179 protein-coding genes, 1 tRNA gene, 1 rRNA gene and 2 pseudogenes (1 of these 183 only partly in view) are annotated in these 205,673 nt (G+C 65.2%); 48 read left to right on the forward strand and 135 right to left on the reverse strand.

Features of this window, described 5'->3' with window-relative positions; genetic code table 11:
• Nucleotides 1-115: the 5' portion of an LLM class flavin-dependent oxidoreductase gene (locus B0I08_RS08885; protein WP_106211951.1), read on the reverse strand. It extends 812 nt beyond the left edge of the window; 115 of the gene's 927 nt are visible here — the first part of the coding sequence; the start codon lies at nt 113-115; the stop codon falls past the left edge of the window.
• 41 nt (nt 116-156) lie between these two features.
• Nucleotides 157-771 (reverse strand): CueP family metal-binding protein, encoded by a 615-nt coding sequence (locus tag B0I08_RS08890; RefSeq protein WP_106211953.1) that lies wholly within the window; start codon nt 769-771, stop codon nt 157-159.
• Nucleotides 772-995: 224 nt separating this feature from the next.
• Between B0I08_RS08890 and ggt the strand changes: the two genes are divergently transcribed.
• The 4 genes from ggt (at nt 996) to B0I08_RS08910 (ending at nt 7,261) form a co-directional block, all read left to right on the forward strand.
• The gene (gene ggt / locus B0I08_RS08895) at nt 996-2,963 is read left to right on the forward strand and encodes a gamma-glutamyltransferase (RefSeq protein WP_106211955.1); all 1,968 of its coding nucleotides are present in this window, start codon (nt 996-998) and stop codon (nt 2,961-2,963) included.
• Nucleotides 2,964-3,034: 71 nt separating this feature from the next.
• On the forward strand, nt 3,035-3,796 hold the full coding sequence (locus B0I08_RS08900; protein ID WP_106212290.1) for an MBL fold metallo-hydrolase: 762 nt from the start codon (nt 3,035-3,037) through the stop codon (nt 3,794-3,796).
• Between the two features lie 178 nt (nt 3,797-3,974).
• The gene (locus B0I08_RS08905) at nt 3,975-4,763 is read left to right on the forward strand and encodes an HAD family hydrolase (RefSeq protein ID WP_106211957.1); all 789 of its coding nucleotides are present in this window, start codon (nt 3,975-3,977) and stop codon (nt 4,761-4,763) included.
• Nucleotides 4,760-7,261, forward strand: coding sequence for a glycoside hydrolase family 65 protein (locus tag B0I08_RS08910; RefSeq protein ID WP_106211959.1), 2,502 nt, complete (start codon nt 4,760-4,762; stop codon nt 7,259-7,261). Before B0I08_RS08905 ends, B0I08_RS08910 begins: the two co-directional genes overlap by 4 nt.
• Before the next feature lie 12 nt (nt 7,262-7,273).
• Here B0I08_RS08910 and B0I08_RS08915 read toward each other — a convergent pair whose 3' ends face one another.
• Nucleotides 7,274-7,705, reverse strand: a complete 432-nt coding sequence (locus B0I08_RS08915; protein ID WP_106211961.1) for a VOC family protein — start codon at nt 7,703-7,705, stop codon at nt 7,274-7,276.
• Nucleotides 7,706-7,775: 70 nt separating this feature from the next.
• Between B0I08_RS08915 and B0I08_RS08920 the strand changes: the two genes are divergently transcribed.
• Nucleotides 7,776-11,303, forward strand: coding sequence for a DEAD/DEAH box helicase (locus B0I08_RS08920; protein ID WP_146134372.1), 3,528 nt, complete (start codon nt 7,776-7,778; stop codon nt 11,301-11,303).
• A 76-nt stretch (nt 11,304-11,379) separates the two neighbouring features.
• Nucleotides 11,380-11,901 carry an SRPBCC family protein gene (locus B0I08_RS08925; protein WP_106211965.1) on the forward strand — a complete coding sequence of 174 codons (522 nt, stop codon included), beginning with the start codon at nt 11,380-11,382 and terminating at the stop codon, nt 11,899-11,901.
• Here B0I08_RS08925 and B0I08_RS08930 read toward each other — a convergent pair.
• Entirely contained in the window at nt 11,888-12,913 is a 1,026-nt protein-coding gene (locus tag B0I08_RS08930) for an isopenicillin N synthase family dioxygenase (protein ID WP_106211967.1), read from the reverse strand. The genes B0I08_RS08925 and B0I08_RS08930 overlap by 14 nt on opposite strands.
• 229 nt (nt 12,914-13,142) lie before the next feature.
• Here B0I08_RS08930 and B0I08_RS08935 point away from each other — a divergent pair, with 229 nt between their 5' ends.
• Nucleotides 13,143-15,485: an FdhF/YdeP family oxidoreductase gene (locus B0I08_RS08935; protein WP_106211969.1), complete on the forward strand. Its 2,343-nt coding sequence runs from the start codon at nt 13,143-13,145 to the stop codon at nt 15,483-15,485.
• Between the two features lie 29 nt (nt 15,486-15,514).
• On the opposite strand, the gene B0I08_RS08940 is transcribed toward B0I08_RS08935, so the two are convergent.
• The 6 genes and pseudogenes from B0I08_RS08940 to B0I08_RS08965 all read right to left on the reverse strand — a co-directional run bounded on the left by B0I08_RS08940 (nt 15,515) and on the right by B0I08_RS08965 (nt 19,901).
• Nucleotides 15,515-15,832, reverse strand: coding sequence for a DUF6457 domain-containing protein (locus B0I08_RS08940; protein WP_106211971.1), 318 nt, complete (start codon nt 15,830-15,832; stop codon nt 15,515-15,517).
• A complete protein-coding gene (locus B0I08_RS08945; protein WP_106211973.1) occupies nt 15,829-16,392 on the reverse strand; it encodes a dihydrofolate reductase family protein in 564 nt (187 codons plus the stop codon). The genes B0I08_RS08940 and B0I08_RS08945 overlap by 4 nt, the downstream gene beginning before the upstream one ends.
• A 94-nt stretch (nt 16,393-16,486) precedes the next feature.
• Nucleotides 16,487-17,316: pseudogene (locus B0I08_RS08950) on the reverse strand (alpha/beta fold hydrolase).
• A gap of 106 nt (nt 17,317-17,422) precedes the next feature.
• Nucleotides 17,423-19,126, reverse strand: coding sequence for a glycoside hydrolase family 13 protein (locus B0I08_RS08955; RefSeq protein ID WP_106211977.1), 1,704 nt, complete (start codon nt 19,124-19,126; stop codon nt 17,423-17,425).
• An 11-nt stretch (nt 19,127-19,137) separates the two neighbouring features.
• Nucleotides 19,138-19,419 (reverse strand): transcriptional regulator, encoded by a 282-nt coding sequence (locus B0I08_RS08960; RefSeq protein WP_106211979.1) that lies wholly within the window; start codon nt 19,417-19,419, stop codon nt 19,138-19,140.
• Nucleotides 19,419-19,901, reverse strand: coding sequence for a hypothetical protein (locus B0I08_RS08965; protein WP_106211981.1), 483 nt, complete (start codon nt 19,899-19,901; stop codon nt 19,419-19,421). Before B0I08_RS08965 ends, B0I08_RS08960 begins: the two co-directional genes overlap by 1 nt.
• 89 nt (nt 19,902-19,990) lie before the next feature.
• Between B0I08_RS08965 and B0I08_RS08970 the strand changes: the two genes are divergently transcribed.
• Nucleotides 19,991-21,034: an ATP-dependent DNA ligase gene (locus tag B0I08_RS08970; RefSeq protein ID WP_106211983.1), complete on the forward strand. Its 1,044-nt coding sequence runs from the start codon at nt 19,991-19,993 to the stop codon at nt 21,032-21,034.
• Between the two features lie 3 nt (nt 21,035-21,037).
• Here B0I08_RS08970 and ligD read toward each other — a convergent pair whose 3' ends face one another.
• Entirely contained in the window at nt 21,038-22,060 is a 1,023-nt protein-coding gene (ligD, locus tag B0I08_RS08975) for a non-homologous end-joining DNA ligase (protein ID WP_106211985.1), read from the reverse strand.
• A gap of 35 nt (nt 22,061-22,095) precedes the next feature.
• Between ligD and B0I08_RS08980 the strand changes: the two genes are divergently transcribed.
• Nucleotides 22,096-22,605 carry a metallophosphoesterase family protein gene (locus B0I08_RS08980; protein WP_106211987.1) on the forward strand — a complete coding sequence of 170 codons (510 nt, stop codon included), beginning with the start codon at nt 22,096-22,098 and terminating at the stop codon, nt 22,603-22,605.
• 2 nt (nt 22,606-22,607) lie between these two features.
• Here B0I08_RS08980 and B0I08_RS08985 read toward each other — a convergent pair whose 3' ends face one another.
• Nucleotides 22,608-22,952, reverse strand: coding sequence for a DUF7882 family protein (locus B0I08_RS08985; RefSeq protein WP_106211989.1), 345 nt, complete (start codon nt 22,950-22,952; stop codon nt 22,608-22,610).
• Between the two features lie 148 nt (nt 22,953-23,100).
• Here B0I08_RS08985 and B0I08_RS08990 point away from each other — a divergent pair, with 148 nt between their 5' ends.
• Together B0I08_RS08990 and B0I08_RS08995 are read left to right on the forward strand one after the other, a co-directional pair.
• Nucleotides 23,101-23,793 (forward strand): NAD(P)H-hydrate epimerase, encoded by a 693-nt coding sequence (locus B0I08_RS08990; RefSeq protein ID WP_106211991.1) that lies wholly within the window; start codon nt 23,101-23,103, stop codon nt 23,791-23,793.
• A 28-nt stretch (nt 23,794-23,821) separates the two neighbouring features.
• The gene (locus B0I08_RS08995) at nt 23,822-27,373 is read left to right on the forward strand and encodes a DEAD/DEAH box helicase (protein WP_106211993.1); all 3,552 of its coding nucleotides are present in this window, start codon (nt 23,822-23,824) and stop codon (nt 27,371-27,373) included.
• Nucleotides 27,374-27,538: 165 nt separating this feature from the next.
• Here B0I08_RS08995 and B0I08_RS09000 read toward each other — a convergent pair whose 3' ends face one another.
• The 8 genes from B0I08_RS09000 to dhaK form a co-directional block, all read right to left on the reverse strand.
• The gene (locus B0I08_RS09000; protein ID WP_106211995.1) at nt 27,539-28,399 is read right to left on the reverse strand and encodes a DUF2382 domain-containing protein; all 861 of its coding nucleotides are present in this window, start codon (nt 28,397-28,399) and stop codon (nt 27,539-27,541) included.
• Between the two features lie 153 nt (nt 28,400-28,552).
• Complete coding sequence (locus B0I08_RS09005) at nt 28,553-29,101, reverse strand: hypothetical protein (RefSeq protein ID WP_219905640.1); 549 nt, start codon at nt 29,099-29,101, stop codon at nt 28,553-28,555.
• Between the two features lie 387 nt (nt 29,102-29,488).
• Nucleotides 29,489-30,460, reverse strand: a complete 972-nt coding sequence (locus tag B0I08_RS09010; RefSeq protein WP_106211999.1) for a J domain-containing protein — start codon at nt 30,458-30,460, stop codon at nt 29,489-29,491.
• 52 nt (nt 30,461-30,512) lie between these two features.
• The gene (gene sufU, locus B0I08_RS09015) at nt 30,513-30,971 is read right to left on the reverse strand and encodes a Fe-S cluster assembly sulfur transfer protein SufU (protein ID WP_106212001.1); all 459 of its coding nucleotides are present in this window, start codon (nt 30,969-30,971) and stop codon (nt 30,513-30,515) included.
• Nucleotides 30,968-32,275, reverse strand: coding sequence for an aminotransferase class V-fold PLP-dependent enzyme (locus B0I08_RS09020; RefSeq protein WP_181243353.1), 1,308 nt, complete (start codon nt 32,273-32,275; stop codon nt 30,968-30,970). Before B0I08_RS09020 ends, sufU begins: the two co-directional genes overlap by 4 nt.
• A 73-nt stretch (nt 32,276-32,348) precedes the next feature.
• A complete protein-coding gene (gene dhaM, locus B0I08_RS09025; protein ID WP_106212003.1) occupies nt 32,349-33,101 on the reverse strand; it encodes a dihydroxyacetone kinase phosphoryl donor subunit DhaM in 753 nt (250 codons plus the stop codon).
• A 4-nt stretch (nt 33,102-33,105) separates the two neighbouring features.
• Entirely contained in the window at nt 33,106-33,741 is a 636-nt protein-coding gene (gene dhaL, locus B0I08_RS09030; RefSeq protein WP_106212005.1) for a dihydroxyacetone kinase subunit DhaL, read from the reverse strand.
• A gap of 6 nt (nt 33,742-33,747) precedes the next feature.
• Entirely contained in the window at nt 33,748-34,749 is a 1,002-nt protein-coding gene (gene dhaK / locus B0I08_RS09035) for a dihydroxyacetone kinase subunit DhaK (protein WP_106212007.1), read from the reverse strand.
• Between the two features lie 223 nt (nt 34,750-34,972).
• Here dhaK and B0I08_RS09040 point away from each other — a divergent pair, with 223 nt between their 5' ends.
• Entirely contained in the window at nt 34,973-35,719 is a 747-nt protein-coding gene (locus B0I08_RS09040; protein WP_106212009.1) for an MIP/aquaporin family protein, read from the forward strand.
• 119 nt (nt 35,720-35,838) lie between these two features.
• Entirely contained in the window at nt 35,839-37,353 is a 1,515-nt protein-coding gene (gene glpK, locus B0I08_RS09045) for a glycerol kinase GlpK (protein WP_106212011.1), read from the forward strand.
• 139 nt (nt 37,354-37,492) lie between these two features.
• On the opposite strand, the gene trpD is transcribed toward glpK, so the two are convergent.
• Entirely contained in the window at nt 37,493-38,551 is a 1,059-nt protein-coding gene (trpD, locus tag B0I08_RS09050) for an anthranilate phosphoribosyltransferase (RefSeq protein WP_106212013.1), read from the reverse strand.
• A 46-nt stretch (nt 38,552-38,597) separates the two neighbouring features.
• On the opposite strand from trpD, the gene ctaE reads away from it, so the two are divergent.
• The 4 genes from ctaE to qcrB are packed head-to-tail and all read left to right on the forward strand — an operon-like array spanning nt 38,598 to nt 42,887.
• Entirely contained in the window at nt 38,598-39,260 is a 663-nt protein-coding gene (gene ctaE, locus B0I08_RS09055) for an aa3-type cytochrome oxidase subunit III (RefSeq protein ID WP_106212294.1), read from the forward strand.
• A 22-nt stretch (nt 39,261-39,282) separates the two neighbouring features.
• Complete coding sequence (gene qcrC / locus B0I08_RS09060; protein WP_106212015.1) at nt 39,283-40,086, forward strand: cytochrome bc1 complex diheme cytochrome c subunit; 804 nt, start codon at nt 39,283-39,285, stop codon at nt 40,084-40,086.
• 42 nt (nt 40,087-40,128) lie between these two features.
• A complete protein-coding gene (gene qcrA, locus B0I08_RS09065) occupies nt 40,129-41,235 on the forward strand; it encodes a cytochrome bc1 complex Rieske iron-sulfur subunit (protein ID WP_106212017.1) in 1,107 nt (368 codons plus the stop codon).
• Nucleotides 41,232-42,887, forward strand: a complete 1,656-nt coding sequence (gene qcrB, locus B0I08_RS09070; protein WP_106212018.1) for a cytochrome bc1 complex cytochrome b subunit — start codon at nt 41,232-41,234, stop codon at nt 42,885-42,887. Before qcrA ends, qcrB begins: the two co-directional genes overlap by 4 nt.
• Before the next feature lie 115 nt (nt 42,888-43,002).
• Here qcrB and B0I08_RS09075 read toward each other — a convergent pair whose 3' ends face one another.
• The 5 genes from B0I08_RS09075 to B0I08_RS09095 form a co-directional block, all read right to left on the reverse strand.
• Nucleotides 43,003-43,665, reverse strand: coding sequence for a mycothiol-dependent nitroreductase Rv2466c family protein (locus B0I08_RS09075; protein WP_425432992.1), 663 nt, complete (start codon nt 43,663-43,665; stop codon nt 43,003-43,005).
• Between the two features lie 172 nt (nt 43,666-43,837).
• The gene (gene ctaD, locus B0I08_RS09080) at nt 43,838-45,577 is read right to left on the reverse strand and encodes an aa3-type cytochrome oxidase subunit I (RefSeq protein ID WP_106212020.1); all 1,740 of its coding nucleotides are present in this window, start codon (nt 45,575-45,577) and stop codon (nt 43,838-43,840) included.
• Nucleotides 45,574-46,446 (reverse strand): aa3-type cytochrome oxidase subunit II, encoded by an 873-nt coding sequence (gene ctaC, locus B0I08_RS09085; RefSeq protein ID WP_106212022.1) that lies wholly within the window; start codon nt 46,444-46,446, stop codon nt 45,574-45,576. The genes ctaD and ctaC overlap by 4 nt, the downstream gene beginning before the upstream one ends.
• 153 nt (nt 46,447-46,599) lie before the next feature.
• Nucleotides 46,600-46,956, reverse strand: coding sequence for a HesB/IscA family protein (locus B0I08_RS09090; protein ID WP_106212024.1), 357 nt, complete (start codon nt 46,954-46,956; stop codon nt 46,600-46,602).
• A gap of 34 nt (nt 46,957-46,990) precedes the next feature.
• Nucleotides 46,991-48,412 (reverse strand): dipeptidase, encoded by a 1,422-nt coding sequence (locus B0I08_RS09095; RefSeq protein WP_106212026.1) that lies wholly within the window; start codon nt 48,410-48,412, stop codon nt 46,991-46,993.
• 39 nt (nt 48,413-48,451) lie between these two features.
• On the opposite strand from B0I08_RS09095, the gene B0I08_RS09100 reads away from it, so the two are divergent.
• Entirely contained in the window at nt 48,452-49,024 is a 573-nt protein-coding gene (locus B0I08_RS09100) for a DUF3043 domain-containing protein (protein WP_106212028.1), read from the forward strand.
• 106 nt (nt 49,025-49,130) lie between these two features.
• On the opposite strand, the gene B0I08_RS09105 is transcribed toward B0I08_RS09100, so the two are convergent.
• The 3 genes from B0I08_RS09105 to hisD all read right to left on the reverse strand — a co-directional run bounded on the left by B0I08_RS09105 (nt 49,131) and on the right by hisD (nt 52,069).
• On the reverse strand, nt 49,131-50,156 hold the full coding sequence (locus B0I08_RS09105) for a quinone-dependent dihydroorotate dehydrogenase (RefSeq protein ID WP_106212029.1): 1,026 nt from the start codon (nt 50,154-50,156) through the stop codon (nt 49,131-49,133).
• Between the two features lie 110 nt (nt 50,157-50,266).
• Nucleotides 50,267-50,731: a transcriptional regulator NrdR gene (gene nrdR, locus B0I08_RS09110; RefSeq protein WP_106212031.1), complete on the reverse strand. Its 465-nt coding sequence runs from the start codon at nt 50,729-50,731 to the stop codon at nt 50,267-50,269.
• Nucleotides 50,732-50,761: 30 nt separating this feature from the next.
• A complete protein-coding gene (gene hisD, locus B0I08_RS09115; protein ID WP_106212033.1) occupies nt 50,762-52,069 on the reverse strand; it encodes a histidinol dehydrogenase in 1,308 nt (435 codons plus the stop codon).
• A 65-nt stretch (nt 52,070-52,134) separates the two neighbouring features.
• Between hisD and B0I08_RS09120 the strand changes: the two genes are divergently transcribed.
• Nucleotides 52,135-52,632, forward strand: coding sequence for a flavin reductase family protein (locus B0I08_RS09120; RefSeq protein ID WP_106212035.1), 498 nt, complete (start codon nt 52,135-52,137; stop codon nt 52,630-52,632).
• 21 nt (nt 52,633-52,653) lie between these two features.
• Here the strand turns inward: B0I08_RS09120 and dnaE are convergent, their stop codons facing one another.
• From dnaE to B0I08_RS09225, 21 genes are all read right to left on the reverse strand, one after another.
• Nucleotides 52,654-56,175 (reverse strand): DNA polymerase III subunit alpha, encoded by a 3,522-nt coding sequence (dnaE, locus tag B0I08_RS09125; RefSeq protein WP_106212037.1) that lies wholly within the window; start codon nt 56,173-56,175, stop codon nt 52,654-52,656.
• A 34-nt stretch (nt 56,176-56,209) separates the two neighbouring features.
• Nucleotides 56,210-57,130 (reverse strand): RluA family pseudouridine synthase, encoded by a 921-nt coding sequence (locus B0I08_RS09130; RefSeq protein WP_106212039.1) that lies wholly within the window; start codon nt 57,128-57,130, stop codon nt 56,210-56,212.
• Nucleotides 57,131-57,132: 2 nt separating this feature from the next.
• Nucleotides 57,133-57,744: a signal peptidase II gene (gene lspA / locus B0I08_RS09135; RefSeq protein WP_181243355.1), complete on the reverse strand. Its 612-nt coding sequence runs from the start codon at nt 57,742-57,744 to the stop codon at nt 57,133-57,135.
• The gene (locus tag B0I08_RS09140) at nt 57,731-58,408 is read right to left on the reverse strand and encodes a DivIVA domain-containing protein (protein ID WP_106212043.1); all 678 of its coding nucleotides are present in this window, start codon (nt 58,406-58,408) and stop codon (nt 57,731-57,733) included. The genes lspA and B0I08_RS09140 overlap by 14 nt, the downstream gene beginning before the upstream one ends.
• A gap of 150 nt (nt 58,409-58,558) precedes the next feature.
• The gene (locus tag B0I08_RS09145; RefSeq protein ID WP_106212045.1) at nt 58,559-58,861 is read right to left on the reverse strand and encodes a YggT family protein; all 303 of its coding nucleotides are present in this window, start codon (nt 58,859-58,861) and stop codon (nt 58,559-58,561) included.
• An 18-nt stretch (nt 58,862-58,879) separates the two neighbouring features.
• Complete coding sequence (locus B0I08_RS09150) at nt 58,880-59,356, reverse strand: cell division protein SepF (protein ID WP_106212046.1); 477 nt, start codon at nt 59,354-59,356, stop codon at nt 58,880-58,882.
• A gap of 33 nt (nt 59,357-59,389) precedes the next feature.
• The gene (locus tag B0I08_RS09155) at nt 59,390-60,124 is read right to left on the reverse strand and encodes a YggS family pyridoxal phosphate-dependent enzyme (protein WP_106212298.1); all 735 of its coding nucleotides are present in this window, start codon (nt 60,122-60,124) and stop codon (nt 59,390-59,392) included.
• Nucleotides 60,125-60,141: 17 nt separating this feature from the next.
• The gene (gene ftsZ / locus B0I08_RS09160) at nt 60,142-61,308 is read right to left on the reverse strand and encodes a cell division protein FtsZ (RefSeq protein WP_106212048.1); all 1,167 of its coding nucleotides are present in this window, start codon (nt 61,306-61,308) and stop codon (nt 60,142-60,144) included.
• Nucleotides 61,309-61,449: 141 nt separating this feature from the next.
• Nucleotides 61,450-62,460 carry an FtsQ-type POTRA domain-containing protein gene (locus B0I08_RS09165; protein WP_106212050.1) on the reverse strand — a complete coding sequence of 337 codons (1,011 nt, stop codon included), beginning with the start codon at nt 62,458-62,460 and terminating at the stop codon, nt 61,450-61,452.
• A 24-nt stretch (nt 62,461-62,484) separates the two neighbouring features.
• Nucleotides 62,485-63,909, reverse strand: coding sequence for a UDP-N-acetylmuramate--L-alanine ligase (murC, locus tag B0I08_RS09170; protein WP_106212052.1), 1,425 nt, complete (start codon nt 63,907-63,909; stop codon nt 62,485-62,487).
• Nucleotides 63,910-63,920: 11 nt separating this feature from the next.
• Nucleotides 63,921-65,009 (reverse strand): UDP-N-acetylglucosamine--N-acetylmuramyl-(pentapeptide) pyrophosphoryl-undecaprenol N-acetylglucosamine transferase, encoded by a 1,089-nt coding sequence (locus B0I08_RS09175; RefSeq protein ID WP_106212054.1) that lies wholly within the window; start codon nt 65,007-65,009, stop codon nt 63,921-63,923.
• Nucleotides 65,006-66,292 (reverse strand): putative lipid II flippase FtsW, encoded by a 1,287-nt coding sequence (gene ftsW, locus B0I08_RS09180; RefSeq protein ID WP_106212056.1) that lies wholly within the window; start codon nt 66,290-66,292, stop codon nt 65,006-65,008. Before ftsW ends, B0I08_RS09175 begins: the two co-directional genes overlap by 4 nt.
• A gap of 88 nt (nt 66,293-66,380) precedes the next feature.
• Nucleotides 66,381-67,892, reverse strand: coding sequence for a UDP-N-acetylmuramoyl-L-alanine--D-glutamate ligase (gene murD / locus B0I08_RS09185; RefSeq protein ID WP_245884716.1), 1,512 nt, complete (start codon nt 67,890-67,892; stop codon nt 66,381-66,383).
• Complete coding sequence (gene mraY, locus B0I08_RS09190; protein WP_106212060.1) at nt 67,889-68,992, reverse strand: phospho-N-acetylmuramoyl-pentapeptide-transferase; 1,104 nt, start codon at nt 68,990-68,992, stop codon at nt 67,889-67,891. Before mraY ends, murD begins: the two co-directional genes overlap by 4 nt.
• Complete coding sequence (locus tag B0I08_RS09195; RefSeq protein ID WP_106212062.1) at nt 68,989-70,431, reverse strand: UDP-N-acetylmuramoyl-tripeptide--D-alanyl-D-alanine ligase; 1,443 nt, start codon at nt 70,429-70,431, stop codon at nt 68,989-68,991. Before B0I08_RS09195 ends, mraY begins: the two co-directional genes overlap by 4 nt.
• Nucleotides 70,428-71,972 carry a Mur ligase family protein gene (locus B0I08_RS09200; protein WP_106212064.1) on the reverse strand — a complete coding sequence of 515 codons (1,545 nt, stop codon included), beginning with the start codon at nt 71,970-71,972 and terminating at the stop codon, nt 70,428-70,430. Before B0I08_RS09200 ends, B0I08_RS09195 begins: the two co-directional genes overlap by 4 nt.
• Nucleotides 71,973-71,998: 26 nt before the next feature.
• Entirely contained in the window at nt 71,999-73,756 is a 1,758-nt protein-coding gene (locus B0I08_RS09205) for a peptidoglycan D,D-transpeptidase FtsI family protein (protein WP_245884717.1), read from the reverse strand.
• Between the two features lie 17 nt (nt 73,757-73,773).
• Entirely contained in the window at nt 73,774-74,460 is a 687-nt protein-coding gene (gene ftsL, locus B0I08_RS09210; protein WP_106212068.1) for a cell division protein FtsL, read from the reverse strand.
• Entirely contained in the window at nt 74,457-75,413 is a 957-nt protein-coding gene (rsmH, locus tag B0I08_RS09215; protein ID WP_106212070.1) for a 16S rRNA (cytosine(1402)-N(4))-methyltransferase RsmH, read from the reverse strand. Before rsmH ends, ftsL begins: the two co-directional genes overlap by 4 nt.
• 104 nt (nt 75,414-75,517) lie before the next feature.
• Nucleotides 75,518-75,949: a division/cell wall cluster transcriptional repressor MraZ gene (gene mraZ / locus B0I08_RS09220; protein WP_106212072.1), complete on the reverse strand. Its 432-nt coding sequence runs from the start codon at nt 75,947-75,949 to the stop codon at nt 75,518-75,520.
• 290 nt (nt 75,950-76,239) lie between these two features.
• Complete coding sequence (locus tag B0I08_RS09225) at nt 76,240-76,620, reverse strand: DUF3040 domain-containing protein (protein WP_106212074.1); 381 nt, start codon at nt 76,618-76,620, stop codon at nt 76,240-76,242.
• 151 nt (nt 76,621-76,771) lie between these two features.
• On the opposite strand from B0I08_RS09225, the gene B0I08_RS09230 reads away from it, so the two are divergent.
• Nucleotides 76,772-77,818, forward strand: coding sequence for a polyprenyl synthetase family protein (locus B0I08_RS09230; protein ID WP_245884718.1), 1,047 nt, complete (start codon nt 76,772-76,774; stop codon nt 77,816-77,818).
• Nucleotides 77,819-77,861: 43 nt separating this feature from the next.
• Here B0I08_RS09230 and B0I08_RS09235 read toward each other — a convergent pair whose 3' ends face one another.
• Complete coding sequence (locus tag B0I08_RS09235; protein ID WP_106212077.1) at nt 77,862-78,200, reverse strand: Rv2175c family DNA-binding protein; 339 nt, start codon at nt 78,198-78,200, stop codon at nt 77,862-77,864.
• A 181-nt stretch (nt 78,201-78,381) separates the two neighbouring features.
• Here B0I08_RS09235 and B0I08_RS09240 point away from each other — a divergent pair, with 181 nt between their 5' ends.
• The gene (locus B0I08_RS09240) at nt 78,382-79,788 is read left to right on the forward strand and encodes a muramidase family protein (protein WP_181243357.1); all 1,407 of its coding nucleotides are present in this window, start codon (nt 78,382-78,384) and stop codon (nt 79,786-79,788) included.
• A 58-nt stretch (nt 79,789-79,846) separates the two neighbouring features.
• Nucleotides 79,847-81,799, forward strand: coding sequence for a Stk1 family PASTA domain-containing Ser/Thr kinase (gene pknB / locus B0I08_RS09245; protein WP_106212081.1), 1,953 nt, complete (start codon nt 79,847-79,849; stop codon nt 81,797-81,799).
• Nucleotides 81,800-81,924: 125 nt separating this feature from the next.
• Here pknB and B0I08_RS09250 read toward each other — a convergent pair whose 3' ends face one another.
• The 3 genes from B0I08_RS09250 to B0I08_RS09260 form a co-directional block, all read right to left on the reverse strand.
• Entirely contained in the window at nt 81,925-83,298 is a 1,374-nt protein-coding gene (locus B0I08_RS09250) for a class II 3-deoxy-7-phosphoheptulonate synthase (RefSeq protein ID WP_106212083.1), read from the reverse strand.
• 142 nt (nt 83,299-83,440) lie between these two features.
• Complete coding sequence (locus B0I08_RS09255; RefSeq protein ID WP_106212085.1) at nt 83,441-84,175, reverse strand: lysophospholipid acyltransferase family protein; 735 nt, start codon at nt 84,173-84,175, stop codon at nt 83,441-83,443.
• A gap of 26 nt (nt 84,176-84,201) precedes the next feature.
• A complete protein-coding gene (locus B0I08_RS09260) occupies nt 84,202-85,179 on the reverse strand; it encodes an ROK family glucokinase (RefSeq protein ID WP_106212087.1) in 978 nt (325 codons plus the stop codon).
• Nucleotides 85,180-85,300: 121 nt separating this feature from the next.
• Between B0I08_RS09260 and B0I08_RS09265 the strand changes: the two genes are divergently transcribed.
• Nucleotides 85,301-87,127: an AMP-dependent synthetase/ligase gene (locus B0I08_RS09265; RefSeq protein WP_106212300.1), complete on the forward strand. Its 1,827-nt coding sequence runs from the start codon at nt 85,301-85,303 to the stop codon at nt 87,125-87,127.
• Nucleotides 87,128-87,147: 20 nt separating this feature from the next.
• Here B0I08_RS09265 and B0I08_RS09270 read toward each other — a convergent pair whose 3' ends face one another.
• The 3 genes from B0I08_RS09270 to B0I08_RS09280 form a co-directional block, all read right to left on the reverse strand.
• Complete coding sequence (locus B0I08_RS09270; protein ID WP_106212088.1) at nt 87,148-87,639, reverse strand: peptide deformylase; 492 nt, start codon at nt 87,637-87,639, stop codon at nt 87,148-87,150.
• Between the two features lie 98 nt (nt 87,640-87,737).
• Nucleotides 87,738-89,228, reverse strand: a complete 1,491-nt coding sequence (locus B0I08_RS09275) for a MinD/ParA family ATP-binding protein (protein ID WP_245884719.1) — start codon at nt 89,226-89,228, stop codon at nt 87,738-87,740.
• Nucleotides 89,229-89,302: 74 nt separating this feature from the next.
• Nucleotides 89,303-92,701: a pyruvate carboxylase gene (locus B0I08_RS09280; RefSeq protein WP_106212090.1), complete on the reverse strand. Its 3,399-nt coding sequence runs from the start codon at nt 92,699-92,701 to the stop codon at nt 89,303-89,305.
• A 121-nt stretch (nt 92,702-92,822) separates the two neighbouring features.
• On the opposite strand from B0I08_RS09280, the gene B0I08_RS09285 reads away from it, so the two are divergent.
• Complete coding sequence (locus tag B0I08_RS09285; RefSeq protein WP_106212304.1) at nt 92,823-93,629, forward strand: ParA family protein; 807 nt, start codon at nt 92,823-92,825, stop codon at nt 93,627-93,629.
• Between the two features lie 259 nt (nt 93,630-93,888).
• Here the strand turns inward: B0I08_RS09285 and B0I08_RS09290 are convergent, their stop codons facing one another.
• The 5 genes from B0I08_RS09290 to B0I08_RS09310 all read right to left on the reverse strand — a co-directional run bounded on the left by B0I08_RS09290 (nt 93,889) and on the right by B0I08_RS09310 (nt 97,210).
• A complete protein-coding gene (locus B0I08_RS09290) occupies nt 93,889-94,437 on the reverse strand; it encodes a MerR family transcriptional regulator (protein WP_106212092.1) in 549 nt (182 codons plus the stop codon).
• 142 nt (nt 94,438-94,579) lie between these two features.
• Nucleotides 94,580-95,278 carry a transcriptional regulator FtsR gene (gene ftsR, locus B0I08_RS09295; RefSeq protein ID WP_106212094.1) on the reverse strand — a complete coding sequence of 233 codons (699 nt, stop codon included), beginning with the start codon at nt 95,276-95,278 and terminating at the stop codon, nt 94,580-94,582.
• Nucleotides 95,278-95,793: an FHA domain-containing protein gene (locus tag B0I08_RS09300; RefSeq protein WP_245884720.1), complete on the reverse strand. Its 516-nt coding sequence runs from the start codon at nt 95,791-95,793 to the stop codon at nt 95,278-95,280. Before B0I08_RS09300 ends, ftsR begins: the two co-directional genes overlap by 1 nt.
• Before the next feature lie 11 nt (nt 95,794-95,804).
• Nucleotides 95,805-96,398 carry a CDP-alcohol phosphatidyltransferase family protein gene (locus tag B0I08_RS09305; protein WP_106212306.1) on the reverse strand — a complete coding sequence of 198 codons (594 nt, stop codon included), beginning with the start codon at nt 96,396-96,398 and terminating at the stop codon, nt 95,805-95,807.
• Nucleotides 96,399-96,457: 59 nt separating this feature from the next.
• Nucleotides 96,458-97,210, reverse strand: a complete 753-nt coding sequence (locus tag B0I08_RS09310) for a CPBP family intramembrane glutamic endopeptidase (RefSeq protein WP_146134379.1) — start codon at nt 97,208-97,210, stop codon at nt 96,458-96,460.
• Between the two features lie 112 nt (nt 97,211-97,322).
• Here B0I08_RS09310 and B0I08_RS09315 point away from each other — a divergent pair, with 112 nt between their 5' ends.
• Nucleotides 97,323-97,700 (forward strand): RNA-binding S4 domain-containing protein, encoded by a 378-nt coding sequence (locus B0I08_RS09315; RefSeq protein WP_106212100.1) that lies wholly within the window; start codon nt 97,323-97,325, stop codon nt 97,698-97,700.
• A 19-nt stretch (nt 97,701-97,719) separates the two neighbouring features.
• On the opposite strand, the gene B0I08_RS09320 is transcribed toward B0I08_RS09315, so the two are convergent.
• Entirely contained in the window at nt 97,720-98,721 is a 1,002-nt protein-coding gene (locus B0I08_RS09320; protein ID WP_219905641.1) for an adenosine deaminase, read from the reverse strand.
• Between the two features lie 178 nt (nt 98,722-98,899).
• Here B0I08_RS09320 and B0I08_RS09325 point away from each other — a divergent pair, with 178 nt between their 5' ends.
• Together B0I08_RS09325 and B0I08_RS09330 are read left to right on the forward strand one after the other, a co-directional pair.
• Nucleotides 98,900-100,600, forward strand: coding sequence for a long-chain-fatty-acid--CoA ligase (locus B0I08_RS09325; protein ID WP_106212102.1), 1,701 nt, complete (start codon nt 98,900-98,902; stop codon nt 100,598-100,600).
• A 119-nt stretch (nt 100,601-100,719) separates the two neighbouring features.
• The gene (locus B0I08_RS09330) at nt 100,720-101,415 is read left to right on the forward strand and encodes a hypothetical protein (RefSeq protein WP_146134373.1); all 696 of its coding nucleotides are present in this window, start codon (nt 100,720-100,722) and stop codon (nt 101,413-101,415) included.
• Nucleotides 101,416-101,472: 57 nt separating this feature from the next.
• Here the strand turns inward: B0I08_RS09330 and B0I08_RS09335 are convergent, their stop codons facing one another.
• Nucleotides 101,473-102,897, reverse strand: a complete 1,425-nt coding sequence (locus B0I08_RS09335; protein WP_106212106.1) for an SPFH domain-containing protein — start codon at nt 102,895-102,897, stop codon at nt 101,473-101,475.
• A 424-nt stretch (nt 102,898-103,321) separates the two neighbouring features.
• Between B0I08_RS09335 and pflB the strand changes: the two genes are divergently transcribed.
• Together pflB and pflA are read left to right on the forward strand one after the other, a co-directional pair.
• Nucleotides 103,322-105,580 (forward strand): formate C-acetyltransferase, encoded by a 2,259-nt coding sequence (gene pflB, locus B0I08_RS09340; protein WP_106212310.1) that lies wholly within the window; start codon nt 103,322-103,324, stop codon nt 105,578-105,580.
• 114 nt (nt 105,581-105,694) lie between these two features.
• Entirely contained in the window at nt 105,695-106,576 is an 882-nt protein-coding gene (pflA, locus tag B0I08_RS09345) for a pyruvate formate-lyase-activating protein (protein ID WP_106212108.1), read from the forward strand.
• A 40-nt stretch (nt 106,577-106,616) separates the two neighbouring features.
• Here the strand turns inward: pflA and B0I08_RS09350 are convergent, their stop codons facing one another.
• From B0I08_RS09350 to B0I08_RS09365, 4 genes are all read right to left on the reverse strand, one after another.
• A complete protein-coding gene (locus B0I08_RS09350) occupies nt 106,617-108,407 on the reverse strand; it encodes a cellulase family glycosylhydrolase (RefSeq protein WP_245884722.1) in 1,791 nt (596 codons plus the stop codon).
• 152 nt (nt 108,408-108,559) lie between these two features.
• A complete protein-coding gene (locus B0I08_RS09355; protein ID WP_245884723.1) occupies nt 108,560-109,042 on the reverse strand; it encodes an aromatic ring-opening dioxygenase LigA in 483 nt (160 codons plus the stop codon).
• A 260-nt stretch (nt 109,043-109,302) separates the two neighbouring features.
• Nucleotides 109,303-110,121: a M50 family metallopeptidase gene (locus B0I08_RS09360; RefSeq protein WP_245884724.1), complete on the reverse strand. Its 819-nt coding sequence runs from the start codon at nt 110,119-110,121 to the stop codon at nt 109,303-109,305.
• 53 nt (nt 110,122-110,174) lie between these two features.
• Nucleotides 110,175-111,605: a M28 family peptidase gene (locus B0I08_RS09365; RefSeq protein WP_146134374.1), complete on the reverse strand. Its 1,431-nt coding sequence runs from the start codon at nt 111,603-111,605 to the stop codon at nt 110,175-110,177.
• 519 nt (nt 111,606-112,124) lie between these two features.
• Here B0I08_RS09365 and B0I08_RS09375 point away from each other — a divergent pair.
• Entirely contained in the window at nt 112,125-112,958 is an 834-nt protein-coding gene (locus B0I08_RS09375) for a hypothetical protein (protein ID WP_106212115.1), read from the forward strand.
• Nucleotides 112,959-112,965: 7 nt separating this feature from the next.
• Here the strand turns inward: B0I08_RS09375 and B0I08_RS09380 are convergent, their stop codons facing one another.
• The 5 genes from B0I08_RS09380 to B0I08_RS09405 all read right to left on the reverse strand — a co-directional run bounded on the left by B0I08_RS09380 (nt 112,966) and on the right by B0I08_RS09405 (nt 117,904).
• The gene (locus B0I08_RS09380) at nt 112,966-113,442 is read right to left on the reverse strand and encodes a VOC family protein (protein ID WP_106212116.1); all 477 of its coding nucleotides are present in this window, start codon (nt 113,440-113,442) and stop codon (nt 112,966-112,968) included.
• Nucleotides 113,443-113,603: 161 nt separating this feature from the next.
• Nucleotides 113,604-114,902, reverse strand: coding sequence for an MFS transporter (locus B0I08_RS09385; protein ID WP_245884725.1), 1,299 nt, complete (start codon nt 114,900-114,902; stop codon nt 113,604-113,606).
• The gene (locus tag B0I08_RS09390) at nt 114,899-116,167 is read right to left on the reverse strand and encodes an aminotransferase class III-fold pyridoxal phosphate-dependent enzyme (protein ID WP_106212118.1); all 1,269 of its coding nucleotides are present in this window, start codon (nt 116,165-116,167) and stop codon (nt 114,899-114,901) included. The genes B0I08_RS09385 and B0I08_RS09390 overlap by 4 nt, the downstream gene beginning before the upstream one ends.
• Before the next feature lie 2 nt (nt 116,168-116,169).
• Nucleotides 116,170-116,946, reverse strand: a complete 777-nt coding sequence (locus tag B0I08_RS09395) for a hypothetical protein (RefSeq protein WP_106212120.1) — start codon at nt 116,944-116,946, stop codon at nt 116,170-116,172.
• Nucleotides 116,947-117,142: 196 nt separating this feature from the next.
• Nucleotides 117,143-117,904: a TetR/AcrR family transcriptional regulator gene (locus B0I08_RS09405; protein ID WP_245884726.1), complete on the reverse strand. Its 762-nt coding sequence runs from the start codon at nt 117,902-117,904 to the stop codon at nt 117,143-117,145.
• Between the two features lie 277 nt (nt 117,905-118,181).
• On the opposite strand from B0I08_RS09405, the gene B0I08_RS09410 reads away from it, so the two are divergent.
• Genes B0I08_RS09410 through B0I08_RS09420 form a run of 3 tightly spaced genes read left to right on the forward strand, consistent with a single transcriptional unit; the run spans nt 118,182 to nt 120,042 of the window.
• Nucleotides 118,182-118,859 (forward strand): hypothetical protein, encoded by a 678-nt coding sequence (locus B0I08_RS09410; RefSeq protein WP_106212122.1) that lies wholly within the window; start codon nt 118,182-118,184, stop codon nt 118,857-118,859.
• A complete protein-coding gene (locus tag B0I08_RS09415; protein WP_106212124.1) occupies nt 118,856-119,494 on the forward strand; it encodes a hypothetical protein in 639 nt (212 codons plus the stop codon). Before B0I08_RS09410 ends, B0I08_RS09415 begins: the two co-directional genes overlap by 4 nt.
• On the forward strand, nt 119,491-120,042 hold the full coding sequence (locus tag B0I08_RS09420; protein ID WP_146134375.1) for a hypothetical protein: 552 nt from the start codon (nt 119,491-119,493) through the stop codon (nt 120,040-120,042). Before B0I08_RS09415 ends, B0I08_RS09420 begins: the two co-directional genes overlap by 4 nt.
• Here B0I08_RS09420 and B0I08_RS09425 read toward each other — a convergent pair.
• The 3 genes from B0I08_RS09425 to B0I08_RS09435 all read right to left on the reverse strand — a co-directional run bounded on the left by B0I08_RS09425 (nt 120,013) and on the right by B0I08_RS09435 (nt 124,830).
• On the reverse strand, nt 120,013-121,284 hold the full coding sequence (locus B0I08_RS09425) for a hypothetical protein (protein ID WP_106212128.1): 1,272 nt from the start codon (nt 121,282-121,284) through the stop codon (nt 120,013-120,015). The genes B0I08_RS09420 and B0I08_RS09425 overlap by 30 nt on opposite strands.
• Nucleotides 121,285-121,351: 67 nt before the next feature.
• Nucleotides 121,352-122,176: a hypothetical protein gene (locus tag B0I08_RS09430; RefSeq protein WP_245884727.1), complete on the reverse strand. Its 825-nt coding sequence runs from the start codon at nt 122,174-122,176 to the stop codon at nt 121,352-121,354.
• A gap of 20 nt (nt 122,177-122,196) precedes the next feature.
• Complete coding sequence (locus B0I08_RS09435) at nt 122,197-124,830, reverse strand: DUF4062 domain-containing protein (RefSeq protein ID WP_181243359.1); 2,634 nt, start codon at nt 124,828-124,830, stop codon at nt 122,197-122,199.
• A 142-nt stretch (nt 124,831-124,972) separates the two neighbouring features.
• On the opposite strand from B0I08_RS09435, the gene B0I08_RS09440 reads away from it, so the two are divergent.
• Nucleotides 124,973-126,628 (forward strand): NAD(P)/FAD-dependent oxidoreductase, encoded by a 1,656-nt coding sequence (locus tag B0I08_RS09440; protein WP_106212134.1) that lies wholly within the window; start codon nt 124,973-124,975, stop codon nt 126,626-126,628.
• Between the two features lie 20 nt (nt 126,629-126,648).
• Here B0I08_RS09440 and B0I08_RS09445 read toward each other — a convergent pair whose 3' ends face one another.
• The 3 genes from B0I08_RS09445 to B0I08_RS09455 all read right to left on the reverse strand — a co-directional run bounded on the left by B0I08_RS09445 (nt 126,649) and on the right by B0I08_RS09455 (nt 129,908).
• A complete protein-coding gene (locus B0I08_RS09445; protein ID WP_106212136.1) occupies nt 126,649-128,361 on the reverse strand; it encodes an AMP-binding protein in 1,713 nt (570 codons plus the stop codon).
• 13 nt (nt 128,362-128,374) lie between these two features.
• Nucleotides 128,375-129,103, reverse strand: coding sequence for a glutamine amidotransferase (locus tag B0I08_RS09450; protein WP_106212138.1), 729 nt, complete (start codon nt 129,101-129,103; stop codon nt 128,375-128,377).
• Nucleotides 129,104-129,197: 94 nt separating this feature from the next.
• Nucleotides 129,198-129,908, reverse strand: coding sequence for an endonuclease/exonuclease/phosphatase family protein (locus tag B0I08_RS09455; protein ID WP_106212140.1), 711 nt, complete (start codon nt 129,906-129,908; stop codon nt 129,198-129,200).
• Between the two features lie 109 nt (nt 129,909-130,017).
• Here B0I08_RS09455 and B0I08_RS09460 point away from each other — a divergent pair, with 109 nt between their 5' ends.
• A complete protein-coding gene (locus B0I08_RS09460) occupies nt 130,018-131,094 on the forward strand; it encodes a glutathione S-transferase family protein (RefSeq protein ID WP_106212142.1) in 1,077 nt (358 codons plus the stop codon).
• A 61-nt stretch (nt 131,095-131,155) separates the two neighbouring features.
• On the opposite strand, the gene B0I08_RS09465 is transcribed toward B0I08_RS09460, so the two are convergent.
• Nucleotides 131,156-132,877 (reverse strand): formate--tetrahydrofolate ligase, encoded by a 1,722-nt coding sequence (locus B0I08_RS09465; RefSeq protein ID WP_245884728.1) that lies wholly within the window; start codon nt 132,875-132,877, stop codon nt 131,156-131,158.
• 111 nt (nt 132,878-132,988) lie between these two features.
• Between B0I08_RS09465 and B0I08_RS09470 the strand changes: the two genes are divergently transcribed.
• The gene (locus B0I08_RS09470) at nt 132,989-133,897 is read left to right on the forward strand and encodes a 3-methyladenine DNA glycosylase (RefSeq protein ID WP_245884729.1); all 909 of its coding nucleotides are present in this window, start codon (nt 132,989-132,991) and stop codon (nt 133,895-133,897) included.
• Here B0I08_RS09470 and B0I08_RS09475 read toward each other — a convergent pair.
• Nucleotides 133,887-135,095: an MFS transporter gene (locus B0I08_RS09475; RefSeq protein WP_245884730.1), complete on the reverse strand. Its 1,209-nt coding sequence runs from the start codon at nt 135,093-135,095 to the stop codon at nt 133,887-133,889. The genes B0I08_RS09470 and B0I08_RS09475 overlap by 11 nt on opposite strands.
• Before the next feature lie 209 nt (nt 135,096-135,304).
• On the opposite strand from B0I08_RS09475, the gene B0I08_RS09480 reads away from it, so the two are divergent.
• Nucleotides 135,305-136,678 carry an FAD-binding oxidoreductase gene (locus B0I08_RS09480; RefSeq protein ID WP_106212144.1) on the forward strand — a complete coding sequence of 458 codons (1,374 nt, stop codon included), beginning with the start codon at nt 135,305-135,307 and terminating at the stop codon, nt 136,676-136,678.
• Between the two features lie 110 nt (nt 136,679-136,788).
• On the opposite strand, the gene budA is transcribed toward B0I08_RS09480, so the two are convergent.
• Both budA and alsS read right to left on the reverse strand, forming a co-directional pair.
• Nucleotides 136,789-137,520, reverse strand: coding sequence for an acetolactate decarboxylase (gene budA, locus B0I08_RS09490; RefSeq protein WP_106212148.1), 732 nt, complete (start codon nt 137,518-137,520; stop codon nt 136,789-136,791).
• Nucleotides 137,517-139,175: an acetolactate synthase AlsS gene (gene alsS, locus B0I08_RS09495; protein ID WP_106212328.1), complete on the reverse strand. Its 1,659-nt coding sequence runs from the start codon at nt 139,173-139,175 to the stop codon at nt 137,517-137,519. Before alsS ends, budA begins: the two co-directional genes overlap by 4 nt.
• A 148-nt stretch (nt 139,176-139,323) precedes the next feature.
• Between alsS and B0I08_RS09500 the strand changes: the two genes are divergently transcribed.
• Together B0I08_RS09500 and B0I08_RS09505 are read left to right on the forward strand one after the other, a co-directional pair.
• On the forward strand, nt 139,324-140,217 hold the full coding sequence (locus B0I08_RS09500; RefSeq protein WP_106212150.1) for a LysR family transcriptional regulator: 894 nt from the start codon (nt 139,324-139,326) through the stop codon (nt 140,215-140,217).
• A gap of 199 nt (nt 140,218-140,416) precedes the next feature.
• Nucleotides 140,417-140,731 (forward strand): annotated as a pseudogene (locus B0I08_RS09505) (NADPH-dependent FMN reductase); the annotation flags it as partial.
• Between the two features lie 109 nt (nt 140,732-140,840).
• Here B0I08_RS09505 and B0I08_RS09510 read toward each other — a convergent pair.
• From B0I08_RS09510 to B0I08_RS09520, 3 genes are all read right to left on the reverse strand, one after another.
• Nucleotides 140,841-142,391: an HNH endonuclease gene (locus B0I08_RS09510; protein WP_106212154.1), complete on the reverse strand. Its 1,551-nt coding sequence runs from the start codon at nt 142,389-142,391 to the stop codon at nt 140,841-140,843.
• A 399-nt stretch (nt 142,392-142,790) separates the two neighbouring features.
• On the reverse strand, nt 142,791-144,479 hold the full coding sequence (locus tag B0I08_RS09515; protein ID WP_106212156.1) for a long-chain-fatty-acid--CoA ligase: 1,689 nt from the start codon (nt 144,477-144,479) through the stop codon (nt 142,791-142,793).
• Nucleotides 144,480-144,610: 131 nt separating this feature from the next.
• The gene (locus tag B0I08_RS09520; protein ID WP_106212158.1) at nt 144,611-145,189 is read right to left on the reverse strand and encodes a hypothetical protein; all 579 of its coding nucleotides are present in this window, start codon (nt 145,187-145,189) and stop codon (nt 144,611-144,613) included.
• A gap of 336 nt (nt 145,190-145,525) precedes the next feature.
• Between B0I08_RS09520 and B0I08_RS09525 the strand changes: the two genes are divergently transcribed.
• The gene (locus B0I08_RS09525) at nt 145,526-147,355 is read left to right on the forward strand and encodes a DEAD/DEAH box helicase (protein WP_106212160.1); all 1,830 of its coding nucleotides are present in this window, start codon (nt 145,526-145,528) and stop codon (nt 147,353-147,355) included.
• A 202-nt stretch (nt 147,356-147,557) separates the two neighbouring features.
• Here the strand turns inward: B0I08_RS09525 and B0I08_RS09530 are convergent, their stop codons facing one another.
• The 3 genes from B0I08_RS09530 to B0I08_RS09540 form a co-directional block, all read right to left on the reverse strand.
• A complete protein-coding gene (locus B0I08_RS09530; RefSeq protein WP_106212162.1) occupies nt 147,558-148,001 on the reverse strand; it encodes a hypothetical protein in 444 nt (147 codons plus the stop codon).
• A 133-nt stretch (nt 148,002-148,134) separates the two neighbouring features.
• Nucleotides 148,135-148,767 carry a PadR family transcriptional regulator gene (locus B0I08_RS09535; RefSeq protein WP_106212164.1) on the reverse strand — a complete coding sequence of 211 codons (633 nt, stop codon included), beginning with the start codon at nt 148,765-148,767 and terminating at the stop codon, nt 148,135-148,137.
• 113 nt (nt 148,768-148,880) lie between these two features.
• On the reverse strand, nt 148,881-149,363 hold the full coding sequence (locus B0I08_RS09540) for a nitroreductase family deazaflavin-dependent oxidoreductase (protein ID WP_106212166.1): 483 nt from the start codon (nt 149,361-149,363) through the stop codon (nt 148,881-148,883).
• A gap of 235 nt (nt 149,364-149,598) precedes the next feature.
• Here B0I08_RS09540 and B0I08_RS09545 point away from each other — a divergent pair, with 235 nt between their 5' ends.
• Nucleotides 149,599-153,657 carry a Pls/PosA family non-ribosomal peptide synthetase gene (locus tag B0I08_RS09545; RefSeq protein ID WP_106212168.1) on the forward strand — a complete coding sequence of 1,353 codons (4,059 nt, stop codon included), beginning with the start codon at nt 149,599-149,601 and terminating at the stop codon, nt 153,655-153,657.
• The gene (locus tag B0I08_RS09550) at nt 153,657-154,976 is read left to right on the forward strand and encodes a M1 family metallopeptidase (RefSeq protein ID WP_106212170.1); all 1,320 of its coding nucleotides are present in this window, start codon (nt 153,657-153,659) and stop codon (nt 154,974-154,976) included. The genes B0I08_RS09545 and B0I08_RS09550 overlap by 1 nt, the downstream gene beginning before the upstream one ends.
• A 47-nt stretch (nt 154,977-155,023) precedes the next feature.
• Here B0I08_RS09550 and B0I08_RS09555 read toward each other — a convergent pair whose 3' ends face one another.
• Together B0I08_RS09555 and B0I08_RS17770 are read right to left on the reverse strand one after the other, a co-directional pair.
• On the reverse strand, nt 155,024-155,629 hold the full coding sequence (locus tag B0I08_RS09555; RefSeq protein WP_146134377.1) for a 4'-phosphopantetheinyl transferase family protein: 606 nt from the start codon (nt 155,627-155,629) through the stop codon (nt 155,024-155,026).
• 100 nt (nt 155,630-155,729) lie between these two features.
• Nucleotides 155,730-156,233: an SRPBCC family protein gene (locus tag B0I08_RS17770; RefSeq protein WP_181243361.1), complete on the reverse strand. Its 504-nt coding sequence runs from the start codon at nt 156,231-156,233 to the stop codon at nt 155,730-155,732.
• 171 nt (nt 156,234-156,404) lie between these two features.
• Between B0I08_RS17770 and B0I08_RS09565 the strand changes: the two genes are divergently transcribed.
• A complete protein-coding gene (locus B0I08_RS09565) occupies nt 156,405-156,797 on the forward strand; it encodes a nuclear transport factor 2 family protein (RefSeq protein WP_106212176.1) in 393 nt (130 codons plus the stop codon).
• 70 nt (nt 156,798-156,867) lie between these two features.
• Here B0I08_RS09565 and B0I08_RS09570 read toward each other — a convergent pair whose 3' ends face one another.
• The 7 genes from B0I08_RS09570 to B0I08_RS09600 all read right to left on the reverse strand — a co-directional run bounded on the left by B0I08_RS09570 (nt 156,868) and on the right by B0I08_RS09600 (nt 162,616).
• Nucleotides 156,868-158,127 (reverse strand): MFS transporter, encoded by a 1,260-nt coding sequence (locus B0I08_RS09570; RefSeq protein ID WP_106212178.1) that lies wholly within the window; start codon nt 158,125-158,127, stop codon nt 156,868-156,870.
• 54 nt (nt 158,128-158,181) lie between these two features.
• A complete protein-coding gene (locus tag B0I08_RS09575) occupies nt 158,182-159,375 on the reverse strand; it encodes a glycoside hydrolase family 26 protein (protein WP_245884731.1) in 1,194 nt (397 codons plus the stop codon).
• A 54-nt stretch (nt 159,376-159,429) separates the two neighbouring features.
• Entirely contained in the window at nt 159,430-159,849 is a 420-nt protein-coding gene (locus B0I08_RS09580; RefSeq protein ID WP_245884732.1) for a RidA family protein, read from the reverse strand.
• Nucleotides 159,850-159,943: 94 nt separating this feature from the next.
• Nucleotides 159,944-160,366, reverse strand: coding sequence for an alternative ribosome rescue aminoacyl-tRNA hydrolase ArfB (arfB, locus tag B0I08_RS09585; RefSeq protein WP_106212182.1), 423 nt, complete (start codon nt 160,364-160,366; stop codon nt 159,944-159,946).
• Nucleotides 160,367-160,421: 55 nt separating this feature from the next.
• The gene (locus B0I08_RS09590) at nt 160,422-161,276 is read right to left on the reverse strand and encodes an SCO1664 family protein (RefSeq protein WP_106212332.1); all 855 of its coding nucleotides are present in this window, start codon (nt 161,274-161,276) and stop codon (nt 160,422-160,424) included.
• Nucleotides 161,277-161,344: 68 nt separating this feature from the next.
• Complete coding sequence (locus B0I08_RS09595; RefSeq protein ID WP_106212184.1) at nt 161,345-161,899, reverse strand: DUF3090 domain-containing protein; 555 nt, start codon at nt 161,897-161,899, stop codon at nt 161,345-161,347.
• Nucleotides 161,900-161,908: 9 nt separating this feature from the next.
• Nucleotides 161,909-162,616 carry a histidine phosphatase family protein gene (locus tag B0I08_RS09600; RefSeq protein WP_106212186.1) on the reverse strand — a complete coding sequence of 236 codons (708 nt, stop codon included), beginning with the start codon at nt 162,614-162,616 and terminating at the stop codon, nt 161,909-161,911.
• A gap of 131 nt (nt 162,617-162,747) precedes the next feature.
• Here B0I08_RS09600 and B0I08_RS09605 point away from each other — a divergent pair, with 131 nt between their 5' ends.
• Complete coding sequence (locus tag B0I08_RS09605) at nt 162,748-163,641, forward strand: DUF808 domain-containing protein (RefSeq protein ID WP_106212188.1); 894 nt, start codon at nt 162,748-162,750, stop codon at nt 163,639-163,641.
• A gap of 42 nt (nt 163,642-163,683) precedes the next feature.
• On the opposite strand, the gene phnE is transcribed toward B0I08_RS09605, so the two are convergent.
• The 12 genes from phnE to phnG all read right to left on the reverse strand — a co-directional run bounded on the left by phnE (nt 163,684) and on the right by phnG (nt 174,884).
• Nucleotides 163,684-165,450 (reverse strand): phosphonate ABC transporter, permease protein PhnE, encoded by a 1,767-nt coding sequence (gene phnE / locus B0I08_RS09610; protein WP_106212190.1) that lies wholly within the window; start codon nt 165,448-165,450, stop codon nt 163,684-163,686.
• Nucleotides 165,451-166,257, reverse strand: a complete 807-nt coding sequence (locus B0I08_RS09615) for a phosphonate ABC transporter ATP-binding protein (RefSeq protein WP_106212192.1) — start codon at nt 166,255-166,257, stop codon at nt 165,451-165,453.
• Between the two features lie 156 nt (nt 166,258-166,413).
• Nucleotides 166,414-167,352 carry a phosphate/phosphite/phosphonate ABC transporter substrate-binding protein gene (locus tag B0I08_RS09620; RefSeq protein ID WP_106212194.1) on the reverse strand — a complete coding sequence of 313 codons (939 nt, stop codon included), beginning with the start codon at nt 167,350-167,352 and terminating at the stop codon, nt 166,414-166,416.
• A gap of 136 nt (nt 167,353-167,488) precedes the next feature.
• Nucleotides 167,489-168,052, reverse strand: coding sequence for a phosphonate metabolism protein/1,5-bisphosphokinase (PRPP-forming) PhnN (gene phnN, locus B0I08_RS09625; protein ID WP_106212196.1), 564 nt, complete (start codon nt 168,050-168,052; stop codon nt 167,489-167,491).
• Nucleotides 168,049-169,227 carry an alpha-D-ribose 1-methylphosphonate 5-triphosphate diphosphatase gene (locus B0I08_RS09630; protein WP_106212198.1) on the reverse strand — a complete coding sequence of 393 codons (1,179 nt, stop codon included), beginning with the start codon at nt 169,225-169,227 and terminating at the stop codon, nt 168,049-168,051. Before B0I08_RS09630 ends, phnN begins: the two co-directional genes overlap by 4 nt.
• Nucleotides 169,227-169,934: a DUF1045 domain-containing protein gene (locus tag B0I08_RS09635; protein ID WP_181243363.1), complete on the reverse strand. Its 708-nt coding sequence runs from the start codon at nt 169,932-169,934 to the stop codon at nt 169,227-169,229. The genes B0I08_RS09630 and B0I08_RS09635 overlap by 1 nt, the downstream gene beginning before the upstream one ends.
• Nucleotides 169,931-170,755 carry a phosphonate C-P lyase system protein PhnL gene (gene phnL, locus B0I08_RS09640; protein WP_245884733.1) on the reverse strand — a complete coding sequence of 275 codons (825 nt, stop codon included), beginning with the start codon at nt 170,753-170,755 and terminating at the stop codon, nt 169,931-169,933. The genes B0I08_RS09635 and phnL overlap by 4 nt, the downstream gene beginning before the upstream one ends.
• 5 nt (nt 170,756-170,760) lie before the next feature.
• Nucleotides 170,761-171,588, reverse strand: coding sequence for a phosphonate C-P lyase system protein PhnK (gene phnK / locus B0I08_RS09645; protein ID WP_106212202.1), 828 nt, complete (start codon nt 171,586-171,588; stop codon nt 170,761-170,763).
• The gene (locus B0I08_RS09650) at nt 171,585-172,457 is read right to left on the reverse strand and encodes an alpha-D-ribose 1-methylphosphonate 5-phosphate C-P-lyase PhnJ (protein WP_106212204.1); all 873 of its coding nucleotides are present in this window, start codon (nt 172,455-172,457) and stop codon (nt 171,585-171,587) included. Before B0I08_RS09650 ends, phnK begins: the two co-directional genes overlap by 4 nt.
• On the reverse strand, nt 172,454-173,626 hold the full coding sequence (locus B0I08_RS09655; RefSeq protein WP_106212206.1) for a carbon-phosphorus lyase complex subunit: 1,173 nt from the start codon (nt 173,624-173,626) through the stop codon (nt 172,454-172,456). The genes B0I08_RS09650 and B0I08_RS09655 overlap by 4 nt, the downstream gene beginning before the upstream one ends.
• A complete protein-coding gene (phnH, locus tag B0I08_RS09660; RefSeq protein ID WP_106212208.1) occupies nt 173,626-174,363 on the reverse strand; it encodes a phosphonate C-P lyase system protein PhnH in 738 nt (245 codons plus the stop codon). Before phnH ends, B0I08_RS09655 begins: the two co-directional genes overlap by 1 nt.
• Nucleotides 174,360-174,884 (reverse strand): phosphonate C-P lyase system protein PhnG, encoded by a 525-nt coding sequence (gene phnG / locus B0I08_RS09665; RefSeq protein WP_245884734.1) that lies wholly within the window; start codon nt 174,882-174,884, stop codon nt 174,360-174,362. The genes phnH and phnG overlap by 4 nt, the downstream gene beginning before the upstream one ends.
• 273 nt (nt 174,885-175,157) lie before the next feature.
• Between phnG and phnF the strand changes: the two genes are divergently transcribed.
• Complete coding sequence (gene phnF, locus B0I08_RS09670; protein WP_106212210.1) at nt 175,158-175,910, forward strand: phosphonate metabolism transcriptional regulator PhnF; 753 nt, start codon at nt 175,158-175,160, stop codon at nt 175,908-175,910.
• Between the two features lie 105 nt (nt 175,911-176,015).
• Here the strand turns inward: phnF and B0I08_RS09675 are convergent, their stop codons facing one another.
• The gene (locus B0I08_RS09675; RefSeq protein ID WP_181243365.1) at nt 176,016-176,450 is read right to left on the reverse strand and encodes an SRPBCC family protein; all 435 of its coding nucleotides are present in this window, start codon (nt 176,448-176,450) and stop codon (nt 176,016-176,018) included.
• A 402-nt stretch (nt 176,451-176,852) separates the two neighbouring features.
• Nucleotides 176,853-177,755 carry an alpha/beta fold hydrolase gene (locus tag B0I08_RS09680; protein WP_181243366.1) on the reverse strand — a complete coding sequence of 301 codons (903 nt, stop codon included), beginning with the start codon at nt 177,753-177,755 and terminating at the stop codon, nt 176,853-176,855.
• A 275-nt stretch (nt 177,756-178,030) separates the two neighbouring features.
• Between B0I08_RS09680 and B0I08_RS09685 the strand changes: the two genes are divergently transcribed.
• Nucleotides 178,031-178,690, forward strand: a complete 660-nt coding sequence (locus tag B0I08_RS09685) for a pentapeptide repeat-containing protein (protein ID WP_106212218.1) — start codon at nt 178,031-178,033, stop codon at nt 178,688-178,690.
• 32 nt (nt 178,691-178,722) lie between these two features.
• Here B0I08_RS09685 and B0I08_RS09690 read toward each other — a convergent pair whose 3' ends face one another.
• The gene (locus tag B0I08_RS09690) at nt 178,723-180,360 is read right to left on the reverse strand and encodes an MFS transporter (protein ID WP_106212220.1); all 1,638 of its coding nucleotides are present in this window, start codon (nt 180,358-180,360) and stop codon (nt 178,723-178,725) included.
• 175 nt (nt 180,361-180,535) lie between these two features.
• Between B0I08_RS09690 and B0I08_RS09695 the strand changes: the two genes are divergently transcribed.
• Nucleotides 180,536-181,078 (forward strand): TetR family transcriptional regulator, encoded by a 543-nt coding sequence (locus B0I08_RS09695; protein WP_181243367.1) that lies wholly within the window; start codon nt 180,536-180,538, stop codon nt 181,076-181,078.
• Nucleotides 181,079-181,082: 4 nt separating this feature from the next.
• On the opposite strand, the gene B0I08_RS09700 is transcribed toward B0I08_RS09695, so the two are convergent.
• Nucleotides 181,083-182,519: a reverse transcriptase family protein gene (locus tag B0I08_RS09700; protein WP_106212224.1), complete on the reverse strand. Its 1,437-nt coding sequence runs from the start codon at nt 182,517-182,519 to the stop codon at nt 181,083-181,085.
• Nucleotides 182,520-183,460: 941 nt separating this feature from the next.
• Here B0I08_RS09700 and B0I08_RS09705 point away from each other — a divergent pair.
• Nucleotides 183,461-184,093, forward strand: a complete 633-nt coding sequence (locus tag B0I08_RS09705) for a hypothetical protein (protein ID WP_146134378.1) — start codon at nt 183,461-183,463, stop codon at nt 184,091-184,093.
• 691 nt (nt 184,094-184,784) lie between these two features.
• Here B0I08_RS09705 and B0I08_RS09710 read toward each other — a convergent pair.
• The 21 genes from B0I08_RS09710 to rrf form a co-directional block, all read right to left on the reverse strand.
• Nucleotides 184,785-184,858, reverse strand: a tRNA-Pro gene (locus tag B0I08_RS09710).
• Nucleotides 184,859-185,015: 157 nt separating this feature from the next.
• Nucleotides 185,016-185,495, reverse strand: coding sequence for an NUDIX domain-containing protein (locus B0I08_RS09715; RefSeq protein WP_106212228.1), 480 nt, complete (start codon nt 185,493-185,495; stop codon nt 185,016-185,018).
• A 4-nt stretch (nt 185,496-185,499) separates the two neighbouring features.
• Nucleotides 185,500-186,840: a M18 family aminopeptidase gene (locus tag B0I08_RS09720; RefSeq protein ID WP_106212230.1), complete on the reverse strand. Its 1,341-nt coding sequence runs from the start codon at nt 186,838-186,840 to the stop codon at nt 185,500-185,502.
• A gap of 195 nt (nt 186,841-187,035) precedes the next feature.
• Complete coding sequence (locus B0I08_RS09725; protein ID WP_106212232.1) at nt 187,036-188,853, reverse strand: HNH endonuclease signature motif containing protein; 1,818 nt, start codon at nt 188,851-188,853, stop codon at nt 187,036-187,038.
• Nucleotides 188,854-189,176: 323 nt separating this feature from the next.
• Entirely contained in the window at nt 189,177-190,685 is a 1,509-nt protein-coding gene (gene der / locus B0I08_RS09730; RefSeq protein ID WP_106212234.1) for a ribosome biogenesis GTPase Der, read from the reverse strand.
• Between the two features lie 7 nt (nt 190,686-190,692).
• A complete protein-coding gene (cmk, locus tag B0I08_RS09735; protein WP_245884735.1) occupies nt 190,693-191,421 on the reverse strand; it encodes a (d)CMP kinase in 729 nt (242 codons plus the stop codon).
• Complete coding sequence (locus tag B0I08_RS09740) at nt 191,418-192,509, reverse strand: prephenate dehydrogenase (protein WP_106212236.1); 1,092 nt, start codon at nt 192,507-192,509, stop codon at nt 191,418-191,420. Before B0I08_RS09740 ends, cmk begins: the two co-directional genes overlap by 4 nt.
• Nucleotides 192,506-193,276 (reverse strand): pseudouridine synthase, encoded by a 771-nt coding sequence (locus B0I08_RS09745; RefSeq protein WP_106212238.1) that lies wholly within the window; start codon nt 193,274-193,276, stop codon nt 192,506-192,508. The genes B0I08_RS09740 and B0I08_RS09745 overlap by 4 nt, the downstream gene beginning before the upstream one ends.
• Entirely contained in the window at nt 193,263-193,868 is a 606-nt protein-coding gene (gene scpB / locus B0I08_RS09750) for an SMC-Scp complex subunit ScpB (RefSeq protein ID WP_106212240.1), read from the reverse strand. Before scpB ends, B0I08_RS09745 begins: the two co-directional genes overlap by 14 nt.
• Nucleotides 193,858-194,712, reverse strand: a complete 855-nt coding sequence (locus B0I08_RS09755; RefSeq protein ID WP_106212242.1) for a segregation and condensation protein A — start codon at nt 194,710-194,712, stop codon at nt 193,858-193,860. The genes scpB and B0I08_RS09755 overlap by 11 nt, the downstream gene beginning before the upstream one ends.
• Nucleotides 194,696-195,583 (reverse strand): ParA family protein, encoded by an 888-nt coding sequence (locus B0I08_RS09760; RefSeq protein ID WP_106212244.1) that lies wholly within the window; start codon nt 195,581-195,583, stop codon nt 194,696-194,698. The genes B0I08_RS09755 and B0I08_RS09760 overlap by 17 nt, the downstream gene beginning before the upstream one ends.
• A 111-nt stretch (nt 195,584-195,694) precedes the next feature.
• The gene (xerD, locus tag B0I08_RS09765; RefSeq protein ID WP_106212246.1) at nt 195,695-196,687 is read right to left on the reverse strand and encodes a site-specific tyrosine recombinase XerD; all 993 of its coding nucleotides are present in this window, start codon (nt 196,685-196,687) and stop codon (nt 195,695-195,697) included.
• The gene (locus B0I08_RS09770; RefSeq protein ID WP_106212248.1) at nt 196,674-197,288 is read right to left on the reverse strand and encodes an NUDIX domain-containing protein; all 615 of its coding nucleotides are present in this window, start codon (nt 197,286-197,288) and stop codon (nt 196,674-196,676) included. The genes xerD and B0I08_RS09770 overlap by 14 nt, the downstream gene beginning before the upstream one ends.
• Nucleotides 197,281-199,026 carry a CTP synthase gene (locus tag B0I08_RS09775; protein WP_181243368.1) on the reverse strand — a complete coding sequence of 582 codons (1,746 nt, stop codon included), beginning with the start codon at nt 199,024-199,026 and terminating at the stop codon, nt 197,281-197,283. The genes B0I08_RS09770 and B0I08_RS09775 overlap by 8 nt, the downstream gene beginning before the upstream one ends.
• Nucleotides 199,027-199,112: 86 nt before the next feature.
• Nucleotides 199,113-200,822 carry a DNA repair protein RecN gene (gene recN, locus B0I08_RS09780; protein WP_106212250.1) on the reverse strand — a complete coding sequence of 570 codons (1,710 nt, stop codon included), beginning with the start codon at nt 200,820-200,822 and terminating at the stop codon, nt 199,113-199,115.
• On the reverse strand, nt 200,819-201,787 hold the full coding sequence (locus tag B0I08_RS09785) for an NAD kinase (protein WP_425432993.1): 969 nt from the start codon (nt 201,785-201,787) through the stop codon (nt 200,819-200,821). The genes recN and B0I08_RS09785 overlap by 4 nt, the downstream gene beginning before the upstream one ends.
• Nucleotides 201,780-202,574 (reverse strand): TlyA family RNA methyltransferase, encoded by a 795-nt coding sequence (locus tag B0I08_RS09790; RefSeq protein ID WP_106212252.1) that lies wholly within the window; start codon nt 202,572-202,574, stop codon nt 201,780-201,782. The genes B0I08_RS09785 and B0I08_RS09790 overlap by 8 nt, the downstream gene beginning before the upstream one ends.
• On the reverse strand, nt 202,567-202,824 hold the full coding sequence (locus B0I08_RS09795) for a hypothetical protein (protein ID WP_106212254.1): 258 nt from the start codon (nt 202,822-202,824) through the stop codon (nt 202,567-202,569). The genes B0I08_RS09790 and B0I08_RS09795 overlap by 8 nt, the downstream gene beginning before the upstream one ends.
• Before the next feature lie 2 nt (nt 202,825-202,826).
• Nucleotides 202,827-203,831, reverse strand: a complete 1,005-nt coding sequence (locus tag B0I08_RS09800) for an HAD-IIA family hydrolase (RefSeq protein ID WP_106212256.1) — start codon at nt 203,829-203,831, stop codon at nt 202,827-202,829.
• Nucleotides 203,821-205,341 (reverse strand): hypothetical protein, encoded by a 1,521-nt coding sequence (locus B0I08_RS17775; protein ID WP_181243369.1) that lies wholly within the window; start codon nt 205,339-205,341, stop codon nt 203,821-203,823. The genes B0I08_RS09800 and B0I08_RS17775 overlap by 11 nt, the downstream gene beginning before the upstream one ends.
• A gap of 244 nt (nt 205,342-205,585) precedes the next feature.
• Nucleotides 205,586-205,673, reverse strand: a 5S ribosomal RNA gene (gene rrf / locus B0I08_RS09810); the annotation flags it as partial.

The raw sequence follows: 205,673 nt of genomic DNA on the forward strand, positions 1-205,673 counted from the left end.
AGGACAGGTGATCGTAGGTCCAGGCGTGGTCGAAACCGAGGCCCTCCGCCGACTGCCATTTACGCCGGGCAACCGGCCACGGGTCCTGGGGAAGAATCACGATTCCGAAGCGCATCGTTCGAGTGTATGGCGCCGATTGCGAGATCCAGTCCGCGCTTAGATCAGTTGCGCCGCCGTCACACAGGTCGCGTCATCCACGCGAGTGCCCAGCGCTAACGCGACGGACCGCTCACCATCGTCGATGAGAACAGTGATGTCCAGTCCTGCCGGCAACGTAACGTCGAAGAACCCGTTGTCAAAGGTAGTGACGTCGCTGTCGAAAAGTACCGTCTTGCTCGCGTCATCGGTGATCGTCACATGGAAATCCTCATTGCCGAGCTCGCCGACGCAGGTGGTCAGCGAATGGTAAAAGCACTCGTGCGTTTCGGTCAGGTATGGCGCGATGGACAGGTGGAACTCGTCCTGAGGGAGGGCCAGGCTGACCTCATTGCCGCCGCTGGCAAGCAACAGCTCATTGACCCGGACGGAGGCCGTCAGGCCGTCCGGGCGGTCGGCGAGGGGCTGAGCTTGGAGCCGCTCGATGAGGTCGGTCGCGGAGGCGGGAGCCTCGATGTCATAGCGAGCGAGAATGGCGTTGGCATCCGCGCCGAGGCCGGCGGATGCGCCAGTGTCGGTCGCGGCACTGTCCGCCTCGCCTACGCCGGTGCAGGCAGTGAGGGACACGAGCAGAATCAGGGCGGCGAGGCGTGCGGGGGCCTTTGATAGGAACATGTCTCCAGCGTGAACGCATCCATTCGGCCGCCGTAGTGACCAAAGACCTGACGCAGGAGACTCTCAGTTCAGCCTCGCGGTGCGCTGATCGCGGGTGACGAGAGAGCAATTCCCGGGGCGCAACCCCCGCGAAAATCATTGCCGCCCCTCCACCGCCGGTAATAGCGTGAGAGGACGAAAACGACGAATGAGATAGACGACGACGTCTGGCCGGGAGGCTAATCATGACCGTTCCCAGCGCCCAAGCGCACACTCGCACTCGCAACCGCAACCGCACCACTACCGGCGGGCGCCGCATCGCCTTCAGCACGGCCATCGCCGTAGCGGTCGCCAGTCTCCTGACGGCCGCACCGGCGGCAGCAGGATGGGGTAGTGGATCCGGCGGCGGCTACGGTGGCGGCGCGGGCGGTGGACCGGGGCACGGAACCCCGGGCGGTGACCACGGCGGCGAACAGCTGAGCCAATCGACCTCGGTCGGCACGGGAGGGGCCGTGTCGTCGGTGGATGCCGCGGCCAGCCAGGTCGGACTCGAAGTTCTCCGGCTCGGCGGAAACGCCGCAGATGCTGCCGTCGCCACCGCTGCGGCCCTCGGCGTCACGGAGCCCTACAGCGCGGGCATCGGCGGGGGCGGATACTTCGTCTACTACGACGCGGAGACCGGCGAGGTCAGCACCATCGACGGCCGGGAGACCGCTCCGGCGGGGATCACCCCGGATGCCTTCGTGGACCCCGCCACCTCGGCGCCGTACAGATTCACTCCGGAACTCGTCTCCTCCGGGGTGTCAGTTGGGGTGCCCGGCACCCTCGCGACCTGGGACGCGGCACTGGAGAACTTCGGCACCCAGCCCCTCGGGCTGATTCTCGCGCCGTCCATCCTGCTCGCGGCGCATGGCTTTGAGGTGGATGAAACGTTCCGCAGCCAGACGCTCGACAACAAGGAGCGCTTCGCTGCCTTCCCCGACACGGCAGAACTCTTTCTGCCCGGGGGTGACGCGCCCCAGGTCGGCACCACGTTCCGCAACCCGGACCTCGCGAAAACGCTCTCCCTGATCGCGCTGAAGGGACCGGACGCTTTCTACGGCGGAGCCCTCGCGGCCGAGATCGCCGACGTTGTGCAGAACCCGCGCATCGACCCGGCCTCCGCGTTGCCCGCCCCGGCCGGAACCATGACCACCGAGGATCTCGCCAACTACGCCGTCATCGAACAGGAGCCCACGCAGGTGTCCTACCGCGGCCTCGACGTGTACGGCATGGCGCCGTCGTCGTCGGGCGGCACCACGGTCGGCGAAGCGCTCAACATTCTTGAGAACGTTGAGTTGACCTCGGGCGAGGGACTCGGCCAGTCCCTGCACTACTTCCTCGAGGCATCCGCCCACGCCTTCGCGGACCGGGGTGCCTACCTCGGTGATCCGGCGTTCGTCGACGTGCCCACCGAGACCCTGCTCAGCCAGGAGTTCGCCGACACTCGATTCTGCGCGATCAACCCCGACCAGGCGTCCCAGCGTCCCGTCGCCGCTGGCGTGATCGACACGGCAGGCGGTGGTGTGGCGGATGTCGTTGACTGCACCGCCCCGGAGGCCGTCGAGTACCCCGAGACCGAGAACGTCGCCACGACGCACCTGTCCGTAGTCGATAGGGAGGGCAACGCGGTCGCCTATACGCTCACCATCGAACAGACCGGCGGTTCGGGGATGACGGTTCCGAACCGCGGATTCCTGCTCAACAACGAGCTCACCGATTTCAGCACGGTGTACAACGCGGAGGACCCCAACCGGATCGAGCCCGGCAAACGTCCGCGGTCCTCCATGTCCCCCACGATTGTTCTCGAGGACGGCAGCGTGCGGTTTGTGCTCGGTTCACCCGGCGGTGCGACCATCATCACCACGGTCCTGCAGATTCTGATGAACCGGATCGACCTCGGCATGACGCTCCCTGAGGCGGTGGCGGCACCGCGCGCCAGCCAGCGCAACGCGCCGAACACCCCGGCCGAACCCGCATTCATCGAGGCCTACTCGGGGATTCTGGCGCCATTCGGGCAGCAGCTGGTGCCCTCCGGTGACAGCTTCAGCTCCGCCGCAGAAATCGGCGCCGCTGCCGCGATCGAGGTGGACCCGTCCGGCACGATGACCGCGGTCGCCGAGCCGGTGCGGCGCGGCGGAGGCACCGGCCTCGTCGTGTACGAACAACGGTGAGCCTCACCGGAGGCCCGCCCGGGTTCTGCATCTGCGCCACCTGCGGCGTGGAACACACCGAGCCGATCGAGATGTGCGCGATCTGCGCGGACGAACGCCAATGGGTGCCGCCGGGCGGACAGCGCTGGACGACCCTGGACGAGCTTCGCGCGGAGGGCGTGCACGCCACGCTGACCGAGCTGGAGGAGAACCTCTTCGGGGTTGAGACGACCCCCCGGGTCGGCATTGGGCAGCAGATGAAGGTGCTGCGCACCCCTGACGGAAACGTGGTGTGGGACCCTGTCGGGTTTGTTGACGACGAGGTGGTTCAGCGGGTGCGCGAACTCGGCCCGGTCCGAGCGATTGCGGCGAGTCATCCGCACATGTATGGCACGCAAGTCGAATGGAGCCGGGCGCTCGGCGACGCACCCGTGCTGGTGGCCACGGCAGACGCGCAGTGGATCGCGCGGCCAGACCCGGTGATCCGACTCTGGTCCGAGCTGGTGCGCGTGCTTCCCGGGGTCACGATCGCGCAGATCGGAGGCCACTTCCCCGGCAGCGCCGTCGTGCACTGGGACGATGGGGCCGAGGGTCGGGGCGTGCTGCTCAGCGGCGACACGGTCTTTGCCAACCCCGACCGCGCGTCGGTCAGCTTCATGCGCAGCTTTCCCAATCACCTGCCGCTGTCGGCGGCGACCGTCGACCGTGTCGCACGGTCGCTCGATCTGTTCCGATTTGACCGGCTCTACGGCAACTTCGACATCCGAATCGACGCTCACGCGGACGAAATCGTACGGCGTTCGGTAGACCGCCACATCGGCTGGGTCACGGGGGCGTTTGACCACCTCACCTGAACATGAATTCCACTCCGATTAGGCATCGCCGGTGAGACACATTTTTGTAACACGCGGGGGCTAGACTTTCACCGCTTCCCGCGTCGGCCACCGTCGAACGACGCGGCCGCGACCGGAATGGGGATGCCCTCTTCTGCGCGATGAAGAACGGTCACCACTTACTTGACAGGGCATTCGAATGACTCCTCCCCGACTTTCTCTGTCCCTCGCGGACACCCGCGACAAACTCCTCTCGCTCCGCGGCGTGCTGTTCGACCTCGACGGTGTACTCACCCCGACCGTCGATGTGCACATGCGCGCCTGGGACCTCTTGTTCAACGCGTTTCTCGCCGAAAAGGGTGTCACCGAGCCGTACACCGACAGCGACTACTTCGAATACGTGGACGGCAAGCCGCGCTACGACGGCGTGCGTTCGTTGCTCGCCTCGCGGGGACTCACCCTCCCGGACGGGGACCCCTCGGATGCCCCGGAGGAAGAAACCATCTGCGGTCTCGGCAACCGCAAAAATGCGGCGTTCAACGAGACCCTCGCCGCGGATGGGGTGAGCCCCTACCCGGGTTCGATCCCGTTTCTCGACATGGTGGTCGCGGCCGGGCTCGACGTGGCCGTGGTGACCAGTTCGCGAAATGGCGAAATGGTTCTCGCCGCCGCGGGACTGCGCGACCGATTCGAGGTCGTGGTTGACGGAGTCGTCGCCGCACGGGAACAGCTCGCGGGCAAACCCGCGCCGACAACGTACGAGTACGCCGCCACACTCCTCGGCTACACCGCCGCCGAATGCGTGGTCATCGAAGACGCACAGTCCGGCGTCAAAGCCGGCCGCGCCGGCAACTTCGGCCTGGTGCTCGGTGTCGACCGGGGCGTCGGAGCTGACGTACTGATGGCCGACGGTGCCGACGCTGTGGTCGCAGACCTCATCGAGCTCGTCCACACCACCGCAGGAACCACCGCAGGAGCCACCGAATGATCCCCACCACCGCCGACCCGCTGGATCGCAACCGCTTTCCCGTCGACGAATGGGCACTGGTCGAGACCGACTTCTCAGGCGATGACATGGGCCGCACGGAGACCCTTTTCGCCGTGGGCAACGGGTACCTCGGACTCCGCGGAAACGTCGACGAGGGCCGCGACGGCCATGCGCACGGCACCTTCATCAACGGCTTCCACGAGACCTGGCCCATTCGCCACGCCGAGGAAGCGTTCGGTTTCGCCCGGGTCGGGCAGACCATCGTCAACGCGCCCGACGCCAAGATCATCCGCATCTACGTCGACGACGAACCGCTGGTGCTGACCCTGGCCGACCTGCTCAGCTACGAGCGCAGACTCGACTTCGCCGATGGCACCCTGTCGCGCTCACTTGAGTGGCGCACGCCGTCGGGCAAGCGCGTTCTGATCAGGTCCTGCCGCATGGTGTCCTTCACCGAGCGCCACCTTGCCGTCCTCGAATACGAGGTCACCCTGCTCGACGCGGACGCCTCCGTCGTGATCTCGAGCCAGATTCTCAACCGCCAGGATGGCATCGGCGAGTACGACCCGCTCAAGGCCTCCTTTGGCAAAGACTTCGACCCGCGCAAGGCCGAGTCGTTCACCGACCGCGTGCTGCAGCCGCGCTTCCAGCGTGCATCCAACGGACGCTACATCCTCGGGTTCCGCTGCACCAACTCCGGCATGACGATTGCGTGCGCGGCCGACCACGCGATCGAGACCGAGAACGAGTACGTCGAGACCCCGCAGATCGGCGATGACCTCGCCAAGCACGTGTACACGATCCGGGCGAAGCAGGGTCAGCCGATCAAGATCACCAAAACCCTCAGCTATCACACCTCGAGCGGCGTTCCCACGCACGAACTGGCCGACCGCTGCGACCGCACCCTCAACCGGGCGCGCGACGCGGGCCTCGAGTCGATCATGAAGGACCAGCGCGACTGGCTGTCCGCCTTCTGGGACCGCACCGACATCACCCTCCCCGGTCAGCCCGTGCTGCAGCAGGCGGTGCGGTGGAACCTGTTCCAGATCGCCCAGGCGTCGATGCGCGCGGATGGCCAGGGCGTCTCAGCGAAGGGCGTGTCCGGTTCCGGCTACGGCGGCCACTACTTCTGGGACACCGAGATCTACGTGCTCCCGTTCCTCACCTACACGTCCCCCAACGCCGCACGCAACGCGCTGCGCTTCCGGCACTCCCTGCTCGAGCAGGCGCGTTCGCGGGCCCAGGAGCTGAACCAGCTCGGCGCCCTGTTTCCCTGGCGCACGATCAACGGACTGGAGTCCTCCGCGTACTACGCGGCCGGCACCGCGCAGTATCACATCGACGCAGACATCTCCTATGCGCTCGGGCAGTACGTGGCGGCCACCGGTGACCAGGACTTCCTCGCACGTGAGGCCATCGACATCCTCGTGGAAACCGCACGAATGTGGGCGGACCTCGGGTTCTGGCGGCAGAACGGCGGAAACGTTTTCCACATCCACGGGGTGACCGGACCGGACGAGTACACCACCGTCGTGAACGACAACCTCTACACAAACATCATGGCCCGGTCGAACCTGCGCGCCGCGGCCGCCGCGGTCGAGCGCCTCCGCGCGGTCGACGCGGAGGCCTACCGCAAGATGGTTGCCCGGGTCGATCTCGATGAGTCAGAGATCGCCGAATGGGCGTTGGCGGCGGACGCCATGCACATCCCGTTCGATAAGTCACTCGGCATCCACCCCCAGGACGCCCAATTCTTGGAGAAGGAACGCTGGGACCTCTCCCAGACGCCCGAGTCCCACCGCCCCCTCCTGCTGCACTACCACCCGCTCGTGATCTACCGCTTCCAGGTGCTGAAGCAAGCGGATGTCGTGCTGGCACTGCTGCTGCAGGGCGACCAGTTCACGCCAGAAGAAAAGCTCGCCGACTTCGACTACTACGACCCGCTGACCACGGGCGACTCCACCCTCTCCGACGTGGTGCAGTCGATCATCGCGGCCGAGGTCGGGTACGACAAGCTGGCGCTGAAGTACTTCACCTCCGGACTGTTCGTCGACCTCGCCGACCTGCACAACAACGCCGCCGACGGGGTGCACGTCGCGTCCGCCGGCGGAGTGTGGACCGCGCTGGTCTACGGCTTCGGCGGAATGCGCGACCACGGCGGCAGGATCACCCTCGACCCGCGCCTGCCGGAGGGATGGGACGAGCTTCGGTTCAAGATCACCCTGCAGGGCACCCGGTTGCGCATCGACGTGCGCCAGGACGAGGTCACCATCACGGTCGAGGAAGGCGACGCGGCGCTGCTGTACGTGCGCGGTGTGCCCACGGTCGCCACCGCGGGCGAACCGGCGACGGTGCCGCTCGCCCATCAGGGTCGTCGCGACGGAGGCGCTCCCTCGCTCGAACTGGCGGAAGGCGGACGACGAGCGGACGGCACCGTCATTACGTCGTCAATCCCGACGGTCGCGCACCTCGCCGACACGTGGGAATCGCACGACTAGGTCGAACCCGGGCTACTGCGGCGCGGACTGCTCGCCCGCGATGTTGACGAGCCAGTTCACGCCGAACTTGTCCTGGCACATGCCGAAGTAGTCGCCCCACGGTGCCAGCACGAGCGGCTGGGTGACCGTGCCCCCGTCTACGAGCCCGTTGTAGTAGCCGGTGAGCACGTCCTGGTCGTCCGCGTCGCCGCTGAGCGAGACCGAGATGCTGTCGCCGGGGGTGTAGTCCATCGCGTTGGGGGTGTCCGAGGCCATCAGCGCAAGCCCGGTGGGGGTGGTGAGCACGCTGTGCATCACCTTGTCCTTCTCGCTCGGGTCCTCGCTCGCGTTCATCTCGCCGAAGGTGCTGATGTCGAGTTCACCGCCGAAGACGGAGTGGTAAAACTCGATCGCGTCGCGGGCGTTGTCACGAAAGCTGAGGTACGGGTTCAGCCGAACGGTCATCAGAATCAATCTCCTTCAATTGGGCAACACGTCGGGGGCGGATCACACTTCGCTCATTATTGACCGCGGCGTGAACGGGAAACAAGGCCACGTGCGGGCCGAGTTTCCCGCGCGCGTGCTGTTTCCCGTGCGTATGGAGGAGCCCGGAAGGTGGGAGAATGGACGGATGCCCTCTGACGCTCCTCCCCTGGTCGACGTGGACGACATCGTTCACCTCGTGGGTCCCGCCTCGTTCCAGCGGGCCCGTGGTTACGCGCGCGGCGGTGCCGTGTCGGACATCGACTGGGAAGTTTCCTCCGGCACCCTGACGAGCAAGGTGAAGGGGCACAGCCCCCGGCCGTATCGGTCCCGAATTGTGCTGGCGCCAGCCGCGGATGGATTCCACCGCCCCGTGAGTAGCGCCTGCAGCTGCCCGGTGTCCGGGGACTGCAAGCACGTCGCCGCTACCCTGCTCGAGTCGAATGCGACCCACATGCAGCATCGTGAGCGCGACGGGGTGCGCCGCACCAGCGAACTGCGCACAGCGGCCGGTCTGGCCGAGGCGCCCCAGCCGACCGAGGCGCCTCCCGCCGAGGCGTCCTGGAAGACCACGATGACCGCGCTCACCGCGAAGAAGACGGCATCGACGGCGCGGCCGTTCGGTACCAGCGCCGACACCGCCGCCAAACTCCCCCGCACGCCGCTCGCCCTGCAATTTGAGCTGCGCGAGCAGACTCCCCGCACCGCCGACCGGTGGCGCGGGCCGACGGCGAAAGCCGCGACCAGCAACGCCGAGCCCGGCGCGGTCTACCGGCTCGGGGTGCGGCCGGTGATCCCCGGCTCCAGCGGCAACTGGGTGCGCGCGAACATCACCTGGAACTCGATCACCCACCAGATCAACCAGCTCGCCCTCAACGCCGACCAGCACCGCTGGTTCGCCGAGTTTGCCGCCCTCTACCGTGCCACCACCCGCGACGTGTACACCGGGCAGGACGCCGACTGGATTCTCCTCGACGACTTTCACAGCCCGCTGCTGTGGGCGCTGCTGCGCGACGCGACCAAGCTCGGAATCGAACTGGTCGGAAACAAAAAGAGCGTCACCGTGCGCATCGGCGGCAACGCGAACGTCAGTCTCGACGCCACCCGGGACGATCCCTCCGCCGACCTCCGCTTCGAAACAGTGCTCACGCTCGACGGTGACCGCTTCCCGGCAGACGCCGCGGGGGCGATCGGCAACCACGGTGTGTACACCTTCGAAATCACCCCCGAGACGATCTACACCCTGGCTCCCTCCGCCAGCTCCCTCACCGACGAGCAGCGGCGGCTGCTAAAACAGTCGTCGGAGCTTGTGGTGCCGGCGGGCGACGTGGACGAGTTCCTCACCGAGTTCTTCCCGAAGCTGCGCCGCAGTGTCGAGGTCACCAGCACAAACGAGAGCGTCGACTTCCCCGAGATGGCGCCGCCCGTTCTCGTGCTCACGGCCGCGTTCCGCGCGAAGAACGTGCTCCGCCTGTCGTGGGACTGGGAGTACTTCGAAGCAGGCACGTACTCGCGGCTGCCGCTGCACGCCACGGCGGGTGATGATGAGTTGCGGGATGTCGCGATGGAGCAGTCCACCATCGAACAAGCCGAGCGGGTGCTGAGAAGTGCCGCGGAGGCCAGCGCCGACCTGTTCGAGCAGTTGCAGCCAACCACAACTCTGCAGGGTTTACCCGCGGCCGAGTTCACCGCCAAGGTACTCCCGGAGCTGGAAGCCCTCCGCGGGCTCCGCATCGAGGTCAACGGCTCCCGCCCCGACTATCAGGAGCTCACCGAGGCTCCACAGCTGAGCATCAAGACCGTGGAGTCCAACCAACGCGACTGGTTCGACCTCGGGGTGATCGTCACCATCGAGGGCCGCGACGTGCCGTTCGGTCCCCTGTTCAAGGCGCTCGCGCGAGGACAGAAGAAGCTGCTTCTCGTCGACAACTCCTACCTGTCGCTCGACCAGCCCGCGTTCGCGGAACTGCACCGGCTCATCAACGAAGCCAGCGCACTGCAGGAATGGGAGACCGGGCCGCGGATCAGCCGCTACCAAGCGACTCTCTGGGCCGAGTTCGAAGACCTCGCCGACGAAACCGAGCAAGCGCAGTCCTGGCGCGCCGCGGTCACCGGGCTGATGGCGCTCGACACCCCCGACCTGTCCACCATCGAGTCCACACCGCTCCCGCCCAGTATTCGCGCGGACATGCGCCCCTACCAGCGCGAGGGTTTCAACTGGCTCGCCTTTTTGTGGAAGCACCAGCTCGGCGGGATCCTCGCCGACGACATGGGTCTCGGAAAGACGCTGCAGACCCTGGCGCTGATCAGCCACGCTGTCGAGCAGCGGGACGCGAGCGACACCCGGCCATTCTTGGTCGTGGCGCCCACCTCGGTGGTCTCGAACTGGCTCGCCGAGGCCGAACACTTCGCCCCCGGGCTCGACGTGCGCGGCATCACCGCCACGGAGCAAAAGAGCGGCAGGCGCCTCCGTGGACTGGTCGCGGGCGCCGATGTGGTGGTGACCTCGTACGCCCTGTTCCGGCTCGACTTCGAGGCCTATCAGGACGAGGACTGGGCGGGACTGATCCTCGACGAGGCCCAGTTTGTGAAGAATTCGAGCTCGAAAGCGCACGAGGCCGCGCGCGATCTGAACGCTCCCTTCAAGCTGGCGATCACCGGAACACCGATGGAGAACAGCCTGACCGATCTGTGGTCACTCTTCGGGATCGTGGCTCCCGGGCTTTTCCCCTCCGCCAGGAAGTTCGCTGAGAACTACGTGCGTCCCATCGGGCGGGGCGATCGGCCCGAGCTTATGGCCAAGCTGCGCCGCCGCATCCGCCCCCTCATGATGCGTCGCAGCAAGGACATCGTCGCGAAAGATCTGCCCGCAAAGCAGGAGCAGGAGCTGCGCATTGACCTCAGCCCGGCGCACAAGAACCTCTACGACACTTTCCTACAGCGGGAGCGGCAGAAGCTGCTCGGGCTGATCGGCGACATGGACAAAAACCGTTTTGTGGTGTTCCGGTCGCTGACCCTGTTGCGGATGCTGAGCCTCGATCCCTCGCTGGTGGACGAGAAGTACTCCGATATCTCCTCGAGCAAGCTGGACGCCCTGTTCGAGCAGCTCGAACCGATCATCGCCGAGGGGCACCGCACCCTCGTCTTCAGCCAGTTCACCTCGTTCCTCAAGAAGGCGGCGAGCCGGATGGACGACCTCGGCATCGAGTACACCTACCTCGACGGCTCCACCCTGCGGCGCCCGGAAGTGATCAAGAAGTTCAAGGACGGCACCGCACCCGTCTTCCTCATCAGCCTCAAGGCCGGCGGATTCGGCCTCAACCTCACCGAGGCCGACTATGTCTTCCTGCTCGACCCGTGGTGGAACCCTGCGACCGAGGCGCAGGCGGTTGACCGCACGCACCGCATCGGCCAGACCAAGTCGGTGATGGTCTACCGCATGGTCGCCCGCGGCACCATCGAAGAGAAGGTGATGGTGCTGAAGGCGCAGAAGGCCAAGCTCTTCAGCCAGGTGATGGACGACGACGCGCTGTTCAGCTCGGCGCTGACCGAAGACGATATTCGCGGCCTGCTGGAGTAGCGCTTCCCCTTGACCCTGCGCGGAAGCGATGGTTACCTACCCCCGTAGGTTCACCCGTCGGTACCCGAGGAGACCCATGGCGTCCGCACCGATCCCCACCGGCCGGCTCTTCAGGGCGGAGAATTCGCTCTACGACCTCACCCTGGTTCGCAGCTTCCGGGCGGCACCTGGGGCGCTCTGGGAGTGGATCACCCACCCCCAGCGCACAGCGAAGTGGATCGGGCCGTGGCGCGGCGAGGCCGGTACCGGGCGCAGCATCGAGCTGCAGCTGACCGGCGAGGAAGGCGCACCCTGGACCACCGTGCGCATCGAGGATTGCGAGCCGCCGCACCTCCTCGCCGTGTCGACCGTTGATGACGCCGGCAGCATGGAGCTACAGGTGCGGCTCACCGAGCGCAACGGGGAAACCGAGCTCACCTTCGTGCATCACCTCACCGACCCGGCCGCTGCCGAGAGCATGGGGCCGGGCTGGGAGTACTACCTCGACGCCCTTGTTGCGGCGCATAACGGCCTGCCCGCGCCGAACTTCAGCGACTACTACCCGGCGCAGGCCGAGCATTTCGTGGCCGAAGCGAGGCACGCCCTCAGCCGTTCGTGACCTTCTCTTTGACGAGGTCGGCGTGGTGGATCTCGGCGACGTTCGGGTGCGCACGCAGGCGGTACCGCAGTGCGTTGTCGCCGTAGGTTTCGAGAATCGGGCTGTTGGTTGGATCGACGGACAGTCCGCGCGCCGCCGCCGCAAGGTCGGGGCTCAGCTCGAGCTGCGGCATGACGGTGTCGAGCGCGGGGTTGAAGAAGAACGGTACGGAGATGCGGTCGTCGCCGACGCGGGGCGAGATGACCCGGTGCAGGGTCGCCTTGAGATAGCCGCCCGTTGCCAGCTCCAGCATCTCGCCAATGTTGACCACAAAGGCTCCCTCCACCGAGGGCGCATCGATCCAGTCCCCGTTGTGCTCCACCTGCAGTCCGCCCTTGCCGGGCTCGACGAGAAGCAGCGTGAGCACGCCACCATCGCGGTGGGCACCGACACCCTGCTTGGGCTCCGGGTTGGACTCTCCCGGGTAGCGCACGATCTTGGTGAGGGGGAACGGCTTGACGGCAAAAGCCTCGTCGAAGCTGTCTTCTGGAGCGCCAAGCGCCAGGGCCCACGCCCGCAGCAGTCGCAGCGAGACCGCGCTCAACTCGTCGTTCCAGGTGACGGCCACCTTCTCCAGCTCGGGCAGGTCTGCCGGCCAGAGATTGGGTCCCTCGAGCCGCCAAAAGTCCGGTGTGCCCGGGCGGATGTCGACTGCCGGGCGATCCACGCCGATATCGATCTGCTCGCGCCAGTCGATGTCCCCGTGGGTCAGCTCCCCGCCCACCCGCGTGTACCCGCGGAACTGGGGGCTGTGAACGTTCTCCAGCTTCAGCTTCGACTCTGTCGGCAGCTCGAAGAACCGACGCGACACCGACAGCAGCTCATTGATGAGGCCCTGGTCGACGCCATGCCCGACGAGGTAGAAAAATCCGACCTCGTGGGTGGCTTTGAGGAGGTCCGCGCGAAACTGTTCGGCTTCCGCGGGGCCTGCGTCGAGGCGGGACAGGTCGAGGATGGGGAGTGAAAGTGGCATTCCCCAATATTGTCACGACAACTAAAAAATGACGCTGTGTTACGTCACTGACCGGGACGACGAGCGCGCGGGCGTGCTGCCGACTTCCCTCGAAACGCCGCCACGCTCTTGCAGCGGCGATTCAGAGGTGTTAACCCTGAGATAGACGTGCCGCAGTGTTACGCCATCCGATGGCACGGGCACGCCCGGATGGCACGGGCACCATGAGCAATCTCAGGACGGACCAGCAATGACTCGCGAAAACCCTCCCGTACAGGATGCAGACGAAACCGAGCTGGAGGTGGAGAGCCCGCGCGGCTGGGCGGCAGGAATCCCCGGTGTGCTGCACTCGATGCAGCCCGCGGTTAAACACATGGGAGCGGTGCGTACCGGTAAGACCCTGCTCAACCTCAACCAGAAAGACGGCTTTGACTGCCCCAGTTGCGCCTGGCCGGACCCGGGGCACCGCAGCAACTTCGAGTTCTGCGAGAACGGCGCGAAGGCCGTCACCTGGGAAGCGACGCCGGTGGTCATCGGATCGGACTTCTGGGCAGAGCACCCCATCAGCGATCTGCTCGCCCGGTCGGAGTACTGGCTCGGCATGCAGGGTCGGCTCACCGAGCCGGTGTACAAGGCGGCCGGCGAGGATCATTACCAGCCGATCAGTTGGGATGCCGCGTTCGCGGTCCTCGCGGAACGGCTGAACGGCCTGGACTCCCCCGATGAGTCGGCCTTCTACACCAGCGGCCGAACCTCAAACGAGGCGGCCTTCGAGTACCAGTTGTTTGTTCGTGCGTTCGGGACGAATAACCTTCCGGACTGCTCGAACATGTGTCACGAGTCATCCGGCTGGGCAATGGGGCAAACGATTGGAATCGGAAAGGCGACGGTCGCCTATGACGACTACGCCAAGGCCGACCTGATCATCGTGATGGGGCAGAATCCCGGCACAAACCACCCGCGAATGCTCACCGCACTGGAGAACTGCAAGCGCAACGGCGGATCGATCGTGGCCGTGAACCCGCTGCCCGAGGCGGGTCTCAAGCGCTACAAGAACCCACAGCACACCCGCGGCATCGTCGGCCACGGCACCGACATGGCCGACCAGTTCGTGCAGATCCGCAGCGGTGGCGACATGGCGCTGCTGCAAGCGGTTTGCAAGCGCGTGTTCGAGGCCGAGGCGAAGAACCCCGGCACGGTGCTAGACCACGACTTTCTGCAGACCTATACCCACGGGCTCGATGAGCTGCGCACCCACCTGGAGTTCCTCGACGAGGAGACGGTGCTGACCGCCACCGGACTCCGCAGCGAGGAGATCGACGAACTGGCCGCCCGGTACATCGCGGCGGACAAGGTGATCATCACCTGGGCGATGGGCATCACGCAGCAGAAGAAGGGCGTGGCGACGATCAAAGAGATCATCAACCTGCTGCTACTGAGAGGAAATATCGGCAAACCGGGCGCCGGGGCATCCCCCATTCGCGGCCACAGCAATGTGCAGGGCGACCGCACGATGGGTATCTGGGAGCAGATGCCGCCCGCGTTCCTCGACGCGCTCGAGGAGGAGTTTGGCTTCGACCCGCCCCGCAAACACGGTGTCGACGCCGTCGAAACGATCCACAAGATGCTCACCGGTGAGATCAAGGTCTTCGTCGCGCTCGGCGGCAACCTGGTCGCCGCGATCTCCGACACCCACACCGCAGAAGCGGCCATGCAGAACACCCAGCTGACCGTGCAGATTTCCACAAAGCTGAACCGGTCACACGCGGTGGTGGGCCGGGAGGCTCTCATCCTGCCGACCATGGGACGCACCGAAATCGACCGGCAGGCATCGGGTGTGCAGTTTGTCTCGGTGGAGGACACCGTCTGTGCGGTGCACGCGTCGACCGGCCAGGTCGAGCCAGTTGCCCCCAACCTGCTGTCCGAAGTCGCGATCGTGTCCCGGCTGGCGCGGGCGGTGCTCGGCACAACCGTTCCGGTGGATTGGAAAGGGTTCGAGGACAACTACGACGTGATCCGCGACCACATCTCGCACGTGGTCGACGGCTGCGAGGACTACAACACCAAGGTGCGCCGCGAGGGTGGCTTCGTTCTGCCGAACGGTCCGCGCGACTCGCGCACCTTCAGCACCCCGCTCGGCAAGGCGATGCTCACCGTGAACGACCTCGAGTACGTCGAGCGGCCGGCGGGCACGCTGATCCTGCAGACGATTCGCTCGCACGACCAGTTCAACACCACCATCTACGGTCACAATGACCGGTACCGCGGCATCAAGAAGGGCCGGCACGTGGTGTTTGTGAACCCGGATGACCTCGCCGAGCTCGGTCTGGAAGACAGCCAGATCGTCGACGTGCACGGGCAATACAAAGACGGCCGGGACCGGGTGCTGCGACAGTACCGCCTCGTGTCGTATCCCACGGCCCGCGGCTGCGCCGCCGCCTACTACCCGGAGGCCAACGTGCTCGTGCCGCTTGATCACATGGCCGAGGGCAGCAAGACGCCGGTGTCGAAGGCCGTGGTCGTGCGACTCGAACTCAGCGCCGTGCAGCAGGTCGCCCCGGCGAGCCCGGAGGTCACGCCCGCGCTGCTCTGAGGATTGCGTCCCGACAGCGCAGCGTCCGACTACTGCGCGGTGTCTGACCAACCGTCGCTCGCCGGTGCTCGGTCAGACACCCCGTGCTCCACGACGAGCAGGGCCGTCTGGGCGGCGGTCCGCACGGCGGCGGTGGCTTCCTTCTCTCCGCTGGTTGCGGCCCGCCCTGCCGCGTACCCGACGATAAAGGTGCTGATGGGTCCGGCTGACGGATTCACGGCGCGGGATGCTTCGTCCGCCAGTTTCAGCAACAGGTCGTTATCGACCCTCAGGTCCAGAATCTGCAGCGCCTGCGTCAACCGCTGGCTCCACTCCTCCAGCGCACGTTCTTCGTCGGGGTTCGTCATGATTTCCTCTCGTAGTGCAGGTGCACGATCCCGGAGTCGAACACGCGGGAATTGACGAGCCGCAACCCGACAGTGTGGTCGAGCGGCGAGAACATCGTTTTGCCGCCGCCGATGAGGAACGGGCAAATGTAGAGCATCACCTCGTCCACGAGGCCCTCGGCGAGCAGGCTGTTTGCCAGAGTGGCCCCGCCGACATCGATGTTCTTGCCGGGCCGCGCTTTCAGCTCGGCGATGATGCTGGCGGGGGAACCGGTCGCCAACGTCGCGCCGTGGCCCACCTCCGTCAGCGTGGACGAGAACACGATGTGCTCGACCCGGTTCCACGCCTCCGCGTACTCGACTTCGACGGCCGGGGCGTCGGGGTTGTTGCCGGCGTCCGGCCAGAACGACGACATCACCTCCCACATGTTGCGTCCATAGAAATGAGTGTCGAGCGTCGCCTCGAGATCGTTGAAATGCTGGTGCACCTCGGGGTCGGGCTCGGCCCAGTCGAAGGAGCCATCCGGGCCGGTCACATAGCCATCGACGGAGACGAGATAGGCGTAGATCACCTTGCGCATGAGTGGCTCCCGGTCCTAATGTCCTTCAGCCATCATGAAACGTGCGGATGCCGGTAGCAATGGTTTCTCCGCAATCAGCCGAGTGAGACCGGGATCAGCTGAGATCGTGGGCGAGAAAGCGCCCGATCACCTCGTTGAAATGGCCCGGGCGGGCCAGGGAGGCCCCGTGGCCCACATCGTCCACGAGCACAAATTGCGCGCGAGGCAGGGTCGCGCTCAGCTTCTCGGAATCGGCGATGAGCCGACGCTGCTCCTGTGCGCCGGCCATAACCAGCACGGGCCGATCGCTCTGGAGAAAACTCGTCGCGGGTGCAAACGAGAAGTTGCTGCGGATGATGTTGCCCCGCGAGCGCTTCGACATGCTGCTCGACAGCGCGAGGTACTCCTCGAAATGCTCGTCCGCAAGGTACTGCTGCTTCGCTTGCTCGCGAGCGACCTCCTCGCTGCGCGCGCCCGGCGCGACGGCGATCGCCGCCCGCACGTAGAGCCCCGCGAGGCGCCAGGGACGCAGTAGCGAGCTGACGATCACGGTGCGCGTAACCGCGTTCGGGAACCTCGTCGCGAGTTCGACCGCGACCTGACCGCCGAGCGAGAAACCTACGACCGTGACATCCCCCTCGAACGCCTCCAGCCCGATCTGCCGCGCGATCGACTCCGCCGCGTGCGTGTGAGAGACGAACTCCTCGTCGCCGGTCGCGCTGCCCTCCGGCACGCCGCGCCCCCAAACACCGCGCGCTCGACACCGCGTTGAGGGATACCTCGGTCGGGAACACCGTGCCCGGGCAGGGTCGGGGTGTAAACATCGAAGGCGCCGTCGAACTTTTCCCGCTGGCGGTCCCACATCCATGGCCCTAGGCCAGCCCCGTGGATGAAGATCAGGCGGGGGCGTCCCGGCGGAATGGCGCTCATACCCGATTGTCGCATCCGACAATCGCTCACAGAACCTGCAATGAATCACATCCGCGCGATCACTCGCTTGCGGCTGGGACAGGACACGACGGTGAAGCGCCGCAACCCAGAAGCTGCTCGCCTATGAGACCGCGATGACGCGAGCCTCCCACGGGCGCAGTGGGGCGTCGACGGTCACATGGCCCGGGTAGTTGTTGAGCACGAGGGAGCCCGTCGCAATAGAGGGCTGGAGTGCCGCGACATCCACCTCTCCTGACGAAAAATTGCCGACCACAAGCAGGGTCTCGTCGCGGAGGGTGCGCGTGAAGGCGTACAGGGTCGGGTGCTCGGGCAGCAGCATCGTGAAGGAGCCGAGGGCGACGACCGCGGAGCCGTGCCGCAGCGCGATGAGCCGGCGATAGTGTTCGAACACGGAGCGCTCCCCCGCGGCCCGATCGGCCGCGACATTGACCGGGCCCTCGCTGTAGTTCGCGTTGACTTCAACCCAGGGAGTGCCCGAGCTGAACCCGGCATGCGTCGAGTCGTCCCACTGCACCGGCGTGCGGGCGTTGTCGCGCGAGCGGATCCGCAGCGATGCGAGCAACTCCTCCGGGGTTGCCCCGGCGGCCACCTCCTCGGCGTACCAGTTGAGCGACTCGATGTCGCGATACTGCCCGATGGAGGTGAACCCGGCATTGGTCATGCCGATCTCCTCGCCCTGGTAGATATAGGGCGTTCCGCGGTGAAGGTGCAGAATCGTCGCGAGCATGGTGGCCGATTCCACCCGATACTCGCCGTCGTCGCCGAAACGCGACACCGAGCGCGGCTGGTCGTGATTGCCGAGGTAGAGGCTGTTCCAGCCGGACTCCGCCAGGCCGCTCTGCCACCTCCCGAGCGAGGCCTTGAGATCGGTGAGCTGCAGCGTCAGATTGTCGAACTTGGAGTCCGGCCCGTGGTCGAGCCCGACGTGCTCGAACTGGAACACCATGTCCAGCTCCAGCCGGTCGGCGCCCGTGAACAGCTGGGCGTCCTCCACGCTCACTCCCGGCATCTCGCCGACCGTGATCAGGTCGGCGTCGCGACCAGCGAACACCGCCGCGTTCATCTCCTGCAGATAGTCGTGGATCTGCGGACCCATCAGCGCGTGGGTACTGTCACCGGTGAGGTCCGCCTGCACCTTCGCGATGAAGTTGATGACGTCCATCCGGAAGCCGTCGACACCGCGGTCGAGCCACCCGTTCATCATCTCGTAGACGGCGGCACGTACCTCGGGGTTCTCCCAGTTGAGGTCTGGCTGCTTGGCCGCGAACAGGTGCAGGTAGTACTGATCACCGCCCGGGGAGTCGCTCGGGTCATCGCTCGTCGCCACCTTGCTCCACGCGGGACCGCTGAATGCGCTGCGCCACAGGTTGGGCTCTCGGTCGCCGATTCCGTCGCGCCAGATGTACCAGTCGCGTTTGGGATTGTGGCGTGATGCCGCGGACTCCACGAACCACGGGTGCTCGTCACTGGTGTGATTGACCACCAGGTCCATCACCAGTTTTATGCCGCGGGCGTGCATCTCCGCGAGCAGCACGTCGAACTGCTCGAGCGTTCCGAACAGCGGGTCGATCGCGCGATAGTCGCTGATGTCGTATCCGTTGTCCGCCTGTGGGGAGCGGTAGATCGGCGACAGCCAGACCACATCCACGCCGAGCTGCTCGAGGTGGTCGAGCTTCGACCGGATGCCCTCAAGATCGCCGACGCCATTGCCGGTGGAGTCCGCGAAGCTGCGCGGGTAGATCTGGTAGACCACCGCATCGCTCCACCAGGCCGGGGCGTTCTGAATCTCTTCGCTGATACTCATGCTTTCAATACTTACTCAATGAGGGCCCGCAGTGCGGCTATGTGGCCGAGGTAGGCCTGTCGACCCGCAGCGGTGAGCTCCACCCAGGTGCGCACCCGTCCCAGTCCGCTCGGCTTGAGCAGCCGCACGTAGCCGGCCTGCTCCAGCACCCGCAGATGTTTGCTGGTCACCGAATCCGCCACGTCGAGCATGTCGCGGATCACGCTGAACTCCGCCCGGTCGGTCGAGTTCAGAAAAGCGCAGATCTGCAGCCGGTTGGGCGCGTGGACGACCTCGTTGAACTGGGCAGTCACTACTCTCCCTCGAGCAGAGCCGGGCTGTGCGATGCCGCGCGAAGCTGTGCGCGAACGGCTTTGTCGAACTGGCGACCGAGGAGGATCACCAGGACCACAATCACCGCCCCGAGTAGCCAGGCGGGCCAGTCGATTCCCACAACATCATGGAAGTAAAACATCGCTCCGGCGCTCGCCAGCATCAATGCGCCCAGCAGGTAGGTCCAGCGGCTCGCCTTTCCGGCACCGAAGCCCCAGATCCAGACGCCGGTCTGCCGTTTGTACGCACTGATCATCAGCGGCAGAGCGACCAGAAAGACCACAATCGCGACGATCATCGTGAGCGTGTTGCCGATGGTGATCGCGACGACGTAGCCGCCGCCTAACAGGCCCAACACTGGGTGGTACCACGCCGGAGTGATGAGGCGGTCGGCTGCGGCCGCGCGGCCCGCATCAATCGCCGCGAATGAGACTCGAAGGTCGTCGCTCTGCTTGTTTTCCATGCTGGAAAGTCAATCACATTCCATGTTGGAAAGTCAACAGCATGGCCCGCCCTCTTGTTGTTCAGGGCCTGCGGGCGGAGGATCAAGGGATGAAACATGAGCCCATCTCCCCCATGCTGGCCAAGGCCGTCGGCGCAGTGCCCGAGCCGAACAGCGTCGAGGGCGGGCTGGGCTATGAGCCGAAGTGGGACGGTTTTCGCGCCATCATCTCCTACGACGGTGACACCATCGAGATCGGCAGCCGCGGCGCGAAGATGCTGACGCGGTACTTTCCCGAACTCACCGAGGCCCTCCCTCGCCTGCTCACCGAGCCGTGCATTCTCGACGGGGAGATCGTGGTCGCCCAGGGCGACACCGGCAGCGCGCGGCTCGACTGGGAGGCGCTGTCGCAGCGGATTCACCCCGCGGCGAGCCGGATCCGCACGCTGGCCGAAAGCACCCCGGCCATGTTCGTCGCCTTCGACCTGCTGGCCCGCGGCGACACGAACCTGCTGTCCGAGCCCTTCGAGAGGCGCCGTGACCAGCTCGTCGAGGTCGCTGGGGGCAAGGGGCATCCGCTTCATCTCAGCCAGCTCACCACCGATGTGACTCTCGCCCGGCGCTGGCTGGTCGAGTTCGAGGGTGCAGGGCTCGACGGGGTCGTCGCGAAACCGCTGGCCGCCGTGTACGCCCCGGGCAAGCGCACGATGCTGAAGATCAAGCATCACCGCACCGCGGATGTCGTGGTGCTCGGGTATCGCATCCACAAGTCCGGTTCGGGCGTGGGATCGCTGCTGCTCGGGCTCTACAACGACGAGGGGGTGCTGCGCAACGTGGGCGGTGCGTCTGCCTTTACGGATGCCCGTCGCCTGAGCCTGATCGACGAACTCGAACCGCTGGTGCTGCGGGATGCCACGGGCGAGGTCGCTCCAGCAGAAACCGATCGCAGCCGCTTCTCCTCCGGGAAAGACGTGTCGTACGTGCCCCTTCGTCCGGAGCTGGTTGCCGAGGTGAAGTACGACCAGATGGAGGGAAGCCGGTTTCGTCACACCGTCCAGCTGGCGCGGTGGCGGCCGGATCGGGATGCCGCCTCGTGCACGTTCGAGCAACTCGAGGTTCCGGCGGCCTACGACCTCAGTACCGTGCTCAGCTGACGCTCAGTCCTTCTGGCGCGCCCGACTGGGCTGCACCCGCGGCGGTTCGCCGGGCATCTTGGGGTAGTCGGGTGGGTAGGGCAGCTCGCCCAGCCCGCGCTCGAGGTCTTTTTCCCACCAGCGCAGCAGCTCGTCGATTGTGCCGAGGCTCGACTGCATGGTCGCCCAGGGGTCGCCGGTCGTGCGGAGCCGCTCCGGCACCGTGCGAATCGTGAAGTTCTCCGGGCGCACGCTCTCGAGTTCGTCCCAGGTCACCGGACACGACACCGGGGCGTGCGCGAGGGCACGCGGACTGTAGGCGCCAGCCATGGTGCGATCACGGTTGGCCTGGTTGTAGTCGAGAAAAATGCGCTCACCCCGCTCTTCCTTCCACCAGTGGGTGGTGACCTTGTCGGGCATGCGGCGCTCCAGCTCTCGCGCGGCCCCGATCACGGCATGGCGCACGTCGATGAACTCGTGGGTCGGCTCGATGGGGGCGAAGACGTGGAGGCCGCGGTTGCCGGATGTCTTGACGAAGGTGGTGAGCCCGGCCTCCTCGAGCACGCCGCGCAGGGCTATGGCCGCGGCAATCGCATCGTCGAAGTCCGTTCCGGGCTGCGGGTCGAGGTCGATCCTCAGCTGATCGGGAAAATCCGATGTTTTTGCCCGCGACGGCCACGGGTGAAACACCACGGTGTTCATCTGCACCGCCCAGACAATCGCGGCGGCCTCGTCGAGCACGAGCTGCGGATGCGTGCGCCCGCTCGGGTACACCACCGTGGCGGTGCGCACGTAATCGGGAGTGCCGCGGGGCGGGTTCTTCGAGAAGAACTGCTCGCCGTCCACCCCGCCGGGAAAGCGCTGCAGCGACAGCGGCCGTCCCCCGTTTGCGGCAAGAAATGCGTCGGCCACCTCGACGACGTAGTGAGCGAGGTCGAGTTTGGTGAGCTCAACCTCGGGCCAGAGCATGCGGCTCCCGCTGCTCAACCGCACCTCGCGAGCACCATCCGGACCGTCAACGGTGAGCACTGTCGCTTCGCTTGCCATGGATCCACGGTACCGGTGTGGAGCAGGATTGGACCATGGTCACAAAACTTCTGCTCATCTCGGACACTCATCTCCCGAAACGGGCGCGCGTGCTTCCGGCAGCGGTGTGGCACGCGGTTGACGACGCCGACGTCGTGCTTCACGCCGGGGACTGGGTGGATGTCGCGTTGCTCGACGAACTGCAGGCGCGTGCCGCCCGACTCATCGGGGTGGCCGGCAACAATGACGGCCCCGCACTCTGGGCGCGGCTGCCCGAAATCGCACGCGAGACCATCGACGGCGTGCGGTTCGCGATGATCCACGAGACCGGCTCCGCGGCCGGCCGCGAACAGAGGATGGACGCCGCCTTCCCCAATACGGACGTACTGGTTTTCGGACACAGCCACATTCCGTGGGACTCCGTTGCCCCGTCCGGGATGCGGCTGCTCAACCCGGGCTCCCCCACCGACCGGCGACGCCAGCCCGTCTGCACCTACGTGACCGCCGTTATCGACACGGGAGTACTGGTGGATGTCGCGCTGCTGGCGGTGCCGCCGTCTGCGTGAGCCTACTTTGATGCACCCTTGGCCGTCTTCTTGCCTCGCGTCTGTTCCGCCGCCTTCGCCTCCGGAATCACGTGCAGTCCGCTGGTCGAGTTGGCGGAATGCATCAGGGCTTCGAGCCAGTCGCGATTGATGTCCGGTTCCGTGGCGATGGTGAATTCGAATCGTAGATTCGCTTCGGAGTGCAGCCAAATACAGGTGAGGCCGCCGTCGCCCTCGTTGTCGTTGTCCCAGGAGAAGCTGAAGCTCTCCTGGCGCCGAAGCTTTGCGATGATGACCAGCTTGATGTGCCACAGCAGGCGATCATCGAAATAGATGGGCTCGGTCGAGTCGTAGAGAAGGTGGCCCACTGCCCTGCCCCTTTCGGTGGCGTGTATGCGAGGCGGCGCGCGCCGCTTCGCGCACCTGTTCTTCGCCAGCAATCTACGCTTCCTGTTTGCCAATAGAAAGGGGCCACCGAGCGTGAGGCAGGGCGGCCGAGGATGCGAGACTCAACCCATGATCAGTGGATACTCGGTCGACCAGATTCGCGCCGCGGAGGCACCCCACCGAGCCGCGGGTGAGCCCCTCATGGCGCGTGCAGCAGCGGCCCTCGCCAGCGAGGTTCGTTCCCTGCTGCCTCCGGCAACCGATCCCCATCCCGGCTCGGTGCTGGTGCTGGTCGGATCGGGCGACAACGGAGGGGACGCCCTCCTGGCTGCCGCAGAGCTCGCCGGGGCGGGCATCGCGGTCGACTTACTGCCCACCGCAGACCGGATGCACGATGTCGGGCGCGTGGCAGCGCTCGAAGCGGGCGTGCGTTTTCCTGATTTCGGACCGGCGGATGACGCGGAGCTGGTCGAACTGGCCCGTTCGCACTCCATCGTGGTCGACGGGATCCTCGGAACGGGAACCAGCGCCAATCCCGCGCTGCGCGGCCGGGCGCGCGAGGTCGTCGCATTGCTCCGGTCTGTGGTCGAAGCGCCGGACGGCCCGACGGTCGTCGCCGTTGACATCCCGAGCGGCGTTGGGCCGGACGACGGTGCGGTGCCGGATCCTGTGGTGCTTCCCGCAGACGTTACCGTCACTTTCGGCGGAGCGAAGGCGGGGTTGCTGCGCGAGCCCGCTCGGTCGTATGCGGGGCGGCTGGTGGTGGTGGACATCGGCATCACCGCCGAGCTTTCCGCGATGACACCGGTCATCCGCCTCTGAGCGCGGCTCCACGTGAGAGCATTGGGGCATGTCGTTTGACGCCTTTCCGCTCGTCGACGTTGGCGACATCATCCGTCTGGTCGGTCCCACTTCGTTCCAGCGAGGCCGCCCCTACGCTCGCGTCGGTGCGGTCATCGATGTGACGTGGGACTCCGATACGGGTTCGCTCACGGGCCTCGTCCAGGGAACCAAGCCCCGCCCGTACTCCTGCAACATTCAGCTCGCGCCGTCGGGTAGTGCGCTGCGTCGGCCGTTGTACGGCACCTGTACCTGCCCCATGGGTCAGGACTGCAAGCACGTCGCGGCGACGCTGATCGAAGCCAACTCGATCTACATCCAGGAGGCCGACGACGCGCGCATCTTCCACGCCAGCGCGCTCCGGGGCGCTTCCCGCGGACACCCCGCGCGTGCGATGGAAGTTCGGGCGGCTGCGCCCGAGAAGACCAAGCCGACACCCCGCTGGAAAAGCGCGCTGGACGCGGGCAACCCCGCGACGGCGCCTGGCAGCGCTTCGGCAGCCGGTTCGTTCGCACCGAATTCGCCGAACACTTCCGCCGCCAGTGTGCCGATGGCGCTGCTGTTCGAGTTACGAGAAACGGCAGTGCGGCGCGGGCAGAACTGGGGTGCGGCGGCCACCAAGGCCGCCACACTCACCGATCCGTCACCCGCGGCACGCAAAAAGCGCCGCCTCGCGGTGCGCCCGGTCACGAAAAGTCCCACGGGCAACTGGGTGCGCGGATCGCTCACCTGGTACTCGCTCAGCTTTCCGACGAACCAGTTGGGGCTCGACCCGGTACAGCGCCTGTGGTTTGCACAGCTCGCCGGCCTGTACAGCGCCACCAATCCGACCCACTTCGGCCCCAGCCCGGAGTGGCTCCTGCTCGAAGACTTTCATAGCCCGCTGTTCTGGAACCTCATGGGGCAGGCGGCCGAACTCGGCATTGCGTTTGTGGGACCAAAAAAGTCCGCGTCGGTGCAGCTCGGCTCTTCCGTCGAGCTGACCCTCGACGCCAGCACCGGCGGCGAACAGGCCACCAAACGCACCGCCGCCCCCCTGCAGTTGCGCACCCGCCTCCGCATCGACGGCACCGCACGCCCGATAGACACCGCGGGCACCATCGGCGACCACGGTGTGTACAGCATCGAGACCACTCCCCATTTCGCCGTGACCGTCGCGCCCACCGCACAACCTCTCAGTTCCGACCAGCGCGCCCTGTTCGGCCGCGCGGATCAGATCAGTGTGCCCGGGAAGGACGTGCCCGAATTCCTGACCGAGTACTACCCGCGATTACGGCGCACCATTGCGATCACCAGCGACGACGCTTCGGTTCGACTGCCAGAATTTGTGCCGCCGGTGCTTGTGCTGAGCGCCGCGTTCCTCCCGGAGAACGGTCTCGACCTGCGGTGGAACTGGGAATACCGGATCGGGGACGCGGCCTCGGTCGCCCAGACAAAGACCCTCCGTCCCGGCGACGACGAATCCGGCGCGCGCGACACCGCGGTCGAGCGCGACGTGTTGCGCCGGGTCGAAGCAGCCCTCGCCGCGTGGCCCCGCCTGCGCGACACCACGAGCACAACCAACGCCAGCACCAGCAGCACGGGCAGCACCGCCAGCACCGCCAGCACCAGGGTGCTCGACCAGGTCGGCGCCCTTCACCCCGTGGCGACCCTGCGCGGGCTCGCGGCGGCGCAATTCAGCCACGACGTTCTGCCCGCGCTCGAAGCTCTCGACGGTGTGCGCATCGAGATCTCGGGTGACCGCCCCGCCTACCAGGAGCTCACCGCGGCACCGACCCTCACCGTTCGCACAGAGGCGACCGATCACGGCGACTGGTTCGACCTCGGCGTAACCGTGACGATCGAGGGACGCGACGTACCCTTCGAGCCCCTGTTCGCCGCCCTTTCCACCAACCAAGACACACTCCTGCTCGACGACGATTCCTTCCTCTCCTTGGACCAGCCCGTCTTCGACAGCCTCAAGAAACTGATCGATGAGGCATCGACGCTTCAGGACGGTTCCGCTACTCCCCGGATCAGTCGCTACCAGTCGAGCCTGTGGTCCGAACTGACCGAGCTGGCGGACAACACCGAGCAGGCGGACACCTGGCGGGCGTCCGTGTCCGGTCTGCTCGAACTGCAGTCGGTGCCCCCGGTGCCGGTGCCCGAGCAGATCGATGCCACGCTGCGTCCGTACCAGCACGACGGCTTCACCTGGCTGGCCTTTTTGTGGCAGCACCAGCTCGGCGGTGTGCTCGCCGACGACATGGGCCTCGGTAAAACCCTGCAAACCCTGGCGCTGATCAGCCACGCCGTTAATTCATCGGGGCAGCGGGATGTCGCCGCGCCGCCGTTTCTCGTCATCGCCCCCACCTCTGTCGTCTCCAACTGGGTCTCGGAGGCGGAGCGGTTCGCCCCCCACCTCGCCGTGCGCGGCATCACGACCACCCAGGCGAAGGGCCGCGTTCCGTTGGACGAACTCGTCGCGGGCACGAATCTCGTCATCACGTCGTACGCGCTGTTCCGACTCGACTTCGAGGCCTACCAGAACCAGGAGTGGGCAGGAATGATCCTCGACGAAGCCCAGTTCGTAAAAAACCCAACCTCCCACACGCACCGCTGCGCCGTCGAGCTCCGCGCGCCGTTCAAGCTCGCCATCACCGGAACGCCGATGGAGAACAGCCTCACCGACCTGTGGTCGCTGTTCTCCATCGTGGCGCCCGGGTTGTTCCCGTCGCTGCGCGGATTCACCGAGGAATATGTGCGGCCCATCGCCCGGGGCGATAACGCCGACCTGGTCGCTCGCCTGCGCCGCCGCATCCGCCCCCTTATGATGCGCCGCACCAAAGACCTGGTCGCAGCCGACCTGCCCGCAAAGCAGGAGCAGGTGCTGAAGATCGACCTCGCGCCGAAGCACAAGAAGCTCTACGACACCTACCTGCAGCGCGAGCGCAAGAAATTGCTCGGACTCATGGATGACTTCGACAAGAACCGGTTTCAGGTCTTCCGCTCGCTGACCCTGTTGCGCATGCTGAGCCTCGATGCGTCTCTGGTGGATGACAAGTACAGCGACATCCCGTCGAGCAAACTCGATTCGTTGTTCGAACAGCTCGAAGACGTGGTCGCGGAGGATCATCGCGCGCTGATCTTCAGCCAGTTCACCTCGTTCCTGAAGAAAGCTGCCGCGCGTCTCGACGCCGCGGGCATCGAGTATTGCTACCTGGACGGTTCCACGATGAACCGCGGCGATGTCATCAAGCGGTTCAAGGAGGGAACCGCTCCGGTGTTCCTCATCAGCCTGAAGGCCGGTGGATTCGGGTTGAATCTCACCGAGGCGGACTACGTCTTCCTGCTCGACCCGTGGTGGAACCCCGCGAGCGAGTCCCAGGCGGTCGACCGTACGCACCGGATCGGGCAGAGTAAATCGGTGATGGTGTACCGGATGATCTCCACCGGAACTATCGAGGAGAAGGTGATGGCCCTCAAGGAGAAGAAATCGCGGCTCTTCGACGCGGTGATGGACGATGACGCCGTGTTCAGTTCCGCCCTCACCGCCGACGACATCCGCGGGCTCCTCGACTGACGGAGCCCTCTCTTTGCGGCTGTCGCAGGCTGAACAAATGCTCGGGCCGCGCCAGACGTCCGGGCCGTGCCAGACGAGCGGGCCGTGCCCACCATTGCTGGTGTGACACGGCCCGCTGCGTGCGACTCGACTGCGACTGCGACTAGGTGACGATCGCAACGACCGTCATCGCGCGGACGGCCGGTTCTTCAGGTCGGCCTCGTCGCCCTCGAGCTCGATGCGCTCCTTGCGCAGCTCCTCGCTGACCTGTGCGTCCTCCGTGACCGTCTCGGTATTGAGCCGTACACGCTCCACCGGAGTGGTCGTCTTCTCCACAACGGGGCGCTCCGCGGTCAGGATCACCTCGTGCTCCTCCTCGCTGATGGCTGGGCCGGATGTCGCGGAGTCCACGTTCGCGTCGGTGATGGGTTCGCGCTCGAGCCGCACCTCCTCGCGGCTCACGGGTACGGTGACGGTCTCGTTTTCGGTGACCACGTACTTGCGCAGGCGAACACGGCCGGTCTCGACCCGCTCGGTTCCGACGCGGAGTTGCTCCTCCGAGCGCGTCATCGCGTCATCGGTCGTCGGGCCTGAGGTGTCGTACCCCGTGGTTCCGGTGGATCCCGAGGCCGCGCTGTCGGTCGCGGTGCCGTCTGTGGCCGTCCGATCGGTCGTGGTGCGGCCGGAAACGCCCGCCGAGGCGAGATCGTCGTTCGTCGTCGCCCCCGAAGGCACGCCGTCGCCGCGGTAGTAGTCGTACAGCGCTGCTTCTTCGTCTTCGGAGAGTGCGCCGTCTGCATCGATGCGCGGGGCGTCCTTCACAAAGTCCTTCTCGTAGGTCACCCGGAGCGTGTCGGAGTCTGAGTTGGCTCCCTCCAGCGAGACGAACGACTCGGACATTCCGAACAGGCCGGTGCGCACACTCGCCCACAGCGGTTCGTTGGTCTCGGAATTGACGTAGATCTGTCCGACGGTTCCGATTTTCTCACCGTCCCGGTCGACTACGTCGGCTCCGATCAGGCTCGGGAGATTCGTGGTGTCAATCATCTGACTCCTGCTTTCTGTGTCTGGTGTTTCTTTGGGGTGTGTTTCTTGGGGGTGTTTCTCTGCGGGCGCGCCGGAAGCGGCCCCGTCTGAGGGTGGGCGTGCGAAGAGCCGCTAGTTCGCGCGAAGCAGGCGCTAGTCCCTGCGAAACGAGCTCTATTTGCCGAGGCCGGCCTTATCCACCCGGCGGTGGAAGCGCATACCCGCGATGCCGCCGAGGACTGCTCCGCCGAGGCTGGCTGCAGCGGCAAGCAGCGCCGCGATCACTCCTCCGAAGGTGAAGTCTTCGGATTGGGCTCCGAGTTGGGGAACACCCTCGAGGCTGCCCCCAGCGTCCAGTTCGTTGCCGATGATGAGTCCGAGGATGGTCACGACTATGACGGCGACGATCGCCCACAGCCACACCGCAAGTCCCTGCACGGCGCCGCTGAAGCGGGCCATGCGGCCGGCAACATACCCGCCGCAGTAGTAGGCGACGAATAGAATCACCAGCGCAATCACCCCGCCTACCCAGGCTGTGGTTCCCATGTCCCACGACGTTGGATCGGCAAACTGATTTGTCGTTGTCTCTGCGCTGTAGCCGAGCAAAACGGCGATGGTGCCCGCGACTGCGCTCAGCAGCACCACGGTTCCCGTAGCTGCCAGCCATCCGAAGAAGGCCGAGCCGATCTTGATGCCGCCGAATTGTTCCTTCTGGCGTGCCACTACCTCTTGGCGGACGGTCGGGCGGTCCCCCACCGGGACGGCAGATGTGTCGCGCTGCCCGGAATCGTTTGTGCCGGGATTGGTGAGAGGCGGTTGAGCGTTATCGTCGGCGGGGACCCTGCTTCCTGAGGGGGTCCCGCTTGAAGAGCGGGACGTGCCGTCTCGTGTCGGATCTGAGGTTGACATTACCGATCCTCGTTACTGAATAGGCCCAGCTCGCGTCGTCGCGCGCCATCGCGTTGAGAACAGTCAATCCGATCGCCGAAATCGCAACAAGGGGTTGAACACACAGGCACGGTGCGAATCCCCCACTTCGGGCGATCTTGACGGGGAACGGCACGAGCGCGCGGTTCGCCGTGTCCGTGGGAACGGAGCGTTGCTCCCGTTTCAGATGAGTTGCACGGCTCGCCGCAGGTGCTCACGCGCGGCTGTCACGGTTTCGGGACTGACCGGCAGCGTGCCCGGCAGGCCGAGTCGCAGGAAGGGCGAAAGATCCGACCGGCGCACGAGCACCGCGGACAGGCCGCGCAGCCTGCTCACCTCGGTGGGAACGGTGATGCCCGCATCATCCGGCACCACCATGATGACTGCGGTGAATCGCACCCCCATGTTTTCGCTGAAGAAGTTTGCACGCGATATCAGCGTTCGGATGGGGCGCTCACGCCGACCGAAACCATCGCCCGTGACATCCCCGCCACGCACATAGACCTCCCCACCACGGTCCTCCGACAGCAGGGCGAAGAGCCCGGTGGGCCCGAGCACAACGTGATCGAGTTTCTCTGCGGGGTTTCCTCCGGCGACCTCGGTGGAGACGTCGTGCCAGATACTGAAGGAACTGCCCACACCGGTGAGCGCTGTCGCCGTCGCCTCCTCCGTCATCGCGGCGATCAGGCATTGGCGCACACTGCCGGGCAGTGCAGAAGCGAGTCGCGCGTCATAGGGGTCGACTGACGCCATTCCCATCTGCCTGGCCCACTCACCCACGCCCGTCACATACTGCTTACGCCACCACAACCCGGCGTGGCCATACGTCGCGCCGGGAGAGGCCGGGGAGCGAAAGGAAGACCGGCCGGTGCGGGTGCCGGCCGAGTCCGCCGAGTTCGGTGGCGACCAGGTGGACCACGGCGACCGCGACGACCCTGCGGCGGGAAAGGCCGAGGAGGTGCGGTCGTACCGGGCGCGATCCTCGGCGGTACCGACGGCCTCCCACGCGACCTGAACCGCGTGGAATTCCACCGCGACACCTCCCGTGTCCGGGTGGGTTCGCCGAAGCGCTCTGCGGTACGCGCGGCGCAGCTCGTCGTCAGTCGCACTGGAGGTCACGCCGAGAACCTCGTAGGCGTCGGAACTGGGACTCATAAAATCGCCGGGAGTGTTCTTGTCAGGAGAGTTCTCGTCAGAAGAGTTCTCGTCAGGACGTCTGTCGTGAGGACGTCTCTGCAATGCAGGCCTCGGTGGCAACCCACGCCAACATTGCGCACTTCACGCGCATGACGAACTTCGACACCCCGTGGAAGGCCACCGCGTCTCCCAGAATGTCAATGTCGGGTTCTCCCGCACCGCGCGAGCGGAGCATCTCGCGGAATTCGGCGATGGTCGACTGAAGTTCGGCGATGGTCATTCCCGGAGCCATCTCGGCGAGCACCGACGCGGAAGCCATCGAGATACTGCACCCGGCTCCGCGCCAGCCAAGCGCGGATATCCGGTCAGTGCCGGGCTCGAGCGCGAGCTGCAGGGTGATCTCGTCACCACAGGTGGGATTGCGCTCAAAATGCATCGCGTCGAAGTGGTCGAGCTCACCGAACCCGATACGGCGCTTCGAATGATCCAGGATAACTTCCTGGTAGAGGCCAGCCAGCGCGTCGCTCACTCGTCCACCCCGAAGTACGGGCGCACCTCGGCGACGGCAGCAAGAAACCGGTCGACGTCGTCGGTGCTCGTATAGAGGTACGCGCTCGCCCGTGTCGTGGCCGTCAGACCGAGTCGGCGATGGAGGGGTTGGGCGCAGTGGTGTCCGACGCGAACGGCGATGCCGCGGGAGTCGAGGTATTGGCCCACGTCGTGGGCGTGCACGCCGACCACGTCGAAGCTGACCAGGCCCGCGCGGGTTACGCCGGCGGCGGGACCCACCACCTGGATCCCGGGGATGTCTGCGAGACCGGCGAGCATACGCTGCGCGAGCGCGTTTTCGTGCTCGTCGATGCGGTCGAGGCCCACCGACTCGAGGTACCGCACCGCGGCGGCGAGTGCGACCGCCTGGGATACCGGCTGCGTCCCCGCCTCAAACCGTTGTGGCGCGGGCAGGAAGTCCGAACCCTCCATCGTCACCGTGTTGATCATCGATCCTCCGGTACGGAACGGCGGCAACGCATCGAGAAGGTCGGCGCGCCCGTAGAGCACGCCGATCCCGTTAGGGCCACCCATCTTGTGTCCGGAGAACGCGGCGAAGTCCACGTCGAGTTCCACCAGGTTCAGGCGCCGATGCGGTGCGGACTGGCAGGCATCGAGCACAACGAGTGCGCCGACCGCGTGCGCGAGCGCCACGATGTCGCTCACGGGCGCAACATACCCGGTGACGTTCGATACGTGAGCGAAGGCGATGAGTCGGGTGCGCTCCGTGATGACGGCGGCCGCGTCATCCGCTGTCCACGTACCATCGTCTCGCACCGGCACGTATTTCAGGCTTGCGCCGGTTACGGCGGCCAGCTCCTGCCACGGGACGAGATTGGAGTGGTGCTCCGCCTCGGTTATGACGATCTCATCGCCACTGCCGAGCGCGAAGCGTCGTGCCGCTGGGCCACCGCGCCCGTGGCTGGCATTTGCCATCCCGTAGGCGACCAGGTTGAGCGCATCGGTAGCGTTGGAGGTCCAGACAATTTCGGCCGGGGACGCGCCAACAAAGTCAGCGACGGTCGCGCGGGCGTCCTCATAGGCCTCGGTCGCGAGAGCGGCCAGCGTGTGCGCTCCGCGATGCACGGCCGCGTTGGAGTGAAGCAGGAAGTCGCGCTCGGCATCGAGCACGGCGAGAGGCCGTTGAGCGGTCGCACCGGAATCGAGGTAGGCGAGCGGTTGCCCGTTGACGAACTCGCCGAGAGCGGGAAAGTCCGCGCGGATCGACGCGACTTCGAGGTCGCTGAGAGGGCTGACGGAAACGCCATGAACAAGACTGGGCACAACTTCCAGCCTACGCACTCGCGCCCCTGGCCGCAGGACCGGCGCAGTTGCTGCGAGCTACTCGTCTCCAGAGCTACTCGCCAAATCCGGACGCCAGCAGTGTCGTCAGCGCGTCGACCGCTTCCTGTGCCTGCGTGCCGGTCGCCTCCACGCGAACCGAGGATCCGATCCCGAGGCCCATCCCCATGATGCGCAGCAGGCTTTTTGCATCGACCCCGTTCACCGTGATCCTCGCGTCGAATGTGCTCGCCAGCCGCACAAACTCCGCCGCGGGGCGTGCGTGCAACCCCGAGGGGTTAATCAGGGTTGCATTCGCCCCGATCGGTTCCTCTGGCCTTTCGGACGAGGGCGGGAGGGTCGTGCTGCTCAGGTCGGAGCCCCGGCGATCCGACGAGGTCGATTCGACAGCTTCCTCTGGCGAATTTTGGTCGGACGTCATGGCGGATGCTGCGGCGGAAGCCTCGGCAGCGTCAACCACCTCGGCCAGCGCACCGCCCACCTCCGCGGCGACCGCCGCGGCAACCGCACCCTCGACGATCGGTGCGTCGGCAATACGCACCCGTGCGCGCAACTCGTCATCGAGGAAGTCCAGCGCCGTCTCGGCGGTGAGAATGGCGGAGCCAAGGTCGCACATGACGACCACTCCGTCGCCATCGTCGGCGTCTACTACCGCCGACATCACGAGGTCAAAGCTGGTACCGAGGCCCCCGTCATCCGTTCCCCCCGCAGCGCGAATGCGAACCCCGGGGGCCATCTGGCCCGCGAGCTCCACGATTCCCTCCGCGATCTTGGCGGAATGAGAGACAACGACCAACCCGACGCTCACGGCTCTAGTCCGTCGTCGCGTCTACGGCAGCGCGTAACAGCAACGCGGAGGACACCGATCCGGGGTCCCTGTGTCCGATCGCGCGTTCGCCGAGGTAGCTCGCGCGGCCCTTGCGGGCAACGAGCGGATCCGTCGCTGCGGAGCCTGCCTCGGCCGCCTCCGCCGCGGCAACCAGGATGGCGACCTCGTCCTTTCCCGCTGCCAGTGCTGTGGCCGCGGCCTCCACCGCGGGGGTCCAGGCATCGATCATGGTCTTGTCTCCCGGTTCCGCCTTGCCCCGCAACACGATCCCGTCGCGCGCGGCGGTCAGCATCGCGACGAGGTCCGCCCCGTCAAGCTCCTCATGGCCGGCGACCGCGCCCGCTGCCTTCAGGTACGCGGTGCCGAACAACGGCCCGGATGCGCCGCCCACGGTCGAGATCAGCGTGGTTGCAACCATCTTCAAGGCATCACCGGGGGTAGCGTCGGCGCTGAGATCGGCCAGCTTGGTTGCCACGGCCGAAAATCCGCGGTCCATGTTCTCGCCGTGATCCCCGTCACCGATCGCCCGATCCAGCGTAGTCAGGTCGGTGCGGTGCTCCGAGATCACGTCTGCACTCCGCGCGATCCACGCCTTCGTCCACGTGATGTCTAAAGCCATGGTGAGTTACCTTCCCCAGCGCAGTGCGGCGGTTTGTACCGGCGCGTTCCACAATTCTTCCAGTTCAGGGTCGAGCTTGAGAACCGTGATCGACGCCCCCTGCATCTCGAGGCTGGTGACGAAGTTGCCGACGAGGCTCACACCGACCTCGATGCCGTTGGCGGCGAGCAGTTCGGCCGCGCGGCGATACACGATGTAGAGCTCGACCTGCGGGGTGCCGCCCATGCCATTGACGAACAGCAGCACGCGATCCCCGGAGGCGAACGGGAGGTCTTCGAGAATCGGTGCCAGCAGCCGGTCGACGATCTGGTCGGCGGGCTCGAGCTGGATCCGCTCGCGACCAGGTTCCCCGTGGATCCCGATACCAATCTCGATCTCATCGTCCGCGAGGGTGAAGCTTGGCTCGCCCGCGTGCGGCACGACGCAGGGCGTGAGCGCGACCCCCATCGATCGCGTCTGCGCGTTCACACGGGTGGCGATCGCGGCGACCGCCTCCAGGTCATCCCCGCGCTGCGCTGCGGCGCCGGCGATCTTCTCCACCAGCACGGTGCCGGCGACGCCCCGGCGCCCCGCTGTGTACAGCGAATCCTTGACGGCGACATCGTCGTCGACGATGACGGTGCGTACGGTCACCCCCTCGGCCTCGGCAAGTTCCGCGGCGGTCTCAAAGTTCAGCACGTCGCCGGTGTAGTTCTTCACGATCTGCAACACCCCAGCCCCGGAGTTGATTGCGAGCGTCGCCGCCAGGATCGGGTCGGGGGTCGGTGAGGTGAACACGGCGCCAGGAACCGCGGCGTCGAGCATGCCGAATCCGACGAAACCAGCGTGCAGCGGTTCGTGCCCGCTCCCGCCCCCGCTGATCAGCGCCACCTTGCCCGCGACCGGGGCATCCGCTCGCACAACGAAGATCGGGTCGAAAGACGCGGTCACGAGGTCAGCGTGGGCGACGGCGAACCCCGTCACCGCTTCCTCTACGACATTTTTCGGATCATTGATGAGCTTTTTCATGACCGTTCCTCTCGACACTTCGTTGTGGACGAATCCTTCGGATGATTCGATTTTGAGCAGCGTAGCCTTCAACCTAGCCCAGACCGCAGCCGAGGATAAGCCGCCACAGTTTTTCTCGGCAAGGGCCTGTTTTTGCCCCGCTGGTCAGGAATAAGGTGGGTTGAAATCCCCTCAAATGGGGGCTGCGCGCGCTCAGTGCGCGCCGAAACCAAGGACGGTCAACGTGGATCTCGGAACTATCTTCCTTTCGGAAACAGTGGGCACGGCGATGCTCATATTGCTCGGTTGTGGTGTAGTCGCGAATATCGCACTCGCCAAAACCAAGGGCAACGCCGGCGGATTCCTGATGGTGAACTTCGGGTGGGGCCTCGCAGTCTTCGCCGGTGTCACGGTCGCCTATTCGTCGGGCGCGCACCTGAACCCTGCGGTGACCCTCGGCCTCTGGGCCTCCGGCGTGGAACTCAGCTTCACGCAAATCCTGGTCTACTTCGCTGGCGAGTTTGTCGGTGCCTTTATCGGAGCCGTGCTGGTGTGGCTCGCGTACAAGCAGCACTTCGACGATGAGCCTCTCGCGGCCAACAAGCTCGGCGTGTTCTCCACCGGCCCCGCCATTCGCAGCTCCGCCTGGAACCTCATCACCGAAATCATCGGCACGTTCGTGCTCGTGTTCGTCATCGTCGGATTCGGACGGGTTGGCGACGTCGACCTGTCCGTTCCCGCGGGGCTCGCCGCGCTCGGCGCACTTCCGGTGGCACTGCTGGTAGTCGTGATCGGCATCTCGCTCGGTGGACCGACCGGTTACGCAATTAACCCCGCCCGTGACCTCAGCCCGCGCATCGCGCACGCGGTCTTGCCGATCGCCGGCAAGGGCACGAGCGACTGGGGCTATGCCTGGATCCCGGTCGTCGGGCCCGTTATCGGCGGCATCCTCGGCGGGCTCGCCGCCGCCCCCCTGCTCCCGCTGAGCTAAGCCGCCAACCCAGGTTCACCGGATAAGCTAATTGCTCACCTTTGAACCAAGCACCAGCTTATGTATGCACAGGAATGGCCATGGCACTTGCCCATGGCCCCAACAAAGGAGTTAATTCCGTGACCGATTTCATCGTTGCGATCGACCAGGGCACGACCAGCACCCGGGCGATCATCTTCGACCACTCCGGCTCTATCGTTTCGGTAGGCCAGAAGGAACACGAACAGATCTTCCCCCGCGCTGGATGGGTCGAACACGACCCAGCGGAGATCTGGAACAACACCCGCGAGGTCATCGGCCAGGCGCTGTCCCGCGCTGACATCACCCGCCACGACATCGTCGCTGTGGGAATCACCAACCAGCGCGAGACGGCAGTCGTCTGGGACAAAACGACGGGGGTTCCCGTCTACAACGCGATCGTCTGGCAGGACACCCGCACGCAGGGCATCGTCGATGCACTCGCAGCCGACGGCGGAACAGAACGGTTCAAGGCGCGGGTCGGACTGCCGCTGGCGACTTACTTCTCGGGCACCAAAATCATGTGGATCCTCGAGAACGTCGAGGGTGCCCGCGAAAAGGCCGAGGCCGGTGATCTGCTGTTCGGCACCACGGACAGCTGGGTTGTCTGGAACCTCACCGGGGGCATCGACGGCGGCGTGCACGTCACCGATGTGACCAACGCCTCCCGGACGCTCTTTATGGACCTGAAGACGCTGCAGTGGGACGACGAGATCCTGGGTATTTTTGGGGTACCGCGCTCGATGATGCCGGAGATCAAGAGCTCGTCCGAGGTCTACGGCGAAGTGGAATCCTCGAGCCTGCTGCGCGAGGTGCCGGTAGCCGGGATCCTCGGTGACCAGCAGGCGGCGACATTCGGCCAGGCGGCGTTCGATACCGGCGAGTCGAAGAACACCTACGGCACGGGTAACTTCCTCATCTTCAACACCGGCGAGGAGATCATCCACTCGAAAAACGGGCTCCTCACGACGCTCGGCTACAAGCTGGGCGACGCCCCGGCCCACTACGCGCTCGAGGGATCGATTGCGGTGACCGGCTCGCTGGTGCAGTGGCTGCGAGACAACATCGGCCTTATTCAGAGCGCCCCGGAGATCGAGACTCTCGCCAATACGGTCGACGACAACGGCGGCGTGTACTTCGTTCCCGCCTTTTCCGGTCTCTTCGCCCCGTACTGGCGCGCGGATGCCCGCGGAGCACTGGTGGGATTGACTCGGTTTGCGAACAAGGGGCACATCGCCCGCGCTGCCCTGGAAGCGACCGCGTTCCAGACCCGTGAGGTTCTCGACGCGGTCAATGCCGACTCTGGCGTTGACCTGACCGAACTCAAAGTCGACGGGGGCATGATCGCCAACAACACCCTGATGCAGTTCCAGGCCGACATTATCGGAGTCCCCGTCGTGCGTCCGGTTGTCGCCGAAACCACCGCGCTGGGAGCAGCCTACGCGGCCGGTCTCGCGGTCGGATTCTGGAGCGACCTCGACGACCTGCGTAAGAACTGGCAGGAAGACAGCCGCTGGGTGCCGCAGATGGAGACCGCAGAACGCGAGCGTCAGCTGCGCAACTGGAAGAAGGCCGTGACGAAGACCTTCGACTGGGTCGACGAAGACATCCTCTAGGAGTCCCGCGACACCTCGCTTTAGAGCAGACACCCCGCTACACAACAGCGAAAGCGCCGCCCGGTTCACCCGGGCGGCGCTTTTGTTTGGCCCTGGGGCGACGAGTACCGCCGCGCCGGTCGTGGTCGTCGCTGTTCGCTCAGGCCGCGTTGGTGGCGGCAGCCCACTGGTCGAGCTTCACCAGCGCGGCCCCGGAGTCAATGGTGGCTTCGGCGATCACGAGCATCCGCGACATCCGCTCGACAAAGGGATCCCTGATGTGGCTGGGATGCTGCGCCAGATCGAACGCGACCAATCCAGCCGCCGCGTTGAGCAGAACAACATCGCGCACCGGGCCCGGGTCGCCCCCGAGCACAGCGCGCGCGACACCGGCGTTGTAGTCCGGTCCCTTTCCCAGCAGTTGGTCGATCGACGAGCGTGCGATGCCCAGATCGAGCGGATCAAGGTCGTGCTCAGTCACCGAGCCACGCGAGACTTCCCAGACGTGGCTGTGGCCGGTGGTGGTGAGCTTGTCGATTCCGTCGTCACCGCGGTAGACCAGCGCTGCGGCGCCACGCGTCTGGAACACCCCGACTATAAGAGGAACGCGGTCGAGGCTCGACACACCGACCGCGGAGGCCTCCGGCCGGGCCGGATTGCACAGCGGCCCCAGGATGTTGAAGAGCGTCGAGATGCCCAGCTCCTTGCGGGTGGGTCCCGCGTGCCGGAAGCCGGGGTGAAAGATTGCGGCGTTGGCAAAGCTGATGTTCGTCTCCCGCAGCACCGCGGCTGCACGCTCGGGCGAGATCGAGATGTCTACTCCGAGTGCGGTGAGCACATCCGACGCGCCGGAGGCCGAGCTCGCGCCGCGATTGCCGTGCTTCAGCACCGGAACCCCGGAGGCCGCGCAGATGATGGACGCCACCGAGGAGATATTGAGAACCGCCCCGTACGGGTCTCCTCCGGTACCGACGATGTCGAGCACCATCGGATCGACCGACAGAGGCAGGGCGTTGGCAAGAACGGCATCGCGGAATCCGACGATCTCGTCAACCGTTTCACCCTTTATCCGCAGCGCCACGAGCAGGCCGCCCAGCTGCGCGTCCGTCACCTCCCCGGCCATGACCTGCTGCATCGCCCAGGTCGCCTGGCTGATAGACAAATTAGAGCCTTCTACAAGGATGCCGAGAAGCTGTGGCCAGGTTGAATCGGAGGACATGGTTCAAATCCTATCGATTCGGGGTCGACTGGCACCTCCAATGCGGATGCCAAGAGTCTTTGTGCTCCATAATGGGATAGTGACGAGCACCTCTCTAGCCCGACCGGTCGGCGCCCCAATTGTAAATCGACCGAGCCCAGTTGCCGTTGGCACGATTGTGTGGCTCGGCAGTGAAGTGATGTTCTTCGCGGGACTTTTCGCGATCTACTTCACGCTGCGATCGACGTCGCCCGAGCTGTGGGAGCTGCAGAGTTCGAAGCTCAACATCACGTTCTCTGCGATCAACACCGCGGTTCTGGTGACATCGTCGCTAACCTGCCAGTTCGGCGTCTTCGCCGCGGAACGACTCCAGGCCAAGCGCACGAGCTGGAAGCTGTCCGACTGGGGCATGGCCGAGTGGTTCTTCGTCACGTATGTCATGGGCGCGATCTTCGTCATCGGGCAGGTCTATGAATACGCCCTGCTGGTCAGCGAGGGCGTCTCCCTCAGCTCCGACTCGTACGGATCTGCGTTCTACCTCACGACCGGATTCCACGGTCTGCACGTGACCGGTGGGCTCATCGCCTTCTTGCTCGTCATCGGACGCGCGTACGCGGCCAAGAACTTCGGCCACAAAGAAGCGACCAGTGCGATTGTCGTGTCGTACTACTGGCACTTCGTCGATGTGGTGTGGGTCGGCCTGTTCGCCGTCATCTACCTCCTGAAATAAAGAAGCGGAATAGACAACCAGCATGGCGAAGTCCACTAGCTCCACCCAGAAGCGCCGCTCCGGCCGCCGCTCCCCCCTGGCATCCATCGCACTCATCGTGGTGGGTCTGCTCAGCACAGGCGGCGCCTACGCGCTGTTCACCACCGCCGCCACCGCGGAAACCACGGTCGCGCACGAGCAGCTCACCGAAGAGGGTTCGAAGTTGTTCGCCGCGAACTGCGCCACCTGCCACGGCCTCGACCTCGCGGGAACAGAAGCTGGTCCGTCGCTGATCGGCGTCGGCGAAGCGTCCGTCGAGTTCCAGGTCGCCACCGGGCGCATGCCCATGGCGCAGTCCGGTCCGCAGGCTGAAGAAAAGCCCGTGCAGTTCACCGAAGAACAGATCGAGGCCCTGTACACGTACGTTGGCGCCCAGGCCCCCGGCCCCGGCATCCCTGACGAGGAATACCTCGCTGCAGACGGCGACGCTGCCCTGGGTGCCGAGCTGTTCCGCATCAACTGCGCCATGTGCCATAACGTCGCCGGCGCCGGTGGAGCGCTCACCGAGGGAAAGTTCGCTCCGTCACTGACGGGTGTCTCGGCTCAGCACATCTATGAGGCGATGGTCACCGGCCCGCAGAACATGCCGGTGTTCAACGACGAGAACATCTCGCCGGAAGACAAGGCAAACATCATCACGTACCTCACGTACCTCGATGAGAACCCCTCCCCGGGAGGCCTGTCGCTCGGTAACCTCGGACCCGTCTCAGAGGGACTGTTTATCTGGATCTTCGGACTGGGCGCGATCGTGGCAATCACGGTCTGGCTCACAGCGAAATCCAACTAGCTCAGAATTAGCAGCGCTCCGGCGTTGGTTGAAGGGAAGACAATGGCACAGCACGACGACGGTGTAGCCACTCCGGATGGCGTAACCGCCCCGGACGCGAATGACACCGCTGCCGGCTCCGCGATTGCGAAGGTGGAGGCCCGCGAGGTCTCCCCCGGGCTCGGAGTTACACGCCCAGACACGTTGGTGAACCCCGGTTTCCCGCCTCACCGCGCACGCCTGACCGACACGGACCCGAGGAAAGAGAAGCGAGCCGAGCGACAGGTTTCGATCCTGTTCTTCCTCTCGATCATCGGAAGCGTCCTTGCGGTCGCGGCCTACATCGCATTCCCCATCGAACCGGGCAACATGACCTCGGTGCGCATGAACACGCTCATGCTCGGCCTCGGGATCACGCTGGGCCTGCTTGGCATCGGCATCGGAGCCGTGCACTGGGCAAAAGCCCTCATGAGTGATGTCGAGATCGTCGAGAGCCGTCACGGCACTCGCGGCTCCGACGCCACGCGAGCCAAGGCTCTCGAGGTCTTCGCACTGGGAAACAAGGAATCCGGATTCGGCCGCCGCTCGCTCATCCGTAACAGCCTCATCGGCGCACTCGTTCTCACGCCGATCCCGGCCGTGGTGCTCTTCCGGGACCTGGCTCCCGCCGAAGACCCGGTGCCGCTGCTCAAGCACACCATGTGGGAAAAGGGCACCCGCCTCACTCGCGACCCGAGCGGCACGCCGATCAGAGCATCGGACATCACCATCGGATCGGCGTTCCACGTCATCCCCGATGGCCTCAATGATTCTGAACACAAGCTCGAAGAAAAGGCGAAGGCCGCGGTTCTCGTAATGCGCCTCGACCCCGCCGACCTCGTTGAGCGTCCAGAGCGCGCAGAGTGGTCGTACGACGGCATCGTCGCTTACTCCAAGATCTGCACCCACGTCGGCTGCCCGGTGGCATTGTACGAACAGCAGACGCACCATCTCCTCTGCCCCTGCCACCAGTCGCAGTTCGACGTTGCTAACCATGCCGAAGTGATCTTCGGCCCGGCCAAGCGCGCCCTTCCCCAGTTGCCCATTGCGGTGGACAGCGAGGGATACCTCATCGCCCAGAGCGATTTCCTAGAACCCGTCGGACCCAGCTTTTGGGAGCGTGAGCTATGACATCCACCGACACACACGCCGGCACAACAACCGGCGCCACCGGCAATGCAGCCCCGTCCGCGGTAGTCCCCACCAGGGGTGCCCGCTTCACCGGAGCAGCTGCCAACTACATCGACGAGCGCACCAGCATCTCCGGACTGGTGAAGGAAGTCGGTCGCAAGATCTTCCCCGACCACTGGTCGTTCATGCTGGGCGAAGTAGCCCTGTATAGCTTCGTGGTCATCCTGCTGTCCGGAACCTTCCTGACGTTCTTCTTCGAAGCCTCCATGGTTCCGGTGGAGTACGACGGTTCGTACGTGCCCCTCAAGGGCATCGAAATGTCTGCGGCAATGGCCTCCTCGCTGGATATCTCGTTCGACATCCGCGGCGGCTTGCTGATGCGCCAGGTACACCACTGGGCCGCACTGCTGTTCGTCGCCTCGATCGGGCTGCACATGCTTCGCGTGTTCTTCACGGGTGCGTACCGCAAGCCGCGTGAGATCAACTGGCTCATCGGGTTCGTCCTGTTCATCCTCGCGATGGCTGAGGGGTTCACCGGTTACTCGCTTCCCGACGACCTGCTCTCCGGTAACGGCCTGCGGATCATCGACGGAATGGTCAAGGGCATCCCCGTCGCCGGCACCTGGGTCTCCTACCTGCTGTTCGGTGGCGAGTTCCCCGGGACCGAGATCATCTCGCGCCTGTACGTGCTGCACATTCTGATCCTGCCGGCAATCCTGGTTGCTGCTCTCGGAGTGCACCTGCTGCTGCTCATCATCAACAAGCACACGCAGTTCGCGGGCCCCGGCAAGACCAACGACAACGTGGTGGGCGCGCCCATCATGCCCGTCTTCGCGGCGAAGGCCGGCGGCTTCTTCTTCATCGTGTTCGGTGTGATCGTTTTGATCGCGGCGACCGTGACGATCAACCCGATCTGGAACTACGGCCCATACGACCCCTCCCCCGTTTCTGCTGGTACCCAGCCTGACTGGTACATCGGCTTTGCTGATGGTGCTCTTCGACTGGTGCCGCCGGGGCTCGAGTTCGTGATCTTCGGCTTCACCGTCTCGATGAACATCCTGATCCCCTTGGTGGGCCTGGGACTCTTCATCGCAGTGGTCGCTTTCTACCCCTTCATCGAGGCGTGGATGACCGGAGACAAGCGCGAACACCACATCGCAGACCGTCCGCGCAACGCGCCCACGCGAACCGCCATCGGTGCCGCCGGTGTCACGTTCTACGCGGTCCTCTGGGCCGCGGCGAGCTCGGACCTGATCGCCACCCACTTCTATGTGTCGATCGAGAGCGTGATCCATACGCTTCAGGCTCTGCTGTTCATCGCGCCAGTCGTGGCATACCAGGTGACGAAGCGCGTCTGCCTGGCATTGCAGAAGAAGGACCGCGAGATCGCCCTGCACGGGTTCGAGAGTGGCCGCATCGTGCGGTTGCCTGGTGGCGAGTACATCGAGGTGCACGAGCAGCTCGACGACTACGAGCGCTGGAAGCTGGTCAGCTACAACGAGTACAAGCCGCTGATGATTCGCCCGGATGCGAACGGCAAGATCAGTGTTCTGCAGCGGGTTCGTGGGGGTCTGTCGACCTGGTTCTTCGAGGACCGCATCTCACCCGTCACCAGCACCGACATCGAGCGTTCGCACGACTCGAGTCACTAGTCACCGATAGCCGGTTACACCGAGGGCCCGGAGCCTGGCTCAGCTAGAAATTAGCTGGGCAGGCTCCGGGCCCTCGTGCGTTTGGCGGTGCTGCGGTCGTCGGCGGAAGGTGCGATCAGTCGAAGATGGGGTCGACGGTGCGAGTGCGCTTGATCTCAAAAAATCCTTCATAGGAAGCGGCGGCGACGACGCCGTCCCACAGGGCGAGGGCCTGCTCTCCCTTGGGTGCCGGTGAGATCACGGGTCCGAAGAAGGCAACCCCGTTCACTGCGAGCACCGGCGTGCCCACATCCTGTCCAACACGGTTAATTCCCTCGAAGTGGCTCTTCCGCATTCCGGCGTCATGGGCATCGGTGAGCGAGGTCTGGGCGAGCTCAGCGGGCAAGCCCAACGCCTTCAGGGCCTCCGTGATGACCTGTAATGGGTCCGTGGCACCTCCGGGGTGAATGCGTGCGCCCAGCTCGTCGTAGAGCGGCTTCACGAACTGCTGTCCGTGCAACTCTGCTACCGCAGCAACGAGGCGCGTGTAGCGCAACGCGCGGGGGAAGAATGCGCGGTACTCCTCGCTCACGTCGTTGTTCTCGTTCAAGACAGCGAGGCTCATCACGTTCCAGGTCACGTCGAGGGAGCGGAAGCGGGCCACCTCGTCAACCCAGCGGGACGTCATCCACGCCCACGGGCAGGACGGGTCAAACCAGAACTCAACCGTCGTCGGCGTAGCTTCGGTTTCGGTCACGGCGCTGCGGGCGGCGGGGGTCGGGTCAAGGATAGTAGTCATCCACCCAGCCTATGACTGGTCGACCGTGCAGCTGGTCGAAGCGGGGGCCAGGCGGCCGGGCGACGGCTGGCCGACATCGTTGGAGTGATCAGAGCACTCGCGACCACGGTCGATGGGGTAACGACAAATGGCGCCCAACCGAAGGTGAGCGCCATTGCGCGAGGAAGTGAAGCTACTTGACCTGCTCGTCAGCCTTGTCGTAGACGGGAGCGTCTGGGGCGTCCTTGAACGGTCCGATGCCGGAGGGCATCTCCGCCTCAGGGTGGTGCAGGTCAAACGCCGGCGACTCCGAGCGGATCCGCGGGATCGACGTGAAGTTGTGACGCGGCGGCGGGCACGAGGTCGCCCACTCGAGCGAGCGCCCGTAGCCCCACGGGTCGTTGACGGTGACCTTCGCGCCACGGCGAGCCGTGATGTACACGTTGTAGAGGAAGGGCAACATCGACAGACCGAGGATCATGGCGCCCACGGTCGAGAGCTGGTTCATCCAGGTAACGCCGTCTCCGGGAAGGTATGTCGCGTAGCGGCGAGGCATGCCCTCCACTCCAATCCAGTGCTGGATGAGGAACGTCATGTGGAACCCGATGAACAGCAACCAGAAATGGATCTTGCCCAGGTTCTCGTCGAGCATCTTGCCGGTCCACTTCGGCCACCAGAAGTAGAACCCGGCGAACATTGCGAACACCACGGTGCCGAAGACTACGTAGTGGAAGTGCGCAACCACGAAGTAGGTGTCGGAGACGTGGAAGTCGAGGGGCGGCGACGCCAGGATTACACCGGTGAGGCCACCGAAGGTGAAGGTGATGAGGAATCCGATCGCCCACATCATCGGGGTCTCGAAGGTCACCGACCCGCGCCACATGGTGCCGATCCAGTTGAAGATCTTCACACCGGTCGGAACCGCGATGAGCATTGTCATCAGCGAGAAGAACGGGAGCAGGACGGACCCGGTGACGTACATGTGGTGCGCCCACACCGTGACCGACAGCGCCGCGATCGCGATCGTCGCGTAGACGAGAGTCTTGTAGCCGAAGATGGGCTTGCGGCTGAACACCGGGAAGATCTCAGAGACGATGCCGAAGAACGGCAGAGCAATGATGTAGACCTCGGGGTGCCCAAAGAACCAGAACAGGTGCTGCCACAGGATGACGCCGCCGTTGGCCGCATCGTAGATGTGCGCGTCGAACATTCGGTCGGCGCCGAGAGCGAGGAACGCCGCGGCGAGAACCGGGAACGCCATGATCACGAGGATCGAGGTGACCAGGATGTTCCAGGTGAAGATCGGCATGCGGAACATCGTCATGCCGGGGGCGCGCATCGTGATGATGGTCGTGATGAAGTTGACCGCACCGAGGATGGTGCCGAAGCCGCTCAGCGCGAGACCGAACACCCATAAATCGCCGCCGAGTCCTGGCGTGAACGTTGTACTCGACAGCGGAGCGTAGGCAGTCCAGCCGAATGATGCTGCACCCTGCGGTGTGAGGAACCCGGCGACGGCGATGAGCGAGCCGAAGCTGTACAGCCAGTAGGCGAAAGCGTTGAGGCGGGGGAACGCAACGTCGGGTGCGCCGATCTGCAACGGCATCATCACGTTGGCGAATCCCGCGAACAGCGGTGTCGCAAACATGAGCAGCATGATCGTGCCGTGCATCGTGAACAGCTGGTTGTACTGCTCCTTGGTCTGGACGATCTCCAGGCCGGGTGCGAACAACTGGGCGCGGATGACCAGCGCCATCACTCCGCCGAGGCAGAAATAGATGAACGACGAGATCAGGTACATGTACCCGATCGTCTTGTGGTCGGTCGAGGTGACCCAGTTGACCAGAACGGAACCCTTGCGCCCGATGGACGGCGAGGACCCGTTGACGGTCTCGGACCCTCCGGCAACAGGGCGACTCAATGTGGTAGTCATTCGGTCGACTCCTCGCTGCCGTTGCCCGTGCGGCCGGGCAGGTTCTGGTTCACATTGTATTCGAGCGACTGCTGGCCTTCGAACCCGTCGGCGCGTCGACTCTCGATGTAGGCGTCGTAGTCCTCCTGCGACACCACCTCGACCTGGAACAGCATCAGGGAGTGGTACTCGCCACACAGCTCGGCGCACTTGCCTGCGTAGGTGCCGATCTTTTCGGGGATGAAGTACATGTAGTTGGACCGGCCCGGGAGCATGTCCTTCTTATAGAGGAAGTCGACAACCCAGAAGGAGTGAGCGACATCGCGCGACTCCACCGTGATCTCGACGGTCTTACCAACCGGCAGGTACAGGGTCGGAAGGGAGTCGGGGTCGACGATGTTGTCTTCTTCGCGCTCCTGAGCCTGGATACCCGAGTAGTAGACGTCTTCGTCAACATAGTTGAAGGTCCAGGACCAACGCTGGCCGATGACCTCGATCGAGACATCCGGGTCAGCTATCGGGGCTTCGATCTCTGCCTGGTCCCGCGCCGTGAAGGCGAAGAACCCGAGAACGAGGATAAGCGGCACGACGGTATAGAAGATCTCGATCGGCAGGTTGTAGCGCATCTGGATCGGCAGACCGGTCTGGCCCTTGCGTCTGCGGTAGACAACCGCGGCCCAGAGGATGAGCCCCCAGGTGAGAACACCGACGCCGAGCAACACGATCCACGATGTGGTCCAGAGACCCGTGATCCTGTCGGTGTGGTTGGTAATCCCGGCTTCACCCGGGAGGTAGCCACGCAGCTGCTCCGGTGTGCAGCCAGCAAGGCCGATTGTTAGAGCTACCGCGATGGGAATGGCTACCCATCGAAGACGGCGGTTAGAGCGCACCTGAGACCTCTCGGATGTTGCGGACTGATTCGAGATCAGTCTACAACCCGCTCGCGGCCAGCCTGCCCCTCGACACCATGCGGAAGTGGCGAAAGTCCCGAGGAAGGTTCTCCTCGGGACTTTCGTGGGTGGTGCGTTCTGCGACCGTTTCGCCTAGTGGAAGCTGTCTCCGCACGCGCAGCTACCCGAGGCGTTCGGGTTGTCGATCGTGAATCCCTGCTTCTGGATGGTGTCTTCGAAGTCGATCGATGCACCATCGAGGTAGGGGACGCTCATCTTGTCGACGACAACTTCGACGCCCTCGCCGAAGTCGACGGTTGCGTCACCGTCGAGCATGCGCTCGTCGAAGTACAGCTGGTAGATCAGGCCGGAGCATCCACCAGGCTGCACGGCGACACGCAGGCGAAGGTCATCGCGACCCTCCTGGGTCATCAGGCTGCGCACCTTGAGCGCTGCGGTGTCTGTCAGTCCGACGCCATGGGCAGCGGGTGCAATGGTGGTGTCAGTCATAGATACTCCTCGATCAATAAAAGCTGTTGCGATTCTACGCGCGCGACTGCAACTTTGCGAGCAAAACGGCTTCGGTAAGGATCGCTCGCCGGAAAACTCCCAAATGCAGCGATTCGTTCGGGCTGTGCGCGCGGGTGTCCGGGTCCTCCACGCCGGTGACGAGGATCTGGGCCTCGGGGAACTGGGCGACCAGGTCGGAGATGAAGGGGATCGACCCGCCTATCCCCGCCTCAACCGCTTCAACTCCCCACGCCTCATGCATGGCGTCTTTGGCTTCGGCCACTGCCCACCCGTCGGTGTTGACCAGGAAGGGATTGCCGCGATCGACATCCGAGATCTCCACGTGCGCTCCGAATGGTGCGTGCGCCAGCAGGTGCTCTTCGAGCGCGGCATACGCGTCCTCCCCCGTCTGTCCGGGCGCGATGCGGGTGCTCACGCGCACGCTCACACTCGGAATGAGGGTGTTCGACGCGTTGATCACACTGGGTGCGTCGATACCGGTGACCGTGATGGCCGGCTTCATCCAGAGTCGGCTGAGAACCGTGCCCGTTCCCACGGGGGTGACGCCGGGAAGCAGTGCCGCCTCCGCTTTCAGGCGCTCATCGGTGTATTCGGGGGTGTCCCACTGCTGGGAGGTGAGGCCGGCGACCGCTACCGAACCGTCGTCCGCGTAGAGAGACGACAGCAGCTTGATGGTCGCGAGCATCGCATCGGGCGCTGCACCGCCGAACATGCCGGAGTGTGAGGCGTGGGCGAGCGTCGAGACGGTGAGCTTGAACGTCACGTTGCCCCGCAGCGACACGGTGAGCGACGGCGTGCTGGTGTCCCAGTTGTCAGAATCGGCCACCACGATGACGTCGGCCGCGAGCTTCTCCTTGTGCTCCTCGAGGAAGTTGGTGAACGAACGGGAACCGAACTCCTCCTCCCCCTCAATGAACGCCACGAGTCCGAGGTCGAAGTCGGTGCCGACCGCGGCGGTGAAGGCGCGGATCGCAGCAACGTGGGCCATAACGCCCGCTTTGTCGTCCGCCGCCCCGCGACCGTAGAGGCGGTCGCCGCGCAGGGTGGGCTCGAACGGGGGCGACTCCCAGTCCTCGTCAGCTCCGGGAGGCTGCACGTCGTGGTGCGCGTACAGGAGAATCGTCGGGCGCCCGTTGCGGGCGGCGCGGGTGGCCAGCACGGCAGGCTGCCCGAGCAAGCCGGTCTCGGTGATCGGCGCGCGCGCGATTTCGACGGATTCGAACACCTCGAGCCCGGTAAGCAGGGCCGCAACCGCGTCGGCGCTGGCCGCGACGGCGGCGGGATCGAACCCGTTCCAGGACACCGAAGGAATGCGGACGAGAGCGGAAAGGTCGGCGATCGCCGTCGGCAAGCCGTCCTGCACCGCGTCCTTCAGCTGGTCGAGGGTGGCGCGGGTCTGGGACTTAGCTGCCGATGGCAGCTCAAAATCGGTCATGGAGGTAATCTTAAGTCGACACCGAAGCTAGGAATAACCGTGGCCAAGACGACAAGCACCACCAACGAACCCGCAGCCGAGGAGTTTGACAACACTCCCGGCAAGGGACGACCCACTCCGACGCGCAAAGAAAAAGAGGCAGCGCGCAAGCGCCCGCTCGTTTCGAACGACCGCGCAGAGTCGCGCCGCCGCGCCCGCGTCGCCAACCAGATCCAGCGCGATCGCGCGCGCATCGGCCTCGCCAACGGCGAGGAGAAGTTCCTTCCCGTCCGCGACCGGGGTCCACAGAAGAGATTCGTGCGTGACTACATCGACGCACGGTACAGCGTCGGCGAGGGCCTGATCCCCCTGATGCTCATCGTGATCGTACTGACGGCCTTCCCGCAGGCGATCGTGCAGACGATCGGCCTCGGCGTGCTCTGGACCTTCTTCGTCGTCGCGATCATCGACTGCCTGCTCGTCGGCCGCCGGATCCAGCGCAAGCTGGCCGAGCGGTTCGGTGAGACCCGCGTTGAGAGCGGTGTGCGCTGGTATGCGGCCATGCGGGCGCTGCAGCTGCGCGTCATGCGTATGCCCAAGCCGCAGGTGAAGCGCGGAGCCTTCCCCGCTTAGACGGTGCGGCCTGATTTATCCCAGGCGCGAGAAACGCCCTCCAGACTTCCGGTCGGGAGGGCGTTTCTCGTTTGTCCGTGCGGGGCGGATGTCGCTGTGCCGCCGTTCAGCGCAGGAGGGCGAGTTCCCGGTTCACCGCACGGGCCCACAGCGGGCCGAGGTAGATGAACGCCGTGTAGCCCTGCACGAGGGTGGCGCCGGCCGCCAGGCGCGCGGCCACATCTGCGCCGGTTTCCACACCTCCGACCGAGATGACACAGAAGTCAGCGGGCACAACGGCACGGATCATCCGCAACACCGCAAGGGAACGCTCGGCGAGCGGAGCACCGGACAGGCCGCCGGCACCGGCCGCTGCAATGGTCGCCGGGTTGGTGCTGAGGTTGTCACGCGACAGCGTCGTGTTTGTGGCGATGATGCCGGCGAGGCGAAGGTCGACGGCGAGCTGCGCGATTCGCGCGACCTGCTCGTCGGTGAGGTCGGGCGCGATTTTTACCAGCACGGGCGTCGCTCCGGCTGCGTCGCGCACCGCGCTGAGGAGCGGTTCGAGCTTGTCGAGGTCCTGGAGGCCGCGGAGGCCCGGGGTGTTCGGCGAGCTGACATTCACGGCGAGGTAGTCCGCCGCCGGAGCCAGCAGCCGGGTGCTCACGAGGTAGTCCTCGATCGCGTCCTCAACCTCAACCACGCGGCTCTTGCCAATGTTGACGCCGATGATCGGTCGGTCGCGCCTGGCGGCGACGCGGGCGAGCCGGGGTGCCGCGGCGGCCGCACCGGTGTTGTTGAACCCCATGCGATTGATAACGGCGCGGTCGGGAATCAACCGGAAGAGGCGAGGGCGGTCGTTGCCCGGCTGCGCATGCGCGGTGATGGTGCCCACTTCGACGTGTCCGAACCCGAGTTGCCCAAGACCGCGGATCGCGATGCCCTCTTTGTCGAATCCGGCGGCCACGCCGAACGGCGAGTCGAAGTGCAGCCCCAGCGTGTGCACCCCCAACCCGGGAGCGGGGCGGGTAAAGCGGCGCACGAGCCGCCCGATGCCCAGCGTTGGCAACCAGCGGATCACCACAAAGGCGAGGTGATGAGCCCGTTCGGGATCGAGGCGGCGGAGGACGAGGTTAAACAGGGCGCTATACATCTCGCCCCAGAGTACCGGGTGCACCGGGGGCTGCGACGGGACGTTAGTCCGTACCCGGGGCTGCCCGGGACGCGGCGACGGGAGGTTAGTCCGTGCCGCCCGCGGTGTGCTTAGTCCGTGCCGCCCGTGGTGTGCTCTGTGCGAAGCTGCGCAATCGCAGACTCGAAGTCGTCGAGCGACTCAAACGCCTGGTACACGCTGGCGAAGCGCAGGTACGCGACCTCGTCCAGCTCGCGCAGCGGCGGCAGGATAGCCAAACCGATGTCGTTCGCGTCGATCTGCGACGCGCCGGTGGCACGGATCGTCTCCTCAACGCGCTGTGCCAGAACGGCAAGGTCGGTATCTGTCACCGGACGCCCCTGGCACGCTTTCCGAACGCCGGACACGATTTTTTCCCGGCTGAACGGCTCCACCACGCCGCTGCGCTTGATGACCGTCAGGCTTGCTGTCTCGGTGGTGCTGAACCGGCGTCCGCACTCCGGGCACTGCCGGCGGCGACGAATCGACAACCCGTCGTCACTGGTGCGGGAGTCGATGACACGGCTATCGGGGTGGCGACAAAACGGGCAATACATGGTGGCTCAAGCATATGCCCGGCGACGGCTTCAGGCCGGGAAGCGCGCGCTCACCGCGTCGCCGTGCCCCGGGAGGTCTTCCGCGCGGGCGAGCGCAACGAGTCGTTCTTCGACCGCTTCGAGTGCGTCGCGGGTATAGCGCACGACCTGCTGGGGCCGAAGGAACGTGTACGCGCCGAGTCCCGAGGAGAAGAGCGACTGTCCCCCGGTGGGCAGCACGTGGTTGGAACCGGCCATGTAGTCACCGAGGCTCACCGGCGAGTGGGCTCCAAGGAAGATTGCGCCGGCGTTCTCGATCAGGTCGAGTACCACCCCGGGCTGGTCGGTCTGGATCTCGAGGTGCTCGGGACCATAGGCGTTGCTGAAAGCCGCAGCAGCAGCGAGGTCACTGACCAGGACCACGGCGGACTGCTGGCCATCGAGAGCCTCACGCACCCGCGCGGCGTGGTGGGTGGTGAGGGCCAGGCGCTCCACCGCCGCGAGTACGGCGTCGGCAAGTTCTTCCGACGTCGTGACCAGCACGGCCGCGGCGAGCTCGTCGTGTTCGGCCTGACTGATCAGGTCCGCGGCGACGAGCAGCGGGTCCGCGGTCTCGTCGGCGATCACGAGAATCTCGGTGGGACCGGCCTCCGAGTCGATTCCCGTCACGCCGAGCACGAGACGCTTCGCCGCCGCGACATAGACGTTGCCGGGGCCGGTGATGAGTTGCACGGGGTCGAGGCTCAGCGCGGGAACGCCATACGCGAACGCGCCGATAGCGCCCGCACCTCCCATGGCGTAGACCTCATCAATGCCGAGGAGTCCGGCCGCGCCGAGAATGGTGGGGTGCACGGCACCATCGAACTGCTTCTGCGCGGGCGAGGCGAGCGCGATCGAGGCGACCCCCGCGACCTGGGCGGGCACAACGTTCATGACCACACTCGAGGGGTACACGGCCTTGCCGCCCGGAACGTACAGGCCGACGCGCCGGATGGGCTGCCAGCGCTGGATGACCTCAGCCCCCGGGGCGAGCGTGGTGACCGAACCGGCCGGAATTTGGGCCTTGCTTGCCTCCCGAACGCGCACGATCGACTCTTCGAGGGCCGCGCGCACCGTCGGGTCAAGCTTCGCCATCGCACGGGCGATCTCATCCGAGTGCACTCGGATGTGGGTCGGACGCACACCATCCAGGCGTTCGGCCTGTGCGAGCAAAGCCGCTTCGCCCTCGGCACGGACATCCGCGATCAATTGGGCGGACACGACGGATGCCGCGGACACATCCGTTTTGGCCCGCGGGATCAGGCGCGCCAGTTCGGCTCGGTTCGGCTGGAGGTCTCGGAGATCGATCGTCTGCATCATGGCCCTTCAATGCTAGGGGTTTTCCCGCGACGAGTGATCGCACCGGGCGGCCGCATACTATACATATGGAAAGTAGCGCACCCGACGATCTCGAAGCCTTCAAGCAGGCGTTCCGCCGCCATGCCGCCGGAGTCGCCGCCATCACGGCGCTGGGACCCACGGGAGCTCCCGTGGGTTTCACCGCTACCTCCCTTGCCTCCCTCGCCGCGGTTCCTCCCCTGGCGACGTTCAACATGTCCCAGGTATCGAGCGCGTGGCCCGCAATGACCGTGGGAAACCACGTGGGCATCCACATGCTCGGCCCGCGCAGTCGTCACCTCGCCGAGCGCCTCGCGGCCGATCACGACGTGCGCTTCCGCGGCGACCACTGGCAGCCGGGGCCGCACGGCGTTCCGGTGCTCAGCGACGTCACGGCGTGGATGATCGGGGAGATCATCGACGTCCATCCGGTTTACAACAACGCGGTGATCGTCGTGCGGATTGAGGTCGGCGGGGTGGGCGAAGAAGACGAAGCGCTGCTCTACCACGAGCGCCGCTACCTGCGTCCGGGGCTCGACGCCTGACCCTTCCCACCAGCCGCCGGCTCAGACCAGGCAGTTAGGCCCGAGCAGCGTCTTTAGCTCGCCGAAGAGATCGGCCGAGACCGTGACGGGCAACGGAATGTCGAACACCCGCGCGACATCCCCCTTGATCAATTTGAGACGCACCTCGCTCGGGCCGGCGTGCCGCTGCAGCACCTCGGACAGCGACTGCACCACCTGGGTGGTGGCACGGAACTCCGGCATCGCCAGCACGAGCGGACCCGTGCCGAACCCGGCTCCGAGGTCGGGGGTGAACATGCTGGCAGCGTGCAGGTTCATTCCGTCGTCGCGCACGCTCACCCGGCCCTTGACCACCACGATGGCGTCGTTGACGAGGGCGGAGGCAAACTCGAGATAGGTCTTCCCCATCAGCATCACGGTGATCTCCGCCGCGAAGTCCTCGACCACGATCATGCCGTACTGGTTACCGGAGTTGCGCGCTGTACGGTGTTGCACATTCGTGATGAGACCCGCGACGGAGACGGACTCGCCGTCTTTCGCTATCTCGCCACCGAGGATGTCGGTGATGCTCGCCGTCGCGTGCTTCGCTAGGGGCACCTCGAGACCCGCGAGCGGGTGGTCCGACACGTACAGGCCGAGCATCTCTCGTTCGAAGGCGAGTTTGTCGCGCTTGGACCACTCCGGGCGGTCGGGCACCTGCGTGGTTGCCTGGGGCTCGTCGAACAGGCTGTCGAAGTCGAAGCCGGCCTGCCCTGTCGCTTCGGTGCGCTTGACGCTGACGGAGCTGTCGACGGCGTCTTCGTGGATCTCCAACAGCGCGCGCCGGGTGGCACCGAGTGTGTCGAAGGCGCCCGCTTTGATGAGCGACTCCACGGTTCGCTTGTTCGTGACCTGCAGCGGCACCTTTGCGAGGAAGTCATGGAACGATTCGAAGCGTCCCTTCGCCTCGCGCGAGGTGCGAATTCCCTCAACCACGTTGGCACCGACGTTGCGCACGGCGCCGAGTCCGAATCGGATGTCGCCGTTGACGGCGGTGAAGTCCACGAACGACTCGTTGACATCGGGGGCGAGCACCTTGATACCCATGCGGCGGCACTCGTTGAGGTACATGCCGAGCTTGTCTTTGGAATCCCCCACGCTGGTGAGCAGCGCGGCCATGTACTCCGCGGGATGGTTCGCCTTCAGGTAGGCGGTCCAGTAGCTGAGCACGCCGTAGCCCGCCGAGTGTGCCTTGTTGAAGGCGTAGTCGGCGAAGGGCATCAGGGTGTCCCAGAGCACCTTAACGGCCTGGGCGCTGTAGCCGTTGCCGAGCATTCCGGATTCGAAGTCGGCGAACTGCTTGTCCAGCTCGGACTTCTTCTTTTTACCCATTGCGCGGCGGAGCACGTCGGCCTGTCCGAGCGAGAACCCGGCCACCTTCTGCGCCACGAACATAACCTGCTCCTGGTACACGATGAGGCCGTGAGTGATGCCCAGGCTCTCCCGCAGCGGCTCTTCGAGCTCCGGGTGAATCGGCACAATGTCCTGCAACCCGTTTTTGCGCAGCGCATAGTTGGTGTGCGAGTTCATGCCCATGGGGCCCGGGCGATACAGAGCAATCACCGCAGAGATGTCTTCGAAGCTGGTGGGCTTCAGCTGACGCAGAAGCGCACGCATGGCGCCACCATCGAGTTGAAACACCCCGAGGGTGTCACCGCGGGCGAGCAGGTCGTAGGTGTTCTGGTCTGCGTCGAGGTCGAGGTCTTCGATCACCAGCTTCGTGCCGGTGTTCTTCTCGATCATGCGCAGCGCGTCTTCGATGATGGTGAGGTTGCGCAGCCCCAGGAAGTCCATCTTGATCAGGCCGAGACTTTCCAGCGGAGGCTGGTCGAACTGGGTGATGATCGCGCCGTCGTCTTCGCGCTTCATGATCGGCAGCACGTCGAGGAGCGGCTCGGCGGAGAGGATCACACCGGCGGCGTGCACGCCCCACTGGCGCTTGAGGTTCTCGATGCCGAGTGCGGTCTCGAAGACCTTCGCGGCGTCCTGGTCGACCTCGAGGACGGCGCGGAAGTCGGCGGCTTCTTTGTAGCGCGGGGCATCCTTGTTCATGATGTCGCCGAGCGGGATGTCCTTGCCCATGATCCCGGGCGGCATGGCCTTGGTCAGCCGCTCCCCCACGGAGTACGGCATCCCGAGCACGCGCGAGCTGTCTTTCAGAGCCTGCTTGGCCTTGATGGTGCCGTAGGTGACGATCTGGGCGACACGGTCGTCGCCGTACTTGTCGGTGACGTAGCGGATGACCTCGCCGCGGCGACGATCGTCGAAGTCGACGTCGACATCGGGCATGGAAACGCGCTCGGGGTTGAGGAAGCGCTCGAAGATGAGGCCGTGCGCCAGCGGGTCGAGCTCGGTGATGCCCATCGCGTACGACGCCATGGAACCGGCTGCAGAACCACGTCCGGGGCCAACCCGGATGCCCTGCTCCTTGGCCCAGGTGATGAAGTCGGCAACCACGAGGAAGTACCCGGGAAAGCCCATCTGCTTGATGACATCCACCTCGTATTTCGCCTGCGCGAGGTGCGCCTCGGAGGGAGCGTTCTTAAACCGCCGCATCATGCCGGCGGCGACCTCCTTCTCGAACCAGCTGGCCTCGTCTTCGCCCTCGGGAACGGGGAACCGCGGCATCAGGTTGCGATGCTCGAAGTTCACCTCGCACCGCTCGGCAATCAGGAGGGTGTTGTCGCAGGCCTCCGGGTGGTCGCGGAACATATGGCGCATCTGCGCCGCGGTCTTGAGGTAGAACTCGTTCGAGTCGAACTTGAACCGGTTGGGGTCGTCGAGGGTGGACGCCGACTGCACGCAGAGCAGCGCCGCGTGGGCGGTGGCGTCGTGGGCGTGGGTGTAGTGCAGGTCGTTGGTGGCCAGCAGCGGAATGTCCATTTCCTTTGCCAGGCGCAGCAGGTCGGTCATGGTGCGGCGTTCGATATCGATGCCGTGGTCCATGATCTCGGCGAAGAAGTTCTCCTTGCCGAAGATGTCCTGGAAATCGCCCGCCGCCTGGCGTGCCTCTTCGTACTGGCCAAGACGCAGGCGCGTTTGCACCTCACCACCCACGCAGCCGGTGGTGGCGATGATGCCTTTGGAGTACTTCGAGAGCAACTCGCGGTCCATGCGGGGCTTGAAGTAGAAACCCTCGATCGACGCGAGCGAGGACAACCTGAACAGGTTGTGCATTCCCTCGTTGTTCTCCGAAAGCAACGTCATGTGGGTGTAGGAACCCGAACCACCCACGTCGTCGCCGCTCTGGTGCGATTGCCCCCAGCGCACCCGGGTGCGGTCCTGTCGTGCGGTGCCCGGAGTGATGTACGCCTCGGTGCCGATGATCGGCTTCACTCCGTTGGCCGTGGCCTGTTTCCAGAAGTCGTATGCACCGAACATGTTGCCGTGGTCGGTGACCGCGATCGCGGGCATCTTCTGCTCCGCGGCGGCCTCCATGAGGGGTCCTACGCGTGCGGCCCCGTCCAACATCGAGTACTCGCTGTGGACGTGCAGGTGCACAAATGAATCATTGCTGGTGCTCAACGCGGCTCCGACTTGCTAGTGGTGAGTACCCAGCTTAGGCCTGACGAAGTATGTCGAGGGCGTGTTGCAGGTCCTCGGGATAAACAGTTTCAAACTCAACAAAATCGCCAGATGAGGGATGCCGGAAGCCGAGCTTTTTGGCGTGCAACCACTGGCGGGTGAGACCAAGACGGGCGCTGATCGAGGGATCTGCGCCGTACATCGAATCTCCGACGCAGGGGTGGCGCTGCGCCTGCATGTGCACCCTGATCTGGTGCGTGCGGCCCGTTTCGAGGGTCACCTCGAGCAGCGACGCGCTCGGAAAAGCTTCGAGAGTTTCGTAGTGGGTCACCGAGGGTTTGCCCTCCGCGGTCACCGCGAACTTCCACGAACTCGACGGATGCCGCCCAATGGGCGCGTCGATGGTGCCGGTCAGCGGATCGGGGTGTCCCTGCACGACCGCGTGGTAGATCTTCGACACCTCGCGGTCGTGGAACGCGCGCTTGAGGTGCGTGTAGGCACGTTCCGACTTTGCGACCACCATCAGGCCGCTCGTGCCGGCATCGAGGCGATGGACGATGCCCGCCCGCTCCGTCGCGCCAGACGTCGAAATACGGAATCCCGCGCCGGCCAGGGCACCGAGCACGGTGGGTCCCTCCCATCCGACAGAGGGATGTGCAGCGACACCGACGGGCTTGTCGATGACCACGATGTCATCGTCGTCGTAGACGACGGTCAGGTCGGGCACGAGCACCGGCACCACAACGGGTGCCTCGCGGGGCTGCCAGGACACTTCGATCCACGACCCGGGAAGCAACCGGTCTGACTTGCGCACCACGGCTCCGTCGACGGTCACACCATCCGCCTCGGCTACCTCCGCGGCAAAGCTGCGGGAGAACCCAAGCAACTTCGCGAGTCCGGTGTCGACGCGTTCGCCGGCAAGGCCCTCGGGCACGGGCATACTGCGGGTTTCCACGGCTATGGTCTCCCGTCCGGTGTGGTGTCGGAACCCGTAGTGATGTCGGGATCCGCGGCCGAGCCCACTGCTGGTGCTGTGTCCTTGGTCTCCCGGGAGCCGTCCAACCCGACACCGCGCAGCGTGAGCAGGATGAACACGCCCATACTGGCAACGATCGCGACATCCGCAATATTGAAAATTGCCGGGAAGCCCCAGACCAGCAGAAAGTCGATGACGTGGCCCTGGCCGAAGCTGGGTTCACGGAATAGTCGGTCGGTGAGGTTGCCGAGGTTACCCCCGAGGAGCATGCCGAACAGCGCCGCCCAGGCAAGGCTGCGAATGCGGCGCGCGAAGACGAGGATGAAGACGGCAACTGCGGCGGCGACGATGGAGAAGATCCAGGTCATGCCCTCCCCGAGGGAGAACGCCGCGCCAGAGTTCTTGACGTAGTGAAACTGCAGGAGCTGGCCGAGCACGGGAACCGTGGAACCCTCGGTCAGGTTCGACGTGACGGCCAGTTTGGTGAGCTGGTCGAACGCGTACACCCCAGACGCAACGATGGCCAGCAACACGAGCGCTCGGATACTGAGCGCGCGTGTGCTGGCCTTCGTTACGGCGTTAGTTTCCGGCAAAACCAGACACGTTCGAGGACGACTCCGAGAGAGAACCCTGCGGGCTCTCGAGGTCGCGGAGCTGGCCCTCGATGTAGCTCTTCAGCTTCTGGCGGTACTCGCGCTCGAAGATGCGAAGCTCGTCGATGCGGCTCTCCAATACGGAGCGCTCCTCTTCGAAGGCGTTCAGCTGCGCGCGCTGCTGAGCCTCGGCGTCGGCAAGCAGTCGGGCTGCCGTCGCGTGAGCGTCAGCGATCAGCGAGTCACGCTTCTCGACACCCTCACGGACGTGCTCCTCGTGCAGACGCTGGGCGAGCACGAGCAGGTTGGTGGTCGCGAGCGACTCGTCTTCAATCGCGGCCGGAGCGGCGGCAACCGGCGCAGCAACAACGGCGGCGACGGGTGCGGGCTGCACCGCAGCGACCGGCTCGGGGGCCGAGATCGGCGCGGGGGTCTCCTCGACGTCCTGCGCGGAGGACTCCTGTCCCCCACTGCGCTGGAGCTCGCTGATACGCGAGTCACTACCCACGAGGCGCTGGCGCAGCTCTTCGTTTTCCTGGTTCAGGCGACGCAACTCGACGACGACCTCGTCGAGGAAATCATCGACCTCGTCCTGGTCGTATCCTTCGCGGAATTTGGTCGGCTGGAACCGCTTGTTGACTACATCTTCCGGAGTCAATGCCATTTCCGTCTCCTCAAGAGCTTGTTTTTACGACTACATGCAGCGCTGAAATTGCGCTGACAACATTGTGCAGATACCCACGGATGCGCGGGCCAACTGGTCAAGAGTACATCGGGCACGCAGTTTCACGAATCCGGATGACCCCCGGTGGAGCTACATACCGATTCCGGCTGAGACGACAGACATCAGAATGATGACTGCGAGCATTACCAGGCTCCAACCGAAGTCGAGAGCCACCCCACCGAATCGAACCGGCGGGAGAACTTTGCGCACAGCGCGCAGGGGCGGGTCGGTCACCGTGTAGGCGGCCTCTGCCAGAACCAGTACCGGTCCGCGTGGCTTGAACCCGCGCACGAAATTGGTCAGGAGGTCGAGGATAAACCTCACCCACATGAGCAGGAAAAACAGGAAAAGCGCGATATAGACAATCGTCGCCAGGAAAGAAACTGCGGGCATCGCGCGTATCAGCTCGCGCTACTGCTGGGTGAAGAACGAGGCCTCAACATCGGAGTCAGCCTCCGCCTGCTCGCCGCTGACGGCCACGTGGGCCGGGGACAGCAGGAAGACCTTGTTGGTCACGCGCTCGATCTTGCCGTACAGACCCTGGGAGAGGCCACTGGCGAAGTCGATCAGGCGGCGGGCGTCTGGCTCCGACATCTGCGACAGGTTGATGATCACGGGAATTCCCTCGCGGAAGCTCTCGGCGATCACCTGCGCGTCTTTGTACTGGCGAGGGTGAACGGTCAGAATCTCATTCATGTCAGCGGGTCCCGCGGCTTTCGGAGTCGTTTTCTGGCGTAGGGGGGTCACCGGCGCACGGTTGGGCGCAGAGGGAGCGGTGTGCGCTACGGGCGCAGCGGGTGCGGTCGGTGCCGCGGGCTGCTGCTCGTAGTCCAGTTCCTCGTCCGCCAGTCCCAGGTAAACCATGGTCTTGCGCAGCGGATTAGCCATTTGTTGCCTCCATTGTGAATCCTCTGGTTTAGATTAACCGGCGTCGGGCCGGTTTCCGGTGATTGCACTGCCAATACGCAGGTGTGTCGCGCCATCCAGAATGGCCTCGCGGTAGTCCGCGGACATCCCCATCGACAGCGCCGTGGCATCCGGCGCCAGGCGCTGCAGCCGGGCCGACGCTGCCCTGACCTCGGCGAACGCGGCGCGTGGATCGCCATTCACAGGCGCGACCGCCATCAGTCCGCGGAGGCGAAGGCAGGGGGTGCCGAGGGCCCCTTCGGCGAGTGCCTCCAGCTGCGCTGGCGCGACTCCGCCTCGGTTAGCGTCGTCGGTCAGGTTGAGTTGGATGAAAATATCGATCGGCCGGGGCGCGTCTCCCGTGGGCTGCGCGGGATCGACGGTAAGAGCGAGGGCCCGCACCAGCGAAGTGCGGTCGACAGAATGGATGACCCGCGAATACTCGATCACGGCTCGAGCCTTTTTGCTCTGCAGCTGACCAACGAAGTGCCACGTGAGATCCAGATCGGCCAGCGCCGCCGCCTTCGGAGCGGCGTCCTGGTGTCGGTTCTCACCGAAGTCGCGAACCCCGAGCTCGTACAGGTTTCGCACCAGGGAGACGGGATGGAATTTCGTGACGACAATCAGCGTGACGTCGGCGGCATTACGACCCGCGTCGGAGATGGCCGATGCGACGCCTTCCTGCACCGCCGCCAGGCGAGTCGCCAACGCGCCAGGATCGGAGGATCCCGGCGCGCTGCCCGCCGACAGGGTCGACACCCCGCCGCCTACTTGAGGAAGTCGGGGACGTCCAGGTCGTCGTCTCCGTCGTCATCGAACGAACGGTCGGCAACCGGGGTTACGGGAGCGACGGGCTCGGGCGACCACTGGTGCGCGGGCGCCGACGAGGCGGCAGCGGCAGCCGCGACGGCGGGTGCCGGTGCGCTTTCCGTGGAAGCCGCCGGCTTAACGAAGGAGCTTCGACGCTGGTCCTGAGACTTCGGGGCGGGCTCACTATCGAATCCAGCAGCGATGACCGTGACCCGAACCTCGTCGCCAAGGGTGTCGTCGATAACCGCACCGAAGATGATGTTGGCTTCGGGGTGAACGGCTTCCTGCACCAGGCGAGCCGCATCGTTGATCTCGAAGATACCCAGGTTCGAGCCGCCCTGAATGGACAGCAGCACTCCGTGGGCGCCATCAATGCTTGCCTCGAGCAGCGGTGAGGCGACGGCAAGCTCGGCGGCCTTGATGGCGCGGTCGGCACCGCGAGCGGAACCAATACCCATGAGGGCGGAACCGGCACCCTGCATGACCGACTTGACGTCGGCGAAGTCGAGGTTGATGAGCCCCGGCGTGGTAATCAGGTCGGTAATTCCCTGGACACCAGCGAGGAGCACCTGGTCGGCAGTGGTGAACGCCTCAAGCATGCTGATGCCGCGATCGCTGATCTCGAGGAGGCGATCGTTGGGGACGACGATGAGGGTGTCGACCTCGTTCTTGAGGGCCGCGACGCCGGTCTCTGCCTGGTCCATGCGGCGCTTGCCCTCGAACCCGAACGGCTTGGAGACAACACCGATGGTGAGCGCGCCGATGGACTTCGCGATGCGCGCGACGACCGGAGCGCCACCGGTACCGGTACCGCCACCCTCGCCCGCGGTCACGAACACCATGTCGGAACCGGCGAGGGCCTCTTCGATCTCCTCCGCGTGGTCCTCCGCGGCGCGGCGCCCCACCTCGGGGTCTGCGCCGGCGCCCAGGCCGCGGGTGATCTCGCGCCCGACGTCGAGCTTGACGTCAGCGTCGCTCATCAGCAGCGCCTGGGCGTCTGTGTTGATGGCGATGAACTCGACCCCGCGCAGTCCGAGTTCGATCATGCGGTTGACGGCATTGACGCCGCCGCCGCCGATTCCGACCACTTTGATTACGGCGAGGTAGTTCTGGTTCGATGTCACTTTCAGCCTCCGCTGGAAACTCTCAACCTCAAGTTGAAGATTAAAGTCATGCTCAGTATGCATTTCCTGCTATGACCGTAGGCGGGTAGCCCCCACGAATCGCGCAAGAACTCCGCGTGTCGGAGAGTTCGCGCCGAAAAACTATTGCGGGCTGCAGATGGGCGCCAACGGCGCAGACACGTCGACGATCGCCAGGCTCGCACACTCGGGCAGCTGGAGCATGCGCGCGAGCACCTGTGCCTTCAGCTCCGAGCTGCGCGCGCTCCCCCAGACCACGCGCGCCGAGGTCTCCTTCAGCGCGAGTTGCACGTCGTCGGCGGTTGTTGCGGTGACGACATCCACCTTGTCGGCAACCTCCTGGGGCATGGCCAACAGCACTTCAACGGCGGAGGCGAAGGCGGCACTGTCGACGCCTTTGTCTCCCACGTCGATGAGGGGAAGCCCCGACCGCTCTGCGGAGGAGGAGATCACAACGCCCGCGGGATCAACTTCGTCGAAGCTGCCGCTGCGCTCGATCGATCCGATTGCCGCGCGCTCCACCACCTGAATTCGGAGGGTGTTCGGTGGCACCGTCTCCGTCACGTAGCTGCGGATCAGCGGGAAGGCGGCGAGTTCGCTGTGGATCGAGTCGAAGTCGATCAGCGCGAGGGGCGTGCCCATTTGTTCTTCGACGGCCGCACGCACGTCCTCCTCGCTGACGCGGCTCGTGCCTTCGATCGTGATTTCGCGCAGGGCCAGGATGGGCGAGTAGACCGCAATCGCAAGGACAACCCCGAGCGTTGCAACAACGGCGCCGACCGTAATCCATGTGGCGCGCCGGCGACGTGAGCGCCGCGTGAACCGTCGCACCTCTGCGCGTTCGAACCGCAGGCGGGCTCGTGCGGCTTTGCGCAGTCTGCGACGGACCGCAGCGGGGCTCTCGGATGCGACACTCTCCGCGCGGTCATGCTCTGGCTCGGCGGTTCGCCCGGTTCCGGGGTTGGGCTTCGATCCTGCCCCGGCGTCCGGCGACGCGTCGGAAGACGCCTTGCCCGGTAGGCGCGTGTCCGGACCGGGCGTGCTCGTGCGGAACCCGCGATTCTTCGGCGCGCGCGCCTTGGGTGCGTCGGGCTCGGGCGCGGAATGCGGGTCGAACCCCTCTGGTCGCTTCACTCGGTTCGCTCTACTCGGTTCGCTCTACTCGGCCGCGGGAGGTTGCGTCGCGAGGGAGGCCAGGATCTGGGGCACGATGCGGTACACGTCGCCGCAGCTGAGCGTCATGATGATGTCTCCATCGCGGGCAATTGCCGCCGCATGGTCGGCCGCCTGCTGCCAGTCCGGAAGGTAGGCGACCCGGCTGGGGTCCTCGAAGCGTTCAGACACGAGCGCTCCGGTCACTCCCGGTATCGGGTCTTCCCGGGCTCCGAAGACGTCGAGCACCACGGTGTGGTCCGCGAGATCTTCGTACGTCCTGGCAAAATCTCCGGCCATCATCTGGGTGCGGCTGTACAGGTGCGGCTGGTGCACCGCGATCAGCCGGCCGGACCCGACGACGCTGCGTGCGGCAGACAGCGCAGCGGCAACTTCGGTGGGGTGATGCGCGTAGTCGTCGTACACGCTGACGCCGCGGACAACCCCGTGCAGCTCGAAGCGTCGTTCGGTTCCGGTGAACTTCTCGATGCCGCGGAGTGCTGCCTCCGGGTCGAAGCCGAGGCCGACGAGCACGGCGAACGCGCCCGCCGCGTTCAGTGCGTTGTGGTGCCCCGGAATACGGAGGGTGGCCGGATAGTCGACTCCCCCATGGCGGAGGATGAAAGAGACTGGGCCTGCCAGTTCGACGGAGTGCAGCATCACGTCGGCGTCAGCGCTTTCACCGAAAGTCAACAGGGTTTTGTTCGCGAGGTCGTCCGTCTGACGGAGCGCGTCGGTGACCCGAATGGCACCCGCGTCATCGCTCGAGACGACCACAAGTTCGGTGGAGCGAGCGGCGAATTCCACGAACGCGGCGTCGAACGCCTCGTGTGATCCGTAATGGTCGAGGTGGTCAGCGTCGACGTTCGTGATGAGTGCCACGGCGGTGTCGTAGAGAAGAAAAGACCCGTCTGATTCGTCGGCTTCGACGACGAACAGTTCGCCGCTGCCGGATGCGGAACTCAGCCCGAGGGACTGAATGATGCCGCCGTTGACGAAGCTCGGGTCTGCGCCCAGGTCGAGAAGCGCCGTCACGAGCATGCCCGTGGACGTCGTTTTTCCGTGAGCCCCGGCGACGGCGATGAGCCGCTGCCCGTTGATCAACCAGGCCAGCGCCTGGGAGCGGTGCAGGGTCGGGATTCCCCGTTCAATCGCCAGCAGGTATTCGGGATTGTCCGGCCACAGCGCGCCGGTATACACGAGTGTGTCGGCCGAACCGAGGTTCGCAGCGTCGTGACCGATCGCGATCGTCGCTCCCAGCTCGCGGAGTGCCTCGATGTTGTGGTTTTCCGAGCGGTCGGAACCCGTCACGGTGTATCCCGCGGCCAGGAACAGCCGGGCAATACCGCTCATTCCGGAACCGCCGATCCCGACAAAGTGCAGGGAACCGAGTTCAGTGGGCAGGGGCTGGGCGAAGTCGGGCTTGATCATTGGACTCGATTTTAGACGCTGGCGGGATGGGATGCTCGGGCTGAGTTGATGAGGTCGATCATGCGGTCCGCTCCATCGCGGGAACCCACCGTAATCGTCGCCGCGGCCATCTCGGCGATCGCGGCACGATCACGAAGCAAAGGCAGCAAATCCCGCGCGATCCAGGCCGGAGTGAAGTCGGCGTCCGCGACGAGCCTGGCGGCCCCGGCGGCCACGGCATCCTTGGCGTTGAAGCGCTGCTCGCCATTTCCGACGGGGTACGGAACGTACACCGCGGCAACACCCACAGCGCTTAGCTCGCTCACGGTCGCGGCGCCCGAGCGGGCGATCGCCAGGTCGGCCACGGCTATCGCGAGGTCCATCCGGTCGCAGTATTCGAGCAGGGTGTAGCCGGGCAGCAAGGGATCGCGCACCTCTGACCGATTACCGGCGATGTGCAGCACCTGCCACCCGCTACCGAGAATCAAGGCAATCGCTTCGGAAACGGTCGCGTTAAGCTTGCGGGCGCCCAGGGACCCGCCGGTGACGAGCAGAACCGGCTTATCAGCATCCAGTCCGAAGAAGCGAAGACCTTCGGCGCGACTCGCCCCGCGGTCCAGCCGTTCAATTTCCCGGCGCAGGGGCATTCCGACGACACGTCCGCCTCGCAGACGGGTCGCGTTGAATGCCACGCCGACGTAGCGGGTGAACCGGGAACCGACGCGGTTCGCCATTCCCGGTTTCGCGTTCGCTTCGTGAATCACCAGCGGCAGGTGGGCTCGGGCGGCGGCAATGTAGGCGGGCGCGGCGGCGTAGCCCCCGAAACCCACCACGACGTCGACACCGCGGTCGTCGAGGTACGCGCGGGTTTGCGCCACCGCTGCCCGGAATCGGGCGGGAAACCGGAGTGCGGCGACACTGGCGCGTCGGGGGAAGGGGAGCCGGGCGATCGTCAGCAGCTCGTAGCCCCGCTGCGGAACGAGGCGAGCCTCGAGCCCCTCGGCGGTTCCGAGCACCAGAATCGTGGCATCGGGTTCGCGGTCGCGAATACGGTCCGCGACCGCGAGCAGCGGATTGACATGCCCGGCGGTACCGCCGCCGGCCAGGAGGTAGGTGGTCATACCAGGGGCCTCGATCGTCGTGCTGCAGCGGAACGGGAGCGGTCCGAAGGGGTAACCGGTTCGGACAAGTCGACGGGCTCGGGCCTGTGCCGTGCGAATGAGAGCACAACTCCTACGGCCAGCAGCGATGCGATCAGCGCTGACCCTCCAGCGGAGATGAGCGGAAGGGGAACACCCAGCACCGGGAGGACCCCGAGCACGACCGCGATGTTGATGAAGGCCTGACCAACGATCCAGATCATTACCCCGCCGGTGACGATTCGGGAGAAGTTGTCGGTCGTGCTGCGCATGATCCGCACAAATGTGACCGAGAGCACCACGAACAGCACGAGAACCACGAGCGAACCGATCAGGCCCAGCTCGTCGCCGATGATGGCGAAGATGAAGTCGTTATCGGCTTCCGGGAGCCAATTCCACTTGGCGCGCGAACCACCAAGGCCGGAGCCGAGAATTCCGCCGTCGGCGAGGGCCCACCACCCGTGCACCGTCTGCCAGCAGTAGTTGGAGAAGTCGTTCTCGTTGGAGCACCCGGTGAGCCAGGCCTCGATGCGAGCCGTGCGCGAGTCACTGAGGGAGGCGACCGCGATACCCAGCGCGCTCACGACGACCACGGCCGTGGCGATGACGCGCAGCTTCACACCGGCATAGAACAGTGCGGCCAGAACCATGGCGAGCATAACGATCGCCGTGCCCAGGTCGTTTCCCAGCAGAACAAAACCGATAGCGAGCCCTGCCACGGGTGCGATGGGCACGAACACATGCTTCCAGTCGTGCAACAGGTCTTTTTTGGCGGTCACCACCCACGCCAGCCACACCGCGAGGGCGAGCTTCACCAACTCGGACGGCTGGGCCGTGAAGTTGCCGATCCTGATCCAGTTCTGGTTACCGCCGTAGCCGTATCCGAGGCCCGGAACGAACACCAGAAGCTGCAGCAACGCGCCGAGCGCGATTGCGGGCCATGCCCATCGCTTCCAGAACGAGACCGGCATGCGGGACGCGACGAGCATCAGCGGAATGCCAAGCAGCGCGTACAACCCCTGACGCAGGAACGCGCTGAAAAAGCTTCCGCCCGACGAAATTTCCTCGACCGAGGAGGACGACAGCACCATAATCAGGCCGAACAGCACCAGGAACAGCGTGGTGCCCAACAGAAGGAAGTAGTTGCCTGTTTCTGCGCCGAACACCCGCTTGACGGCGACGATCGCGCCTGCCGTTCTGCGCTCGCGATTCGCGGATCCGGCCGGGGTGCGGGGACTCGAGGTGCGCGGAGGTGAGTGCGTCATCCGGTCCCCTTTCTTCGGTGCAGGCGTTTCTCAGGCAGACAATTCCCAGGCAGACATTTCTGAGGCAGACATTTCTTGGATATCCGGACTACTGCCTTTCGGTGGTATCAGCTGTGCCCACATGCAGCCGTACCGCGGCTGCGAACCGTCGGCCCCGGTCACCGTAGTCGGCGAACTGGTCCATCGACGCGGCAGCGGGAGCCAACAGCACTACATCTCCCGGTCGCGCCGCGGCGGCCGAAAGACGCACGGCCGCGGGCATCACCTCACCAGTGTCGGTTGTCTCCACCTCGAACACCGGGAGGGAGGGCGCGTGTCGCTGGAACGCCGCGCGAAGCGCATCGCGGTCGACTCCGATGAGAACGGCCGCGCTTAGCCGGGCAACGTGCGCGCTGACCAGAGCGTCCACGTCGATGCCTTTGAAGAGACCACCAACGATCCACACCACGGAGTCGAACGCGCGCAGGGAGGCGGCAGCGGCGTGAGGGTTCGTTGCCTTGGAATCGTCGATCCAGACGAGGTCCCCGGCGACGTCGATCCGCTCGGTGCGGTGCGCGTCGATCGTGAACGTGAGCAGGGCAGATCGAACTACCGCCGGATCCACGCCGAACGATCGCGCAAGCGCGGCCGCCGCCAGGACGTTCGCGAGCGAGTGCGGGGCGCCGAGGCCAACCGCCGCAAGCTCTTCCCGGGTGGATAGCTCAAGTGCGGTCGTCGCCCGTTCCTCGAGGAAGGCGCGGTCGCAGAGGATGCCGTCGACCATTCCGAAGTCACTTCGCCCCGGGGCATCCAATCCGAAACCGATTGCACGGCATCCCTCGACAACCTCGGCGTTCTCCACCATGCGCCGGGTCACGAGGTCGGCGCGGTTGTACACAGCGGCGACCTTCGTGTTCGTGTAGACCCGAGCCTTGGCGTCCCGGTAGGCCTCACGGGAGCCGTGCCAGTCGAGATGGTCGTCGTCGATGTTCAGGCAGACGCTTGCCCAGGCACTGAGCGTGCCGTTCGGGGTGTGATTGAGCCAATGCAGTTGATAGCTGGACAGTTCCACTACGAGCACATCGAAACCGTCGGGGTACCGCACGGCGTCGAGCACCGGAATTCCGATGTTGCCCACGGCGGCGACGCGCTTGCCGTCTGCCTGCAGGATGTGGGTGACCAGCTGAGACGTCGTTGTCTTTCCGTTGGTACCGGTCACCAGCACCCACTCCGCGGCGGGGAGCACCTTGTCGCGAACCCGCCAGGCGAGTTCGATGTCACCCCAGACGGGAATTCCGCGGTCGTTCGCCCAGAGCAGCACGGCATTGTCGGGGTGGAACCCCGGTGAGACGACGATCAGTTCGGGGTCGAATCCAGCCAACTCGGACGGCACGCTGGCGAGGTCGTGCCGGAGAAACTCGCCCCCGATGACCGACAGCAGGCCGAGGTGCTCTTCTTTGGCGGATGCCGCGGCGACCAGCACCCGTGCGCCCAACTCAACCAGGGTGTCAGCGACAGAAAATCCGCTCACTCCGAGACCGAGCACGGCGACCCGCAGGTTCTTCCAGTCGGAGTTCCAGCTCGTCAGTTCATCAACGGATCTTTTATCGGAGGTACTCACGACGCCTGGGTAACCCATTCGAGGTAGAAGACACCCACGCCGACCGCGACGAACAGCCCGGCGATCAGCCAGAATCGCACAACAACAGTGATTTCGGCCCACCCCTTCAACTCGAAGTGGTGGTGAAGCGGACTCATCAGGAAGATGCGTTTACCCTTCGTGATCTTGAAGTAGGCACGCTGCAGGATGACGGAGCCGGTCACGATGAAGAAGAGCCCGCCGATGAGAACGAGCAGCAGCTCGGTGCGGCTCAGGATCGCGAGCCCGGCGAGAGCACCACCGAGACCGAGCGAGCCGGTGTCACCCATAAAGATCTGTGCTGGCGACGTGTTCCACCAGAGGAAGCCGACGAGAGCACCCACGATCGCGGCGGCGACGACTGCGAGGTCGAGCGGGTCGCGCACGGTGTAACAGATATTGGCGACATCCGGATCGAGATCCTGGGCAAAACAGGACTGGTTGTTCTGCCAGAAGCCGATGAAGATGTACGCGGACATCGCCAGGATCATCGCACCGGTGGCGAGCCCGTCGAGCCCGTCCGCAACGTTGACACCGTTGGAGGCGCTCACCACGATGATGGTCGACCACAGTGCAAAAACGATCACACCGAGAACGAGTCCCAGGCTCATAAAGTCGAGCCATTCGATGTCACGGACGCCCGATACGAAGGTGGATGCCGGTGTCAGACCGTTCTCGTCAGGAAAGTTCAGCGCGATCCCCGCAAAAATCGACGCGACGATGACCTGGCCGACGATCTTGGCCCAGCCGCCGAGGCCAAGGCTGCGCTGGTTGCGGGTCTTCAGGAAGTCGTCGATGAAGCCGACGAACCCGAGCCCGACCATCAGGAACAACACAAGCATTCCGACAAGAGTCCAGGGCACGCCTCCGACGATGTGGCCCACGAAGTAACCGAGAACGGAGCCGGAGATAATCACGATGCCACCCATGGTCGGGGTGCCCCGCTTCGAGTGGTGGCTCTGCGGGCCGTCGTCCCGGATGAACTGGCCCCATTTCAGGCGCTTGAAAAGTCTGATGAACGCGGGCGTAAGGAAGAGCGTGAAGGTGAGCGAAAATCCTCCGGCGACGAGCAGCGCGATCACGGGGTAACTCCGCCGAGACGATCGCCAAGGAACCGCAGTCCCGCAGACTTCGAGGACTTCACGAGCACAACGTCGCCTCGACGCAGGTCGTTTTGCAGCAATTCATAAGCCTCTTCGGCCGTCTTCACGAGCACCGATTCTCCATCCCACGAGCCTTCGAGTCCCGCTGCGTTGTGAATGTGACGGGCGTTATGCCCCACCACAACCAATTTCTGAACGTTCAACCGTACAGCCAGTCGGCCGACGCGATCGTGTTCCTCGTTGGCGTACTCCCCGAGCTCAGCCATCTCACCGAGCACGGCGACGGAGCGTTCTCCGGGGCGAATGATCTGGGCCAATGTCTTGAGCGCGGCGGCGGTCGAATCCGGACTTGCGTTGTAGGCGTCGTTGATGACGACAACACCGCTCTCGGGCGTGAGAACTTCCATCCTCCACCGCTCCGCGCGGGGAACGGCCTCGAGGGAAGCGATCGTGGCGGCGAGGTCGAGGCCCAGCTCCTCCGCGACGGACAGGGCGGCCAGCGCGTTCAGCACATGGTGCTCCCCGAGGATCCGCAGCGATACCGGCGCGCTACCCGAGGGAGTTATCGCGAGGAACGTCGTGCCGGTCGCGGACGCTTCGATGTTCTCCGCGCGTACCGCTGCGGACTCCGATAACCCGAAGGTTACGACCCTGGCGGCCGTGACATCCCCCATCGAGGCCACACGGAAGTCATCCGCGTTCAGGATTGCGACCGCAGACGGGGGCAGCGAAGTCACCATCTCGGACTTGGCGGCCTGCACGGCGTCTATGCCGCCGAACTCGCCGACGTGAGCGAGGCCGACTTTCAGGACAACGGCGACGTCCGGTCGCGCAATCGCGACCAGCCGGGCAATTTCGCCGGAGCCGCTCGCGCCCATTTCGACCAGGAGGTACCGGGTCTGAGCGGTGATGCCGAGCATGGAGATCGGGGCGCCCACGTGATTGTTGAACGAGCCCTGGGGCGCCACCGTGGGGGCCTGCGCTGACAGGATCTCGCGCAGGAGGTTCTTAGTGGTCGTCTTGCCGTTGGATCCGGTGATGGCGATGACCGTGAGGTTGCCCACCGCACGCACGCGCGCGACGACCTCGGTCGCGAGAGCGGCAAGAGCCGCCACGCCGTTGGCCACGACGATCTGGGGAACCGGAAGGCTGAGTTCGCGTTCGCAGACCACGAGCGCAGCGCCGCCAGCGACAGCCGCGTCGGCAAAGAGATGGCCGTCGGTGACCTCCCCCGGCAGAGCCAGGAAGAGGGAGCCGTCGGTGACGAGACGGGAGTCCGTTTGCACGGAGCCGTCGATGATCTCGGCCGAGACGGTCGCGAGAACGTCGACAGACGGAGCGACCTCGGGCGCCGAGCCCGCCGGGACAAGCCGACCGCCCAGGATGGAGGCAATTTCACCAATGCTGAGAGGGATCACGCCCAGCCCGCCTCACGCAGGGCAGCCCGCGCTTCGTCCCGCGCTGAATAGGGCGTGCGAACCCCTGCAATGTCGCGGTAGTCCTGGTGGCCGGGTCCTGCCCAGAGGATCGAGTCACCCTCGCGCGCCAGCGAGACGGCCGTGCGGATTGCCCGCTCGGGCGGGCTGACCTCGTGGATCTCGGGCTGGTGGGCGGCCAAGTGGGCACCCTCGAGGAGCGTCTTGCGAATGGACGCCGGGTCTTCGAAGCGGGGGTGGTGATCAGTGATGACCAGAATGTCAGACCCGTCCGCGGCTACACGTCCCATCTCGAGGCGCTTCGTCGCGTCGCGGTCGCCGTCCGCACCGAAGACCATGATCGTTCGGCCGGGCGTGAATTTCTTCACCGCGGCGAGGGTGTTGAGGAAGGCATCAGGACTGTGACCGAAGTCCACGTAGACGGAGGGGCCGTGCTCGCCGGACACGCGCTCGGTACGGCCAGGAAGGTAAGCGTCGATCCCGCCCTTCTCCTCGAGAGCCTGTCCAATTGCCTCCAGCTCGAATCCCGCCTCGACCAGCATCACGATGGCAAGGGCCGCATTAGCAGCCATGTGCCAACCGATGAGCGGAACCCGCGTCGTGAGCGACCGATTTTCGGGCCCACTGAGCCGGAACTCCGTGAAGGTGGCCTGTTCCTCGATGATCGTGGTGACCCACTCGGCATCTATTCCGGGCGTGGTCGAAATGGTCGTCACGGGAATGTGGGAGTCGGACACAACACGCTGACCCCAGCTGGTGTCCAGGGACACAACGCCGCGCTTCGCGCGATCGGGCTGGAAGAGGGGGAGCTTCGCTGCAAAGTACTCCTCCATGTCCGCGTAATCGTCCAGGTGGTCGTGGCTGAGGTTGGTGAATCCAACAACGTCGAACATGATTCCGTCGACGCGGTTGCGGCTGAGCGCCTGCGCGCTGACTTCGACCGCGACGGCGCGCACGTTGCTCTCGCGCATACGGGCGAGCAGCGCGTGCATCTCGCTGGCCTCGGGCGTCGTAAGACGGCTGACTACGGTGAGGTCGCCGATGTGGCGCTCGGCCGTGGAACTCAGTCCCGTCACCAGGCCGAGCTGCTTGAGGATTCCCTCGAGCAGGTACGAAACAGAAGTCTTGCCGTTGGTGCCCGTGGTGCCGAACAGCAGCGGAGGGTGCTCTGAGGAGCGGTACACCCACGCGGAAATTTCCCCGAGGGCTTCGCGGGGCGAGTCGACCAGCACTATCGGCAGACCGCTGTCTTTCGCGATTTCGGCCCCCGCGGGGTCGGTGAGGATCGCGACGGCCCCGCCCTCGCGCGCGGCGCTGGCATAGCTGGCACCGTGGCTGTGGGCGCCGTGGATGCCTACGTACAAGTCACCAGGGTGCAGGTCACCGGTGCTCAGGGTTACGCCGGTGACTTCGACGCCATCCAGTGAACCGGAAGTCTCGAGACCGAACTCGCTGACGAGTCCGGCAAGGGATCGGGCCGATGGATGTTCCGGGCGAAGGACCGGGGGTATCCGAGCGGTCACGTGTTTCTCATTTCTTACGACGTCACTCACCAGGTCAACGGGATGGAAGGCGCTGGGGTGCCGGACGGAACAACGCGGTACTTCTTGAGCACCTGCGTCATAATTTCAGTGAAGGTCGGTGCTGCGGCACCCGACGTCTTTATCGTATCGGGCTTACCGAGGGTGACCACAACCGCATACTGCGGGTCGTCGGCGGGGGCAAGGCCGGCAACTGACACTATCCGATCGCTGGTGTACCCGCTGCCGTCATTTGCGGCCACCTCGGCGGTGCCGGTCTTCGCGGCGACCCGGTATCCGGGGATCGTCAGAACGTTGGAAAGCCAGCCGTCGGTGACGACCGTTTCCATCATCGAGATGGTGTCGTCGGCCGCGCTCTCGCTGACAACCTGGGTTCCCTCGGTGCTCGCGGTGTCCGTGACCGTACCGTCTGCGTTGGTGCAGTTCTCCACCAGCGTGAGCGGAACCTTCACTCCCCCGTTGCCGATTGTCTGGTACAGGCTCGCGACCTGCACGGAGGTGGCCGTGACGCCCTGGCCGAACTGCACCGTCTTGTCGGTGATCGGGTCCCAGTCGGCGGCGTCTCTGAGCGTGCCGGCGGATTCACCGAGGAAGCCGATGCCGGTTTCGCTGCCGATGCCAAATTTAGTCATGTAGTCGTGCCTGGACTGCTTGTCCAGGGTCTCCGACAGCAGGGAGATGCCGATGTTCGAGGAATTCATAATGACACCGGCCGCCGTCAGGTTCAGGTCGCCGTGGGAGAACGAGTCCGTGATCTGTCCGCCGTTGACCTTGTACGCTGCAGGAACCGTGAGTTTGGTGCCGACGCTGATAGTCCCCGCGTCAAGCAATGACGCCACGGTCATCGGTTTGAAGGTGGATCCCGGCTCGTAGGGTGTGCTGAAGGCGAGAGAGCCAAGCGAGCCGACATCCGCTGAATTAACATCGTTGGGGTCCACCGACGGCCAGTCAGCGACGGCCATCAGATGGCCATCGGCGATCCGCACGACCACGGCGGTGGCCCAGTCGGCGCCCACGGCGACCGCCTGCTTACCCAGGGCCTCCTGGGCGAACCACTGCAGGTCGCGGTCGATGGTCAGCGTCACTTTTCCACCATCTTTGGGCTCGGTCGTGGTCACGGTACTTCCCGGGATACGCACGCCGTCTGCGCCGCGCTCGTAGGTAGAGGTTCCGTTCGTGCTGGCCAGGCACTCGTTTTCGGTGGTCTCGATACCCGCCTGGGGGCCGTCGGTTCCGATGAATCCGACGAGGTTGCCCCCGATGGCTCCGTTGGGATACGTGCGACTCTGGCGTAGTTCGTTGGAGACCCACGGGATGCCCAGCTCGCGCACGTCAGTGAAGACATCGAGCTTGACCGCCCGGGTCAGATAGGCGAAGTTCGCCTCAGGATCCGCGCTGATCGGTGCCATCAGCTCGTCGACCGACTGGCCGGTGAGCGCCCCGATTTCTGCGAGGGCCTCCGCGACCGTGACCTCGACGCTGCCATCGTCCGTTGCGCGGTCGAAGTCTCCAACGTCCATGGGCGAAACGGTGATGTCGAAGCGGTCGACGCTGTCGGCGAGGACGACGCCATTGGTGTCTACGATCTCGCCGCGTGTTCCATACGTGGTGACGGGAATCGATCGGTTCGATACTGCCGCTGCGCTGAGCTCGCTCGCGCGCACCACTTGAATATCGATCAGCCGAACCGTGAATACCGCCACCACGGCCAACACGGCGATGATGGTGAGCGCCATACGGCGGCGCGTGCTCCGAGGATTGTTCACGCCCGACTCCTTCAGCCCTAGTGCGTCACGGGTGAGGGCAATGCCCCCGGCGACGAGGCTACAGACGGCTCTGCCCCGGGCGTGGCGGACGCGCCCTGTTCAGTCAACCCGGAGCTAACTGATCCTTCTGGCGCGCCCGTTCCGGTATCGGTCTCGGTGGAATTCGGAAGCGCGGCGGTGTCAAGTGCCCCGTCAGCGGTGGCGGCGGGAGCCTGCTCAGTGCTGATGGCGGAGTTCTCAACGAGCGCGACTTCGGCCAGTAGGGAGTTCGCGATGCTTCCCGAGGGTGTGGTGGCCGACTCAGCCGCCACGGCGGCGCCGATCACGGCCCCATCGGACAGGCGAAGGAATGCGGGTGCGCTCGTCCCAACCATCCCGAGGTTCTGCGCGTTGGCCGCGAGGTTCTGGGTCGAGCCGACCAATTCGAGCTGCTCGTTGAGCGATCCCTCAACCCGGCCGAGGTCCCGCTGTTCGATGAGGAGGCTGGAGATCTGGTACGCACCATTGGACAGCGCGATGCTGAGCAGCAGCTGCGCCAGGAAGATCATCGTCAGTCCCCCGATCGCGACAAGAGCGTAGGCCAGCTTCGGCCGCGCGCGCCGCTGGGCACGAGAGGTGACGATCTCGATGCGTCGGGGGTTTTCCTGCTCACCGACGGAGCGTGGTGAGGAGGCCGGGAGGGAGAAGGCCAGGTTCGTGGTCATTCGGTTGTCCTCAATCGTTCGACGGCGCGGAGTCGAACGGGTGTCGCTCGGGGGTTGGCAATTCGTTCGTCCTCGGAGGCCTGCTCGGCCCCGCGAACGAGTAGTCGGAATTCGGGACGATGTTCTGGCAGTTCAACGGGGAGCCCCGCCGGCGCGGTCGACGTCGACCGGGGCGCGAGAACCCGCTTCACAATGCGGTCTTCGAGGGACTGGTAGGACAGCACCACCATCCGCCCACCCACCTCCAGCGAGTCCAGTGCGGCGGGGATGGCGCGGCTCAGTACCGAAAGCTCCTGGTTGACCTCGATGCGCAGCGCCTGGAAGACGCGTTTGGCGGGATGCCCCGACCGCTGCACTGCTGCGGGGGTTGCCGCGATGATGAGGTCGACAAGCTGCGCAGAGCGGGTGAAGCGCTCGGTTTCTCTCGCCTGGACGATCTTCCGGGCGTACCGGGGAGACAGCTTTTCTTCACCGAACTCGTAAAAGATGCGGCGCAGCTCTGATTCGGAGTATTCAGCGAGGATGACCTCCGCGGTAAGCGGCGACGTAGCATCCATCCGCATGTCCAGCGGAGCGTCTTTGGAGTAGGAGAACCCGCGCTCGACGCGATCAAGCTGAAGGGACGAGACCCCAAGGTCGAACAGGATGCCCGAGACCGTGGTGATTGCCAGGGACTTGAGTGCCTGCTGAATCTGGTCGTACACGGTGTGCACGAGACGCACACGATCACCGAACGGAGCGAGCCGTTCGCCGGCCAGGCGCAACGCCTCCGTGTCGCGGTCGAGCCCGACGAGCGTGATCCCGGGAAACCGGGTGAGCAGAGCCTCCGCATGACCACCCATGCCGAGGGTCGCATCAACGACGACCGCGCCCGGGTGAGAGATGGCGGGCGCCAGCAACTCGATCGTCCTCTCAAGAAAGACCGGCGTGTGGAGCGATGAGGTATCGACCATGACAGTCGGGGCTACCCCTAAACGCTGATCCCCATCCATTCCTTTCCTGGCACCGGGGAAGTGATGTCAGGTCGAGAGAACGGCTGGGAGTCAGCGCCTAGGCGCTAAAAGAGCCCCGGGATCACCTCCTCGGTGGTGTTGGCGAACTCGGACTCTGTCTCGTTGTAGTAGGTGTTCCAGGCGTCGGTGTCCCAGATCTCGGCGCGGCTGCCCGCACCGATCACGGTGAGATCGCGCCCGAGCCCCGCGTATTCGCGCAGGTTGGCCGGGATCGTCACACGTCGTTGTTTGTCGGGTTGCTCCTGATTGGCACCAGAAAGGAACAGGCGCAGGAAGTCCCGCGCCTGCTTACTGGTGACCGGAGCCTGTCGAATCTTCTCGTGCAGGCTCTCGAACTCCTGAGTGCTGAAGACATACAGGCAACGTTCTTGCCCGCGGGTGATCACCACTCCCGACGACAGGTCATCCCAAAACTTGGCCGGAAGGATGAGGCGGCCCTTTTCGTCGAGCTTGGGGGCATAGGTGCCTAGAAACACGCGTATTCCCCCTCTCTCCGGCCAGACTTGGGTTACCCCCACTTTACTCCATTTCGCTCCACCAATCAACGAAAATGGCCGATTGCGGGCGTGGCGAGGCGGAAACTTGCCCGTATTTACAGGGAAACGCCAGGTGGAGGAAAATGGAGCTTGTTCCCTCAAATCGAGCCCATTTTGGACACAAAAAAAGGGCCGACCCTGAGGTCGACCCATTTTCTAGTGGAAAGTGGTGCTGAATGGAGCGCGTAGCCGTTATTGCTCGATGGCCCGGGCGCTACCGGTGGAGGAAGTTATTGATCCCGATTGTCCTGGCGCTTGTCCCAGCGGTCATTCATGTTCTGCATGAAGGAGGTGCCTCTCGCGCTTCCGGTCGGGCGACTGGCGCCTGGGGTCGGACGGGATGGTGCCGAATTCTTGGGCGGCGCCACAGCGATAAGCACTCCGGCGAACATCACCGCAAAGCCGAGAATTCCGACGAGGGGCTGGTGGATGACCACGCCCGCGACGAGTGCGGCAATTCCGAGAACACCAACAAGGATGCCCACGACCAAGACCGTGTAGTTGGGTTTGCCGCGCCGGGGCGCGACCGTGGCGACGAAGTCGGCATCGTTGTGATAGAGACTGCGCTCCATCTCTTCCAGGAGGCGCTGCTCCTGTTCGGAAAGTGGCATCCTGTTCCCCTCAGGTTCGGGATTGACGCGTTGTGGATCTCAATTGTATGCCCACGCGCGTGGCTAGGCTAGGAGCGTGCCTGTGAGTACCCGGTTAGTTGACTTAGTCCAAGCCCGCGTTGATGAGTTCTTTTCAGAACGAACGACGCTGGTGACATCGATAGCGCCCGAGCTCGAGACGTTCCTCGATTACTCGGCAGATCTAGTGAGGGGAGGGAAGCGGTTTCGCGCTCTGTTCTGTTACTGGGGCTGGCAAGCCGTCGGCGCCGGCCGGGGAGAATTCGATCCGCTCGTCGCTGACGATGCGCCGGTGGACCTGCCCGCCGTGGTCACCGCGGCGGCGGCGCTCGAGCTGTTTCACGCCGCCGCGCTGGTCCACGACGACATCATGGATAAGTCCGACACACGTCGGGGAGCCCCGGCGGCGCATAAACGGTTCGAAGCGCTTCACGCCGAGGGCTCGTGGTTGGGCAGCGCCGCTGATTTCGGGCAGTCCGCAGGACTCCTCCTCGGTGACTTACTTCTCGGCTGGAGCGACGAGATGTTGGGCGAGGGTCTCGCTCGCCTCGCGAGCCGGCAATCGGCCGTGGCCGCGCGGCTGGAGTTCAACACCATGCGCACTCAGGTCACCGTGGGCCAGTACCTGGACATCCTCGAAGAGAAGTCCTGGCGCTCTCATCCTGAGGTCGAGCAGCTCCCGCGTTCCCACCGTGTGATTGTCTACAAGTCGGCGAAATACAGCGTCGAAGCTCCGCTGGCGATCGGGGCGCACCTGGGCGGCGCCAGTGCCGATCAGGTGGAGTCCCTGCGCGCGTTCGGACTGCCGCTAGGAATCGCGTACCAGCTGCGCGACGACCTACTCGGAGTGTTTGGCGATCCCGAGGTGACGGGAAAACCTGCGGGCGACGACCTGCGCGAGGGCAAGCGCACCGTGCTCATCGCGCTCGCCCGCACCAAGCTCCCCAGCAACGTCCGCAACCTCCTGGACGATCTGCTGGGTGACAGTTCCCTGGACCGGCAGCAAATCGTGCTGCTGCAGGATGCCGTGCGGGAGTCGGGCGCCATCGAACACGTCGAGCGCATCATCGACCACAACGTTGCGTTGGCTCGCACGGCACTGGAGACCGCCGACATCACGGCGTCCGCGCGAGCCCAGCTGTTCAAGCTCACCGACACCGTCACCCAGCGCCAGGCGTAGCTCAGGGCGAGGCGGGTAAGTAGGTGCGGGGAACGGCTACCCGTTAGCCGAGCGCCTGGGCCACGCGGCGCACCTCGGCCTTGCGGCCCTGGTGGAGGGCGGCGATCGGGCTGACGCCGAGGCTGTCATCCGGTTCGAGCAACCAGTGCATTGCCTCGGCGTCGGTGAAACCACTGTCGCCCAGTACAACGAGGGTGCCGCGCAACTCGCCGAGCGGCTCAGCGCCATCGAGGAAATCCGCGGGCACTTTCCACACACCGTCGAGGCGGTAGGCGAGCAAGGCCCGGTCTTCAATCAGGCGACGCACCTGACTGACCTTGAGACCAAGGATTTCTGTGAGGTCGGGAATAGTAAGCCAGCGCACATCGGGAAAGTCAGACACAGGTTAATCCTTCCACGTACCGGCCGTAATCACCGCATTCGCTCCGTGTTTCCATCGAGTTAACTCCTGTCACACCGGCCCCGCTGATTGACTCTGCTGACTATCTGTGTCAGTTTTGACCAACGCCGCTGCGAGGATGGCATATCTGTGCTCGGGGCCGGAAGCAACGACGGGGAACTTGATGACAGAAATTTCGGAACGCAACGCCCAGCCACTTCCTTCGCCCCTCGCGGGGCTGAAGCCAAGACGGTTGCGTGACGACTCCGATGGGGCGGCGCCGCGGGAGCGTTCGAAGATTTCTCGCAGCATGTTGTCGACGGTTCCGATCGTTCTTGCCGGGTCTCTGGCGGTGGCCGGTCTGGGTTTCACCGGTCCGATCACGGACTCCAGCGCTAAGCGCACCCCCGACCCGAAGCTGGAGACGGCTGACCACGGAACAACCCAAGCCTCCAAACCGTCGAAGCGGGCGCTGAGCGCCGCGCTTGCCAGCGCCAACGCGGCCGCGAGCCCGGCACGACCAACGACTTCTGCTCCCGCCGCCGAACTCGCGGTCGCTGAGGCGGCGCCGAGTACCTATCGCGTGCAGGGTGGGGACACCGTAAGCAGCATCGCTGGCCGCTTTGGTCTTTCCACGGCGTCTGTGCTCGCCCTGAACGGCCTTGGCTGGAAGTCAGTGATTTTCCCTGGCCAGATTTTGAAGCTCACCAACGCCGTGACCTCGGTCGCGCCGGTCGCCGCGCCGTCAGCGTCGTCGTCTACGGAGCGTTACACAATTGGTACCGGCGACACCGTAAGTTCGATCGCCAGTAATTTTGGTGTTTCGGTGCAGGCAATTCTTTCGGCGAACGGGCTGGGCTGGTCAAGCGTGATCTTCCCCGGACGCACCCTGACGATCCCCCGCTCGGGAACCGCGGAGGTTTTCGAGACTGTCGCCATGGTCTCGCCGATCGCGAGCACCACGGTGACCGAGGAGTACACCATCAGGTCGGGCGACACACTCGGCGGCATCGCAACCAAGTTTGGCGTCAGCGTTTCTTCGCTCCTCAGCGCGAACAACCTGTCAATGTCGAGCCTTATCTTCGGCGGGCAGACCCTGAAGATCGCCCGAAACGCGCCCGCTGTGGTGTCGACCACGGCCGCCGCCGTCGTCGTCACCGAGGCCACGGCCACCACGGTCACCCCGTTGAGCCCTGAAATGGCGGCGAACGCGACCACGATCGTGCGTGTTGGCCAGCAGCTCGGCGTCCCGGACTATGGCATCGTCATCGCTCTCGCCGCCGCGATGCAGGAGTCCAGCCTGCGCAACGTCGACCACGGTGACCGCGACTCCGTGGGCCTGTTCCAGCAGCGGCCGAGTACTGGTTGGGGAACCCGCGAGCAACTGCTGTCGCCCGAGTATTCGTCCAAGCTTTTCTACGGTGGCCGGGACAACCCCAACGTGGGTATCACGCTCGGATTGCTCAACATCGGAGGCTGGGAATCCATGAGCGTCACCGACGCGGCGCAGAAGGTGCAGATCTCCGCGTACCCGAACGCCTATGCAAAGTGGGAGACCTCGGCCCGCGCCTGGCTCGCAGCTCTGAAGTAGCGGCTGTTCACGTCGTGTTCCGACAGTTGAGTGCCCGCGTCGAAACTAGAATCAAACGGTGAATGCGAATAGCACCGACCCGATGGTCGGCCGTCTGATTGACGGCCGCTACCAGGTTCGATCGCGCATTGCGCGAGGCGGCATGGCCACCGTGTATCTGGCGACTGACCTGCGACTGGAACGACGCGTCGCGATCAAGATCATGCATGACCACCTCGCCGAAGACAGTGCCTTCAAGGAGCGTTTCATTCAGGAGGCGCGATCGGCGGCGCGTCTGGCGCATCCCAACGTTGTGAATGTGTTCGACCAGGGGCAAGACAGCGACATGGCCTACCTCGTCATGGAGTACCTGCCGGGAATCAATTTGCGCGATTTGCTTCGCGAACATGGGCGGCTCACCACAGAGCAGACGCTTGATGTGCTCGAAGCCGTGCTCTCGGGCCTGTCCGCCGCCCATAAGGCGGGGATCGTGCACCGCGACCTCAAGCCCGAAAACGTGATGCTCGCGGATGACGGGCGAATCAAGATCGGCGACTTCGGACTCGCGCGAGCCGTCTCGGCCAACACCGCGACGGGCGCCGCACTCCTCGGCACCATTGCCTACCTCTCTCCCGAGCTGGTGACGCGCGGGATCGCGGATGCGCGCAGTGACATTTACGCCGTGGGCATCATGATGTACGAGATGCTTACGGGCGAGCAGCCGTACAAGGGCGAGCAGCCGATGCAAATTGCGTACCAGCACGCGAACGACTCCGTGCCCACGCCAAGCACAAAGAACTCCCGGGTTCCCGCCGAACTCGACGAACTCGTGCTCTGGGCGACCGCCCGCAATCCTGAGGAGCGGCCCAAAGACGCACGGGTAATGCTCGACCAGTTGATGGAGACCCAGTCCCTCCTGGCAACTGCCCTGCCCACGGGCGCGCCAACCGTCCAGCGCACAATGGTGCTGCCCACGGCGATGGGAGCTGCGCCGCCCTCCAACAGCGCGACGGTGGTACTGAACCCGGCCGCTCCCCCTGCACCGGCGCCGTCGCCGGCAGCGGATTCTCCCAAGACCAACGAGCTTGCGACCGTAGCCAAAAAACGCCGTGGCCGAGGCTGGTGGCTTTTCGTGCTCGTGCTGCTCCTCGCGGGGCTCGCCGGCGGTACGGGGTGGTATTTCGGATCCGGACCCGGATCGCAACTCACCGTCCCCGACGTGTCGCAACTCTCGTTCGATGACGCGTCCGCCCGACTGATCGACGAGGGTTTCGCGGTCAACCCCGCCCCCGGCCAGGTGCACCACCCCACCATCGTGAACGATCTGGTTGTCGCGACGGACCCCGCCACCGGGTCGGTCGCCGACAAGGGCGGAAGCGTGACACTGCTGTTGTCGATCGGCCCGGAGCAACTGCCCGCACCGACACTCGCGGGTCTCAGCGAGGAGGCGGCGGTACAGGCGATCGTGAACAACCGCTTCACGGTCTCCGCAGAAGCGGCTATTCGACAGTTCGATGGCGACATCCCCGCGGGCATCGTCATCGCCGCGCTGGATGAAGCCGGCAACGAGCTCGCTGCGGAAACCCTCTACAGCGACCAACGCCCCATCCGCCTGATCGTCTCAGCTGGCGCCCTTCCCGAGGTATATGACCTGTCGGTGGATGCTGCGACCGCAGCACTGTCCGAAGTCGGTCTCCTCACCGAAACAGGAGCCGAGCAGTATGACGAAGAGGTCGCCGAGGGCAACGTCATCGCGATCGACACCTCCGGCAACGCCAACGGAATCGTGCGGCAGAACGACACCGTGCTGCTCACGCTTTCCCGCGGGCCGGCGCCGGTAGTCATCCCCGTTCTGCAGGACGAAACCCGTGATGACGCCATAGCAATCCTCGAGGAGCTCGGACTCAACGCCAGCTATAACCCGATGTTCTCGCTCTTCTCGGACGCCACCGTGACCGGCACGAATCCGGAGCCGGGCACATCGGTTGCGCGGGGAACAACCGTCAACCTGTTCCTGCAACTCTTCGGCTAAGCGGACTCCACAAGCAAGACGCGAACTCGCCAGCGCTTACGCCAGCGCACGAACCAGTTCAAACGCGAACGCCGTTCGAAACCATCGGTCTCGAACGGCGTTCGCTGTATGTGCGCCAGGGGCGACTACGAGCCGACGCTCAACTCTTCCGCGACGAGAAACGCGAGCTCCAGCGACTGCATGTGGTTCAGGCGAGGGTCGCACAGCGACTCGTAGCGAGTAGCGAGGGTCGCCTCATCGATGTGCTCGGAGCCACCCAGGCATTCGGTGACGTCGTCGCCGGTGAGTTCGATGTGGATGCCGCCCGGGTGGGTGCCCGCCGCACGGTGAGACTCGAAGAACCCCTTTACCTCGTGCACGACATCGTCAAAGCGGCGCGTCTTGTAGCCCGTCGCGGTGGTGAGTCCGTTGCCGTGCATCGGATCCGAAACCCACAGCGGCGTTGCATCCATTCCCTTGATCGCTTCCAGCAGCGGGGGAAGAGCATCCCGCACCTTGCCTGCGCCCATCCGGGTGATGAAGGTCAGTCGGCCGGGCTCGCGATCCGGATCGAGTTTGTCGATCAGTCGCTCCATATCGTCTGCAGAAGTTCCCGGTCCCAGCTTGACGCCGATCGGGTTGCGGAGGCGGCTGAAGTAGTCGATGTGCGCGCCATCGAGATCGCGCGTGCGCTCCCCCACCCACAGGAAGTGGGCGGAGGTGTTGTAGGGGGTTCCGGTGCGCGAGTCGATGCGAGTCATCGGGCGCTCGTAGTCCATCAGCAGACCCTCGTGGCTGGCGTAGAACTCCACACGCTTGAGTTCGTCGAAGTCGGCGCCCGCCGCCTCCATGAACTTGATCGCCTTGTCGATCTCGCCCGCCATCTTTTCGTACTCATGGTTCGCGGGGTTCGCAGCGAATCCCTTGTTCCAGCTGTGCACCTGGCGAAGGTCGGCGAACCCGCCCTGGGTGAACGCGCGCACCAGGTTCAGGGTCGCAACGGCAGTGTGGTACCCCTGCACAAGACGTCGCGGGTCAGCGGTGCGGGACTCCGGGGTGAAGTCGTAGCCGTTGACGATGTCGCCACGGTAGGCGGGAAGGGTCACTCCGCCCCGGGTCTCCATGTCATTGGAGCGAGGCTTGGCAAATTGACCAGCCATCCGTCCCATCTTGATGACCGGCATGGATGCACCGTAGGTCAGCACCACGGCCATCTGGAGTATCGTTTTGACGCGGTTGCGGATCTGCTCGGCGGTAGCGCCCGCAAACGTCTCGGCGCAGTCTCCGCCCTGGAGCAAGAAGGCCTCGCCGCGGGCGGCCTTCGCCAGGCGATCACGCAGCATATCCACCTCGCCTGCGAACACCAGCGGAGGAAGGGTCGCAATCTCGGCACTCGCCGCGCCCACCGCGTCTGCATCAGGCCACTGCGGCTGCTGCTTCACGGGAAGAGTCCGCCAATAGTCCAGTCCGGCGATCACCTGAGGATCAGCGGCAACAAAGGGTTCGGACGGGTCTACCACGGGTATTCCTTACATGGGAGTGGACGGGGTGGATCGGGTAAATCGGGGCGGGAGCCCCACCGAAGGAGCCTACCGGAGCACGAACATCCGTCGCAGGAAGTGGACGAACCGCCTCTGGTGAACGAACCGCCTCTGGCGGCACTCAGCGAGTGGAAGGGACCTTGTCCTTCGTCGACGTGGACTTCGCCGCTGGAGCTTTGACCGCGGCCTTCTCCTTCACCGACGACGCATACGCATCCACATACTCCTGGCCGCTCAGGCGGTTCAGCTCGTACATGATCTCGTCGGTGATGGAGCGCAGTACGAACCTGTCACTCTCGAGACCTTCGAACCGCGAGAAGTCGAGGGGATCCCCGAAGATGATGCCGATGCGGCGCACCTTGGGGATGCGCACGCCCACGGGCATAACTTTCTCGGTGTCGACCATCGCGACGGGAATGACGGTGGCTCCGGATTCGAGGATCATGCGTGCCACCCCGGTGCGGCCACGATACATGCGACCGTCGGGGCTGCGGGTACCCTCCGGATAGATGCCGAGCTGCTCACCGCGGGCGAGAACCCCGAGCCCGGTGTTGAGCGAGGCTTCGGAGGCCTTGCCGCCCGAGCGATCGATCGGCAGCATGCCGGTACCCGTGAAGAACAGCTTCGTCAGCCAGCCCTTGATGCCTTTGCCGACGAAGTAGTCGCTCTTGGCGAGGAAGGAGATCCGGCGATCGAGCACGAGAGGAAGAAACACGGAGTCAATGAACGAGAGGTGATTGCCCGCAAAGATGACCGGGCCGGTCTTGGGGATGTTCTCGCGTCCCACAACCCAGGGCCGGAACACCGTCAGCAGAAGGGGCCCAGCAATGAGGTTCTTGGCAAACCAGTACAACATCTCGACCTCCCGGCGACCGACTTACTCTAACGGACCTCGGAGCGAGAGGCGCCGAGGCGCGGCGTTTCGGCGTGAAGCCGAGCGAGATCGGCTGCACCGACTACTCCCGCGTCGTTCACGAGCTCGGCAGTGACGAACTCGGGTTCGGGGTGATAGCCGCGGGCGGGCAGGTGAGCGAGGTACGCCTCACGGATGGGGTCGAGCAGCAGATCACCGGCGGCAGCGACTCCCCCGCCGAACACGAACACCTGCGGGTCGAGGATCGCGCCGAGGCTGGCGCAGGCTTGCCCGAGCCAGCCGCCGAGTTCCCGAAGCGCGTGCAGCGCCCCCGCATCCCCGGCGACGATCATCTGCCCCACCATCTCCCCGGTGAGTGCGCCTTTTTCGGCGCGCAGATCTGCCAGTGCGTTTCCGATGCCGCGTACATCCGCGATCTCGTTTGCCATGCGCAACAGGGCGCGGCCCGAGCCGTATTGTTCGATACATCCCCGTGCGCCACAGCCGCAGGGCAACCCATTCGGGACAACGCGCATGTGACCAATCTCGGCGCCCGCACCGAATCCGCCACGGAAGAGGTGGTCGCGACTGACGATGGCGCCGCCGACCCCCGTGCCGACGGTCAGCATGGTCATGTCACTCACCAGGCGGCCGGCGCCAAACCGGAACTCCGCCCACCCGGCGGCGTTCGCGTCGTTGTCGATCGTAATCTCCAGATTCAGCCGGTTGGACAGGCGCTCCTGGAAGGGCTCGTTGCGCCAGTTGATATTCGGCGCGTAGTACACGGTCGACTGGGCAGCATCAATGAACCCGGCGGCTGCGACTCCCGCCGCGACGACCTGTTCACCGACCGACAGCTTTTCGATCATCTCGACCACAACGTCGACGATCGCCCCGGGGTCCCCCGCCGGTGTGGGCGAGCGATGCTCGCGGAGGATCTCTCCCTGATCGGATACCAACGCTCCCGCGATCTTGGTTCCGCCGATGTCTATTCCGATGGCATGCATTTGCACTCAGCTTATCCAGTTACGGAATGACCGTGGGTGCGCCTTTTGGCCCGTCTTTCCGCCGCTGTGACGGCCGCGCACTAGACTGATGCCAATGTCCCCCGGTGCCGAAGGAGTTACCGTGAAGCAAATCGACACGCCCGCGCTCGCACAACCTGATCCGCAGGCTAACGCCACGGATCTGCTGATCGACCGGGTGTCCGCAACACCAGATCTTGCCCTCTTTGCCCTTCCCACCGCCGACGGCGGATGGTCAGACATTTCCGCGTCGGACTTCCTCGAACGGGTTCGCGCACTCGCCAAAGGCTTCGTCGCCGCCGGGATCGAGCCGGGCGACAAGATAGCCCTCATGTGCAAGACACGGTTCGAGTGGACACTCATCGACTTCGCCGTCTGGTTTGCCGGCGCCGTGCTCGTCCCCGTCTATGAAACCGCGTCCCCCAGCCAGGTTCGCTGGAATCTCGAGGACTCCGGCGCTGTCGCCGTGATCACCGAGACGGCCGACCACTTTGCGCGATTTGATGAGATCCATGCGGATGCCCCGCTGGTGCGCACCGTGTGGAAGTTGGATGTCGGGGCGCTGGAGAAACTGGTTGCGGCCGGCCACGACGTTCCTGACGAAGAGATCGAGCGTCGCCGTCGCCTCGCTCACGGTGCAGATATCGCTACCCTCATCTACACCTCCGGCTCGACCGGGCGCCCGAAGGGCTGTGTGCTCACCCATTCCAACTTCGTCGAGCTCACCCGCAATGCCGCGCTGAAGATCTCCGAGGTGGTGCATCCGGGCGCGAGCACGCTCCTGTTCATCACCACCGCCCACGTGTTTGCGCGGTTCATCTCCGTGCTCTGCATTCACGCCGGGGTGAAGGTCGGCCATCAGGCGGACACCCGCCAGCTGCTGCCCTCGATGGGCAGCTTCAAGCCCACGTTTCTGCTCGCTGTCCCCCGCGTGTTCGAGAAGGTGTACAACTCGTCCGAGCAGAAGGCGTTCTCCGGCGGGAAGGGCAAAATCTTCCAGCGTGCAGCGGATGTCGCGGTGCAGCACTCGAAGGCGCTCGACGCCGGATCCGTACCCTTGGGGCTGAAGATCCAGTTCGCCATCTTCGACCGCCTGGTACTGAGCAAGATCCGCGCGGCCCTCGGGGGCCGGGTGCAGTACGCGGTGTCGGGTTCGGCTCCTCTCGGCCTGCGGCTGGGACACTTCTACCGCAGCCTCGGACTCACCATCCTGGAGGGATACGGTCTCACCGAGACGACCGCACCCATCTCCGTGAACCTTCCCTCGCACTTCAAGATCGGCAAGGTCGGGCCGCCACTTCCGGGTGTCTCCGTGCGCATCGCTGACGACGGCGAAATCCAGGCGAAGGGCATCAACATCTTCAATGGGTACTGGAACAACCCCGCCGCCACCGCGGAGACCTTCGACGGCGAATGGTTCCGCACCGGCGACATCGGAGAAATCGATGAGGAGGGATACCTCACCATCACCGGTCGTAAGAAGGAACTGATCGTGACCGCCGGCGGTAAAAACGTCGCGCCCGCTGCGCTGGAAGATCCCATCCGCGCCAACTCGATCGTCGGCCAGGTCGTCGTTGTCGGCGACCAGAAGCCGTTCATTTCCGCCTTGATCACGCTCGACACGGAAATGCTGCCGGTGTGGCTGCATAACCACGGTGAGCCCGCGGACCAGAGCCTCGCCGACGCTGTGAAAAATCCGCTCGTGGTGGCGGAGATCCAGGGAGCAATCGACGCGGCGAACGCGACCGTGTCGCGCGCGGAGTCGATCCGCAAGTTCCAGCTCCTTGCCACCGAGTTCACCGAGGCGAGCGGCCACCTCACACCGAAGCTCAGCATCAAGCGCGACGTCATCATGTCCGATTTCGCCACTGAGATCGCCGCGTTGTACTCGGCCTCGCCGGAGACCCGCGGCCAATCGCTCGTGATGTGAGCCGCAGAAGCTAACGGGTTTTAGTACCAGTCCGCCTGGCGGATGAGGCGCATCGCCTCGCGTTTCACCTCGGGGTCGAGACCTTCGATATAGAGGTGGCCGTCGAGGTGATCCGTCTCGTGCTGAAGCGCCTGGGCCATCACCCCGTGCCCCTCAAGGGTGACCGGTTTGCCGTCGAGGTCGATTCCCTCAACACGCGCGTAGGGGTGCCTCAGGCGCGGAAAGAAGAACCCGGGAACCGACAGGCACCCTTCATCCACCAGCTCCGCTTCGCCGCTCGTCTCGACCAACACCGGGTTGAGGATATAACCCACCTCACCGTCCACGTTGTAGCTGAACGCGCGGATCCCCACACCGATCTGGTTCGCGGCCACGCCAGCGCGGCCGGGAACCTCGACGGTATCGAGCAGGTCCTGCACAAGCCCAGCCACCCGCTGGTCCCCGGGCTTCACCGGGTCGCAGGCCGAGCGCAGCACCGGGTCGCCGAATAGTCTGATCTGTCGTTCGGTCATGCGTGTGAGTCCAGTACCTTCTCGCGGGCGTCTACCCGCACGGGATCGCGGGCGGTGCAAGTCTATTTCGTCGCGGCAGCGGTCTCCGCGCTTCGCTCCTAGGCTCCGCGGCGCACGGGCAAGCCCTCGACGACGAGGGCGGCGAGTTCGCGGGATGCATCCTTGGTGAGCTGTTTGAGATCCTTGTAGCTGACCACCGAACCCGCAGCGAGCTGGGGGTCGTACGGAATCCGAACGATTTCCCGCACGCGCGACCGGAAGTGCGCCTCGATCTCCTCGAGCTTGATGAGGTTGGTTCCCTGCGTCGCCGTATTCAACGCGACGACGGCGTTGCGCACGAGGTCGCCGTACCCGTTCGCCTCGAGCCAGGTGAGCGTCTCGGAGGCCAGGCGTGCTTCGTCCACGCTGCCGCCGGAGACGATGACAACCGAGTCTGCGCGCTGCAGGGTTGCGCGCATGACCGAGTGCACGATTCCCGTGCCGCAGTCGGTGAGGACGATGGAGTAGAAGCGCCCGGCAAGATCGGCAACGACGTTGTAGTCGTCCTCGTCGAAGGCCTCGGAGAGCATCGGGTCGGTGTCTGAAGCCAGCACGTCGAGCCGGGTCTCATCGCGGGAGACGAGTGTCGTGAAGTCGGTGAACCCCACCACTGACGCCGCACGGGTGACAACGTCGCGCACGGTGGATCGCGTCTGTTTGTTGACCCGTTCCGCGAGCGTACCGCGGTCGGGGTTCGCGTCAATTGCGATGATCCGGTCATCACGGGCGTCGGCAAGAGCCATTCCGAGCAGGGTCGTGACGGTCGTTTTGCCCACACCCCCCTTGCGAGTGAGGATGGGCACAAAGCGCGCACCGCCATCGAATTCTCGCTGGATACGGAGGTCGACCAGTTTGCGGGCGCGGTACTTCGCGGAATCGCCGATGTTGATGGTGCGGAAGCTAGCGCCGTAGACGATTCGTGGCCAGACGCCCTGCGGCGCGGGACGCCTGCGCCCCTTCGGCTCGAGCAGGCGCTCGGCCGTCAGCATCGCGGCAGACTCCGGTACATCGGAGATCTGACCACTGAGCCGGTCTCGTCGGGTGAACGCGTGTTCGCTCGCGGGAAGGTCGGGGATAACGCGAACCTCGGGTTCCTCCACGGCTGGCACCGGCACCAGCACCGGAACAACGGTGATCGACATGGTCGCGGGAGCGCGCTGGACAAAACCGGGATCGATGGTTACCTCGTCGATGGAGACGGCCGCCTCCTCGTCGGGTACTTCGCGAACGGGAGCGGGCAGGTCAACAGTGACCGTCGGGCTCTCCACGTCATCGTCGTCGATCGCGACGTCTTCGCTATCGACGACACTTTCGCTGCCGACGACGGCTTTGCTGCCGTCGACGCCTTCGTTGGCGGCTTCGTCAGCATCGGCGACGACCGTGCCGTCACCAAGGTTGCTATTTTCGGCGCTGCCGACGACCGCGTCATCCCCGGCGGCGGGGAGGGCGACGGTCGTGGCGGCTGCGTCGGCCTGCGAGTCTGCGGCCGCGGTGGGCTCAGACTCGAGGAGTTGTCCTGCGCTGTCCTCTGGCTTTCGTGTTTTATCCAAAACGGCGATACCTTTCGGTCGGGTCGGCTACCGAGCTTACCCGAGGCCCCCGGTTCGGGGGCGTCCCCTGTGGATTACTCGATTACGACGATAAGATCGCCGCCTTCAACCTGCTGTGTCGCTGGGATCGCGAGTCGTTTAACCGTTCCCCCCACCGGTGCGGTGATCGCGGCCTCCATCTTCATGGCCTCGATAGAGGCGACGGCCTGTCCCGCGATCACCGTGGCGCCCTCGGCAACCTGAAGCGTGACAACGCCGGAAAATGGCGCGGCCACGTGTCCAGACTTGCTCGGATCGGCCTTCTCCGCAGCGGTGCTGCTCACCGAGATGCGCCGGTCACGTACGAAGACGGGCCGAAGCTGCCCGTTCAGCGTCGTCATCACGGTGCGCATGCCCTGCTCGTCGACCTCACTGATGGCCTCGAGACCGACGAGCAGGCTGACGCCCTTTTCGATCTCGATCTCGTGCTCGGTTCCCTGGCGCAGACCGTAAAGGTAGTCGTTGGTGTCCACCACCGAGAGGTCGCCGAACACCTCGCGGTTTTCTTCGAACGACGCCGTGGGGCCCGCGAAGAGCAACCGGTTCAGCGTCGAGCGGCGTGTGGCCGTGTCGCCGGCGAGCCCGGCCTCCTGCGCTTCGGTGAGCGGCTCCACACCAATCTTGACCTGGCGGCCCTGGAGCACCTTCGACCGGAACGGCTCCGGCCAGCCGCCGGGGAGGTCCCCGAGCTCGCCCGCCATAAAGCCGATCACGGAGTCCGGAATGTCGTACTTGTCAGGATTCTGCTCGAAGTCGTCGGGATCGGCGTCCGCTGCTGCGAGGCTGAGCGCAAGGTCACCCACCACTTTCGACGAGGGGGTCACCTTAGGCGGACGACCAAGAATGCGGTTGGCCGCGGCGTACAGGTCTTCCACCTTCTCGAACTGGTTCCCGAGCCCGAGGGAGATGGCCTGCTGGCGAAGGTTGGACAACTGCCCACCCGGAATCTCGTGCTTGTACACACGCCCGGTGGGCCCGGGCAGACCCGATTCGAACGGCTTGTAGACGTGGCGCACGGCCTCCCAGTACGGCTCGAGGTCGGACACCGCTCCCAGCGAGAGACCGGTGTCGCGTTCGGTGTGGGCAAGGGCCGCGACCAGGGCGGAGATGGACGGCTGACTCGTGGTTCCGGCCATGGGAGCGCTCGCGACATCCACCGCATCCGCGCCGGCACGGCTCGCTGCGAGCAGGGTCGCGAGCTGACCGCCAGCCGTATCGTGCGTGTGCACGTGCACGGGAAGGTCGAACCGCGCACGAAGGGCGGTCACGAGACGTTCGGCCGCCTCCGCTCGCAGCAGTCCGGCCATGTCCTTGATCGCGAGCACGTGCGCGCCCGCGGCAACGATATCGTCGGCCAGACGGAGGTAGTAGTCGAGCGTGTAGAGCTTTTCGGACGGGTCCAGCAGGTCACCGGTGTAGCAGACGGCGACCTCGGCGATGGTGCTGCCCGTGTTGAGGACCGATTCGATCGCCGGGCGCATCTGCGAGACATCGTTGAGCGCATCGAAGATGCGGAAGATGTCGACACCGGTCGCGGCGGCCTCGCGCACAAACGCGTCGGTGACCTCGGTCGGGTAAGGCGTGTAACCCACGGTGTTGCGTCCACGCAGCAGCATCTGGATGTTGATGTTCGGCAGTGCTTCACGCAGCGACGCCAGACGCTCCCACGGATCCTCGGAGAGGAACCGCAGTGCCACGTCGTAGGTGGCTCCGCCCCAGGCCTCGACGGACAGCAGCTCGGGGGTCATCCGGGCAACGTACGGTGCGACCGCAACCAGGTCGCGGGTGCGCACCCGGGTGGCCAGCAGCGACTGGTGAGCGTCACGCATCGTTGTCTCGGTGACCGCGAGCGACGTCTGCGCGCGCAGGGCCGACGCGAATCCGACCGGTCCGAGCTCCAGCAGGCGCTGGCGTGACCCGGACGGCGCGGGCGCCGCGAGGTCGATCTTGGGGAGTTTGCGCGCAGGGTCGATGAGCCCAGCGCCAGACCCGTTCGGCTGATTCACCGTGACGTCGGCGAGCCAGTTGAGCACCTTTGTGCCGCGGTCCTTGGACTGGCGGGCGTTGAGCAGCTGCGGCCGCTCGTCGATGAAGGAGGTGCTGAGGTCACCAGCGATGAACTCGGGGTCGTCGAGCACTGCCTGCAGGAACGGGATGTTGGTCGAGACACCACGGAGGCGGAACTCCGCGAGCCCGCGGCGGGCGCGGGTGACGGCGGCGGCGAAGTCCCGGCCGCGGCAGGTCATTTTCACCAGCATCGAGTCGAAGTGGGGCGAGATCTGGGCACCGGGGTTGATGGTTCCACCGTCGAGGCGGATGCCGGCTCCGCCAGGCGATCGGTAGGTGGTGATCTTTCCGGTGTCGGGCCGGAACCCGGCAGCGGGGTCCTCCGTCGTGATCCGGCACTGCAGGGCGGCGCCGCGAAGGCGGAGGTCTTTCTGCTGGAGGCCCATCTCCGCGAGGCTCTGGCCGGCGGCAATGCGCATCTGCGAGACCACGAGGTCGACGTCGGTGACCTCTTCGGTCACCGTGTGCTCTACCTGGATACGCGGGTTCATCTCGATGAAGACGTGCTCGCCCTTGCGCTCCCCCGCGGTGTCGAGGAGGAATTCCACTGTGCCGGCGTTGACGTAGCCGATGGACTTCGCGAACGCGATCGCGTCGCGGTACATGGCCTGGCGGGTGTCTTCGTCCAGGTTCGGCGCCGGCGCGATCTCGACCACCTTCTGGTGGCGCCGTTGAACGGAGCAATCGCGCTCGAACAGGTGGACCGTTTCGCCCGTTGTGTCGGCCAGAATCTGCACCTCAATGTGCCGGGGGCGCACAACAGCCTGCTCGAGGAACATGGTCGGGTCGCCGAAGGCGCTGTCCGCCTCGCGCATCGCTTCTTCGAGCGAGCCGCGCAGGTCCGCCATCGTGGCCACGCGACGCATGCCGCGTCCTCCACCACCGGCGACGGCCTTAGCGAAGATGGGGAAGCCAATGGCTTCGGCGCCGGCGAGCAGCTCGTCGATGTCGCGGGAAGCGGGCGTGGACTTCAGTACAGGAACGCCGGCGGCGATCGCGTGCTCTTTCGCCGTTACCTTGTTGCCCGCCATCTCGAGCACCTTCTTCGGAGGGCCGATGAAGGTGATTCCCGCTTCGGCTGCGGCCTCTGCAAGTTCGGGATTCTCCGAAAGGAAGCCGTATCCGGGGTAGATCGCGTCGGCGCCGGATTGCTTGGCGACGCGAATAATCTCGGCCACGTTGAGGTACGCGCGCACCGGGTGACCTTTCTCCCCGATGAGGTACGCCTCGTCGGCTTTGAGGCGGTGCATCGAGTTGCGGTCCTCGTAGGGGAACACCGCGACAGTGCGCGCTCCCAGCTCGTAGGCGGCGCGAAACGCCCGGATCGCGATTTCGCCTCGGTTCGCAACGAGAATCTTTTTAAACAATGTGGTGCCCTCCGTTGTGGCCAATATTAGGGCGGTCAAGGGTTACGGGTGGACAACATCGGTGCCGCGCCGGACCGATGAGTTTAGTTCTTTCAGACTAGTGAAGGTATCGTCGTTGTTCGTGCACGTACTTAGCGTCAGCTCCCTCAAGGGGGGCGTAGGGAAGACTACGGTGACGCTCGGATTAGCTTCCGCGGCCTTCGCCAAGGGATTGCGGACCCTCGTGGTCGATCTGGACCCACAATCCGATGCCTCCACCGGCATGGATATCAACGTCGCGGGTCATCTGAACATCGCCGATGTGCTTGGATCCCCCAAGGAAAAAACCGTACGGGCGGCAATTGCCCCGAGCGGCTGGACCAGGGGACGTCCGGGCAAGATCGACGTTCTGATCGGGTCGCCTTCCGCTATCAACTTCGACGGGCCGCACCCGAGCATCCGCGACATTTGGAAGCTCGAGGAGGCGCTCGCCCACGTCGAGGCGGACTACGACCTCGTGCTCATCGACTGCGCGCCTTCCCTCAATGCGTTGACCCGCACCGCGTGGGCCGCGAGCGACCGGGTAACGGTTGTGACCGAGCCCGGGCTGTTTTCCGTCGCTGCCGCCGACCGCGCGCTGCGTGCGATCGAAGAGATCCGCCGCGGGCTCTCCCCCCGACTGCAGCCGCTTGGCATCATCGTCAACCGTGCCCGCGTGCAGTCACTCGAGCACCAGTTCCGCATCAAAGAGCTTCGGGACATGTTCGGTCCGCTCGTACTGAGCCCCCAGCTGCCGGAGCGCACCTCCCTCCAGCAGGCGCAGGGAGCGGCGAAGCCCGTTCACGTCTGGCCGGGTGAGAGCGCCCAGGAAATGGCACGCAATTTCGACCAGCTTCTCGAACGCATCATGCGCACCGCCAAGATCGGCGACTACAGCGAAGCTCGCTGAGCCCGAGCAACGACGTCGCCCGCATCTGCCGCGTTACCCCGCGGATCGGCGCTGAACGAGTCCGTGCGGATAGCGCGCCCAGCCACACGGCGAGAAAAACGCGGGTAGCGCGATGAACTCCGAGTCTGGGACGCGCCGGTAGCGGGGTGGCGCGACCAACCGCGAGGCTGGGACGCACCGGTAGCGTGGTGGCGCGACGAACCGCGAGGCTGGGACGCGCCGGTAACCGGTAACCGGTAACCGGTAACCGGTGGGGCGACTAAGACGCGCGAGTAGCGCGACGAACCGCGAGCTCGTCCGACGGGTCTTCGCCCTTGATGGAATCAAGCTCGACGAGGCTCGTCTCGACCTCGCGCAGAACCTTGCCAACGGCGATGCCGAACACGCCCTGACCGCGGCTGACCAGGTCAATGACCTCGTCGTTCGAGGTGCACAGGTACACACTGGCACCGTCGCTCATCAATGTGGTTTGGGCGAGGTCACTGATACCTGCTTCGCGAAGCTGGTTCACCGCAACCCTGATCTGCTGGAGGGAGATGCCGGTATCGAGGAGTCTCTTGACCAGCTTGAGGACGAGGATGTCGCGGAAGCCGTACAGCCGCTGCGACCCGGAACCGGCCGCCCCGCGCACCGTCGGCTGCACGAGCTCGGTGCGCGCCCAGTAATCGAGCTGGCGATAGCTGATGCCCGCCGCCCGCGCGGCTACAGCACCTCGGTACCCGGACGAATCATCGTGGTCCGGCATGCCGTCCGTGAAGAGAAGGCCGAGGTCGTAGCGTGACGATTCGCTACGGCTGAGTTCACTCATGGCATGGCCCTTCACAAGCTGGATTTATAAGCTTCACGTTTAAGTTGACACTTATGGTTCGGATAACCCCACGCTACCGACGCAGTCGATGTGGAGCAACGACATCCGGCTCAGTGCCCCGGCGTGTCGAAACTATGTGGGCTTACTGTTGCAATCGCGAGAGTGCGGAGCGGATGAGGCTGCTCCGGACTATCTCGAGCTGGCCAGCGATTTCGCGCGCAAGCTCCGCCGCCTTCGCCCGGCTCGACGCATCCTTGCGTCGGGCAACCGGGATGAGCGCACTCTCAATTAGCCCGAGCTCACGCTCGGCCGCGGCCCGGAAGCCACGCAGGTGTCGCGGTTCTATGCCGGAGCGCTGCAACTCGACCAGCGAGCGCAGCACCGACAGTGCATCCTCACCGAACAGGTCGGCGGGAACGATGAGGGACGCCGAAACGGCATCGTTGAGAAGCATGCCCGTCGCGCCCGCTTCGCGAATGAGTTCTTCGCGGCCAAGTCGGCGCTCGGTAGACAGCATGGACGGCGCCTGCACAGCGCCACCGGGGAGAATTGGCTGCCGCCCGGCATCCAACTCATCAAGATACCCACGGATCACTTTGAGGGGCAGGTAGTGGTCTCGCTGCATGGCGAGAACAAAACGCAGACGATCGAGGTCGCCCGGTGAAAACTTGCGGTAGCCCGATTCGGTACGCGCCGGCGATATCAGCTGCCGTTCCTCCAGAAACCGGAGCTTCGAGGGGGTGAGGTCAGGAAACTCGGGGTTCAGCCGAGCCAACACCTGTCCAATGCTCAGGAGCGGCGACCCTGCGGGTTCACGCGCCTGGGCCGACGACCGAACCACTACCGACGGGCCAGGTTAGCGAGGTCGACGCGCGAGGCGTAAAACGTGAGACGGAACTTGCCGACCTGAACCTCGGAGCCATCGCTGAGCGCGGCGGAATCGATGCGGGAGCCGTCAAAGTAGGTGCCATTGAGCGAACCAAGATCGCGCACCTCGAAGGTCGTGCCCGTGCGGAGAAACTCAGCGTGGCGGCGAGAGACCGTGACGTCATCGAGAAAGATATCGGCGTCGGGGTGGCGTCCGACGGTGGTCACATCTGCGTCGAGCAGAAACCGCGCACCCGCATTGGGGCCGCGACGCACAACCAGCAGCGCAGATCCGGACGGCAGTGCCGCGATTGACTCGTGCTCCCCCGTCGACACGTCGCTGTCGATGGACGCCAGCTGGGCACCAAATTCGCGAGTGAAGTTCAGCGTCGTGTCATTCTGGCTCGGCACTTTTGCGGTCGGACTGCCGCCGTCCGCGCCGTTCGCGCCGCCATTACTATCGCCACGCATATTGTCAGATTCAACCATCGGAACCTCCCTCAGGTCTCAATCGTATCGGATTGTGACCCCGCGGCGCCCCACGGAATCCGAATCACCCGGGCCGTCTCCCGGACGTAGACAACCCCGGCCCACCAGTAGAGGAACGCGCCCCAGAGCGCGAAAGCCCAACCGAGCGGATTTGCCCACCACGCAATGGCGTCAAATGCCTGCCCCAGCATGATCAACGGAAGGGCGTAGTAGAGGCAGAATGTCGCCACCTTGCCCAGGTGATGCACGGGCAGGGGGCCGAATCCGTGGTTTGCCAGAACGATCCCGAGCACGGCGAGCAGAACGTCGCGACCGATGATCACCGCGGTGAGCCACCACGGCAGAATCTCGCGAACGGACAGGCCAATCAGGGCGGCGAAGATGAATAGCCGGTCTGCTGCGGGATCGAGCAGCTGTCCTAGCCGGGTGATCTGGTTGAATTTGCGCGCGATCACCCCGTCAAGAAAGTCGGAGACGCTCGAGAAGACCAGGACAAGCAGGGCCGCGACATCCTCCCCCGCGATCAGCAGTACCAGGAAGACCGGAACGAGGGCCAGGCGCAGAAAACTCAGGATGTTGGGCACGGTGAACACCCGCGAACTCATCGGGGTCTGCTCTGCCACAAAAACCCATCCTATCGACCGTGTTCATCCAGGCGACGCGCTCAATAGATGAAGATGGCCAGCACGTCGGGATTGTGGGCGTGCACGAGAGCCAGGAAGAGGACGAAATCGAAGATCAGGTGCACGCTGACGACGTAGCTCAGCGAGCGGGTGATCCGGAAGGTGTACGCCTGAAGCAGAGCGAAAGGAAACGTGAGTAGCGGACCCCACGAGCGGTAACCGATCTCCCACAGGAACGAACAGAAAATGACGGCCTGAAGCAGATTGGCGAGCCAGTCCGGAAAGTGGCGGCGCAGCAGAGTGAAGGTCGTGCAGACAAAGAAAAGCTCGTCCCAGATCCCGACAGCGTTGACGCCAACGAACAGTCGGAAGAACGTGTCGGGATCGTTGGGGTTCGGCCAGTTCGTGTAGACCCCGGTGCTGATGAGGTAGACCGGCAGCACGGCGTAACCGAGCAGCACCACAAAGCCGAGGTAGGCAAACTCTCGTCGGGTCCAGCGCACCCCGGTGTTGACGGGAAAGCGGATGACCCGCTCGCGGTACACGAACCGGGACACGACATACGGCACCACCACCGCGAGAGTGAGAACGGTCCCCATGGCGGCCATGTGGCCGAGGCTCAGGTCAGCGTTCAGTGGCACCGAACTCACGATCACCACTCCCGCCCCGATCAGGGCGAGGTCCCGCATCAATGGTCGGTCGATGATGGCTGCCGAGGCGAGACTGGCCACCACGACGAGGTACCCGGGCACCGCGGCATCCACCACAAAAAGGAGTATCCCGGACGCGGACATGAGGGCGGCGGGGAGCAGTTTCCAGGTCACCGCACCAGCTTGCCCAACTGAGGTCACCGCCTCAAGTCGGTGTTCGGGCGCCGAGGCCGTGCGGCGGGCATAGAGTCGGATGATGGACGAAACATCCGCCCGCGTGGACAGCTGGGTCTGGGCCGTGCGCCTGATCAAGTCGCGCTCGCTGGCGACCGCCGCATGCCGGGCCGGCCACGTGCGGGTCAACGGCGAGAAAGTGAAGGCCGCCCAGCCCGTTCGGGTGGGAGACGAGGTGCGCGTGCGCGAGGCGGGCTTCGATCGGATCGTGACGGTCAAGCGCATCCTGGTGAAGCGGGTGGGCGCGCCCGTCGCCGCCGAGAGCTACACCGACAACACGCCGCCTCCACCACCCCGTGAGGAGGTCGCGCTCGCCCCGATGCGCGACCGCGGGGCAGGCCGTCCGACCAAACGCGAGCGACGCGACCTCGAGAAGCTCCGCGGACGCGACGAGGCGTGACGTAGCCCGCGCTCGGGAGTCAGGCCGTCCAGGCAGCGATCTCCGCCAGCAGTGTCGCTTTGGCGTCCGCGCCGAGAAAAGACGCCTCGACCGAGAAGGCTGCGACGGCTCGGAGCTGTTCCGCGTCCAAGTCGAGCGCGCGGGCCACGGCGCTGTAGTTGTCGTCGATGTAGCCACCGAAATACGCGGGGTCGTCAGAGTTCACCGTGACCACCAATCCGGCCTCCAGCATGGCGGGCAGTGCATGATCGTCGAGCGACGCAACACCGCCGAGCCGCACATTCGAGAGCGGGCATACCGTGAGCGGGATTCGGTCCCGGCGGAGTCGTTCGACCAGCAGCGGATCCTCAAGACTCCGCACCCCGTGGTCGATCCGCTCGACCTTGAGCAGGTCCAGCGCCTCCCACACATACTCGGGCGGGCCCTCTTCACCCGCGTGGGCAACCACGTGGAGTCCGAGTTCGCGGGCACGGGAGAAGACCGCCTCGAACAGGCTCGGCGGATATCCCACCTCCGCCGAGTCCAGGCCCACGCCGAGGAGGTCGGCGCTGCGCGCGGCGACAGACTCGAGGGTTGCCATCGCGTCTGCGACCGGCTGGTCACGCAGGAAGCACAGGATCAGGCCGCCGGTGATGCCGTTCTCTGATCGGGCCGTAGCAAGGGCGCGCAGCAGGCCGTCGATCACGGTGTCGATTGCGATGCCCCGGGTGGTGTGGGCCTGCGGGTCGAAGAACAGCTCGGCATGACGCACCCCCTGCTCGGCGGCGCGTCGAAGGTAGGCGCCGGCGAGCTCCGCGAAGTCGTCTTCTGTCTGCAGCACGGCCATGCCGGCGTAGTAGAGGTCGAGGAAGGATTGCAGGTCGGTGAAGGAGTACAGTCCGCGCAACTCCTCGACAGAGGACCACGGCAGGGCGATGCCGTTCTTCTCCGCGAGAGCGAACACCATCTCGGGCTCGAGCGTGCCTTCGATGTGCAGGTGCAGCTCCGCCTTGGGCAGAGAACGGGTTGATATGTGCGTCACAGTGGACTCCCTTCGGTACTTGCACCCTATCTGCAGGCGAGGGATTGTCGGGACCGCGTGCCGCGCGGCTAGGCTCGCTCATGGGCACGTCGGATTGCCCCGCCGTGCCTGCGCCACGGCGCACGGCGAACCACATGGTTCGTACCCGATACTTGTGTCTCAAAGCCGAGAGGATCGCATGACGCGTTACGACCAGAAACCATGGCTCACCTCGTACGCAGAGGGGGTGCCCCATGAAATCGAAACCCCGACTGAGTCTCTCGTCGACATGATGGATGCCTCTATCAAGCAGTTCCGCAAACACGTTGCGCTGGAGTTCTTTGGTGCTGAGACGAGCTACGCCGAACTCGGTGACCAGATTGCGCGCGCGGCCGAGGGGCTTCGGCGCCTGGGGGTGAAGAAGGGCGACCGGGTCGCCCTGGTGCTTCCCAACTGTCCGCAGCACGTGGTCGCTTTCTACGCGGCCTTGCGTCTGGGTGCCATCGTCATCGAGCACAACCCGCTCTACACCGCGCGGGAGCTGCGCCACCAGTTCGAGGATCACGGCGCCAAGGTCGCCATCGTCTGGGACAAGGTCTACGACACCGTGGCTGACTTCCCGTCGGACATCCGCCAGGACCGCCTCATCTCGGTCGACATGACCGATGCCTTTCCGCTCGCCAAGCGACTCGCCCTTCGGCTTCCGATCCCCGCGGTCAAGAAGAAGCGCGCTCTGCTCACCGAGAAACCGGCGGCGCGGCGCGTATTCGCCTGGGACAAGCTGCTGGGAACCCGCCGCATCTCGGCGCGGCACCCCCGACCGTCCGTGGACGATATCGCCCTGCTGCAGTACACGAGCGGCACCACCGGCACTCCGAAGGGTGCGATCCTCACCCACAGCAACCTGCGCGCGAACGCTGCCCAGGGACGCGCCTGGGTTCCGGGGCTCCGCCTCGGCAAGGAAGCCTTCTACGGGGTGCTGCCGCTGTTCCACGCCTACGGCATGACCCTGTGCCTCACCTTCGCGATGAGCATCGGTGCGCGTCTCGTGCTCTTCCCGAAGTTCGACATCGATCTGGTGCTCGGTGCGGTCAAGCACACTCCGCCCACGTTCCTGCCCGCGGTACCCCCGATCTACGAGGCGCTGGCACGCGCGTCGGAGCGGCGCGGCGTTGACCTGTCCAGCCTCCGGTTCGCCATCTCGGGTGCAATGAGCCTGCCGGTCGCGACCGTGGAACGCTGGGAGGAGCAGACGGGCGGATTGCTGGTCGAGGGTTATGGAATGACCGAGTCATCCCCCGTCGCCCTGGGAAATCCCATCGGACCAACCAGACGGCCTGGCACGGTGGGCGTGCCGTTCCCCAGCACGGAGATCAGGGTCGTCGACCCCGCCGACCCGTTCGTCGACCGCCCGGACGGCGAACCGGGCGAGCTGCTCATTCGTGGGCCCCAGGTTTTCCGGGGCTACTGGCGGCGCGCGACGGAGACGGCGGCGACGCTGCTTCCCGGCGGATGGCTTCGCACGGGCGACATCGTGACCGTGACCCCCGACGGCTTTGTCACCGTGATCGACCGCATCAAGGAAATCATCATCACGGGTGGGTTCAACGTGTCACCGTCCGAGGTCGAGGACACGCTGCTCGCCCACCCCGACGTGGAGGGCGCCGCGGTTGTGGGCCTCCCCCGCGACGGCGGCGACGAGGAAGTCTGCGCCGCGGTCGTTCTGCACTCAGGCTCGACGTTCAACTCCGATGCGCTGCGCGATTTCTGCCGCAGCCATCTGACGGCGTACAAGGTACCGCGCCGCATAATCGAGGTGGATGAATTGCCGCGGTCACTGATCGGAAAGGTGCTGCGCCGCGACGTCCGCGACACCATGCTGCGACACAAAAACGGCTAAGCCCACCGCCGACGGCGCTCCACCACCCCCACTTCGGGGGCGGCGGGGCGCCGTCGACGTATTGTCATGTAAAAATGAGGTCATTCTGCTGACAGTGGCCACGTTCCACTCGCCCGAAAGTGACCACACCCATGCACGCTCCTATGCCGCGCCTCGCAACAGCGAGCGTCATCGCACTTATCGCCCTCGGCCTCTCCGGATGCAGCACTGCTGGACTGTTCGGCGACTCCCCCCTGAGCGCCGCATCCGACGTGGAAACGACGGCACCAGCCCCCACGGCTGAGCCGTTGGTGTTCAATTCGGTGTTCACTGACATGGGATCCGTGCACCAGAACACCATGGTTGCCAACGAGCTTCAGCTGCAGCTCGACATGTGGACCGAGCAAAAGACGCACGAGTGGTTTACCGACGCGCAGAAGTCGTTCTCGTTTGTTATCGACGTCACCGACATGACGGTTCCCGTTGAAGCCCCGTTCGCGAGTAAGCGGCAGGTATTTATGTCGAGCCTGTCGGTCACCGCGACAACGACGACGACCAGCGGAGTCGTCGAAACTCCCCTGGTCCTCAGCGTCAACCCGGTCGACGCAACGCTCGACCCTGAGGCACTCTCCTCGCCCTACGGCCTGCTCATCACCTCGCCCAAGGGTGGCCTGCAGATGGTCAACAACGTCATCGGGCCGCTCGTGGACGACACCTACGGCCTGATTCTCGACTTTTCGATGATCGTGAGCAGCGAGGCCACGCCCGGAACCGGGTCGTACGTGACCCAGACAATCCACCAGACGGTCCCGGTCGCGATCTTTCCGCGGGTATAGCGCCGCGGGGTATTGGGTCACGCCCCGCGGGTTATTGGATACCGCCCCGCGGGTTATCTAGATCGCCGAAGCAGAATCGCCCTGCGCTGCCTGGCCGGGAACGTCCGGACGATCCGCCAACGCTCGCCCCGCCGCAGCCCCGGTCGCACGGCCGGTCACGAGCTCTGAAATGTCGATTCCTACCAAGTCTTTAATGATTTGAGTGGATGTCGCCAGCTGACCAGCGACGCTGTGCCCTACCTGGTTCGCGCCGCTTCCGTCATTGGAGATAACCGTCATGTTGGCGATGGCCGACAGCGGTTCAGACGCTGCGCGCACGATCGCGGGGAGCTGGGTGATGATTTGCTGGCGCAGTAGGTCATCGGCCCGCTCCTCGAGCGCATCAGCCTGCGCACGCGTCGACTCGGCCTCGGCCGCGCCCTTGACCCGAATCGAGTTGGCCTCGGCCTCGCCCTCTGCGCGCAGTGCCTCGGCGGCGGCGATTCGGCTGTCCCGGTCGGCGTTCGCTGCAGCCACGCGCGCGGATGCTGACGCCTGGGCGTTCTTTTCCAGTGCGTAGGCGTCGGCGTCGGCGACGGCGCGGATCTCGGCATCGAGCTCCTGCTTGCGCAGTCCGACTCGCTTGCCGGCGGTCACCTCCTGCTGCGAGATAACCTCCTGCTGGGAGATCGCCTCGGCCAGGGGGCGAGATGCGGCCGCTTCGGCGCGTGCCTTGTCGGTCTCTTTCTGGATCTCGGCGTTTCGCAGGTCGAGCTTGCGCTGCTGCTCGGCGACGGCCTGCTCGGCCCCGATGCGCGCTTCCTCGGACGCTTGGCGCGACACCGATTCGGCGATCTCCGCGACCTGCTTGACACGGGCGGCCTCCCCACGACCCAGGTCGCGGATGTAGCCGTTGTCATCGTCGATCTCTTTGATCTGGAGTGTGTCGATCTGCAGGCCCTGCACGTCGAGTGACTCGCGTACAGCCTCCAGCACCTGCCCCTGAAGCGCGGACCGGTTGGTGATGATTTCGGTCACCGTCAGCTGGCCAACAATCGATCGGACCGATCCGCTCAGCACCTCTTCGGTCGATGTTTCGATCTGGTCCTGTTGGTTGAGGAATCGTTGGGCGGCGGCGCGCACCATCGATTCCGACCCGCCGACCTTCACCACCGCGACAGCGTTGACTTTGATCGTGATGGCGTCCCGCGTCTGCGCGGTCGCCTGCACGTTCAACTGGCGGCTCCGCAGGCTCAGCTTGAAGTGAGCTTCCACGATCGGCATCACGAAGACACGCGAGCCGAACACAACACGCTGGCCGGCGTTCTCCGTCTGGAGGTCGCTCTGCACCGAGCCTGGCTTGACCGTCTTCTGGCGTGACGTGACGATGATCGCCTCGTCGGGCTTCGCTACCTTGATGCCACGCAGAAGGGTGAACAGGACGATGAGGACAACGATGATCACTACGCCGACCACAAAAAAATCGGTTAAGAAGTCGGGCATTATGACCTTCCATACGAAATGAGAGAAAACTGACGCGAGCTGTCAGCTATCGGGATCGACGCCCACGATTCTGGATCGCGCCGCGCGGAGCTGGTCTTCAGTATGACGGACCCCCGCGGCATCCGATATATTTCTCATTTCTTATTGGCGGCAGGCGGAGGTCGGGACTTTAGTCCCTATCACGGCAGGAGTCGCTTGATTCGGGGCGATCGAGGCGCCGAATCATCCCCCGATCGGGACTTTCTGCCCTAATCGGCCGACAACACGCGCGTAGCCTCGAGAACGAGGACGAATCACGGCGCAAGGTTGCACCCGGCAGTGCCTCGTGATCGCCCCCACTGGGCTCGTGCACATCTGCAATCCGGATGTGCCGGGAAACTCATACACCAATAGGAGGGCGATCGAGTTGACGATCACAGAGAACATGCACAGCGAGAGCCGTGAGCACAACGAATCTCAGGCGGGCTGGGCGGGATTCACCCCCGGCGTCTGGCAGGACGGCATCGACGTTCGTGACTTCATTCAGAAGAACTACACCCCGTACGAGGGCGACGCGTCGTTCCTCGCCGGAGCGACTGAGCGCACACTGGGCATCTGGAAAATCCTCTCCGACAAGTTCCCGGAAGAGCGCGCGAAGGGCGTCTACGACGTCGATGCGCTGACCCCCTCGACCATCACGGCGCACAAGCCCGGCTACATCGATGAGAAGAACGAACTCATCGTCGGACTCCAGACGGACGCCCCCTTGAAGCGCGCAATCATGCCCTACGGCGGATGGCGGATGGTCGCTACCTCGCTTGAGACCTACGGCTACGACGTCTCCCCCGAGCTGGAGCACATCTTCACGACCTACCGCAAGACGCACAACGAAGGCGTCTTCGACGTCTACCCGCCCGCCGTGCGCCGTGCGCGCAGCAGCCACCTGATCACCGGCCTCCCCGACGCATACGGGCGCGGCCGCATCATCGGCGACTACCGCCGTGTCGCACTGTACGGAGTGGACGCACTCATCGCCGCGAAGAAGGTTGAGCGCGCGACCCTCGACATGGGCTTCTCCACCGAGAACACCATTCGCGACCGCGAAGAGAACGCCGAGCAGGTCAAGGCGCTCAAGGAACTCATCGCCATGGCGAAGACCTACGGCGCCGACATCTCGCGTCCGGCCGCCAACGCCAAGGAAGCGGTGCAGTGGCTGTACTTCGCCTACCTCGGTGCAATCAAGGAGCAGAACGGCGCAGCGATGTCGTTCGGTCGCAACACCGCGTTCCTCGACGTCTACATCCAGCGCGACCTCGACGCCGGAGTTCTGACCGAGGAAGACGCCCAGGAGCTCATCGATGACCTCGTCATCAAGCTTCGCATCGTGCGCTTCCTTCGCACCCCGGAGTACGACGACATCTTCGCCGGAGACCCCACCTGGGTAACCGAGTCGATCGGTGGCGTCGGTGAAGACGGGCGCCCGCTCGTCGTCAAGAGCGCGTTCCGCTTCCTGCAGACCCTGTACAACCTTGGCCCTGCCCCCGAGCCGAACCTGACCGTTCTCTGGAGCGAAAAGCTCCCCGAGGGCTTCAAGCGCTTCTGCGCCCAGGTCTCGATCGACACCTCGGCAATCCAGTACGAATCCGATGCTCTCATCCGTGATGCCTGGGGTGACGACGCCGCGATCGCATGCTGCGTTTCCCCGATGCGGGTCGGCAAGCAGATGCAGTTCTTCGGTGCCCGCGTCAACACGGTGAAAGCCCTGCTGTACTCGATCAACGGTGGACGCGACGAGAAGTCTGGCAAGCAGATCGCCCCGGCGACCACGCCGTTCGCGGGCGAGGTCCTCGACTTCGACTCCGTGTGGAAGAACTACATGGTCACCCTCGAGTGGCTCGCCGAGACCTACGTCGACGCGCTTAACTGCATCCACTACATGCACGACAAGTACGCCTACGAGCGTCTCGAGATGGCGCTGCACGATGGCGAGATCCTCCGCACGATGGCCTGCGGAATCGCCGGCCTAAGCGTCTCCGCCGACTCGCTGTCTGCCATCAAGTACGCCAAGGTCAGCGTCGTTCGCGACGAAACCGGCCTCATCGTCGACTACACCATCGACGGCGAGTTCCCGGCATTCGGCAACGACGACGACCGGGTCGACGCGATCGCGGTGGAAATCACCACGGCGTTCATGACCATGATCCGCAAGCACAAGACCTACCGTGACGCACTCCACACGCAGTCTGTGCTGACGATCACCTCGAACGTCGTCTACGGCAAGGCCACGGGAAACACCCCAGACGGTCGCCGCGCCGGAGCGCCCTTCGCTCCCGGTGCCAACCCGATGAACGGTCGCGACACCCACGGGATGCTCGCCTCCGCGCTTAGCGTTGCGAAGCTGCCGTACGACCAGGCACAGGACGGCATCTCGCTCACCAACACGGTCGTTCCGACCGGACTGGGTCGCGAGAAGCCCGAACAGATCACCAACCTCGTTGGCCTGCTCGACGCAATGGTCGTCTCGAACGGTTACCACGCGAACATCAACGTGTTGAACCGCGACACCCTGCTTGACGCAATGGAGAACCCGGAGAACTACCCGCAGCTGACGATTCGTGTATCGGGCTACGCGGTCAACTTCGTTCGTTTGACGCGCGACCAGCAGATGGATGTCATCAGCCGCACGTTCCACGCCGGCGTCTAGTTTCACACCCGCACCACAATCGGATCGGGGTCTGGATCCCGCATTAGTTCCGATCCACACAACCGTGGCCGCCGAGGTAACTCGGCGGCCACGCCCAATATAAGGAAGTATCTGATGACGGCTGTCAACTTGGGACTGCCCACACTCGCGTGTCCGGTGGTTTCCATCGAAGACCCGGAGTTCAAGGACCACACGGTAGATAACTCCGTCGAGAAGCCGCAGCTGTCCGCGGACGTGCGGCACCAGGAACTCGAGGCGCTGCGCACCGGCGGCGTGGCCAGTGTGCACTCGTGGGAGCTCGTGACGGCCGTAGATGGCCCCGGAACCCGGATGACTCTCTTCCTTTCTGGCTGCCCCCTGCGCTGCCAGTACTGCCACAACCCCGACACCCTCAAGATGCGCGATGGGCAGATCACCACGATCGAAGAGATCATGGGACGCATCGAGCACTACCGCGGCATCTTCAAGGTAACCGGCGGCGGAGTAACCATCTCCGGCGGTGAACCGCTGATGCAGCCCGCGTTCGTAAAGCGCGTTTTCGCCGAGTGCCGTGCGCTCGGCATTCACACCACTCTCGACACCTCCGGGTTCCTGGGCAAAAGGGCCTCAGACGCTCTCCTCGACAACGTCGACCTCGTACTGCTGGATGTGAAGTCTGGCCTCCCCGAAACGTACAAGGAGGTCACCGGGCGCGACCTGGCTCCGACCATTGAGTTCGGCGATCGCCTGGCCGCACGGGGCATCAAAATTTGGATCCGCTTCGTGCTGGTTCCCGGCCTCACCGACGCGGTCGAGAACGTCGAGGCCGCCGCCGACATCGTCATGCGGTGGCCAAGCGTCGACCGCGTGGAGGTTTTGCCCTTTCACCAGATGGGCGAAGACAAGTGGAACCAGCTGGGCCTCGAGTACAAGCTCCACGGCGTCACTCCCCCGGACAAGGCGCTGCAGGAGCGCGTCCGCGACCAGTTCCGTGCGCGCGGGCTCACGGTCTTCTAGCGGCTCACGGTCTCATCGCGGGCCGGGTTCTCGCACGGTTCTAGTCGGTCACGGTCAGCGTCGGCGACTGCGGCGCGGCCGAGGCCTCGACCTGAAGCCCCACCGTGTGTGTCTGACCCGGAGCGAGCGACGCAGCCCAGTCGACACCCGTGCACGTGATCGAGCTGCCCACGGCGACCGTGCAGCTCATCCCCCACGAGTTCAGCACCCGGGTGACCGCGGGATCGTTCCAGCTGACAGTCCATGAGCTCGCTCCCGTGGCGCTCGTGATCTTCACGTCAGCCACGTAACCGGTCTCCCAGGAGCTCTGCAGCGCCCATTCGGCCTGCACGCTCGGCACGCCGATCGTGCCCGTTCCCGGGTTTGTCCCCGGGTTTGTCCCCGGGGAGCTGGGGACGGGTGCTGGCGCGGGGCGGGGCGTCGCGGTCGGAGTGGTCCGGGTCGGAGTGTGCGGGGTCGGAGTGTGCCGGGTCGGAGTAGACACGCTCGGACTGGGCGCGGCCGGAGCTTGGCTCGGGCCGAGCAGAGGGGCGAGCGCGGCGAGCTTCGCAGCCTGCGGTGTGACCCAATCGTCCTGCACCAGTCCACCCGTGTCGCCGCTGTTCGGGTTGAACGACCAGTAAGCGAAGCTGATTCCGGTGTCGCCGAGGTAGTTCACCAGTGCTGCCAGCCATTGCTCGTCCGAGCGGGTCTGCAGCGTCGTGCCGAACTCCCCCAGCAGCACAGGAGCAATGCCGGATTTCGCAATGTAGCCCCAATTGGCGTCCCACACCGTGGTGAGGTTGTCGGGGTAGTTCGCGGCGGAAAACCACTTCTGCTCGTAGACCGACGCCGGGTAGTCGTGCGGCGAATACACGACTTGGCCGGGCAGGTCGAGAGTGACGGGAGCCGTCTTCACGCCGGAGAGCCCACCACCCCACCAGGTTGATGAACCGTTGGACTGCCTTTCGATTCCCTCGACGATGACGAGCACGCGGGGGTTGATGGCCAGCACGGCGTTGCCCGCACGGGTGGCCGCGGCCTGCCAGTCCGTGGCAGGGTCACCGCAGCCCCAGCACGCCGCGCCGTGAGGTTCGTTGTGAAGGTCAAAGCCCACTACCGCGGGCTCGTCCCGATAGCGCGTGGCCAATGCCTGCCAGTCGCTGATCCAGCGCGCCTCGCTATACCCGTCCGTGTACCAGAGCTCCGACTGCCCCGCCGAGTCCGGACGGTGACGGTCGAGGATGACGCTGAGGCTGTGCGCCTTCGCAGTCGCGATCACAGCGTCCATCACGTCTACTGCAGGCTTTCCCGCGAGCGTGGGGTTGAGCTCGTAGTTGATCGAGTTTGTCGACGCAGAGGCCAGGCACTCGTTCGAAAACGGAAGTCGAACGGTGTTGAACCCCATCGACTTTATGTGGGCGAGTCCGGCGTCGAGGCTGATCGCCCACAGTCCGTGCGGAGCACAGTTGGAGGTCTCCATGCCGAACCAGGACACCGCACGGATAACATACGGCTCGTTGTCTGCCGTGCGCAGTGTCGCACCATCAGCGTGCAGCCAGCCCGCGATGGCAGTTGTCGATGCGGGAACAGCAAGCGGACCTGCGCCTGCTGCTGCTGCCGCTGCTGCCGCGGAAGCCGCTGCCGCTGCCGCCGCTGCTGCCGCCGCCGAGAACTCCGTGGTGATCGCATCCCTCTTCGCGTCGGGGGTGAGAGCTTCCTGTGACGTGCGCTCGCTCGGTGAATCCGATGCGGGCACGCGCGCTGCGAGAGCAGCGGATCCGGCACCAATGATCAGAACCAACCCGAGCGCTCCCGCGATAACCCGTATTCGGCGAGAGGACAAACCCACTGCGCTCTCCCCGTTACGTCGTTGGCGAATTTTTTGTTCAGCCTAATACGCCGGCGATGGGGCGCGGGCGGGCTTAACGAGAAAACCACGCGCCACCGGCTGATGCCGGTAGCGCGTGGTTCGCTTCTCGACTGACTCGAGAGTGGAGGTGGTTACGCCTTGTTCTTCTTCGAGGCCGGCACTGCTGAGATGATCGCCCAGCCGAAGAGACCGAAGAGGAGGCCAACGCCAATGACGAGGGCAGACACGCCGTACGACACGACGGAGGTGAAGAGCGAGGCCCGGAGGAACGAAGCGTTCATCACGGTGGCGCGGGTCGGGTCGTCCTGCTCGAGCTCGGCGTAGGTCTTGCCGTCCGACATTTCAAGCGCGTGGTGGTTGATGATCGTCGCCTGCGCGTAGGCGCTGAACGGGCCCTGAACCGCGGCGCCGGGCATGAAGTCCGCGTCCTCGCTGACGGTGATGTTTTCGGCCTTGAGCTGGCTGGTAACGATGCCCCAGACCGTGCCGCCACCGATGATCATGACAAGCGCTCCGAGGAGAGCGGCGTAGCCGATCCACCGCACGACGATTGCCTTCGTGGGGCTGAGCGTTAGCGCGGTGGCAGTGGTTGCGGGTGCGAGTGTGGTCGACACGGTGTTTCCTATTCGTCAAGGGTTGCTTTGTAATTCATAGTCAACCTATATCCACGCGTCAGATTCAGGGCCGAAAGTCCTGAACTTTTCACAGTTATGGCGCGCTCAGGCGAGTTCGGTTGCCCTTCGGCGCCGCGCCCCTCGAGCCCGACCCGGCCCCGGCCCCGACAGCGGCTCAACCTCAACCCCGGCCCCGACTCAACCTCGACCCCGACCCAACCTCACTCTCACCCCGAACCAACCTCACCCTGAACCCCGGGTCAGGCTGCGGTCATCGCGAACGTGGTGGCGGCGAAATAGAGGCTGCCTCCAATGACCGCCGCCATGAGCAGCAACCAGATCGGAGACGGGATACGCGTGCGCTGGTAGAGCAGGTAAGCGTCGGAGCTCGCCAGCTCCCGGCGTCGCGAGGTGTGCACGGAGACGACGCCCACAAATGCGCGGACCGAACCCACCATCAACGCGACTCCGACCACGAGCAGTGTGTAGCCCTGTACCGTGGGCGAACCGTAGAGCCAGATTGCCGCGCTGGTCGCGCCCGAGATGACAACCACGAGCGCGCCAAACCAGTTTCGGATGAACAGCAACGTCAGGGCCACCACGACCGTTCCCGCCACCAGCGCCACATTCTGGTACCCGGTGAGCACGCACCAGAACAGCACGGCGCCCACCAGTGCCGGGGTCGGATACCCAAAGAATCCCGAGATCACGGTGCCGAGCACGCCCCGCCCGACCGTCCGCGCGGAACCCGCATGATTGCGATGAATACGGATGCCACTCACCCGACGACCGCTCAGAAGCGCAGCGAAGGCGTGGCCGAGTTCGTGCACCAGCGTGGTGAACAAACCGAAATATTGCCAGCTGAACCGCGGGAGGCTCAGCGCTGCTGCGCCGACGAGAAGAGCGACCATGACGGCGGTTGGCACGTCCAGTGGCTGCGTCCGCCCCAACAGCGCGGGAACGTCGACGCCGTCGATCGGAAACCCTGCCGTTCGTACCGTGTCAGGCGCGACGGTGGCAACGGCGAACGGACCGGCGGGCAGGATGTTGGTGAGGGAGGCGATGCCCCAGTATCGCACTGCCTGCGCCGTGGCATCCTGAGTGATATCCCGCTCCCGAACGGGCTTGCGCCTTAATTACCCGGCGCCACACCGTTGATCGCGGGGCCGTTCACAGCGGGGCCGTTGGCCACGGGGCCGACGATCGCGGGGCCGGCGATCGCAGAGCCGTCAGTCGCAGAGCCGTCGATCGCGGGGTCGTCGATCGCCAGCGTGGTCGTCACGAACCCGATGGCCCGTGCCGCCACGTCAAGCACCGCGGGATCGACGTTCGCGAGACGATCGCCCGCCGTGTGGTAGTTCGGATCGTGTGGCAGGCCAGCTGTTCCGCCAAACAGCGCGGCCTCTGCTGGTGTTTTGATGCCGTCCGCTCCGGTGAACAGTCCGCCGGAGGGCACTCCGGTGAGGAGGAACCCGAAGTAGTCGCTTCGCCCGTCAAACGGCGTGTCCACCCACGGCTGGCCGATCGAGTCGAAGTAGTCCGTGAACAACTTCTCAATTCGCAGCGAACCCGGTGGCACCACGAGAGGGGCAGCATAGCTGGACTGGTTTGCGTCATACACGCCCATGATGTGGTTGGGCGAGCCGACCATGTCGAAATTCAGGTACCCCACCATGTGCTCAAGCTCGCTCGGGTCGTTCTGGAGAAGCTCGCCGACGTAGTTGATCGACCCGACCAACCCGACTTCCTCGGCACCCCACCACGCGAAGCGCATCTGGTTATTCAGTTCGCCGGATTTCGCGAGCACGAGGGCCGTCTCCAGCAGCGCCGCGGATCCCGACCCGTTGTCGTTTATCCCCGCACCGGCGGGAACGCTGTCGAGATGGGCGCCGGCCATCACGGTGTTGGTGCGGTGCCCGGTGGATGTCTCCGCGAGCACGTTGAAGGTCGGAATACGAGTGGTGCGCTCAACGATGGTGATCCCGAGAACTGTGCCGGCGGTTGCGGTGAGTGCTGCCGCCTGGGTTCCACTCACCCCGATGGTCGGAATGGTGAGTGCGTCCTGCTCGCTGAATTCACCGGCGAGTCCGACGTCCGCGGTGTTGGCCACGATGAGGGCGTCGGCGCCCGCCGTTGCCGCGGCCATGGACTTTTCGAGGAAGCTGCACGCACCAAGGGTGACCAGGGCGATCTCGCCGACAGCGTCGACCCCGGCCCAGTCGCTCGCCCGACATCCCTCCCCGGCCAGATCCACCGGGCGCACGATTGTTCCGTCAACGCCGTCCGGGCCGGTGCCGACGGTCGCGCCGAACGGCACGCCCATTGCTGGCGCGGAGGTGATGCCGTCGACTGTCACCGCGTACTTCAGGATCTCCTGAGAGACAACCTCGAATTCGTCTCTCTTCGTTGTGTAGCCGGCGCCTTGCAACTGCTGTTCGATGTATTGCGCGGTGAGCGCGTAGCCCGGCGTGCCGAGGGCCCGGCTACCGCCGTGCGCGTCTGCGATCGCTTGAAACTGCTCCAGGTGGCGCATAACCGCCTCGCCCGTGATCGACTGCGCCACAACAAGTGGGTCCGCTGGCGGGACAGGTGCGGAGGCCACGGGTGTGGCTGGGTCTGGAGCGGCTGGCACGGGAGTGGCTGGCACCGGAGCGGCTGGGTCTGGAGCGGCTGCCACCACGGGTGATGCCGCGCCGACCACCCCCGCGACCAGAACCGCAGTTGCAAAACCGAAACCGAATCTGAACCCGCCGCCACGCCGTGTTCTCACGTTCACCTCACCCTGTCCGAACTTGCTTCCGGTCGTCTCGCCGTTGGGGCCACCGTAACGAGCCACTCGCGCCGCCAACAGGGCTGGCAATTGGCACTTTTCCGCCGTATCCCGCCCTCGAAGACCGTTTTATCGGGCAGACTGGAACCACCCGAACGACCGGCATCATTCCGCTGCCGCCGACCGTGTCGGCGGTTCTGGAGCGGGGGCGACATGGATGAATTGCACGGCGCGGCTAGCCAAGAACGCCAGCCCCATAGCAGCAGCCCCCACCGCAATCGACCCCACCGCAATCGCCGCTGGATCATTGCTGTGGCCGCCGTTCTCGCGCTCAGCGTCGGTGGCGGTGCCGGTTTCGTCGGCCTCAGCGCGGCCAGAAGCGCGGCACAATCGGTGTTTGACACGCAGTACGCGGAGTTTTTGAGCACCAGGGCCGACGCCGGGGACGCGTTCGACTCTGCACAGTCCGCGCTGGAGAGCGCCAAAACGACCCTCGCGGACAGCGAAGGGAAGGTGCTCACGGAAGACTCCCGAACAGCGTTGGCCGACGCAATCACCGCCGCGGAGAGTCGTGTGAAGGACGCAGCGGGCGAATTGACTGCGACCAGCGAGCGCGCGGAAGCCGCCGCTTTCGTTGAGGTTGGCGTGCTGGACTCGGGATCAGGACTCCGCGAGAGCGCCGCCACGTTGGCTTCTCTGAGCCTCACGACCGTGACCGATGTATCGACCGTCGCTGATCAACTGGCCGGTCCGGTGGCAGCGGTCACCGCCGCAATGGCTGTTTGGCAGAGCGAGCAGGACCGCATCCTCCGAGAGAGGTATACCAACCATGTGCACGCGGTCGGGTGGATCCCCGAACTGGACGAATGCAAGGGATCGGTTGACCTGACCGCGCATTACGGCACCCCCGCTATCGCTGAACACTGGTCGTGCGGCGGCAAGAACTTTCCGGACGAACCGGGCACAATCATCACCCTGACGGGAGAACGCGCCGGCACCTACCGGGTAGATGGGATCGTGATGATGTTGAACCAACGCCGTGCAACCGTCGCCGACATCCCCCATGGATACGATCTCATTTACCAGACCTGCCAGAACGGACAGTCGTCGACGATGTCGCTGACGGCGCTCACCAAACTCGACTGACCGCGGGCTATCCCGCGTCAGCGGCGGCCTGAAGCTGGGCGATGTCAAGCTTCGTCATCTGCAGCATCGCCTGCATCACCCGACCCGCCCGGGCCGGATCGGGATCGGACAGCAGCTGTCCGAGAATCGGCGGCACGATTTGCCACGACAGTCCGAACTTGTCTTTGAGCCAGCCGCACTGGGAGGGCGCTCCGCCGTCGGCGGTGAGCTTGTTCCACAGCTCGTCGATCTCCGGCTGGGTCGGGGCGTCAACGAGGAACGAGACGGCCTCGGTGAAGCTGAACGCCGGACCGCCGTTGAGCGCGGAGAAGCGTTGGTCTCCAATCTGGAAGGTCACGGTGAGGGCGGTGCCCGCCGGTACCGGCCCACCCTCGCCGTATCGCGAGATGTCGAGTATTTTCGCATCGTCGAACACTGAGACGTAGAATTCGGCGGCCTCTTCCGCCTGTGTGTCAAACCAGAGATACGGGGTGATTGTCGGCATGGCGCGCTCCTGCAGGGCTCGGTGGTGCACTGGGTCGTGGGGTGCTTTCCCGCCATGGTAGGAGCGCCAACCGTCACGAACAACGCCCCCTGGTTCAGGATCGTGGTTCAGGAGCGTGGTTCACGACTGCGATTCAGGACCTGCGATTCAGGACCGTCGATTTATGACGTGGATGCCGTGGTGATGAAGCGCCGCGCGAACAGCACCACGGGGATCAGCAACGCGAGCGGGATCAGGAACCCCGTCGCAAGGCCCGGACCCTCCGCGAGCAGCCCGACCAGGACGGCTCCGAGTACCGCGCCCGCGTAGTTGAACAGGTTTACCCGGGCGATGATCTCGTCGCTGCGTTCCGGGTCAAGTTCGCCCGCCGCGCTGAAAGCGAGCGGCACGAGGGCGCCCACCCCGAATCCCGCGAGAGCGAAACCGAAGACCGCTGCCCAGACCGACGGCACAGCAGCCACCAGCGCGAGCCCGACCATCGCGAGGAGCGCGGTCGCGATGGCGAGCACAACCCGGCCGTACCGCCGCACCACACGGTCGGCGCCGAGGCGGGTGACCAGAATGGCAGCCTGGTAGGCGGCGTAGCCCAGCGGCGCGACCGCGGCGGAGCTGAGCAGCACGTCGTGCAGGTAGACGGTGCTCCAGGTGCTCACGGCCGAGTCGACCACGAATGCGGCAAGCACCACGAGGCCGAACACCGCAATGCCCCGCCGCGGCAGGGGTGGTCGTCGAATCAGCACCACGCCGTTCGCTGCGCCGTTCGCTGCGCCGCTCGCTGCAGCCGAGGCGGATGCCGCTGCGCTCCCGTCTGCGGCCGACGCAGCACCCTGCACTCCGGTCAGGCGCGCATCAAACCAGCCGCGGCACACCAGTGATACCGCCAGGGCAACAACGGCGGCCGCGACCAGCGCAACGCTTGCGCCGAGCGCGCTCTCCGGCAGCGCACTCCCGGAGAGCACAGACATCAGCAATGCACCGACGATGGCTGCAGCGGTGTAGCAGGCGAAGAAACCCGCCATTACCGACGCGCCGAACCGCCTCTGGACGAGCACCCCCTGCATCGCACCGGCGGCATCCACCATTCCCAGCCCAACGCCGTACACGGCGAAGGCGGCCACGAACACGGGCAAGGCGACCGGCGCCGCGATGCCGGCCAACGCGACGGTCTGCAGGATCAGTCCGAGCGCCAGTGCCGTTCCACTGCCGCTGCGGGCCGCAAGACGATCTGCGCAGACGGATCCGGCGGCTGCGGCGATGCACACCAGGAGGATGATGAGCGACACCGCGGTGTCATCGATCGCCTGCCTTCCCTTGAGCGCGGGCAGGGCGGTGACAACAACGGCGTACCCCAGGCCCTGCGCAGCGTAGGCAGCGCTCACCGCGAGGCGGGTGCGGCGGAGCGATACGACCCCGCTCGCACTTTTACCGGGCAGGCGCACCCGCGGCGACGCCGGGCTCACGCCGTCGCCACCAGTTCGGGGTGCCGGGCGCGCACGATCCCGAACGCCTCGTGAGCGATCTCGAGGGTGTGGTTGATGTCGGTCCGGGTAAGCGCGGCGTTCATGAAGTGGTTGTGGTGCGAGGTGAAGAACACTCCGCGTTGCACACATTCCGCCACCCACTCCTGGTGCAGCATCAGCGAATCGTCGTCGGCGATCCTCAGGTAGAAGAGCGCAGGTGCGCCGGAGGTGATCAGGGTGAATCCGTTTTCGGCAGCCGCAGAAACCAGCCCGGTGGTCAGCTCGGTGCCCAGTCGCGCAAACTGCGCGGGAGCGTCGAGCTCTTTCAGTTTGGTAACTGTGGCAATGCCCGCGGCGAAGGGCACCGCGCTCATCCAGTAGCTGCCGGTGTAGCTCAGGCTGCTGACGGTGTCTTTCAGCGACTCGGTTCCGCAGAGCGCCGACACGTTGTAGCCGTTCGCGAGGGCCTTGCAGAAGCAGATCAGGTCGGCCTTGAAGCCGAAGAAGTGATCGGATCCGGCGAGGTCAAGCCGGAAGCCGGCGCGCACATCGTCGATGATCAACACGATGCCGTGGCTGTCGCAGAGCGCACGCACTGCCTGCCAGTATCCCGCAGCCGGGAGGGCGTTATCGACGAAGTTGCCGTGCATATAGGGCTGCGCGATGAGGCCGGCAATTTGCCCGCGGTTCTCCGAGAGCAGCCGCTCCAGCGCCGGGAGGTTGTTGAAGTCGACGTAGAGGTTGTTCGCGACCTCCTCCTCGAGAACCCCCGGGTAATCCAGCTTCTGCGTCCAGGGGGCGACTCCGTGATAGAAGCCTTTGATGAACACAATCTTCTTCCGTCGGGTCGCCGCTCTCGCGGTCATCACCGCGAGAGTGGTGACATCCCCTCCGTTCTTCGCGAAAAACGCCCAGTCGGCGCTGGCGACCGTGTCGACGAGCAGTTCGGCGAACTCGACCATGATCGTCGACGGAATGGTGGCCACATCTTCGAGTGCGCGTTGCGCGGATGCCGCGGCCTCCACGTCCGGATCGCCATACCCGAGCACGTTGGGTCCGTAGCCGCACATGTAGTCGATGTATTCGTTTCCATCCACGTCCCAGAACCGGCTGCCCTCCGCCCGCGCGGAGAAGAGCGGGTAGGACGACTGGGGAATGTAGCATCCCTCGGTGGGACCCTGATGGCCGTAGATGCCTGAGGGGATGACTTTCAGTGCCCGGTCGAATGCCGCGCGGCTGTTGGTGTACTGGTAAGGCGTTGTCATGTTCACTTGCTCCCGAGATAGTGACCGACGCGGTCGAGGATACGGTTGACGTTGTCGACCATCGCGATATACCCGCGCATCGACAAGCGACCATCGCTGATACACACCACCGCGCTGAGGTCGCCGGAGAGTATCCCGCCCGCGACTTCGAGGCTGGAGAACGTCAGCACGCCGCGTGGAGACGGTGACGGCGTGGCGACAAACGTGGCGTGGTGATCGCGCATTCGGAGGTGATAGGCGAGGGCGCCGGTCACCTCGAGCGCGACGTCTCCGTCCGGAGTGTTGTGTGCGCTGAACTTGCCGCTGCGGTCTTCATTGGCCACCTGCGCCAGGGCGGACGCCGCGACATGCATCGTCAGAATGATGCTGGTTTCGCGACGCTCCGGGTCGGCGAGAAACTCGTCGGTCGGCTGAAGATAGCGACCGAGCAGGTCGGTCAGCGGGCTGAAGACCGCGGTGAGGAACCGCAGCTGCGCGGGCAGTCCCCACGGGATCGGCTGGGCGGTGCCGGCAATGACCCGGTTGAAATGTGTGACCGAAGTGAAGGCGAGTGAAACGGCCGAGGCCCCCGGTGCGCTGCCAAGCCGCACGTCGTTCCGGGTGAATGTAAGCGATTCACGTGGTCCTCCGGCCACCCGGAACGCAATCGTTGTGGGATGTTTTACGCCGGCAAGGATTGATTTTGCTTCGGGAACCAGCTCGGCCAGCAGCGGGAGCGTCCCCAGGACCGAATACATGTTGATGTAGGCGGTGACGCGTGGATCCGTTTCAGTGAGCATCAGCGACTCTCCGTCGCGGGATGGGACGAAAACGTGGGCGGTTCAGTCGGCACGGGCGAATCCTTCTGTCGTGGACGGTGCGATGGAGGGTCAGGCGGGCGAGGGTCAGGCGGGAGAGGGTCAGGCGGGAGAGGGTCAGGCGGCGGAGGGTCAGGCGGAGGTAGACGGGAGCGATGGTGGGTCAGGCGTAGGTTGATCAGGCGGAATTAGACGGCGCGGCGGCGAGCGCCGCGAGCGCCGCTGCCGCGAGAGCTGCCGACCGCCGAGCCGCCGCACCGTCGCGGTCGGCGAGCCACGTGGTGGTGATCCCGTCGAGCACAACCACCAGGAGCCGGGCGGCTTCTGCCAACGGCACGGTGATTTCCTGGGCGGCGGCGACGCTCGCCAGCTGCAGCAGGTGCTCGGCCGAGCGATAGTAGGCCCGGTACTGCCCGGTGGCCCCGGCCACAGACTCGCGGCGGCGTGTTGCCCAGAGGTGCAGCTCGAGCAGCGCCTGCTCACGCTCGGGATGCGCCTCCAGAATCTCGATGTAACGCTCAATGCCGCGCAGCAGCACGGTGTGCAACTGCGGGCGCGTGCCCCCGGTGACCAGGGTTGCTTCTGCGGCCATCCTCTCGTCGCCGGTCACGCGCTCAATCACCGCTTCGAGCAGGGCGTCGCGGGACTCGAACGCATAGTGGAAGCTCCCGAGCGACATCCCGGCCTCCGCGACGATCGCCCGAGTGGTGCTGGCGGCAAGGCCGTCCCTCGCGATCACCACAATTGCAGATTCGATGAGGATGTCGCGGCGGCCTGCCACCGGCATGCGACGCACGGGCGCGGCGGCGTTCACCGGCACTCCGGCGTTCACCGACATCCCGGCGTTCACCGACATCCCGGCGTTCACCGGCACTCCGGCATCCACAGGCACTTCAGGGTTCACATGCACTCCAGCATCCGCGGGCACTCCAGCGTTCATAGGCACCGCGTTCAATCCCGGGACCCACGCGATCGAGTGGGTCGAGCGACTTGGTCAACTGACCAACTGGACTAAATCTCGCCTAACCACGGCATCCCGCGCAACGATTTCCGCGAGGTTTTACGAACCCGAAACAACGTCACAAGCTGGAAACATTGTCACTGGGCCGGTCCCGAGACCGAGCTAGTCAGACGATGTCTATTCAGCGCCCGTGGCCAGGCGTTTTCTATGAGGAACCTATCCGCGAGAGGTGAAAGATGCCCACTAGTCTGAGCTTGTGACAGAGCCCGCTCCGCAACCTCGCACGAACGCATGGAGGGCACGAGCGATCCGGCTTTCCGACCGGGTCCCGACGAAGTGGTTCATCACCGGGCTGTCGATCCTGTTCCTCATCGCGTCAGCCGCATTCGGGGGGCTGGCGGACGCCGCCACGCCCGCTCTCCCCGAACTGAAGCCGGGCGACAGCTTCGCTGGTTCCGAGTTGAAGATCTCCGTGGTGGGCGCCGTGCTGATCGACGCGTTCCCCGCGCAATCCATTGAACCCGCCGAGGGCAATCGCCTGCTGGTGGTGCGCGCGGTCGTGGAAAACCTCTGGGACAAGCCCGTACCCACCCTCAATGGCGTCGGCGCCGCAGACAACCTGCGTCCCGTGGACGTGGACGGCCTCGACGCCGACGAAAAGCCACTGACCGTCGCGATCGTGAGCGATGGCACGATCTCTCCCGCGCTCCAGCCCGGCGTTCCCGTCGAGCTTGCGTTCATCTGGGAAGTTTCCGCCGGTGCGCTCAGCGACGAGGCCAGGCTGCGAGTCAACATCTTCGACAAGGTCTACTCGCGGGGTGGAGGGGTCGCCTACGGCGAGCGCTTCATCGATCCCTTCGTCGCGGCGTACACGGAGCTTGCCGTCAATGATGTCGGCGCAGGTGCCACCGCCGAGAGTGAGCAGAACCCGTGACCGCGCGCCGTCTTGCCAACCGACACCACAGGCTCCGTCCACGCTCGCGGAATCAGCACTGGCTCGGTCAGGTCGGCCACGCCGCCGGATTCATCGCCCTCCTCGTGGCCGCAGCAGTGGTCACCGAAACCACGCCGTCGAACGAATTCTGGCAGGGCCCGATTCCGGTCCCCGGCGAGATCAACGAGACGCTGACCGGCCGGAACATCGAAGCCACGGTGTCCGAGGTGCGTGTCGCACGTTCGGTGAGAGCCGACACGGGATGGCTGGGCGAGACCTCGGGCATCTGGGTGGTGGTCGACGTGAGCGTCGCCGCGGTCGTCGATGACAACCGCGCTGTGCTCGGAACGGCCGAACTCGAAATCGGATCGGTGGTGTACAGCGCCTCGACCCGGCCCGCTACTGCCAGCCTGGCGCTCAAGCCCTTGGCAACCGGGATTCCACGACGCGGGACACTGGTATTCGAGATTCCCGAGACCGTGCTCGAGTCCGAAGCGGCCGGGGACACCCACATCCACCTCGCCGCCAACGGTGATCCGCGGAGCGACTCGCTGATCGTGGTCCCCGTGGACCTGACCGCCGTGACCGTCGAGGACACCCTCGCCATCGAAAGCCCGGAATGGGACGCCCGATGAAACGCTGGCTGCGCAGGAACTTTCTCGGCCTGATCGCAATCGTGTTGTTGGTGCCGGCAACCGTGGCGATCACCTTCGCAAACGAACTGGGTTCGTACGACCGGTCCCGCGCTACGGAGGCCATTTCCGTGGCAGCTGCCGACCCCGCGGACTACGCGGGGACCGGCTGGCAGCTGACGGACGTGCGTCGAATTCCGTGGGGCAGCGACGAGGGCGCGGATGCGGGTATTCCCCGGGGTACCGACCTGGTCCTTGTCACGGTGGAGGTCACTCCAGACAGGTTAGACGCAGACGGCCTGCCGCCCCTCTGCATCGTTCGCCTCGACGAGATGGACGGCACCTCCGTCCAGCGCAGCTGGGCAAACGCCTCCTCCGACCTCAGCGACTACCGCGCGAGCGAGGGTGTCGAGTCGTATTGCACACGCGAAACGGTGGACCCCTACCTCCTGGAGTCGATCTTTCTGGTGCCCTCTGATGCCAGCGACGAGCTGGCTATGGGGGTGCAGGTAGAGCAGGAACTACCCCGCTACCTCAGCCTTCGGCTCTAGATCGGCGCCGTCCTCGCGGCGCTCCTCGAGCCGGCGCAGGCAGAAGTCGTAGGCGGCCGCGATCAGGCAGATCTGCAGGGGCTCGAGGATCACGTTGACGGCGAACAGCAGCATCCCGTCGAAATGCATCCACCAGGACACGAGGTCGTGGGGGCCGATGATACGAACGCCGGCGAAGAGCAGCCACGTTGTCGCGGACTCGAGCACGGTGTGCGCCAGCACGAACAGCCCCATCGGGAGCACGCCGGCCTTCCAGATCAGCACGAGAGCGTTGGCCAGGGGTGTCCAGCGGCCCACAAAGTCGGCCCCGATGTCCTTGGCCCTGCGGCGTACCCCCTGCGGCACGGCCTGGATTCGGCTGCGGGCGCCGGTGTAATAGCGGTGCGTCGTCGGGAAGGCCACCTTCGGCTTCGCGAGGGCCCGCCCGTACACGATGCCGGCCAGGGTGAGCCACGCGATCGGGAAGAGCAGCAGCCCGCCAGCCTGGGCGACCGCCCATTCGAGTCCGCCCATCGCCACTCCGAGCGGGGCAAACGCCGCAGCTATCGACGCGACGAATTCGTCGAACGTCTGGGTCGCCGTCCGGGAGGCGACCCAGCCCTGAAGGTCCTTGGTGTACGTGCTGATGAGAAAGAGGGTGAGGTAGACCCAGACGGACTCCAGGTATACCGCTACGAGGTTGGTCCACCGCGGCAAGCGGGAGGCATACCGCTTGAGCAGGTACCGGCCGGCGTAGGCGATGACGATGACCGAGATGGATGCCACGTTGAGTTCGAGTTCCAACGGGCGGCCACCGGGTCTGTCATCGAACACGTTGACCTTGGACAGGGCGGATTGCGCGTACTGGATCGTGTCATCCGCGAGGAGCTGCCAGGCCGCGTAGAACGCGAAGAACGGCACGATGGTGACGAGGAAGATGTCCTGCACCCGGCCGCGCGGGTCAGGCAGCGCTGTGTCCTCGGGGGCGGCCGCACGGTCGACGGCATCCTCACCCTTGCTGCGCAGGTCAGTAAACGCGGGCATCGCCTCCCTGAGCGTCAGGAACATGGCGATGTAGCTGGCAAGCCGCGCAAGGATGGCCAGCGGCATGATCAGCAGCCCGGCCAGGGCGCTGGTCGCGCCAAAAGTGGCCGCCAGCTCGATCAGCAGGTACCGGGCCAGCCACCCCGCGAGATACCACGCGAGCAGCACCGGCCACCGGGCAGCGACGAGTCGCGCGGCGCGAGTCAGAATCGTGAACACGGGCTCAGGCTACAGGTGCGCTGACCCTGGCGCTGCACGGCGCTGCACCACGCTGCATCAGGCCGGGTCAGGGGTGACGAGGCGCAACGCGCTGGAGCTGGAGCCGTCGTTCGCAGTAGACGTAGAGCCAGGCGTACCCGATCACTGCGGCCCCAATCATCCCCACGAACAAGGGCGACGCGATTCGCTCGCCGCGGAGATCACTGCCGGAGAGGAGCAATGCCAGCACTATGAACGCGAGGCTGACGAGTTGCGCCTGCATCATCCACTTGAACGAAGTCCACCGGTCGTCCACCAGCATCCAGGCGTTGACGGCGCCGGGCAGCGTCAGGATCGCGCCGACCACCCGCCCGGTCAGGGGCGTCACGTCCCATGCCCACACGTCCACTACCGCGGCGGGAAAGACGAACAGCAGCGCTCCCGCCAGCAGTGATGCCAGGCCGAGCGACGCGAAGGCCAATCGTGCGAACAGGGGAATGCGGATGTCGGTGTCCTCGGGTTTCCCCGTGTCCGCGGTGCGGTTCAGCACCCACACCACCACGATCAGCACGGGTGTGGTCACGTAGAGCACGGCCCAGACAATGAACGAGAGGTGCCCGGGATGGAATCGGTCCCAGTGCAGCAGCGTCGCGATTGCCAGCAGCGACGCGAACAGAAAGACGGCGGGAATCCCGTACTGCACCCGGTGCCACCGGCGCAATCGCAGCAGGTTGGCGAAATAGACCAGCCCGCCGACGTAGGCAGCACCCAGCAGCATCGCGGTGAGGGGAGGCGCAATCGTCCACGCGAAGAGGGCGTCTGTGCGGGTGGCGAACCCGATCAGCAACACCGCGGCCACCGCAAGAAACGGAAGGATCACCAGCGCCACCACGCGCGTGAAGGGGTGGATCATGTCACGTTCCATCTCGCCGCCTACACCCGTAACGCCAGATCGACGGCTTCCGCGGACGTCAGCGCTCGCCCCGCCGTCCGCGCGGCCTCGAACTGCTGCGCCGTCGCTGGCCCACGCAGCTGCTCCACAAACGAGCTGTGGAAAGAGAAACTGCCCGCGTTATAGATTCCGTTCAGTTCCCTCAGGCACTCTGAAGCGCCGAGGAGCGCACCCGCGGTATCGACGTCCCCGCCGGCTGCCGCGACAGCAACGAATCCCTCGAGCCCGTAGGCGATGCCCTCACCGTGCGCCAGCCGTGCCGACAGAATGAGACTTTCGCTGAACGCGTTCCGAGCCGCGTCCCGGTCACCGAGAAACAGGCTGGCCCATCCGAGGTGGTTCAGCGCGACGCCCTCGCCCAGTTCGTCGCTCACCTGTCGCGCCAGGGCCAGACTGCGGCGGAACCGTTCGAGAGCCTCCGTCGTTCGCTGTTGCAACAGCTCGACTCGCCCCATGGTGACCAGGGCCATCGCCTGGCCCCACAGGTTGCCCGAATCGCTGAACAGCTTGAGACTGCGTTCCATCACCTGCTCGGCCCGCGGCGGATCGGGGGTGCGCGCTACCAGCATCGCCAACGCGAGAGAAACGAGCGCGAGCGCCTCCCCCGCTGCATCCCCCTCTTCGTGGAACAGCTCGGCGGATTCGGTCAGGCCGGGCACCACCCGATCGTCCGGGTCCTGCCAGAAGGAAATCGCGCAGGTGTAGTAGAGCGCGATCGCCCGGGCCAGGCCATCCAGCTTCGCTCCGTCACGGGCGCCGGCATCGAGCACTTCCTGCATCCAGCCGACTACCTCACCGCGATTGCCATCCACCCACCAGTAGATGTACAGCGACCAGGCGAATCGGGTGGCGGCACGAAGGTCGTTTTTGTCGAGCAGGTACCGCACCGCACTTCGCAAGTTATCGCGATCGTGACCGAGTTGCTCCACCCAACGCCCCTGCTGTGCCCCGAGCAGCTGACCGGAGGCCGCCGTCGCGAGAGCGACGAAGTAGTCTGCGTGGCGCCGCCTGAGGTACTCCAGCGTTCCCGCGCGCTGCAGTTCTTCGAGCGCGTATTCCTTGACGGTGGAGAGCATGGAGAAGTACGCGTGCTCGCCTCGATCCTCCTGGCGCACCAGCGAGTTGTCGACGAGTCGTCCGAGCAGGGTGAGGATGTCGGTCGGCATGGTTTCCGGAGCCTCGGCGGTCATCGCAGCGACTGCCTCGACTGCCTCGAGGGAAAATGCGCCGTCGAACACACCGAGGGCGGACAGCAGGTTCTTCTCCTGCGCATTGAGCAGCTGCGTGCTCCACTCGATCGTGCGCCGCAGGGTTTGCTGGCGAACGGGCAGGTCGCGCGGGCCGCCCTCGAGCAAAGGTAGCCGCCGGTTCAGGCGCGCGAGCATGGCCGCTGGTGGCAACAGTCGCACTCGGGCAGCGGCGAGTTCCAGCGCCAGCGGAACTCCGTCGAGCGCGACGCAGATCTTGCCGATGGCGATGTAGTTCGACTCTGTTACCTCGAAGTCCGGCTTGACCGAATGGACGCGCTCGACGAACAACGCGACCGCGGGTGCCGCGATCACCTCAGCCAGACTGGCCCGCCCGCTCAGGGCGGGCAGCTCGAGTGGACCGACCTCAAAACCCCGCTCAGCGCTCAGGCGCAACAGCGTGCGGCTCGTCAGCAGGAGGTGAAGCTGCGGCGCTTCGACGAGCAGTTCGCTGACGGTGTCTGCCGCATCGATGATCTGCTCAAAATTGTCCAGCAGGAGCAGCATCTTGCGGGAGCGCAGCGCGCCAATCACCTTGGCCTTCAGCGGGGTGTCCCCCGCATCGCGGATGCCGAGAGCGTCCGCGATGGCGTTGACAACCAGGAGTGGGTCATGAACCGCCGCGAGGTCGACAAAATAGGTGCCGCCGGCAAACTCGCCGGAGAGCCGGCTCGCCACATCGATTGCGAGCCGACTCTTGCCGATCCCGCCCGGGCCGGTGACGGTCACGAGGCGGGCACCATCCACGCCGATCATGCGCTCCAGCGCTTCGACCTCGGTCTGCCTGCCGATGAGCTCGGTGAGTGGCACCGGAAGTCTCCGTGCTTCCTGACGGGCGGGCGCCGGTGTCGGCGCGGGCGCGCTCGAAGGCGCTGTCTCGGTACGGCGGCTCTGGTCGAAACGCTCGGCGAGCAGGGTCGCAAGGTCGCCCTCCACGAGCACGGCCAGCTCGCGAGCGGTCGAGAAGTACTTGAACGACGCGGTGTCATCCTCGCGAATCTGGTTGAGCAGCTCGCCCAGCCGTGGCTCGCGCTCGCCTGCCGTCTCTTTGATATAGATCAGCTTCGGCAGGGCGGGAGCCAGGATGTACTCGTCCTCGAGGCCCGACACCGTCTCCCCGGGCGCCACCCAGCCGTATCGTTCCCAGTAGAGGCCAACAAACACATCGCTCTGCGCGAGGTACGCCCGATACAGCTCCCGCGGCGGGTGAGGCCGGGCGCCGAGCTCGAACATCACCGGCGCGAGGTGCAGCCGCTCCACCGCTGAGCGGGTCGACTTGCGTTCCTCCGCGAGCTCCTTGAGGGTCGAACTCACGAACACGCGGAGCCGTTGGTCCGGCGTGCGGATGCCAAGCGGAGCAGTCGTCATGTCAGGAATTCTGAGGGTCGGGGGCTTCACCTGTCCACCCCCGTGCGGGTTACACTCACAGCTATTCAGTGACGAAGCCGTAGTAAGAGATGCCGCAGTAAAAGATGCCGCAGTGAAGAAGCCGCAGTGAAGAGGCGCACCCATGACGGAACCAGCTCCCTCGAGCCTCCCGCTCATCGTGCTGTCGGCCGGGTCTGCCACCGCCCGGTCCCTGGTCGCCGGGCAACTCCAGCGGCGCTACCCGGCGGATTACCGCATCGTGGTTGCTGCGAATCCCGCGAACGCGCGGGCGACCCTCGACCAGGCCGGCGCGGAACACCAGCAGCTCGCCCTGCTGCTGTCGGACGGCGACGAGCCTCTCTTCGCCGCCGCTCGTCGCCTCTTTCCCGATTCCCGTCGCGGGCTGCTGATTGACTGGGGGTCGTGGTCCGAACGGTCAACCGCGCGTCGGGTGCTCGAGCTGATGGCGACGAATCACATCGACTCCTACGTGGTGACACCGCGCGAGAGCCGCGACGAGGGTTTCCACCGCACCGTGACCGAGTTACTGCACGAGTGGGAGCGTGCCGCGGGCGCGCTCCCGGGCGGCCGACCCGACATCACCGTGGCCGGTCATGACGCACTGCCGCGCACCCACGAGATCCGGCGCTTTCTGTCGCGGGCGACGGTACCTTTCGAGTCGGTCACCCTGAACAGCGCGGCATCCCCCAATGTGCGTCTGGGAGACGGTCGGGTGTTGGTCGCACCCGACAACACCCAGCTGGCCACGGCCATCGGGCTCGACACGTCCGTTCCCACCGACGAACTCGTCGACCTCGCGATCGTTGGTGCCGGACCCGCCGGGCTCGCCGCGGCAGTGTATGCCGCATCGGAGGGGCTGAACACGCTGGTCGTCGAGCGGGACGCCGTCGGAGGGCAGGCGGGTTCGAGCTCGTTGATCCGCAACTACCTCGGCTTCTCGCGGGGCGTGTCCGGCGCCGATCTGTCCCAGCGCGCTTACCAGCAGGCGTGGACCTTTGGCGCCCGGTTCGCGCACACCCGGGAGGTAATCGGTATGTCAAGCGAACGGGACTGGTTCGCTCTTCGGGTGTCTCCCGAAGACACCGTGCGCGCTCGATCGGTCGTCCTGGCCACGGGCGTGACCTACCGCAGGCTCAGCCTCGCCGGGCTGGAGCCCTGGGTCGGATCCGCAGTCTTCTACGGCGTCTCCGCGGTCGAGGCCAAGGCTCAGGCAGGCAGGATCGTGCACGTTGTCGGCGGGGGCAACTCTGCTGGCCAGGCCGCGCTCCACCTCGCCCGGTACGCGTCGTCTGTGACGATCATCGTGCGCGGCGCATCCCTCGCCGAAAGCATGTCGCAGTACCTCATCGACCAGCTCACAGCGGCCGGGGTGGTCATCGCCACCGAGGCGAAAGTCGTGGGGGGCGGGGGTTCGAACGACGGACTCGATCACCTCGTGGTGCGCAATCGCCAGAGTGGGGCGGATGCCACGGTTCGAAGCGACGCGCTGTTCATCACCATCGGGGCCGCACCACACACGCAGTGGCTGCCCGACGAGATACTGCGCGACCAGTGGGGCTTCGTCCTTACCGGAAACGACGTTCTGGCCGAGGGCGGCCGCCGGGCGTGGCCGCACAGCCGGCCGCCGGCCGCGCTCGAATCATCCGTCCCCGGAGTTTTCGCCGTCGGCGACGTGCGGCGCGCCTCGGTCAAGCGGGTCGCGAACGCGGTCGGTGAGGGATCGGTCGTGGTGTCGGCGGTGCACGCGTTCCTGGCGGAACGGGTGCCGGCGGGCTAGCTAAGGTTCAGCGCTGCTGCTCAGCTCGGCAGCCGGATCTCCGGAAACTGGTCATCGCGCCACTCGCCCTCAGGGGCAACGCCGGCAGCAGCCGCGCTGATCTCGAGCTCCCGGAGGTCGACCCGGCGAATCTTGCCCGAACTGGTTTTCGGCAACTCTGCGAACTCCACCCGCCGAACCCGCATGTAGGGCGGAAGCGCCTCGCGGGCGTGACGCAGCACCGCCGAGGCGGTCTCCGCGGTGTTCTCCCACCCCGGGGCGAGGTGGATGTAGGCCTTGGCGACGTTCAACCGAGTGGCATCCGGCGCCGGCACAACCGCGGCTTCGGCGACCGCGGGGTGTTCGAGCAGCACGCTCTCCACCTCAAAGGGCGACACCTTGTAGTCGGACGATTTGAAGATGTCGTCGGTGCGCCCGATGAAGGTCAGGTACCCGTTGGCGCCACGGCTGGCGACGTCGCCCGTGTGGAACAGGCCATCGCGGGTCGCCTGCGCTGTGCGCTCGTCATCGCCGTAGTAGCCGATCATCAGGTTGACCGGACGCACGGCCAGGTCGAGGCACACTTCACCCTCCTCCGCGGCCTCCCCGGTGAGCGGGTCCACCAGGCGAACGGTGACTCCGGGCAGGGGCAGCCCCATCGAGCCCGCCTTCAGCTCGCTGTCCGGCCCGTTACCCACGATCGCCGTGGTCTCGGTCTGCCCGTAGCCGTCGCGGATCACCAGCCCCCAGGCGCGCTGCACCTGCGAGATGACCTCGGGGTTCAGCGGTTCTCCGGCCGACAACAGTTCGCGCATCGCTTCCGGCCGTTCGCCGATGTGCGACTGGATCAGCATCCGCCACACCGTCGGCGGCGCGCAGAACGTCGTCACGCCGGCCCGGTGGATCTGCTGCACGAGCGCGGCGGGATCGAAGCGGGAGTAGTTGTACACAAACACGGTCGCTTCGGCGATCCACGGGGCGAAGAAGCAGCTCCACGCGTGCTTGCCCCAGCCGGGCGAGCTGATGGCCAGGTGGATGTCGCCGGGCTGCAGCCCGAGCCAGTACATGGTGCTCAGGTGCCCCACGGGGTACGAGGTCTGCGAGTGCACCACCATCTTCGGTTTGCTGGTCGTCCCCGAGGTGAAGTAGATCAGGGAGGGGTCGTCGGATGCCACGGTGTGAGCCACCGGGCGAGGTTCGACATCCCGGCTCTCAGAGAACCGAGTCCAGCCCGGGGTCGGCTCGCCCACGGCGATTCGCCCGAAGGTGCCGGCCACGCCGTCGAACTTGGCCGCGTCGTGGGAGTTCACAATCACGTGGGCGACGTCTCCCCGGCGCACGCGATCGTCGAGATCGGCCGTGCCGAGCATTTCGCTCGTCGGCAGGATGACGGCGCCGATCTTCATGATCGCGAGCATCGCCTCCCACAGCTCGACCTGGTTGCCGAGCATGACCATCACGTGGTCTCCACTGCGAATTCCCTGGTCGGTGAACCAGGTCGCAACCTGGTCGGAGCGGTGCGCCATTTCGTCGAAGCTGATCTTCTGCTCGCGACCGTCTTCTTCGACGATCCACAGTGCCGTTCGCGCGTTGCCCCTGGCTATAACGTCGAACCAGTCGGTGGCCCAATTGAACGAGCCCCCGACATCCGGCCAGACAAATTCCGCAGCGGCCCGCGCCTGGTCGGTGCGTAAAGCGACCAGGTGGTCCCGTGCTGCGCGAAAGTTCGAGGTCTGGTGCGAGGGGTGGTCCATACCTCTCATCATCTCAGGAGAACTGTTCGACGAATTTCCGCACGATCGTGGCCGGCTCCGTGACGGATGACCGGGTCACTTCTGCAATCACGTCATCGAACTCGGAGGGATCGAAGTATCCGCTGTTTTTGTAGATCCGGATCCGGGTGATGATGCTCTCCTGCGTCAGCTCAGGATGGAACTGCGTCGCGTAGACGTTCCGCCCCATCCGGAAGGCCTGCACCGGGCAGCGTGGGCCGGAGGCGAGCAGCACAGCACCCTCCGGCAGGCGGCTGCACGCTTCCTTGTGCCCGACAAATGCGTCGAAACGGGGAGGAAGGCCGCCGAACAGTTGGTCGCGGGCGCCAGCTGCGGTCAGTTCCACCGCGGTCGGTCCCGGTGGTTCCGACCACTGCCTGTCGACCACGCCGCCGAGGCGGGCGGTGACCAGGCCGATGCCGTAGCAGGCGCCCAGGAACGGGAAGTCCGCTGCGATCACCCGGTCGAGCAGATCGCCGAGTTCGTTTTCAACCCGCAGCTGGATGTCGCTTTTGCTCGCGACCGGGTCGCTCGTGTTGAACGAGCTCCCGCCAACAATGATGCCGGAGTACTCGTGCACGTCCAGTTTCCCCAGCGGCGCCTTGTCCAGGCGCAGCCGGACGAGCTGGTCTGGTTTGAGGCCACCCGCCTCGAGGAACCCGCGGTACTCGTCGTCGGCGGCTTCTTCTTCTGCGCGGGTCGCCAACAGCAGAAAGGGCTTCATCCCCCCATGGTATTGCGGCGAGAATTGCGGCGGGTGTGCGGCGGGTGTGCGGCGGGTGGGCGGCGGGTAGGGCCGCCGCGCTTACCGACTGCTGCTACGCGACTTCCTGCGACACGGACTCGCCGGCGGCGGCTGCGTCCGTGTACGTCGAGGTGACCAGGATGGGCATGTGGTCGGACTGCCCCTGCGGCAGCGTTTCGACGCTATCGATCGTGAGACCCACCGATGTGGCGAGGTCGAAGTGACCGCGGAAGAACTTGTAGCGCGTGTAGGTGCGACTGTCACTCAGCGTCAGATCGTAGCCCGACTCCTTCACCCGGTTGCTCAGCTGGCGCTTGAAGACCGGGTAGTTGTAGTCACCCACCATCAGCGTGGGGAGATTCGGGCCGAGGACGTTCAGTTCCTCGTGGGCGGAGCGGATCTGGTTTCGGCGCAGGGAGTTCAGTGCCGTGAGCGGTGCCGCGTGGAACGATGCCACGACCAGCTCGCGGTCCGCGGCGATGTCGTGCAGTCGCGTGCCGATCAGGCGCTCGTGTGCCGGGCGGAGGACGTGGTCGTGCAGCGACTTCTTCAACTCAAACGCGCGGGTTTCGAGGGCGGAGAACCGGTCGCGGCGAAAGTAGAGTGCGAGGCCCAGGCGGTTGCGCTTGGTCGAGTCGACGAGATGGAGCTGGCCGATCTCGCCAGGCATTTCGAGAGTGTCGCATTCCTGCAGACACAGTACGTCGGGCTCGTACCTCTCGGCCAGGGCGATGAGTTCGCCAACAGCGCTGTTCTTGCGGAGGTTGTAGCTGATCACTTTCACTGCAGGCCTGCTTCATGCTCAGTGGACATAGAACAACTGTACGTTCGGGTGCCATCCATGATTGAACGCACGCAGGGATCTTATCGAGTTCCCAGCGTACGGTTGGAACATGAGTGATTCCCTCGCAGGCACAGCCGAAGTTGAACCCGCCGCCGCACAACCGGGCGCTGCAAAACCCAGCGCTGCAATACCCAGGTACGTCGAGCCCGGACAGCCGTTCAACCGCGACACCAACTACATCGAAGACCGAATCACCCGCGACGCGCGCGATGGGTGGCCGGTGGAAGCCGGGCGCTATCGCCTCGTCGCGGCGCGCGCCTGCCCGTGGGCGAACCGCACCACGATCGTTCGCAGGCTCCTCGGACTCGAGGGGGTCATTTCCCTCGGGCTGCCCGGTCCGACTCACGACAAGAACAGCTGGACCTTCGACCTCGATGAGGGCGGCCTAGACCCGGTACTCAAAATCGAGCGGCTGCAGCAGGCTTACTTCGCCCGTTTCCCCGACTACCCGAGGGGAATCACGGTCCCCGCGATCGTGGAGGTCGCCTCGGGCAAGGTGGTCACAAACAATTACCCCCAGATCACGCTCGACTTTGAATCCGAGTGGGTCGAGTTCCACCGCCCGGGCGCGCCGGACCTGTACCCCGAGGCTCATCGCGCCGAAATCGACGAGGTCGCCGAGCTGATCTTCCACGATGTGAACAACGGCGTCTACAAGTGCGGCTTCGCCGGAAGCCAGAAATCGTACGACCGTGCGTACGACGCGCTCTTCTCCCGCCTCGACTGGTTGGAGGATCGCCTCAGCACCCAGCGATTCCTCGTCGGGGACACCATCACCGAGGCGGACGTGCGGCTGTTCACCACCCTCGCGCGCTTCGATGCGGTGTACCACGGCCACTTCAAGTGCAACCGCAACAAGCTGAGCGAGATGCCCGTGCTCTGGGCGTACGCGCGCGACCTGTTCCAGACGCCCGGGTTCGGCGACACCATCGATTTCGACCAGATCAAGGCGCACTATTACGTGACGCACGTCGATATCAACCCGACCGGGATTATCCCGAAGGGACCGGATGCCCGCGTCTGGCTGGAGCCGCACGGCCGCGAAACGCTCGGCGGACGCCCCTTCGGGGACGGCACCGCTCCCGGCGCACCCGCCGCGGGCGAAGAGGTGCCCACGCTCGGCTAGCCGGGCCCCTTGGCTAGTAGTGCCCCTCGGCTAGTAGTGCCCCTCGGCTACATCGCCCTGCTCAAAACAACCCGGTGATACGACCGTCGTCGGTGATGCCGATGGTCTCGGCCGCCGGCACCTTCGGGAGCCCGGGCATCGTGAGGATGGTTCCGGTGAGCACAACGATGAAGCCTGCGCCGGCGCTGATCTTGAGGTTTCGCACTGTCACCGTGAATTCCTCGGGGCGGCCCCGGAGGGTCGCGTCATCCGAGAAAGAGTATTGCGTCTTCGCCATGCAGATCGGCAACTGACCAAACCCGAGTCGCTCGAGCCGGGTGAGTTGTTCCTGCGCGTCGAGTGTGAACGAGACATCCGCCCCGCCGTAAATGCGCGTCACCACTTTTTCGATCTTGGTGACAATCGTGTCTTCGAGTTCGTACGCGTACTCCAGAGTGCTGGGCTGTTCGGCAAGGGTGATGACCTCGTGCGCGAGCTCCTCCGCCCCGGCTCCCCCGCGCGCCCATACCTCGGACAGCACAACGCTGACGCCGAGCGCACGGCAGCGGAGCTCGACCCGCTCCAGTTCCGCGGCCGTGTCGGTCGGAAATACGTTGAGGGCAACCACGGTCGGCACCCCGAATACCTCGGTCATGTTCTCGACGTGGCGCAGCAGGTTCGGCAGTCCCGCCTCGAGCGCGTCGAGATCTTCTCGCGCGAGGTCGGCTGCGGCCACCCCTCCGTGCATTTTCAGTGACCGCAGCGTGGCAACCACCACGGTCGCCGCAGGGGTCAGTCCGCACATCCTCGCCTTGATGTCGATGAACTTCTCCGCGCCGAGATCTGCACCGAAACCGGCCTCGGTCACGACATAGTCGGCGTGCTTCAGCGCCAGGCGCGTCGCGGCGACGGTGTTGCAGCCGTGCGCGATGTTGGCGAACGGTCCGCCGTGGATAAACGCGGGCGTGTGCTCGAGGGTCTGCACGAGGTTGGGGCGGATCGCGTCCTTCAGCAGCGCCGCCATCGCGCCATGCGCTTTCAGGTCACCCGCCGTCACCGGACGGTCATCGGTGGTGAACCCGACGATGATGCGCTCGAGCTTTGCTTTCAGCTCTCTGAGGTCCCGGGACAGGCAGAGAATCGCCATCACTTCAGAGGCGACGGTGATCTCGAAGCCGTCGTCGCGGGGTACGCCGCTCTTCGGTCCGCCCAGTCCGTCAACGATGGATCGCAGCTGGCGGTCGTTGATGTCGACGGCGCGGCGCCAGCTGATCCTGGCGGGATCGAGCTCGAGCGCGTTGCCGTGGAAGATGTGGTTGTCGACCATGGCGGCAAGCAGATTGTTCGCCGCGCCCACTGCGTGGAAGTCGCCGGTGAAGTGCAGGTTGATGTCCTCCATGGGCACCACCTGCGCGTAGCCACCGCCGGTGGCGCCGCCCTTCATCCCGAAAACCGGGCCAAGGGAGGGCTCCCGCAGGGCAATTGCCGCACTCACCCCGACCCGGCGGAGCCCGTCCCCGAGCCCGACGACGGTCGTTGTTTTGCCCTCCCCTGCCGGGGTCGGGGTCATCGCGGTGACGAGGATGAGTTTGCCCTCCGGCCGGTCCGCGAAGCCGTCGATGGCACCCACGTCCACTTTGGCAATGTGGTCGCCGTGCAGCTGGAGCGCGCCCCGGCCGATCCCCATTCGTCGCGCTATCTCTTCGATCGGCAGCAGCGTCGAGCCGGACGCGATCGCGGCGTCTGTGCTTCCGACCAGCGCGCTGTCAACCGACGCGCTTTCAACCGGAATATGTGCAGCCAATGGGTGCCCTCCCGCAGCGAGCCCCGCTCCGGCACCTGCCCTGAATGGACGCCTGCCCTGATCGAACCCGTGCTGTGACCATTGTCGCGCAGCCGCGGGTACCCTCGAACCGTGCCCACCGCCCCGATCGCCGAGCTTGTGACCCCCGTGTCAACCACGGAGCTTTCGGCGAGCGCCTGGCACGATCGGGAAGCCGCGCACCAGTCGCGTGCCGACGAATTCACCCGGGGTCGCCGCGAACGCTCCTCCGTCGGGGCCACCCACCCGGTCGACGACTTCCTGTTCACGTATTACCCGTTCCGCCCCGGCCTGCTGCGACGATGGCACCCGGGCGCCGATGTGGTGTTGCGGGATGCCGCGGGCGAGAGCCGCGCGAGCTGGAAGTGGTACCGCTCCCAAGGTAACGACGTGAGCGTCGATGCTGTGGCTTTCACGGAGGCTAACCGGCGTAGCATCCGTTTCATCCTCGGACTTCTTGCCTCGACCGCCACGCGCCAGGCGAGCTTTGGATGCTTTGGGCTGCACGAGTGGGCAATGGTGTACCAGAAGGACGAGCTCCGCCACGAGGTGCCGTTGCGGCTCGGGCAGCGCGACACCGACGCCGTGGTGAAGTCGCACAACATCGTCTGCACCCACTTCGACGCGTTCCGGTTCTTCACTCCGGAGGCCGTAGGTCTGAACCGGCGCTACCCCACGCGCGAGAACCAGCCGGAGCTCGAACAGTCCGGATGCCTGCACGCGGGGATGGACGTGTACAAGTGGGTGACCAAGCTCGGTCCACTTATACCCGGGGAGCTGCTTCTCGATTGCTTTGAGTTGGCCCGTGACATCCGCCAGACCGACATGCGTGCCTCGCCCTATGACCTCAGCGACTGGGGTTACGCTCCGATCGCGATTGAGACCGCGGACGGCAAGGCCGAGTATGTGCAGAGCCAGCGACGCTACACCGAGCGGGGAAACGTGTTGCGCGCCCGGGTGATCGCGACCGTTGAACCCGTGTTGAGTTCGTTCAGCGCCTAGTCGAACCTTCCGGCGGCATGCGCACCGCAACCAGCGCCGCGACGACCATCAACACGCCAGCCGACGCGAAAGCCACGGGGAACGAGAATGCGTCGACCAGCAGCCCGGCGACGAGCGGACCGGCGATCGCTCCCACGTCGGCGAAGCCCTGGAACACCGCCACCGGCATTCCTCCGCGCGAACCGGCGGCGTCGCCCACCGATGCCGCCGGAGCCGTGCCCATGAACGCCGCAGCGACGCCGTACAGGCTGAGCAGCACGATGAGCAGGGTGATGCTCGTGACGAAGGGAATCAGCACCATGATCACCGCGCCCGCCGCGAAGGACCCGATGATCGCCGGCCGACGCCCGATGGTGTCCACAAATCGTCCAGCGGGACCGAGCGCGAGTGCCTGGGCCACGGCAGCCACGGCGAAGGCGATTCCCGTCCAGGCCGGCTCCCGGTTGAGGCTCTCGACCACAAGAACCGGGATCAAAGCCCCGCGCACTCCGAGGGCGGCCCAACCCTGCGCCAGGTTCGCGACGCAGGCGGCCTGGAAGCGCCGGTCGCCCAAAACCGAGCGAAGGGGGATGACGGGAGCCGCGGCATCCCGCACCGCCTGCTTTTTGCCCTGCAGCATCACGAGTCCGACGGCGCCCGCGACGGCGAGGGTGATGGCGTAGAAGAAGAAGGGGGCGCTTAGCGAGATGGTCGCGAGCAGGCCGCCAACCGCGGGCCCGGCCATTCCGCCGATCAGGAAGCCGCCCTGGTAGAACCCGACGGCGCGGCCGCGGGTCGAAGCCGAGCTCGACGCGAGGAGCAAGGTCATTGCGGAGACGGTGAACATCGCGGACCCGATTCCGCCGACGCCGCGCAGAACCAGCACCTGCACGTAGCTGTCGGCAAGGCCGACGAGAGCGCTGGACGCCGCAACGATGCCGATACCGGTCGCGAGGATGGTGCGCTCCCCCGCCCAGTCGACCATCTTGCCCACAAACGGGTTCGCCACCAGGCGCATCACGGCGAACGCCGACACCACGGCGCCCACCTCGAGGTAACCGACACCGAAGCTGCGCACGTACACGGGGAGCACGGGAACCACCACGCCGAAGCCGACCATCACGAAGAACGCGACGACGCCGAGCACGACCACATCGCGCGGCAACGGTTGGGTCGACGTGACCCCGGACTTTTTACGCAGGAACGACAACGGGGGCACCCATCAAGCGTACGGCGAGCGGCACCGACGCGTGCGCCAGCAGTGTCTGCCAGCGGGATCTGTGCGTGCGCTGGCGAGCGCGCGCCAGCAGGATCTGTGCGTGCGCTGGCGAGCGCGCGCCAGCAGTGTCGCAGGAGGGTCCGTGCCTGCGCCGGCCATCACGCGCGAGACCCCTCGCGGACACAGACGGCACTGGTTACAGTGCTCGTATGGCTGGCAGCGATCACCTCTCCCACCCCTTGAAGAAGCGCGTTGCCGGGCTCGTTGCAGTGCCAACCGAAGACAGCCACACTGCCTTGTCGGGCCGCTACGCGATCATGGGTGAACCCGCCATCATCGTGCGCCCGGCGACGGCAGGCGATGTCGCAGAAGCGATCGGATTCGCCAAGGACGCGTCGCTCGCGATCGCGGTTCGCAGCGGAGGACACAGCGGACCGGCCTTCGGCGACTACACCGACGCCATGGTCATCGACCTGGGCGCACTCGATCGCGTGGTCGTCCGCGGCGGCGGCCTGGTCAGTGTCGGCGCTGGCGCAACCTGGGGCCAGGTCGCCGCCACCCTCGGCGCCCACGACCTGGCGATCACCTCGGGAGACACACGGAGTGTCGGCGTCGGCGGCCTCACCCTCGGCGGGGGCTTCGGGTGGTTGGTGCGAAAGTACGGGCTCGCCCTCGACGCTCTCGAGGCAGTCGAGATTGTGACCGCCGCCGGCGAGGTCGCCATAGCGAGCGCCAACCTCAATAGCGACCTCTTCTGGGCCGTGCGCGGCGGAGGCGGCAACTTCGGCGTCATTACGGAGTTCTCGTTCCGCGCGCACCCGCTGCCCGGCGTCGTGGCCGGTGCGATCAGCATCAGCGCCGGGACTTCCGCCGCGGCATCCACCACACCATCAACAGAACCGCCGTTCGCCGCCACCCTCCGGCAGTGGCGTGACGTGATGCGCACCGCGCCGGAAGAACTGAACACCACCTTCTTCGCCATGCCCGCGCCGGTAGGGCAGGAACCGTCGGCCCAAATCGTTGTCTGTTATGGCGGCGCCGACGAGGCGGCGGCGAGCGCCGCGATCACTCCCCTTCATTCGGTCGCCGGTGCCGGGTCCCACACGATCGGGCCGAAACGGTATGCCGACGTGCTGGATGATCCGCCCCCGCCCAACGCTCCCGTGAGAGTGGTGGCGCTCAACAGCTTCTGCGACGACCTCAGTGACGATGCGATCGCAGACCTGACCGCGGTGCAGGCCCAGCTCGGAGGCGTGTTGATGATCCGCTACCTGCGCGGCGCTTTCAACCGCGTTCCGGCGGAAGCGACGGCGTTCGCCCACCGAAGCGCGGAAGTGCTGCTCATTGTCGGCGTTTTCCTCCCCCAGGATGCCCCGCAGGAGGCCGCCGACCGGGTAATCGCGCTGTGGACCTCGCTCGAGCCGCACACCTACGGCACGTACGGCAACTTCACCCTGGCCACCGACGACATGATCACGAGCAAGATGTACTCCCCCGCTACGCTGCGACGCCTCCGCACGCTCAAACGGCGGTACGACCCCGAGAACGTGTTCCGACGGAACCACAACATCGTGCCGCTGTGAGTTGAGAGCTGCGGGCTGCGGGCTGCGAGCTGAGGGCTGCGAGCTGCAAGCCGTACGAGTTGCGACGTGCGAGCTGCGAAGTGCGAGCTGCGAAGTGCGAGCTGCGCGCTCTACGCGTGCGACTCCGTCTTCAGGAGTTGCCTGTCAAGATCCTCCGGCGACAGGTTTGCGTCGCGGAACGCGTCTGTGAGGGGCAGCTGCAGGCGCAGGTCGGTACCGAGGCAGAGCGATGCGTGTCCCGATCGCAGCTTGAAGTCCAGCACGTGACCACCCGACGAACGCTCATCGGTGATGAAGTGCGCGTGGCAGCCGGGAACGCCGATTCCCTTCTCGTAGAGCGGAGTGCGAAACCCTACGAGCACCCCCGAGACGTTGTGCAGCTCGACGATCTCGTCCTCGTCCGTGGCATCCATCATCGGACGGTACGGCTTCTGCTGCTTCACGACCGTGCGCATGGTGATCCACTCGAAATCGCCCTCGATGCGCAACGCGTACATGTAGTTTTCGGATGCAGTCATCCGGTCGATGAAGGCTGACGCCTCCGCACGCGTGACATCGCCCGGCAGGGCGCTCACCACGTGGGGCACAAAATTGGTTACCACTGCGTAGGGAGTGTGCGCACCGAGATCGGCCACGGAAGCACCGCCGTCGGCCCGCAGCTGGTAGCAGGTGCCGTCGACAATCAGCATCTCGCCGTCGAGCCCGTTGAAGGTGCCGATTCCGAAGCTGCCGTGACCGAGCAGGTCGCGCACGGTCATTTCGCCCTCGTACACGCCGTCGAGCAGCGCGCTCATCAGGCTGGTTTGAAAGATCTCGTGGCGGGTCACGGTGAAGTCGGTCATTGGAGCACGTCACTTTCCAGGTCGGCCATCAGCTCGTCCCTATTGTTGCGGTAGTCGACCCGCACGTCGATGATGCTCGGACCGGGTTCGGCCATTGCCGTCTGCAGCACAGCAGCAAAGTCTTCCAGTCGGGTGACCCGGTGCCCGTGTGCTCCGAACGATTCGGCATAGGCGACCGCGTCGTAGTCGCCGAGTTTCACCCCGGAGGTGCGACCGTACTTGCCCTGCTGCTGGAATGCCACCATGTCGTAGGTTCCGTCGTTGAAGATGACGTGCGTGAAAGTGGACCTGAGCCGTACCGCTGTCTCCAGTTCCATCGCGGAGTACAGAAAACCCCCGTCGCCGGAGACGGACAGCACGGGCGTTCCCGGGCGCACCAGGGTCGCGGCGATCGCCCAGGGCAGGGCGACTCCCAGGGTTTGCTGGCCATTTGAAAACAGCAGGGTGCGCGGATGATACGTGCGAAAGTGCCGCGCCATGTAGATGTAGTGCGACCCCACGTCGCACAGCACGGTGGTGTCATCGGGCAGCAGCGCCCGCATCGCGAGCACCAGCTCAGCCGGGTGCACTCCCTCTGACTCATCGTCGTGCAGTGCGCGATGGTCTGCATCCTCTAACCGTGCGCGCTGTACAGCGACTGCGGCATTCGCCTGAGGAGTGAGCTCCAGTCCGCTGATCTGGAGGGCGAGCGCGTCAGTCGACGCCGCGACATCCCCCCTCAATTCGACCGAAGGACGGTAGAAGTCGTCAAGATCGGCGGACAGCTCGTCGAGGTGGATGATGGTGCGCAGCTTGTCCTTGTTCCACTTCGACGGTTCGTACTCGATGAAGTCGTACCCGATGGCGAGGATCACATCCGCCTGATGGAGGAGGATGTCACCCGGCTGGTTACGGAACAGGCCGACCCTGCCCAGGTAGTGTGCCTCGAGCTCGTGCGAGATGACTCCGGCAGCCTGGAAGGTTTCCACCACGGGCAGTCCCGCCACGGTGAGCAAGCGGTGCAGGGCAGCGGTTGCCCGGTCGGAGCCGGCTCGCGCACCCGCCAGGATCACGGGAAACTTGGCCTCGCGCAGCACCTTTGCGGCCCGCGCGATGGCTTCGGCGGGCGCAGCGCCCAGCGAGGGCACGCGGTGCGGAGTGGTCATGGACACGGCGGTCTCTTCGACGAGGACATCCTGCGGGAGCACGACGGCGGCGGCTCCCTTCGGCTCCTCCATCGCACGCCGGAATGCGCCGGCGATCGCCTCAGGAACGTTGTCGGCGACGCTGACCTCACCGGCGGATTTGGTCACGGCAGTGAGCATTCCTACGGCGTCCATCGTCTGGTGGGTTCGCTTGAGACGGTCCGCGCGCGCCACAGCGCCGCAGATGGCGACCATCGGGTCACCCTCGGTCGTTGCGGTGAGCAGCCCGGTCGCCAGGTTGGATGTCCCGGGGCCGCTTGTGACGAGCACCACTCCCGGTTCCCCGCTCAGGCGACCGACCGCCGCAGCCATGAACGCGGCGTTCTGTTCATGCCGACAGACGATGAGCTCGGGGCCGTCGTCGACCAGGGCGTCGTACACGGGGTCGATTTTCGCGCCGGGAACTCCGAAGATCCATTTCACTCCGTACGCCTTGAGCGTCTCCACAACGCGGTCAGCGGACCTGCGCATGGCCGGGGAACCTGATGAGGTGAGAGTCACGATGTGCCTTTCGATCTGCCGGGGTCTAATTCACCCGCACTACCATGGTGCGCCTCTCACCCATAGCGAACAACGCCGAGTCATGATGCTTCCCATCTGCGAATGAGATGATTGCGCGATGGACCTACGACACCTCGAGTACTTCAGCGCGGTGGCCAGCGAGCTCAGCTTTACTCGCGCCGCCGACCGCCTCACCATCGCGCAATCGGCGGTGTCTGCCGGTGTCCGATCTCTGGAGAACGAGCTCGGGGTCGAGCTGTTCGACCGGAGTCGTCGACAGATCCGTCTGACCTCGACGGGCGAACTGTTGCTTCCCCGGGTACGGGAGGCACTCGATGCCGTCGGTGCGGTGCACGATGCGGCGCTGGACGCGACTCGTGCGTTGACGGGATCGGTCGTCGTAGGTCTGATGACCTCGGTCACCCTGGTTGACGTCCCCGGCGTGCTCGGTTCGTTCCGGACCGCCCATCCGGGCGTCGGCGTCCGGCTGCGCGCCGCGCGACGGGGCTCCGCGGGGCTCGTTGACGACCTCGCCAGTGGCGAGATCGACCTCGCGTTTCTCGCGCTCATTGGACCGATTCCAGCGGCGCTCACCGCCGATCCCGTTGCGTCGTCGCCCATGGTGCTCGTGGTGCCCACGGGCCATCGGCTCGCGCGAACCCGCATGATCACTCTGGCCCAGCTGGCCGACGAGGAGTTCATAGACCTCCCGCCAGGCTATGCGGCGCGATCGATAGTGGATGTCGCGTTTGCCAGCGCGGGGGTCGAGCGACGAGTGCTCATCGAAGTTGCGGATATCGGCACGGCCGCAGGGTACGTCGCCAACGGACTCGGTATTGCCCTTCTCCCCGAGTTCGCGGCCGTCAGCACCCGAGACGTGGAACGTATTCCTGTCAGCGGCGTGGCCGACTTCACGGTGTACCTCGCCGCCTCCCGCACGCGGCGGGCGTCCGCGGCCGTGCGCGCGCTGATGAACGTCGTGTTGGCTGACTCGCGCCCCGGCAGGCTCTGAGAAGACTTGGCCGGCCCCGAGAAGACTTGGCCGGCCTTAAGGAGATTTGGAAGGCCCCGAGAGAAGTTGGCAGGCGCCGGGGAGCGTTGGCAGGCTCGGGGAAGCGTTGGCAGGCTCCGGGAAGTGTGGGCAGGCTCCGAGAAAACGGGTTTAGATTCGCCGCAAAATCAAGCGGCAGCGCGCGGTTGTCGGAAAGGCGTACACGGAGATTCCCATCAAAGACCTGCCGCTGTACGACTCCGACTTTGATGCGGAATATCCGCCGGAAGGCGTCGCTCTCAAGGACGCGATTGCTGCGTCGGATGGCATCCTTTTCATTTCTCCGGTGTACAACAGGGCGATCCCGGGAGCGCTCAAAAACGCGATTGGCTGGGGGTCGAGGCCCTGGGGAACCAATTCCTTTGCTCGCAAGCCCAGCGGCATCATCGGCGCATCTCCCGGGGCAATCGGGACCGCCGTGATGCAGTCGAACATGCGCAGCGTGCTTAGCTTCCTCGACGCTCCCCAGTTGAACACTTAGCACTCTGCACTTAGCACCTGGCACCACGGCACCACGGCACCACGGCACCACGCACCCCGCACCCCGCACCTGGTACTCGGTACTCGGTACTCGGTACTCGGTCCTACTGCCGAATACGAGGCAGGCTGCGTCTCGGATGCCCCATGGGCTTCCAAGATTGGTTCGGATTCAGCCAGCGCGGCGCGAGAATCCACGGTTTGCCATTGTGCATTTCGATCTTAAAGGGCGACTTGTGAATCATGTGATGGTGCTCTGAACAGAGCAGGATCGCATTGTCCACATCGGTCGGGCCGCCCTCAGAATGGAACTGGACGTGGTGGACATTGCACTGTCGCGACGGCTTGGTGCAACCTGCTGTCGAGCAGGTTGGCCCATCCCTCACCACCACCGCCCGCTTCTGCGCTTCGGTGAATAGTCGTGGTTTCGGCCCCATCCAGAGCACTTCACCCGCCTCGCCCTGAATCAAGAGGCGATAGCCGGTTCCGCAGGCCAGTTCTTTGATGTGGTCGATCGAGACAGGCTCCTCGAGACCATCAATCCAGCCGACTCCCCGACCGGCCTCCAAGTCAGCGAGGGTAGCGACAGCAGTGACCTCGACAATCGGCTTGAATCCGCCCATCTCGTTCGCGCTGGCTCGGATGCCAGCTCGGATGTAGCCATCCAGGACGTCGCTGTCACGTTGTTCGTGCGTGCGGGTGTCTTTCAGATCGGTCACGACCCCGAACTCTTCACAGTCCACGCCCTCGATTGACGCCCCGTCTGTACCCTCTAGTGGGTCGCCGGAACCATCAAGGGTGTCTCCGGACAGGATCGCCGCCGTCTCTTCAGGGTCTGTAAGTGTCAGGCCCACGTGTTCCAGCGGGTTGTACCGATCGGTCGGGAGGAATCGCGGCTTTTTTGCCACACGCGACTCCTCGAGAATCTCCTGCAGCATCGCTGTCGTCTCACCCGTCGTGAACCATTCCCACCGCGTTACTCCATTACGTTCACGGCCGCGACGCAGCCCGCGGCGAGCGCGCACGTCCTCATCACGCATGGGCGCGCCATCCGGGTCAAGAGCACTCGCCCACGCGGACACTTGAACCCGCACGAGATCCTCCGGCTCCCGGACGGCCTCTGCAACCAACGCCTCTTCTGCGGCGGAGAGGTTTTCGTCGAACTCTCCCGGCAGCTCGTCGGCGCCGACGACGTGAAATTTCTGCGCCTGTCCAAGCCCCTGGATGATCCGTTGCGCGACCGACCCGCTGATCTGCCCGAGCTCCACTGCTTGCGCCACTGCCGGGTTGCGTGGGGGTATCGGCTCGCCGGTAATGGAGGTGGCTCTGCGAATGCTCTTGCCCAGCCGCACCCTGCCACGTGCATCGGCCTGACTGATCCGCGTGACCTGCTCAATCAGATGCTCGGCCCTACTGTGCCCGTACCGGGCCGCCAACCCGTCCGACACACCCCCATAATCGGAGCGTTCCTCCACAATTGCGGCAGCATGAACCTGCATTGCCTCTACGAACCGGCCAACATCTTCAATGTGCTTCAGCGCCGACAATACAATCTCGTCTGACTGCGAACCAAGGCCGTGTGACGACACGTCTGCGGACCACTTTGCGAGCCGCGCGAAGTCACTCACGATCGCAGTGAGCTGCTGTTCGAAATCCATGTTCCCATTTTATCGAACATACATTCGAATAAAAGGGATTGCATTTTCTTCGATTATCGAAGATAATTTAGGTGTAGAGCCAAGTGGGCTGGAGCGTAGGAGGGCAGGGGGCTGAGTGGGCATGGGGCTGAGTGGGCATGGGGCTAAGTCTGAATCGAACCAGCATTCGCACCGCCGCCGGCACCGGCATTAGCGGTAGCAGCACCACCAGTAGGAGCAGCACCAGTAGGAGCAGCAGCAGCAGCAGCACGAACACAAAGCACGTAAGCACCAAGCACTAAGCACTAAGCACTAAGCACTAAGCACTAAGCACTAAGCACTAAGCACGAAGCACGAACACTAAGCACCAGCACTACGCACGAACACTAAGCACGACCACTAAGCACCGACACCAACCCCCTAAAGCGTGGGCAGCACCTGCTCGCGCACCTGCTTGCGCAGAATCTTGCCGAGCAACGACCGGGGCGTATTTTCGATCTGAACGATCCTTCGCGGGATCTTGTACGCCGAGAGGTGCTCGCGGCAGTGCGCACGTAGTGCTTCCTCGTCGAGTGCGACGCCGGGCTCAAGCTCTACCGCCGCGACTACCATCTCGCCACCACGCTCGAGCGGTTTACCGAACACGGCTGCGTCGACAACCGCGGGATGCAGGCGAAGAACACCCTCCACCTCCGACGGAGACACGTTGAACCCGCCGGTGATCACCAGTTCCTTGGCCCGGTCGACAATGGTGGTGAAACCGTCGGCATTCACGGTGACGATGTCGCCTGTGCGCAGCCACCCACCCGGCAGGAGCGTCTTTGCCGTCTCCTCCGGGTTGTTCCAGTAGCCCTGGAACACTTGCGGGCCTTTCAGGAGCAGCTCACCTGGTTCCCCCTGCGGTACCTCGACGGTCGGATCATCCGGGTCAACAACCTTCATGAGGGTCGAAGGAAAGGGCACACCGATCGTGCCGGGGCGACGGGTGGGGTGGAAGGGGTTACCCAGTGCCACCGGAGACGACTCGGTCATCCCGTAGCCCTCGACGAGAAGCCCGCCGGAGACCGACTCCCAGAGTTCCACGACGTGGTCGGGAAGGTTCATCGCGCCCGAGATACAGAACTTGCAGGAGCGCAGCGAGATACCCCTTTCCTTCGCGGCCATGGCGGTGCGCTCGTAGATCGGAGGGACAGCGCAGTACACGGTTGCGGGCGACTTTTTCATCGCTGCGAGCACAAGATCGACGTCGAACTTGGGGAAGAGAACGAGCAGCGCCTGCTTGCGGATTCCGTAGGTCAGATACAGCGTCATCCCGAACGCATGGAACATCGGCAGGATCGCGTAGAAAATCTCCTTGCGGTATTCCGCGCCGGCCATCCACGCCTCGCCCTGCAGGGCGTTCGAGTACAGGTTGAAGTGGGTGAGCATTGCCCCCTTGGGGTGCCCGGTCGTACCGGAGGTGTACTGGATCGCCGCCAGATCGCTCACCACGGGGCGCGGATAGCTCGTGTCGATGGGTCCGTGGCTGAGAAGCGACTTCCACGGCATGGTTCCGGGAGCCGCTCCGCTCAGCGCGCTGCGAGACTCGCGAAGACTTTTCATTGGAAGCTGCAGTGCCAGCCGCTTGAGCAACGGGAACGCCTCGAGCAGGTTCACCGAGATGACGTGGTCGATCTCGATATCCGACGGGAACGATTTCACCGCTGCGGCAGCCTTATCCCAGACGATCACCACTCGCGCCTGGTGATCTTCAAACTGGTGGCGAAGCTCCCGCGAGGTATAGAGAGGGTTGTGCTCTACAACCACGGCTCCGATGCGCAGGGCAGCGTAGAACGCGACAACGTGCTGGGGGCAGTTCGGCAGGATCAGCGCGACCCGGTCCCCCGGACGAACACCGAGCTGGCGTAGCCCCTCGGCGGCGCGGTCAATCTGGTCACCGAGTTCCGTGTACGTGGTTCGGCGTCCAAAAAATTCGAGCGCGGGATGCCTTCCCGCCTCCGTCACGGACTTCTCCAGCATCGCAACCAGAGATTCCTCCGGCAGGTCGATCTCAGCGGGGACCCCCGGCTGGTAGTTCTGGACCCAGGGCTGTTGCTCAGTGTTGGCCATGCTGACATTGTCTCGTGATCAGCCCCGCGATCGGGTGCGACACGAGCCGTGAGCAGCGCTCCAAAAGAAAACGCTAAAAGAAACTAGCTCTAGAAGAAACTAGCTCTAGAAGAAACTAGCTCTAGAAGAAACTAGTGGAGGAAGTTGGCTCCCGGGGCGGTGATGGTTGCGATGCCGCCCGTTTCGTCGGGCGCCGACAGCTCAACGGCGTAGTTGTACTCGAATCCCTCCGTCACGGGCGCATTGGGGGCAGCGACAATCTCGGCTCGGGCCATAAAACCGGTTCCACCCTCGTCGTTTTGATACTTACTGAGGTGTCCTGCGTACTGGGCAGCGACCGCCGCAGCGGCATCCCCCACCTGGATTGCATCGGAAGTCTCAATCGAAATGCCCGCGAGGTCCGCAGCGTCAGCTTGCACGATGAACTTGTACATGTGGGGTTCGGTACTTACCGTGTCTGCGACCGAGATTCCGATACCGTCCCAGTCATAAATGCTGAACGGGCCCGGCTCCTCGTGCTCAGTCTGATGCTCGACCGCTGGCTCCGCACCCAGGGCGCGGGTTAGCGCTGCGATGGCTGCAGCGCCGTCGTCGTCGAAGTAACTCAGCTCGTCTACGCTGCCATCGGAGGAAACGATAGAGAGCGCGCTCGACCCGATAACGAGTCTTGCGACTGTGATCGGCGCAACACTGGGCACAACCGCGGGCACGGGCGAAGTACTTGGAGAAGTGCTTGGCGAAGTACTTGGCGAGATGCTCGGCGACAGGGACGGGCTGGGCTTTGTCGTGGCAGGCGCAGCATCAGAAGACTGCGATGCGCAGCCACTGACCATCGCGCTGAGAAGGAGGAGTCCAACAAGGGATTTACGAAACGTGTGCACAACTCACATTCTGCTGGCGAGCTAGCCTCGAGCGCCAGCCCCCAGCACCGCCATTCCGACAAATCGGCGACACTGTGATGCGGTCGTGACATTGAGGGGCACCAAGTTGGGGCCCGTCCGGGCGTTGAGACCGGGAAGCATACCCCGACCGAGTACCTTTGTAGGATGACGCCTCCAGAATCACCCACACAACCCGAGGCAGACGCCCCCGAAACTGTTCCTTTTTCCGAGCTCGGGCTTAGTGACGCCGTCCTCAAAGCTCTTAAAGACGTAGGGTACGAAACCCCGTCCGCAATTCAGGCCGCAACGATTCCGCCGCTCCTTGAGGGCCGCGACGTTGTAGGCCTCGCCCAGACCGGAACTGGTAAGACCGCAGCGTTTGCTCTGCCCATTTTGTCGCGACTCGACATGTCGCAGAAGAACCCGCAGGCCCTCGTGCTTGCCCCCACCCGCGAGCTCGCCCTGCAGGTGTGTGAGGCGTTCGAGAAGTACGCGTCCCACATGCGCGGAGTGCACGTGCTCCCCGTTTACGGCGGACAGGCCTACGGCGTGCAGCTCTCTGCCCTCCGTCGCGGTGTGCACGTTGTGGTCGGTACTCCCGGCCGCATCATGGACCACCTCGCCAAGGGCACCCTCGATCTGTCTGAGCTGAAGTACCTGGTGCTCGACGAGGCCGACGAGATGCTGAAGATGGGCTTCGCCGAGGACGTCGAGACGATCCTCGCCGACACTCCCGACGACAAGCAGGTAGCCCTGTTCTCGGCGACCATGCCCGCCGCGATCCGTCGCATCTCCAAGCAGTACCTGAATGACCCGGAAGAGATCACGGTCAAGAACAAGACCACGACCTCCGCGAACACGACCCAGCGATACCTCATGGTGTCGTACCCGCAGAAGGTCGATGCGCTCACCCGTATCCTCGAGGTCGAGAACTTCGAGGGCATGATCGTGTTCGTTCGCACCAAGAACGAAACCGAGACTCTCGCAGAAAAGCTCCGCGCCCGCGGCTACTCTGCGGCAGCCATCAGCGGAGACGTCGCCCAGGCCCAGCGCGAGCGCACGGTCAACCAGCTCAAGTCCGGCAAGCTCGACATCCTCGTGGCGACCGACGTGGCCGCCCGTGGTCTCGACGTTGACCGGATCAGCCACGTCGTCAACTTCGACATCCCGATCGACACCGAGTCCTACGTGCACCGCATCGGGCGCACCGGCCGTGCGGGCCGCAGCGGCGCCGCAATCAGCTTCGTCACGCCCCGCGAGCGTCGTCTCCTCGGCGCCATCGAGAAGGCCACCCGCCAGCCGCTGACCCAGATGCAGCTGCCGAGCGTCGAAGACGTCAACGTCACCCGCCTGAACCGTTTCGATGAGTCGATCACGGAGGCACTCGAAAACACCGACCGCATCTCCCGCTTCCGCGACATCATCGCGCACTATGTTCAGCACCACGACGTGCCCGAGGCAGATGTCGCGGCTGCGCTCGCTGTTATCGCCCAGGGCGATACCCCGCTGCTGCAGACCGAGCAAGAGGTACGGGCTGAGCGTTACGCCCGCGACGAGCAGGAGCGCGCCGAACGCCCGGCACGGGACGATCGAGCGGCACGCGACCGCCCGTCACGTGATCGCAACGACCGCAACGACCGCTCAGCGCGGCCCGAGCGTAGCAACCGCGAAGAGCGTTTCGACCGCGATGACCGTCCGGGCCGCACCGAGCGCCCGGAGCGGCGCTCACGCGATCACACCCGAGTGATGACCTCATACCGTATCGAGGTAGGTAAGCGCCACAAGGTGGAGCCCCGCCAGATCGTTGGTGCCCTTGCCAACGAGGGAGGTCTCAGCCGCGAGGACTTCGGCGCGATCAAGATCCTGCCGGACTTCTCCATCGTTGACCTGCCGGCGGACCTGTCCAACGACGTGTTCACCAAGCTCGAGACCACCCGCATCAGCGGAAAGCTCATCGAGATTCACCCGGACAACGGACCGGCCCGCCGAGCGTAAGCACTCGCTCGCAGGTCACACAGCGCTGTCCTGAATTGCCGGATGCCGGGCGCCCACAGCTGTGGGGCGCCCGGTATTTTCGGGCGCCCACAGCTGTGGGGCGCCCGGTATTTTCGGTCGCTGGGTCTCGTCGGGGGCGGCCGTGCCTTCGCGCTCGCGCTGTGACGCAGAGAGCAGGGCAAGCCCGGAGGGCGCGCGAGCCCTATCCCACCGGCACAGGCCAAGTTTTCGTGCGTGGGGTTGGCACGAGCGAGCTGTCGCGTGCGGCGCGCCAAAGGGCGGCGGCGAGGGCAACGGTGACGGGAGTCCAGAGCATCCGTTCAACAAACGACGGCGATGCGAGGTTCATCAGTGCCCCGACCGCCATCAGGGGTGTCGCCGCGTAGAGCACACGGCGTCGAAGGGTGGGGCCCGCCAGACGGGTCCCCGCCACCGCGCCGAGCGCCAGGTAGACGCCAGTTGCGACCCCACTGCTCACTCGCAGATTCTCGGGCAACACTCCCGGGTTGGCGCCGCCATACGCGGCCTCGCCCCAGGGTGCGCCAGCTGCGAGACAGATCTGGAATCCGACCACGACCGCGAGCAACCCTGCGGCGGTCTTGCCTGCCGTGCTGGCCCGCGGGTTGGTGGTAGCGAACGGTCCCATGATGGTTCTCCCTCGATTGGTCAGCGGTAGGGCTGGCAGTGACGAATGTATCTGCCAGATAGGTTACTTAGGAAGCCCGCCCATATCTAGCAGCAATATTCGCTCGCTCTGGACTGGAACGACGCGACGCGGGTTAGGAGCCGAAAGAGTTTCGAGCGCTGGGCGTCTCTGGTGCGTCGCGGTCGTCGGGCGTGTTCGGTGCTTCCGGCGCCTCGAGCATGACGGCCTCCGCCATCATGGCTAGCTCCGCGAGCGCTTCGTTTGCCCAGGCGATGCTGGCGCGGGCCGAGTGCTCCCCCGCTGAAATGGTGAGGAGTATGTACGGCGCCTGGTCCGCGAGGCTCGCGTCGTCCAGAAGCGAGCGCCTGGCGACATCCATCTGCGTCAATTGCGCTTTCGCCTTTTCCCGGGCGTCAAGAACGAGCCGCCGGGTCGCCTCTGCGCCGAGTTGGGACCCAAAAAAGAGCCGAAGCAGGAGGCCGTTTCGCGGCTTCTCCTGCTGCGGGGGCTCCGCAAGCAACTCGCGGAGCCGGAGGAGTCCAGCGGGCGTGAGGGCAAACGTGTGAGATCGCGAGCCGCCCTCCGCAGACCGTTCGACCAGGGACTGCCGTTCCAGCTCGGCGAGTGCCGGGTAGATCTGGCCGAAGCTCTCGCTCCAAAAGTGCCCGAGCGTGTCGCGGATTTCTTCGCGTAGGGCGTACCCCGTCATCGGCATGATGCTGAGCGCTCCGAGGATCGCTGTCTGTGTTTGCTCGGAACGCGGCACCGGTCTCCTCGGAGGATGTCTATGAGAGGGCTATATCTGTGAGATACAGTACGCCATTTCCGAAGACCTGACGAGAGCGCGCCCCTCGACTTCGCCGGATGGTGGAGCAGCTGCTACGGACGCGGCGCCAGGATGACGACCGGCCTCTCCCGTTCGCGAAGCTGGCTGAATGCGTCCACATCACCCCAGCCGGGGTATTCACGGAACTTCGCCCAGAGCCGAGCCCGCTCGTCGGGGGTCGCGGCGCGTGCGGTCACGCGGCGTGAGCCCCGACGAAGGTCGACCTCGGCTTCCGGTGTCGCTCTCAGGTTCAGCCACCAGGCCGGATCTGCGGCGCCCCAGCCATTCATGGCGAGTGTCACCAGCTCGCCTCCGTCTTCGAAGTAGTCCACGATCACCGCGCGCTCCTGACCCGATCGCCGCCCCGTGGTCCGAAGCCGCATCATCCCGGCATGACCGCCTCTGCGCGGTTCACGGAGCCCCAACCGACCGCGGCTTACGCGATACAGCGCCCGATGAGCGCGCCATGCGAAGCGGATGAACCAGCGCGGTGGCAGTCGTGGCGCAGCGCTCGACGACGGGTAGCTGGTGGGCATACTCCATCATGAGTCGTCTCTTCGGCCAGACGGATGTGCTTGACAGATGGCGTTGGCAGGTGGCGTTGGCAGATGCGGTTACGGAACCGGTTGTCAGATGCGGTTATAGAACGGCTTCCGGTTGAAAGGTGGGCTTGAACGATGTGGCTCACGGGTGCGCCTGCGCCACGCACCCCTTCTGGCTCCCGCCTATTGGTCGCGCGTGCAATAAACTGGCTCCGTCCCATCCTCACGAGTGACGGAGTCACACATCGGAATTCTGAGTTCCTCCGGCCGCGCGCCGGAGCCGAGGACATTGCTCGACATCCTCCGCGAAACGGCCACGTTGTACCCGGAGGCTTCGGCCCTGGATGACGGATCCGGTGGGCTGAGCTACCGCGAACTGATGGCCCGGGTGATCCAGACCGCAGCCCGATTGAGCGCCGCAGGCGTGCGCCGGGGCGACCGGGTTGGCGTGCGTATGCCGTCCGGCGCGCGGGAACTCTATATCTCCATCCTCGGCATCCTGGCGGCGGGAGCGGCCTACGTTCCCGTCGATGCTGACGACCCCGAAGAGCGCGCAGACCTCGTCTTTAGCGAAGCGGGCGTGTGCGGTGTGATCACGGGCAACGGCGACTTCACTGCCTCCGCCGCGCGGCCGAGCGACGCGACCAGCGACGCGCCTATCGACGCGCCTATCGACCCACCCAGCGACCCGCCCCGCAAGGCCACTCCCCTGTTCGAGGGAAACCCGCCCCACCCGAGCACTTCCTCACACGCCATCCTGCAGCCGCCCACACCCGACGACGACGCCTGGATCATCTTCACATCGGGATCCACGGGCACCCCGAAGGGCGTCGCCGTCAGCCACCGTTCGGCCGCGGCGTTTGTGGACGCCGAGGCGCGTCTCTTTCTCGCCGGCGACCCGCTCGGCACCTCTGACCGCGTGCTCGCCGGACTGTCCGTCGCCTTCGATGCGTCCTGCGAAGAGATGTGGCTCGCCTGGCGCAACGGAGCCTGCCTCGTGCCCGCACCGCGTTCGTTGGTGCGCAGCGGAATGGACCTCGGCCCGTGGCTGACGTCCCGCGGCATCACCGCGGTGTCGACGGTTCCCACCCTCGCGTCGTTGTGGCCGGCAGAATCGCTGGAGAGCGTGCGCCTGCTCATCTTCGGTGGCGAAGCGTGCCCGCCCGAGCTCGCTGAACGCCTCGCCGTCGAGGGCCGCGAAGTCTGGAACACCTACGGCCCCACCGAAGCGACGGTCGTGGCCTGCGCCGCGCTTCTGGACGGCACGGCCCCCGTGCGCATCGGCCTGCCCCTCGACGGGTGGGATCTCGCCGTGGTCGACAGCGAGGGATATCCCGTCGCCGACGGCGAGGTCGGTGAACTCATCATCGGAGGGGTGGGGCTCGCCCGGTACCTCGACCCCCAGAAGGACGCGGAGAAGTACGCGGCTCATCCCCAGTTGGGATGGGAACGCGCCTATCGCAGCGGCGACCTCGTGCGGTTCGACGTTCGGGGTCTCGAGTTCCAGGGACGCGCCGACGACCAGGTGAAGGTCGGCGGCCGGCGCATCGAGCTCGGCGAGATCGAATCCGCGCTGCAGGACCTTCCCGGCGTGTCCGGAGCCGCCGCAGCCGTTCGCCAGACCGAGGCGGGCAACCAGATACTCGTCGGCTACCTGGCGGTACGGGATCCGGATGCCTTCGACCGCGAGGCCGCGATCAAGGAACTGCGCGCCCAGCTCCCCGCTGCCCTCGTGCCACTGCTGACCGTCGTGGACGAGCTCCCGGTGCGCACCTCCGGCAAGATCGACCGCGCGGCGCTCCCCTGGCCACTGCCCGGAGTTACCGGCGGCGCTTCAGGAGACGGCGCTTCCGGGAACGGTGCCTCCGGACTCGAGCCGGCAGCAGAACGGTTGGCCCAGCAGTGGCAGGCGGTGCTCGGCATTCCGGTAGCCGATCTCGGCGCAAACTTCTTTGACCTGGGCGGCAGTTCGCTCGCCGCGGCCCAGCTCGTCGCCCGCATTCGCGAGGACGACCCCGAGTTCACCGTCGCCGAGATCTACAGCCACCCGCGGCTCGGGGCGATGGCCGACGCACTGGCCGCACGCGCCGCCGCTGCAGGTGCGGCCCGGGCCGGCTCGCCCGGCGACGTCCATCACGACTTCCACCGCGTCATCCCGACCCCCCGGCGGATGCAGTGGCTGCAGACCATCCTCGGCGTTCCGCTCCTGGCTCTCAGCGGCGTGCGATGGTTGCTCTTCCTCCTCGTCGCGGGCGCCGTGCTCGTTCCGTTCGGCGGATTCGACTTCCTGCCGGTCATCTTCCCCGCGGTGCTCATCCCCGCGTTTGTGCTGTTCGCAACGCCGCTCGGCCGCATGGTCATCGCCGTGTGCTGCGCCCGCGTACTGCTCGCAGGGCTGAAAGCCGGCGACTATCCCCGCGGCGGCAGCGTGCACCTGCGTCTCTGGCTCGCGGAACAGGTCGCACTCCAGATCGGGGCGGTGAGCCTGGCCGGGGCGCCCTGGATCACCTACTACGCCCGCGCGCTCGGCGCGAAGATCGACCATGAGGTCGACCTCCACACGCTGCCGCCCATCACCGGCATGCTCACGGTCGGGTTCGGTGCATCGATCGAACCAGAAGTCGACCTCTCCGGATACTGGATCGACGGCGACATCCTGCGCATCGGGGCAATTCGCATCGGCGCCCACAGCTCGGTCGGCGCCCGCAGCACCCTGCTGCCGGGCACCCGCGTCGGCAAACGGGCCGAAATCGCACCCGGGTCTGCCGTCTTCGGGCGCGTGCCCGCCGGTCAGCGCTGGGCCGGATCTCCCGCGGTGCGGCAGGGTCGCGCCAATGCCTGGTGGCCAGAGCAGCGACCCGCCCGCGCCCGCCGCTGGATCGCCGCGTTCGGTGGTGCCTCCCTCGCCCTGTCTCTGCTGCCGGTCATCGCCCTCGCGAGCGGCGGCGTGGTAATCGCGCTGGCCATCCGGGATTCGCCCACGGCGGTCGATATTTTCTGGCGGATGTCGGGGGCCCTCGTTCCGGCAACCCTGGTCGCCGGAGTGATACTGGCCACACTCGTCGTCCTGGTAGTCAGGCTGCTCGGCATCGGGCTCCGCGAAGGCACGTTCCCGGTGCGCAGCCGCATCGGCTGGCAAGTCTGGTGCACCGAACGCGTGCTCGACCTCTCCCGCACCATTCTTTTTCCGCTCTACGCGAGCCTCTTTACCCCCGTCTGGTTGCGGATGCTGGGGGCCAAAGTAGGGCGCGATGTCGAAGCATCCACGGTTCTGCTGGTGCCGTCGATGACCACCATCCGCGACGGCGCGTTCCTCGCGGACGACACCCTGATCGGCTCCTACGAGCTCGGCGGCGGCTGGCTCCGGCTGGGGCGCGCCGAGATCGGCAAGCGGGCGTTCCTCGGCAACTCCGGCATGGCGGCAGGCGGCCATACCGTGCCCAAAGACGGACTTGTCGCGGTGCTGTCCTCCGCCCCGGCGAAGTCGAAGGCCGGGTCGTCCTGGCTTGGCTCCCCCGCGGTGCGTCTGCGACGGAGCGTCGCCGTCGCCGACGAGGGCCGCACCTTCCGTCCCCACGCGGGCCTGCGGGTCGCCCGGATCGCCTGGGAGCTCTGCCGCGTTGTGCCCGTGATCGTCACCTGTGCGATCGGGCTCGGCGTGCTCTTCGCGCTGGCCGTCCTCACCACGGCCTACGGGGCCATCGCCGCCGCGGTGCTCAGCGGAGTCGTCATGGCGCTCGCTGGCGCCGTGGCGGCGGGCATCAGTACCGCGGCCAAGTGGCTCATCAGTGGACGCATCCGCGTGGGCGAGCACCCACTATGGTCGTCATTTGTCTGGCGCACCGAGGTCGCTGACACCTTCGTCGAGATGGTCGCGGCGCCCTGGTTCGCGCAGTCCGCCGCGGGTACCCCGGCTCTGAACATCTGGCTGCGGAGCCTCGGTGCCACGATCGGTCGGGGCGTCTGGTGCGACAGCTACTGGCTGCCAGAGGCGGATCTCGCCATTCTCGGAGACGGTTCCACGGTGAACCGAGGCTGCGTTGTGCAAACTCACCTGTTCCATGATCGAATCATGAGCATGGACACGGTCACTCTCGACGCTGGCGCAACCCTCGGCCCGCACAGCGTCATCCTTCCGGCCGCGCGCATCGGGGAACACGGAACGGTAGGGCCGGCATCGTTGGTCATGCGGGGCGAGCTCGTTCCCTCGGGCAGCCGCTGGAGCGGCAACCCCATCGGTCCCTGGCGCGAAGTGACTTTCGCTGACTACCACGCGAAGATCTCCTGATGGCGAAGAAGCTTCCCGGCGCCCACCGCGCCGGTGACTCGTACATGCCCGGCAGTGGCAACGAGGGGTACGGCGTCGACTCCTACGAGCTCTCCCTGCGCTACCGGGTCGCAACCAACCGCCTCGCCGGCACCGCCGTGATCACCGCGACGGCAACCGAGAATCTCGCGAAGATCACCCTCGACCTGTCCCGCCTGCAGGTCAGCAAGGTCAAACTGGTCGGTTTCCGCAACGTTCGCTTCTCGCAGACAGCGAACAAGCTCATCGTCACTCCCTCGGAGCCCATCGCCGCGGGGACGAGCTTCGAACTCACCGTCGAGTACGCGGGCGCACCCGTTCCGCGTCCGAGCCGCTGGGGCCCGGTCGGCTGGGAAGAGCTCGAAGACGGCGTACTGGTCGCCGCCCAGCCCACGGGAGCGCCGTCGTGGTTTCCCTGCAACGACGACGTCGCCGACAAGGCCACGTACAGCATCCAGGTCTCGGCCGAGCAGGCCTACGCGGTCGTCTGCAATGGACTGCTGGTCGACCACCGCGTCGTCGCCGGCCGGGGCCAGTGGCATTATGTGCAGGATGAGCCGACCGCGACCTATCTCGCGACGCTGCAGATCGGCCGCTACGAACGCACACCCGTGATGTTCGCGGACGTTCCAGGCGTGCTCGCCTACCCGGTCGCCCTGAAGGCACGAGTGCTCGCCGACTTCGCTCCGCTGTCCGCGATGATGACGCTGTTCGAGAAGCACTTCGGCCCGTACCCGTTCGGCAGTTACACCATCGTGGTGACGGCAGACGACCTGGAGATCCCGCTCGAGTCGCAGGCCCTGGCCACCTTCGGCGCGAACCACGCAGACGGTCGCGGCGGCGCGGAACGGCTCATCGCCCACGAACTCGCGCACCAGTGGTTCGGCAACAGCGTGGGTCTCGCCACCTGGAGCGACATCTGGCTGAACGAGGGCTTCGCCTGTTACGCGGAGTGGCTGTGGTCGGAGGGCAACGGCGGCGCCAGCGCCGACACCCTCGCGCGACGCTTCCACCGCGGGCTCCGCGCCCAGCCGGAAGACATCATCATCGGCGACCCCGGCCCTGCCCTCATGTTCGACGACCGGGTCTACAAGCGGGGCGCCCTCACGCTGCACGCACTGCGCCTCACCCTCGGCGACCAGGGCTTTTTCGAGCTTCTCCGCACCTGGACCGCCCACAACCGATTCGGCACCGCGACGACTGCCGACTTCCGCGCGCTCGCGGCAACGTTCTCGCTGAAGCCCCTCGACTCGCTCTTCGGGAGCTGGTTGTTCGCTGGCGCGGTGCCGTCGCTGCCCTGAGTTGTCTTGCCCCGAGCTGTGTTGTCCTGGGTTGATGTCAGCCGCTGTCAGCCGCAGATCGAGGAAGCCACGCTCACCCGCACCCCGGGCGCAAGCTCGACCTCGATGACCCGGTAGCGGGTCGCGCTTCCCCGCACCCACCCCTCGACGGCACCGTTGACCGCGCTCAGCACCACCTCACCTGGGTCAACCCGCAGCCCCCGACCGTCTGCCTTGAGAATCGCTTCCACCCGGGTCCAGCGCAGCAGCGACGGTTCGCCGGTGAGCATTTCGATGGCGGATGTCGCCGCGGCCGGCTGGTCGAGCGGCTCGACATCCACACCGACCGCACTGTCCCACGCGGCGGCAGCGACCACCGCGTCAGCACTGCGCGAGAGACTCACCGCGAGCCGCGAGCCCTCGACGCGGGGTTGTCCGTGCGGACCCCCGCAGTCCGGGCACTGCGCCACCAGGGCAACAGCTGCGGGGTGGACGCCCGTCAGTTCCGAGACAAGCTGGCGCAGCATCCACCTGCCCGCAAGAAACGACTCTCGCTTCGCCTCGACCGTGGTGTCGTACCGCTGGCGCTCGGCCGGGGAAATCACCGCGAGCGCCGCGCTGTGAGCGTTCGCATCGAGCTGCGGTCGCATCAACTTCAGTACCGGGCTGCTCACCCGTTTATGGTGTCACAGGTTGATGCCGTCCCACGCTGATGCCGTCCCGCGTTTACGCCGTCACACTCTTATGCCATCACACTCTTATGCCATCACACTCTTATGCCGTCACACGCAGCACCTTCTCGAGCTTGTCGAGGCACTGTTCCAGGCCGCCCTGCGAGAGATCCCTGGACTGCTCGTCGGTGTACCCGGACTCGACGACGGTGACCCGGCTGCGGTCATCGCCGACGGCCTCGAAGGTGACCACGTGCGGAACAGCATCGGGCACGCCGGCGGGAATGCCCGCGTCGGCGGGACGGATGACTGTCCCGTCGCTGGTGGCGAAGCGCATCTCGTACTCGAGCCGGTGCGGAGGCTCGACCAGCCCGTAGGACCAGGTGTTGTACATATCGCCGCCGCCGAACTCGGCCGGGGCACGCATCGCGATGAGCGACACACCGCCGGGACGCACGTCCATCTCGGCCAGCGGGCAGGTGAAGCCCGTCGGTCCCCACCACCGGGTGACCTGGTCGGACTCCGTCCACGCCGCGTAGGCGTCCGCAACGGGTACGGGCAATTGCCTGCTGGCTCGAACCTCGAAGGTAGTGCCGTTTCCTGCCACTGTGTACTCCTTCCACTTGTTGTGACAGCAGCGTAGGTAGCCCGCTACGGCGCAATCAAGGCCCGCGCGATCAACGCCCGCCCCGCCCCCGCCCCGGCTCCGCCCCGCCCCCGCCCCCCCCAGCCCCGCCCGAGGGCTGGATAGCGCGACGCATCTCTGGGAAGGTACGCCATGGGCAGAAACACCTCGATCGAGGACGATCTCCTCGCTGTTGCGAGAAACTGGGCCGGCGCAATCGTCGCCAACGATGCAGCCCGCATGGCGGAGTATGTGACGGATGACTGGGTGATCGTTTCCGCCTCAGGCGTCTCCCCTGGCCAGCACCTGCTTGAGCTGGTCGCCTCCGGAGCTCTCACCCACGATTCGATGGATGTCGCGGGGCCAACCCGCGTGCGGGTGCTGGGTTCCACCGCGATACTCACCGCCCGCATCATCACCGTCGCGCACTACCGCGGCGAACGTAGTGACGCCGACGAGTGGACCACCGACGTCTTTGTGCGGCGGGCCGGCCGCTGGTTGTGCGAACTCACCCACTACACGGTGGCGGACACCGGCGGATCCTGAGCTGCCGGGCCTCCTTCGAGGGATCGGGGTCTGCTTCGAAAGATCTGGGCCTACCTCGAAGGATCGGGGCCTACTTCGAAGGATCGGGGTCTACAGCGACGGACTGGTGCTCGGTCCGGGTGTCCGCCGGGTCGCGCTGGCGGCGACTGGCCAGCAGGAACGGCACCCCGATGAGCTCGATCACTCCCCCGATGACGAGAGACGTGCCGTAGCCCCACAGGTCGGCGGAGCGACCGAGGGCCGGCTGGATGACAACCCCGCCGAGACTGCCGAACAACGAGTCGAACGACAGCACGGTCGCGCGCTGCTTTGAGGGGATCATGTCGTTGAGGTAGGCCTGACGCACCGGGCCGGCCAGCGCGAACACAAATCCCCACACCACCAGGAACACGATCGCGACCCAAAAGACGCTGTTGAGGCCGAGAACGATCAGGGCGAGAACACTCGCGAGCGACGCAGCGATCACAGTCGTGGTGCGCTTGGAAAACGCCGTGCGGATCTTCGGTGCGAGCAGTCCGCCCCCGATCTGCGCGAGCGAGAGCATCGCGGCCGCCAGCCCGGCGACCGAGTAGGCCGACTCGTCACCGTAGAGCTCCAGCAGGTAGGGCTGCAGCGCATAGAACGCGTAGAACCCAACCCCGGAGGCGAACGGCGCCGCGAAGATCATGTAGCGCACCGAGCGCTTCTTCAGCCCGTGTTCGACGGACTGCTCCAGGACGTTCCTGGTCGCCTTGAGTGGACCCATCGAGCGGTCGGGGGTGAACCCGAGATCCTTCATCACGACGAAAGCAAAAACGAACATTGCCACGAGCACGCCCGCTCGGAGCAGGAAGGGAACACCTAGGTTGGTGGCCTGGGCGATGACACCGCCCAGCACCGAACCGACGAACATCGCGATCCCTTCGACCACGAGTCCGCGGCCGAACACGGTTTCCAGATTGCCGGTGAATCCGGTCGCCGTCAGGGCGTCGACCAGCCAGGCTTCGACTGCGCCGGAGAAGAAGGTGAAGCCGAGGCCGAGCAACACCGACACCACCGCCCACCAGAAGAACGGCGCATGCCAGACCCACAACATCCAGTAGAGGCCCGTGGTCACCGACAGGGTGATGGTGCCCAGCAGGTACGAGAACTTCCTGCCCACGGTGTCTGCGACCACCCCGGTCGGAATCTCGAAGATCACCATGCCCAGGGTGAAGAACGCATTCGCTGCGAAGGCCTCAAAGTTGGTGAGACCGGCATCCAGCAGAAATATCGTGTTGATGCCCCAGATGAACGAGGCCGCAAGAGTGTTGCCGAGCAGCAACACGTAGTAGACACGCTGCACTGTCATGCGTACAAGCTTTGACCGTACCCGCACGAATTTCTAGCCGTTTTTTGGGGGCGACTATCCCTCGTCGGTGGCGGGCGGAGCAGCACAGGGCGTACCCGAACGGGCTGTGATCGCCCAGCTCGGAATGTCGCTGCTGAATGCCTCCCGCACGGTGTCCGATCCCGCGATAGTCCAGTCGACGTTTGCACCGACCTCAGACTCGAACTTGTTCCATTCAAACCAGTTGATCATGTGCAACTGGGGAAACTGCGTCGCGATCTCGTCCGAGAATACCTGCTGCCACCACGCCTGTTTGATCGAGAGTTCCAGGGCTGCGTCGCCGTTCGGAATAACCAGAGCGGCAGTCTCGGGGATAGCCACCGGCTTGCCGTGCTCGACTCCGTAGGTCTGGTAGAAGTTGGGCGCCGCGGTATCGTCTCCGCCAAGACCGTTGTACTCGCCGGCCAGCTGAGCGGCGAACTTGCCGCTTTCGGGAACCTCGTTCTCGCCCCAGGGATGAACGGAACCCCAGTGATACAGCGACATTCCTACCCAGTCGACGACATCGTCACCCGGGTAGTAGGGAGCATAGGGGTCGTCGGCAATGGTCAGCACGCCGTCACCATTGGTATCGAGGGCGATGAAGTCGGCGGTACCGGGCGTGGCCTGGTACTCACCCCCGGCGAATGGGTATCCGCCGGCATAGTTCGGAGCCCACATCATTGATGAGCCGGGGGCCGCCTGCCGCAGTGCGCTGGCAACGTCGCGGAACGCCGCAACATAGGCGGTCGGCTGCTGACCCCACGCGTACCAGGATCCGTTCATCTCGTGAGCAAAACGCACGATGACGGGCACCCCCGACTCGTTGTACCGCGCGAGCTGCCCCGCGAGTTCGTCTGCGGCTTCGGCCGTGACCGCTGCCAGGCCCGCACTCGGCTCGAGGGTGAGCAGCAGCGTGCCGTTGATCGAGCGCACCTGGTCGACCGCGGCGGCAACGTTCACCAGGTCATCATCGCTCAGGGGCAGATCTGCGAACGACACTGCGACCGCGGGCCGCAATCGGAGCCTGGCGCTGTAGTCCTGCAGGGACTCGGCGCTCCAGTCGAGGTTCACCCCGAGTAGTGCACCGCTTTCGGGGATCACTTCGGCGGCGGAAACCACCGTGCACGCGGCCGCGTCGTCGGGCGTCGACGGGTCGGTCGCGCTGCACGCGGTGATCGGAACTACCGACACGAGCGCCGCCACCGTCATTAGCTTCCGAAGGTTCATTGGTACTGAGCATATCGATACAGTGCGTATTGAAGCTCGCGCATCGAAGCTGCACTACGTCGGTATCGAAGCCACCGCTTCAATCTCAACGAGAGCACCCGGCCGGGCGGGAGCGACCGCGACCACCGTGACCGCGGTGCGCCGGTCTCCCCACACCGAGCCGGTCGCGGCATATGCCGCGGTCGGGTCAACCGAGGGGTCGAGATAGATCGTCATCTTCACGACGTAGTCGGCGCTGGTTCCGCCCGCGGCGAGCACGGCGAGCACGTTGCGCAGCGCCTGCTTGGTCTGCGGCCCGAGCCCGTCGACCAGAGCGCCCGAACGGTCGGTTCCGTTCTGGCCGCCGACGTAAAGCATCGGTCCGGCCGGGGCGATCATCCCCTGGGCAAAGGCGGGACTGGAGAATAGTTCCGGCGGCTCGACGGGCGTGGGATGCGCGGGCGTGGGATATGCCGGCGTGGGATGTTCGGTCACGGGACCGTCCTTTCCTTCGGTTGCGACGAGTATCGCTCCGACGCGCACCCGTTCTCTAGCCTCTGGAGCTAGCCTCTGGAGCTCCTGCCAGACCCTATTCCTGTCCGGGACGCTGCCGCTGACGCTTGGTTTCCGAGCGCTGCCCCTTCGCAGCCAGCCGCCGCCGGGTCGAACCCCTGGTCGGTTTTGTCGCCCGTCGGGATGGACCATCCGGAGCAAGGGCGGCACCCAACAGAGCGCCGAGCTTGCCGAGTGCAGTTTCGCGATTGCGCAGTTGCGATCGCTGCTCAGAGGCTGCAACCGTGATGACCCCGCCCGTGAGCCGATGTCCCAGCCGCTCCAGCAGCACCGCCCGCTGGTCGTCGGACAGAACCGCGGAGTCGACAACACTCCATGACAGCTCGACGCGGCTGTCCGAGGTGTTGACGTGCTGGCCGCCCGGCCCCGACGACCGGGAGAATCGCCAGGCCAGTTCCGACGCCGGAATCGTGAGCGCGGGCGATACCTCGAGATCCATACGGCAAGCCTCGCACGAGAGTGGAGCGGTTCAGCGAAGCGGAACAGCCCTAAAACTAGAAGAGCGGCCAGGGCACCGCGGGCATCTCGCCGGTCGGCGCAGGAAACCGTCCATCGGAACGGAGCGCCTCGCAGCGAGCAGCAAAGGCCACGACCTCTTCCTCGCTGAGCAACTCCGCCAGGGTCGACCCGAGCGGGCCCGACAGCAACCCGCCGACGCGGTCGATCCCGAGAAGCTCCTCGGCGGTGAGCGGCTCCCCCAGCCAGCCCCACAACACCGTGCGCAACTTGTGCTCGGCGTGGAAGGTCAGTCCATGGTCGACGCCGTGGCGGTGTCCGTCCGGCATCGCGAGAATGTGATCGCCCTTGCGGTCGGCGTTGTTCACGATGACGTCGAAGACGGCCATCCGCCGCAGGGTGGGGGTGTCTTCGTGAATGAGGGCAACGGGACGATCGTGTTCGTCGCTGCCCTCGAGCACCTGACGCCATCCGACCACAGGCACATCGGCCGCGGGCACCAGGTCGACGGCATCCTGATCCGGGTCGGAGTCCTGCCAGAGCTGCACCATGCCCACGCCGAGCGGGCCGTCGCGCAACCACGTGCGGGGCACAACCCTCCACCCGAGCGCTTCGGAAACCAGGAACGCTGCGGCCTCGCGGCTCGCGAGATTACCGTCGGGAAAGTCCCACAGCGGCTTCTCCCCCTCGATGGGCTTGTACACAACGGAAACTCCGCCGATGCTGCCGAGAAAAGTCGCGTTCGATGCCGTCCTGATGCGACCGGTGAGCGTAAGTTCGCCCTGCTCCAGATCAGCACTGCCCAGATCAGCACGGCTCAGATCAACGCTGTCCAGATCAGCACTGCTCAGCCCAGCACTGCTCAGCCCAGCACCCTCGGAATCGACACCCATCGGCATCAGAACCAGCCCTTTCCGCCCAGCACTCGTCTACACACGCTGCACGCTACACACGCTGCAGGCTACAAGCCGCTGGCGTCGGGACAGTTGTGCCCGTCGGGATCCATGGGGTTGCCACAGCGTGGGCAGATTGGCCGACCGGCTCCCACTACCTCACGGGTGCGTTTGGCGAACGCCCGTGCTGCGCCCACCGGCATCCGCACCAACAGCATTTCGGACGGCTCTGCCGCGAGCGCCTCGAGCTCGTCGAGATCCTCTTCGGCAACCTCGATAATCGGGGAGGCCTCAATCACGATCTGCACGGTAGACGGGTCCCAGCCGAGGCTCATCACGCCGGTGCGAAACTCCTCCGCGACCGGCTCGAGCGGGTCGTTGTCGACCAGCTCGACGGGCGTTATCGACGGAACACTGAATGGATTGCCGTCGGTCACCATCAGCTCGTCGAGGATTTCGTCGATCTTCTCGGCGAGCAGCGCGGACTGTTGCTTCTCGAGGGCCACGCTGACGAGCTGGGCTCCGGCGCGAACCTGCAGGTAGAACGTGCGTTCGCCGGGTATACCGATGGTTCCGATGAGCACGCGGTCCGGCCAGTCGAACTCGTGAACGATTGTAGGCATAACGATATTTTAGGTGGCGGATGTCGGCGGCGCCTGATGACCGGCCCCACCACCGACCTGCGCCTCACCCGAAGACCCGCTGGCGGCGAGCCACGAGAGGTCGCCCGCGTCAGTATTGGTCGCCAGAACGCTCGGACGATGGGCGCCGTACTGGATGATCGAGACAGACGCGGGGCCGACGCTAATGCGTTGAAACAGGTCAAGATGCATGCCGAGGGCATCGGCGATGACCGACTTGATGATGTCGCCGTGGCTCACGGCCACCCATACCGCTCCAGGACCGTGGAGCTCTTCGAAGGCAGCGTCGTGGCGACGGATCGCGGCAACCGACCTCGCCTGCATCCCCGCCATCGACTCGCCGCCGGGGAACGTGACGGCGGAGGGGTGGTTCTGCACCACAGACCAGAGCTTTTCTTTGTTCAATTCTTTGAGTGGGCGACCTTGCCAGTGTCCGTAGTCACACTCGGTGATGCCATCCTCGATCGGCGTGAGCGGGGAGCCGGACTGGCGGGCAAGGATCAGCTCCGACGTTTGCCTGCACCGCTCCAGCGGGCTCGAGACCACTCCAACCAGCGGAACTCCGGCCAGCCGCGCACCGGCAACCTCCGCTTGCTCAACCCCGACGTCGTCGAGCCGAACGCCCTCGGTGCGCCCGGCCAGTACGCCAGAGGCGTTCGCGGTGGTGCGTCCGTGCCGTACGAGGATCACTGTGGCCATGCGTACAGCCTAGAGACCCTCGCCGACTGGGCTTGCCGGTTGCTGCGCGTGGGTCTCCCAGCTGCGTCCCGGTATTCTGACCTTATTGCCGTCGCCGTGTACGAGGACGACGCCCATCCGAGGAGATCCAAATGTCGGTCGGCCTACTCGCGATTGTTGATGACATACTCGCCGCCGCACTCAAGGCGAGCGCCAAAACCGCGGGTGTTGTCATCGATGACGCGGCTGTCACCCCGCAGTACGTTCAGGGGTTGTCGCCGGCGCGCGAGCTCCACGTGATCAAGTGGATCGCCCTGGGCAGCCTGTTCAACAAATTCATCATCATCATCCCGTTCGCTCTTCTCCTGTCGGCATTCGCGCCGTGGGTGTTGCCGTGGCTACTGATCATCGGCGGCACCTACCTGTGCTTCGAGGGAGCCGAGAAGGTTACGGAGTGGTTTGGTGTCCATCACGGCGCCGCGGAGACCGAGTCGCGGGATGAGAAGAAACTCATCTTCGGCGCCATCCGCACCGATCTCATCCTCAGCACCGAGATCATGCTCATCTCGCTGGACGGCCTCGATCCCGACTTCGGAGTCTGGATGACACTCGGCGCCCTCGTTGTGATCGGCCTGGGCATGACGCTGCTCGTCTATGGCGCGGTGGCCCTGCTCGTCAAAATCGACGATGTCGGTCTCGCGCTGATGGAGAATCCTGCTCAAGGACTGCGCCGCACCGGCGCACGGATCGTTGCGGCGATGCCCGCCGTATTCCGGGTGATCGGCATCATCGGGACGGTTGCCATGTTGTGGGTCGGCGGCCACCTCGTGATCACGAACCTGGCGGAGACGTTCTGGCACGGCCCCTACGACGTGCTGCACACCGTGACGCACGCGGTCGAAGCGGCCGGCCCGGTCATCGTGTGGATAACCGACACTGCGATGTCTGCGGTGTTCGGACTCCTTCTCGGAATCATCATCGTCGCGATCGTGACGGGAATCTCCCGCCTGGTGAAGCCGAAGCAGCCCGTCGGCGCCGCGCACTGAACGCGTTGCGCTCACTGAACGCGTTCCGCTCACCCACCCGGCTCACCTCAGAGCTTTGCGCGTCCACACGGCGACCGCCTCGACGGCGAGCACAGTGACCAGCACCATCACGATGATGAAGGTGACGACGTCGAACTCCTGCACCCGGCTTGCGTTGAGCAGGTAGAAGCCGATGCCGCCGGCGCCGACGATACCCAGCAGCGTGGCTGAACGGATGTTGACGTCGAGCTGGTAGAGCACGTGGGCGATGAACTGCGGCGCGGCCTGGCGGAGCGTTGCAGCGAAGAACACCTGGATCGGCGTCGCGCCCGTCGCCCGCACAGCATCCTGCACGCGCACATCGGTCTCCTCGAGCGAGTCAGCGACGAGCTTGCCCAGAAGGCCGACCGATCCGATCGCGAGCGCCAAGGTACCCGCGATGGGCCCGAGGCCGGTGATGACGATGAACACGATCGCAAGGATCAGCTCGGGCAGTCCCCGGATGATCACGATGATGGTGCGAAACAGGTTAGCGACGAAGCCACTCGACGCAACGTTCCGCGCAGCGAAGACGCCGATCGGAAGGGCGAGCACGAGGCCGAGCAGTGTCGCTGCCAGTCCGATCTGGACCGTCACGAGCATCGCCTCGAGAAGGGTGTCGATCAGGTCCTGGGGCGAGGGCGGAAGGAACGTACCGAGCACCTGCGGCAGCGCAAGTAAATCCTCGGCAAGAGTGGAAAAGTCGAGGTCGGCGTAAACGGTCGCCAGGGCCACGATCGCTATCGTCAGCGCGACGCCGGCAAACCGGCCGATGCGCTCCCTGTCCCACTGCGGAGCGATCCGCACTCTGCCGTCTTTTCCGCGTTGCAGCTCGCGACCACCGCGGGGCGCGGTGATCCAGCCAGCGGCAACCCGGTCGATGAAGCCGAGCACTCCCCGACGATTCGCCGGCACCCGTCCGAGCAGGCTCGCACGAATCGCCCCGGACAGCATCTCCAGCGCGATGCACAGCGCCAGGATGACGAGCGCGAGCGCCATGCCGCGTTGGTATTGCATGGTGCGCAGCGCATTGGCGAGCTCCAGACCGATGCCACCGACGCCGACATAGCCGAGCAGCACCGAGGTGCGCAGGTTGATGTCGAAGCGGTGCAGTGCCGTCGCGATCAGCTGCGGCATCACCTGCGGTATCACCGTGCTCGTGATCCACTGCAAGCGACTTCCGCCGGCGGAACGCACGGCCTCCGCAGGGCCTCCGTCGAGTTCCTCGATAGCGTCCGCGTAGAGCTTGCCGACCATGCCGATCGAGTGCAGGCCCAACGCCAGAATTCCCGGCAGCGCGCCCAGACCGAAGAGACGAAAGAGCACAATCGCAAAGATGAGGTCGGGCACGGCGCGACACATCACAATGATCGTGCGGGAAACCCCACGCATGACCGGGCCGCTCGTCGTATTTGCTGCGGCGAAGAGCGCGACGGGCAAGCTCAGCACGACCGCGAGCACCGTAGCCACGACCACGATCGCGAGGGTCTGTCCGGTCATGACCAGCAGTTCGCCGAGCGGCGGAAAGTCGAGCGGAAAAATACGCGAGACAAAGTTGCCCGCATTGTCGAGGCTGCGCACCATCGAGGCGACGTTGATTTCGAGCGCCACGACTGACCAGATCGCCGCGATCAGGATGATGACCAGCGTGCTCCCCGCCGCGATTCGGTTCGCGCTCGGGCGGGGACGCGGGGGCAGGGGGACCTTGGCGTGCGAGGTGCCGGTGTGCGAGGCGTCGGTGTGCGGGATGCCGGTGTGCGCCGAGTGGGACGCGTCCGTGTCGACGGTCATCTACCCGGCCAGTTCTGTGCGCTCGTCCACCGGGATCGGCGCGTAGATACCGTCCACGTCGTCGTGGGTCATACCCGCAGCCGGGCGGTCGAGTACCACTCGACCGGCGTTCAGGCCGACGATGCGGTCCGCGAACTCAAGGGCGATGGGCACCTGATGCAGGCTGCAGATGACGGTGAGATTTTCTTCCCGGCTGATCCGGGTGAGCAGCTCGATGACGCCAGCGGACGACAGCGGGTCGAGGGACGCGACCGGCTCGTCCGCGAGCAGCACGGTGGGACGCTGGATGAGCGCCCGTGCGATGGCGACACGCTGCTGCTGACCACCGGACAGGGTGCCAGCACGTTGAAACGCCTTGTCGGCGAGGCCGACGCGAGCAAGCTGTTCCATCGCGGCCTCCCGAACCGCGCGCGGATAGCTCCACAGTCCAAACCGAGGCCCGCGCAGCGAGCCGAGTTTGCCCGTGCAGACGTTCTCGAGAACCGACATCGACTCGACGAGGTGGAACTGTTGGAAGATCATGCCGACGTCGTTGCGCAGGCCGCGCAACGTGGCTGCGCCCGCCGAGTGCACCGGGGTACCGAGGGTCCAGACGCCGCCCTTGGATGGCTTGTGCAATCCGTTGATGTGGCGCAGCATCGTCGACTTGCCTGACCCAGACAGCCCAAGCAACACGTTGATCTTGTTCGCGGCGAAAGACACACTCACGTCGTCGAGTGCGGTAACGCTGCCGAATGTCTTGGTCACGTTCTCGAAGCGAATGGCTCCGAGTTCGGGAATGTTTCTGTTCGAGGTAGCGGCGGTCATCGGTGATCTCGTTTCTTCTCGGTTGCGGGGCAGGCAAGCGGGTGGCTGGCGTATGGCGGGCGTATGGCTAGCGGACAAGAAGCGGTGAAACCGGTGTGGACCGGGCAGAGCCCGATCCACACCCTTGGGTACGATCAGTTCAGGATCAGACGAGGATCAGACCTTGCAGGCCGCTGCCTCGGTGATCTCGCACACGGCGCGCACGCCGTCGTACAGCGAGTCCTCAACCGGGATGAAGCCGTACGCACTGTCCTCGGGAAGACCGCAGTCCGACTCAGACGCGCAGACTCCAGACTCGACCAGAGCCGGCACGTTCAATTCATTTGCGAAGATATCCTCGAGCTGCGCAAGGAGGTCAGCGGGCAACTTGTCACTCGCGACGTATGGGCTACCGGCGATGATCTCGGACTCCCATACGACCTCAAGGTCGCCCTCTTTCAGGTCGCCGGAGTCGATGAGCTCGCTCGTGACCATCGTGTCGTAGGCGAAGCCCGCGTCACAGGTCCCGTCCGCGACCGACAGGGCCGATGCGTCGTGGCCGCCGGCGAAGACCGGTGTGATGTCTGCTTCTGGATCGATGTCGAGCTCGAGCATTCCCGCGGTCGGGTACAGAAAACCGGAGGTCGACGTCGGGTCAACGAAGCACACGGTCTTGCCCTCGAACCCCGCGAGGTCCGTGATGTCGCTGCCGGCCGGCACGATGCCGTACGACTGGTAGCCCGGTTCCTCGTCGGGAGCATCAACGAGAGCGCCGAGCGCCTCGACGCCTGCACCGCCGTCCTTTGCGACCATGTACGAGAATGGGCCGAGGCCCGCAATCTGCACCTGGCCGGCACGCAAGCCCTCGATGACTGCCGCGTAGTCCGTGGCCTCCTGGATCTCAACCTCCAGGCCAGTTTCACGCTCGATGACCTCGATGATCGCCTTGTTATCCTCGGCAATGCCCTGGGCGGACTCGCTCGGGATCTGGGCGAACACGAGCTTTTCGGGAGCCTCGGGCGTTTCGGCCGAGTCGGAGGTGGTGGCACAGCCGGTGACCATGGCGAGGAGCGCGACGCTTACTGCGAGAGCGCTGGCTTTAGTTCGGAAATACATCAGAATTACCTTTCGTGAGTACGGCCCGACGGACGTCGGTGGGGTGACACGGAAATAGTTCGGTCTGTGGGTGGGTCGGTGCGAGGGTCTGTAGGTGAGTCAGGAAGTGAGTAAGGAACGGGAAGGCTGCAGGCAGCTAAAGTGCGGCTCTGGCGGCATCCCGCATGCTGGTCAAAAATGCAGCGAGCTGGGCACTCGCATCCTCGATCGTCCCGTCGTTGACGATCTCGAGGTCGGCGGGATAGTCCGGCGCGGGGTCCAGGCGTGCGACACGCGATGCGGCGGCGATCGCGTCCTCACGACCGCGCGCGACGATGCGTTCAAGCCGCACTTCCTCGGACACGGTGACCCGCACGACCCGCACGTTCGCAAACAGGTTCGGCAATTGCGCGAGTACTCCGCGCGAGACGTTCGCCACAACCACCCCTCCCGCCTCTACGACATCGAAGACGTTCGCGGGGATGCCATACGCGAGGTCGTGGGCGCGCCAGGTCAGCGCGAACTCGCCTAAGCGATCCGCGGTGTCGAATTCGCTCTCGCTCACCGGGATGTGGTCCTCCCCCGCGCCAGAGGGCCGGGTGATCTGACGCCGCGGAAAAACGATCGCTCCGCGTCCCTCGAGGACCGCCCGCGTGTGCTCGATGATCGAATCCTTGCCCGAACCACTCGGCCCGACGACCGCGACGAAGGCGCCGGTCATGCGACCCGCCCTCCCTGGCGCCAGACGCCGCGAACGATCGGCATCAGCGAGCCAAGGGGGTGCTGCTCGAGTGAGGCCCCCGCGTACGTCTGCACACGAAGGACGTCCGCGCGTTTGCCCACCGCGATTACCCCGCGGTCGTCGAGACCGGCAGCGCGCGCGGGGTTGGCGCTCACGAGCGCGGCACCCTGCGGAAGCGTGATTTCACCGCGCCCGAAGAGCAGGAAGACCGCCTGCAGGGGGCTGGCCGGCACGTAGTCGCTCGAGAGGATGTCGAGCAGTCCCAGTCGCAGCAGGTCGGCGGCTGCCACGTTGCCTGAGTGGGAACCCCCGCGAACGATGTTCGGCGCGCCCATGACCACGAGCTGCCCGGCGGCGCGTGCCGCTCGCGCGGCCACTATCGTCGTGGGGAACTCGGAGATCCGCACTCCTGCGGCGGCCGACTCGTCAACGTGCTCCTGGGTCGCGTCGTCGTGCGCGGCGATGGTGATACCGCGCTCCCGTGCACGCTCCGCCATAAGACGACGGTTGTCGTCGGAGTGCAGTGACGACAGCACGTGAAGCTCGGCGACGTGCTCGTCGAACTGGGCATTGCTCATGCTGTGCTTGCCCACCATGTAGGTCCGGAACGACTCGACGTCTGCGTATTGGCGCTGCCCAGGGGTGTGGTCCATGAGCGAGACCATTCGCACTCGCTCGTGCCCGCCCACCTCGTCGAACACCTCGACGACGTCCGGCGTCGCAACCTCGCACCGCAGGTGAACGTAGTGGTCGGCACGGAGCAGGCCCGACTCGGCGGCATGAATGACCGCGTTCACCAGCGTGCGCGCGTTACCGCTGATGCGGTTTTCGCCCGGGCCGCTGCCGATGCGCAATGCGTCGAGCACAGTCGTCACGCCCGAAGCCGCCATCTGCGCGTCGTGGGCTATCACGGCCGGGATCGGATCCCAGAACCTCTTGGGGCGCGGCTGGTAGTGCGACTCGACCTGGTCGGTGTGCAGTTCGACGAGGCCGGGCAGGAGGTAGTCGGCTCCCAGGTCTTCGGTGGGCACGCCGTCGATGACGAGGTGCGGGTCGTCGGAGACCTCGACAATGATGCCGTTGTCCATGTGGACGGACCCGTGCATGACTCGGTCCGGAAGGACGATGTGGGCGTTGGATAAAACGAAGGACATCAGGCGGTCTCCAGTGCGGATCGGTCTGCGAAGGGGTGGACGGACAGAAGTTCGAACGGTGCTCCGGGCGTGGGCTCGACGCTGATCGCGATCGCGGTGAGTGGCACATCGATGCCAACGATGGCGGCGAAGTGCTCCTCAAGTGCGGAGTCGATTTCGTCGGCCCGCTCCGGCGGCACGGGGTCCGTGAGGGTGAGGTGAAAGCGGAACTCATCGAGCACGTACGGGTAGCCCCAGCGCTCGAAGAGCTCGCGCTGGCGCGGGGTGAAACGCTCGGGACGTCGGCGGCGGATGTCGGACTCGTCGAGCGGCGCGCGGAAGTCGTCGAACTCCTGCACGGCGGCCGCGGCCAGGGCATGTAGAGCCTCATGGTCACCGCCCTCGTATTCACCGCCCTCGTGGTCACCCTGCGGCACCAGGGCACGGAAGTGCCCAATCGTTGCTGGTCGAACTCCGGGAATTACCAGCGGTGGGCGCGCGGCAGCGAAGACGTCGGCCGCCGTGCGCAGCTGCGCCTCGGTGCGTCCGTCGGCGAGACGGATCGGTGCCACGAGCGTCGCGTGAAACCCGTAGCGGCGCGCGTCAATCGTGAGTTCCTGGAGTTCGTCGCGGCGGTACCAGGCCTCGACCGCATCGCGCAGCCGAATCGCCTCTGCTTCAGCGCCCTCGTCGACTCCGGGAATGGCGTACACGGCATATCGGCTCACGCCGTCACCTCCTGGCGCACTGCGGTGAACGATTGCACGTCCACTGTGTGATCGGCGACGGCTTCGCGCACATCCGCGTCGTGGAAGATCGCCAGCATCCCGGCCCCGCGCCCGAGGCTCTCTCGAATCAATTCGATCACGACACCGCGGTTTCGTGCGTCGAGCGATGCGGTCGGTTCGTCGAGCAGCAACAACGGCCGCTCGATGACGAAGCCGCGCGCGATGTTGACCCGCTGCTGCTCGCCGCCCGAGAACGTGGCCGGCGGTAACTTCCACAGGCGCTCAGGGATGCTCAGTCGCGCAAGCAGTTCGCCCGCTCGTTCGCGCGCCGCTTCACGGTTCACCCCGCGCTCGATGAGCGGCTCGGCGACGACATCGAGGGCCGGCACCCGAGGCACGGCGCGCAGGAACTGGCTCACGTACCCGAGGGTGTCGCGCCGAGCGGAGAGAACCTGTCTGGGCTGCGCCGTGGCCAGATCCAGAATCGTGTTCTGGTGGCTGAGCAGAATGCGCCCGGAGTCGGCGCCGTAGCTGCCGTAGATCATCTTCATGACGGTGCTCTTGCCCGCTCCCGAGTCACCGCCGAGCACCACGCACGCCCCGCGCGGCACGTCGAAGGTCAGGCCGTGCAGCACCGGGAGCCGCAGCGAATCCTGCAGGTGCAGGGTGAACGTCTTATCGACGTTCTGCACGGACAGCACGGCGTCGGTCGGCATGACATCGCCCGGGTTGAGGGCGTTGATGGGGTTGAGGTCGTCGATGGAGGTGGCGGAGGTCGTTGCGTTGGTCGCAGTGTTCGCGTTGGTCACGTTGTAGGTCACGGGAATCAGCCCTGGAGGATCGAGGAGACGAGCAATTGGGTATAGGCGGCCTGCGGGTCGTCGAGCACCCGATCCGTAAGGCCGGACTCGATGACGACGCCGTCCTTCATCACCAGCGTGCGGTGCGAAATGAGCCGGGCGACGGCGAGGTCGTGCGTGACAACCACCACCGCGAGGCCCAGCTCCGCGACCAGCGAACGGATGAGGTCGAGCAGGCGGGCCTGCACAGACACATCCAGACTGCTGGTCGGTTCATCCATGAACACCAGCCGCGGGCCGAAGACGAGATTGCGCGCGATCTGTACCCGCTGGCGCATGCCGCCCGAGTAGGTCGCGGGAGCCTCGTCGATTCGATCGGCCGGAATCTCGACCCGGCGCAACCACTCCTCGGCTTCCGCCCTGATCTTTCCGTAGTGGCGCCATCCGTTCGCCATCAGCGGTTCTCCGACATTGCCGCCCGCACTCACGTGCATGCGCAGTCCGTCTGCCGCGTTCTGGTGCACGAAGCCCCAGTCGGTGCGCCAGAGCCGGCGCACTTCGCGTTCGCTCAGGGTCGACAGGTCCAGGAGGTCTTCTGCCATGCGTTCGTCTTCGCCCGCCCCACCCAGGTCAGCATCACTCAGGCGAGCGGTCCGGTAGCGGATGGTTCCTTCATCGAGCGTGAGGCGCTGCGACAGCATGCCGAGGAGGGTCGACTTACCCGACCCCGACTCGCCCACGACCGCCAGCACTTCACCGGGCCAGAGGTCGAAACTCACGTCGCGGCATCCGAATCGATCGCCGTAACGGTGTCCCGCCCCGGTCACACTCAGCAGGGGTGTCTCGTTCTTCATGCGCTCACCTCGGTAGTTTCGTCGCGCACGCTCGCCGTGGCGGTGCGCTCGCAGTGGTCGGTGTCAGAGCAGACGAACATGGCGTTGCCCCGATCGTCGATGATGACCTCGTCGAGGTACACGCCGACGGACCCGCAAATCTCGCAGGGCTGGTCGAAACGTTGCGGTTCGAACGGGAAGTCCTCGAATCCGAGGCTCTCCACATCGGTGAAGGGCGGGATCACGTAGATGCGCTTCTCGCGCCCGGCGCCGAACAATTGCAGGGCGGGACTCTGGTGCATCTTCGGATTGTCGAAGCTCGGAATGGGCGACGGCGCCATGACGTAACGCCCGTTCACCAACACTGGGTAGTCGTACGTCTTGGCGATGTGCCCGTATCTCGCGATGTCTTCGTAGAGCTTGACGTACATCAGCCCGTACTCCTCCAGTGCGTGCAGACGCCGCGTCTCGGTCTCGCGCGGTTCCAGAAAGCGCAGCGGCTCCGGGATCGGCACCTGGTACACCAGAATTTGCTTCTCGGCGAGAGGTGTTTCGGGGATTCGATGGCGGGTCTGGATGATGGTGGCCTCATCCGTGCGGGTGGTGCTTCTAGCGCCGGCAACCTTCTCGAAGAACGCCCGGATCGACACGGCATTCGTGGTGTCGTCGGCGCCCTGGTCGATAACTTTCAGCGTGTCGGAGGCGCCAATCACCGCCGCGGTAACTTGCACCCCTCCGGTGCCCCAGCCACGCGGCATCGGCACCTCACGGGAGGCAAACGGAACCTGGAATCCGGGGATGGCCACGCCCTTGAGCAGCGCCCGGCGGATGACCCGCTTGGTCTGCTCGTCGAGGTAGCCCTCGTTGTAGACGATGTGCGGGGCGCTCATACGTGCTCCTCGATCGGGTTGCTGTTGCTGTTGCTGTTGCTGCTGTAGCCGGTGCTGCTGTCCCTGTCATTGGACGAAGCAGGCGAGGGAACCGCCGCCGCCTGGCGCTCCTGAAATTCGCGGCGCAGCTTGCGGATCAGGCCAAGTTCAGCTTGGAAGTCGACGTAGTGCGGCAGCTTCAGGTGCTCCACAAAGCCGGCCGCCTGCACGTTGTCAGAGTGAGCGATGACGAATTCCTCATCCTGCGCGGGCGACACAGCGCGCTCGTCGAACTCCTCGCGCCGCAGAGCCCGGTCCACGAGCGACATCGACATGGCCTTGCGCTCTGCCCGCCCGAAAACGAGACCGTAGCCCCGCGTGAACTGCGGCGCCTGGTCGGCGCTGCCGACGAACTGGTTGACCATCTGGCACTCGGTCAGTTCGATGCGCCCGATCGGCACGGCATAGCCGATCTCCGGAGCGTCGAACTCGACCTCGACCTCGCCAACGCGCACCTCACCGACGAAGGGGTGTGTATTACCAAAACCGCGCTGCGTGGAGTAGCCGAGCGACAGGAGGAAGCCCTCGTCACCGCGGCTGAGGGCCTGCAGGCGCTCGGCGCGACTCATCGGAAAGACGGTCGGCTCGCGTGTCAGGTCGCCCGGATCCGGATCCGTCCAGCCCTCGGCGGGCCGGTCTCGCTCTATCAGGCCATCGACACCGAGCAAATCGGTCACTCGCGGCATCGGTTCGGCTTCCGGCGCATCCGGGGTGGGCACCTCCGGGGTCTCGAGTTCCTCGGCCAGCAGGCGGTGGGTGTAATCGAATGTCGCGCCGAGCTGCTGGCCGCCCGGAATGTCCTTGAACGTTGCCGACACTCGGCGCTCCGAAGGCAGGCCTGCGGTGTCGACCGCGATCGTGACACCGAACCGCGGCAGCGTCGTGCGGTACGAACGCAGCAGAGTGACCGCTTCGAGCACGTCCCCCTGTGCCTGCAGCAGCGCTTTAGCGGCCAGGTCGGGGTCATACAACGAGCCCTCGGCCATAACGCGCGCCACGAGCACGCCCATCTGGTCGCGCATCTGGACGTAGTCGATGCGCGGGGCGTCGGCTCCGCCGCGTCCACGTTTGGCGAGCAGTGCGTGCGCGTTGGCGATCGCCTTCTCGCCACCCTTAACGGCAACGTACATTAGGCGCTCCTCTTCTCGGTTGTGTCTGCGGTGTGGCCCACGTGTTCGCTGCCCGTGCGCTCGTTGCCCGAGCGCTCGTTACCGCCCGTGGACTTGCCCGCGACGATCAGCGCCGTCGTGCGCGGCAAGCCCCGCACCACGGAGTCAGCCGCGAGGACGATGTCCACGCCGCGGGGAAAAAGCGCTCGGTTTTGCTGCCACTGGGAAACGAACCCGTCGGGAAGACCCGCTCCGTCCCAGTCGACGGCGCCCTGAATGCCGGGGCCGGTCGCCACCAGCGCCGCGATGCCGGGCGAGCGGGTCATGCCAGTCGCGCCCACGTCACTCGCTGCGCTCGCGCCGATGACGAGCGTGGCCGAGCGGTGCGGCTCTTCGTCGGTGCCTAGCAGGAGGTCGGCCAATCGGGGCGCCGTCGACGGTGACGACGCGATCACGAATAGCGCGTCGCCGGCACGATCAACGATGCGTGCGCCGGTGTGGAAGGCAATCCAGGCGCCAACTTCGGGTGACTCGCGAAGGTAGTGGTCGAGCCAGACGGGGGTCTGTTCGTCGCAAAGCGCCAGGATGACGGCGCCGGCGGTCATCCCCAAAGGCTCGGGCGTCTGGATTTCGACATCCACGCGCTGCGGTGTGGTCGGGCGTGCGAACGCCTCGAGCACGGCACGGAACACGTGCTGCGCGTCACGCACGGGGTTAGCAAATCCGGGTACGCGGCTCTCGGCCAATTGCGTGTTCATTCATGCTCCCTTGCAACGGTGAAGAAGTCGACGACCGTGCTGCGTGCGTCGGCCTGGGCCGCGGCGTCGCGCTCGGTCTGGCGGCGCTCGAGCGGCTCGATCACGCCGGCAAGGACGCGGTCACGCTGCGCCGGTGCGGCCAGAAGTGCATCGAACACGGCCGCGAGGCCTGCGTGTTCCGGGTGGCTGCCCAGCACGTAGGAGGTGCCACTCACCTCGTCGACTCCGGCGCCGTGCAACATCACGGTTGCACGCGTGACGGTCGCCTCACCGAGGTTGAAGCGATCGCCGGTGCCACCGACTCGGCCCTGCACCATGACGAGGCCGGCTTCCGGTCCCCGCAGGTAGGTGACCTCTGGCTGCTCGTCCCATGCCGCCCACAGTTCGGCGAGTTCAGCAGGGGCAGCGCCCGAGAGCACCCGCGCGGCGCGGCGGCGATCGACGACAATGCGATCGACGATGGTGCGGTCACCCACACTGCTCTCATTCGCAGAGCGCTCGTTCACACTGCGCTCGTTCACAGTGCTCTCATTCGCAGAGCGCTCGTTCACACTGAGCTCGTCCGCGCTGCTTTTGTCTGCACTGCTTTTGTCTGCACTGCCTCTATCAGCACTGCTTCGGTCAGCACTGAATCCTGATGCACTGTCGATGTCTTCCACGCCAGACGTCCCTTCAAGTTGTCTACTTATCTAGACAACCAAAATTCTAGGGCCGTAAGCTCGAGAGCACAGGCTTCCCGCCCGACGGGGAAGCCACCACTGGATGAACTTCCGGTAAACCGACCAGGAGGACCCGTGACGGACCGCACACCCGGCACCCGATCGAGCAGCGGCTACTCTGCCTGGCGTTTGATCGCCGAAGAATTGCGCGCCGAGATTGGCGACGGCAGGCTGCGCGCGGGCGACCGCCTGCCCACCGAGGCCGCACTCGCAGAGCGCTTCAGCGTGAACCGACACACCGCCCGTCAAGCAACAGCTACACTGGCAGAGGACGGCCTCGTCGAGTCCCGGCGCGGCAGCGGCACCTACGTGACTGGCGAAGCCATGCGGCTGCACCGGATCGGCGTACGCACCCGACTCACAAAGAGTCTTGGCGAAAAGGCAAGTGCCTCGGGCAACCTACGCGTATTGAACAGCGCCGTCGAAGACGCGCCCACCGACATTGCCCGCAGGCTCGCGCTCGACGGCGGCAAGGCTGTAAGAATCGAGACCACTCGCTCCGCAGGCGGACAACAGATCTCGATGAGCACGCACTGGTTCGACGTTTCGCGCCTGCCCGACATCGCGACCGTTCTTCGGCGCACGGGATCGGTCACCTCAGCGCTCCGCGAGAGCGGCGTCGACGACTACGTTCGCACCTCGACGGTCGTGGGCGCGCGGCATGCCACCGCGTCAGAGGTGGCCGTTCTCGATCTCGGCCAGGGTGCGATCGTTCTCGTGACCGAAGGTCTCGACAGCCTGACCGACGGCACCCCGCTCCAGCACGTTGTGACGCGCTTCGCGGCGCAGCGCGTCCGTCTGGACATCGAGCACCCGCGCGCGGATTAGGTTCGTTCCGTCGCGTCGATCTGCGACAACCTGCATCGATCCGCGTCCGCCGTGCGCAACCCGCACCAGCCGTGCGCAATCCGCGTCAGCCGCGCTTGACCCACCTCAGCTTGCCTCGACCACCCTCTTGAGCCTCTCCAGATGGTCACCGTCTTCTTTCTTCAGCACGGCGACGACGAGCGGAAGCATCATTCTCTTTGCGCCACTTGCCGTCACGACACAGTCGAGCTCCACGCGCGTCCCGTTCGCCTCAGGGACGAACGTGTACTCATAAACGGTTTCGATACCCTCTGTCACGTTCTTGACGGCGTACTTCTCGCCGGGCTCATAAGCAACAACTTCGAGTTCAGCCTGCTGCTCCCTATCGTTCTTGAGCGGGCCCTTCATCAGACGGGTCTCGCGAAATCGCGTTCCCACACCAATCGGTCCATCCGTAATCTTCACCATGCTCTGCACGGACTGAACTACCTTGAGTGCATTCTGCGGTGCGGCGATGAAGTCGAACACGGCGAGCGGCGGACGAGACATCCATTCGTTCATTGAAAATCCGGCCATCATGTACTCCCGGTTGCAGCGTTCTCGTTCACTCGATCTTCTTCACTCGATCTTGTTCACTCGATCGTATTCAGCGGGGCGTCTCAGCCGCTACCGCCCTCAGCTACCTGCCACGCTCCGGGCGGTTTGTCGCGGCCCAGCCGGTGTTCTGTCGCAGCCCCGGTTCCTGAGGACTGCGCCCTATATTGAGGCCCAGCGTCTGGCACAGCACGAGACGTGACCCGCACATCGAGTCGCCGTTGGCGGCGCTATCGAAGGAAGTCGATCGCCAGAAAGCAGCAAGCCGACCATCGTCCTTGTGCACGGCGCATGGGCCGACGCATCCCGCCTGGCGTCGTGGAGCAAATCTTCGCTGAGCGAGTACTCGCTGACCGAACCACCCGGTGGTTACACCGACGCGAAGAACTCCACAATGCAGGTCGCGGCGGCATGCGGCTCTTCGTCCGCAACAAAGTGACCGGCACCCTCGATGAGCGCGAGACGCGCGTCAGAGCCGATTGCATTCGGACTCGCGAAGATTATGCGGGTAACGGACGGAGGAAATCCAATGTCTTCAGTGCCGAAACAAAACAGGGACGGCATAGTGAACCGCTCCTGCCGGTACACCCCTCGGATGATCCTCCCGAGCTCCGGGAGCACCATCCGGCGGCACAGGGGGCCCGCGGCCCGCGAAAGCTCGGGATCCTGCAGCAACGCGACGTAAACCGCGACGACCTCGGGGTTCAGTGGTCGCGCCGCGAAGTGCGAAAACAGCAAGCGCGGCAGGCGTCCCGCTCGTAACAGCGAAGACCCAAGCCCGGGAATCGCGAGAGCCTCCTGGTGCCAGAGGTGCCGCATGCCCGGGACCATGTCGAACGAGAACCGCATCTGCGGAGGTGGTACGGACAGCATCACCTGCGCGCTGAACCGATCTGGCGAGTTCAGGGTGAGTTGAAAGGCGGTGATCGCGCCCATGTCGTGGCTCACGAGTCGAACCCGGTCAAGCCCGAGCATGTTGAGTAGCGTGATGATGTCCTCTGCGCGGCGCGTCCGGGTGATCGCTTCAAAGGGCAGGCTGCTCCAGCCTTCGCCTCGCAAGTCCGGAGCGATAGCCCGATACCCGGCAGCGGCGAGCGCAGGCATAAGGTCGCGCCATTCCCACCACGTCTGCGCGTATCCCGACAGGAGGAGCACCGGGTCGCCCGAGCCGAGAGTCGCGACGTGCATGCGCCCGTCCGGCAGGTCCACAAATGAATGGTCGACCCCGGCGACAATCGGCATCGCGGGCTTGGCTGTCGTCGTGAACGTCATGTCGCAGCTCCTTCGCAGCTCCATCGCTACTACGTTTGTAGTGACCACTTCAGGGTAGCACCCGAGACACTACGTTTATAGTCGCGCGTCCAAGTAGAGCGGGCTCGACTGTCGCCCGCGAGCTCGGCGTCAACGAAGCAACGCTCGGCCAGGCGCGAGACGGCGCAGCTAAGCCGATATTCGCGCAGCTGAGCCGATGTTCCCGCGAATAGTGCACACACTGACTCGAACGTACGCTGTCAGGTCACGTCGGCGGCGGGTGCCAGAGTGAGTGCATGGCAAAACCGAGCACCCATCCCCCGCGTCTTGACGCACCTCGTGCCCTCGAGCTTGCGGAGGGCGACACCGACTCGCTCCAATCGCACGATGGTCGCGATGGTGAGCGTTACAGCGGCGCCGATCTGAGCGAACGGGACCTCGCAGGCGCGACGTTCAGCGAGTGCGAGTTTCTCGACCTGACTGCCCACGAGACCGATTTTCGCGCCAGCGAATTTGTCGACGCTCGCTTCGATCGACTGAACGCCCCCATCTTTCGGGCGCCTCGCTCCCGCTTTCGCGACGTTACCATCGAGAACTCGCGCCTGGGGTCGGCGGAGTTCTATGAGGCGTCGTGGCAGTCCGTGCACTTTCGTAACTGCAAACTCGGCTACATCAACCTGCGCGGTGCGAACCTGCGTGACGTCTTGTTCACCAACTGCCAGATCGAAGAGCTCGACCTGGGCGGCGCCAAGGCACTGCGGGTCGCGTTCGTCGACACCGTCATCATCACCCTCGACGTCACCCGGTCGCAGCTGGAGCACGTTGACCTGCGCGGGGCTGACATGCGTGCGCTGTCCGGCCTCGAGGGGTTACGCGGCGCAACCGTGAATTCCTATCAGGTGACGGAGCTGGCGCCGATCTTCGCGCGCCAGTTCGGAATTCGCGTCGAGGAGTAGCTCGTCCAGGCGGCACAACGAAGGTGGGCGCTTCACCCCGTCGTCTGCGCGCGCATTGAACGCTGGATCACCAGGGCAGCAGCCAGCATCAACACCAGGGCAATGGTCGCCGTGGCCCCGACCCCACTGTCGAATGCCGCCTGCGCCGACGAGACGAGGGACGTCGCATCGGTGCCGGGCAGGTTTTCGGCGACGCCGAGCGCCCCGCCGAGAGTTTCGCCGGCGGCGGTGGTGTCGGTCGCCGACAGTCCGGCGGGCACGGCGACGTTCGCGCGGTAAAAACCGCTGAGGATCGCGCCGAGAACGGCGGTTCCGAGAACGGCACCGAGTTCGTAGGCTGTCTCGGAGATTCCCGACGCTGCGCCGGCCTTGTCGGCGGGCACCGATCCGAGAATCACGTCATTGGAGATGGTCTCGGCCGTGCCGATACCGAACGACAAGATCACAAACGCAATCGCCACCACGATGGCGTTGAGGTCGTCACGCATCGCGATAATAAGCAAAAAGCCGCTAGCGCTGAGCAGGATGCCAGCGATGATCACACGACGCGGGGCGACACGGCGCACGAGGGCAGCGGCGCCGAGGCCCGCAATGATGCCGCCGACCGCGCCGGGGATGAGTAGCAGTCCGGCGTCGAGCGGGTCCAGTTCGAGTACGAGCTGCAGGTGCTGCGAGACGAAGAACAGGAACCCCACAAGCGCAAACACCGACAGGAAGTTCGCGAGCACGGCGCCCGAGAAGAACCTGTTCGCGAACAGCGACAGGTCGAGCAGCGGGTTTTTGATCCGGCGCTGGCGCAGTACAAACAGCACTCCGACAACAACACCAACCACCAGGGCGGTCACACCGACCACGGTGATGCCGTCGTGCGCGAGGGTTTTGATCGCGTACACAAAGGGTGTGAGCGCGGCGAGCGACAACACAATGCTGAGGTAGTCGATCTTGTGGGGATTCGGGTCGCGTGATTCGGGAATCAGCGACGGACCGAGAATCAGTAGCGGCAGAAGGATCGGCACAGCGAGGAGAAATACGGATCCCCACGGGAAGTGCTGGAGCAGAGCGCCTCCGACGATGGGGCCAAGGCTGGAACCGGCCGAGAATCCGCCCGCCCAGATAGCGATCGCGAGGGTACGTTGGCGGGGGTCGCTGAAGATGCTGCGCAGCAGCGAAAGCGTCGACGGCATCAGCATGGCGCCGAAAAATCCCATGATGGCACGGGCGAGAATCAGCAATTCAGCGGTGGGCGCAAATGCGGCGGCGGCCGAGACGATGGCGAAGCCAGTGGCGCCAACCAGCAGCAGGCGGCGGCGTCCGACGCGGTCGCCGAGGGTTCCCATGGCAACGAGGAGTCCGGCGAGGACGAGCGGGTAGACGTCGACGATCCAGAGAAGCGTGGTGCTGCTGGGGCCGAGGTCCCGGCTGATCGCCGGCAACGCGAAGCTGAGCACGGTGTTGTCGACGGAGACGAGCAGCACCGGCAACATAAGCAGGGCGAGGGCGACCCAGCGACGCCGTGAACCTACGGCCGGGCTGGCAGCTGGGCTGCCGGTGGGGTTTGCGCGCGGGATGCTCGGCGTGCGCGAAGTGCCCGGCGTGCGCGGGTTGGTTGGGGTGCTTGCGGAGACGGATGCTGCGGAAGCGGTAGCGGGCGATGACGAGTTGTTGCTCATAGCGACTTCAGTTTCATAACTAACCGGTTGTCGAACCGGGGAGGTGGGGCGGTTTACTGTACCGACAGGTACAGCGATCTACTATACCAACAGGTGAAGTAAAATGGGGAGAAAGTGTGCGGCGCAGCATCCCGTCCCTACCAACCCGCACCTCCATTCCGCGAACGGAGAATCGATGACCCAGCACCGCCTCAGTGCACGCGAGGACATTCTCAGCGCGCTCGAGAACGTGCTCATCGAGAGCAACGGTGCTGGCGCGACACTCGATGAAGTCGCCAAGCGCGCGGGCGTGACCAAGGGCGGTTTGCTCTACCACTTCGGGTCGCGAAAGGTTCTCGAATCGGCACTGCTCGACCGGTTCGAGGAGCTCGCCGAGGCGGAGTACGTGCGGATGGCTGCGGCTCCGAACGGGGCGGCCGCGTACTACGCCGAACTGGCGGAGTACATCGGCAGTGCGCTTGAGCGTGTGACGATCGCGGTCGGGATGCTCGCAAAGCGCGATCCCCGCGCGGCCGACCTTATCCGTCAGATGCGCACCACGCACTTCGACCTGATGAACGTCGACCTCGGGGATCCTCAGTTGGCGCGGGCGACGATGCTGATCATCGACGGGATGTACTACGACCTGGCGACCATCGGCGAGCCATTTACGCCGGAACTGGATGTCGCGGGGTTCCTGACGCGCATGCTGGCGACGAAGCCGGGCGGCACCAAATAGCCGCTCACCACTCGATGCGTGCAAATGCCGCGCGCAGTCGTGGCCCTCGTGACGGGTTGACCGACTCCATCCAGGAGATGCGCCCGAGCAGGTGCGCGCGAAAATCGGAATGACTGCCACGATTTTGTGAGTCTGGCCCCTGGGTGGCCGCGTTGTGCAGCACGGACCGCAGCTGGTCGAACTCGCGGCGGGGTGTATTTGTGCGCTTGTTGACCACCACACCCGTCACCACCTGCCGCACAATTGCTGCACGTACACGAGTTTTGCGGGGGTTGATGGTGTGGCCCTCGTCCTCAACAATCCGGGTTATGCCGCGGATGGCCGTGTCAGCGCGACGGGCGAGTTCGGGACCACCGCTGAACGCGAGATCGTCGGCGTAGCGGGTGTACTGGCCGCCCGCGGCATCCGCCCATCCCGCCAACCGCGAATCGAGGCGACGCACCGCCAGATTCGCGAGCGCGGGGGACGTCGCGGCGCCCTGTGGGAGATGCGGCACAGCGAGTACTTTCCGCAGCGCAAACCGCTCTCCCGGAGAGCCGCCCGGCGGCATCTGAGAGAGAATGTGTGGCGGCACGGCGTGCACCGCGAGCCCCACAAGGGTGTGTGCGACAGCTTCGGGAAGGCCAGCCTGGCGCAGCACCCCGTAAATCCGTCCTGCGGTGACGCGGGCGAAAAAGCTGGTCAGATCCAGGTTGATCACAACTGCCGCACCGGTGTGCACCGCTGCCCCCGTAACGGCGCTGCGTGCGGCGACAAACCCGTGCGCGGCGGGGTGCAGCGGGATAGGCGAAAGCACCTCATCGAGCACTGTGCGTTGGATGGCGCGGAGCCGCTGGCCCGGCACCTCGAGAAGTCGCGGAGTGCGGCCCGGGCGCTGCCGCCACTCGTAGCGGTAGTGGTGCAGACGTCCGGGGCGGGCACGGCGGTTCCAGAGGCGGACGTCGGCGAACCAGTCGAGTTCGCCCTGGGTGAGGTCGAGCAGTGCGGCCAGGTCGACGAGCGAGTCGAGGCGGGTGACGGTGTGAGCGCTAGGGGTGTGAGCGCTGGCGGGGTTGGCGCTGGCGGTGTGAGCGTTGGCGAGGCTGGCGAGCGCGAGCTCGGCGCTGACTTGGTCAACCCTGATACGCGCCTCGGTTGGGCTGGTCGGATGGTGGATGATACGAATCGCAGCCTGGCGTTCGACCGACACTTCTATCGCAGATACAAAAGACGGGGCACTCCGAATGACCGCCACAAGTTCACGCGGAGCATCGGTTGGTCGGCTGCGGTAGGTGGCGAGAATCTCGCGGGCGAGGGGGCCTAGCCACCTGCGGCGGGCCCCGAGCACACTCGCGCCGGCGTCGAGAAGGGCGGGTTTCATCCAGGTGTCGGCCATGAGGAACGCGTGCGCGAGTGCCGTTGCGACAGTTCTGGTGTACGCGTCGAGGTCGCGGGCGTTCACGGGTGCCTCATCGTCGGTCTCGGTGCTGCGCGGTGTGTGAGGCGGTGGTGTCTGATGCGGTGGTGTGCGACGGCGCCCGGTCGACTCGTCCGTCTGTGCGGGCGCTGTGGTGCGCGAAGCGCACTCAGGCGCCTGCGGCGCGTGTTTCTGGTGTTCTGCGTACCCCGGGGTATCCCCGGAGAGGGTGGCACAACTCGTGAACCACCCACCTCAACCGGACGCCATCGCACCCTCACACGCTAACGGGTGACCACGAGAAAGTGAAGGATCCCCGAAACTGGACGAAAATGGCTGGACGAGCGGTGTCGCACTCGCGATTGCGGCAGCTGTCGGTGCAACGCTGTTCCCGGAGGACGAGTTGAGGGACCCCGCAGCTCAGGCGTTAGCCCGCGGTTCCTCGACGGTGTCGCTCGTAGAACTCGAGTGCAAGCAGATCGACGATTGCTTTCTGGACCCATTTACCCCGGGAGGGCGCCCCGCCCCCAGCAATCCGGCGCGCCGTAAAACTCGTGAAGCCCGCAGATGCCGTAAGAGTCGGCAAGCCCTCCCGCATCTTCGCGAAGCCTTCACTCGAACAGCGCCCACGCCAGAAGGAATCCAGCCAGCTCACCCTGGATCGTGCGAGACGGATGTCCCGGTCGCGACTCTGGCGACGACCGGCATCCACATAGGCAATCTGATGAATGGGCTGCCGGGGGTCGACAAATCCGCTTCTATGAGTATCGTCAAGATCATGCTTGCTCCATCAGCAAGGAGGCTGCGAATGCGTGGGTGTCTCGGGCTCGATCCATCGCACTTGTGGCGGAGTCGTGAGTGATGCTGGCACGACCGAGAAAGAAACCACGCCGGTACGGTCAAAGCTTGAGCCCCTGAGCAAGAACGTGGCACGGACGCCGATTTCTCATCGGGTAACCCAGAGCGTCCCCCTTACAATCAGCATTTTGTCGATCCTCATCGCCGCAGCGTCGGCCTTCTTCGCCTATGAAGCGTCGAAGGACGCGTATGTCAGCGACCGCAGAAGCGAGTTAATCGATGTCGTCGCCCAACTCAACGTGAGTGTGCAGAATGGTGAACTCGAAGAAGAGTCAGCGTTCCTGATCGCTCAGGCCATCTGGCTGACAGAGACCGTGCCCGATGTGCCGGCTGTGGTGTACCGACAAATTGCAGAAGCGATCGTCATCGAAACCCCGGTCGACAAGGAAAATGCTCTGCCGCTTCTTGAGGAGGCCATGAAGCGCGCCGGCGCAGACAACAACGAGTATGAACAGGTTTCCGTCCTTCAAGTGCGGGCTGGCATCTACGAAGATCAAGGTGAGCTGGAACGGATGCGAGACGACTATGAGACGGCGGTCCAACTGTCCGCCGCGTATGACGGGCCAAATCTTTTGCGGCAGCACGCCGTTCCAGCGTTTACACACGTGTACTGGGGTCGCGCGGAGGTCCGAGCCGGAGAGTGCGCGGCGGCCGTGGAACAGCTGTCGGCCGCGCGCGAACATGCAAGCTTTGTCACCCATACAATTTTGGAGGAGTGGATGACGGGTCTCGACGAACAAATTGCTGGCTGTTCTCAATGATCTGGAGCCGCGCTCGAGGCGGCCGCACCCGGTGCTGCCAGCCATGGGATTAGCGCTCGAGGGGGCACGCAACCACAAAAACGCTCCTGGGACCATTCATGAGCGAATTGTTTGTCGCTGTTCAGACTGTTTCGCGAGAATCGCGCGAACGGCCCAATCGTGGGGTACTCGGGAAGCCCTGAAATGCACGGGAGTTGAGTGCAGACATCCTGTCATTCCGCCGAGCCCCCGATATCGCCTCACATGACAGCCTCGAGCCGCTCCCGTGATGCACCACGCTCCCTCGTCCACGATCGGGCGACACCTTCTCAACGCTGCCCGCGCCTAGCGGGACCGCGATTGGCATAATCGCTACACCGACACCTACCCCCGTCGGAGTCCCGCGACCAGCCGACGCTAAACGCCGCAGCCGACCGACGAGACCGACGGGCCACCGCTTTGCACATAACCGTTCCGCTTCGGAACGCTGTCACTGCCCGAGAGCCCCCGGCGGAGTGGACGATCCGGCGCGCGGCAATACTCGCTAAGCGGTCGAATACCCTCCACTCTGACCGCCATCAGCCATGCAGCGGCGGCAAAACCCCGCGAAAAGCTGCCGGAAACGAAGAATCGCTCCTGAGATATCTCAGGAGCGATTTTTCATTGCGTTGCTCAGACCGTTTCGCGAAGAGTTTCGAGAACGGCCCAATTGTCGGGCTGACAAGATTTGAACTTGCGACCCCTTGACCCCCAGTCAAGTGCGCTACCAAGCTGCGCCACAGCCCGTGACAACTCCCCTAGCTTATCCTGTCCGAGCGCCCGCGCCGAACCATTTCGGCAACTGTGGCCATTTCGGCAACCGTGGCTATCTGGGCAACCGTGGCTATCTTGGCGGCTGCAACCACTTCGACAGCTGCACCCTATTGCGACTGGCCGAGCCTCGTCAGAAACGAAGCAGCGTTCGCAGTTGGGGCCAGGCGGTCGCGAATGCCGGATGCAAGGGCAGCTCGTCGACCAGCGCAGGGGTGACCCATTCCAGCGCGACGCTCTCCGCGTCTGCGATGACCGGCTGGAATTGCTCGGCTGCCTCGACTACGACGGTGGTGTACGACCAGAAGCCAAGGTCGAGGATCACCGTATCGATCACCCGCAATAATTCAGGTGGCACAGATGCCTCTTCGGCAGCTTCCCTCAGGGCGCCGTCGAGTGCGGACTCCCCCAGCTTGCGGGCGCCTCCCGGCAAACCCCAGGTTCCGCCGTGATGGCTCCATTCCGCGCGATGCTGCAGCAGCACGCCGAGGTCACGGTTCCACACCAGAAGCCCCGCAGCACCGAACTTCCCCCAGAACTTTTGACCATTCGGGCCGTACACCCAAGCGTCGCCCGGATCACGCAGGTGCGCGGGAGGGAATTCGTGGGCCATGGTCTCAGTCTGCCGCACTCACCTGTGGGGCAAGGTGGAGGTCAGGAGCGGCGCTCCGCTGAGGATCGAGGAACGCACCGATTGCTGCGGTGAACGCCGCCGGGTCTTCGGCCGAACACATCTCACGCGCGGAGTGCATGGAAAGTACGGGCATGCCGACATCCACCGTCCTAATTCCCAAACGAGTTGCGGTGATGGGGCCGATCGTGGATCCGCAGGGCATGGAGTTATTGGAAACGAACTCCTGATAACTGACACCGGCCTGGGCGCAGGCCCGCGCAAACTCCGCGGCGCCGAGGGCATCAGTGGCGTACCGCTGGTTCGCGTTGATCTTGAGCAGCGGACCACGTCCGACCAGCGGACGGTTCGCGGGGTCGTGACGTTCCGGGTAGTTCGGATGCACCGAGTGACCCACATCGGCCGAGAGGCACCAGGACCCTGCGAACGCTTGCAAGCGCTGCTGCTCGGTCGCGCCGAGTCCCGCGGCAATGCGCGACAGAATGTCGATGAGGAACGACCCGCCGGCACCCGAGCGCGAGTCCGAACCTACCTCTTCGTGATCGAACGCGGCGAGCATGGGGATCGCGTCAAGTGTGGTTTCGGCGACTCCCAGGAGCGCCACTACCGAAGAATGGACGGATGACAGGTTGTCAAGGCGACCCGAAGCGAAGAACTGCTCCCCCAACCCGAACAGCGCGGGCGCGGCGGTGTCGGCAACGATGATGTCGTAGCCGGCGACATCCGCCCCCTCACGCCCCGCGAGGCCGGCGAGGTGACCGACCACGTCCGCGCTGCTGGGATCGCCAACACCGATCACGGGGTTCATGTGCACTTGCGGGTTGAGGGTCAGGCCATCGGTGTTTACGCCGCGGTCGAGGTGCACGGCGAGCTGCGGGAACCGCAGGAATGGTCCGGTGCGGACGAGTTCGGACGAGCCGTCGCTGAAGACCAGGCGTCCGGCGAACTCGAGCTCGCGGTCGAGCCAGGAATTGAGCAGCGGTCCGCCATAGACCTCAACTCCGGCCTGGATCCAGCCGTGGTTTCCGATGGTCGGTTTTGGCTTGAGCTTGAAGCCGGGTGAATCGGTGTGCGAACCCGCGATGCGGAAGGGCGTGGTGGCCGTTGCGCCCGCTGGCTGGATCCACGCGATGATGGCGCCGTCGCGGATGACGAAGTGTTTCCCGCCAGGGGCTGCATGCACGTCCGACGGCCAGGCGGATGACTCGGCGAGCTCCGTGAACCCTCCGTCCGTCAACCGGCGCGCGACTTCGGCGACAGCGTGAAACGACGAAGGTGAAGCCTGGATGAAACGGGCGAGGTCCTGCAGGTGCGAAGAATTGGTCACGGCTCAATTCAATCACTTCGAAAATGAGACAGCGGCTGGCGGGCATCTTGGCGCGCATGCACAGGCACTGGCACCGCGGTGCATCGGCAGCAGGCGCTATTGCCACTGGCCGCCATCGTATGCGCGGTGGGGTTACCGTCCGGGCAGGCCCAATCGGGCTCGATGCGAATTCGGCTCGATCCCTCATCAAACTGGTCAGAACGGATGTGGCCCCTCGGGCTGCGGTCGGTACCAATCGTGGTCCGCGGGGTTGAAGTTCGGGTCCGTCATCGCGTCAAGGTTGCTCCAAACGGTGGCGGAAGAGTCGACTTCGGGTTTCGGGAATCCGATCGACACAGCGGGTTTGGTGATGTGAACCTTTTTCGCGGGGGAAACCCATTCGAGCATCCCGTTACCGAGGGCACGGACCTTCCACCCGGTGTAACTCTTCACGTTGTGATGGGTCGGACAGAGATGTTGGAGATTGTCGGTACTGGTGTGGCCGCCGTACTGCCATTCGATTATGTGATCCAGATCGCAAAATTTAGCGGGTCGAGCGCAGCCAGGGGCGCGACAAATCTCGTCGCGCAGCTGCAACCACGACCGCATCGCCGCCGGGACCTTGTACCGGTCCTGACCAACCGAGAGCACAACACCGGTTTCGGGGTGAGTCAGCACCCGCATCCACGACGGTGCGCCGGCAGCCAATTCCATCGCCGTGTCTCGGTCGATCGGGCCGTACCCCTCCACGGTCGCCGGTTCGTCACTGCGCCCCAGCAGTGTCAGTGCCGGAACCATTACCGTTACGGTGGCGCGGATTCCGGTTGCCGCACCTCCCGCCAACACCTCAGCACCATCGGCAGCACGGCGGGCCGGGGAGCTGGCAGGAATCTCCCCATTCAGGAGCAGGTCACGAAACACAGCCGCTTTCAGCTGACCCAGCGGGCGTTGCTCATCAGGGCCCTGGAGCCGGATAGCCGTCTCGGTGCAACGGTTGTAGATGCCAATAGCGTCTGCGGCCGGAAGCTGCGCCGAGATCACTGCCATCCCGTCCGCTGCCGGATCTACTGCGAGGTACTGTCTCTGGCGAGCTTTCTTGTTGCGGTCCTCAATCGACTCCGGGTGCATCCGCTCACGGATAACCCGCGCGCGTTGCGTCAGCCGCGGCACCGTCGCCTCGACCGCGATCGGCAAGACCGCCTGCTCAAACGCAGCCCGTGCCTCTTCAGGTAGCTCTGCCGCAAGGGAAGCGATCACGGCCGCGTGCCGATAAGTAATCTGCCCGCGATCGAGCGCTGCCAGCGTGTTCGGCAAGAAGCCGACCAGCATCGCCGCCTCAGCGACCTGCATCGCGATTTGATTCTCTGATTTCCTCAGCGCCGCAGCCAGCTCAGTAGTCATCTCCCGGCGGGCAATGACCTCGTCCGACCAACCGGGCTTTGGCTTGCCGGGACCACCCGGAGCGCTTTCACCTTCGACCGACTCGCTTTTAGCGCATGCACTCTCGATGAGTGCAGTCTCGGCCCGGGCATCCGCGACCGCAACCTTCTCGGCACAGGCGCGGCGATACGCGTCCAGCTTTCGGGTGCGCTGAGCGTGCAGTTCGGCTTCGGCAGCCTCCAGGGCCAGTATCTCGTCAACCATCGCCAGCCTGGTGAGGTGCATTGCTTGAGGCGAACTCGGGTCTGGATCTTCACCCCACGCCGCTCGCCAGTCCGCCATCGACCAGCCCTGCGGGTGAGGATCATCCGGCACTCGGTCGAGGTCGATGTGCACCGGTCCGTTGATGCGGTCGTACTCGATCATTTGCCGACGCAGTTCGGCCATCTGCGCCTCCTCCTCAGCCTCCGACTGAACGTCCTCAGGCAGAAGGTCGTCGGGCAGGAGGTAGTTGAGCAGAAGGTCGTCGGGCGGGAGGTCGTCGGGCGGATACTGGGTGGGCGGATGCTGGGTGGGCGGATGCTGGGTGGGCGGATGCTGGGTGGGCGGATGCTGGGTGGGCGACTCACCCGAAGGCTCCTCTAGATGCGTCATACCAACACGATTCACCCGGCCACTGACATTCACGGATATTTCGTCGAATTCGGGCGCAGGGGTTGACAATGTTGATGAAATAGCTGGTCAACCGCTAGTTCTACCCCAAACGGGAAGAGACAAGCCGGCACGCAGAACGAGGGAAAGCGAGACCTGAACGAGCCGGGAGTTAGATCGAGAAGAAGTGGGCAAAAGCACACGCGCGAACCAAAACGAGCCCGGCACCACCGAAGTGGGCCGGGCTCGTTGGGCTACGCAGCTGGAGCCAGCAAAGGGCCGTATATCGAGCAGCTGCAGTTGCAGGCAGCGCGCCTACCCACCTACTAGCGCTTGCGCTTCTCGCGGACGCGCATGTTGACGTTGATCGGGCTTCCCTCGAAACCGAAGATCTCGCGCAGGCGGCGCGTGATGAAGCGGCGGTACTGCGGGTCGAGGAACCCGGTGGTGAAGAGCACAAACGTCGGCGGACGCGAGGCGGCCTGCGTTCCGAAGAGGATGCGCGGCTGCTTTCCCCCGCGCACCGGGTGCGGGTGCTCGGCGGTGAGTTCTGCCAACAACGCATTGAACTTTCCGGTGGGGATGCGGGTGTCCCACGACTCGAGGGCGATCTCGAGAGCCGGAACCAGCTTCTCCATGTGGCGACCGGTCTTCGCGGAGATGTTAACCCGCGGCGCCCAGGCAACGTGGCTGAGGTCCTGCTCGATCTCGCGCTCGAGGTACTTGCGACGTTCGTCGTCGAGGAGGTCCCACTTGTTGAACGCGAGCACGAGCGCGCGGCCCGACTCGAGAACCAGGTCGATGATCTTGAGGTCCTGCACGCTGATGACCTCGGAGACGTCGATCATGACGATCGCGACCTCGGCCTTTTCCAGCGCTGCGCTGGTGCGCAGGGTCGCGTAAAAGTCGGCGCCCTGTGACAGGTTCACGCGGCGGCGGATACCGGCGGTGTCGACGAAGCGCCAGAACTTTCCACCGATCTCTACCTGCTCATCGACCGGGTCGCGGGTGGTGCCGGCCATCGCGTTGACGACGACCCGCTCCTCTCCGGCGGTCTTGTTGAGGAGGCTGGACTTGCCCACGTTCGGGCGCCCGAGGATGGCGACACGACGCGGTCCACCAACTTCTTCCTTAGCAACGGCAGAAACCTCGGGAAGGACGGTCATCACCTTGTCGAGCAGGTCGGCAACGCCGCGACCGTGCACGGCCGAGACGGGCCAGGGCTCGCCGAGTCCGAGGCTCCAGAGGGCCGCAGCGTCTGCTTCCTGGCGCACGTCATCGACCTTATTGGCGACGAGGATGACCGGCTTCTTGGTACCGCGGAGCATGCGGACGACGTGCTCGTCAGTCGAGGTGGCTCCGACCGTGGCATCCACCACAAAAAGAACGGCATCTGCGAGGTCGACGGCGATTTCGGCCTGGGCCGCGACGGACGCATTGATGCCCTTGGCGTCTGGCTCCCAGCCGCCGGTGTCGACGATGGTGAACTTGCGTTCGGCCCACTCGCCCTTGTAGTTGACGCGGTCGCGGGTGACGCCGGGGGTGTCCTCGACTACGGCCTCACGGCGACCGATGATGCGGTTGACCAGAGCGGACTTGCCGACGTTCGGCCGACCCACGATCGCCAGAACCGGCAGCGCCGGAAGGTAGACGATTGCGTCGGGGTCGTACTCCGACATTTCGAGGACTTCGTAGTCGTCGTCGTCGAGGTCGTAGTCGGTCAGTCCCGCGCGAAGCGCGTTGGCGCGCATGGCACCGTCTTCTTCGCCGAGCGCGTTCAGTCGCTCAACGACCCCGGAATCTAGTTCGGGAAAGTCATCGTTTTCGTCAGCCATTGTTTCCTCAGTTCGTGGGGATCTCCGCGCGGCCTTCAGCCACACGTACAAGATCAACGACGGCAGCCACCGTCTGATCGAAGTCGAGATCCGTTGAATCGACGGTGATTACTCCGTCTGCGGCGTTCATGAAGTCGACGACCCTCGAGTCTGCCGCATCCCGCGAGGCGAGTTGCTTAGCTGTCGTCTCGGCGGATTCCCCCGAGATTTCCGCTGAACGCCTTCCCATTCTAGCCTCCTCGGAGGCTGTGAGCAGTATCCGCAGTTTTGCGTCGGGAGCCACGACCGTGGTGATATCCCTGCCCTCGACGATAATGCCGGATTTTGCGCTGGCCGCGATGATCTGCCGGAACAGCGCGACGAGGTAGGCGCGCACCTCCGGCACCCGTGCCACGGCGCTCACGACGGCGGTGACGCGGGGCTCGCGGATGGCGTCGGTTACGTCTTCTCCCCCGACACTGACGAAGTAGTCGGCCGGGTCAATGCCGATCTCGTAGTCGAAATCGACGAGCTGCGCGATGACCGCATCGGGACTGCTGGTGTCGATGCTCCGGGCGAGGCAGGCGAAGGCGAGCGCCCGGTAGGCGGCGCCGGTGTCGAGGTAGTCGAAGCCCAGACTGGTCGCGGTCGCGCGGCTGACGCTGGACTTGCCGCTGCCGGCAGGGCCGTCGATCGCGACAACGAGGGGGGATGCTGTGTCGTTCACGGCGATGTTGTTTACGGCGGTGTTACTCAACTGAATGCTCCTGCGATCTGCCAGCCGCGAGCTTCGAGCTCCTCGACCAGACGTTGTTCTTCCTCGGGGAGGACGCTGATTTCTGCGAGGCCGATCTGGGCCCGGGGTGAGTGCTCGAGGCGGAGGTCCTCCATGTTGACGCCCACCTCGCCGATCTCCGTGAGCAGCTTCGCGAGTTCGCCCGGCCGGTCATCCACCTTGATGACGATCTGGCTGAAGTGCTTCGCCTGCCCGTGTTTGCCGGGGATGCGTGCGACCCCGATGTTTCCATCCGCGAGTGACTCGGCGAGGGCTCGACGTGCGCCGGGCACAGCCGGATCAGACAGAGAGCGGATGACCCGGTCGAGGTCATCGCGCAGAGCCTCGAGCACCGCGCCCACAGGCTGGGCATTGGCCGCAAGAATCTGCACCCATAACTCTGGGTCGCTCGCGGCGATGCGGGTCATGTCGCGCAATCCCTGGCCGGCGAGACCCACGGTCGCGTCGCTGGCGTGGTGAAGTCGGGCGGCCAGAAGTGACGACAGCACCTGCGGCACGTGCGAGACCATCGCCACAGATGCGTCGTGCTCCGCGGCATCCATCTCAAGGGGAACCGACCCCAGGTCAAGGGCGAGGTCTTCGACGGCGGCCGCTCGCCGGTACGTGATGTCATCGTGGCCCGCGATCACCCAGGGCCGACCGATGAACAGGTCGGCGCGGGCGGAGATCGCTCCCCCGCGCTCGCGTCCGGCCATCGGGTGGCTACCGATGTAGCGCGACAGGTCGGCGCCGAGAGCGCGCAACTGGAGCAGGGGCGCAAGCTTGATGCTCGCGACATCCGTCACCAGCGCGTCCGGGTAGGCGTCGAGCTCGAGTGCAACGGTGGTCGCGACCACATCCGGCGGCACGCACACCACGATCAGCTCGGGGGCGTCCCCCACCGCGGCAGCGCGCCCGGCGCCGTAGTCGATCGCCAGGGTGAGGGTGGCGGGAGAAATGTCCGACAGGATGACGTCGACGCCACGTTCGCGCAGCGCCAGGCCGATGCTTGCCCCCAGCAGCCCTGCCCCGACAATTCTTACCGGGCCGCGCAGGCGGCGGTCGGTCACGACTTGCTGTCCTGTTCGGCTTTCGCCGCGCGGGAGATGGTGAGCAGCTGACCGAGTTCGGCCTTCGTGAGGTCGCGGATGTTTCCGGACGGGAGCGAACCGAGGTGGAGCGGTCCGAACTGGCGACGCACCAGATCGATGACGGGGTGGCCGACGTGCGCCAGCATGCGGCGCACGATCCGGTTGCGGCCGGAGTGCAGCTCGATCTCGACCATCGACTGGCCGCGACCAAGCTGGCCGACGACCCGCGCCTTGTCGGCGGCGATGAAACCGTCTTCCAGCTCAATGCCGTTCATGAGTTCGCGCATGGTGGTCGAGGCGACCTCACCGGACACCTTGGCAATGTACGTCTTCGACACACCGAACGACGGGTGAGCGAGCACGTGGGCGAGCTCACCATCGTTGGTGAGCAGCAGCAGGCCGCTGGTCTGGGTGTCGAGGCGGCCGACGTTGAACAGGCGCTCCTCGTAGCGAGCCGTCCAGCGGTACAGGTCGGCCCGGCCGTTTTCGTCGGCGAGGGAACTGACGATGCCCACCGGCTTGTTGAGCATCAGGTAGCGGCGGCTCGTGTCGAGCTGCACCGCGGTGCCGTCCACGGCGATCAGGTCGGCGTCGGCGTTGACCCGGCGCCCGAGCTCGGTGACGACCTCGCCGTTGACGGTTACGCGGCCGGCGGTGATCATGTCCTCGGAGACGCGACGGCTCGCGACGCCCGCCGCGGCCATTACCTTTTGCAGGCGTTCGCCCTCATCGCTAGGAGAGTTCATCGAATCCGTCCGTTCCATCGTCAAGCAGGGGAGAAATATGGGGCAACTCGCTGAGCGAATTGATGCCGAGCTGGCTGAGCAGCACGTCGGTGGTGGCGTAGTTGATTGCGCCGGTCTCGCTGTCGGCGAACGCCTCGGTGATCAGGCCACGTCCGAGGAGCGTGCGCACAACCGAGTCGACGTTCACCGCGCGAATCGAGGCAATCGACGCACGACTGATCGGTTGCTTGTAGGCGATCACGGCGAGAGTTTCCAAAGCCGCCTGAGACAGTTTCGTTGGGTTTTGCGTCACAACAAAATCGCGGGCCACATCGTCGTACTCCGCGCGCACGTAGATGCGCCACCCGCCGGCGACCTCGCGCAGCTGGAACCCCCTGCGGATGCCGCCATTTTCGCCGTCAAAGTCAGCAACAAGTCGTGCGATCGCCTTGCGTACAGCAGAGACCGGAGTGCTCAGCGTGGACGCCATGCCGACGAGGGACTGCGGTTCGTCCGCGACCATGAGGATCGCCTCGAGCGCGCGATCGAGGTCGAGGAACCCCGGCGGCACGGTGGCGCCGTCACTCGCCTTAGCGAAAACGTTAACTGTCATAGTCGGCTCCCAGATTGGCCAGAGACTTATCGGACCAGTTCTCCGCGGTCCACCGCACGATCAATTCGCCGAGCGGCTCGAGCTGCTCGAACGAAATCGCGGCATGCCGGTACAGCTCGAGCACCGCGAGGAACCGGGCAATCACGACGCCCTTGCTGACGATCCCTATGCCCTCGGCGCCCGCGATCAGCTGCCGGAAGCTCAACGGTTCGCCCCGTTGCAGCATCGCGACGATGTGGGCGGCCTGTTCCCGGATGCTGATCAGCGGCGCGTGAAGGTGATCGAGCCCCACCGTCGGGATCTCATTCGGGGTGAGCGCGAGCGTCGCGATCGCGGCGAAGTCGTGCAGGCTCAGCGTCCAGACGAGCTCCGGCGTCTGCGCGCGATACTTCTCCTCGAGCCGCACCGCCCGAAACCGGCGGCTGAGCTCGTTCTCGAACCTGGCCGAAAACCACTGTGATGCTTCCTTGAACGCGCGATACTGCAGCAGCCGCGCAAACAACAGGTCGCGGGCCTCGAGCAGAGCGACATCCTCCGCATCCACCAGCTCCCCCTGGGGAAGCAGGCCTGCGACCTTGAGGTCGAGAAGAGTCGCGGCAACAACAAGAAACTCGGTCGCCTGGTCAAGCTCGGCTTCGGTGTCGACGCCGCGCAGGTAGGAGATGAACTCGTCGGTGACGCGGCTGAGCGACACCTCGGTGATGTCCATCTCGTGTTTGGAGATGAGCGACAACAGCAGGTCGAATGGGCCGTTGAAGTTGGAGAGGCTGACGGAGAAGCCGCGCGAAGGGCTCGCGGTCTCCGCCTGCGTGAGCGAGGCCTCGCCCTTAGGCGACTGCACCACGGGAGATCAACTCTCGGGCCAGCTGGCGGTAGGCCTCGGAGGCCGGGTGTTCCGGAGCGTAGGAGGTGATCGGGATGCCCGAGATGCTCGCGTCCGGGAACTTCACCGTACGGCCGATGACCGTGTCGAGCACGTCGTCGCCGAAGGCCTCAACCACGCGTTCGAGAACCTCACGCGCGTGCAGGGTGCGCGAGTCGTACATGGTGGGCAGGATGCCGTCGAGCTTGATCGACGGGTTCAGCCGGTCGCGCACCTTGTCGACGGTCTCCACCAGCAGCGCTACCCCCCGGAGGGCGAAGAACTCGCACTCGAGCGGGATCAGCACGCCGTGGGCCGCGGTCAACGCGTTGATGGTGAGGAGCCCGAGCGAGGGCTGGCAGTCGATGAGGATGACGTCATAGTCGTTGGCGACCTGGCGCAGCACGCGCGACAGGATCTGCTCGCGGGCGACCTCGTTGACCAGGTGCACCTCCGCGGCGGAGAGGTCGATGTTCGCGGGGATCAGGTCGAGGTTCGGCACGTGTGTGGCAACGACCGCGGACCGGGTGTCTTTGACCGTGCCGAGAAGCAGGTCGTAGATGGTGGTCAGCTCGTGGGTGTTGATGCCGAGTCCCGCGGACAGAGCGCCCTGCGGATCGAAGTCGATGACCAACACCTTGCGGCCGTATTCGGCGAGCGTCGCGCCCAGGCTGATGGTGGTCGTCGTCTTACCGACGCCGCCCTTCTGGTTGCAGAGGGCAATGATGCGGGCCGGACCGTGCGTTCCCAGCTGCTCAGGCACCGGGAACGATCGAATCGGACGACCGGTCGGACCGACCTTCGGAGTTTCGAGACCCGAGAGCTCGCCACCCTCAATTTTCTTGGCCGCCACAGACGTTGCTCCCGTTCCTGCCGACCACCGCTGGGCCGGGTGTTTCCACTGTACTGGGTCGATTCGCCGCTCCCGGTAATGACCGCGCGGTTCTGAAGACCGAACGAATGCTCAGGCCTCGCGGGCTCGGGGGTGGGCCGTGGTGTACATATCCCGCAGCGTGTCCGCCGTCACCAGGGTGTAAATCTGGGTCGTCGCGACGGATGAATGTCCGAGCAGTTCCTGCACCACCCGCACGTCCGCACCGCCGGCAAGCAGGTGGGTCGCGAAGGAATGCCGAAAGGTGTGTGGCGAGATCGGGATTCCGAGCTGGGAGCGCTCGGCGGCAGCCTTGATGATCAGCCACGCATTCTGGCGCGATACCCGCTGCCCGCGCAAACCCAGGAACAGGGCAGGAGTCGCGGCGCCGCGGGACGACAGCAACGGACGCACCCGCACGAGGTACTCGTCGATCGCGGTGCGTGCGTAACTGCCGAGCGGCACGATGCGTTGCTTGCCGCCCTTGCCGAACAGGCGCACCACGTCGTTGTCGATGACGTCGTCGACGTTGAGCGCGACCGCCTCCGAGATGCGGGCCCCGGTCGCGTAGAGCAGTTCGAGCAAGGCACGATCCCGCAGCTGTTGCGGGGCGTCCCCCTCGGTACTCGCGAGCACCGCGGCCATCTGCTCGACCGTGATTGCCTTGGGCAGCCGACTGGGGAGCTTCGGCGGGGTGGTGTCGGACGCGACATCCGCCTCGACCTGCCCCTCACCGACGAGGTAACGATGAAAGCTGCGAACGGAGGAAAGCATGCGAGAGACGGATGCCGCGGTCAGCGGCACATCGCCGCGCGTCGACAGGGCGCGGGCGAAAGCCGAAACATCGGACGCAGCGACATCCCCCGGCCGAGTTACCCCGGACTCCGCCAGGTGCGCGAGGTACACCCCGAGATCGCGGCGATACGCCAGCACGGTGTTCGTCGCGAGCCCACGCTCGATCGACACGTACCGGAGGTACCGCTCCAGGCTCGCTGCGAGGGTGAGAGCGGACGTCCTGGGCCCAGGCGAAGTTAGCTCAGACGTGGGCCCGGGCGCGTTCTCAGAAGTGTTCTCAGAGGCGGGCATGGGCGGCGAGCACCGCGATCATCAGGATGGAGTTGGTGAGGCTGCCCGCGAGGATCGCGGCCACGACATCTTCGAGCGGCACCCAGCCCACCACGATGTCCGCCTCCTCGTCCTCACGGTTGAAGGTCGGTGTTGCACTGATCCCGCGGGCGAGGAACACGTGCACGATCTCGTTGCTCCCGCCCGGAGTCGTGTGAAAACTGACGAGCTTGCTCCAGTCGTCAGCCTTCAGGTCGACTTCTTCTGCCAGCTCTCGCTGTGCGGCGGCCAGGTTCGACTCGCCCTCCGCGTCGAGGAGTCCGGCGGGAAGCTCCCAATCGCGCATACCCACGGGGTGACGGTACTGCTGGATCAGCAGCACGCGGTTCTGGTCGTCGAGCGCAAGCACCGCGACCGCGCCGGTGTGGTCGACGTACTCGCGGGTGATCTTGTTGTCCCGGTAGGTGACGACGTCACGCCGGATGTTCCAGACGGCGCCTTCGAACACGACGTCGGAGGACACCACGTCCTCGGCGGCGGCGACGTCTGCGAGGGGCAGGGCGTGAGGCTGCTGCTGGTGGTGCTGATCCTGGACTTGGTCCGACTGGTTCAGATTAGACATCGGCGGGCTCCGCAACCGGCGCGGCCTGGGCGACCGGCGCGGCCTGGGGCGACCCGACGATGTCCGCCTCGGCGACCTCGAACAGGCGGCTCGCGCGCTGGCGGTCGAGGGCGGCACCGACGAGTCCGCGGAACAGCGGGTGCGCGTGGTTCGGGCGCGACCGCAGCTCGGGGTGAGCCTGCGTTCCCACGTAGAACGGGTGTACCTCGCGGGGAAGCTCCACGAACTCCACCAGCGTGCGGTCCGGGGAGATGCCGGAGAAGGTCATACCCGCTGCCGCGATCTGGTCGCGGTAGGTGTTGTTGACCTCGTAGCGGTGGCGGTGGCGCTCGGACACGCTCGTGGCGCCGTACAGTTCGGCGACGATCGAGCCCTCCTGGAGCGAAGCCTCGTACAGGCCGAGACGCATCGTGCCGCCCATGTCGCCGGTCGCGATGATGTCGACCTGCTCCGCCATCGTGGCGATGACCGGGAACGCGGTCTCGGGGTCAAATTCGCTGGAGGAAGCCCCCGGGAGGTTGGCCTTGTTACGGCCGTACTCGATGACCATGCACTGCAACCCGAGGCACAAACCCAGCACCGGAACGGCGTTCTCGCGGGCGAATCGCAGGGCGCCGAGCTTGCCCTCGATGCCACGGATACCAAAGCCTCCTGGCACGCAGATCGCGTCGAGCTCGCCCAGTAAGCGGGCCGCGCCCTCCTCGGTCTCGCACTCGTCGGAGGGAATCCACTTGAGGTTCACCTTGGTCTGCTGCGCGAATCCGCCGGCCTTCAGGGCCTCGGTGACGGAGAGGTAGGCGTCGGGCAGGTCGATGTACTTGCCGACCAGGCCGATGGTCACCTCGTGCTTGGGGTTGTGCACGGCGGTCAGCAGGTCGCTCCACCCGTCCCAGTTCACGGGGCCGGCTTCGAGGCCGAGCTGCTCGATGATGTAGGCGTCGAGGCCCTGGTCGTGCAGCATGCCGGGAATTTCGTAGATCGAGGGAACGTCGATGCAGTTGACCACCGCCGACTCGTCGACGTCACACATGAGCGCGATCTTGCGCTTGTTGCTCTCGGAGACCGGACGGTCGGAGCGCAGCACCAGGGCGTCGGGCTGGATGCCGATCGATCGCAGCGCTGCGACCGAGTGCTGCGTCGGCTTCGTCTTCTGCTCGCCCGAGGCGTTCATAAACGGGACGAGTGAGACGTGCACAAAAAAGACATTGCGGCGGGTGAGCTCGTGGCGCAGCTGACGCGCGGCCTCGATGAACGGCTGGCTCTCGATGTCGCCGACCGTTCCACCGATCTCGGTGATGATCACATCCGGGCGGGGCTCGTCGGTCGTCTGCAGACGCATCCGACGCTTGATCTCGTCGGTGATGTGCGGGATGACCTGCACGGTGTCACCGAGGTACTCGCCGCGGCGCTCCTTGGCGATCACGTTCGAGTAAATCTGCCCGGTCGTCACATTGGCGGCCTGGTTCAGGTTGATGTCGAGAAAACGCTCGTAGTGCCCGATGTCGAGGTCGGTCTCTGCGCCGTCGTCGGTCACAAAGACCTCGCCGTGCTGGAACGGGTTCATCGTTCCGGGGTCGACATTCAGGTACGGGTCGAGCTTCTGCATCACGACGCGAAGACCCCGCGCCGTCAGAAGGTTACCGAGGCTAGCTGCCGTGAGCCCTTTACCAAGGCTCGAAACGACTCCCCCGGTGACGAAAATGTGTTTTGTAACTTGCCGCTCAGAATTGTTCACCACGGGATTACAGCGTATCCCACGCGCGAGGGTTTCTGCTCGCTCGGGCGTTTTGTTCACAAAACTGACACAGTTCCGGGGTGGCGACGCTAGCCTCGATGTGCCATTTCAAGCAGCTCCCTGGCGTGCGCGAGCCCGCTCTCCGAGTCGGGTAGACCAGACAAAAGCCGCGCCATCTCGGCGATTCGGTCTTCACCCTCGAGCTGCTGGACGCTGCTCGTGGTCACCGAGCCATCCACGTCCTTGACGACGCGCAGGTGATTCGTCGAAAATGCCGCGACCTGGGCGAGGTGGGTCACCACGATCACCTGGGAGGTTTGCGCGAGGGACGCGAGCCGACGCCCGATCTCGATCGCACTGGCACCGCCGACACCGGCATCCACCTCGTCAAAGATGAACGTCGGCACGGGATCTTTGCCCGCGATGACGACCTCGATCGCCAGCATCACGCGGGACAGCTCGCCGCCCGAGGCTCCGCGGCCGAGCGGAAGCGGATCAACTCCGGGATGCGGCTGGAGCAAAAACGTGACCCGGTCCTTACCGGAGAGGGAGACCTCATCCTTGTCCTGTACGTCCACGGTCAGCCGGGCATTCGCCATGGCGAGGGCGCCGAGCTCCGCGGTAACGCCCTCGGACAGCCGGACAGCGGCGGCTCGGCGCAGTGCACTGACGTCGTCGGCCAGGGCGAGGATCTGTTCCTGATCGGACTCTACCTGGGCGGACAGGGCGGAGATGCGGTCGGAGTCGTTGTTGAGTTCAAGCAGCCGGCTACTGCCCGTGTCGAGAAAATCGATCGTGTCCTGCAGCGTCGGGCCGTGCTTGCGCACCAGCGCTGTCAGTAGTGCGCGGCGTTCCTGAAGCGTCTCCAGCTCGCGCGCGCCTTCGATGTCGAGGCCGCCGAGGTAACTCGAGAGCTGCGCGGAGATGTCGTTGACCGCGAAGGTTGCCGCTGCCAGTGCTTCGGAAATGGGCGCCAGCTCGGTGTCGTGTTCGGAGGCACGCTCGATGAGTCGGCGCGCGGCATCCAGCATCACCAACACGTCCCCGGTGTCCTCGAGGGTCTGCGCGGACAGCAACTCCTGCGCCTGCGAGGCGGCCAGGCGGAGGTCTTCGAGATTGGTGAGCCGGTCGATCCGCTCCCCCAGCTCAACGTCTTCGTTCGGCAGCGGCGCGGCCTCCTCGATCTCCGCCAGGGCGAGGGTGAGATCCTCGGCTTCGCGAATGCGACGGTCGCGCTCGGCGACAAGCAGTTCGAGTTCGGCTTCGGCGCTTTGCCAGCGGCGATAGACGCCCTGGAACGTCGCGACCACCGCGCCAAGGTCCGCACCGGCGAAGCGGTCGAGCGCGGCGCGCTGGGCGGTGCCCGAGCGCAGCCGTACCTGGTCAGACTGGCCGTGGACCACCACCAGCTGGTGCCCGATCTCGCCGAGCACCCCCACGGGAGCCGCGCGACCGCCCACCACGGCCCTGCTCCGCCCCTCGGCCGACAGGGACCTGCTGAGCAGCAGGCCAGCGTCGGAGCTGTCGGGGATCTCGTCGAGGTCTCCCCCGGCGTCCCGCACCCGTTCGGCGACCGGCCCGTTCGCGTCGACCAGCCACTGTCCCTCGACGACCGCTCCCGACGAGCCAGAGCGGATGGCTGAGCTGTCCGCCCTTCCCCCGAGTAGCAGGCCGAGCGCGGTGACCACCATGGTCTTACCCGCGCCGGTCTCGCCGGTCAGCGCAGTGAAGCCGGGGCCCAGGGGAAGGCGCGCATCGCCGATGACGCCAAGACCGCGGATGGAAATCTCTTCGATCATGGACGGGTCCCCTCGCCCACAGCTCCTCGCCACCCCGTGACCGGCAAGGCGAACTTGTGCACGAGGCGGTCGGTGAAGGGGCCCTGCGACAGGCGGGCGAGGCGCACCGGCACTGGCGACCGTTTCGCCACGACCCGCGCGCCGCGCGGCAGATCCTGTGTGCGGCGTCCGTCACACCACAGCACACCAGAGCCCTGGGTGCGGTCGAGCACTTCCACCGCGAGGGTGGAGTTTGGCCCGACAACGAGCGGACGCGCAAACAGCGCGTGGGCACTCAGCGGCACCATCAGCATCGCGTCGAGGCTCGGCCACACGATGGGTCCGCCGGCCGAAAATGAGTACGCGGTCGAACCGGTGGGGGTGGAAATCACGACGCCGTCGCAACCGAACGACGACAGCGGCCGCCCGTCGATCTCGATGACGACCTCGAGCATCCGTTCGCGGCTGGCCTTCTCGATGGTCGCTTCGTTCAGCGCCCAGGTTTCGAAGATCATCTCGGAGCCGACCCAGGCCTGCACGGCAAGCGTCATCCGTTCCTCGACCAGGTAGTCGCGGGCGAGAACTCGGACGACGGTGTCGGTGAGGTCTTCCCGCTCGCTCTCGGCGAGGAAGCCAACGTGGCCAAGATTGACACCGAGCAGCGGCGCAGAGCAGCCCCTGGCGAGTTCAGCGGCCCGCAGGATGGTGCCGTCGCCGCCGAGTACGATGACGATCTCGAGGTCGCCGACGTCGATGGTCTCGCCGAGGATGTCGACGGGCGACAGGTCACCGGCCGACGTTTTCATATCGTCGAACTCGTCGCGGGATAGCACGGGGGTGATTCCTGCGGCTTGCAGCTGGCGACACACTTGAATGGCGGCCGCGAGCGAGTCGGGCCTTCCGGTGTGGGCAACTATCAGGATGTGGCGGTCGGAAGTCACGGCGGGGATGCCCTTCAGTACGCGGTGCAGCGATTTGTCACGCAAGTGCTGCGATTCGCTGTATCCATTCTGTCGGATTCGTACCCGACCCCGCGCTCAACCAGACCAGATACTCGAGGTTTCCTGCATTGCCGGCAATCGGTGAGGGGATGAGTCCGGCCGTGCCGAGTCCAAGGTCCCACGCTGCCCAGAGCACCGCAGAGACGGCGTCCTGGCGCAGTCGCTGGTCGCGCACGATCCCCTCACGGATACCGCCGCGTCCGACCTCGAACTGTGGCTTTATCAGCAGCACGAAGTCTGCATCACGACCAACGGTGTCGACCATGGCCGGCATCACGGTGGGCAGGGAGATGAACGACAGGTCGGCCACCAGCAGCGTCGGGATCTCGGTCACGCCCGAACTGTGGGCAAGCTGCACGGGAGTGAGGTAGCGAGCGTTCTCGCCCTCCACAACAACCACCCTGGGGTCGTTCGCGATCTCCGGCACCAGTTGGCCGTGCCCCACATCAAGGGATATGACCCGGCGCGCGCCACGTTCCAACAGGACCTGCGTGAAACCTCCGGTCGACGCGCCCACATCCAGCGCAAGTCTGTCGTGCACCTCGATCGGGAATGCATCTAGCGCCGCAACCAGCTTGTGCGCGGCGCGGCTGACGTAGTGGTCAGATTCAGCCACCTCGACAACCTGTCCCTCCCGCACCCGAAAAGACGGCTTCACCTGGGGCTTGCCGTCGACCGTGACCAGCCCGTCGGCGATCAGCCGCGCGGCGTGGGTCCGCGAGCGGGCGAGCCCGCGGTCGCCGAGCACGGAGTCGAGCCGAGAGTCAGACATCGCGCGGGGTCACGTTTGTTGAGGCGTCTGTTGGGGCGTCTGCCGACTCGCTTGCTGGCGCGTCACCGGCTTCGCTGGGGCTCGCGTCGTTGCCCTCGAGCAGTGACTGCAGCTGGCCGTGCAGCTGCGCGAACTCGTCCGCGCGTTCCCCGAGGGGCAACTCGTCAATTTGTGAGAGTCGCTCTCGGAGCGCGTCGGCGTCCTCGCCGGCACTGTCGCCTTTACTGGCACCCTGGGCTACATCGCTCATACTCACGAATATAGTTCTGGCGGCACCTGGAAGGCGTGGATACTCGAACCCGAGCTCCAGATCGCTGCGGCACCCGCGCGCAGAAGGTCGAGTTTGTTGGTTCCCTCTGCTTCTACACGCAGGGCGTTGCCTGCCCGGCGCACGATCGCGTCGCCGACTCGCGTGATTACGGCACCGTGCGCATCGATGATCTCGATGGTCTCCGGGTACGGCTCCGAGAGCTCGCGCAGGTCGCCCAGGATGTATCGAGGACGAGAGTTGGCATCGGCGGCCAGAACCTGCTTGGCCTGGTCGATTCCGGTCAGCACGAGTGCTGAGTCGATTCCTGCGCGATTTGACCCGAGGATGTCAGTATCCAGGCGGTCACCGATAAAAAGTGGGGCGGATGCGCCGAAGCGCTCGACGGCGACCTCAAAAATAGCGGCCTCCGGCTTGCCCGCGACAACGGGAAGCCGTCCCACCGCCGTGTGCACCGCAGAGACGAGCGTTCCGTTTCCCGGGGCGGTTCCGCGGGCGACCGGGATTGTCCAGTCGGTGTTGGTGGCCACCCAGGGAATGCCCGTGTGCAGCGCGAACGCGGCCTCAGCCAGGTGCACCCAGCCGATCTCCGGGTAATAACCCTGAATGACCGCCGTAGGGTCGTCGTCCGCCGAGAATGTGGCAACGAACCCGGCCTTCTCGACTTCCTCGATGAGTCCAGCACCACCGATGACCAGAATCTTCGATCCCGCGGGAACGATCCCGGCGAGAAGACGGACAGCGGCCTGCGGCGAGGTGATGACGTCGTCGGCCGCCACCGTGAGGCCAAGGCTCGACAGGTGTTCGGCCACCGACTGGGCGGTGCGCGACGCATTGTTGGTGATGTACCCGATTCGCGCGTCCGCGGACGCAAGGTTCATTGCCTCTACCGCGAACGGGATCGCATCCGCGCCCTTGTAGATAACTCCATCGAGGTCGGCAAGGACAAGGTCGACGCCGTCGAGCGGTGAGCGGCGCTTAGCGCTCATCGGAGACGCCTTCTGCCGCAGCGGAATCAGTCGCGGCGGAATCAGTTTCGTCAGGCCCTGAAACTTCACTCGCTGCATCCGTTTCTTCGATTGGTTGGTCGTCTTCTGTAATGCCCTCGAGGTCGACTTCGCGCACGTCCTCAAGCTCGACCTTGAGATCGTCTTCGTTGTCGTCTTCGTAGTCGTCTTCGTAGTCGTCTTCGTAGTCGTCTTCGTAGATATCGATGGTCTCGCCATCAATGCCGAGGTCGCGCTGGTCAACCGCTTCCTGAGCGGTGTCGGCGTGTGCCCACCAGACCGCAGCGTCCTGCTCGCGACCGAGATCTTCGAGGCAGGTCGCGTAGGCCGCAAAGAGGTCGGGCGAGTACGAAAAGACGTGGGTCGGGTCGAGCTGCGGAATAGTGACTTCCTGCAGCGCTGCCTTGGCGTCGCCCTGGTCAAGGCGCGCGCCGGACATCGCGATCGCGAGTTCCACCTGCACAGGAACGGACAGCTTCGACTTGGGGATGCTGCGAGCGAGCTCCAACGCCTTGTCCGGCCGGCCCAACGCACGCTCACAGTCGACCATCAGGGGAAGCTGGTCGTCGCGCCCGGTGATCCTGCGGTGCGTTCGCAGCTCGCGCAGGGCAAGAGCGTAGTCTCCGGTTGCGTAAGCGGTGATGGCGAGGGTCTCCCGGACCACACCGATACGACCGGCGCGGCGGGCAGCGGAAACAGCATGAGCATGCGCGAGCGTCGGGTCGGACTCGATCAGGCGCGCTGCCATAGCCAGGTGCTTCGCCACTCCCTCGGCATTGTCCTTCGCGAGCGTCTTGAGCTCGTTTCGGGCAACACGGTCCAGTTCGTCGGGCAGGACGTCTTCCGGAATGACCGGGTCGTCGTGCCGGCTGCGCACACTGCGGGTGTTGAACGGATCGCGGTCTTCCCACTCGGCGGCCGCGGCGGCATTAGCGGCGGCGTTGCTCGCTCCCGCCTCCTTGTTTCCTCGTGCGGGGGCTCCGCGATCGGTCCAGAGTTTTTTGCCGTCACCGCTGCGTGCGGGGCGAGCACCACGAGCGGCACGGTCCCGATCTGAGGTGGGACGACCGGGCTGTCGGTCGCTCGCGCGCGCGGGACGGTCAGGACGGTCCGGACGATCGCTGCTCGGGCGATCACTGCTCTGCCGAGCAGGACGGTCGCCACCATACGTACGCGCGGGACGGTCGTCGCTGGAGCGAGCAGGGCGCTGTTCGCTGGCGCGAGCAGGGCGGTCACCGTTTGACGGGCGAGCAGGGCGGTCATCGCTGGAGCGAGCAGGGCGGTCACTGCTAGTCGACCGGGCGGGACGCTCGCCGCCGGTACGGTCGTTGTTGCGGGCGGCGCGCTCGTTGCTGCGCGTGGTGTTGCGATCGGGGCGATCGGGGCGATCTGGACGGTCTGCACTCGCACGGTCTGCACTGCTTGCACGGTCCGGACGATCTACACGGTCCGGACGATCGGCACGGTCCCCGCGTTCGGTTGGATCGCTCATCGCGGCTCACTCCCCCGCACCCATTCGGTGCTGCTCTGCTGTTGATTTGTTGGGTGTTGATTTGTTCGGTGTTGATTTTGTTAGGCGGATGCCACGGCGTCGACATTAGCGCCGCCTGAAAGCATCTCGTATCTGACCATTGTCCCTTACGGAACGAGAAACGACGCACTAACCAACCTGCGCCGTGTGTTAAAGCGGAATGGCCACCCCGGTGGGGTGGCCATTCACTGGTGATGCAAAGTAAGTCCGGCGGTGTCCTACTCTCCCACAGGGTCCCCCCTGCAGTACCATCGGCGCAGAGAGTCTTAGCTTCCGGGTTCGGAATGTAACCG

Source organism: Glaciihabitans tibetensis (genome assembly GCF_003003265.1).
Lineage (GTDB): Bacteria > Actinomycetota > Actinomycetes > Actinomycetales > Microbacteriaceae > Glaciihabitans > Glaciihabitans tibetensis.

What these genes read in the sequence shown, in the direction of transcription:
- B0I08_RS08890 (WP_106211953.1), bottom strand. Translation starts at nt 771, where the DNA reads ATGTTCCTATCAAAGGCCCCCGCACGCCTCGCCGCCCTGATTCTGCTC.
- ggt (WP_106211955.1), top strand. Translation starts at nt 996, where the DNA reads ATGACCGTTCCCAGCGCCCAAGCGCACACTCGCACTCGCAACCGCAAC.
- B0I08_RS08900 (WP_106212290.1), top strand. Translation starts at nt 3,035, where the DNA reads ATGTGCGCGATCTGCGCGGACGAACGCCAATGGGTGCCGCCGGGCGGA.
- B0I08_RS08905 (WP_106211957.1), top strand. Translation starts at nt 3,975, where the DNA reads ATGACTCCTCCCCGACTTTCTCTGTCCCTCGCGGACACCCGCGACAAA.
- B0I08_RS08910 (WP_106211959.1), top strand. Translation starts at nt 4,760, where the DNA reads ATGATCCCCACCACCGCCGACCCGCTGGATCGCAACCGCTTTCCCGTC.
- B0I08_RS08915 (WP_106211961.1), bottom strand. Translation starts at nt 7,705, where the DNA reads ATGACCGTTCGGCTGAACCCGTACCTCAGCTTTCGTGACAACGCCCGC.
- B0I08_RS08925 (WP_106211965.1), top strand. Translation starts at nt 11,380, where the DNA reads ATGGCGTCCGCACCGATCCCCACCGGCCGGCTCTTCAGGGCGGAGAAT.
- B0I08_RS08930 (WP_106211967.1), bottom strand. Translation starts at nt 12,913, where the DNA reads ATGCCACTTTCACTCCCCATCCTCGACCTGTCCCGCCTCGACGCAGGC.
- B0I08_RS08935 (WP_106211969.1), top strand. Translation starts at nt 13,143, where the DNA reads ATGACTCGCGAAAACCCTCCCGTACAGGATGCAGACGAAACCGAGCTG.
- B0I08_RS08940 (WP_106211971.1), bottom strand. Translation starts at nt 15,832, where the DNA reads ATGACGAACCCCGACGAAGAACGTGCGCTGGAGGAGTGGAGCCAGCGG.
- B0I08_RS08945 (WP_106211973.1), bottom strand. Translation starts at nt 16,392, where the DNA reads ATGCGCAAGGTGATCTACGCCTATCTCGTCTCCGTCGATGGCTATGTG.
- B0I08_RS08955 (WP_106211977.1), bottom strand. Translation starts at nt 19,126, where the DNA reads ATGAGTATCAGCGAAGAGATTCAGAACGCCCCGGCCTGGTGGAGCGAT.
- B0I08_RS08965 (WP_106211981.1), bottom strand. Translation starts at nt 19,901, where the DNA reads ATGGAAAACAAGCAGAGCGACGACCTTCGAGTCTCATTCGCGGCGATT.
- B0I08_RS08970 (WP_106211983.1), top strand. Translation starts at nt 19,991, where the DNA reads ATGAAACATGAGCCCATCTCCCCCATGCTGGCCAAGGCCGTCGGCGCA.
- ligD (WP_106211985.1), bottom strand. Translation starts at nt 22,060, where the DNA reads ATGGCAAGCGAAGCGACAGTGCTCACCGTTGACGGTCCGGATGGTGCT.
- B0I08_RS08980 (WP_106211987.1), top strand. Translation starts at nt 22,096, where the DNA reads ATGGTCACAAAACTTCTGCTCATCTCGGACACTCATCTCCCGAAACGG.
- B0I08_RS08990 (WP_106211991.1), top strand. Translation starts at nt 23,101, where the DNA reads ATGATCAGTGGATACTCGGTCGACCAGATTCGCGCCGCGGAGGCACCC.
- B0I08_RS08995 (WP_106211993.1), top strand. Translation starts at nt 23,822, where the DNA reads ATGTCGTTTGACGCCTTTCCGCTCGTCGACGTTGGCGACATCATCCGT.
- B0I08_RS09000 (WP_106211995.1), bottom strand. Translation starts at nt 28,399, where the DNA reads ATGATTGACACCACGAATCTCCCGAGCCTGATCGGAGCCGACGTAGTC.
- B0I08_RS09010 (WP_106211999.1), bottom strand. Translation starts at nt 30,460, where the DNA reads ATGAGTCCCAGTTCCGACGCCTACGAGGTTCTCGGCGTGACCTCCAGT.
- dhaL (WP_106212005.1), bottom strand. Translation starts at nt 33,741, where the DNA reads ATGGCTTTAGACATCACGTGGACGAAGGCGTGGATCGCGCGGAGTGCA.
- dhaK (WP_106212007.1), bottom strand. Translation starts at nt 34,749, where the DNA reads ATGAAAAAGCTCATCAATGATCCGAAAAATGTCGTAGAGGAAGCGGTG.
- trpD (WP_106212013.1), bottom strand. Translation starts at nt 38,551, where the DNA reads ATGTCCTCCGATTCAACCTGGCCACAGCTTCTCGGCATCCTTGTAGAA.
- ctaE (WP_106212294.1), top strand. Translation starts at nt 38,598, where the DNA reads ATGCCAAGAGTCTTTGTGCTCCATAATGGGATAGTGACGAGCACCTCT.
- qcrC (WP_106212015.1), top strand. Translation starts at nt 39,283, where the DNA reads ATGGCGAAGTCCACTAGCTCCACCCAGAAGCGCCGCTCCGGCCGCCGC.
- qcrA (WP_106212017.1), top strand. Translation starts at nt 40,129, where the DNA reads ATGGCACAGCACGACGACGGTGTAGCCACTCCGGATGGCGTAACCGCC.
- qcrB (WP_106212018.1), top strand. Translation starts at nt 41,232, where the DNA reads ATGACATCCACCGACACACACGCCGGCACAACAACCGGCGCCACCGGC.
- B0I08_RS09075 (WP_425432992.1), bottom strand. Translation starts at nt 43,665, where the DNA reads ATGACTACTATCCTTGACCCGACCCCCGCCGCCCGCAGCGCCGTGACC.
- ctaD (WP_106212020.1), bottom strand. Translation starts at nt 45,577, where the DNA reads ATGACTACCACATTGAGTCGCCCTGTTGCCGGAGGGTCCGAGACCGTC.
- B0I08_RS09090 (WP_106212024.1), bottom strand. Translation starts at nt 46,956, where the DNA reads ATGACTGACACCACCATTGCACCCGCTGCCCATGGCGTCGGACTGACA.
- B0I08_RS09095 (WP_106212026.1), bottom strand. Translation starts at nt 48,412, where the DNA reads ATGACCGATTTTGAGCTGCCATCGGCAGCTAAGTCCCAGACCCGCGCC.
- B0I08_RS09105 (WP_106212029.1), bottom strand. Translation starts at nt 50,156, where the DNA reads ATGTATAGCGCCCTGTTTAACCTCGTCCTCCGCCGCCTCGATCCCGAA.
- nrdR (WP_106212031.1), bottom strand. Translation starts at nt 50,731, where the DNA reads ATGTATTGCCCGTTTTGTCGCCACCCCGATAGCCGTGTCATCGACTCC.
- hisD (WP_106212033.1), bottom strand. Translation starts at nt 52,069, where the DNA reads ATGATGCAGACGATCGATCTCCGAGACCTCCAGCCGAACCGAGCCGAA.
- B0I08_RS09120 (WP_106212035.1), top strand. Translation starts at nt 52,135, where the DNA reads ATGGAAAGTAGCGCACCCGACGATCTCGAAGCCTTCAAGCAGGCGTTC.
- B0I08_RS09140 (WP_106212043.1), bottom strand. Translation starts at nt 58,408, where the DNA reads ATGGCATTGACTCCGGAAGATGTAGTCAACAAGCGGTTCCAGCCGACC.
- B0I08_RS09145 (WP_106212045.1), bottom strand. Translation starts at nt 58,861, where the DNA reads ATGCCCGCAGTTTCTTTCCTGGCGACGATTGTCTATATCGCGCTTTTC.
- B0I08_RS09150 (WP_106212046.1), bottom strand. Translation starts at nt 59,356, where the DNA reads ATGGCTAATCCGCTGCGCAAGACCATGGTTTACCTGGGACTGGCGGAC.
- murC (WP_106212052.1), bottom strand. Translation starts at nt 63,909, where the DNA reads ATGATCAAGCCCGACTTCGCCCAGCCCCTGCCCACTGAACTCGGTTCC.
- B0I08_RS09175 (WP_106212054.1), bottom strand. Translation starts at nt 65,009, where the DNA reads ATGACCACCTACCTCCTGGCCGGCGGCGGTACCGCCGGGCATGTCAAT.
- ftsW (WP_106212056.1), bottom strand. Translation starts at nt 66,292, where the DNA reads ATGACGCACTCACCTCCGCGCACCTCGAGTCCCCGCACCCCGGCCGGA.
- ftsL (WP_106212068.1), bottom strand. Translation starts at nt 74,460, where the DNA reads ATGACCACGAACCTGGCCTTCTCCCTCCCGGCCTCCTCACCACGCTCC.
- rsmH (WP_106212070.1), bottom strand. Translation starts at nt 75,413, where the DNA reads ATGGTCGATACCTCATCGCTCCACACGCCGGTCTTTCTTGAGAGGACG.
- B0I08_RS09225 (WP_106212074.1), bottom strand. Translation starts at nt 76,620, where the DNA reads ATGCCACTTTCCGAACAGGAGCAGCGCCTCCTGGAAGAGATGGAGCGC.
- B0I08_RS09240 (WP_181243357.1), top strand. Translation starts at nt 78,382, where the DNA reads ATGACAGAAATTTCGGAACGCAACGCCCAGCCACTTCCTTCGCCCCTC.
- B0I08_RS09255 (WP_106212085.1), bottom strand. Translation starts at nt 84,175, where the DNA reads ATGTTGTACTGGTTTGCCAAGAACCTCATTGCTGGGCCCCTTCTGCTG.
- B0I08_RS09260 (WP_106212087.1), bottom strand. Translation starts at nt 85,179, where the DNA reads ATGCATGCCATCGGAATAGACATCGGCGGAACCAAGATCGCGGGAGCG.
- B0I08_RS09270 (WP_106212088.1), bottom strand. Translation starts at nt 87,639, where the DNA reads ATGACCGAACGACAGATCAGACTATTCGGCGACCCGGTGCTGCGCTCG.
- B0I08_RS09290 (WP_106212092.1), bottom strand. Translation starts at nt 94,437, where the DNA reads ATGAGTGAACTCAGCCGTAGCGAATCGTCACGCTACGACCTCGGCCTT.
- B0I08_RS09300 (WP_245884720.1), bottom strand. Translation starts at nt 95,793, where the DNA reads ATGGTTGAATCTGACAATATGCGTGGCGATAGTAATGGCGGCGCGAAC.
- B0I08_RS09305 (WP_106212306.1), bottom strand. Translation starts at nt 96,398, where the DNA reads ATGAGTTCGCGGGTGTTCACCGTGCCCAACATCCTGAGTTTTCTGCGC.
- B0I08_RS09310 (WP_146134379.1), bottom strand. Translation starts at nt 97,210, where the DNA reads ATGTCCGCGTCCGGGATACTCCTTTTTGTGGTGGATGCCGCGGTGCCC.
- B0I08_RS09315 (WP_106212100.1), top strand. Translation starts at nt 97,323, where the DNA reads ATGGACGAAACATCCGCCCGCGTGGACAGCTGGGTCTGGGCCGTGCGC.
- B0I08_RS09325 (WP_106212102.1), top strand. Translation starts at nt 98,900, where the DNA reads ATGACGCGTTACGACCAGAAACCATGGCTCACCTCGTACGCAGAGGGG.
- B0I08_RS09335 (WP_106212106.1), bottom strand. Translation starts at nt 102,897, where the DNA reads ATGCCCGACTTCTTAACCGATTTTTTTGTGGTCGGCGTAGTGATCATC.
- pflB (WP_106212310.1), top strand. Translation starts at nt 103,322, where the DNA reads ATGCACAGCGAGAGCCGTGAGCACAACGAATCTCAGGCGGGCTGGGCG.
- pflA (WP_106212108.1), top strand. Translation starts at nt 105,695, where the DNA reads ATGACGGCTGTCAACTTGGGACTGCCCACACTCGCGTGTCCGGTGGTT.
- B0I08_RS09380 (WP_106212116.1), bottom strand. Translation starts at nt 113,442, where the DNA reads ATGCCGACAATCACCCCGTATCTCTGGTTTGACACACAGGCGGAAGAG.
- B0I08_RS09390 (WP_106212118.1), bottom strand. Translation starts at nt 116,167, where the DNA reads ATGACAACGCCTTACCAGTACACCAACAGCCGCGCGGCATTCGACCGG.
- B0I08_RS09395 (WP_106212120.1), bottom strand. Translation starts at nt 116,946, where the DNA reads ATGCTCACTGAAACGGATCCACGCGTCACCGCCTACATCAACATGTAT.
- B0I08_RS09405 (WP_245884726.1), bottom strand. Translation starts at nt 117,904, where the DNA reads ATGAACGCTGGAGTGCCCGCGGATGCTGGAGTGCATGTGAACCCTGAA.
- B0I08_RS09420 (WP_146134375.1), top strand. Translation starts at nt 119,491, where the DNA reads ATGAAACGCTGGCTGCGCAGGAACTTTCTCGGCCTGATCGCAATCGTG.
- B0I08_RS09430 (WP_245884727.1), bottom strand. Translation starts at nt 122,176, where the DNA reads ATGATCCACCCCTTCACGCGCGTGGTGGCGCTGGTGATCCTTCCGTTT.
- B0I08_RS09435 (WP_181243359.1), bottom strand. Translation starts at nt 124,830, where the DNA reads ATGACGACTGCTCCGCTTGGCATCCGCACGCCGGACCAACGGCTCCGC.
- B0I08_RS09440 (WP_106212134.1), top strand. Translation starts at nt 124,973, where the DNA reads ATGACGGAACCAGCTCCCTCGAGCCTCCCGCTCATCGTGCTGTCGGCC.
- B0I08_RS09445 (WP_106212136.1), bottom strand. Translation starts at nt 128,361, where the DNA reads ATGGACCACCCCTCGCACCAGACCTCGAACTTTCGCGCAGCACGGGAC.
- B0I08_RS09450 (WP_106212138.1), bottom strand. Translation starts at nt 129,103, where the DNA reads ATGAAGCCCTTTCTGCTGTTGGCGACCCGCGCAGAAGAAGAAGCCGCC.
- B0I08_RS09460 (WP_106212142.1), top strand. Translation starts at nt 130,018, where the DNA reads ATGAGTGATTCCCTCGCAGGCACAGCCGAAGTTGAACCCGCCGCCGCA.
- B0I08_RS09480 (WP_106212144.1), top strand. Translation starts at nt 135,305, where the DNA reads ATGGCTGGCAGCGATCACCTCTCCCACCCCTTGAAGAAGCGCGTTGCC.
- budA (WP_106212148.1), bottom strand. Translation starts at nt 137,520, where the DNA reads ATGACCGACTTCACCGTGACCCGCCACGAGATCTTTCAAACCAGCCTG.
- alsS (WP_106212328.1), bottom strand. Translation starts at nt 139,175, where the DNA reads ATGCGCAGGTCCGCTGACCGCGTTGTGGAGACGCTCAAGGCGTACGGA.
- B0I08_RS09500 (WP_106212150.1), top strand. Translation starts at nt 139,324, where the DNA reads ATGGACCTACGACACCTCGAGTACTTCAGCGCGGTGGCCAGCGAGCTC.
- B0I08_RS09510 (WP_106212154.1), bottom strand. Translation starts at nt 142,391, where the DNA reads ATGGATTTCGAACAGCAGCTCACTGCGATCGTGAGTGACTTCGCGCGG.
- B0I08_RS09515 (WP_106212156.1), bottom strand. Translation starts at nt 144,479, where the DNA reads ATGGCCAACACTGAGCAACAGCCCTGGGTCCAGAACTACCAGCCGGGG.
- B0I08_RS09525 (WP_106212160.1), top strand. Translation starts at nt 145,526, where the DNA reads ATGACGCCTCCAGAATCACCCACACAACCCGAGGCAGACGCCCCCGAA.
- B0I08_RS09530 (WP_106212162.1), bottom strand. Translation starts at nt 148,001, where the DNA reads ATGGGACCGTTCGCTACCACCAACCCGCGGGCCAGCACGGCAGGCAAG.
- B0I08_RS09540 (WP_106212166.1), bottom strand. Translation starts at nt 149,363, where the DNA reads ATGCCCACCAGCTACCCGTCGTCGAGCGCTGCGCCACGACTGCCACCG.
- B0I08_RS09550 (WP_106212170.1), top strand. Translation starts at nt 153,657, where the DNA reads ATGGCGAAGAAGCTTCCCGGCGCCCACCGCGCCGGTGACTCGTACATG.
- B0I08_RS09565 (WP_106212176.1), top strand. Translation starts at nt 156,405, where the DNA reads ATGGGCAGAAACACCTCGATCGAGGACGATCTCCTCGCTGTTGCGAGA.
- B0I08_RS09570 (WP_106212178.1), bottom strand. Translation starts at nt 158,127, where the DNA reads ATGACAGTGCAGCGTGTCTACTACGTGTTGCTGCTCGGCAACACTCTT.
- B0I08_RS09575 (WP_245884731.1), bottom strand. Translation starts at nt 159,375, where the DNA reads ATGAACCTTCGGAAGCTAATGACGGTGGCGGCGCTCGTGTCGGTAGTT.
- arfB (WP_106212182.1), bottom strand. Translation starts at nt 160,366, where the DNA reads ATGGATCTCGAGGTATCGCCCGCGCTCACGATTCCGGCGTCGGAACTG.
- B0I08_RS09590 (WP_106212332.1), bottom strand. Translation starts at nt 161,276, where the DNA reads ATGGGTGTCGATTCCGAGGGTGCTGGGCTGAGCAGTGCTGGGCTGAGC.
- B0I08_RS09595 (WP_106212184.1), bottom strand. Translation starts at nt 161,899, where the DNA reads ATGCCTACAATCGTTCACGAGTTCGACTGGCCGGACCGCGTGCTCATC.
- B0I08_RS09600 (WP_106212186.1), bottom strand. Translation starts at nt 162,616, where the DNA reads ATGGCCACAGTGATCCTCGTACGGCACGGACGCACCACCGCGAACGCC.
- B0I08_RS09605 (WP_106212188.1), top strand. Translation starts at nt 162,748, where the DNA reads ATGTCGGTCGGCCTACTCGCGATTGTTGATGACATACTCGCCGCCGCA.
- phnE (WP_106212190.1), bottom strand. Translation starts at nt 165,450, where the DNA reads ATGACCGTCGACACGGACGCGTCCCACTCGGCGCACACCGGCATCCCG.
- B0I08_RS09615 (WP_106212192.1), bottom strand. Translation starts at nt 166,257, where the DNA reads ATGACCGCCGCTACCTCGAACAGAAACATTCCCGAACTCGGAGCCATT.
- B0I08_RS09620 (WP_106212194.1), bottom strand. Translation starts at nt 167,352, where the DNA reads ATGTATTTCCGAACTAAAGCCAGCGCTCTCGCAGTAAGCGTCGCGCTC.
- phnN (WP_106212196.1), bottom strand. Translation starts at nt 168,052, where the DNA reads ATGACCGGCGCCTTCGTCGCGGTCGTCGGGCCGAGTGGTTCGGGCAAG.
- B0I08_RS09630 (WP_106212198.1), bottom strand. Translation starts at nt 169,227, where the DNA reads ATGTCCTTCGTTTTATCCAACGCCCACATCGTCCTTCCGGACCGAGTC.
- phnK (WP_106212202.1), bottom strand. Translation starts at nt 171,588, where the DNA reads ATGAAGAACGAGACACCCCTGCTGAGTGTGACCGGGGCGGGACACCGT.
- B0I08_RS09650 (WP_106212204.1), bottom strand. Translation starts at nt 172,457, where the DNA reads ATGAGCGCCCCGCACATCGTCTACAACGAGGGCTACCTCGACGAGCAG.
- B0I08_RS09655 (WP_106212206.1), bottom strand. Translation starts at nt 173,626, where the DNA reads ATGTACGTTGCCGTTAAGGGTGGCGAGAAGGCGATCGCCAACGCGCAC.
- phnH (WP_106212208.1), bottom strand. Translation starts at nt 174,363, where the DNA reads ATGAACACGCAATTGGCCGAGAGCCGCGTACCCGGATTTGCTAACCCC.
- B0I08_RS09675 (WP_181243365.1), bottom strand. Translation starts at nt 176,450, where the DNA reads ATGAACGAATGGATGTCTCGTCCGCCGCTCGCCGTGTTCGACTTCATC.
- B0I08_RS09680 (WP_181243366.1), bottom strand. Translation starts at nt 177,755, where the DNA reads ATGACGTTCACGACGACAGCCAAGCCCGCGATGCCGATTGTCGCCGGG.
- B0I08_RS09685 (WP_106212218.1), top strand. Translation starts at nt 178,031, where the DNA reads ATGGCAAAACCGAGCACCCATCCCCCGCGTCTTGACGCACCTCGTGCC.
- B0I08_RS09690 (WP_106212220.1), bottom strand. Translation starts at nt 180,360, where the DNA reads ATGAGCAACAACTCGTCATCGCCCGCTACCGCTTCCGCAGCATCCGTC.
- B0I08_RS09695 (WP_181243367.1), top strand. Translation starts at nt 180,536, where the DNA reads ATGACCCAGCACCGCCTCAGTGCACGCGAGGACATTCTCAGCGCGCTC.
- B0I08_RS09715 (WP_106212228.1), bottom strand. Translation starts at nt 185,495, where the DNA reads ATGGCCCACGAATTCCCTCCCGCGCACCTGCGTGATCCGGGCGACGCT.
- B0I08_RS09725 (WP_106212232.1), bottom strand. Translation starts at nt 188,853, where the DNA reads ATGACGCATCTAGAGGAGCCTTCGGGTGAGTCGCCCACCCAGCATCCG.
- der (WP_106212234.1), bottom strand. Translation starts at nt 190,685, where the DNA reads ATGGCTGACGAAAACGATGACTTTCCCGAACTAGATTCCGGGGTCGTT.
- B0I08_RS09745 (WP_106212238.1), bottom strand. Translation starts at nt 193,276, where the DNA reads ATGAACTCTCCTAGCGATGAGGGCGAACGCCTGCAAAAGGTAATGGCC.
- scpB (WP_106212240.1), bottom strand. Translation starts at nt 193,868, where the DNA reads ATGACAGTTAACGTTTTCGCTAAGGCGAGTGACGGCGCCACCGTGCCG.
- xerD (WP_106212246.1), bottom strand. Translation starts at nt 196,687, where the DNA reads ATGCCCGCCTCTGAGAACACTTCTGAGAACGCGCCCGGGCCCACGTCT.
- B0I08_RS09770 (WP_106212248.1), bottom strand. Translation starts at nt 197,288, where the DNA reads ATGTCTAATCTGAACCAGTCGGACCAAGTCCAGGATCAGCACCACCAG.
- recN (WP_106212250.1), bottom strand. Translation starts at nt 200,822, where the DNA reads ATGATCGAAGAGATTTCCATCCGCGGTCTTGGCGTCATCGGCGATGCG.
- B0I08_RS09790 (WP_106212252.1), bottom strand. Translation starts at nt 202,574, where the DNA reads ATGTCTGACTCTCGGCTCGACTCCGTGCTCGGCGACCGCGGGCTCGCC.
- B0I08_RS09795 (WP_106212254.1), bottom strand. Translation starts at nt 202,824, where the DNA reads ATGAGCGATGTAGCCCAGGGTGCCAGTAAAGGCGACAGTGCCGGCGAG.
- B0I08_RS09800 (WP_106212256.1), bottom strand. Translation starts at nt 203,831, where the DNA reads ATGAGCGCTAAGCGCCGCTCACCGCTCGACGGCGTCGACCTTGTCCTT.
- B0I08_RS17775 (WP_181243369.1), bottom strand. Translation starts at nt 205,341, where the DNA reads ATGAGCGATCCAACCGAACGCGGGGACCGTGCCGATCGTCCGGACCGT.